Here is a 177,155-nt window from a genome sequence, read left to right as displayed (position 1 = left end):
TGACGTCGGTCCGGCCGTGACTGCTGGTCCGGCCGCGACCGGCGGTCGTCTCGCCCGGTCGCGCCGGAACGCGGCGGGTCGAGCGGGTCGGCGGTCGGGTCGGTTGGTGGTCCGTCGTCCGTATCTGGGCGGTGCGCCGGGGACGTGGTCGGTCGGTTCCGCGGGTGGCCGCCCTCCGCGGCGGTTCAGGTTCGGAATGTGCGAGCGAAGCGAGGTATGAGCGTGACGGGTGGTCCGGTGATCGGCGTGTTCGCCCTGCAGGGCGACGTCCGTGAGCACGCGCACGCCCTGACGGCCTGCGGCGCCGTCGCCCGGCCGATCCGCCGGCCGGCGGAGCTCGACGACGTCGACGGCCTGATCATCCCGGGCGGCGAGTCGACGACGATGAGCAAGCTGGCGATCGAGTTCGGCCTGTACGACCCGATCGCCAAACGCCTGGCCGACGGCATGCCCGTCTACGGCTCGTGCGCGGGCATGATCATGCTGGCCTCCACGGTCCTGGACGGCCGCCCCGACCAACGCAGCTTCGGCGCGATCTCGATGACGGTGCGCCGCAACGCCTTCGGGCGGCAGGTCGACTCGTTCGAGGCACCGGTCGCGGTGTCGGGCTTGTCCGACGAGCCGTACCACGCGGTCTTCATCCGCGCCCCGTGGGTGGAATCGGTCGACCCGGGCGTCACGGTCCTGGGCTCGATCACCCGCACAGGCGCCGACGGCACCACGGCCCCCCACGCAGTCGCGGTCCGCCAGGGCGCGGCCCTGGCAACCTCGTTCCACCCGGAACTCACGGGCGACCTCCGCCTCCACGACCTCTTCGTGCGAATGGTCCGCGAGTCCCGCTGACCCCATCCCGGCTCGCGCGGGGCCTTGAGCGTTACCCCGCGCGGAGGTGGCAGGGGAGGGCCCTCTGGGCCCGGACCGGTGTCCGGCGGGAGCGGCGGTCGTGCCCACGGCGGGCCCGGGACATCGATCTTGGTTTGTTCCTGGGTCGGGAATGCCGGCTTGGTGTGACGCGTTGCACTACTGTCCGTCTCGGGCGGTTCGTGGAGTGGATCATCCCTGGCTGAGGCCCGGGCCACTCTCCTCGGTAGACTTGGTGGCTTGGGCAGCCCCGTCCGCCCGTTTCCGCTGCCCAACCTGGGGTTATTTCGGAGGTCATCCATGTCCGGCCACTCAAAGTGGGCGACGACCAAGCACAAGAAAGCCGTCATCGACGCCAAGCGCGGCAAGATGTTCGCCAAGCTGATCAAGAATGTCGAGGTCGCGGCGCGGACCGGTGGTGGCGATCCGGCCGGTAACCCCACGCTTTACGACGCCATTCAGAAGGCGAAGAAGAGCTCCGTGCCCAACGACAACATCGATCGTGCGGTCAAGCGGGGGTCGGGGCTCGAGGCCGGTGGGGCCGACTACCAGACGATCATGTACGAGGGCTACGGCCCCAACGGTGTCGCGCTGCTGATCGAGTGTCTGACCGACAACCGCAACCGCGCGGCGACCGAGGTGCGGACCGCGTTGACCCGCAACGGCGGCTCGTTCGCGGACGCCGGGTCGGTCTCCTACATGTTCACCCGCAAGGGCGTCGTGATCGTGCCGAAGGCCGGCCTGTCCGAGGACGACGTGCTGCTCGCGGTCCTCGACGCGGGGGCCGAGGAGGTCAACGACCTGGGCGAGGCGTACGAGGTGGTCTCCGAGCCGACCGATCTGGTCCCGGTGCGGACGGCACTGCAGGACGCGGGCATCGACTACGAGTCGGCCGAGTCGTCGCTGGTCCCGAGCGTCAACGTGCCGCTCGACGAAGAGGGCGCCCGCAAGATCTTCAAGCTGATCGACGTGCTCGAGGACTGCGACGACGTCCAGAACGTCTACGCCAACTTCGACGTGTCCGACGAGGTCATGCAGCTCATCGATGCCTGAGGGGCGGTCGCAGCGCCTATAGTGCCGCCCATGGACGACGGGCGGCCCGGGCGTATCACCGGTGTGGTCGGCACGGTGGTCGCGGCGGCCGGCGTGGTCGTCGTGCTGACCGAGTTCAGCAGGGCCTTCGGCGACGGGCGCGGGATCATGGTCGGCGGCATCCTCGTCGTCGCGGGGTTGCTGCTGCGCGTCGAGGGCGCCATCTGGGCGAGCCGGGGTCCGGCCGAGGACGAGTCGTGATCCTGTCGCGGGTGTCCACAATGGCCGGAGCCGCGGGTGGCGGGGCGCGCCGGTAACGTGAAGGTGTGAACGAGCCGCGTACCGCACCCGCCTGGCTGGCCGACGCCGTCCTGTACCAGATCTATCCGCAGAGCTTCGCCGACTCCGACGGTGACGGGATCGGGGATCTCGGTGGCGTGCTGGAGCGGCTCGACTACCTGCAGTGGCTGGGCGTCGACACCGTGTGGTTCAGCCCGCTGTTCACGTCGCCGTTCGCGGATGCCGGTTATGACGTGAGCGACTACCTCTCGGTCGCGCCGCGCTACGGCACCAACGACGATCTCGTCGCCGTGACCGAGGCCGCGCGGCGCCGGGGCATCCGGGTCATGCTCGACCTCGTCGCCGGGCACACCTCCGACCAGCACCCGTGGTTCCGGGCGTGGGCCGACGACCCCGACGACGACCGCTACATCTGGTCGCCCAAGGTCGGCGCGCCGGCCGGGGCGTGGGCGCCGGCGCCCGGGCGGTGCGGCGGCTACTTCATGCTCAACTTCTATCCGTGCCAGCCGGCGCTCAACTTCGGGTACGCCCGCGACGACGCGCGCGAGCCGTGGCGGCAGTCGGTCGACGCGCCCGGGCCGCGCGCCAACCGCGAGGCGTTGCGCGAGATCATGGCCTTCTGGTTCGACCGCGGCGTGAGCGGATTCCGGGTCGACATGGCGTCGTCGTTGGTCAAGGACGATCCCGGGTACGTCGAGACGGGCAAGCTCTGGGGCGAGATGCGCACCTGGATCGACCGGGCGTACCCCGAGAACGTCCTCATCCCCGAGTGGGGCGACCCGGCGGTGGCGGTGCCGGCCGGCTTCCACGCCGATTTCTTCCTGCACTTCCGCGGCAACGCGCTGCTCTCGCTGTGGCACCTCGGCATCGGCACCGCCGACCCGTCGTGGCCGGCCGAGCCAGCGTTCTTCGACGCCGAGGGGCTCGGCGGCATCGCCGACTTCGTCAGCCAGTGGCAGCACGCGACCGAGACGATCGCGGGCAACGGCCAGATCGCGCTGCCGACGTCGAACCACGACTACGCGCGGCTGGTCGCGGGCTCGCGCTCACACGAGCACGTGGGCGCCGCGTACGCGTTCCTGATGACCTGGCCGACCCTGCCGACGATCTACTACGGCGACGAGATCGGCATGCGGTACGTGCCAGACATGCCCGACAAAGAGGGCAGCATGCTCTCGCCGCTGAACAATCGGACGGGATCGCGTACGCCGATGCAGTGGGACGGCTCGCGCAACGCGGGCTTCTCGACGGCGCCGGCGGATCAGCTCTATCTGCCGATCGACCCCGACCCGGCGCGGCCGACGGTCGCGGCCCAGCGTGACGACGAGGGCTCGCTGCTGAGTTTGGTCCGGCGGCTGATCGCATTGCGCCGGTCGACGCCGTCGCTCGGCAGCGCGGCGCCGGTGGAGGTGCTGCACGCGGGGTATCCGTTCGTCTATACCCGCGGGGGCACGCACCTGGTGGCGGTGAACCCGCGCCGGGCGCCGGCGGCGGCACCGCTGCCGGCGGGGTTGGTCGGCGAGGGGGTTCGGGCGTTGGAAGTGCACGGCGCCCGCCTGGCGGAATCCGAAGTGAAGATCGACGGCTTCGGCTACGGCATCTACGCCCTCTGAACCGGTCGAGCCGCCTGTCGCCGAATGCGTTCGGCATTGACAAGGGGTGCTCCTATGGAAACACCGCGTAGTGGAGCGGGGTTGACGGGAGTGCTGTCATGCGGCGACCGGCCTGGCGTTTGTCGTGGTTCACGTCGCTGTGTGTCCTGGCGCTGGGGCTCGGCCTCGGCACGGCATTCGGTGCCGCCGGAAGTGCGCGACAATGGAAAGCACTGAGCGATGTCGGCCAGGCGTTCGGAACGGTCAGCGCGTTGTTGTCGGCGGTGGCGTTGCTCGGCGTCTGGTCGTCGATCAGACTGCAGACGCGCCAGGCCGAGGTCGCCAAGTTCGAAGCCGTCCGCAGCATTCGCGGCCAACTCATCCAGATCGCATTTGACGAGCCGGAGCTGTTGGCGCTGTGGGGATTCGATCGTTCAGGTGGCGACGAGGAGATGCGCGAGGCCGCGTACCTCAGCCTGATCTTCTCTTACATGAAGATGGCGCACGCGGTCGGTGCGATCACCGATCTCGAGTTGGTCAGGGCCGGCCCGGCGATCTTTCGAACCGCGCGAACACGATCGTGGTGGGAGAAGGCGCGGCACGCTTATCTGGCTGACACGTTCTCGGCGGAGGCGACCACGTTCGCGCAGATGGTGGACGCCCAGTACCACCTGGCACGGGTGCGAGACCAGCCCGCGGAGCGGTGAGTGTCGGGGCTCGTTACGGGCGAGTGCCCGATCCTCCGCGAGCCGATCGCGCATGAAACCTCTTATCGCCCGCCTACGTCAAAAAGGCCTGCCTTGGCGTCGTCGATGAAGTCGCGCCAACTGTCGGCGGAAAACGTGAGGACGGCGGACTGATCGCCGCTCTTGCTGTCGCGCATCAGAGTCGTTCCAGGCCTGACCGAAACCTCGACGCATTGATCGATATTGCACCGGGTGGCGCGGGACCATCCGAAATGTGCGTTGTTCATATTGCCTCCGGTTGCGCTGACTGGCTCGTACAGTGATACCCGCAATCCGCACCAGGGTGTTCGAGCCAACGCGGCGTGTTCCTGCCGGAAGCAGTGGGCATCGGTGCGCGCTGACATGATTTCGGCCGGGCCACTTTCTGACCCGGAATCGAAACCTTTTCTGGTGTGGAATGCGCCCCGAAAGTGCCTGGCGTCAGGGGGTTCGGCCAGGCCGCGCGGGAGAGTATGTCACGTCCACGATGGACACGCAGTCCCCCGTTATCGGGACGAACGGGTGAGTCGTTCCCCACGAGCCCCTTTCGCGTGACCAGCGCATCGTGAATGCAGGTGGTGGCGAGCCAACTGCCGGCCAGCGATCCTGAATTGGACGCTGTAGGGCGGCGCATCCACCGATAGCGTCGTCAGGCATGGATCTTGCTGCTGCGCAGAAGCTCTGGGAGCCCGTCCCCGGTTGGCTCAACACCGCGAGCTACGGCCTGCCGCCCAAGCCCGCCTGGGACGCGTTGCAGGCCGCCCTCGACGACTGGCGCGTCGGGCGTACCTCCTGGGAGCCCTGGGACGAGGCCACCCAGCGGTGCCGGGCCGCGTACGCGCGCATGATCGGTGTGCCGCTCGCCGACGTCTCCGTCGGTAGTGCCGTCTCGCAGCTCGTCGCACCCGTCGCCGCCGCGATGCCCGCGGGCACCCGGGTCGTCGTCGCCGATGTCGACTTCACCTCCATCGTGTTCCCGTGGGCCGCGCACGGGCTCGACGTGGTCGCGGTGCCCGTCGACAAGCTGGCCGAGGCCGTCGGGCCCGGCACCGGTGTGGTGGCCTTCAGCCTGGTGCAGTCGGCCGACGGGGAGATCGCGGCCTACGAGGAGATCGTCGCCGCCGCTCGGGCCGTCGGGGCCCTGGTCGTCGTCGATGCCACCCAAGGTTGCGGGTGGTGGCCGTTCGACGGCGCGCTCGCCGATGCCGTGCTGACCGGCGGCTACAAATGGCTGATGGGGCCGCGCGGCACCGCGTACGCCTACTACTCGCCCGCCTTGCGCGAGCGGATGACCCCCTCGGCGGCCGGGTGGTACGCGGGTGCCGACGTGCACACCTCCTACTACGGGATGCCGCTGCGGCTCGCGGAGGACGGCCGGCGGTTCGACATCTCGCCCGCCTGGCACAGCTTCGTCGGGTCCGCGCCCGCGTTGGAGCTGATCGAGGAGATCGGCGTGGCCGCGATCCGCGACCACAACCTGCGGCTGGCCGACCGCTTCCTGGCCGGGCTGGGGCGTCCGCCGGCGGGCAGCGCGATCGTCACCGTCGACGTGCCCGACGCGAAGGCCAAACTGGACCGTGCCGGCGTCCGCGCCGCGGTGCGGGCCGGGCGGGTGCGCGCGAGCTTCCACGTCTATTCCACTGAGGCCGATGTCGACCTCGCCCTTGAAGCGTTGGCGAGCTAGGCAATTCTTGAAGTCGATCCATGCTCGGGTGCGCGGTGGTCCAGGCCGTTCCTCCCGCGAGGGACCGCTCCGCTTCGCTGCGCTGCCAGGTCCGCCGTGGGCCTGGCCAAGACCAGAACGCCTAGTGCGGCGCGATGCCCGCCATCAGGAGGTCGACCACCTGTTCCGGCATCTTGTCGGCGTCGAGGTCCGGGTGCCAGCGCACCACCCGCTGCATCAGGATCGGGCCGATCAGGACCGCCATCGTCAGCTCGATGTCCAGGTCCGCGCGGAGCTCGCCGTTCGCGACGCCGCGGCGCAGCACCTGGCGGACCCGGTTGCGGCGCGGCTCGATGATGTCCTGGTAGGCCTGGTAGTGCTCCGGGCTCCGGCTCAGGTGCGGCAGGATGCACGGCAGGATCTTGGGGAAGCGCGGGTCGTGGCCCGTCGGGCCGACCTGGGAGAGCAGCGCGATCAGGTCGTCGCGGACCGACTCGCCCGCCAGCTCCGGGCCCGGCAGCTTCAGCGTGGCCAGGGCGTCGTGGAGGAGGGCCTCCTTGCCCGGCCAGCGCCGGTAGATCGTCGCCTTGCCCACCCCGGCGCGGGACGCGATCGCCTCGATCGAGAGCACGTCGACGGTCGTCCCCTCGGCGAGCAGGTCGAGGGTGGCCGAGACGATGGCCTCGTCGACGCGGACGCTCCGCGGGCGCCCAGGGGCCCGCGGAGCATCCTCGAGAGCTGGCATGAGAACCATTCTCCCTGACGTCAGCCGGCGGTCGCCAACTCTTCGGCTGCCGCCTCGACCGGCTGCACGTGGTCGGCACCCGCCCGGCGGCCCGGCATCCAGATCAGCGCGGCGAGGATGCCGAGGCCGAGGATGACCGCGCCCGCGCCGGCCGCCCAGTGCATGGCGGTCATGAAGGCGTCGTTGGCCGCCGAGATCAGGCCGCCGCCGGCCTGGCCCGCCCGGGACGCCACGCCGTACGCGCCGGAGATCGACTCGTTGGCCACCTCCTGGATCGGGCCTGGCAGCGCGGTCGTGGTCGGCTCGATCTGGCCGCGGTAGACGGCCGCGAGGATCGAGCCCAGGATCGCGATGCCGAGCGCGCTGGCCACCTGCCGGATCGTGTTGCTGACCGCCGAACCCACGCCGGCCTTCTCCCGGGGGAGCGCCGACATGATCGACTCGGTGGCCGGCGCCATGATGTTGGCCATGCCGACGCCCTGGACGAAGAAGTCCAGCAGCAGGAACCAGACCGACGTCTTCGCGTCCACGAAGACGAAGCCGATCAGCGAGAGCGTGACCAGCGACAGCCCCGTCGCCGTGACCGCCTTCGCGCCGAACCGCTGCACCATCGCGTGGCTGCGCGGCGCGAAGATGAGCTGGGCGATCGCGAACGGCAGGAACAGCAGGCCCGTCTGCAGCGGCGAGTAGTCACGCACCAGTTGCAGGTAGAACGAGCTGAAGAAGAACACGCCCATCGAGGCGAAGAACGTCAGGCCGATCGCGGCGATCGGTGCCGAGAACCGGGGGAGCTTGAACAGGCGTACGTCCAGCGACGGGAACGAGATCCGCGACTCGTACCAGACGAATGCCGCCAGAACGACGAGCCCGCCGCCGCCCGTGAGCAGCACCTCCGTGTTGCCGAAGCCGTCCTCGCCGCCCTTGATGATGCCGTAGACCAGGCCGACGAGGCCGACCACCGAGAGCAGCACGCCCACGATGTCGATGCGGCCGGGGCGCGGGTTGCGCGACTCGGGCACGAGGATCGCGACGGCGACCAGGCCGACGATCACCACGGGCACGTTGATCAGGAAGACCGAGCCCCACCAGAAGTGCTCGAGCAGCGCGCCGCCGAGGATCGGGCCGATCGCGATGGCGAGGCCGACCGCGCCGGACCAGACGCCGATCGCCTTGCCGCGCTCGCGCGGGTCGAACACGTTGGAGATGATGGAGAGCGTCACCGGCATGATCGCCGCTCCACCGAGACCCATCAGCGCGCGGGCGCCGATGAGCTGTCCGGGATTCTGCGCGTACGCCGAGAGCAGCGACGCCAGGCCGAAGAGCGCGAGGCCGATCATCAGGAACCGCTTGCGCCCGAAGCGGTCACCGAGCACGCCGAACGAGAACAGCAGACCCGCGAAGACCAGCGTGTACGAGTTGATGGCCCATTCGAGTTCACTCTGCGTGGTGCCGAGGCCGTGGACCGGGTCGGCGAGGGTACGCAGGGCGACGTTGAGGACCGTGTTGTCCAGCACGACGACGAGCAGGCTCACGACCAGGACGGCGAGGATCGCCCAGCGCCTCGGATGCCCGGTGTTGGAGGTTTGCTCCACGTCCGTCTCCCCCCGATAGTTCTTTGAAGTGCAGTTACGAAACGGCACAGGTTCGTATCGCCTGGGAACGCTAGTGCCGCCGGAACCGATACGGAACCGTCTCGTATCAAATTGTGAGTGCCGTCACCAGAGGGGGTTGCGGGCCACGTCAGGGCGGCGATGATGGTGATGGATGCGCGGGGAGGAGGGCGCGATGGTGGACCTGCTGCCGAAGATGCCTCCCGAGGCACCGGACGGCTACGTGACGTTCGTCGACCGCCACCTGGCCGCACTCCGCCTCGAGTCGGCCCGCCTGGCCGGCGACGCGTGGCGGGCGGAGGAGATCTACCCGGAGGTGTTGGCCGACGTGGCCGCCCGCTGGCGCCGCCTGGAGTTGCTGGCGAGGTGGTTCGGCCGCCCGGCGGCCGCCGAGGACTACCTGCACGAGGTGCTGACCAACCGCGCGCGGCGGTGGCGGGCGGAGCAGATCTACGAGGTCGAGATGGTGGTCCTGCGCGCGGACCCGGCCGGCGAGGCCCCGACCCCGGCCCTTCCACCGCCGGCACCGTTCGCGGGAAAGCCGACGGCGAGCGCGGGGCTGGCGCGCTACCGGCGCACGGGCCCGGGCCGCAGCAGCGTGGGCCTGCGCCAGGCGAGGTTCCTGAGCCCGCTCCGCCACCCACCGGCCCCGATCGCGGAGGCGGCGATCGCCTGGTGGCACGCCTACGTGGCCCAACGCCGCCGCAAGCGCGTGGCGGCGGTGATCGCGGTGATCCTGGCGTTGGCGGCCCTGACAAACCTCCGCGCCACCAACCAGATCTGACTCATCCTAGGACGCTCAAGGGGGTGTGCCGCGCCTTACGGATAAAGAGCAACGCCACGACCAAGATCGCGAACAAGGACCGGATGTCCCGGGTCCGCGGTGGTCCGGACCGTCGCTCCCGCCGGACTCCCCGTCCGCGGCACGCAGGCGCCGGCACGACAGACGTGATCGAGGCGATTACAGCCGACGAGATCCGGACTTGTGCCGGGGCCGTTCAGGCCGAAGGGCCCGTGCGCAGGCGGTGCAGGCGTAGGGCCAGCTGGACCTCGAGCGCCCGCTCCGGCTGTTGCCAGTCCGTGCCTATCAGCTGGCCCACGCGTTCCAGGCGTTGGGTGACCGTGTTGACATGCACATGGAGTAGTTCCGCCGCCTTCGCGAGCCCGCCGCCCACCCCGAAGTACGCCTCCAGTGTGCGGACCAGCGCCGTGCCCCGGCGGACGTCGTAGTCCACCACCGGGCCGATCGCCGCCGCGATGAAGCGGCCCACCTCCGTCGAACCCGACGCACCCGTCGTGCCCAGGAGCAGCCCCACGAAGCCCAGCTCCGCCGCCCCCGCCCCCTCGCCGACGCGGCCCAGCGCGGTCAAGGCCGACAGGCACCGGTCCGCCTCCGCGTACGCGGCGCCCAAGGAACCTGGTCCCGACGACGGACCGCCGGCGCCCGCGGTCATCGGCCGGCCCGACACCCGGGCCGCGTCCTTCGCGACCAGGCGCGCCGCCGCGCCCGGGTCGGTGCCCGGCAGCATCAGCAGCACCCGACCGTCCCGCGAAGCCGCCAGCCCACCCCGCGACAACGCGTAGGACGTGGCCCACGACAGCACCCGCTGCCGCCCCGTCGTGTCGTCGCCGACCGCGACCAGCACCTGCGGTGCGTCGAGGTCCACCCCGAGCCGGCGCGCGCGGGAGCGCAGCGACTCCGCGTCCCGGACCGGGCGGGACACCAGCTCGTCGAGCAGCTCCCCGCGGACCCGGCCCTCCGCCTCGGACACCGTCCGCCGGAACAGCAGCAGCAGCGCCGTCACCAGCGCCGCGCGTTCGAGGATCCGCTGGTCCGCGTCGACCAGCTCCGCCGTCGGCCGGAGCACCAGCGCGCCCAGGTCCTCCGTGCCCGCGACCACCGCCGCGTACCAGCTGTCGCCCCGGCGCACCGAGCGCCGCTCCGCGCGGGACGCCGCGACCGCCTCGGCCAGCGTCGTGCGGTCGGGCTCGTCGAGCGCGCCTACCCGGGCCAGCTCCCGGCCGTCGGCGTCCAACGCCAGCAGCGCCCCGCCGAGCACGTCGGTCACCGCGGCGACCACGTCCTCGACCCCGCCACCGCGCAGCACCAGCGCCGTCATCCGGTCGTGCGCCGACGCCGCGCGCTCGACCGAGCTGCTGTGCGCCTGGATCGTCGCGTTCGCCGCCGACAGCTCGGAGAGCGCGACCCGGGTCTCGGTCAACAACCGCGCCGTGTCCAGGGCCACCGCCGCGTGCGCCGCCAGCGAGCCGAGCAGCGCCACCTCCTCGCGCGCGAACGGGCGCGCCGAGCGGTTCGCGGCGTACAACACACCCAACGACGACGAACCGAGCCGCAGGGGTACGCCGAGGATGGCGACCAACCCCTCCTCGCGTACGCCGGAGTCGATCTCACCGGTGTGCCGGAACCGCTCGTCGGCGTGGTAGTCCGCCGTCACGTAGGGCGTCCCCGTCTGCGCCACCAGACCGCCGAGGCCGGCGCCGAGGGGGAGCCGCAACCGCTGGAAGCGGGCCGACACCGAACCGTCGGTGACCCGCATGTAGATGTCGCCGCGGTCGTCGTCGTTGAGGGTCAGGTAGGCCACGTCGGCGCCGAGCAGCGTGCGGGCCCGGTGCACGATCGCCCGCAGCACGTCGTCGACGTCCCGCAGCCCCGCGAGGTCGGCGGCTGTGTCTACCAGGCCCGAGAGCTCCACCTCGCGCTGCCGCCGCCGTTCCAGCAGCGAGCGCACCCGCAGCGCGGCCAGCTTGGCCCGCTCGAGCTCGGCCACCTCCGCGGGCGGCAGACCCGCGGCGCGGGCGGCCAGCAGCGGACCCTCGAACTCGACCGCCGCGGCCTCCCGCGCCAGCAGTTCGAGAAACTCCGCCGTCATGACCATCAGCTTGCCGTCCATCCCCCGTCCATGGCGATAGAGGCCCCGGTGATGAACGACGCCTCGGGGGTGCACAGGTAGGCGAGCAGCTCCGCGACCTCGTCCGGCTCGACGAGGCGCTTGAGCGCCGACCGGGCCAGCAGGATCGTCGAGAGCACCTCGGTCTCGGGGATGCCGTGGGTGCGGGCCTGGTCGGCGATCTGGCCCTCGACCAGCGGTGTACGCACGTACCCCGGGTTGATGCAGTTGGCGGTGACCCCGTGCGGCGCGCCCTCCAGGGCGATCACCTTGGACAACCCCTCCACGCCATGTTTTGCCGTGACATAAGCGGACTTGTACGGCGAGGCGCGCAGCCCGTGTACCGACGAGATCGTGATGACCCGCCCCCAGCCGCGCGCGTACATGTGCGGCAACGCCCGCCGGACCAGCCGGAACGGCGCCTCCACCATGACCCGCTGCAGCGCCGCGAACGTGTCCGGCGGGAACTCCGCCAGCGGCGCGACGTGCTGGAACCCGGCGTTGTTGACCAGCACGTCGACGTCGGCGTCCACCTGGTCGAGCGCGTCCGTGTCGGTCAGGTCGACCTCGACCGCGACACCGCCGATCGACGCGGCCACCTCTTTCGCGGCCGCGCCGTTGCGGTCGACGACCACCACCTTGGCGCCGGCCGCGGCGAGCCGGGCCGCGCAGGCCCGCCCGATGCCGCTGCCGCCGCCGGTGACCAGCGCGGTGCGCCCGGTGAGGTCCAGCCGTACGACGTGGTGGTCAGCCACCCGATCTGCCGCCATGGCGCATGAATGTACGAGCCTCGCGAGGGCCGGCCCATGGCGTGCCGCCACACACTGCCCCGGGGAGTTATGTGGCAGGGACGTCGATGCGCGGGAAGATCGCGGCCGGCTTCTCGACCCGCGCGCCGGTCATCCCGGCGAGCCAGGTGCCGGCGGTGACCTCGACGTCGGCCGGCTGGCCGAGCGCGGCGAGGATCTCCGTGGCGGCGTCGGGCAGGACGGGGCGCAGCAGCGTGGCGACGGCCCGGATGGCAGCCGCGGTGTGCAGCAGGCAGGTGTCGAGCCGGTCGGCCGCCGCCGGATCCTTCGCGAGGTGCCACGGCGCGTGCTCGTCCACGTACGCGTTGGTCCGCCCGACCAGGCCGGTCAGGTGCTGGACCGCGGTCCGGTGGTCGAAGCCCGCGAACGCCTCGGCGAAGTCACGCAGCGTGTCGGCGACCGCGCCGCCGAGCCCACCGTCGGCCGCGCCCGCCGGCACGAGACCGTCCCGGTAGCGCCCGATCATGCTGGTCACCCGGTTGACCAGGTTGCCGAGCCCGTTGGCGAGGTCGTGGTTGTAGGCGGAGACGATCCGCTCGGCGGTGACGTCGCCGTCACCGAACGGCGCGAAGGTGGCGAGCAGTGCATATCGGACAGCGCGCGCACCATAGGCACTGATCAGCGAGACCGGGTCGACCGCGTTGCCGAGGCTCTTGCCCACCTTGCGCCCGCCGGCGGTGACGTAGCCGTGCACCACCAGGTCGGTCGGCAGCGGCAGCCCGGCGGAGAGCAGCATCGCCGGCCAGTAGACGGCGTGGAACCGGATCACGCCCTTGCCCAGCACGTGTACGCGGCGCGCCGCCCCGGCCCAGTACGCCTGGTATCGCGGTGAGCCGGCGGTCCACCCGAGCGCGTTGACGTAGTTGGTCAGCGCGTCGATCCACACGTACATGACCTGGCTGTCGTCGCCCGGCACGGGAATGCCCCACCCGCGGGCCCGCCGTGCCGACCGCGACACGCTGATGTCCTGCAGCCCGGCGCGGACGAACGAGATGACCTCGTTGCGCCGCGTCTCGGGGTGGATGACCAGCTCGCCCGACTCAAGGCATTTGAGCAGGTCGTCCTGATAACGGGACAGTCGGAAGAACCAGTTCTCCTCGCGTACGCGCTCAGGCTCGGTCTGGTGTTCCGGACAGACCCCGTCGACGAGCTCGGCCGGCTCGTAGAACTGCTCGCAGCCCACGCAGTAGAGCCCCTCGTAGGCCCGCGGGTAGAGGTCGCCGGCCGCCGCCATCCGCTGCCAGATCTCGGTGGCGCCGGCCCGGTGCAGCGGGTCGACGCTGGTGCGGACGAAGTGGTCGGGCGTGCAGCCCAGCGCCGCCAGCAGGTCCTGGAAGGCACCCGCGTTGCGGGCCACCAGATCGGCGGTGGGAATGCCCGCGGTCTCTGCGGCCAGCACATTCTTGAGCGCGTTCTCGTCGGACCCGGTCAGGAAGAAGACCTCGTCGAGTCGGGTGCGCATGAATCGGGCGTACGCGTCGGTCTCGACGAACTCGAGCGCGTGACCGAGATGCGGCCGCGCATTGACGTAGGGAATCGTCGTCGAAATGAATCCGGTGCCCGCCATGCTTTTCACGCTAGTGAGCCCCGCCACCGGTTATCGGGCACCGGTGTGTCCGCCCTCGCCGGCCCCGCGGCGACCCGTAAGGTGTCGAACACACGTACAGGGGAGGGTGGCGTGCGGGTGCTCGGCGTCGATCCGGGGCTGACGCGGTGCGGCGTCGGCGTGGTCGAGGGTGTGCCGGGTCGACCGTGCACATTGGTCGCCTACTACGTCGTCTACACCGACCCGGCCGACGACCTCGCGCTGCGCCTGCTGCACCTCGACCGCTCGCTGGCCGATCTCGTGGCGGAGCACCAGCCGAGCAGCGTCGCCGTCGAGCGGGTGTTCAGCCAGCACAACGTGCGTACGGTGATGGGCACCGCCCAGGCCAGCGCCGTGGCGGTGCTGGCCGGCGCGCGGGCCGGGCTGCCCGTGTCGACCTACACGCCGAGCGAGGTCAAGGCCGCCGTCACCGGCTCCGGCCAGGCCGACAAGGCGCAGGTCACCTCGATGGTGACCCGGCTGCTGCGGCTCGACGCCCCGCCGAAGCCGGCGGACGCGGCCGACGCGCTGGCGCTGGCGATCTGCCACGTCTGGCGGGGCGGCACCAAGGCGAAGATCGAGGCGGCCGCGGCCGTCAGAAGGGCAGGTCGAAGGTGATCGCCAGCGTGAGCGGCGTCGTCGCCGCGGTGTCGCCGGACGGCGCGGTCATCGAGGTCGGCGGTGTCGGCCTGGCCGTGCACTGTGCACCCGGCACCCTCGCCGGCCTGCGCCAGGGCCAGCCCGCGCGGCTGGCCACGAGCCTGATCGTGCGGGAAGACTCGCTGACCCTCTACGGCTTCGCCAGCGACGACGAGAAGCAGCTCTTCGAGCTGCTGCAGACCGCGAGCGGCGTCGGCCCCCGGCTGGCGCAGGCCGTGCTCGCGGTGCACCACCCGGACGTCGTCCGCAAGGCGATCGCCAACGCCGACACGACCACGCTGACCCAGGTGCCCGGCATCGGCAAGAAGGGCGCCGAGCGCCTGGTGCTGGAGCTGCGCGACCGGATCGGCCCGATCGCGGTCGGCGCCGACGGTGCGACCGGTGTGGTCGGTGCGGTCTGGCACGAGCAGGTCCGCCAGGGCCTCGTCGGTCTCGGGTGGACGGCGGCGCAGGCCGACCAGGCGGTGACCGCGGTGGCCGAGAAGGCGACCGGCACCGAGCCCGTGCCGATGCTGCTCAAGATGGCGATCCAGCTCCTCGGTCGCGGCCGATGAGCGAGATCTCCGCCTTCGTCGCGGAGGGCGAGCAGGACGCCGAGGCGACCGTACGCCCGAAGCGCCTGGCCGAGTTCATCGCCCAGCACCGCGTCCGCGACCAGCTCGACCTGCTGCTGAAGGGTGCCATGGGCCGCGGCACGCCGCCCGACCACATCCTGCTGTCGGGGCCTCCTGGCTTGGGTAAGACGACCCTGGCCAACATCGTGGCGGCCGAGCTCGGCAGTGGGATCAGGGTGACCAGTGGGCCGGCGATCGAGCGCTCCGGTGACCTGGCCGCGATCCTGACCAGCCTGGCCGTCGGCGACGTGCTGTTCATCGACGAGATCCACCGCATCGCGAAGCCGGCAGAGGAGCTGCTCTACTCCGCGATGGAGGACTTCCGGGTCGACGTCGTGGTCGGCAAGGGGCCTGGCGCCACCGCGATCCCGCTCGACGTCGAGCCGTTCACGCTGGTCGGCGCGACCACCCGGTCCGGGCTGCTGACCGGGCCGATGCGCGACCGCTTCGGCTTCGTCGCCCACCTCGACTTCTACTCCGTCGAGGACCTGGACCTGCTGCTGCACCGGTCCGCGCGGATCCTGGGCGTGCCGATCACCGAGGACGGCGCGACCGAGATCGCCGGGCGGTCGCGGGGCACACCCCGGATCGCCAACCGGCTGCTGCGCCGGGTGCGCGACTACGCGGAGGTCCGCGGCGACGGCACGGTCACGCTCGAGACCGCCCGCGAGGCCCTGCGGGTGTACGACGTGGATGCCCTGGGCCTCGACCGGCTCGACCGGGCCGTGCTGACCGCCCTGGTCGACTCGTTCAAGGGCGGTCCCGTGGGCCTCTCGACGCTGGCCGTGGCGGTGGGGGAGCAGCCCGACACCGTCGAGGAGGTGTGCGAGCCGTTCCTGGTCCGGGCCGGGCTGCTGGCCCGCACCCCGCGCGGGCGGGTCGCCACCGACGCCGCCTGGCTTCACCTGGGCCGGAACCCGCCGGCGGCCCCCGCCGGCGCCCGGCCTACCGGACAAAATCCGCCAGCCGATCTTTTCTCCGCCGACCGTCGTTTTCCGTGATCCGAAAGTGATCAGCGCGGCATTCGGCGTTCCCAGCCAGACCGACTAGACTCGCCGCGGTCCGTATGGGACGACATTTCTGCCTGCGCCGGGCGACCCCCACGTCCAGCGACGGCCAATGGAGGTTTTCACCGTGCTCGCAGCACAAAGCTCTGGCGGCGGCGGGTTCCTGCCGCTCCTCATGATCGTTCTGCTGTTCGGGGTCATGTACTTCATGATGATCCGCCCCCAGCAGAAGCGGCGCCGCGAAGCCCAGCAGATGCAGTCCACCCTCGGCGCGGGCTCCGAGGTCGTCACGATCGGCGGGCTGTACGGCACCGTCGTCGAGACCGACACCGAGACCGTCACCCTCGAGGCCGCCCCCGGTGTGCACGTCCGCTACGCCCGCCAGGCCGTCGCCCGGGTGATCAGCGCCAAGAACGAGGTGCCGGAGCCGGCGGAGGCTCCCGAGGTGGAGACGATCAAGTCGCCGGTCGAGCCCGCCAAGGACTGACCGCAGGTTGATGCCCGGGGTCGACAGGTGCCTCACAGCGACCCCGGCATAACCTTGCGTCCGACGACGAACGGGCCCCCCGGCTCGATCGACTTTGATGGATAATCGCGCTGGCTCCGTCCCCGCAGAGCCGGCGTCCCACGCCTGCCCGGCGTGACAACTGCATCGACCCGCGCCGACGCACCCGCGACGGCCCCCAGCACAGGGAGACCCGCTGCCGTGGCACCACCTCAGCGACAGATGCACCCGGGGCGGCAGATAGCCGTCCTCGCGGGGCTCTTCGTCGTCCTCTACGCCCTGGTGTTCTTCGTCGGTACCAGCGGCAGCGTGCAGGACCGGTTGCACCCGAAGCTGGGTCTCGACCTGGTCGGCGGCACCCGGATGACCCTGATCGCGACCACCGAGGGCAACCAGCCGCCGTCGGCCGAGTCGCTCGACCGGGCCCGGGACATCATCGAGCAGCGGGTCAACGCGCAGGGCGTGTCCGAGGCCGAGGTCGTCACCGACGGCAACCGCAACATCGTGGTCTCCCTCCCGGGCGAGAACGCGGACCTGAGCGGCATCGCCCAGACCGCCGAGCTGCGGTTCCGGAAGGTCCTCAACATCACCAACGGCACCGGCCCGGCGGCACCGGCCCCGGCGCCGAGCGGGTCGGCCACCCCCGCCCCCAACCCGAGCGGCTCGCCGTCGGCCCCGCCGGCCGCGACCGGCCAGCCCTCGGCCACCGCGACGCCGGGCACCGGCGGTTCGGGCGGCGGCGCCGAGGCGACCGCCACCCCGACGCCCACCCCGACCGCGACGGCCCCGGCCGCCAACCCGACCCCCGCGCCTTCCGGCTCCGCGGCCCCGGCACCCGTGCCCGCCGACATCGAGGCGGCCCGCAAGGCGGTCGAGACCAAGGTCGGCCCGGCCGCGTGGGCGGCGGCGAGTGGCCTGCAGGCGCCCGACCCGGGCTCCGACCCGGCCGTCACCGAGGCGCTCAAGCCGTTCGGCCAGCTCAGCCCGACCGAGGTCGCGGTGCTCACGCCGCAGATGCAGTTCAACGTGCCGACGATCACGTGTGACCAGCTCGACAAGCGGCCCGCGGGTTCGATCAGCAAGCAGGACCAGCAGGCGATCGCCTGCCAGGGCGGCGGGAAATACCTGCTCGACGTCGCCAAGGTCTCCGGCACCGACGTCGGCAACGCCACCGCCCAGCTCGACCAGCAGGGCCAGTGGGTCGTCAGCCTCGACTTCAAGGGCGACGGCCAGGAGAAGTGGACCGCGCTGACCCGCGAGGCCTACCAGAACAGCGGCCAGACCTGTGACCAGTCGACGCTGCAGAACGGCAACTGCCTGGTCGCCGTCGTGCTCGACAACGGGATCATCTCGGCGCCCGAGATCCAGGGCGTGCTGACCGGCGACTCGCAGATCTCCGGCAGCTTCGACGCGAACTCGTCCGACGAGCTGGCGGGCCAGCTCCGCTACGGCGCCCTGCCGCTCACCTTCACCCAGGCCGACCAGGAGAACCTCTCGCCGACGCTGGGCGCCGAATACCTGCGGGCGGGCCTCATCGCCGCCGGCATCGGCCTGCTGCTGGTCGCGATCTACGCGTTCTTCTACTACCGCCTGCTGGGCACGGTGATCGTGCTGAGCCTCGTGCTCTCCGCGGCCCTGGTCTTCGGCGCCCTGGTCTTCCTGGGCCGCCAGATCGGCTTCACGCTGACCCTCGCCGGCATCGCGGGCTTCATCGTCTCGCTCGGTGTGGCGGCGGACTCCTTCGTCATCTACTTCGAACGCCTGAAGGACGAGATACGTGAGGGCCGGTCGCCGCGCAGCGCGGTGCCGCGGGCCTGGGCCCGTGCCCGGCGGACGATCATCTCCGCCAACGCGATCTCGATCATGGCCGCGGTGGTGCTCTACATCGTCTCCGTCGGCACGGTGAAGGGCTTCGCCTTCGCGCTGGGCCTGGCCACCATCCTCGACCTCGTGGTGGTGTTCCTCTTCCGGCACCCGATCATGACGATGTTCGCCAACACCAAGGCGTTCCTCTCGCCGCGGGTCAGTGGCCTCGGCCGCATCCTGGAGCAGCACAACGACGACGACGGCGACGAGCCGCGCAACCGTACGCGCCCGTCGCGGCGTGCCAAGGAGGCCTGAGATGTCCAAGTCGGGTTTGGCCAACCGGCTCTACCGCGGTGAGGCCGGTCTCAACCTGATCGGCAAGCGGAAGATCTGGTTCGGCGTCGCCGGCGCGCTGATCCTGGTCGCGCTGCTGAGCTTCGGCATCAACCGGTTCTCGCTGGGCATCGAGTTCGCCGGCGGCAACCAGTTCATCGTCCCGGCGGGCAGCAGCGTCACGCTCAACGGGGCGCAGGACGCCGTCAACAAGGCGCTGGCCGACAACGACCCCGAGGCCACCGCGCTGCCGGCCACGCAGGTCGGTCGCGGCGGCGAGACCTGGTACGAGATCCGCACGACGGCGCTCGACCCGGCCCAGACCAACGCGATCAAGGAGCAGGTCGCCCAGCAGTTGGGCATCGCGCCGAACGAGATCAACGACAGCTCGGTCAGCGCGGCCTGGGGCAAGCAGGTCACCGAGCGGGCGCTGCTCGGTCTGGTGATCTTCGTGGCGCTGGTGATGGTCTACCTGATCCTGCGCTTCGAGTGGCGGATGTCCGTCGCCGCCGTCTCCTCGCTGTTGCTCAACCTGGTGCTCACGGCCGGTCTCTACTCTTTAGCCGGCTTCGAGGTCACGCCGGCGACGATCATCGGCTTCCTCACGATCCTCGGTTTCGCGCTCTACGACGTGGTCGTGGTGTTCGACAAGGTGCAGGAGAACACCAGAGGCATCACGGCGAGCAGCACGCAGACGTACGGCGAAGCCGCCAACCTGGCCATCAACCAGACCCTGATGCGGTCGATCAACACCGGTCTGGTCGCGCTGCTGCCGGTCGGTGGTCTGCTGATCGCCGGCCTGACGGGCGCGAGCACCCTGGCCGACCTCGGCCTCGTGCTGTTCGTCGGTATGGCCGTCGCGGTCTACTCGTCGATCTTCTTCGCGACCCCGGTGCTGGTCACGCTCAAGGACTTCGAGCCGAAGATCCAGGCGCACACCAAGCGCGTACTGGCCCGCCGGGCGGCGATCGCCCGCGGCGAGGTCGCGCCGAAGCGCGGCGAGGCCGCCCCGGCCGGGGCGCGCCAGCCCCGCCAGGCGGCCCCCGAGCAGTCTTCGGAGGAGGTCGGCGCCCTGGCCGGCACCACGACGCCGAAGGTCGGCGCCCGGCCGGCTGGCTCCAAGCGCTCCGCCGGCGCCCGCGGTGGGCGTCCGGGCGGCGGCAACCGGCCCGGCGGCAAGCGCCGCTGACCGTGGACGAGAAGGCACTCGCCGATCTGGTGGTCGGGCACGTCGTCGACGTGCCCGACTTCCCGCATGCCGGCATTCTTTTCAAGGACATCACCCCGCTGTTCGGCGACGGCGCGGCGTTCCGGCAGGTGGTCGACGGGATCGTCGACCACCACGGCCGGTCGTCGTTCGACGTGGTCGCGGGCGTGGAGGCCCGGGGGTTCCTGCTCGCGGGGGCGATCGGCTACGCGACCGGCGCCGGCGTCCTGCCGGTCCGCAAGGCGGGCAAGCTGCCCCGGGAGGTGCTGGCGGCCTCCTACGCGCTCGAATATGGCGAGGCGACCCTCGAGGTGCACCGCGACGCGATCGAACCCGGCCAGCGGATCCTGGTGGTCGACGACGTGCTCGCCACCGGCGGCACCGCCGAGGCCACGCTCTCGTTGATCGAGCAGGCCGGGGGAATCGTCACGGGCTTCAGCGTGTTGATCGAGTTGGCGTTCCTTTCCGGACGGGCCCGCCTGGCCCCTCGCGACGTTCACGCCCTTTTGACCGTTTAGCCGGTCTCGGCCCGTCCGGGCGGGATCGGCCGGACGGGTAAACTTGGGCTGCCCGGTCACGACCCGGCACGGATCGCCACCACCTGGCTAGCGCAGGTGTTGCCGGCCCGATACGGTCGGTGGACCGCGAGGTGTTGAGGAGGCCGGTGTCCCACGACGTCGCCCCACCGGTGGCAGGCGAGAAGCGCCCGTCCGGCGAGGCCACAGAGCACACGACCGGGCAGACGACCCCGGCCGCCAGCGACGCACGCCCACAGACGGCGGCACCGACCGACGGCGGGGCGCCGATCGTGACCGCGGCCCGACCGGGCGGCAACGTCGGCTCGGCCGCCACGGTCACCCCGACGCCCAACGGGGCCAGGTCGGCGCCGAACGGCGCGACCACTGACTCCACCCCAGCCAACACGACCGAGGGTTCTGCCGCGGCCAGCGCCGGGTCCGCCCCGGCGGGCACGACCGCGGGCTCCGCTGCGTCTGGCACCGGGTCCGCCCCGGCGGGCACGACCGCGGGCTCCGCTGCGTCTGATTCCGGTTCCGCCCCGACCACCGCCGTAGGCATCGCTGCGTCCGGTGTGGGATCCACCTCGGCCAACACGACCGCAGGCGCCGCGGCGTCCAGCGACGGGTCCACCTCGGCCGCCCCGGCCACCACGGCCGCGGGCTCCGCCGCGCCTGGTGCGGGCTCCGCCCCAGCCACCACGGCCACCGGCTCCGCCGCGTCTGATGACCGGTCCACCTCGGCCACCACGACCGCACCTGCCGGCTCCAGCACGGCGTCCGCCGGGCCCACGACCACCGGCACCGCCGCGTCCGGTGACCGGTCCGCCGCCGGCACCGCGGCCCGCACGACGGCTCGCTCCGGCGATTCCGGCGGCGGGTCCGTCGCGGCCGCCCCGGGCGGTAGTGCGACCGAGGAGACCGGTCCCGCGACGTCGCGCGTATCACCTGCGAATGAAGCGGAAGCGACGCGGCCCCGCGCCGCGGCCGCAGCCGCTCCCGCCGCGGACCCGGCCGCCGACGCCGGCGCGGCGGAAGACACCGTCGAGTGGCCCGCCAACGGGCGGTCGCCCTACGAGGTCGACGACGAGGGCGCCGACGCCGACAGCGGCGTCGTCGTGCCCTTCCGAGACCGCGCCTCCCGTGAGGCCGCGGCCGACACCGGCTCCGGCTTCGGCCTGGCCGGCACGCCCACCGGCCGGCGGGTCCGGGCGCGGCTGGCAAGGTTCAACGCACCCTGGCAGGCCCCGCAGGTCAGCGAGGTGCTCGAGCCGCTGATCGCGACCCACCGCGCCAGCCACCCCAAGGCCGACGCCCGGCTGCTGCAGCGCGCCTTCGACATGGCCGCGCGCTGGCACTCGGGGCAATACCGGAAGTCCGGCGACCCCTACATCACCCACCCGCTGGCGGTCGCGACCATCCTGGCCAACCTCGGGATGGACACCACCACGCTGGTCGCCGCGCTGCTGCACGACACCATCGAGGACACCGACTACACGCTCGACTCGATGCGCACCGACTTCGGTGGCGAGGTCGCGCTGCTGGTCGACGGCGTCACCAAGCTCGACAAGGTCAAGCTCGGCGACGCGGCCAAGGCCGAGACGATCCGCAAGATGGTCGTCGCGATGGCCAAGGACCCGCGCGTCCTGGTGATCAAGCTGGCCGACCGGCTGCACAACATGCGTACGCTGACCTTCCTCCCGCGCCCCAAGCAGGAGCAGAAGGCCAAGGAGACCCTGGAGATCCTCGCGCCGCTGGCCCACCGCCTCGGTATGAACACGATCAAGTGGGAGCTCGAGGACCTCGCGTTCGGCACGCTGTTCCCGAAGCGGTTCGAGGAGATCAACCGGCTGATCGGCGAGCACCAGCCGCAGCGGGAGGCGCTGCTGCGCCAGGTGACCCAGAAGGTGCACACCGACCTGCGCTCGGCCAAGATCAAGGCGGAGACGACCGGCCGGCCGAAGCACCTCTACTCGATCTACCAGAAGATGATCGTGCGGGGTCGCGACTTCAACGACATCTACGACCTCGTCGGCGTCCGCATCCTCGTCGAGACCGTCCGCGACTGCTACGCGGCGCTCGGTGTGATCCACGCGAACTGGCAGCCCGTCCCGGGCCGGTTCAAGGACTACATCGCGATGCCGAAGTTCAACATGTACCAGTCGCTGCACACGACCGTGATCGGCCCGACCGGCAAGCCCGTCGAGATGCAGATCCGGACGTACGCGATGCACCGCACCGCGGAGTTCGGCATCGCGGCGCACTGGAAATACAAAGAGCAGAAGGGCGCGACGATCGTCGGCCCGCCGGCCCACATCGACGAGATGACCTGGCTGCGGCAGCTGCTCGACTGGCAGCGGGAGGCGAGCGACCCGAGCGAGTTCCTCGACGCGCTCCGGTTCGACCTCTCCAGCCAGGAGGTCTACGTCTTCACGCCCAAGGGCGACGTGATACCGCTGCCGACGGGCTCGACCCCGGTCGACTTCGCGTACGCGGTGCACACCGAGGTCGGCCACAAGTGCATCGGCGCCCGGGTCAACGGCAAGCTCGTCCCGCTGGAATCGACGCTGTCCAACGGCGACGTGATCGAGATCTTCACGTCGAAGTCCGACACGGCCGGCCCGACGCAGGACTGGCTCGGCTTCGTCAAGTCGCCGCGGGCGCGCACGAAGATCCGCCAGTACTTCAACAAGGAGCGCCGCGAAGAGGCGATCGAGGCCGGCAAGGACGCGATCGTCAAGGCGATGCGCAAGCAGGGCGTGCCGCTGCAGCGCATGCTGACGACCGACAACCTGATGACCATCGCCCGCGACCTGCACCTGGCCGACGTGGCGTCGCTCTACGCGGCGGTCGGCGACAACCAGGTGTCGGCGCAGTCGGTGGTCCAGCGCCTGATGGCGGGCTACGGAGGCGAGGAAGGCGCGGCCGAGGACCTGGCCGAGACCGCCGTCGCGACCCGCCCGCCCCGCAGCCGCACCGCCGGCCACGACCCGGGTGTGGTGGTCAAGGGCGTCAGCGACGTCTGGATCAAGCTGGCCCGCTGCTGCACCCCGGTGCCACCGGACTCGGTCTTCGGCTTCGTCACCCGCTCCGGCGGGGTGTCGGTGCACCGCGAGGACTGCGCCAACGCGGAGGACCTGAAGGCCCAGCCCGAGCGGGTGCTCGAGGTGAGCTGGAAGCTGACCTCGGCGTCGACGTTCCTGGTCGCGATCCAGGTGGAGGCGCTCGACCGGCACAAGCTGCTCGCCGACGTGACCCGCGTGCTCTCCGACGAGCGGGTCAACATCCTGTCGGCGACGGTCACCACGACCCGCGACCGGGTGGCGGTGAGCCGGTTCAGCTTCGAGATGGCCGACCCGAAGCACCTGGGCCACCTGCTGGCGGCGGTCCGCAAGGTCGACGGCGTCTTCGACGCCTACCGCGTCACCTCCGGCGCCTGAGTCACAGGATCTCGCGCCAGGTGACGCCGTCCTCGGACCACCAGGCGTTCACGGTGTGCCAGGTCGCCGCCAGGTAGCCGTCGGGCGTGACCTGGAACGACGGGGTGTGCGTCGTGTCGAGCTCGCTCGGGCCCAGCGTCCGGCCGTGGTCGGTGCTGCGGAGCACGCCGGCCGGCGTCGCGACGTAGAGGCTGCCCTCGCGGGTCGCCAGCAGGTTCGCGGTCGTGGCGGCCACGGTGGCTCCGGCCGTCCAGGTGCGCCCCGCGTCGCGGCTGACGAAGATCTCCACGGTGCCCGCGCCCCGGTAGCCGGCGTACAGGTCGGTGCCGTCGGCCGTCACGATCTCGCCGAAGCCGGCGTCGCGCGGCAGTGACCGGACGTCCCAGAGCCGGCCGCCGTCGGTGCTCTCGGCGATCGCCAGGTCGACACCCTCGACCGCGCTCGTGTTGCTCATGGGAGCGGGCCGCTCGGTCCGGTAGCCGACGATCCGCCAGACCCCGTCCGGCCGGGTCGAGGTGACGAACCGGGCCTGCCTGAGGGGGAGCGGGCGACTGTCGGAGGTCAGCACGCCCGAGGCCGCGTCGAGGACGGTGAGCCGGTCGTCGAGCACGAACGCGGTCGGCAAAGTGCTCGGCAGGATGCCGCGTTCGACCGCCGCCGGTCGCCAGGTGCTGCCGGCGTCGGTGCTCACCCACCGGGTGGGCGCCGAGACCTGGCCGCCGTGGTTGACGGCCAGCACCGCCGGCCCCGCGGCCGCCAGCACCTCGACCCCGTGGTCCGGCGAGCCGGGTCCCGCTCGCAGCGTCCAGGTGTGGCCCAGGTCGGAGCTGACGGCGACCTGCTGCGGCTCGAGGCACGGACCGTCGGCGCAGGGCTGGAAGACCTGGTACAGGTGCGCGGAGTCGCCGGCGACCATCGGGCCGTTGGCGAGTCCCGGCGGCAACGGCACCGGGGCCGGGTCGGGCGGCCCGGCCGCCGTGGTGGCGAGGCCGACCGCGAGTCCTCCGCCGAGCACGGCGACGGCGAGCCCGGCGAGCCAGGCCCGCCACCGGCGCCGCCGGGCGGCCCGGCCGACGACCTCGTCGTAGCGCGGCGTGAACGACTGCCGGATCTCCTCGGCGGTCTCGGTGAGGTCGATGTCAGGCACGGCTGTCCTCCCTTTCGCCGAGCGCGGCCGCGAGCGCGCGGCGGCCGCGGTGCAGGCGGGTCTTGACGGTCGCGACGGTGCAGTCCTGTGCCCGCGCGACCTCCGCGACCGGCAGGTCGGCGAAGTAATGCAGGACCAGGCACTCACGGACCGGCCGAGGCAGGCGCTGCAGGGCCTCGACGACGGCCACCCGGTCCGGCGAGACGGGCACGGTCGCCTCGGCCCGGGCCAACCGTCCGGTGCGGACCAGCCGGTCCAGGATCATGCGGCGGCGGAACCGGGACCGCGCCACGTTGACGGCCACGGTGCGCAGCCAGGCCTCCGGGCTGGCGACCGCGCGCAGCTGTCCCTTGCGGACCAGTGCGCGGGCGAACGCCTCGTGCACCGCGTCCTCGGCCTCCGCGTAGTCACCGGTGAGCCCGTAGACCACGGCCACGAGCCGGCCCGCCGACGCGGCATAGATCTCGCGCAGGTCGCGTTCCCCGTCCACCGCCACCCCGATTCATCGTCGTCAGTCTCTGCTTAGACCACCGGGGGGCGCGGAAGGTTACCGGGCAGAAAGACGACGGCGCCCCCGGCAAGCTGCCGGGGGCGCCGAGGGATGCGCGTGGGTCAGGCCGCGGGGGCGCTCACCGTCAGCGTCTTGATCTCGATGTCGTTCTTCGGGTGGCCGCCGCCCGGCGACGGGTCGAAGGCGCCGTCGTGGCCGGGCTCGGTGGCCTTCTTGATGTTCTCCAGGCCCTTGGTGACCTTGCCCAGCACCGTGTAGTCGGGCGAGAGCTCGACGTCCTGGTAGATGAAGAAGAACTGCGAGCCGTTGGTGTCCGGGCCGCTGTTGGCCAGGGCCACCACGCCCTCCGGGTACGCCGGGCGCTGGTCGACCGGGAGGTTCTCGTTGGCGTAGCGGAACGTCGGGCCGCCCGTACCGTCGCTCTCGCGGTAGCCCTTGCCCTTGGCCGACGGGTCACCGCACTGCAGCATGCCCGGGAACATCCGGTGGCACTTCGTGCCGTCCCAGAACTGCTTGCTGGCCAGGTAGCTGAAGGCCTCCGCGGTGCACGGCGACTTGGCCAGGTCCATCGTGACCTCGACCGGGCCGAAGCTGGTGTCGACGGTCATCACCTGGGTGCCGCTGGTCGGCGGGGTGGTGGTCGGCGGCACGCCGACATCCTTGGTGGTCGGCGTGCGCTGGTCGGGCGGAACCTCGCCCCAGGCGCAGCTGACCGGCGCGGTCGAGGGGTCAGCGCCGGCGGTCGTCTTGTCGTCGCCGCCGCCCATGCTGGTGACCAGCCAGACGACGCCACCGACGAGGACGAGCAGAGCCACGCCCGCGCCGATGAAGGCCTGCCGCTGCCGGCGCTTGTGGGCCTGTTCCTGGCGGTCGGCCATCTCCTGGGCGAGTTTCGCCCGCGCGGCCGCGCGCTGCCGATCTCTCGTGGACGTCACGGACTATCCTCCTGCTTCCGCACTCAGGCGTTTTCCGGGGTGACCTTAGCTCGCGTTCGACGGCGTGCCCGACGGCGCGCCGGTCGGGTTCGCGGTGGCGGACGGGGTGGCCGACGGCGCGCCGTCCGCCGGGTTCGCCTGCACCGCGCCGACCGTCAGCGACTGGATCGTGACGTCGGTCTTGGGCTTGACCTTGGCGCCGTTGCCGTTGTCGACCGTCTCGATCTTGCTGATCGCGTCGACGACGTCGAGGCCCGTGGTGACCTTGCCGATGATCGGGTACGCCGGCTCGCCGGCCGGGGTGAAGTCCTTGAAGAAGATCAGGAACTGGCTGCCGTTGGCGCCCGGCGGGTTCGGGTAGAGCGCGACCGTGCCGGCCGGGTAGACGGCCGGGGTGCCCGGCGCGGGCGAGGCCGACGGCGCCGGCGTCGGCGCGGCCGCCGGGACGTTCTCGTTGGCGAACGTGTAGGTCGGACCACCCAGGTTGGTGCCGCTCGGGTCGCCGCAGTGCAGCGCGCCCTCGGTGGTGATCTCGTGGCAGGTGGTGTTGTCGTAGAAGTTCTTGCCCGCGAGGAACGCCATGCTCGCGTTGCCGCACGGCGCGCCGGCCAGGTCGAGCTGGGCCTTGACGGCGCCCTGCGAGGTGGTGACGGTCATGTCGCGGACGCCGAAGGTCGGCACGTCGGTCGTCGACGGCTCGCCGACGTCCTTGGCGTTGACGTTGACCCCGGGCTCCTGCGGCGTCCACACGCACACGTCGGACGCGGTGTTGACCGGCTCCTTGTCGAAGCCGCCGAGGGCCCAGAAGGCACCGACACCGATCAGCACCAGCGCGAGCGCGCCACCCAGGCCGGCCTGGATGCGGCGCTTCTTGCGCAGGTTGGCGGCCCGCCTGGCCATCTGCCGATCGAGCTTGGCCCGCGCCAGCTTGCGCTGCCGATCCTTGGATGCCACCGGTGCTCCTCTTTCGGGTGTGCCTCGCGCCACAAACGTCCGGGAGAGCATACGGCCATTCGCTGGGAGCATGGTGAGAGGTCCTGCGGTTTTGGCGATCAAAGATCGTGATTGTGTACGTGATCAACGTCGTGATCGCCACGGCGTGTGCCGGGCGGTAATCGGCTCGCACTGCCCGCTAGGCTGGCCACAGCGACGAGAAGGGGACGACTGTGCTGATCACGGGTTTCCCGTCCGACGTCTTCGGCACCAACTGTTACGTGGTGGCCGCGGCGCCGGGCGAGCAGTGCGTGATCGTCGACCCGGGCATCGGGGTCGAGCAGCGGCTCGACGAGATCCTGGCCCAGCACAAGCTGCAGCCGGCCGCGGTGCTGCTCACCCACGGCCACCTCGACCACACCTTCTCCGTCGCGCCCGTCTGCGGTGCCAAGGGCATCCCGGCCTACGTGCACCCCGCCGACCGCGAGTTGCTCGCCGACCCGGGCAAGGCCTTGTCCATCGACCCGGCGCAGCTCTTCGGCGGCCGCTTCTCCTACACCGAGCCCTCCGACGTGGCGCCCCTCACCGACGGTGAGGCCCTCGCGATCGCCGGCCTCGAGATCACCGTCGACCACGCCCCCGGCCATACCAGCGGGTCGGTGCTGTTCCGGCTGCCGGCCGGCGCCGCACGGGGCTGGGACGCGGACGAGGTCTGCCTCTCCGGTGACGTGCTCTTCGCCGGCTCGATCGGCCGCACCGACCTGCCGGGAGGAAGCATGACGGCGATGACAGCCAGCCTTCGTGACCGGATCCTCCCGCTCGCCGACGACACCATCGTCCTGCCCGGCCACGGCCAGGCGACCACGATCGGCCGGGAACGCGCGACCAACCCGTTTCTGCAGGAAGTCATGCGACCGGCCCCGACCAGAGGGCTATGACCAAGATGAGCAAGCCACGGCCGATCTCCGGCTTCCCGGAGTGGCTGCCGCCGCAGCGCATGATCGAACAGCGCTTTCTTGACAAGATCAAAGACGTTTTCGAGTTGTACGGGTACGCGCCGCTGGAGACGCGTGCCGTCGAGCCGATGGACCAGCTCCTGCGCAAGGGGGAGACCTCGAAGGAGGTCTACGTCCTGCGCCGGCTGCAGGAGGACCCCGCGTCCGGCGCCGAGGACTCCCTGGGACTGCACTTCGACCTGACCGTTCCGTTCGCGCGTTATGTGCTGGAAAACTCGGGGAAGCTGCAGTTCCCGTTCCGCCGCTACCAGATCCAGAAGGTGTGGCGGGGCGAGCGCCCGCAGGAGGGGCGCTACCGCGAGTTCCTCCAGGCCGACATCGACGTCGTCGACCGCGACACGCTGCCTGCGCACTACGAGGCCGAGATGCCGCTGGTGATCGGCGACGCGCTGGGCTCGCTGCCGATCCCCAAGGTGACGATCCAGGTCAACAACCGCAAGGTCTGCGAGGGCTACTACCGCGGGCTGGGCGTCGGTGACCCGGAGGCGGCCCTGCGCGCGGTCGACAAGCTCGACAAGATCGGCCCGGCCCGGGTCGGCCAGCTGCTGGTGGAGACCGCGGGCGCGTCGGAGGCCCAGGCCAAGGCGGTGCTCGCGCTGGCGGAGATCTCGGCGCCGGACGCGTCGTTCGCCGACTCGGTGCGCGCGCTGGGGGTCAGCGACCCGCTGCTCGACGAGGGCCTGGCCGAGCTGGTCGCGGTGGTCGAGACCGCCGCGGCGTACGCGCCGGGTCTGTGTGTGGCGGATCTGAAGATCGCCCGGGGCCTGGACTACTACACGGGCACCGTCTACGAGACCCAGCTAGCCGGTTTCGAGCGGTTCGGGTCGATCTGCTCCGGGGGCCGCTACGACAACCTGGCGACATCGGGCAACGAACGCTTCCCGGGCGTGGGCATCTCGATCGGCCTGACCCGGATCCTCGGGTTGCTGTTCGGGGCGGGCAAGCTCGGCGTGTCGCGGGACGTGCCGACGTGCGTGCTGGTGGCGCTCGCGGACGAGGAGCACCGCCGCTCGGCGGACGGCATCGCGGCAGCGCTCCGCAGCCGCGGCATCCCGGTGGAGGTCTCACCGACGGCGGCGAAATATGGAAAGCAGATCCGCTACGCGGAACGCCGCGGGATCCCGTACGTCTGGTTCCCGGGCGACCCGGACTCGGTGAAGGACATCCGCTCGGGCGACCAGGTGGACGCGGACCCGGCAACGTGGTCGCCGCCGGCCGCCGACCTCCACCCGGTGATCACGGAACTGCAGTAAGGAAAGGCGAGCCACAGGCGGGCCGAGGCGGGGTAGTCGTGACCCCGCGTCGGCCCGTGCGCCCGTTGCGGGCCGTTTGTCTGGGCGGTGTCGGCCCCGTGCGCCTGTTGCGGGGCGTTGATCTAGGCCGTGCGGTCGTTGCGGGCGTTGTCCGGCCCGTGTCGTCGGATGGGTGCGCCGCCTCGTCACTGCCTGGCCGCGGCTGCCGCCAGGTCCTGGCCGGTCGCGTGGCCCGAGAGGCGGTGTCCGTCCGACCTGTTATGCCGGTGTGGGTAGGTCGAAGAGCAGGCAGGTCGACGTCGCGTGGGCGACCAGGCGGCCTGTCGCGTCCGTCAGGCGGGCCTCGCCCAGCGCCGTGCGGCGGCCGCGTTGCATGACCGTGCCGACGCAGGTCAGCATCTCCGAGCCGATCGTCACCGGCCGGAGGTATTTCACCGACAGGTCGACCGACGTGTAGCCCACGCCGGCCGGGAGTGTGGTGTGGACCGCGCAGCCCGCCGCCGTGTCGAGCAGCGTGGCGAGCACCCCGCCGTGGACCGAGCCCAGTGGGTTGTAGTGGTACTCGCGTGGTGGCATCTCCACCGTCACCCGGCCCTCCTCGGCCTCGAGGCGCGTCATGCCGAGCAGTTGCATGACCGGCGGCGGAGGCAACTCCCCGGCGATCATCGCGCCCAGCAGGGCCAGCCCGCTGGTCGTGCCGATCAAGGCGGCGTTGGTCGCCGGGTCGGACCAGGAGAAGGTACGGCTGCGCTTGACCTGCGTCTGCGTCATGGACCCAGCCTCGCAGTCGCTTGCTGGGTCTGTCAACGAGACTTAGGGTGGTTGTCATGAGTGCGCGGCCGGAAGCCCTCGAGTGGTCCGTGGACAACTGCACCGTGGGCCGGGCCATGGAGATCCTCGGGGAGCGGTGGACCTTCGTCGTGCTGCGGGAGATCGCCAACGGCATCCGGCGGTTCGACGACATGCGGGTACGCACCAACATCCCGCGCCAGGTGCTGACCAACCGGCTCGCCATGCTGGTCGAGGCCGGCGTGCTGCGCAAGGAGCCCTACCAGGACCCGGGCGCGCGAGTCCGCCACGAGTACCGCCTGACCGAGATGGGCTTCGACCTCTGGCCGGTGATCGTGGCGGTCCTGCAGTGGGGCGACCGCTACCTGGCGGACCCGGAGGGCTCCCCGCTGTCCACGGTGCACCGCGACTGCGGCGCACCGGTCCGCTCGGTGCTCCGCTGCGACGCGGGCCACGAGGTGACCAACCCGCGCGAGGTAGCGGCCCGCCCGGGCCCAGGCGCCCACCGCCGATCTTGACCCACGGACCGGCGGGCTTGAACCGCGGACCTGGCTCGATGCGTCAGCGAGTTTGTCCGGCGGGAGCGACGGTCCGGACCACCGCGGACCCGGGCAATGGATCGTCGGGTTAGGACTGTTCAATGCGGGTAGCGTGACCCCCGTGGCGCCCGAGCCCCCCGCACGCAGTGTGTCCGCGTGGGCGCCGCTGTCGGTCGCGACCTTTCGGTGGCTGTGGCTCGCCTTGCTCGCGTCCAACATCGGCACCTGGATGCAGACCGTCGGCGCCCAGTGGCTGCTGGTCGACGCCCCCGGGGCCGACGCGTTGGTCTCGCTCGTGCAGACCGCGAGCATGCTGCCCATCGTGCTGCTCGCCCTGCCGTCCGGGGCTTTGGCCGACACCTTCGACCGCCGGCGGCTGCTGCTCGCCGTGCAGGTCGGGCAGTTCGCGGTGACCGTGCTGCTCGGTGTGCTGACCGCGCTCGACCATATGCCGCCCGCGCTGCTGCTGACGTTGACCTTCGCGCTCGGGGCCGGGCAGGCGTTGACCCTGCCCGCGTGGCAGTCGGTGATCCCGGAGCTCGTGCCGCGCGCCCAGCTTCCGTCGGCGTCCGCGCTCGGGGCGATCAGCCAGAACGTCGTCCGCGCCATCGGGCCCGCCATCGCCGGCCTCGTCATCGCCTGGGTCGGCGTCGCGGCGGTGTTCCTGCTCAACTCGCTGTCGTTCGTGGTGTTCGCGGCCGTGCTGCTCTGGTGGCGGCGGCCCGTCGACGACGATCTCGGGCCTCCCGAGCGGTTCGGGGCGGCGGTGCGGGCCGGCGGCCGGTACGTGCGGCACTCCGTGATCACCCGCCGCATCCTGCTGCGGGCCGGGCTCTTCCTGCTGCCCGGCAGCGCGATCTGGGCGCTGTTGCCGCTGGTCGCGAGCCGGCGGCTGGGGCTCGGGCCGGGCGGCTACGGCCTGCTGCTGGCGGCACTCGGCGTCGGCGCCGTGGCAGGTGCCGCACTGGTGCCCCGCGCGCGGGCGCGGTTCTCGCCGACCCGGCTGATGGTCGTCGCCGCGGTGGTGTTCGGTGTGGTCACCATCGTCGTGGGCCTGGTGCGGGTCGAGATCGTGGTCGCGCTCGTGCTGGTCCCCGCAGGCGTCGCCTGGGTGACCGTGCTGTCCAATGTGAACGCGACGTTGCAGCTCTTCCTGCCCAATTGGGTACGCGCCCGCGGGCTGGGCGTCTACCAGATCGTCTTCGCCGGCGGGCAGGGCGTCGGCGCGCTGGTCTGGGGTGTGCTGGCGCAGGCGACCGACCTGCCGACCGCGCACCTGGCGGCCGGCGCGCTCATGCTGGCCGGCGCGGCGACGGTCGTGTGGTGGCCGCTGCCGGACATCGGCGGCCTCGACCGGGAGCCCGTCTCGTACTGGCTGGAGCCGCACCTCGACGTCGAGCCCGCACCGTACGGCGGGCCGGTGCTGGTCGTGCTCCGCTACGAGGTGCCGCCGGAGAACGAGGTGGCCTTCCGCACGGCGATGGAGAAGGTACGCCGTTCCCGGCGCCGCAGCGGTGCGGTGCGGTGGGGCCTGTTCCGGGAGGGCGAGCACATCGAGACGTTCGTCGAGGTCTACCAGGTGGCGTCCTGGGACGAGCACCGGCGGCAGCACGAGCATCGGCTGACCGGGGTGGACCGCGAGATCGAGGAGGCGGCGCGGGTGCTGGCGACCGGGCCGCCCGAGGTGGCCCACCTGCTGCCGGCCGACTGACCGGGCGGGCGGCTCGGGGGGGACCGCCGGACACAGCGGGCCGGACGCCCCCAAGCGCCCGGCCCGCCTGTCTTGCCGTAGCCCGGTGTGCCCGCCGGGGAACGGAAGTCGTCTGGATCAGCGGTTGCTGTTGTTCTTGTTGTTCTTGCGGTTCTGGATCCGGTCGCCACCCTTGCGCGCGGCGTCCTGGGCCCGGTCGACCTTGTCGGCGATCTTGCCGTCCGTCCTGGCGTCGATCGCGTCACCGGCCTTGTCGATCAGCCGGTCGCGCTCGTCCTTCTCGTTGAGCTTGTCCTTGGCCGCGTCGGCGGCGTCGCCGAACCTGTCGCTGATAGCCATCTGTGCTGCTCCCTCCGGTGTACGGCCGCCCCACGCGACCGCCCACACCCACAGAACGTAGACGGGAGCCCCAGTTTTCGCGGCAATTGTTCCGTTTCGCGCCGGGATCACGTGCCCGTGTGGTAGCCGATCGCCCCGTCCAGCGCCTTCCGCAGCGATGGCGCGTCGGGCGCGGTGGCGCTGATCATCGCGGCGTTCGGGTGGTTCCCGAGCGGCATGAGGGCGGCGGTGGGGCTCATGAGGACGGTTCGCGCCGGTGCCTGCGGGCCGACGATCACGAGCGTCCCGGCCGCGCGGGCGTCGTGGAGGACGGCCGGGCTGTTCCAGGTCGGTGTACGCGGCCCGATCGCGAGATCGTGGCGCAGGATCGTCCGCGCCGCACCCCTGATCGTGGTGGTGGTGCACAGGTCTCCGGGCGGCTCACCGTGCCGGCCGGTGACGAGCTCCTCACGCCAGAGCAGCTCGGCGCCGTCGCCGAGGTCCACGATGGACATGGTGTGATGGTCGCAGCCGTCGACGGCGACGGTGGGTTCGGGCAGGTAGACGAGGCGGCCGTGGACCGTCGCCGTGACCGTGAGGACGCTGGGCGCCGGCGGGTTGCTGGGTTGGGCGAGAGAGGCGGCGACGGTACGCACGACGAGGTGTGCGCCCGGGCCGACCTCCAGGTGCAGGCTCAGCGTGTCACCGCCCAGCGGGCCGGCGGCGCCGCCGACGAGGTGGACCTCGGCGGCGCCGGCGCGGTGGCCCGTGCGGCGGGGGAGGAGGGGCGGCTCGCCGTGGACGGTGGTCAGGCGGGTGCCGCCGCGACCGTCGGCCTCGGCGACGACGCGGGCTTCAGCCCGCACCGGCGGCCGCCGCACGCGCCTCGCGGTCGGAGGGGGCGGCGGCCGCCTGGATGCGGGCACGGACCCAGGTCGCCACCGGCGTCGCGACGCGGTCCTCGGTCAGTGAGAGAAAGACGGTCGGCAGGGAGCCGCGGCGGGCGGCCGCGTCGCGGGCCATCACGCCGAGGTCGGCGCCGACCAGCGCCGCCAGGTCGGTCTTGTTGATCACCAGCAGGTCCGCCGTCGTGACGCCGGGCCCGCCCTTGCGGGGCACCTTGTCACCGCCGGCCACGTCGACCACGAAGATCTGGTAATCGACGAGCCCCTTGCTGAACGTGGCGGTCAGGTTGTCGCCGCCGCTCTCCACCAGCACCAGGTCCAGCGCGCCGAGCCGCTCCTCGAGCTCCTCGACCGCGTCCAGGTTGGCGCTGATGTCGTCGCGGATGGCGGTGTGCGGGCAGCACCCCGTCTCCACCGCCCGGATGCGGTCGTCGGGCAGCACCCCCGCCCGCCGCAGGAAGTCGGCGTCCTCGGTCGTGTAGATGTCGTTGGTGACGACCGCGAGCCGCAGCTCACCGGCCAACGCCCGGCACAGCGCCGCGACCAGCGCGGTCTTGCCGGACCCGACAGGCCCGCCGATCCCGACTCGTACGGCGCGGTCATGGTGGTCAGGATGCAAAGAGACGCACCTCCCAGGTGGCGTGCTGCTCGGCGTCGACGTCGAGCAGGATGGCGGAGCCGGCGGGCAGGTCGTCCACCGGATCGTCGGCGCGCGCCGCGGCGACCACGGCGATCCGGTCACACTCGGGCGCCAGGTCGGCGACCAGCGCGTGCACACCGAAAGGATCCAGACCGAGCAGGCGTACGGCGGCCGACGCCGCCCCGGTCAGTCCTCCGTAGACGGCGACGAGCGCGGCTTCCCGCGCACCGAGCCCGGCCGCCGCGGCGGCGATCCCGACGGCGACCGGGTGATGCGGCGCCGCGACCGCCGGCGTGGCGGTGCCGGGCCAGATGCGGGTCACCGCCCGCAGCAGCGCACGCCCCTGCGCCCGCGACGCGACCCGCAACGCGGGCGACGCGGTCCGCACGTCCACGCCTTCGTCCAGGGCGGACACCCGCGCGTCGGGCGCGGACGACGGGTGAGGTCCGCCGTTGTCCGCGTTCGGCTTGGCGTCGGGCGACTCGCCCGGATCAGGGCCGCGTGCGCGACGGCCTGCGCCTGGTGCCGCGCCCCCTAGTTCGCACCACGCGGCGCACGTCGCGGCCGCGAAGGTCGCCGACAGCAGGCCCGCCGTCGCGGTGCGGCCACGCAGAAAGGAGGCCAGCGTCGCGAGGTCGTGGACGCGTCCCGCCGCCACCGCGGCCTCGACGCCGCCCGAGTGGGCGTGGGCGCCGGCCGGCAGCCGGCCGTCGGCCAGCACGAGGAGCGTCGACAGCGACATCAGAACAGGAAGTAGCGTTGGGCCATCGGCAGTTCGACCGCCGGCTCCGGCGGCACCACCTCGCCGTCGATGCGTACCGTGAACGTGTCCGGCTCGATCTCGATGCGGGGCAGGGCGTCGTTGCACGGCAGGTCCACCTTGGTCAGCGAGCGGGTGTCCGCCACCGGCAGCATCCGGCGGCTGACCGGCAGCCGGTCGCCGAGCAGCGCGTCGATCGCGGCCGGCGCGACGAACGCCACGCTGGTCTGGGCCGGCACCACGCCGTACGCGCCGAACATCGGTCTTGGCAGCACCGGCTGCGGTGTCGGGATCGACGCGTTGGCGTCACCGAGCTGCGCCCAGGCGATCATGCCGCCCTTGATGACGAGGAGCGGACGCACGCCGAAGAACGCCGGGTCCCAGAGCACCAGGTCGGCGAGCTTGCCGGGCTCGACCGAGCCGACCTCGCCGGCGATGCCGTGCGTGACGGCGGGGCAGATGGTGTATTTCGCGACGTACCGCCGGGCCCGCAGGTTGTCGGCGGGGCCGTCGCCGGGCAGCGCGCCCCGCCGGCGCTTCATCACGTGCGCGGTCTGCCACGTGCGGAGCACGACCTCGCCGGCCCGGCCCATCGCCTGCGAGTCCGAGCCGATGATCGAGATCGCTCCGAGGTCGTGCAGCACGTCCTCGGCCGCCATCGTGCTCGGCCGGATCCGGCTCTCCGCGAACGCCAGGTCCTCGGGCACCGTCGGGTTGAGGTGGTGGCAGACCATCAGCATGTCGAGGTGCTCGTCGAGCGTGTTCCGGGTGTACGGGCGGGTCGGGTTGGTCGAGCTCGGCAGCACGTTGGGCTGCCCGGCGACCGTGATGATGTCGGGCGCGTGCCCGCCACCCGCGCCTTCGGTGTGGTACGCGTGGATCGACCGCCCGGCGATCGCGCGCAGCGTGTCCTCGACGTACCCGGCCTCATTGAGGGTGTCGGTGTGGATCGCGACCTGCACGCCGCTCGCGTCGGCGACCCGCAGGCAGGCGTCGATCGCCGCGGGCGTCGTGCCCCAGTCCTCGTGGAGCTTGAAGCCGCCCGCGCCGCCGCGCAGCTGCTCCCACAACGCCTGCGCGCTGGTCGTGTTGCCCTTGCCGAGCAGCAGGACGTTGACCGGCCAGGCGTCGACGGCCTCCAGCATCCGGGCGAGGTACCAGGCGTTCGGCGTCACGGTCGTCGCCTTCGTGCCCTCGGCGGGGCCGGTGCCGCCGCCGATCACCGTGGTCACGCCGCTGGCGAGCGCGGTCGAGAGGACCTGCGGACAGATCAGGTGTACGTGGCTGTCGACCGCGCCGGCCGTCAGGATCCGGCCGTTCCCGGCGATCACCTCGGTGCCCGGGCCGATGACCAGGTCGGGGTGGACACCGTCCATCGTGTCGGGGTTGCCGGCCTTGCCGAGCGCGACGATCCGCCCGTCCCGGATGCCGACGTCGGCCTTGACCACGCCCCAGTGGTCGAGCACGACCGCGCCGGTGATGACCGTGTCGACGGTGCCCCTGCCCCGGCTGACCGCGGACTGGCCCATCGACTCGCGAATCACCTTGCCACCGCCGAAGACCGCTTCGTCACCGTACGCGCAGCGGTCCTCCTCGACCTCGACGAACAGGTCGGTGTCGGCGAGCCGGATCCGGTCGCCGGTGGTCGGGCCGTAGAGGACGGCGTAGCGGGGGCGGTCGATCGCGGTCATGCCGTCGCCGCGTCCAGCGGCCCGGCACACTCGCCGCGCAGGCCGGGCACGTGGCGGCGACCGGCGATCGGGACGAGGTCGACCTCGCGGTCGATGCCGGGCTCGAAGCGTACGGCGGTGCCGGCGGGCACGGCGAGCCGCTGTCCCCAGGCGGCGCGGCGGTCGAACTCGAGCGCGGGGTTCGCCTCGGCGAAGTGGTAGTGCGAGCCGACCTGCACCGGCCGGTCGCCCGTGTTCCGGACGGTCAGCGTCAGCACGGGCCGACCCTCGTTGATCTCGACCGGGCCGTCGCCGTACACGATCTCGCCGGGAATCATCATGGGATGGGGTCGTGGACGGTGACCAGCTTGGTGCCGTCCGGGAACGTCGCCTCGACCTGCACCTCGGGGAGCATCTCCGGCACGCCGTCCATGACGTCGGCGCGACCGAGCACGCTCCGGCCCGCCGACATGAGATCCGCCACGGTGCGGCCGTCGCGAGCGCCCTCGAGCAGGAACGCGGTGATGAGGGCCGTCGCCTCTGGATAGTTGAGCCGCAGGCCGCGCTCGCGCCGCTTGCGCGCCACGTCCGCGGCGACGTGGATGAGCAGGCGTTCCTGCTCGTGCTGACTGAGGAACATGGCTCACCTCTGTGGTGCTGACTGCCGGGCCCTCTTCGGGGCCGGCGACCGTGCGTCACGATGCTGCCATCAGAACGTTACGCACCCATTACGCCCCTTGTTGGTAGGGCGCGCGGCGGCCGTCGTACGCTTACGGAAATGGACCGTCACCACCCGATCTGCCGCACCTGCGGGGTTCAGCGTGCCCGCGACGCTGACCGCACCCTCTGCCCGATCTGTGCCGACGAGCGGCAATATGTCGGCTGGGGCGGGCAGCGGTGGGTGTCGATCACCGAGTTGCACGCCGAGGGCCATCGCGGTGTCGTCCGCGAGGAGGCGCCGGGGCTGTGGGGCGTCGGCGTCGAGCCGAGCGTCGGCATCGGTCAGCGGGCGCTGGTGGTGCCCGGGCCCGACGGCAACGTGCTGTTCGACTGTGTGCCCTATGTGGACGAGTCCACGGTCGACGCTGTGCGTCAGGTGGGCGGGCTGGCGGCGATCGCCGTGTCACACCCGCATTTCTACGGGTCCATGGTGGAGTGGAGCCGGGCGTTCGGTGATATTCCCGTTTACGTGCACGCGTCCGACGCCGAGTGGGTGCCGCGGTCCGGCAACATCGTGCTCTGGGAAGGCGACCGGCGGGAGATCCTGCCGGGGCGGACGCTGGTCAACTGCGGCATCCACTTCCCGGGGGGCACCGTGCTGCACTGGCCGGGACTCGACGGCAAGGGCGCGCTGTGCACCGGTGACATCTTCACCGTCGTGATGGACCGGCGCTGGGTGAGCTTCATGTACAGCTATCCCAACCTGATCCCCGAGCACCCCGACACCATCGTGCGGGCGGTGTCGCTTGTGGACTCGATGCCCTACGACACGGTGTACGGGGGTTGGTGGGGTCGGGTCGTCGCCGGCGGGGCGAAGGAGCGGGTGCGGCGGTCGGCGGATCGCTATCTGGCACACGTGGGGCGTTAGGTCGCGTCCTTCTCGGCGTGCGCGTCGGTGCCCGCGCCCCGCGGCGCCCGCGCCCCGCGTCGGCGCCGGCTCCCCGCCCGCGCCCGCTCGCGTCTGCGCCCGCGCCCCGCGTCCGCGCCGGCCTCCGCGCCCGCGTCGGTCTCGGCGTTGGTTTCCGCTTGGGCTTTGGCCTTGACTTGGGCCCGGCCTTGGCTTCCGCTTCTGCTTCCGCTTCGGCTTTCGTCTTCACTCGGGCTTGGCTTTGGCTTTGGCTTGGGCCTTGGCTTTGGCGCGGCGGCGTTTCGGGTCGCGGAGCTTCCATGCGACGAAGAACCAGATGCCGGCGATCAGGCCGGCCGCCGTGGCCGGGGCGAGTACCCACCGCTCGAAGACCTCCGCGGCGCCGAAGCCGATGGAGACGGCGAGGAACGCGGCCGACCCGATGCCGACCGCGGCCACCACCGCGGCGGGGGTGGGCAGGCGCTGGCGGACCCGGCGGACGTCCGCGCGCTTCGGCTTCGGGTTACCGGTCGGGGTCAAGGCGGCGATCCAACTCCTCGTCTGACATTTTCTCGTCCTGGCCCTCGAAGAGCCGCTTACCCTCGTTGCCCGCCGTGTTGAGGGCCTTGTCGGCGGGACCCATCCAGGTGCGGAAGTCGGTCGCGGACTGGCGCAGCGCCGTCCCGCTGCCGACCCAGCCGCTGGCGAAACGACCGTTGACGCGCAACTGGAACGAGGCCTGCACGCGCCGCATGATCCGCGGGTGCATCCGGTAGAGCACGCCACGCAGGCGAATGATGATCTGGGCGACCTTCTGGATGAAGGTCACCCCGCGGGTCGTGACGATCGCGCCCTGCGCCGTGGTGGCCGCGGCTGCGGCGGCCGTCGAGGCGCCGGCGGTCGGGACCGCGGCGGCCAGCGCGGGAAGCCACGTCATGATCATCCACTCGACGAACGTGGCGATCAGGCCGATCACGAACGCCTGCGCGACGTCCATCAGCAGCTTGGCGGTGTTCAGGATGAACACGAGTTGCTGCACGTCGCCCTGGATGCCGGCGACGCCACCGGCGAACTCCTCCAGGCGGGCCCGGGCCGCGTCGGCGGCCTCGCCCTGCCAGCCGACCAGGCCCTCGCGGGTGGCTTCGAGGATCTCCTTGGCGAGCGGCTCGAGCGCGTTGCCCACACGCTCCCACTTGGCGATCTCGCCTTCCATCCGCTCGGGGTTGCCGGTCACCAGGCCGAGCAGGTCCTCGAGCGGCTGGACCACGTCGATCAGGAACGAGAGGCCGGCCGAGAGCAGCGCGTTGAGCGGGTCGACCGCGTACATGGCGACGTTGATGCCGAGGTCGCCCGCACTGCCGGCGATGTTGAACAGCTCGCCCCAGTCGCCGTCGCCGTTGACCATCTTGGCGCCGGCGGACACGGCCTGCGGCAGCCCGGTGACGCCGGCGAAGTCCTTGACAGGGTCGAGGCGCAGCACGTCGTAGCCGCCGACGCTGACTGAGCCCGCGCCGCCGTAGCCGTCCCAGTCGCCGGTGACGTCGACGCCGCCGTCTTTCGTGCCGTAGTCGGTGACGTCGTTGGTGACGTCGCTGTCCTTGAGTCGTTCGTCGGTCATCGCGGGTCAGCCGCCCAGCAGGTCGCGGATCGACTGCAGCGCCTTCTCGATCTCCGCTTCGGACTCGCGGTAGTTCTGTGCCGTGCAGTCGAGCGCGTCGACCCGGTTCTGCAGCGCGTCGCCCATCATCGCGAGGTGCTCGTAGGTGTCGTCGGCGTACCGCCAGTACATGGCGGCGAACGGCGCGCCGATCGCGCCCCAGATGTACCACTCCGGGTTGGCGTCCTCGGCGAGCGTGAGGATGTCGGCCGCCCGCTCACGGATCTCGGCGAGCCGGGCCCGGCACACCATGATCTCGTCGACGTCGGTGCGGAAGCCTTCTCCCACGGGTGTCTCAGCTCCGCCGTCGTCGGTCTTCGGGGGTCTGGTTGGTTTGTGGGCTCTGCTGCTCCTCGACCAGCGTGCGGATGTCGAGGCGGGGGCCGGCCAGGCGCTGGACGCGTTCGGCCATCAGCATCGCCGCCCGCGCGGTCGCGGCCATCACGGTGTTGTGGACGATGCCGGCGAGGGTGGCGGGGTCGTGCCGGAACTGGTCGGTGCCGATATGGATCGCCAGCAGCTCCCCGCCCGGTCGTACCTCCGCCGCCACGCCGCCGTCGTCGGACCGCGCGGACGCCTTCATCGCGGCCAGGTCGGCGCGTAGCTCGGCGTAGCCGGCGAGCTGCTGCGCCGATTCGGCGCTGAGCCGGCGGAGCACCTCGCCCGCGCGGCGGCCCTCGCTGTCGAACGGGCCGTCCTCTTCGGGCAGGTCGTCGAGGTCGGGCTGCTCCGTGCCGGGCACCTCGGGCAGGGTGCCGCCGAGCAGGCCGGGCAGCTCGGTGCGGCCGCGGCCGACGGTGTCGAAGGCCTCGGTCATGGTGCCGGTGGCCTCGGCGGTCGCCTGGCGGGCGGTGTCGACGACGAGCGCGCCGAGCCGCTCCGGGCTGTAGCGGTAGGCCGCCCGCCCGAAGCCCAACCCCACGATCGCGTTGCCGGGACCCGCGGTGACCTCGACGGCACCGTCCGGTGTGGAGACGGTGGCGGTGGCCGCGGCGACCGCCTGACGAAGCGCGTCCACCGTGTCCCGCAACTCGGACTGCGGCATGGGCTTCGGTATCGCGGTCTTCCGTATCGCGTCGAAGGCGCCCATCAGACCCCCAATGCCGAGCGCGCCGGTCGGGCCGCCAAACCCTAGCACCGATCGCGATCGTTGTTCACGATCCGTGTGCCCGCTGTGCCCCCTCCCGTTCCGCGAAGGCTCGCAGGTCGTGCCGCTGAATCGCGGCGGCCATCAGCTCGGGGAAGACGTCGGGCGTACACGCGAACGCCGGAACGCCGAGCGCGGCGAGCGCGGCCGCGTTGTCGTGGTCGTAGCTGGGCGCCCCGTCGTCGGAGAGCGCGAGCAGCACGACCACTTGGACGCCCGCGCCGACGAGATCAGCGACCCGGTGCAGCATCTCGTCGCGTACGCCTCCTTCGTAAAGGTCGCTGACCAGCACGAAGATGGTCTCGCGTGGCCTGGTGACGAGCCGCTGGCTGTACGCGATCGCGCGGTTGATGTCGGTGCCGCCGCCGAGTTGCGTCCCGAAGAGCACCTCGACGGGATCGCTCAGGTGCTCGGTCAGGTCGACGACGGAGGTGTCGAAGACGACGAGTGAGGTGCGAAGCGTGCGCAGTGACGCCAGCACCGACGCGAACACTCCGGAGTAGACGACCGACGAGGCCATCGACCCGGACTGGTCGACACAGAGAATCACATCGCGTTGTACGGCGCTGCCGCGTCGCCCGTACCCGATCAACCGCTCGGGCACGATGGTGTTGTAAGCGGGTTGGTAGTGCCGCAGGTTGGCATGGATGGTGCGGTTCCAGTCGATGTCGCCGTGCCGCGGCCGCTCGATCCGAGTGGCCCGGTTGAGCGCACCGGTGACGGCGGCCCGGGCCCGCTGCGCGACCCGCTTCTCGAGGTCGTCGACGACGCTGCGGACGACCTGTCGGGCCAGCTCACGGGTCTTGTCGGGCATGACGGAGTTGAGCGACAGCAGCGTGCCGACGAGATGCACGTCGGGCTCGACCGCGGAGAGCATCTCGGGTTCGAGCAGGAGACGGGTGAGGTTGAGCCGCTCGATGGCGTCGGTCTGCATGACCCGGACGACGCTCTGCGGGAAGTACTCACGGATGTCGCCGAGCCACCGGGCCACTCTGGGTGCGGAGGCGCCCAGGCCGCCGGAGCGTCGCTTGCCCTCGGCCTCGCCCTGCCCGTCGCCGTCAGGGGCGCGGTCGTAGAGAGCGGCCATCGCGGCATCCATCGCGGCGTCGCGGCCGCCGGGTTGGCCGAGCGATTCGTCGGCGGGCTCACCGAGCGCGAGCCGCCAGCGCCGCCGCCGTTCGTCCTCAGCACTCATCGCGTCCTCCGTCCTGAGGCGGGCGGGAGGGTGTCGCTACGCGGGTTGGAGTCGGTGTGGAGGTGGTCATTCGATCCTCCGTCCGAGGAGCGCGCTCAACGTCGGGAGCGCGAGTCTCGCGGTGTCGTGGTCGAGGACCGCGGTGGCCGTGCGGGTGGTGCCACCGCCGGCCACGCGTTCGCCGATGCCACGGCGTTCGCCGGTCGCGAAGGTGCCGAAGGTGCGGCGGAGCAGGGGTAGCACCTCCGTGAACGCCTCCGGCGGGATCGCGGCCAGCCAGGTGTCGACTAGGCGCAGCAAGGCGTCGTCGTGCATGAGGAGCAGGCCGCCACCCGCGAGGAAGCCCTCCACCCAGGCCGCTCCCGTGGCCGCCGGGACGCCCGCGGTCAGCGCACGGCCGAGCCGGATGCCCGCGTCGTCCGTGGACAGCCGCCCCGCGTCGTGGAGGAGCCGGGTGAGCCGGCCGGCGAGCAGGCCGTGCAGGTCGTCGCGGGTCGTGAGGGCGGTGAGCGTGTCGAGCCAGCGGGTGCGTTCGGCCTCGTCGCCGAGCAGCGCGACCGCGGAGTGCACGGCGTCGATGTGGTCGCGTAGGTCGGTCGCCGCCTCGTCGGAGAGCGCCGAGGCGGCCGGTGGCAGCGCGGCGTAGACCCGGGCCAGCAGGCCCCGCACCACCGCCGCCACCGAGGCGACGTCGGAGCGACGGACGTCGCCGTAGCGGACCGTCCGTGCCAACGCCGGAATCGCCGCCATCAGGTGGGTGACGTCGGCGTCCTCGGCCGCGCGGGCGTCGAGGGCGCGCAGCACCGCCGGTCGCGCGCCGGGTAGGTTGGCCAGCAGGCAGGTCTCCAGCAGGGCGGTCACGTCGGCCAGGGTGGTGGCCTTGGCGGCGGCGTTGGTGACCTGGGCGGTAGCGGCCGCGACGACGGTGGTGCCCAGCCCGCTGACCTCCACGAGCCGGATCGAGAACTCCGGCTGCCAGCGCAAGGACCACTCCTCGCGGAACGTACCCGTGCTGCCCCGCCGTTCCGCCGGCTCACCCCACGGCACGTCGAGGCAGCGAAGCTGGTGCAGCAGGTGGCTGCGGGCCAGGTCGGTGTCCTTACGCAGGTCGAGATCGAGCGCACGGTCCAATGCGGACGGTTTGAGCCGCGCGGCCCGCTGGCGGGCTTCGAGGTCGCGGGCCAATGGCACGGTGGGTACGCCGTCGGGCACCTCGCCGAGCCGTTCGCCGACGACCAGCCGCCGCCCGATAAGCTGCAGGCGCAGGTCGTCACCCTCACACAGCACGGACCCGGCGGCGTCGGTGACCTCGGCCAGCCCGGCCAACGGCCGCCCACGCATGGTCGCGAGCGCCTCGGCGAGCCGGGTCGCCTCGATCACGTGGGCGGACGAGGTGTCCACACCCTCCTCGCGCAGGACATGCGCGGCACTGACGAGCCACCGCGGCACGACCTCGTCGGTGGTGGTGAAGAGATGGTGGTACCAGCCCGGCGAGTCGACCCCGGCGCCGTAACCCTGCCACGACGCGAGTCGCCCGTACGTCCACGGAACCCAGGTGAAGCGCACCTTCCCACGCCGCCGTACCCGCTTGAGCAGCGCCGCGTCATGCGCCGCCGTGACCTTGGCCCGCAACGCCGGCACGTGCCAGGCCCCACAGACCACGGCGATCTCGTCGTGGTTGCGCCGCTCCTGCCGGAGCACGGTCCGCATGTGCGCCTCACGCACGAGGTCGTACGGATCCTCGAGCGCCCCGGCCCGGACCGCGGTCATCGCTTCCTCGATCGCCTCGAAGGCGGGCGCCTGCCGATGCTCGACGACGTCCTCCCACCACCGCTCGGGATCGTCGTAGCCGGCCGCCGCCGCAAGCTCACCGATCGGATCCACAGGCCGCAGCTCCGGCGCCGGCGGCCCCGGCATCGGCCCGTCGTCTTCGGCGCTCTCGCCATCGCCCAAACCCTCGGCATCGGGCGCACCGGGGCTGCGGGCCTCCGCACCGGCTCCGCCTCCATCGGCTCCAGGCAGACTGTCCAATGTGGGTGTTTGCGTGCCGGATTGGTCCGCGCCCGGTTGGGCTTCGGGTTTGTTCGGGTCCGGCTCTGCTGGCTTGTCGCCGCGCGGGTCCGCCTCGGCGTCGGCGGTGGGTTTGCGGGGGATGAAGCGGTAGGCGAACGGTAGGTCGAAGAAGCGGACCGGGACGCCGTTGGCTACCGCCCAGCGGATTGCCTGCCATTCCGGTGAGAAGACCGCGAACGGCCAGAACGCGGCGCGTCGCGGGTTGTCGGCGGCGTAGCCGAGCAGCGCGACCGGCGGCTGCAGGCGGTCGTCGGCCACCCACTCGATCAGCTCGTCGGCCTCCGGCGGGCCTTCGACGAGCAGGATGTCTGGTCGCTGCTCCTCGAGGGCGCGGATCACCGCACGGGCGGATCCGGGCCCGTGGTGGCGGATGCCGTAGTAGCGCTCAGGCATCGCGGGCGGCGCGGTAGAAGTCGGCCCAGCCGGGGCGTTCGCGGACGACGGTCTCCAGGTATTCGCGCCACACCACGCGGTCGGAGATCGGGTCCTTGACGACCGCGCCCAGGATGCCGGCGGCGACGTCGCCGGCCCGAAGGACGCCGTCGCCGAAGTGGGCCGCGAGCGCCATGCCGTTGGTGACGACCGAGATCGCCTCGGCGGTGGACATCGTGCCCGTCGGCGACTTGAGCTTGGTGCGGCCGTCGTCGGTCTGGCCGTCGCGTAGCTCGCGGAAGACCGTGACCACCCGCCGGATCTCCTCGAGCGCGGTCGTCGTCTCCGGTAGCTCCAGCGACCGACCGAGCTGCGCCACCCGCCGGGTGACGATGTCGATCTCCTCGTCGACGGTGGCCGGCACGGGCAGCACCACCGTATTGAAACGCCGCCGGAGCGCACTGGACAGCTCGTTGACGCCACGGTCCCGATCGTTGGCGGTCGCGATCACGTTGAAGCCGCGCTGGGCCTGGACCTCGGTGTTCAGCTCCGGAACCGGCAGCGTCTTCTCGGACAGGATCGTGATCAGCGCGTCCTGGACGTCGGACGGGACCCGGGTGAGCTCCTCGACGCGGGCGATCGTGCCGCTCTGCATCGCCCGCAGCACCGGACTCGGCACCAGCGCGGCGGGCGAGGGACCCTCGGAGAGCAGGCGCGCGTAGTTCCAGCCGTACCGGATCGCCTCTTCCGGCGTGCCGGCCGTGCCCTGCACGAGCAGCGTCGAGTCGCCCGAGATCGCGGCCGCGAGGTGCTCCGACACCCAGGTCTTGGCCGTGCCCGGCACACCCAGCAGCAGCAGTGCGCGGTCGGTCGCGAGTGTGGCGACGGCGACCTCCATCAGCCGCCGGGAGCCGACGTACTTCGGCGTGATCTTGCCCCCGTCGCCCAGCAGGTAGGTGACCACCGCCTGCGGCGACAACCGCCAGCCCGGCGGCCGAGACCGGTCGTCGTCGGCGGCGAGCGCGGCCAGCTCCTCGGCGTAGAACTGTTCCGCGTGCGGGCGCAGGGCGGTCATGCGAACTCCTCGATCATCTCGTGGCGGAAACCGAGCACGGCGGCGAGCTGGGCCAGGTAGCGGGCGGAACGGCGGCCCTCGGGCAGGCCGTCGAGGGAACGGACGAGCGCCTCGACCGGGCCGACGAACGAGGTCGGCATGGCCGGCATCGCCAGCCGGCACAGCTCGGAAAGCTGCCAGGCGTTGTCGGGGGCGAGCACGGCCATCGCCCGCAACGCGGCCGAGGCGAGATCGTCGGACCAGTCGTCGACGCAGAAATGCAGCAGACGAATGCCGGCGGCGGTGTCGCGGCGCAGCGCCTCGGCCACCCGGCGCCCCCGTTCGCCACCCGGTAGGACCTCCAGCAGCGGCCAGGTCAGCCGATCACCGAGTCCGTCGCCGCCTAGCGACGTCGGCATGGTGTCGGCGAGGTCGAGCACCGCGGCGGCCCAGACCGGATCGCGCTGGGCGGCGATGGCCCGGGCCCACCCACGGAGCAGGACCGGCTGCCACCCGTCGCTCACCGGCAGGGTCAGCACCCCCGCCGGGTCACGACCGGTCAAGGTGGTCCAGAACCCCAGCGGCGTAGCGGAGACGATTTCCTCGAGCAGCCAGGCACCGAGGCCCACGCCGCGCGGCGGCGACGGATCGACGTCATCGCGCAGCATCGCGGCGTCGATGCTGGACGGGGCGGTCACCACCAGCGCACCGTCGGCGAAGTGGACGCTCGCCGCGGCCCGGGTCGCCATTCGCTCGCCCAGCGCCGCATCCGGAAGCTTGCGCAGCAACTCCGCCGCGACCTGCCTGATCTCCCGCCGCCGGTCATCGAGCGCGTGCTCGATCAACCCTTGGTCACGCAGCGCCAGGCCGGTTTCGAGCGCGCCGAGCAGCAGCACACGGTCGTGCGGCGGCTCGTTGTCGAACGCCTCGGTGAGCAGCTCGAGACCCTTGGCCGGATCGGTGGCCCGCAACGCCACCAGGTAGGCGAGCCGCTCCCCGGGCGTGCCGGTCAACCAATCCTGCGGATCGGCCGAGGCCGCCTCGCCACCCACGTCGCGGAAGTAGCGCCAGTCGGACTGCCGCTGCGCCAGCCAGCGCCCGCGCCGCCCGGCCACCACGCCCAGGGCAGGGCGCATCGCCGTGTCCCGGCGCCCCAGGTCGAGCAGGACCGGCAACGTCTCCGGCGGGACCAGGAGCTGGCGCCGGCCGGCCTCGACGAGCCACTGACCGAGAATCGACCGCTGAGCGGGGCCGCCCCAGCCGGTCGCACCCTCGCTGAGCAGGACGTCGAGTCTCTCCGCGGCCGCCGCAGGCACGACCGGAAGCGCCTCGTCGGGGGCCGGCGCGATCGTCGGCTGCGCGGCCAGTGGCGTCTCCCCGGCCCGTCGGTAGGTCAGCGCGACCGCAACAGCCTCAAGTAACGCGCGAGCCGAACCGCCTGACCCCACCCACTGGGCGTCGCTGTCGCGACGACCAGGATCGACATCGGCGGGATCGTCGAGCAACGGGCCAACCACCGCGGTCGGCTCGGGTGCTGGACCGCCGGCGGGATCACCAGGAGCAGCGCCGCCCTGAGCGGATGCGGATGCCGCGATGTCCCCGGGCGCGGTGTGGCCCGAGGGGGTGCTGCGGTCAGAGGGACCACTCCGACCTCGAGCGGCGTCCCCGGTGGGAGCACCCGCGCCTGCAGCGCTGTGGCCGGTGAGACCGCTGAGGCCTTGAGCGGTGTGCCCACTTGTAGCGCTGTCGCCTTGGGCGGCGGCATGGAGCGTCGCCGGGAGCGAGAGGGTGAGGCGGTGGCCGTCGCCGATGTCGAGGCGCTCGGCCGACCATGGTTTCCGGGCCGTGCCGACCAGTGCGGCCGAGAGCAGGTCGGCCGGTAGTTCCGGCGGCCCGCCGAGTGTCGCGCGCGGCTCGCCCGGCGTCGCCGGGACGTGGCGCCCGTCGGGCCAGGCCGCGAGCGGGCGGAAGCCGGCATGCCCGTATTCTCCCGCGACCACCACCGGGCGCGCGCCCGCCGCGGCGAGCAGCCACCACGGTTGGTCGTCGTCGGGATGGAGGGCGATCGCGTCGCCGGACGGGTCGACGAGGCGGCCCTCGTCGGTCGGGGTGACGTCGGCGAGCAGCATCGGGGTCGACTCGCGCCAAGGCTCCGCAGCGACGGCCTCCGCGTGCTCCGCCACCGCGACGCGGATCGGAACCGCGCCGGTCGGCGGGGTGGCGGTCGGCGCCGGTTCGCCGTAGCGGGCCTTGACCAGCGCGCGGCGGGGGACCGCGGCCGGGTAGAAGCAGAGCCCGGCGTCGACCACGGTGCCGGGCTCAAGGTCGGCCGGGAGCGTCTGCCCGACCGGAGCGAACGTCAGGACCAGTGCGAACCGGCCCGTGCTCGTGCCGTGCAGCCACGTGCGGCGGCTGGTCAGGCGATCGTCGGCGGTGTCGAAGCGGCCGAGCACCGCCCACCGGTCGCGGATCTCGGGCTCGGCCAGCACGTCGTCGGTGGCGACCGGGTAGCCCACCCGCGTGCGGACCGTCGCGGCCAGGGCCGCAGGCAGGGCGGAGAGCCGCCCGTGGGCGACGATCAGCAGGCGGAGCAGCCCGAACTCACCGAGCAGCCGGTCGGCCCAGTTGATGCCGACGCCGACGACCCAGCCCAGCCGGCGGACGGCGCCCGCGATGCCGGGGGCCTGGGCGTCGACCAGGCGGGCGGCCATGGTCTGGAACGGGCGGTAGCCCGCCTGCTCGGTCGCGGCGAGCCCCTGCTCGACCTGGTCGGCCAGCCAGCGGTCGAGCTCGACGAGGCCGGCTTCGACGCGGTCGGCGCGCTGCTGGACCCGGCGGGCGGCGGCGGCGGCCGGGTCGGCGAGGCCTTCGCCGGGCGCGCGGGGTGCCCGGACGGCACGCTCCTCGGCCCGTTGCGCCCGGGCGAGCCGCTCGGCCCGCCACTCGGTCGCCCAGTCGGGTGGCTCGGGGTCGTCGGGCACGCCGCCGTTGGCCCAGCGCAGCAGCAACCCGAGGGTGTGCTTGCAGGGGATCTTGCGGCTCGGGCAGGTGCACCGGTAAGCCGGACCGGTCAGATCGACACTGACCTGATAGGGCCGCGAGCCGGAACCCCGGCACAGGCCCCACAGCATGTCGTCGAAGCGGCCCTGACCGGCCCAATGGGCAGCGGTGATCAGGCCACGGGCGCTCTTGGCCGCGCCCTGGTCGGGCGCGAGCGAGAGCACCTTGTCGGGAGACCAGCGTTCGACGGACACGCGCAAACCTTAGAACTCATGTACGACGAGTTTTGGAGGCCTGTGGATAACTCCAGACACCAAACCTTATCCACAGGCCGGGGGTGCGGGCTTCCGCCACCAACCTGCCCTGCGAGAATCGATCGCGCACAGCCGTACCCCATCGTCGAGGAGAACGACCGCCGTGATCCGTACCCATGATGCCGGAAGCCTGCGTGCCACGGACGCCGGCAACGCGGTGACCCTGGCCGGCTGGGTGGCCCGCCGCCGTGATCATGGTGGGGTCATCTTCGTCGACCTCCGCGACGCGTCCGGTGTGGTGCAGGTCGTCTTCCGTGAGGAAGACGCCCACCACCTGCGCAACGAATACTGCGTCAAGGTCGACGGCGAGGTCGCCCGCCGCCCGGCCGGCAACGAGAACCCGGAGCTGCCGACCGGCGAGGTCGAGGTCAACGCGACCGCGCTCGAGGTGCTGTCCGAGGCCGCGCCGCTGCCGCTGCCGGTCGACGACAACATCGACGCGGGCGACGACATCCGGCTCCGCCACCGCTACCTCGACCTGCGCCGCAGCGGGCCGTCCAACGCGCTCAAGCTGCGCAGCAAGGCCAACCAGATCGCCCGCCGGGTGCTGCACGACCGTGACTTCAACGAGATCGAGACGCCGACCCTGACCCGGTCGACGCCCGAGGGCGCCCGCGACTTCCTGGTCCCGGTGCGGTTGCAACCCGGCAGCTGGTACGCGCTGCCGCAGTCGCCGCAGCTGTTCAAGCAGCTGTTGATGGTGGCCGGGATGGAGCGCTACTACCAGATCGCGCGCTGCTACCGCGACGAGGACTTCCGCGCCGACCGGCAGCCCGAGTTCACCCAGCTCGACATCGAGATGTCGTTCATCACCCAGGACGACGTGATCGACCTCGGCGAGGCGATCGTCGGCGCTCTGTGGGAGGAGCTGGCGGGCCACCGCATCGAGCGGCCGATCCCGCGGATCACCTGGCACGACGCGATGGCGCGGTACGGCTCGGACAAGCCCGACCTACGCTACGGCGTCGAGCTGACGGAGCTGACCGACTACCTGCGCGGCACCGAGTTCCGGGTGTTCGCCGGCGCGATCGAGGGCGGCGGCTACGTCGGCGCCGTGGTCATGCCGGGTGGCGCCGCGCAGAGCCGCAAGGAGCTCGACGGCTGGCAGGACTGGGCCAAGGCGCGCGGCGCCCGCGGCCTGGCCTACGTGGTGCTCGACGCCGAGACCGGCGAGCCGCGCGGCCCGGTCGCCAAGAACCTGAGCGCCGCCCACCTCGACGGCCTGGCCGACGCGGTCGGCGCCAAGCCCGGCGACGCCATCTTCTTCGCGGCGTCGGCCGAGCGGCGCGAGGCGCAGGAGCTGCTCGGCGCAGCCCGCGTCGAGATCGCCCGCCGGACCAACCTGGCCGACCCCGACGCGTGGGCGTTCTGCTGGGTGACCGACGCCCCGATGTTCGAGAAGGACGACGAGGGCGGCTGGACGGCCGTCCACCACCCGTTCACGTCTCCCAACGCGGAGTGGATGGACAACTTCGAGGAGGCGCCGGACCGGGCGCTGGCCTACGCCTACGACATCGTCTGCAACGGCAACGAGATCGGCGGGGGCTCCGTCCGTATCCACCGGGCCAGCGTGCAGCGCCGGGTCTTCAGCCTGCTGGGCATCAGCGACGGGGAGGCGGCCGACAAGTTCGGCTTCCTCCTAGAGGCGTTCAAGTACGGCCCGCCCCCGCACGGCGGCATCGCGTTCGGCTGGGACCGCGTCTGCATGCTGCTGGCCGGTGCCGACTCCATCCGCGAGGTCATCGCGTTCCCCAAGACGCGCGGTGGCTACGACCCGCTGACCAGCGCGCCGACGCCGATCACGCCGCAGCAGCGGCTCGAGGCCGGCATCGACGCCAAGCCGAAGCCGGCCGCGGCGGCGCACGCCGGCACCGCGGGCGTCGCGGCTCCGGTCGAGCACACGCCGTGAGTGGGCCGGCGGCCGCGCGGTGACGATGCTGGTCGTCGGCGGCAGCGGCTACCTCGGCGGTGAGGTGTGCCGGCAGGCGGCCGCGGCCGGGTCGGCGGTGGCGGCGAGCTACCAGCGGGCGCCCGGTGACGCGCCGGGCGTGCGCTGGCGGCGGGTCGACGTGCGCGACCGGGCGGCGGTGGACGCGCTGGTCGACGAGGTGCGGCCGCGGGTGGTGGTCAACGCGGCCTACGCGTACGCCGAGTGGGCGGTGACCGCCGACGGGGCGGCGCACGTCGCGGCCGCGGCGGCCCGGGTGGGTGCGCGGCTGGTGCACGTCTCCAGCGACGCTGTCCACGGTGGACGTCCGGAGCCGTACGGGGACGACGCCGCGCCGAGCCCGTCGTTCGACTACGGCGCGGCCAAGGCGGCGGCGGAGACCGCCGTGCGGCTGGTCGCGCCGGACGCCGCGCTGGTCCGGTGCTCCCTGATCATCGGGCCGGACGCCCGCGCGAACCAGGTGGCCATCTGTCTCGACGCGATGCGGCCCGACTCCGGCGTGCGCCTGTTCCACGACCAGATCCGCACGCCGATCGGGGTCGGCGACCTGGCCGCCGCGGTCCTGGAGTTGGCGGCGGGCGACTACGCGGGGCTGCTCAACGTCGCCGGGCCGGAACCGCTGAGCCGGGTCGAGCTGGGCGAGCTGGTCGCCCGCGCCCACGGCCGGGATACCTCCGTCTTACACACGACGACCATGGCCGAGGTGGGACTTTTACGCCCCGCCACGGTCATCCTCGACACGACCCGCGCCCGCGACCTCCTCAAAACGCGCATCCGCCCGGCCGCCGAGGTCCTGGCCGCGAATTAGGCGCAGCGCCCGGACACCCGCACCGACGCGCGACGGCGGCCGGCCCGGGTGCGGGACCGCGAGGCGGTCGCACCGCGTGCGGGTGGCCGGCTCGGGTGCGGGGCTGCGAGGCGGTCGCACCGACGCGTGCCGGCGTCCGGTCCGGGGTTCGGGACCGCGAGGCGGTCGCGGCCGTCAGGGCGGGTGGGGACCCCCACATGCGTGTGGCAAGGAGTCCAGGCGGGGTGCCGGACCGTCGGGCGCGTGCTTGCTGATGCGCGGGCCACACGACCAGGAGGGACCCCGGCGCTGCCGTCGCTCCACCATGGACGCCAGCCCTGGCGGACCGCCGCCCGAGACGAGACCGGCAACCCCGGCCCGCGAACGGGATTCCGCTACGCCAGGCCGACCGACGTGCGCGGGATCGAGGCCGTGTAGCCGAGCGACTCGTACATCCCGTTCGCCACCGAGTTGTCGCTCATCACGCCCAGGGCCGCGACGCCGAACTCCGCCACCAACTGCCGAGTCAGGGCCGCCGTCAGTGCCGCCCCCAAACCGCGACCGCGTGCGTCCGGGTGCACCGCGATTCCCGCCAGGAAACCCACCCCGCCCCGGCTGCGGTCCGCCGCGCAGGCGACGATCCGCCCGCCGTCCCGGATCGCCCACCACGACCGGATTCGCGGGTCGCCCGGCCGCGTCATCGTGCTGGGAAAGGCCGCGTCCAGCAACGCCGAGATCCCCGCGTCGTCGGAGACCGGGCCGGCGAGATCCTCACCCGTACGGACAGGCGGGGGAGTCGTCGTCCAGCGGAAGTCCCATTCGTCGCGGGTCTGGGCCGCCACCGGGGTGTCGCCGGCCAGGCGGGGCAGGTGCCACCAGCGCACCGCGGGCGACGACGCCGCCACGCGCAGCGCGGTCGCCGCGTCGCCGAGTGCGCAGACCGTCGAACCGCCGCGCGTGACCCAGACCACAGTGGACCCGTCCCGTACGCCGGCACCGTCCTCGCCCGCGGTCAGGCGGGCGTAGGGGTGCGCGCCCGTCGCCGCCAGGACGGCGGCGCGGTCGGCGAGGGGCTCGAGCATGCCCGCAACGTAGCTGATCGATCGTCGAGATTGCCCGCGGACCCGACTGGGTATTGACCCCGCCACCGCTCGAACCCCTCGGGCGGAGCCCCTTTCAGGAGGATAGAGATGCTCGCCATCGCCGCGGCCATCGTCTTCGGTTTCGCCCTGCTCCTCGACCTGTTCAACACCGACCTGGGTGCGCCGGACCTGTTCAATTGGCACACCCTCGTACTCATCGGGCTGCTCCTGACCGCCCTCTACCTCGCCGGCATCGGCAGCGGCCCGCGGGCCGGCACCGGGTCCGGCCGCCGGTTCTACGGTCGCCGCCCGGGTCGCGGCTGAACGGCTGAACGGCCGAACGGCTGAACGGGCCGCGCGACCCCCGTACAAAAATGCGAAGAACCCTCCGCCCGCCGGTCGGGTGCAGGGTTCTTCGCATTTCCGGCACCTGCGGCCCGGCCGGTAGTGTCTTCCTGATGGAGCCCGACGCTCTTTTCTCGTTCACCGACGGTGGCGGAGCGCGCACCGCGCCCGCGCACACCGCCGGCGGTGACGGCTTCGCGGCGCCGGGTGCCGACGCGCCGCTGCCGGTGCGCATGCGGCCCCGGACGATCGACGAGCTGGTCGGCCAGGGCCACCTGCTCGCGCCGGGTGCGCCGCTGCGTCAACTGGTGACGGGAGCGACGCCACTCTCGGTGATCCTGTGGGGGCCGCCGGGCAGCGGGAAGACCACGATCGCGCACCTCGTCGCCCAGGCGAGTGACCGCCGGTTCGTGGCGATGTCGGCGCTCAACGCGGGCGTCAAGGACGTGCGCGCCGTGATCGACACCGCGCGCCGGCAGCGTCGGGCCGGTGGGCCGCCGACCGTCCTGTTCATCGACGAGGTGCACCGGTTCTCCAAGACACAGCAGGACTCGCTGCTCGCGGCCGTCGAGGACCGCACGGTGACGCTGCTGGCGGCGACGACCGAAAACCCGTACTTCTCGGTGATTTCCCCGCTTCTGTCCCGTTGTGTGCTGTTGACCTTGCAGCCGCTCGACGAGGCGGCGGTGCGGGGGCTCGTGCGCCGGGCGGTCGCCGACGAGCGCGGGCTCGACGGGCAGGTCACGCTCAGTACGGAAGCAGAAGATCATCTGGTACGCCTCGCGTCAGGCGACGTCCGCAAGGCGCTGACCGCCCTCGAGGCGGCGGCCGGGTCGGCGCTGGCCCGCGGCGCCACCGAGATCGACCTGGAGACCGCCGAGCAGGCCGTGGACGTCGCGGCGGTGCGGTACGACCGGGACGGCGACGAGCACTACGACGTGATCAGCGCGTTCATCAAGAGCATGCGGGGCTCCGATGTGGACGCCTCGCTGCACTACCTGGCGCGGATGCTGGTGGCCGGCGAGGACGCCCGGTTCATCGCCCGGCGCATCGTCATCTTCGCCAGCGAGGACATCGGCATGGCCGACCCGACCGCGCTGTCGGTGGCGACCGCGACCGCGCACGCCGTGGAATACGTCGGCCTGCCCGAGGTGCAGCTCAACCTCGCCCAGGCCGTGATCCACATGGCCACGGCGCCCAAGTCCAACAGCGCGACGACCGCGATCGGTCAGGCACTCGCGGATGTACGCGCCGGCAAGGGCGGTCGCGTGCCCCAGCACCTGCGGGACGCGCACTACCAGGGCGCCAAGGGGCTCGGCCACGGCAAGGGCTACCGCTATCCGCACGACGACCCGCGCGGTGTGCTCACCCAGCAGTACCCGCCGGACGGGCTCGTCGGCGTCGACTACTACCAGCCCGGCGACCACGGCGACGAGCGCGCGGTGGGCATGCGGCTGCCGACCATCCGGCGGATCGTCCGCGGCGAGCGCGGGCGCAGGGGCGGCGAGAACGGCGGGCCGGCGCGTCCTGGCGATTCGGCGGACGGTGGGCCTGCCCGCGAGGGCGCGGCGCGCGGAGGCGGCGGACCGGCGGCGGAGCCGGACAGCGGGTCCGCGGGTGGCCCCGCTGACGGCGCGCATGATGCGGAAGCCGTCGCGGAGCCGCGTTCCGGTGGGACCGGGGTCGTGGAGGAGCGCCCGGTGGGTGACGCTGTCCCGGCAGGGCGCGGTGGCCGGCGATCGGCCGACGGCGAAGGCGAGGTCGGGTGAAGCGGGATTGCGGACGTTGTCGCGATCTCGATCCCGGCACCACAACGGTGTCCCATTGGCGAGGTATGCGGCGCTGCGCCGCTACGAGCAATGAGGTGAGTGCGTGAGCGACGATCGGCGCGATCCGCCGGCGCGGGGCCGGCGATGGGGCCGGGGTCGCAACGACGGCGCCGACGCCGAGGCGGTCTCCGGCGAGGAGACCGGCTGGCTCGACGACCTGCGCACGGCCAAGGAAGAACGCACCGACATCGGCCCCGGCGGCGACGTGCCACCGGCGCCGCCGTCGAAGCGCGGACTCGGCGCTCCCGGTCCCGATGACGACGACGTGCCGGAACCCTTCGGCGCCGACGGGTCCGGGCGCGGCGGTCCGGGCGGGCCGCCCGCGGAGGGTGGGCCGCGCGGGTTCGGTCGCGGTCGGCGCGGCGATGACGGCCGGGGAGCGGCCGGCGGCCCGGCGCAGGCCGAGCCGCCCGGCGGCTTCGGCGGACCGGCGGGTGGACCGCCTGTCACGCCCGGTGCCGGCGGGATGCCGGCGAACGGACCACGGGGTACGGGCGGGACGCGCGGCGCTCCTCCCGCGGCACCGCGCGGCGGGCCGGGCATGGCCCCGGCGGGGCCGCACGGTGGTGCCGGCGGCGTGCCACCGGCGGGTCCGCGTGGTGGTGCTGGTGTTCCCCCGGCGGGTGCGCATGGTGCTGGCGGGGTGCCGCCGGCGGGTCCGCGTGGTGGTGCTGGTGCGCCTCCGGCGGGCGCGCACGGTGGTCCTGGCGGCGTGCCGCCGGCGGGTCCGCGTGGTGCTGGTGCGCCTCCGGCGGGTGCGCACGGTGCTGGGGGCGTGCCGCCGGCAGGCCCGCGTGGTGGTGCCGGCGTGCCTCCGGCGGGTGCGCATGGTGCTGGCGGGGTGTCGCCGGCGGGTCCGCGTGGTGGTGCTGGTGTGCCTCCGGCGGGTGCGCACGGTGCTGGCGGCGTGCCGCCGGCTGGCCCGCGTGGTGGCGCTGGTGTGCCCCCGGCGGGTGTGCACGGTGGTCCTGGCGGCGTGCCGCCGGCCGGTCCGCGTGGTGCTGGTGCGCCCCCGGCGGGTGCCCACGGTGCTGGCGGGGTGCCGCCGGCAGGCCCGCGCGGTGGTGCCGGCGTGCCGCCGGCGGGGGCCCGTGGTGCTGGAATGCCTCCGGGTGTGCCTCCTGCCGGCCCACATGGCGGGCAGGGAGGTGCGCCTCAGGCAGGGCCGCACGGTGGCGTTCCGCCGGCGGGGACGCGTGGCGGCCCCGCAGGGATGCCTCCGGCGGGACCGCACAGCGGCGGTGGTGCTGGCGCGCCGCATCCAGGTGCTGGAGTGCCGCCGGCTGGCGGCCGTGGTGGTCCGGGCGGGCCACCGGCGGGGCCGTATGGCGGTGCTGGCGAGGTGCCGCCCTCCGGCCCGCGTGGTGGCGCCGGTCCCGTGCCCCCGGCGGGGCCGCACGGCGGCGCACCGGGTGCGCCGCCCGTCGGACCTCGTGGCGCTGGTGCTGTGCCACCCGGCGACGCGGCCGGCGGACGGGCGCGGCGGGGCCGGCCCGAGGAGACTTCAGGGCAGTTCGGCCCGGCGGGCCGCCCCGGCACGCCGCCGGGGCCGGACACCGGGCAGTGGGGCGCGCGCCCGGAGGCGACCGGTGGGTTGCCCGCCGCGCCGGTTTCCGGGCCGCGGGGCCGTGGCGGGTCGGCGCGTAGCCGGTTCTCGGCGCCGCCGGACCAGGGCGCGGCCAGCGTACCGATGTCGGGCAACGCACCGCCCGTTCCTCCGGCATCCGGGGAGCCCGGCTGGCGGGGTGGCCCGGCGGCGGGCGGCCCGTCCGACCGGCGCGACGGCGACCCGGGCACCGGCGCGCTCCGGTCACCGGCCGGCGGCGGCCGGCGGCGCGCGGCCGAGCCTGATGATCCCCAGAGCAGCGGGGCAGTCCCGGGCCAGCCATCGGACTGGACCCGGCGCGACCAACCGGGCCGCCCGTCGGCGCCCGGTGCGCCGGCCTCCGGCGGAGAGCCGACCCGCAACCGCTTCGCGGCCGGCGGGCCGCCCGGCCCGGCCGCGCAACCGCCGGTGGACCGTGAGAACACCGGTGGCTGGGCTACGCGCGGCGCGGCGCGGCCCGGGCAACCGCCCGTGGACCGTGAGGACACCGGTGGCTGGGCTACGCGGGGCGCGTCGCCCGCGCAACCGCCTGTGGACCGTGAGAACACGGGTGGCTGGGCTACGCGCGGCGCGACGCCGCCCGCGCAACCGCCCGTGGACCGTGAGAACACGGGGAGCTGGGCCACGCGCGGCGCGACGCCCCCCGGGCAACCGCCCGTGGACCGTGAGAACACCGGGGGCTGGGCTACGCGGGGCGCTGTGCCGCCCGCGGCGACCGGCGGGATGCCGCCGGTGATCGCGCCGCCGGTGGTACCCGGGCGTGATGCCGGCCCCACCCGGTCTGGTCGTCGCGCGGCCGGCGAGCCGCCGGCTGACGGCCCCGACACCTTCGGCGGTCGTGGGCGGCGGGGTGCGCCCGGCGCCGAGGTGCCGGGTGACGGCGTGGCAGGGCGGCCAGAGACCACGGGCGGTCGTGGCCGGCGCGGCGTGCCTGGTCCTGAGCAGCCGGGTGACGCAGCGGTGGGGCGGCCCGAGAACATCGGCGGTCGCGGCCGCCCGGGCCGCGGCGGCCCGGACGCGCCCGGCAGCGCCGGGCCGGGTCGCGCCGACGGGTTCGGCGGGCAGGTCGGTGCGCCGCCGGCGGGCGCCGTGCCCGGCGGAGCGGCGATGCCCGGACGGCCTGACGGCTTCGACGGTCGAGGTCGCTCCGGCGCCCCTGGCGGCCGCCCGGGTGCGGACCCGGACGATCCCGCCGCGTTCCGCGGACGGCCGGTCGGCCGTGGTGCCCCGGATATGGATCAGCCGCCGGGCGAAGGTCCGGCACCCCAGTTCGGCGGTCGTGGAGCCGCCCGTCGCGGTGCGCCGGGCGGGGAACCGCCCGCCGGTGAGGCGGGCCCTGGCTTCGGCGGGCGTGGACGACCCGGCGGGCCGGACGTTCCGCCGGGAGCGCCGGGCCAGCCGTTCGGCGGCCGCGGTGCCGCGGCGCCGGACGCCCCCGACGGTGGCGTGGCGCCGCCGCGTGGAGGTGGCGCGCGCAGCCGTTTCCGTGGCGATGCCACGGGCGGGCAGCCTGTCGCCGGCCGGCGTGCCGCCGACGACGGCCCCGACATCCCCCGTAGCCGGCACGGCGCGGGCGACGAACTGACCGGCGCTGCCGCCGGCGGCGTACCGGGTGCGGACGCTGCCACGCGTGCGAGCCGGCACGGTGCGGCAGCGGACGACGCGACCGGCGGTACCGGCGACGTGATGTCGCCGACCGGCGGACGCCGGCGCCGGGCTTCCGACACGGACACGGGCACCCTGGGTGGCGCGCGAGGGCGATTCAACGACACCGGTGGCGTCCGCGACGACGCCGTGCCCGGACCGGGTGGCCGGTTCGGTGGCGGCGGTGCGGCTGCCGGTCGAGCAGACGGCGACGCCGCGGCGGCACGTCCGGCCGCTGGTCGCGTGGGCGGCGACACGGGCGCCGGCGCGGCCGCCAATCGTGCCGGTGACGATGCCGCGGCGCCGGGCGCGCGTGGCAGGTTCAACGAGGGCACCGGCGCCAACCCGACCGGTGCGCGTGGACGCTTCAGCGATGGCGAGCGCGGCGGACGGGCGCCCGACGGGCCGCGCGGCCGCCGTGCCGCCCCGGACGACGTGGACGGCTCCGGAACGCGCGGGCGCCGTGCCGCTCCCGATGACGCGGACGGCGCTGCCTCCGGGCCGCCCGATGCGCCGTCTCGGCTCCGGGTGCCCGGCGGGCTCGACCGCCCCGGCGGACCCGGTCGGGACGCGGCCGTCAGCCGAGGCGGGCCGAACCGCCCGGCCGACGCCGACGGCGCGGTGCGGCCACCACGTGCGCCGGAGCAGCCAGGCGGGCCGGCCGGCCGTGGCGGACGCCCCGGCCAGGACCGGAACCCCGGCGCACCCGGCGGCCCCGGCCAGGACCGAGGCCCCGGCGCACCAGGTGGCCCCGGACGTCCCGGCCCCGACCGGAGCCCCGGCGCACCCGCCGGTCCCGGGCAGGACCGAGGCCCCGGCGCACCGGGTGGCCCTGGCGGACGCCCCGGCCAGGACCGGAGCCGCGGCGGCCCCGAGGCGACCGGCACCGTTCGGCCACCGACCGGCACCGTTCGGCCACCGGCCGGCGGGCCAGGCGCACCGTCCGGAATGCCAGCCGGCCCAGGCGTAGCCGCGGGCCCACCCGCGCGTGGCGCGAGCCGCCCCGGCGCACCGGCCGCAGGCACCGCCCGCCCCCCGACGCCGCCCAACCAGCCCGGCCCCAACGGCCCAGGCCCAGGCCCAGGCCCAGGCCCAGGTGCGACCGGCACGGTCGTCCCCGGCCCAGGCCACGGCCCAGGCGCCCCCAACGGCATGCCCGCCCCCGGCGGACCAGGCCAGGGCCCACCGACAGCCCGAGGCGGACCATCCGGCCCGCCCGGCCCCGGCGGACAATCAGGCCAACCAGCCGCCCGCGCCGGCGCGCCCCGCGCCGGCGTACCCGCGGAAAGCGGTCCGCCGCCCGCAGCAGCCGCCGCCGTACCCCCGGTCCGTGCCGCCGCCACACCCCCAGCCGCCGGCACCGCGCGCCCACCGGCCGCACCCGCGACGGCGACCGCATCAGTGGGAATGGGAGCGCCACCCCCACAAACCGACGACGACCACCCCGCCAAACGCGGCCGCGTCACCCCGGCCCAACTCCGCGAGCAGATCCGTGAGCCGCGCAACGTCCGCCTGGGCGTACTCGTGCTCGGCATCCTGCTCGTCCTGGTCGCCCTGCCGATCTACTCCTGGTCGAAGACCGAGTCCCGCGACCCGGTCTTCGTCTCCCTCGACAGCCTCGCCGTCCCCGACTGGGCCAACAACGAGCCGCAGGACCAGATCGACGGCAACCGCTGGTGCCTGGAGGAATGCCGGTTCCGCGAGCGGACGACGCACTCCAGCAACCCTCCGGAGGAGACCGCCAAGGCGTACCACGATGCCTTGATCGCCAGCGGTTGGCAGAGCTGGAAGCCGGCCAAGTGCCCGGAGACGAAGGTGGACGGCAGCTACACCTGCTGGACCCGGGACGAGCTGACGATGGATCTCTGGGTACGCGCCCCGGCCTGCGGCAACGTTCCGATCGGCGTCGAGCCGGAGCCGGGCGTCAGCGCCGCGCCGGGGGTGCCGGGGCTGGATCCCGAGGACTGCAAGGGGTCCGACGTGTCCATCAAGGTCCGCAACGCGATCGCCGACGAGCGCACCGGGCCACTGCCCGGCATCAACCCGTCGCAGGTCGGCGAGACGCCGTACGGGCTGGCCCCCGTGGCCGCACCGTCGTGAGGCCGTGCGGCGTTACGGACGGTAGGGTCTGCACGTTGGCGCACGGGGTACGTCGTGGAGGAGGTTCGGGTGGACGGTGGAGAAGTCGCGTGGCTGGTCGTAGCCGGCGCGTTCCTGATGCTGGTGCTGGTGCTCGCGGTGCCGATCCTGCGGCTCCGTAAGACGATCGACGCGGCCACCAACGCGATCAACGATCTCAACGACCGCACCGGGCCGATCCTGGCCAACGCCAACACGACGATCGAGGGCGTCAACGTGGCGCTGAGCCAGGTGCACACGTCGCTCGACGGCGTCAACATCCAGCTCGCCAAGATCGACACGATGACCGGCCACGCCCAGAACGTGACCGCCAACGTCGCCAACCTCACCACCGTGGTCTCGGCAGCCGCTGCCAACCCGCTGGTCAAGGTCGCCGCCTTCGGGTACGGCGTACGCAAGGCCGCCGCCGCCCGCCGCAACGCGGAGGACGAGCGTGAGGTGCGCGCCACCCTCAAGCAGCAGCGCCGCGCGGCGAAGCGGGCCACCGCCCGCTGACCCGAGGGCCGCGAGGAAGGATAGAGACCATGAAGCGGTTGCTCTGGCTGGGTGTCGGCCTCGCGGTGGGCGCCCTGGTCGTCCGCAAGCTGACCCAGAAGGCCAACGAGTTCACCCCGTCCGGCATCGCCGGCTCGGTGAGCCAGTCCGCCGGCGGCCTGGTCGAGTCCGTCCGGGCCTTCATGGACGACGTACGCGTCAACATGGCCGAACGCGAGCAGCAGATCCACGAGGCGTTCGCCAACGGCGTGCAGTTCGAGGACGAGTTCGAAGACCTGCGCGGCGACGACCTCCCGGTCGAGTTCGACGAGCCGGGCACCAGCACGCACCCACGACAGCGCCACAACTGACAAGCGCCACCACTGAGGAAGGCACCTGATGAAGACGGCGGAGATCAAGCGGCGGTTCCTCGCGCACTTCGAGGCCAACGGCCATGCCGTTGTGCCCAGCGCCCCGCTGCCCGCCATCGACGACCCGAACCTGCTGTTCATCAACGCCGGCATGGTGCAGTTCGTCCCCTACTTCCTGGGCCAGCGCACCCCGCCGTGGGACCGGGCGACCAGCGTGCAGAAGTGCATCCGGACCCCCGACATCGACGAGGTCGGCAAGACCAGCCGGCACGGCACGTTCTTCCAGATGAACGGCAACTTCTCGTTCGGCGACTACTTCAAGGCCGGCGCGATCCCGCTGGCCTTCGACCTGGTCACCAAGCCGGTCAGCGAGGGCGGGTTCGGGCTCGACCCGGAGCGCATCTGGGCCACGGTCTACCTCGACGACGACGAGGCGATCGAGATCTGGAAGCAGACCGGGATCCCGAGCGAGCGGCTGGTGCGCCGGGGCAAGAAGGACAACTACTGGTCGATGGGCATCCCGGGCCCGGCCGGCCCGTGCTCGGAGCTCTACTACGACCGCGGCCCGGCCTACGGCCCCGACGGCGGCCCCGAGGTCGACGAGGACCGCTTCCTCGAGTTCTGGAACCTCGTCTTCATGCAGTACGAGATCACCAACGTGAAGACCAAGGAGGTCTTCGACGTCGTCGGTGAGCTGCCGGCCAAGAACATCGACACCGGCATGGGCCTCGAGCGGATGGCCTCGCTGCTGCAGGGCGTCGACAACCTGTACGAGATCGACGAGGTCAAGCCGATCCTGGACCGGGCGGCGGAGCTGACCGGCAAGCGCTACGGCGCCGGCACCAGCCACGTCGCCGCCGAGTCGCACCCCGACGACGTGCGGCTGCGGGTGATCGCCGACCACGTGCGGACCTCGCTGATGCTGATCGGCGACGGCGTCACCCCCTCCAACGAGGGCCGCGGCTACGTGCTGCGGCGGATCATGCGCCGGGCGATCCGGGCGATGCGGCTGCTCGGCTGGCAGGAGCGCTCGCTGCCCGAGCTGCTGCCGGTCGCCCGCGACTGCATGGCGCCGTCCTACCCCGAGCTGTCCGCCGAGTTCGGCCGGATCGCCGACTACGCGTACGCGGAGGAGGAGGCCTTCCTCTCCACCCTGCGCGCCGGCACGACGATCCTCGACACCGCGGTCGCCGAGACCAAGCAGGCCGGCGGCAGCACGCTCTCGGGCGACAAGGCGTTCCAGCTCCACGACACGTACGGTTTCCCGATCGACCTGACCCTGGAGATCGCGGCCGAGCAGGGGCTGCGGGTCGACGCCGACGGCTTCCGCCGGCTGATGGCCGAGCAGCGCTCGCGGGCCAAGGCCGACGCCCAGGCCCGCAAGACCGGCCACGTCGACCTGTCGGCCTACCGCGCGGTGCTGGACGCCGGCGGTCCGGTCGAGTTCACCGGCTACGCCGAGGTCAACCGCGAGTCGCGGGTCCGCGCGCTGCTCGACGCGGCCGGCGGCGCGGTGGAGGTGGCGGGCGAGGGCGACACGATCGAGCTGGTGCTCGACGCGACGCCGTTCTACGCCGAGGGCGGTGGCCAGCAGCCCGACCTGGGCCTGATCACCCTGGGCAGCGGGCAGGTCGAGGTCTTCGACGTGCAGTCGCCCGTCCCCGGGCTGATCGTGCACCGGGCCAAGGTCGTGCGCGGCGAGGTCCGCGGCGGCGAGGCCGGCTTCGCCGAGATCGACGTCGCCCGGCGCAAGGCCATCTCGCGCTCGCACACCGCGACGCACCTGGTGCACCAGACGATGCGCAACTTCCTGGGCGAGTCGGCGACCCAGGCGGGCTCGCTGAACGCGCCCGGCCGGCTGCGGTTCGACTTCAACACCCCGGCCGCGGTGCCGCCGAGCGTGCTCCAGGACGTCGAGCAGCAGATCAACGAGGTGCTGCTCGGCGACCTCGAGGTGCACGCCTTCATCACGAGCCAGGCCGAGGCCAAGCGGCTCGGCGCGATGGCGCTGTTCGGCGAGAAGTACGGCGACGAGGTGCGGGTCGTCGAGGTCGGCGACTACGCCCGCGAGCTGTGCGGCGGCACCCACGTGGCCCGCTCCGGGCAGCTCGGCCTCGTCAAGATCCTGTCCGAGGCGTCGATCGGCTCGGGCGTACGCCGGGTCGAGGCGCTCGTCGGCATCGACGCGTTCCAGCACCTGGCCCGCGAGCACCTGCTGGTGGCCCGCCTGGCCGAGCTCTACCGCGTGCCGGGCGACCAGGTCGCCGAGCGGGTCGCGCAGACGATCAGCCAGCTCCGCGACGCCGAGAAGGAGCTAGAGAAGCTCCGCGGCCAGCTCGTGCTGGGCGGCGCCGCGGCGTTGGCGGCCGGCGCGGTCGACATCCGCGGCGTCGCGTTCGTGGGCACCGAGGCGCCCGAGGGCGCGGGCGGCAACGACGTGCGTACCCTCGCCCAGGAGATCCGCGGCAAGATCGACCCGGCGCGGGCCGCGGTCGTCGCCGTGGCGGCCCGTTCCGGCGGCAAGGCCTCGCTCGTGGTGGCGGTCAACGCCGCCGCGAAGGGCCGCGGCCTGTCGGCGGGGGATCTGGTCAAGGGCGCGCTCTCCGGGCGGGGCGGCGGCAACGCGGACCTCGCCCAGGGTGGCGGCGTACCGGCTTCGGAGGCCGTTAACCTCCTGGCCGCTGTGGAGAAAGCTATTGACGGAGCGTGACGGACTGAGCGCTTTTCACCGGGGTGTACGACTCGGTGTCGATGTGGGTAACGTGCGTGTCGGGGTCGCGATCTGCGACCCCGACGGCATTCTCGCCACTCCGTTGGTGACGCTACGGCGTGACGCGGATGCCGGAGAAGACGCTATACCTGCAGATATCGCCGAACTTGCGCGACTTGTCGAGGAGCACGCGATCATCGAAGTGGTGGTCGGTCTTCCCGTCACGCTGGGTGGCAAGGACGGACCTGCGGCGACCGGTGCGAGGGCCTATGCTCTCCGGTTGGCGACGGTCATCGATCCGATCCCGGTGCGGCTGGCGGACGAGCGGCTATCGACGGTTGTCGCAACCCGTAGGCTGGCCGAGCGTGGCGTGCGGGGACGGCGCCAACGTGCGGTGGTCGACCAGGCGGCCGCGGTTGAGATACTGCAGGGCTGGCTGGACGCACAGCGGAGGCGAACGTGACGATCGACGATCTTGACCTCGCGTTCGAGGACCGGGCCGACAAGGGCCGACATCGACGCGGCTATCGCAAGGCGGCGGCCACCGGCAAGAAGAAGCGCAAGGGCGGCGGCGGGGGCAAGACCGCGATCGCGTTCTTCATGGCGCTGATCCTGCTGGGCGGCCTGGGTGCCGGAGCCTGGTACGGGTTCGACCGGGTGCAGGGCTACTTCACCACCCCCGACTTCGAGGGCGCCGGCAACGGCGAGAAGGTCAACGTCGAGGTCAAGCCGGCGCAGAGCGCCACCGACATCGCCAACACCCTGGTCAAGGCCGAGGTCGTGAAGAGCGCGAAGGCGTTCATCAACGCCGCCGACGAGGACAGCCGCAGCAAGAACATCCAGCCCGGCGTCTACGGGCTCGCCAAGCAGATGAGCGGCAAGGCGGCACTCGACGTCCTCGTCGACCCGAAGAACAAGATCGTCAACGGCGTACAGGTCCAGGAGGGCCTGACCATGCTGACGACGTTCAAGCGCCTGTCGGAGCAGACGAAGATCCCGGTCAAGGACTTCCAGAACGCGGCCAAGAACGTCGACTCGTTCAACATCCCCGACTACTGGTTCACGCGCAACGACGGCAAGAAGGTGACGAAGTCGCTCGAGGGCTTCCTCTTCCCGGACACCTACGAGATGCCGCCGAACCCGACCGCCAAGCAGGTCCTCGACATCATGATCGACCGGTTCCTGACCGTCACCGGCGACATGAAGTTCGCCGACAACGTGCAGAAGAACCGTGGCGGCATCTCCCCGTACGAGGCGCTGACCGTCGCGTCGCTGGCCCAGACCGAGTCGGGCACCAAGGCCGACCTCGGCAAGATCGCGCGGGTCGCCTACAACCGGGTGTACGTCAAGGACATGCCGCTGCAGTTCGACGTGACGCTCAACTACGGCCTCGAGATCGCCGGCAAGAAGACCAAGGCGTCCAAGGACATGGAGCCCGCGGACTACGCCGACCAGAGCAACAAGTACAACAGCCACTTCTACAAGGGCCTGCCGCCGACGCCGATCGCCAACCCCGGTAAAGAAGCGCTGGAGGGTGCGCTGAACCCGCCGGCGGGCAACTGGCTGTTCTTCGTGGCGATCGACAACAAGGGCAACTCGGCCTTCGCCGAGACCAACGAGCAGCACGAAGCCAACAAGGTCAAGGCACGCGAGGCCGGGATCATCAATTGACGCGTGCGGCAGTCCTGGGCAGGCCCATCGCCCACTCGCTCTCCCCGGTGATCCACAACGCCGGCTACGCGGCGCTGGGCCTGACCGACTGGTCGTACACCGCCGTCGAATGTGACGAGGCCGCCCTGCCCGACCTGGTCGCGGGCCTCGGGCCGGAGTGGGCGGGCCTGTCGCTGACCATGCCGCTCAAAGAGGTGGCCCTGACGGTCGCGACGGAGGTGGCCCCGGTCGCGGCCACGGTCGGCGCGGCCAACACGCTGGTCCGTCGCGGCACCGGCTGGTACGCCACGAACACCGACGTCGAGGGCATGGTCGCCCTGCTGACGGAGGCGGGCGTAGCGGCCGGAGCGCGCTTCACGATCCTCGGCGCGGGCGGCACGGCCCGCGCGGCCCTGGCCGCCGCGTCCCGCCTGGCCGCCGAGTCGGTCACGGTGGTAGCCCGCCGCCAGCTGGCGATCGAGGAGCTGGCTGCCGCCGCGGCGGAGCTCAACCTGCCGCTACGCCCGACGCTGTGGCCGGACGCCCTGGCCGCCCTGGCCGCGGACGTGGTCATCTCCACGGTCCCGAAGGGCGTCGCGGACCCACTCGCGATCAACGGGACCTGGCACCCGTCGACGATCCTCTTCGACGCCCTCTACGACCCCTGGCCGACGCCCCTCGCGGACTCCGCCGCCCGCGCGGGCTGCGACATCCTCTCGGGCCTGGACCTCCTCCTGGCCCAGGCCCTCGGCCAGTTCCACCTCTTCACCGGCGCCGAACCCCCGGTCGACGCCATGCGCGAAGCCCTTTCCCGCGCCCGCTCCTGAAGATCGAGAACCGCCGGATCCTTGCTCGGGTCCGCGGTGGTCCGGACCGTCGCTCCCGCCAGACACCGCTCGCTCCGCTTCGCTGCCAGGTCCGCGGTAGGACGAGGAACCACCCCGCGCGTTCCGGCGAGGCGCCTGATCGGCACGGACGCCGGCTCCGCGCCAGGCACGATCGTGACCCACCGACTCCGCCACCGATCCGGGTCGTGTGGGGCGGATCCGCGAGCCCGCCTCCGCGATCAACCCGGGATGACGACGAGCTTGGCTTCGGCGTGGACCGACCCTCCCGGTCGAGACGACGCGCCGGGGTAGGTGTCGTCCGGGGCGCACATGCCAAAGCATGTGGGCACATGACAAAGCATGTGCGGTGCGGCGCGTACCTTCGGCCGGCCCGGGCGGCGAGGCGGTGACCGGGAGGGCCGCGGGCCGGGGATCGGCGCACCGGCGGCAAGCCGACGACCGGAGCCAGGCAGCAGCGCCGGCTCCGGTCGGTCGTGCCTTACGGGACGATGCGGGTGCCCGGGGTGTCGCCGGGGAGGCGTGACGAGTCGTTCTCGAACGGAGGCACCGGCGTGCTGGCCAGGGCCGTTCCGTCCGCGGCATGGGCGGTCACCGTCGCGGGCGCGCCGTCCGGCACCGACGTCCTGCCTGAGCCGGCCGCGTCCAGGGAGACCGGCACCGGCGACCTGCCGTCCACCGTCACCGTCGCGGTGGCCGTGCCGGTCGGAACCGACACGACCACCTCGTCGGTGCGCCCGTCGCCGCCCTCCGCGCGCAGCCGCCAGCCGATCGGCCGCTCGTCGGCTCCCGCGGCGGGCAGCAGCAGCCGCACGTCGGTCCGGGAGCTGGTGGCGTCACCGTGCATCGCGTACGCGATCACCCCGCCGCCGGGCGGCTGTACGCTCAGCAACATCGCCGCCTGCCCGTTGACGGTCCCCGACCAGCGCAGGCGCACAGTCGTCCCGGCCGCCGGCAGGTGGCTGTCCATGAGCGCCAGCTTGACGAAGCTCGCCAGGATCGCGGCGTCCGGTGCGGGGCCCCGCACGAACTTCTTGGCGTCCGCGAGCTGGGCCGCGGTCGGCTGCCACGGGTCGCCGTCCGCCGAGGAGCTCCAACCGCCGGACACGATGCCCTCGTAGATCACCTGGTCGCCACGGCTGACCCGCGCGTCGAGCCCCGGCGGCCCGGCGAGCGGCTCCAGCGCCGCGACCGCGACACCGGTGCCGTCGGAGCTGGCGAGTTGCCGCCGTTCCACCACGCCGGCGGCGGCATACCGGGGGCTGCCGGTGATCGTTACGGTGGTGCCGCTCGGCCCGACCACCAGCGCGTAGCCGCCGCGTTCCGCGTCCGCCCGCATCAGCGTGACGACCGGTTCGCCCGCGTCCTGGTTGCCGGCCATGGTCATGTCGAGGGGAGTGGCGCCGGGCGGGCCCTCGTACCAGACCAGCTCCCAGCTCGTGACGAAGCCGAGCCGCAGCGGGACGAGCACCAGCGCGACCCGGGCTCCCGGCACGTCGCCGGCGTAGAGCACCCGGATCCGGTCGCGCCCCGCGATCGCCCAGAAGCCGTCCGGGTCCGTGACCCCGGAGACCCGTTCCCGCATCGCCGCCAGCCAGGCCTCGTCGGTGGCGAGGGCACCCCGGGCCGGCTCGTCGGCCAGCACCGACCAGGGCGATGCCAGCGCGACGCCGGGCGCCCAGCCGGGCAGCGGCACGACGTTGGTCTGGATCCCGGCTGCCGCGACGACCACCGAGGCGAGCGCCACGCGGCGGACCCGGCGCTTCTTCCGGTGCCGGCGCTCCCGCCGGTCGAAACCCGGCCACGGGTCGTCGGGCACCTCGACCGCGTCCGCCGCATACCGGAGGGCGTCGCGAAGTGGGCTCTGCGTCATGTCGGTTCCTCCTGTAGTCGTACCGATGGATTGCCGGACAGGTCCGTGCGCAGCCGCGCCAGGCCGCGGGAGGCCTGGCTCTTGACCGATCCCACGGAGCAACCCAGGATCCGGGCGGTCTCCGCCTCGCTGAGGTCCTCGAAATACCGGAGCACGAGGACCGCCTGGGTCCGCGGTGGCAACCGGCGCAGCGCAACGAGGAGCTGCTGCCGCTGCTCGATCTGGAGGTACGCGTCGGGCCCGGCCGTGGCGTCCGAGGCCAGCAGCGGCACCTCGATCGGCCGGCGCCGGCGCCACCAGGAGGCGGCGGTGTTGACCATCGCCCGGCGCACGTACACCTCGGGGCTGTCCTTGCGCAGCACCTGGCTCCAGCGCCGGTGTGTCTTCTCCAGCGCCGACTGCACCAGGTCCTCGGCCGTGCCGCGGTCGCCGGTCAGCAGGTACGCCGTCCGGAGCAGCCGAGGCCACTGCTCCCGTACGAACAGCTGGAAGTCGTCGCCCGCCTCCACCGTCACCTCCCCGTCGTGTTTGTCAGACGCGGGGTAGACGCCGGATGGGGTCCGTGAGGTTGAGTCCGGGTTTTGGGACCGGGTGCCCGGATCGCGGGCGGGCCCCGGGCCCGTGTCAGACTTGGGCCGTGTTGCGCTGGTTGACCGCAGGGGAATCGCATGGGCCCGCGCTGGTGGCGGTGCTCGAAGGAGTGCCGGCCGGTGTCGAGGTGACCAGTGCCGAGATCGCGCGCCAGCTCGCGCGGCGGCGGCTCGGCTACGGGCGCGGCGCGCGGATGTCGTTCGAGCAGGACGAGGTCGAGATCCTCGGCGGGGTCCGGCACGGCGTGACGCTGGGCAGCCCGGTGGCCGTCAAGGTCGGCAACTCGGAGTGGCCCAAGTGGGAGACCGTCATGGCGGCCGACCCCGTGGACCCCGATCTGCTGGCCAAGCAGGCGCGCAACGCGCCGCTGACCCGGCCGCGGCCGGGGCACGCCGATCTCGCGGGCATGCAGAAGTACGGTCACACCGACGCGCGGCCGATCCTCGAGCGGGCCAGCGCGCGGGAGACCGCCGCCCGGGTCGCGGTCGGCACCGTCGCCCGGGAGCTGGTGCGGCAGGCGCTCGGCATCGAGATCGTGTCGCACGTCGTCGAGCTCGGCAGTGTCGCGGCCAAGCCCGGCCTGCACGCGCGGCCCGAGGACGCCGAGCGGATCGACGCGGATCCGCTGCGCTGCCTCGACCCCGAAGCCAGCGCGCGGATGGTCGCCGAGGTCGACGCGGCCAAGAAGGACGCCGACACGCTGGGCGGCATCGTCGAGATCCTCGCGTACGGCGTGCCGCCGGGCCTCGGCAGCCACGTCCAGTGGGACCGCAAGCTCGACGCCCGGCTCGCCACCGCGCTGATGTCGATCCAGGCGATCAAGGGCGTGGAGATCGGCGACGCGTGGACGCAGGCCCGGTCCCGCGGCTCGCAGGCGCACGACGAGATCATCCCGACCGCCAACGGCGTCAAGCGGGTCACCGACCGGGCCGGCGGCCTGGAGGGCGGCATCAGCACCGGTGAGCCGCTGCGCGTGAAGGCCGCGATGAAGCCGATTTCCTCGCTGAACCGGGCACTGTCCACGGTGGACGTGGCGACCGGCGAGCCGGCCACCGCGATCAACCAACGGTCCGATGTGGCCGCCGTGCCGGCCGCCGCGATCGTCGCCGAGTCGATGGTGGCGCTGGTGCTGGCCGAGGCGGCGACCGAGAAGTTCGGTGGCGACTCGGTGGCGGAGATCCGCCGCAACCTGACCGGCTACCTCGACAACCTGGTGATCCGATGAGCGCGGGCCAGCCGCGGGCGATCCTCGTGGGCGCGCCGGGTGCCGGCAAGACCAGCACCGGCGAGGCCTTGGCCGCGAAGCTGGGAGTGTCCTTTCGCGACACCGACGCCGACATCGAGGCCACGGCCGGCAAGCCGATCCCGGAGATCTTCCTCGACGAGGGCGAGCAGCACTTCCGTGCCCTCGAGCGGGCCGCCGTCGCCGCCGCGGTGCGCGACTTCGACGGGGTGCTCGCCCTCGGTGGCGGCGCGATCCTCGCCGAGGAGAACCGCGCCGCGCTCGCCGGGCACCAGGTCGTGCACCTGGTCGTGAGCCTCGGCGAGGCGGTCAAGCGGGTCGGGCTCAGCGCCGGGCGGCCGCTGCTGGAGATCAACCCGCGGGCCACGCTGCGGTATCTCCTCGACCAGCGCCTGCCCCTCTACGAGGCGGCCGCCACGATCACGGTCGAGACCGACGGGCGTACGCCGGACGAGGTGGCCGAGGAGATCGCCGCCCTGCTCAAGCCCTGAGCAGGTCGGCCAGCTTCGCCGGCTCCGAGAGCATCGGCCAGTGACCGGTGGGCAGTTCACTGATCCGCACGTCGTCGCCCACGCTCGCGAAGAACGGGTGACCGGCAGCGCGCATCGCGGTGATCTGCTCGAGCGAGAACGTGCAGGCGATCAGGCCGGCGGGCGGGTTGAGTGAGCCGCCGCGGCGCAGTGGCTGCGCGACCGACGCGTAGGGGTGGGTCGTCGCCCGCTTCTCCAGCAGTGCCAACGCCTCCGCGTCGAGGCCCCGCAGCAGGTCCGGGTCGGCCACCGGGTCCCAGTCCCGCGGTGGCACAGGGCCGGTCGACTCCGGCGGCGGCCCCATGTCGAGCTGGCGGGTGCCGTCCGGCAGCGGTCCACTGTCCACATAGATCACCCGACGCACCGGGACGCGCGCGGCGGCCGCGGTCACCGGCAGTCCGGCGTAGCTGTGTCCAACCAGGACGACGTTCTCCTGCCCGCGCGCCGCCGCGATGATGTCGGCGACGTGCTGCTCGAGATCGGCGTCGCCCTCGTCGGCCCGGTCACCGACGCCGGCCAGCGTCACCCCGATCGCGCGGTCGCCGGCGGCCCGCAGCCGCTCCGCCACCGCGTCCCACACCCAACCCCCGAGCCACATGCCCGGCACCAGTACGAACGTCTCAGTCATGGATGGAGCGTAGATTGGCATCCGGACAGTTTCGGTCCGGATAAGGAGAGTGACCGGTGTCACATCCCGCGTCCAGGGTGCTGGGCATGCTGGAACTCCTGCAGAGCCACCACCGGCTGACCGGCGCCGACCTCGGTGCCCGGCTCGGGGTCGACGAGCGCACGGTCCGCCGCTACGCCACGACCCTGGCCGACCTCGGCATCCCGGTGGTCGCGGCGCGGGGTCGCTACGGCGGCTACCGGTTGAGCCCGGGCTACAAGCTGCCTCCGCTGATGCTCACCGACGACGAGGCGGCGGCCGTCGTCCTCGGGCTGATCGCGGCCGAGCACCTCGGCCTGACAACAGAGGCGCCGGCGACCGGGCCGGCGCTGGCGAAGATCCGCCGGGTCCTGCCGAAGAACCTGGCCGAGCGCCTGGCGGGCGTACAGGAGAGCCTCGGTTTCACGGTCGATCGGCGCGCGACGGCGGCGCGGCCGGCGACCACGACGCTGCTGACGCTCGGCGCCGCCGCCCGCGACACCCGCCGGGTGAGCATCACCTACCGGTCGTGGCAGGGTGCGGTCTCGTTGCGCGAGGTCGACCCGTACGGCCTCGTCTTCCACGCCGGCCGCTGGTATCTGACCGGGTTCGACCACAAGCGCGGCGAGATCCGCACGTTCCGGCTCGACCGGATCACCGCGGTCGACCCGGGCGCCGCGACGTTCACCGTTCCGGAGGGGTTCGACGCGGTCGGGCACGTCACCCGTTCGTTGGTCGGTGTGCCCTACACGTGGGAGGTCGAGGTGCTCTTCGAGGCGGAGGTGGGGCTCGTGCGGCGCCGCGTTCCCGCCAGTGTCGCGGAGATCACGGAGACGGGTGACGGCGTTCTCATGCGTACGCGTGCCCAGAGCCTGCCCGGAATGGCGCAGATGTTGGCAGGTCTAGGCTGGCCTTTCCGGATCGTGGGCCCACCGGAGCTACGCGACGCCGTGCGGGAGCACGCGGAGCGACTGGTCGAGCACGCGGCGCGGTGAATCTCCACAGAGGACTACGTTGGCCCGCTTGGGATCGAGCAAACGGGCGATCGTACGACGGTGGGGTGGGTGTTAGGATTTTGTGAGATTGGCGTAAAGCGGGCTAGTCCGACTATTCGGGCAAATCTCTTTGAGGATCGAGGCGCATGGGCAACCAGCGGTCCATCACCGTCAACGGTGACCTGGGAAGTGGCAAGAGCACCGTGTCGGTAGGGCTGTCGGAGCGCCTCAACCTGCGCCGGATCAGCGTCGGTGACCTCTACCGTGAGATGGCGCGCCAGCGGGGCATGACCGCGCTGCAGCTCAACCTGCACGCCGAGCTCGACGACGTGATCGACGGCACGGTCGACACCATGCAGCGCGAGATCGCCGAGTCGGGCCAACGCGTCATCATGGACAGCCGGCTGGCCTGGTTCTTCTTCACCAACGGCTTCAAGGTGCACCTGATCACCGACCCGACCGTGGCGGCCCGCCGGGTGCTCGGGCGGCCGGCCAACGAGGTGGAGAACTACGCCACGCTCGAGGAGGCCAAGGACCAGCTGCGCAGCCGCAGCGAGAGCGAGCGCCAGCGGTTCCTCACCCGCTATCACGCCGACAAGCACGCGCTGCGCAACTACGACCTGGTCCTCGACACCACCCGGGCGCGGCCCGACGAGGTGATCGACGTGGCGGTGGCCGCGATCGAGGGCCGGCTCGGTGGCCAGATCCTGGCCGAGAGCCCGCCGCTGCTGCTGCTCGACCCGGCCCGCATCTACCCGACGGGTGACATCGGCGCGCTGCGCGGGATGCCGGAGTCCGAGGCCCTCGCGGGGCCGGACTCGCTGGAGCCGATCTCGATCGGCTACGCCGACTCGCGGTTCTTCGTGGTCGACGGGCATCGCCGGCTCAGTGCGGCGTTGCGGGCGGGGCTGCGGCTCGTGCCGGGCACGCTGTTGGCGCAGGACAACGACCTCGTGGTCGGCGGGCTGTCCGCCCGCGAGTTCTTCGCGTCGGCCGTGACCATGAGCAAGGTGTACGACTGGCAGGAAGCGCACGGCACCGAGCTGGAGATGCCGGCACACGCGCTGGGCGACCCGGCGCCGGTGCACTCCTGATTTCTGTCGTACCCGGGCCCTAATCTCACTGGCATGACTGAGCGCGCCGATCTGCTGGCCTCCCTCCAGCGACACCGCGGGTTCCTGCTGTTCACCGTGCGCGGGCTGAGCGACGAGCAGGCCCGGCTGACCCCGACGGCCAGCGCGCTGTGCCTGGGCGGGCTGCTACGCCACGTCGCGACGGTCACCCGCGGCTGGAACGCCTTCGCCGCGGGTGGTGCCGGGGCGATGGAGCGGATCGACGTCGACTGGGCCACGGGCTTCGCCATGCCGGCGGGCGCGACGCTGGCCGACATGGTCGCCGACTTCGAGGCGGCCGGCGCCGAGACCGACGCCCTGGTCGACAAGCTCGACCTCGACACGGAGCACGAGCTACCCCGGGCGCCCTGGTTCGAGCCGGGCGCCTCCTGGTCGGTGCGGCGGACGTTCCTGCACGTGATCGCCGAGATCTCGCAGCACTCCGGCCACGCCGACATCATCCGCGAGAGCATCGACGGCCAGAAGACGATGGGGTGACTATGCTCGGCGCCGATGAGTGAGATCACCCGGATTCCGGTCGGCGGTGAGCAGGCCTACGACGTGGTCGTCGGGCGCGGCCTCACCGACCAGGTCGGTCCGCTGCTGCCGGGCGCCGAGCGCGTCGCCGTCCTCGCCTCCGCGCCGCTGTTCGCGCGCGCCGACGCGGTCGAGGCCGCGCTGCGCGCCGAGGGTCGGGCCGTGACGCGTGTCGAGATCCCCGACGCGGAGAGCGGCAAGACCATCGACACGGCCGCGGCCTGCTGGGACCGCCTCGGCGCGGCCGGCTTCACCCGCTCCGACGCGGTCGTCGCGGTGGGCGGTGGCGCGGCCACCGACCTGGGCGGATACGTGGCGGCGGCGTGGCTGCGCGGCGTGCGCTGGGTGCCGGTGCCGACGTCGCTGCTGGGCATGGTCGACGCGGCGGTCGGCGGCAAGACGGGCATCAACACGGCGGCGGGCAAGAACCTGGTCGGCGCGTTCCACCCGCCGGTCGGGGTGCTCTGCGACCTGGACACGCTCGACACGCTGCCGCCCGCAGACCTGACCGCGGGCCTGGCCGAGGTGGTCAAGTGCGGCTTCATCGCCGAGCCGGCGATCCTCGACCTGATCGAGCGGGACCCACGGGCCGCGCTCGACCCGACGGGCCCGGCGGTGCGCGCGCTGATCGAGCACGCCATCCGGGTGAAGGCCGACGTGGTCGGCGGCGACCTGAAGGAGTCGGGGCGCCGCGAGATCCTCAACTACGGCCACACGCTGGCGCACGCGATCGAGAAGGTGGAGCACTACACCTGGCGCCACGGCGACGCGGTCGCGGTGGGCCTGGTCTACGCGGCGGAGCTGAGCCGGTTGTCGGGCCGCCTGGACGAGCCGACGGCCGCGCGCCACCGCGCGATCCTGACGTCGCTGGGCCTGCCGACCAGGTACCTGGCGGAGGCCTGGCCGGAACTCCTCGCGGCGATGCGCGTGGACAAGAAGGCCCGCGGCTCGCGGTTGCGCTTCGTGGTGCTGGACGCGCTGGCGACCACGGACCTCCTCGAAGGCCCGTCGGACGCCCTCCTCACGGAGGCGTTCGCCGCGGTCTCCCGCTGACCCCCCGAACCACACGAGCCCGACCCGGAACGCTCCGACGTCGCGGGTTCGCAGCGCGTCACGCTGGGCGTCGATGCGGGCCGACGTGCCCCACGGGCCCGACCCGGACCGCTCCGACGTCGCGGGTTCGCAGCGCGTCACGCTGGGCGTCGATGCGGGCCGACGTGCCCCACGGGCCCGACCTGGACCGCTCCGACGTCGCGGGTGGGCAGGGCGTCACGCTGGGCGTCGATGCAGCCGACCGCCCCTACGCGTCTCCGATATGGACGGATTCATCGTGCGGCCGCCCGGACCGCACAACCGGCCGTGCACCGGTGCCGACCTGCCGATCCGGCACACCTCCCAGGTCTCCCGCGCCGCCTTCCTGCGGCGGGAGATCACCGACCCGACCTTCGCGCGCCGGGCTCCGCGGGTCGACGGGCGCCGGGGTGATCGGCAGCAACGCCAGCAGGCCCAGGGCGATCCAGACATACAGGTTGGCGCCGAGCACCGCGCCGAGTGACGGGCCGCCGTCCGACCAGAGCCAGACCGCACTGGTGCAGAGCAGGACGTAGGAGGCCACGACCAGCCAGCGGGCGCGGCCGGTGCGCCAGGCCAGGTACAGGGCCGGGAGCAGCCAGACCAGGTGGTGCACCCAGGTCACCGGGCTGATCAGGCAGGTGGCCACGCCCGTCAGGGCGAAGCCTGTCAGGTGGTCGCCCGCGAGCGCCGCGCGGCGCGCCCGGACCGCCCACAGTGCGCAGACCGCCAGCACCGCGACCGCCCACCAGAAGCCCGGCAGGCCCGCCCGAGCCACCACGCCCCGTAGCGACTGGTTGGAGACGTAGGCCAGGTCACCGACCCGACCGGTGTTCCACAGCGCCTCGGTCCAGAAGGTCCGGGACGCCGCCGGTGCCACCGCCGCGGCCAGCAGGATCGCGCCGCAGATCGTACCCACGGACATGAAGAAAGCCTGCCAGCGACGGGCCAGCGCCAGGTAGACGACGAACAGCCCGGGCGTCAGCTTGACCGCGGTCGCCACGCCGATCCCGACGCCGGCACGGGCGGAAGGGCGGCGCAGGTCCCACCAGACCAGCGCCAGCAGCACCAGGTTGACCTGGCCGAAGCTGACCGTGTCCCGGACCGGCGCCAGGAAGACACACAGCAGCGCCACCAACGCCCAGGGACGCCAACCCGGACCGACCAGCCAGCGGATGACCAGGCCGCCGGCCACGACGTTGACCACGATGCTCACCGCGATCGCCGTGTGCCACGTCAGCGGTGCCAGCGGTGTCATCAGCAGCGCCGCGAACGGGGGATAGGTGAAGCCGTACACCGTGTCGGGCCGCAGGTAGTCGTACAACTGGCCGCCCGCCAGCCAGTGCCGCACCGCTCCGTAGTAGACGCCCACGTCGAAGAAGCCGCGCCGCCCCGGCACCACGATGACCCAGAGCACGGCCGAAACGGCCAGGACCGCGAGGGTACGGCGGCGCGTCACCGGGCCATCCCCGCGGCCAGGTCGTCGGCGTCCGGCTGGGTCGCGAACGCCGTCATCACCAGCAGCGACACCGCGAGGCACCCGCCGATCACCGCGAACGCCAGCGTCCCCGGGTCGGGCGCGAAACCGTCCGGCAGCACCACCATCGTCAGCACGGCCGACGCGGCCGCCGCCACCTTGCCCGCCCGGCCGAACGGCGCCGCGGCGGCCAGCGGGACGACCGCCCACAGGAGATACCAGGGCCGCACCGCGGGGCCGAACACCACCACGCCGCCGAGCACGAGGCCGACGCCCCGCACCGGCCCGACGGACTGCCGCCGGTGCCAGACCAGCAGGGCCGCGGCCACCGCCGCGCACATGCCGGCCAGCCGCCACCCGGTCACGGGCGCGGTGCCGAACGACGCGTCCAACGATTCCAGCAGCGCCGTCGTCGCCCGGCCGAGCGCGCTGGTCAGCGACCAACTGTCCGCGGTCACCGGCGTCCGCAACGCGCCGATCCAGCCGAAACCGGTGCCGGCCACCCAGGTCACCCCGATCGCCGTGCCCGCGGCGACCAGGGTCGTGCCACCGAGCGCGCGCACCCGTGGCCACCGGCCGGCCACCTGGTCGGCCCAGATCAGCGCGACGGCCGCGAGCCCGACCGCCACCGGTACCTTGACCAGACCCGCCAGGGTGATCGCCACCGCGCCGAGCACCGGCCGACCGGCGAGCGCCGCGGCGAGACCGGCCGCCAGCAGGCCCATCATCACTGCGTCGTTGTGCGCCCCGCCGACCAGGTGCAGCAGCACCAGCGGGTTGAGCACCGCCAGCCAGAGCGCCGCCGACGGCGCGATGCCGCACCGGCGGGCGAGCGCCGGCAGGGAGACCGCGAGCAGGGCCACACCACCGAGGGCGACGAGGCGCATCAGCAGTACGCCCAGCGTCACGTGCCCGCCGACCAGCGTGGCCACGACGGTGGCCACGAGCAGGAAGGCCGGCCCGTACGGCGTGGCGGTGTGCTGCCAGATCGCCGGCACCTCGGCGCTGAACGGCCCGCCCAGGTCGGCCGGCCCGGACGTGTAGACGTCGAGGCCGGCGCCGACCATCGCGCCCTGCGCCAGGTAGCTGTAGACGTCCCGGCTGAACACCGGCGGCGCGACCACCAGCGGCGCCGCCCACATCAGCAGCGTGGAGACCAGTTCCTCGACCCGCGGCGGCCGGTGCCGCACCAGCTTGCCCAGCCGCCACCAGGCGACCACGAGCAGCACGAGGCCGAAATAGGCGACCGTCACGCCGAGGTTGAAGAGGTCCACGGGAAGATCGGGGCGCGCCAGCGGCCCGGTGGCCGGCCCGGCACCGGCGCCGAGCCCGCCCAGGGCGACGCACATCGTGCCGGCCACCCCCCAGGCGCGGCACCGCCCCAGCAGGCCGGCACCATGGCTGGCGACAACCGGCGCGGACACCCGAGGAAGATGGCATCCGTTGATGGCCGGTAGACTCGCATAGTCTGTCCGCTGAGTGAAGATCAAGGCAGGAAATGGCCACCACCAACGACCTGAAGAACGGCCTGGTTCTCAACCTCGACGGCGAGCTATGGGCTGTTGTTGAGTTCCAGCACGTCAAGCCCGGAAAGGGTGGTGCGTTCGTGCGCACCACGCTCAAGAACGTGCTGTCCGGGAAGGTCGTCGACAAGACCTTCAACGCGGGGACCAAGGTCGATACCGCGACCGTCGACAAGCGCACGATGCAATACCTCTACGCCGACGGCGAAGACTTCGTCTTCATGGACCTCGACACCTACGACCAGATCCACGTCAGTGGTGGCACGGTCGGCGAGGCGTCGAACTACCTCCTCCCCGAGGCCGAGGCGATCGTCGCCACCCACGAGGGCGTCCCGCTCTACATCGAGTTGCCGACCAGCGTCGTGCTCGAGGTCACCTACACCGAGCCGGGCCTGCAGGGCGACCGTTCCACGGGCGGCAACAAGCCGGCCACCGTCGAGACCGGCGCGACCGTCCAGGTCCCGCTGTTCATCACCACCGGTGAGAAGATCAAGGTCGACACCCGAGACGGCCGTTACCTCGGCCGCGGCTGATGGCGGAGGGCCCCAAGACCTCGATGCCCGCGCGCCGCAAGGCGCGTAAGAGGGCCCTCGACGTGCTGTTCGAAGCCGACCTGCGGGACCGGCCGCCGACGGATGTCCTCATCGACTACGTCGCGCGGCTGGAGCGCCCGCTGCCGGGCCATCTGGACTACGCGGAGGGCCTGGTCAAGGGTGTCGCCACGCACCTCGACCGGATCGACGAGCTGATCGCGAGCTACGCCGAGGGGTGGACGATCGACCGCATGCCGGTGGTCGACCGCAACCTGGCCCGGATCGCGGTCTACGAGTTGCTCTACGTCGACGAGATCGACGACGCGGTGGCGATCACCGAGGCGGTCGAACTGGCCCGCCAGATGTCGACCGACGACAGCCCGCGTTTCCTCAACGGGTTGATCGGCCGGATCGCCGAGTACGCACCGCGTTAGCGGGTCGCGACAGCGCGTTAAACGACAAAAGCCAACAAGGGCCCCTTCCCACCGCGAAAGCGGCGGGTGAGGGGCCCTCGGCGTCGAAGCGTCGAACCGACGTCAGCTGGCGAAGAACGCCCGCGGGTCCGCGACGAGGACGCCGTGCTCGTTGAGGCGCTCGATGAGGCCCGACGGCGACGAGTCGTAGACGATGGCCAGCGCGCGCAGGTCGTCCGCGCGGATGGACAGCACCCGGCCGTTGTAGTCGCCGCGCTGCTGCTGGATGGCGCGCGCGTAGCGGGCCACGTAGGCGAGCTCCTCGGAAGCCTCGTCGTACAGGCGCTCGAGGTCTAGGACGATCTTGTTGGTGGGCTCGTGCCGGACGCCACTGCCGTCGGGCAGCAGCTCCGAGACCGGAACCCGGTAGAAGTCGGCGAGCTCGGCGAGGCGGGACACCGTCACGGCCCGGTCACCGCGCTCGTAGGAGCCGACGACGACCGCCTTCCAACGGCCGTTCGACTTCTCCTCCACACCTTGCAGGGACAGGCCCTGCTGTTGGCGGATGGAGCGCAGACGCGCGCCCAACGACTTGGCGTACTCAGAAGCCATTGACGACTCTCCCAGTGCTGGTACCCGGGGTTCTCCCCAGCGATCGCTACGGAGCGTGACGGTACGGGGAATGAGAGAACTGGTCAAGTGCTCATTACCCATCACTTGGGATGACTGTGTTGTGTTGTCCGAATTTTCCTGCACCATGCATCAACGACTGGCGACAGTGTTACGCACGGCACGCTGCGGTTACCCGCAGAGTCCCCGCTGGTAACGTGATCGACGGTTCGCCGAAGACATCCTTTAACGACCCGTCCCGTGAGGCGGGGAAGGAGGTCCGCCGTGGCCTACGCACAGGCCGCTTCATCCTCGACGACGCCGGGTTCACCACCGGCTGTGAAGCTGATCCTCAACGAGACGGATCTGCAGCGCGTCGTCGACCGTATCGCGCACCAGATCCTCGAGAAGACCGACGGCGCCGAAGCGACCGTCCTGCTCGGCATCCCGACCCGCGGTGTCCCACTGGCCCGTCGCCTGGCCGCCCGCATCGCCGCCTTCGAGGGCGTCGAGGTCCCGGTCGGTGTGCTCGACGTCACCCTCTACCGCGACGACCTGCGGCTCAAGGCCACCCGCGCGCTCGGCCCGACCGACCTGCCGCCCGGTGGGATCGACGGCCGGCGGGTGATCCTCGTCGACGACGTCCTGTTCTCCGGTCGCACCGTGCGCGCCGCCCTCGACGCCCTCTCCGACCTCGGCCGGCCCAGCTCCGTGCAGCTCGCCGTGATCGTCGACCGGGGCCACCGGGAGCTGCCGATCCGCGCCGACTACGTCGGCAAGAACATCCCGACCGCGCGTACCGAGGTCGTCAAGGTGACGCTCGCCGAGATCGACGGCACGGACGAGGTCAGGCTCGTCGGCGAGGAGACCAAATGATCAAGCATCTGCTGTCCGCCGCCGACCTCGACGCCGAGCACGCGACCCTGGTCCTGGACACCGCGGCCGAGCTGGCCAACCTGTCCAGTCGCGAGGTGAAGAAGCTGCCCACGCTGCGCGGTCGCACGGTGGTCAACCTCTTCTACGAGGACTCCACCCGGACCCGGATCTCGTTCGAGGCCGCCGCGAAGCGGCTGAGTGCCGACGTCATCAACTTCTCCGCCAAGGGCTCCAGCGTCTCCAAGGGCGAGAGCCTCAAGGACACCGCGCTGACCCTGCAGGCGATGGGCGCCGACGCGGTCGTCGTCCGGCATCCCGCGTCCGGCGCGCCCCACCGGCTGGCCCAGTGGGTCGACGGGTCGGTGGTCAACGCCGGTGACGGTACGCACGAGCACCCGACCCAGGCGCTGCTCGACGCGTACACGATGCGCTCCCGATTGGGCCGGCTCGCCGGCCTGCACGTCGCGATCGTCGGTGACGTGCTGCACAGCCGGGTCGCGCGGTCCAACGTCCTGCTGCTCACCACGCTCGGCGCCAAGGTCACCGTGGTCGGCCCGCCGACCCTGATCCCGGTCGACGTGGGCCCGGCGCTCTCGCCCGACCTGCGCGTCTCCTACGACCTCGACGCCGTGCTGCCCGAGGTCGACGTGGTGATGATGCTGCGGGTCCAGCGCGAGCGGATGAACGACTCCTACTTCCCGTCGACGCGCGAATACGCGCGCCGCTACGGGCTCGACGTGGCCCGCATGCGCCGGCTGCCCGAGCACGCGATCGTCATGCACCCCGGCCCGATGGTCCGGGGCATGGAGATCACTCCGGAGGTGGCCGACTCGGCCCGCTCCACGATCGTCGAACAGGTCACCAACGGCGTCTCCGTCCGGATGGCCGTTCTCTACCTGCTCCTGGGGGGCAAATGAGCAGCACGTACCTGGTCAAGGGGGTCAGCGTCCTCGGCGCCGAGCCGACGGACCTGCTGATCCGCGACGGCATCGTCGCCTCGGTGGGTGGGGCCCGCGACGCGCAGGTCATCGACGCCGCCGGCCTGGTCGCGCTGCCCGGCCTGGTCGACCTGCACACCCACCTGCGCGAGCCCGGCCGCGAGGACGCCGAGACCGTCGAGACCGGCTCGCGGGCCGCGGCGCTCGGCGGCTACACCGCGGTCTGCGCGATGGCCAACACCTCGCCGGTGGCCGACACGGCCGGCGTGGTCGAGCAGGTCTGGCGGCTCGGTCGCGAGGCCGGCCTGGTCGACGTGCAGCCGATCGGCGCCGTCACCGTCGGCCTGGCCGGCGAGCGCCTCGCGGAACTCGGCGCGATGGCCGACTCCGCCGCCAAGGTGCGGATCTTCTCCGACGACGGCCACTGCGTCTCCGACGCGCGGCTGATGCGCCGGGCTCTCGAATACGTCAAGGCGTTCGACGGTGTCATCGCGCAGCACGCCGAGGAGCCCCGGCTGACCGAGGGCGCCCAGATGCACGAGGGCGAGGTCTCCGCGCGGCTCGGGCTCACCGGCTGGCCGGCGGTCGCCGAGGAGGCGATCATCGCCCGCGACGCGCTGCTCGCCGGGCACGTCGGCGCCCGCCTGCACGTCTGCCACGTGAGCACGGCCGGTTCGGTCGACGTGATCCGGCAGGCCAAGGCGGCGGGTGTACGGGTGACCGCCGAGGTCACGCCGCACCACCTGCTGCTGACCGACGAGCGGGCCACCTCGTACGACCCGGTGTTCAAGGTGAACCCGCCCCTGCGCACCCAGGCCGACGTGGCCGCGCTGCGGGCGGGTCTGGCCGAGGGCCTGATCGACATCGTCGCCACCGACCACGCGCCGCACGCGGTGGAGGACAAGGAATGCGAGTGGGCGTACGCGCGCCCGGGCATGCTCGGCCTCGAGACCGCGCTGTCGATCGTGCTCGACGTGCTCGGCCCGCAGTGGGACCTCATCGCCGACCGGATGTCCCGCGCACCCGCCCGGATCGCGGGCCTGAGCGAGCACGGCCACACCCCGGCACCCGGTGCGCCGGCCACCTTCACGCTGGTCGACCCGGCGGCCCGCTGGGAGGTCGACCCGACCGGGTCGGCGTCCCGCTCCCGCAACACCCCGTACGCGGGGATGACCCTGCCCGGCCGAATCGTCGCGACGTTCCTGCGCGGCGAGCCGACGGTGCTGGACGGAAAGGCAACGAAATGAGGCGCCCCGCGCTGCTCGTCCTCGAGGACGGGCGGACGTTCCACGGTGAGTCCTACGGCAGCGTGGGCGAGACCTACGGCGAGGCGGTGTTCACCACCGCGATGACCGGCTACCAGGAGACGCTGACCGACCCGTCGTACCACCGGCAGGTCGTCGTGCAGACCGCTCCCCACATCGGCAACACCGGCGTCAACGACGAGGACGACGAGTCCGCGCGGATCTGGGTCGCCGGCTACGTGGTGCGCGACCCGGCCCGGCTCGCCTCCAACTGGCGCCGCACCGGCGACCTGGAGGACCGGCTCGCCGCGGAGGGTGTCGTCGGCATCTCCGGGGTCGACACCCGGGCGCTGACCCGGCACCTGCGTGACCGCGGCGCGATGCGCGTCGGCGTCTCCAGCGTCACCGACGACCCGGCCGTGCTGCTGCGCAAGGTCCGCGAGGCGCCCGAGATGGTCGGCGCCGACCTGTCCGCCCAGGTGACCACCGCCGCGCCGTACACGGTGAACGCGGTCGGCACCCATGAGTTCACCGTCGCGGCGGTCGACCTCGGCATCAAGCGCAACGTCGCCCGGCGGCTGGCCGCGCGTGGGGTGACCACGCACGTGATGCCGGCGTCGTCCACGATCGACGAGCTGCTGGCCACCGGCGCCGACGCGATCTTTTTCTCGCCCGGGCCGGGCGACCCGGCCACCGCGGACGGTCCGGTGGAACTGGCCCGCGAGGTGATGCGGCGGCAGATCCCGCTGTTCGGCATCTGCTTCGGCTCGCAGATCCTCGGGCGGGCGCTCGGCTTCGGCACCTACAAGCTGGGATTCGGGCACCGCGGCAGCAACCAGCCGGTGCTCGACCGGACGACCGGCAAGGTCGAGGTGACGTCGCACAACCACGGGTTCGCGGTCGACGCGCCGCTCGACGCGACGGTGGCCACCGACTTCGGCGACGTCGCGGTGTCGCACGTCTGCTTGAACGACAACGTTGTCGAGGGTCTGCGGGCGCACGACGTCCCGGCCTTCACGGTCCAGTACCACCCGGAAGCGGCCGCGGGTCCGCACGATGCCGATTACCTCTTCGATCGGTTCCGGGAGCTCATCGCGGGGGAGAAGGCAAGTGCCTAAGCGGAGCGACCTTTCGCACGTGCTCGTCATCGGCTCGGGGCCGATCGTGATCGGGCAGGCGTGCGAGTTCGACTATTCCGGCACGCAGGCGTGCCGCGTGCTGCGGGCCGAGGGCCTGCGGGTCAGCCTGGTCAACTCGAACCCGGCGACCATCATGACCGACCCGGAGTTCGCCGACGCCACCTACGTCGAGCCGATCACGACGGAGTTCCTCGAGCTCGTCATCGCCAAGGAGCGCCCGGACGCGATCCTGCCGACGCTGGGCGGCCAGACCGCGCTCAACGCGGCGGTCGCACTGCACGAGGCCGGGATCCTCGAGAAGTACGGCGTGGAGCTGATCGGCGCCGACATCGAGGCGATCCAGCGCGGCGAGGACCGCCAGAAGTTCAAGGAGATCGTGGCGAAGGCCGGTGCCTCGACGCCCCGCTCGCGCGTCTGCGACTCCATGGAAGCGGTCCGGGACGCCGTCGCCGAGCTGGGCCTGCCGGTCGTGGTGCGGCCGTCGTTCACCATGGGCGGCCTCGGCTCCGGCATGGCGCACACGGCCGAGGATCTCGAGCGGATCGCCGGCGCCGGGCTCACCGAGTCACCGGTGCACGAGGTGCTGATCGAGGAGAGCGTCCTCGGTTGGAAGGAGTACGAGCTCGAGCTGATGCGCGACAAGCACGACAACGTCGTGGTCGTCTGCTCGATCGAGAACCTCGACCCGATGGGCGTGCACACCGGCGACAGCGTCACGGTCGCGCCGGCGATGACGCTGACCGACCGCGAGTACCAGACGCTGCGGGACGTCGGCATCGCCGTGCTCCGCGAGGTGGGCGTCGACACGGGCGGCTGCAACATCCAGTTCGCGATCAACCCGCGCGACGGCCGGCTCGTGGTCATCGAGATGAACCCGCGGGTGTCCCGCTCGTCGGCGCTGGCGTCGAAGGCGACCGGCTTCCCGATCGCGAAGATCGCCGCGAAGCTGGCCATCGGCTACACGCTCGACGAGATCCCCAACGACATCACCCTGGAGACGCCGGCCGCGTTCGAGCCCGCGCTCGACTACGTGGTCGTGAAGATCCCGCGGTTCGCGTTCGAGAAGTTCCCCGGCGCCGACCCGGAGCTGACCACCACGATGAAGTCGGTCGGCGAGGCGATGAGCCTGGGCCGCAACTTCACCGAGGCGCTGAACAAGGCGATGCGCTCGATGGAGACGGGTGCCGCGGGCTTCTGGACCGCGCCCGATCCGGATGGCGCGACCTTGGCGTCCACTCTGGACGACCTGGGTACGCCGCACGACGGCCGCCTCTACACCGTCGAGCGGGCCCTGCGGCTCGGTGCCTCGGTCGCCGAGGTGTCGGCGGCGTCCGGCGGGATCGACCCCTGGTTCCTCGACCAGATCGCGGCGCTTGTCGACCTGCGCGCCGAGATTATCGCGGCGCCGGTGCTCGACCTGCCGCTGCTGCGCCGGGCGAAGCGGGCCGGCCTGTCCGACCGGCAGCTCGCCGCGCTGCGGCCCGAGTTCGCGGGTGAGGACGGGGTGCGCCGGCTGCGGCACCGGCTGGGGCTGCGGCCGGTCTACAAGACGGTCGACACGTGCGCGGCCGAGTTCGCGGCTCGCACCCCGTATCACTACTCCTCGTACGACGAGGAGACCGAGGTGGCGCCGTCGGACCGGCCCAAGGTGCTGATCCTGGGCTCGGGGCCGAACCGGATCGGGCAGGGCATCGAGTTCGACTACTCGTGTGTGCACGCGGTGATGGCGCTGCGGGGCACGGGGTACGAGACCGTGATGGTCAACTGCAACCCGGAGACCGTGTCGACGGACTACGACACGGCGGACCGCCTCTACTTCGAGCCGTTGACGTTCGAGGACGTGCTCGAAGTCGTGGCCGCCGAGGATGCGTCCGGCCGGGAGGCCGGCGGGCCGGGTGTCGTCGGCGTCGTCGTGCAACTCGGCGGGCAGACCCCGCTGGGCCTGGCGCAGCGGCTCAAGGACGCCGGCGTGCCGATCGTCGGCACCACCCCGGAGTCCATCAACCTGGCCGAGGACCGCGGGGCGTTCGGCGCGGTGCTGGCCAAGGCCGGCCTGCGCGCGCCGGCCCACGGCACCGCCACCTCCTACGAGGAGGCCAAGGGGATCGCCGACGAGATCGGCTACCCGGTGCTCGTGCGGCCCTCGTACGTGCTCGGTGGTCGGGGCATGGAGATCGTCTACGACGACCCGACGCTGTCGTCCTACATCCGCCGGGCCACGGAGATCTCGCCGACCCACCCGGTGCTGGTCGACCGGTTCCTCGACGACGCGATCGAGATCGACGTCGACGCGCTCTGCGACGCCGGCGGCGAGGTCTTCCTCGGCGGCGTGATGGAGCACATCGAGGAGGCCGGCATCCACTCCGGCGACTCGGCCTGCGCGCTGCCGCCGATCACGCTGGCCGCCTCGCACCTGGCCGAGGTGCGCCGGTACACCGAGGAGATCGCCCGCGGAGTCGGGGTGCGCGGTCTGCTCAACGTGCAGTACGCGCTCAAGGACGACGTGCTCTACGTGCTCGAGGCCAACCCGCGCGCGTCGCGTACGGTGCCGTTCGTCTCCAAGGCGACCGCGGTGCCGCTGGCCAAGGCGGCCGCCCGGATCATGCTGGGCGCGACCATCGCGGAACTGCGCGCGGAGGGCCTGCTGCCCGCCACCGGCGACGGCGGTGACCTGCCGGCCGACGGGCCGACCGCGGTGAAGGAGGCGGTGCTGCCGTTCAAGCGGTTCCGCACGCCGGCCGGGCGGGGCGTCGACTCGCTGCTGGGCCCGGAGATGAAGTCGACCGGCGAGGTGATGGGCATCGACCCCGCCTTCGGCCACGCGTACGCGAAGTCGCAGGCGGCGGCGTACGGCTCGTTGCCGACCTCGGGGCGGATCTTCGTCTCGGTCGCCAACCGCGACAAGCGCAGCATGATCTTCCCGATCAAGCGGCTGGCCGACCTGGGCTTCCAGATCGTGGCGACGGTCGGCACGGGCGAGGTGCTGCGCCGGCACGGGATCACCTGCGAGATCATCCGGAAGCACTGGGAAGAGGCGGGTTCCGGGCCGGACGCGGTGACGCTGATCCGCAACGGCGAGATCGCGCTGATCGTCAACACGCCGCAGGGCTCGGGGGCGTCGGCGCGGTCGGACGGGTACGAGATCCGCAGCGCCGCGGTGACGGCCGACATCCCGTGCATCACGACGGTGCCGGGCGCGGCGGCCGCGGTGATGGGGATCGAGGCGCTGATCCGCGGGGAGATGACCGTACGCCCGCTGCAGGACCTGCACCGGGCCCTGCGCGCGGGTGGCGGGCGTGCTGTTTGAGCGGGCCGTCCGCCCTGTTCTGTTCCGCCTCGGCTCGGGCGACGCGGAGATCGCGCACGAGTGGACGCTCGCACGGCTGGCGGCGCTCCCGCCGGCCGCGCGGCGGCTGCTGGCGTCGCGGTACGCGGTGCGCGCGCCGCGGACGGTCTTCGGCCTGGAGTTCCCGAACCCGGTCGGCCTGGCGGCGGGCGTCGACAAGAACGGGGTCGCACTGGGCGCGTGGCGCTCGTTGGGATTCGGCTTCGTCGAGGTCGGCACGGTGACGGCATACGCACAGCCGGGCAACCCGAAGCCACGACTGTTCCGGTTGCGCGACAGCGAAGCGATCGTGAACCGGATGGGCTTCAACAACGAGGGCGCAGCGGCCCTCGCGGCCCGCCTCGCCGCCGCCCACGGTCCGGACCGCCACGAGCCCGACGCCGGCCCTGGATCCGGCGCGCCGGGTGGCGGCTCTGGATCCGCGCCCGGCGGCGGGCCGGGTGCCGAGTCCGGCGGCGGCGGGCGTGCCGGCTCCGCGAGCCGGGCAGCCCCCCGCGAGCCCCGGGCCGGCCTGCCGGCCGAGCCCAGCGGTGGCCGGCCGTTCGGGGTGCCGCTCGGCATCTCGCTGGGCAAGTCCAAGATCACGCCGCTGGAAGATGCCGTCGACGACTATCTGGCGTCCTACAAGCTGCTGCGGGATCACGGTGACTACTTCGCGGTCAATGTCTCCTCGCCCAACACGCCCGGGCTGCGGAACCTGCAGGATCGCGACTCGATCGACGCCCTGCTGCGCGAGTTGGTGGGGGAGAAGCCGATCCTCGTGAAGATCGCGCCGGATCTCACCGAGGCGGCCATCGCCGAGCTCCTCGAGGTCTGTCTCGCCCGGGGCGCCGCCGGGGTGATCGCCACCAACACCACCCTGGCCCGGGACGGCCTGGCGGCCGCTGACGTGGCTACGGGGCACGAGGCCGGCGGGTTGTCCGGCGCGCCGCTCACCGCGCGGGCCCGGGACGTCGTGAAGTTCGTGCACGACGAGACCGGCGGGCGCCTGCCGGTGGTCGGCGTCGGCGGGATCATGTCGGCCGACGACGCCGCGCGGATGTTCGACGCGGGCGCGAGCCTGGTCCAGATCTACTCGGGCTTCATCTATCACGGGCCGGCGCTGACCCGGCGGATCGCGACTCTGAAGAAAGGACAATCGTGACGAAATCCTTCGGAGCGCGCCTGCACGAGGCGCTCGGACATCGCGGCCCGCTCTGTGTAGGCATCGATCCTCATCCAAGTCTGTTGACCGCCTGGGGCCTGACCGACGATGCGGACGGGCTGGCCCGGTTCTGCGAGATCGTTATCGAAGCGCTCGGCGACCGCGTCGCCGTGATGAAACCGCAGTCCGCTTTCTTCGAGCGCCACGGCTCCCGAGGGGTCGCCGTGCTTGAGTCGGCTATCCGACAGTTGCGCGATGCGGGTTCGCTCGTGCTGCTCGACGTGAAGCGTGGCGACATCGGTTCGACGGTCGCCGCGTACGCCGCCGCATATCTCGATCCGGCGAGTCCGCTGCGTGCCGACGCGATCACGGCGAGCCCCTTCCTCGGCGTCGGATCGCTGCGCCCGATGTTCGACGCGGCGACGGCGCACGACGGCGGCGTGTTCGTCCTGGCGCTGACCTCGAACCCCGAGGGCGCCGCCGTGCAACGCGCCGTCGGTCCCGGCGGCCGGACCGTGGCGCAGACCGTCATCGACGAGATTTCCCAGCTCAACGAGGGTGCGACGCCGCTCGGGAGCTTCGGCCTCGTGGTCGGCGCGACCGTCGGCGATACCGGCCATGATCTTTCTCGGGTCAACGGCCCGATCCTCGCCCCGGGCCTCGGCGCGCAGGGTGGGAACGCTTCCGACCTGCGTACCGTCTTCGGTAATGATCTTGATTGGGTCGTTCCGTCCTACTCGCGGGAGATCCTCGCCCGCGGGCCCTCGGTGACCGATTTGCGCAGTGCGACGGGCGACGTGCTGGCCCAGTGCCGGGCCGTTCTGAGCCCCCGATCGAGGTGACACGGGGGATCAAGATTTCGTGATCAAGGCGCGCCGACGTTGCCGAAAACCAATCGGGCCGCTAGTTTTCCCGGCGCTGGGAACCACATGCCCCTTTGGTTCACGGCCACCCCACGTTTCACGACCGCGGCGGATTTTCCCGATCGCGGTAGGACCTGAGGAGAACTGGTGCCGCTCCCGTCACTGAGCCCCGAACAGCGCGCGGCAGCGCTGGAAAAGGCAGCGGAGATCCGCAAAGCCCGTGCTGCGCTGAAGGAGCAGCTCAAGCAGGGCAAGACCACCCTCGCCGCCGTGCTCGACCGGGCCGAGTCCGATGACGTCGTCGGCAAGCTGAAGGTTTCGGCCGTGCTGCAGGCGATGCCGGGCATCGGCAAGATCCGCGCTACCCAGATCATGGAGAAGCTGAAGATCGCCGACAGCCGCCGGCTGCGCGGTCTCGGCGACCAGCAGCGCAAGGCGCTCCTTGGAGAGTTCGCCGGCAGCTGACCCGCCGCGCGGGTAGAACGAAGTTGTGACCATGCATGACGAGGCGCGCCCGGCGGCTCGGCTCACGGTCCTGACCGGCCCTTCGGAGGCCGGTCGGGCAGCCGTGATCCGGCTGGTCCGGGCGCGCTCGCCATGGGTGCGGATGCCCGTCCTGGTCACGACGCGCCGCCGCCGCGACCACGAGGTCGACGGCGTGCACTACAGGTTCGTCGACGAGGCCGCGTACGACCGGCTGGTCGAGGAGCAGGGCCTGCTTGAGTCCGCCTCGATCCGGCACCACCGGTACGGCACCCCCCGCCGTCCCGTGGAGACCTGGCTCGCCGCCGGTGAGCCGGTCCTGCTCTCGATCGACCCGCGGGGCGCGGAGCTCGTCACCCTGGCCCACCCGGACGCCCGGGTCGTCCTCCTGCTGGCCCCCTCCGACGCGGTCACGGCCGGCGACGGGATCGCCGCGGCGATCATCAACCACGCCGCCGGGCGCGCCGCCGATGAGCTGGTAGGATTGCTCGGTTCGCCATTCCTGACCCCGGCCCGACCGCCGCGTGGCGGTTGAGAACTCAGAGGTTTGTTTTCCGTGGGATCCATCGCCACCAACCCTGAAGGCATCACCAACCCGCCGATCGACGAGCTGCTCGAGAAGACCACCTCGAAGTACGCGCTGGTCATCTTCGCCGCCAAGCGCGCGCGCCAGGTCAACGCCTACTACAGCCAGCTCGGCGAGGGCCTCCTCGAATACGTCGGCCCCCTGGTGGAGACCACGCCGCAGGAGAAGCCGCTCTCGATCGCGATGCGCGAGATCAACGCCGGCCTGCTGACGGCCGAGCCGACCGACAACCCGTAGGGCAATGACGACCCGGGTCGTGCTCGGTGTCGGTGGCGGGATCGCCGCCTACAAGGCCGCCGAGCTGCTCCGTCTGTTCACCGAGTCGGGGCACCGGGTCCGGGTCATTCCGACCGCGTCCGCCCTGCGCTTCGTCGGCGCACCGACCTGGGCCGCGCTGTCCCGCGAGCCGGTCGCCGACGACGTGTGGGCCGACGCGCACGAGGTGCCGCACGTGCGCCTCGGCAAAGAGGCCGATCTGGTGGTGGTGGCGCCGGCCACCGCCGACCTGATCGCCAAGGCCGCCCACGGCCTCGCCGACGACCTGCTCACCAACACGCTGCTCACCGCCCGCTGCCCGGTCGTCCTGGCGCCGGCGATGCACACCGAGATGTGGGAGCACCCGGCGACGCAGGCCAACGTGGCGCTGCTGCGCTCCCGCGGCACGCTGGTCATCGAGCCCGCCAGCGGCCGGCTCACCGGCGCCGACACGGGCAAGGGCCGACTGCCGGACCCGACCGAGATCTTCGCGTACGCCCGGCGGGTCCTGGATCGTCGTCTTTCCGCTGATCTGGCCGGGCGGCACGTCGTGGTCACGGCCGGCGGCACCCGCGAGCCGATCGACCCGGTGCGTTTCATCGGCAACCGCTCCTCGGGCAAGCAGGGCTACGCGTTCGCCCGCACGGCCGCCGCCCGCGGCGCCCGGGTCACCCTGGTCAGCGCCAACCCCGGCCTCCCTCCGCCCGCCGGTGTCGACGTCATCGTCGTGGGCACCACCGAGGAGCTGCGCAAGGCGACCGTCGAGGCCGCCGCCGACGCCGACGCCGTGGTGATGGCCGCCGCCCCCGCCGACTTCCGTCCCGCGTCGTTCGCGGTCGACAAGATCAAGAAGGTGCCCGGCGTCGAGCCCGCGCCGATCGCGTTGACGCTCAACCCCGACATCGCGGCCGAGCTGGGCGAACGCAAGCCCGCCGGCCAGGTGCTGGTGGTCTTCGCCGCCGAGACGGTGACGAGCGCGGAGGCGTTGGCCAACGCACGCAGGAAGTTGGCCGCCAAGCGCGCCGACCTGATCGTTGTGAACGAGGTCGGAACCGATAAGGTCTTCGGATCCGACGCCAACACAGCGACGGTGCTGGGTGCTGACGGCTCGGAGACAGTTTTCCCGCAGCAACATAAGGAAGACCTGGCCGACGCTGTCTGGGATCTGGTAACAACACGCTTGACGAGTACGTCTTAACCAGGGTCCTGCCGCTGGGGGCATGGCGGCGCGGCGCACCCTGGGGCCGGACCCGAGATTTTGTGAGGAGCACCGTGGCACGTCGCCTGTTCACGTCCGAGTCGGTTACGGAGGGCCACCCGGACAAGATCGCTGACCAGATCAGCGATGGCATCCTCGACGCGCTGCTGGCGCAGGACCCGCGCAGCCGGGTCGCGGTCGAGACCCTGATCACGACCGGCCAGGTCCACGTCGCCGGCGAGGTGACCACCCAGGCCTACGCCGACATCCCGACCATCGTCCGCGAGACCATCCTGGGCATCGGGTACGACTCGTCGAAGAAGGGCTTCGACGGCGCGTCCTGCGGCGTCAGCATCTCGATCGGCTCGCAGTCGCCCGACATCGCGCAGGGCGTCGACACCGCGATCGAGCTCCGCGACGGCGAGAGCGCCGGCGACGCGCTCGACCGCCAGGGCGCCGGCGACCAGGGCATGATGTTCGGCTTCGCCTGCTCCGAGACGCCCGAGCTCATGCCGCTGCCGATCGCGCTGGCCCACCGCCTGGCCCGCCGCCTGTCCGCGGTGCGCAAGGACGGCACGGTGCCCTACCTGCGTCCCGACGGCAAGACCCAGGTCACGATCGAATATGACGGCCTGCGCCCGATCCGCCTCGACACCGTCGTGGTCTCGTCGCAGCACGCCGCCGACATCTCGCTCGAGTCGCTGCTCACGCCCGACGTCCGCGAGCACGTGATCGGGCCCGAGCTGGAGGGCCTCGGCCTCGACACCGAGGGCTACCGCCTGCTGGTCAACCCGACCGGCCGCTTCGAGATCGGCGGCCCGATGGGCGACGCCGGCCTGACCGGCCGCAAGATCATCGTCGACACCTACGGCGGCTACGCCCGCCACGGCGGCGGCGCCTTCTCGGGCAAGGACCCGTCCAAGGTGGACCGCTCCGCCGCGTACGCGATGCGCTGGGTCGCCAAGAACGTCGTCGCCGCCGGCCTGGCCGAGCGGTGCGAGGCCCAGGTCGCCTACGCGATCGGCAAGGCCCACCCGGTGAGCCTGTTCGTCGAGACCTTCGGCACCGAGAACGTGCCGGTCGACCGCATCGAGAAGGCGATCGGTGAGGTCTTCGACCTCCGCCCGGCCGCCATCATCCGCGACCTCGACCTGCTGCGCCCGATCTACCAGCAGACGGCGGCCTACGGCCACTTCGGCCGCGAACTGCCGGACCTGACCTGGGAGAACACCGACCGCGCGGCCGACCTGAAGAACGCCGCCGGCCTCTGAGCCCGGTTTTACGAAGCGGGCCCGCACGACGTGCGGGCCCGCTTTCGCGTTTGCGGCGGTCGCCGCGCCGGGTATGCCTGGGCGATGCGACGCGCCCTGCTCCTCACGGCGGCGTTGGTCCCCGGGTGGCTGGCCGGCGCGCTCGTGCTGATGCTGCTGACGGACGAGTCGTTCGGCGGGGCGCTCGGCTCGATGCTCCCGGTCGTCGTCGCGATGGCGGTGCTCTACCCGGCTATCGCCCGGCGTAGCCGCGACAAGAGACGGCGGACCACCGAATGACGGGCTCGGCGTTTGTCGATGCCCGCCCGCCGGGTATCCGACCGCATGTGGCGGACCGTGCTTCTCCTCGCGCAGGTGGCTCTGCTGGTCCTCGTCTCCGGGGCGGTCGCGATGATCGTCGCGGCGGTGACCGGTGCGGTCGACGCCCGTCCTGAGACCTACGTCTTCCTCGGCGGCGCGATCGTCGTCTTCACCGCGGCGTTCGTCGGCATCCTCCGCCGCCTGCGGGCCGGCGCGCCACCGTTGCCGCGGAGCGGGCCGGAACACGCGGCGGCCGTGCGCCGGGCACGGCGGTTGCAGATCTTCTCGCTCGTCTGCGCGTTCGTCGCGGCGGCGGTCTCGCTGGGTCACCCGCTCTGGGACGAGGACGTGGACTGGTTCCGCATCGTCCAGGGCGTGTTCTGCGCGCTGCTGGGCGCCTTCCTGGCCTGGTTCGTCCATCGCACGCGAGGGGCGGGCTCCAGCGACGCGACCTGAAGTGGCCGGCCACGGCGTGCCCTTGCCTTTCTGGTGGTCGATGTCGGGTGGCCGAGCCCGTGTCCTGACCGGCGAGGCAGTCCGGGCTCGATGCGGCGGTGGGCTACGCGGGCGTCGCCCCCTCGACCCGGGTTGCGGCGACCCGGGGTTCATGCGTGGGTGGGCGACGCGGGCGTCGCCCCTCGACCCGGGTTGTGGCGGCCCGGGCGTCATGCGTGGGTGGGCGACGCGGGCGTCGCCCCTCGACCCGGCTTGCGGCGGCCCGGGGTTCATGCGTGGGCGGGCGCCACCCCTCGACCCGGGTTGCGGTGGCCTGCCCGACAGGTCGACGACGGGGCTGACGCCCGCCGCGCCCCGTGGGACGATGCGCCCGTCGGCGACGGAAGCGGGTGCGGATGCGGGGATCCGGGGGAGGCACGCGCGGCGACTCGTGGCCGTGGCTGGCCGTCTACGCGCTGCTGTTGGTGGCGGGCCCGACCCTGGCCGTGACCAGCGCCGTCCACATGCACCGTGAGGGCGCGAAACAGGACCGACTGCCGCTCGCCGGCGTTCCGGTCACCGCGACGGTGACCGACCGCGACAAGGGCAGCAGCACGAGCCGCGACACGACGACGGTGAGCTACCAGGTCGACGGCCGGGCTTACACGCGCACCATCCGGGGCCTGGCGAGCGGTCCCACGATGACGCTCTGGGTGGATCCCACCGACCCGACCGCGTTCGTGGCCGACAACGGCAGCACCGACGGCTCCGCCAGCGGCCCGAACGGCTGGGCGAGCGTGGCGTGGGGCGTGATCTTCGTCGCGCTGGGGGTAGCCGGCTTCGTCACCCACCGCCGCGCCAAGACCAGGCCCGGCCCGCCCGCCAAGCGTCCTCCGTCTGGGTCCGACCGCCCCGCCAAGGACAGGCCCACCGCACCACCCAAGCGCAGCCTGTCGAGAACCCGCCGCCGCGCGCCGTGAACGGTGCACCCGCGGCGGGCGGGTCGGGCACACGGCGGTGGAAGATGGTCCGATGGCCAACCGGAGCACCCGTGCGGAGCGGCAGCCCGCTCCCGAGCTGCCCGTGGCCCGCGTCTGTGTCGACGTGCCCCTCCCGCACCTCGACCGCCTGTTCGACTACCTGGTGCCGGCCGAACTGCACGAGCCCGCCCAACCCGGCACCCGGGTCAAGGTGCGCTTCGCCGGCCAGCTCGTGGACGGCTGGCTGATCGAGCGCGCCGCCGAGTCCGCGGTGGCCAAGCTGGCCTACCTGGAGAAGGTCGTCTCGCCCGAGCCGGTGCTGACCGCCGAGGTCGCGGGCCTGGCCCGGGCGGTCGCCGACCGGTACGCGGGCAGCCTCGCCGACGTCCTCCGCCTCGCCGTCCCACCCCGGCACGCCCGCGCCGAACAGCACCCGGCCCGCGACGAGACGCAGCCGGCCGAAACCGCCCGCCAGCCGGCTGTCGCGGCCGAGCCGCCGTCCCACGACACTCCCGCCTCCGATGATCAGACGCCCCGCCCGCCGCTGCCGGGTGAGCCGGGGGCCGAGGACCACACCGGCTGGGCCGAATACCACGCGGGCGAAGGCTTTCTGCGCGCCCTGCGCGACGGCAAGGCCCCCCGCGCCGTCTGGTCCGTCCTGCCCGGCGAGGACTGGCCGGCCCGCATCGCCGAGGCGGCCGCCGTCACCCTGGCGGCGGGCCGGGGCGTCGTCGCCGTCGTACCCGATGCCCGTGATCTCGACCGGCTCGACGCCGCGCTCGCCGTCAACCTCGGCAAGGGCCGGCACGTCACCCTGGCCGCCGGGCTCGGTCCCGCCAAGCGCTACCGCTCCTTCCTCGCCGCCAGTCGCGGTCAGGTCAAGGTCGTCGCCGGTACGCGGGCCGCCGCCTTCGCGCCTGTCGCCGACGTGGGCCTCGTGGTGATCTGGGACGACGGGGACGACCTGCACGCCGAGCCGCGGGCCCCGTACCCCCATGCCCGCGAGGTCCTGCTCACCCGCGCCCAGCGGGCCGGCGCCGCCGCTCTCGTCGCCGGGCACGCCCGGACCGCCGAGGCGCAGCTCCTGCTCGAGACCGGCTGGGCGCGCGAGGTGGCCGCCGACCGGGCGACCCTGCGGCGGCGTACCCCCGTCATCACGCCGACCGGCGACGACCCGCAGCTGGCCCGCGACCCCGGCGCCGCCACCGCGCGGCTGCCCAGCCTGGCCTGGGACGCCGCCAGAGCCGCCCTGAAGGCCGACGCGCCCGTCCTGGTGCAGGTGCCACGGCGCGGCTATCTGCCGTCCGTTTCGTGCGCCACGTGCCGCGCGCCGGCCCGCTGCTCCGCCTGCCAGGGGCCGCTCGCCCTGCGCTCGTCGCACGCCGTGCCCGCCTGCCGCTGGTGCGGGCGGGTCGCCGGTGATCACGTCTGCTCGCAGTGCGGCGGGCGCGGGCTGCGGGCCGCGGTCACCGGCGCGCGCCGGACGGCGGAGGAGCTCGGCCGGGCGTTCCCGGAGATCCCGGTCCGCACGTCCGGCCGTGACGAGGTGCTCACCGAGGTGCCGGCCGCGGCCGCCGTCGTGGTCGCCACGCCGGGCGCGGAGCCGGTCGCCGAGGGTGGCTACGGCGCCGTCCTGCTGCTCGACAGCTGGGCGCTGCTCACGCGGGCCGACCTGCGGGCCGGCGAGGAGGCGCTGCGCCGCTGGATGACCGCGGCCGCGTTGGCGCGGCCCGGCGTCTCCGGCGGTCGGGTGATCGTCGTCGCGGACGGTGGCGTACCCGTGGTGCAGGCGCTGTTGCGCTGGGATCCTGGCTGGCACGCCGCCCGCGAGCTGGCCGAGCGGCGCGAGCTGCGGTTCCCGCCGGCGGCGCGGATGGCGAGCCTCACCGGCACCGCCGAGGCCGTGGCGGACCTGCTCACCGCCGTGAACCTCCCGCCTGACGCGGAGCTGCTCGGTCCGGTGCCGGCTGACCAGGACCAGGAGCGCTATCTCGTACGCGCGCCGCGCGGTCGGGCCGCCGAGGTCGCGGCCGCGTTGCACCTCGCGTCCGGCGTACGCAGTGCCCGCAAGGCCCCTGACCCCGTGCGCGTCCAGGTGGATGCCACAGACCTGTTCTGACGCCACACGAGCATCGCTGACCAGCACCGTAGACTTGTCCAGATTGCGCCCGCGTGCCCCGCGCGGACGACCAGAACGAGGAGTTCCACGTGACCGTCCAGCCCATCCGTCTGTTCGGCGACCCGGTGCTGCGTACACCCGCGGATCCGGTCGTCGATTTTGACGCTGAGCTGCGCAAGCTGGTCGCCGACCTGGTCGAGACCATGCAGGAGCAGTCCGGGGCCGGGCTCGCCGCGCCGCAGCTCGGTGTCGGCCTGCGGGTGTTCACCTTCGACGTCGACGACGTCGTCGGCCACGTCATCAACCCGATGATCAGCTTCCCCGACGAGGAGGAGCAGGACGGCCCCGAGGGCTGCCTGTCGATCCCGGGCGTCTACGTCGACACGAAGCGCCGCATGAACGTCGTCGCGACCGGTTTCAACCAGTGGGGCGACCCGATCAAGCTCGTCGGCTCCGGCCTGATGGCGCGCTGCGTGCAGCACGAGACCGACCACCTCGACGGGGTGCTCTTCCTCGACCGGCTCGACGCCGCGGCCCGCAAGGAAGCGATGAAGGAGATCCGACAGGCCGAGTGGTACGACGCCGGCGCGCCGCCGGTGATCAAAACCAACCCGCACAGCGGTGCGGTGTTCGGCCTGGGCGGGGCGCGCTGATGCGGCTGGTCTTCGCGGGTACGCCGGTCGTCGCGCTGCCGGCCCTCGACGCGCTGGCCGCGTCGTCGCACGAGCTCGTCGCGGTGGTCACGCGGCCCGACGCGCCGGCCGGTCGCGGCCGGGGTCTGGTCCGGTCGTCCGTCGGCGCGTGGGCCGACGAGCACGGGGTCGAGGTGCTGACGCCGGCCAAGCCGCGCGAGCCGGAGTTCCAGTCGCGGCTGCAGTCGCTGGAGCCCGACTGTGTGCCGGTGGTCGCCTACGGCGCCCTGGTGCCGCCGTCGGCCCTGTCCATCCCTCGGCACGGCTGGGTCAACCTGCACTTCTCGCTGCTGCCCGCGTGGCGCGGTGCGGCGCCGGTGCAGCATGCCGTGTTGCACGGCGACGAGATCACCGGGGCGAGCGTGTTCCAGCTCGAGGCCGGTCTCGACACGGGCCCGGTCTTCGGGACGCTGACCGACGAGATCCGGGCCACCGACACGTCGGGTGACCTGCTGTCGCGGCTGGCGACGTCCGGGGCGGGCCTGCTGGTCGCGGTGCTGGACGCGATCGAGGCCGGCACCGCCCGGGCCGAGCCGCAGCCGGCCGACGGGGTGTCGCTGGCGCCGAAGCTGACGGTCGAGGACGCGATGGTCCGCTGGGACGAGCCGGCGTTCGCGGTGGACCGGCGGGTGCGGGCGTGCACGCCGGCGCCCGGGGCGTGGACGACGTTCCGGGAGGACCGGGTGAAGCTCGGCCCTGTGCGGCCGGTGGCGAATGGGCCTGCTTTGAAGCCGGGTGATCTGCTGGTCGATCGGACAGGGGTGCTGGTGGGCACGGCTACGACGCCGGTGGCGCTGGGCGAGGTACGGGCGGCGGGCAAGCGGGCGATGCCGGCGGCGGACTGGGCGCGCGGCGCCCGGGTCGAGTCGAACGAGCGTTTCGCATGACGGCCGACGTACGCGACGACGGCTTTCGCGGTCCGGACCCGGTTCGCGGAGGCCGCGACGACGGCTTTCGCGGTCCGGACCCGGTTCGCGGAGGCGACGGCGGGCGCGAGGCCGGTCGCGGTGATGGCTTCTCTGGCCGGGACGGCTTTCGTGGCGAGGGCCGCGGGAGTGGTGCGGTGTTCCGTGGGCAACGTGAGACCGGCGACGCGAGGGCTGATCGCGGTGAAGGCTTCCGCGGACGGGACGGCGACCGCGGGCGTAGCGGCGGTGGTGACGGCTTCCGTGGTCGTGACGCGGGCCGGGGCGGTGACGGTCGTGGCGGCGGGTTCCGTGGTCGCGACGGTGGCCGGGGCGGTGCCCGCCGTGGGGGCGATGGCGGGCGTGGCCGGGGCCCGGCCGGCGGCCGGGGTGGTCGCCCGACGGTCGACCCGGCGCGGTTCGCCGCGTACGAGGCGGTCGCCGCCGTCCACCGCGACGACGCGTACGCCAACCTGGTTCTGCCCAACATCCTTCGTGACCGCGACGTCCGCGGTCGGGACGCGGCGTTCGCGACGGAGCTGACCTACGGGGCGCTGCGCTCGCTCGGCACGCTCGACGCGGTGATCGCGGTCGCGGCCGGCCGCGAGGTCGACCGGATCGACCCGCCGGCCCGCGACGCGCTGCGGCTGGGCGCCTACCAGATCCTCTACATGCGGGTCCCGGCGCACGCCGCGGTCTCGTCCACTGTGGACCTCGTGCGGATCGTCGCGCCGGGCGCCACCGGCTTCGCCAACGCGGTGCTGCGCGAGATCACGACCCGCGACGCGGACGCCTGGGTGGAGCAGCTGGCGCCGTCGTACGAGAAGGACCCGGTCGGCAACCTGTCGCTTTCATACAGTCATCCACAGTGGATCGTGCGGGCCTTCCAGGAGGCGCTCGGCGGCTCGCTCGACGACACCGCCCGCCTGCTGATCGAGGACAACCAGGCGCCCGCGGTGCACCTCTGCGTCCGCCCGGGCCGCGCCGACGCGGTGGACCTGGCCGAAGAGGTCGGCGGCACACCGGGCGCGTTCTCGCCGTACGCGGTGTACCTCGCGGGCGGCGCCCCCGGCGACCTGGCCGCGATCCGCGACGGCCGGGCACACGTGCAGGACGAGGGCTCCCAACTGGTGGCGACGGCTCTGGCCGACGCCCCGATCGAGGGCGACGACGCGCGCTGGCTGGACCTGTGCGCGGGCCCGGGCGGCAAGGCAGGCCTGCTGGCTGCCCTGGCGGCGCAACGCGGCGCCCACCTGACGGCGGTCGAGGTGACCCCCCACCGCGCCGAACTGGTCACCCGCGCGGTAGCCGGCTTCCCGGCCACGGTCCTGAACACCGACGGCCGCACGGTCGGCCGCGACCCGGACCTACCGGAACAAGGCTTCGACCGCGTGCTGGTAGACGCCCCCTGCACAGGCCTGGGCGCCCTGCGCCGCCGCCCGGAGTCCCGCTGGCGCCGCCAGCCCAGCGACCTACCGCCGCTGACCCGCCTGCAACGCGAACTCCTGACGGCGGCCCTGCGAGCTGTCCGGCCGGGCGGGGTGGTCGGCTACGTGACGTGCTCCCCGCACATGGTGGAGACCCACGTCTCGGTCACCGAAGGCACCCGCCGAGCCGACATCCCGGTCGACTTCGTCGACGCCCGCCCCCTGCTGCCTGCGGGGATGCCGGGCTTGGGCACAGGCCCGACGGTGCAACTGTGGCCGCACCGCCACGGCACGGACGCGATGTTCCTGGCGGTCCTCCGCCGCACGGCCTGAACGCCGCCGGGGGCTTGACCTGCGGACGAACGCTCTGGGCGGGTTGAGCGCCTCGGGCGGCTCGAACGCCTTGGGGGGGCTGAACGCCGCCGGGCGGACGAACGCCGCCGGGCGGAACGTCTGCGGGCGGCTACCGCCGCCCGGCTATTGCGGGCGTGCCCTGGGACACGAACTGGCGACCACGGTCGGGTCATGTTCGTGCTTGTGGCGGCTACATGCCGAGCACCCGTTCTCGGACGTCGGCGCGGTCGCGGAGGTCGGCGGTCGGGCCCGCCGCCGCGATGCGGCCCTCGATGAGCAGGTAGCCGCGGCTCGCCGCCGACAGCGCGCGTTCGACGTCCTGCTCCACCAGCAGGACGCCGACGCCTGTGGCGGTGACCGCGGCGATCGCGTCGAAGACCTCGTCGACGATCACCGGCGCCAGGCCCAGCGACGGCTCGTCGAGCAGAAGCAGCCGGGGGAGCGCCATCAGGGCGCGGCCCAGCGCGAGCATCTGTTGCTCGCCGCCCGACAGGCTGCCCGCGTGTTGTCGTGCGCGTTCCTTCAGGCGGGGGAACAGGTCGTAGACCTGCGCCTCCGTCTCCCGGTGCGCGGCGCGCGCCTTCGGGCGGTAGGCGCCCAGCAGCAGGTTGTCGCGGACCGTCATGTGGCCGAAGACCCGGCGGCCCTCCGGGACCGTGGCCACGCCGTGGTCGCAGACCCGGTGCCCGGGCAGCGCCGCGATGTCGACGCCGTCGACGGTGATCGTGCCGGCGGCGGCCCGGTGCAGGCCCGCGATGGTCTGGACCAGCGTGGTCTTGCCCGCGCCGTTCGGGCCCACGATGCAGACCGTCTCCGCCGGCGCGACCTCCAGGTCCACGCCCCACAGCGCCTGGGCGTCGCCGTAGCGGGCGTCGACCCCGCGGACCTCAAGCACGTTGCCTCCCCAGGTAGGCCCGGACCACGGCCGGGTCGCGCAGGACCGTGGCCGGCTCGCCGTCGGCGATCAGGACGCCGCGGTCGAGGACGACGATCCGGGTGGCCAGCTGGTTGAGCACCCGGAGCAGGTGTTCGACGATGATGATCGAGATGCCGGCGGCGTGGATGCGGCGGATCACCGCTACCGCGTCGTCGATCTCGGCCGGGTTGAGGCCGGCCAGCGCCTCGTCGAGCAGCAGCACCACCGGCTCGGCCGCGATCGCGCGGGCCATCTCCAGCAGTTGGCGCTGGTGCAGGTTGAGGGCGTCCGGCAGCGCGTCGGCCAGGTGCTCCAGGCGGACCGTGGCGAGGTGCCGCACCGCGGCCTCCCGGGCCGACGCCAACGACGCGCCCGTGCGGCCGAACATCACGGCCATCGCGACGTTGTCCCGCACGGTCATCGAGGCGAACGGCTTCGGGATCTGGTAGGTCCGTGCCACGCCCGTGTGGGCCACCCGGTGCGGCGCGAGGCCTGTGGTTGTCCGGCCGCCGATGGCGATCGTGCCCCGGGTCGGCGGCATGGCGCCGGAAAGCAGATTGACCAGCGTGGTCTTGCCTGACCCGTTGGGGCCCACGAGCCCGACGATCTCACCGCTGGACACCGACAGGGAGACGTCGTCCAGCGCCCGAACACCACCGAAGTCACGGGTGACGCCGGCGACCGAAACCAATTCGCCAGGCGGCGACTGCGCCACGGGCGGCACGGGCGGCGGGGCGGGTTGCGGAAGGTCGGCGAGCGGTGCGGCGCCTGCGGGCCTGGTCGCTGGCGGCTCCGTGGGCCGGGCGCCCTCCGTCGGCGCTGCCGAAGGCTCTAAATGCCCCGCCGGCGAAGACACCGCGCCCGGCGCCGGCCGGAGGCGGTCGACCACCAGGGCGGCGACGATGGCCGCCACCATCGCGTACAGGATGGCGTCCAGCTCCGTGTACTGACCGCTGAGCAGCAGCCCGACAAGGACCGGGACGAAGACGCCGACCGTGAGCCACGGCCGGACGCGCAGCCGGCCGAACAGACCGTCGGGCGCGGCGACCACGAACAGCACCAGGACGGCGCCGAGGATGATGTTGCCCCACTGGTCGAGCTCCTGCGCCGCCAGCTCGTCCTGCAGGACGGTGACGAACGCGGCGCCGACCACCGGGCCGGCCCAGTGTCGCCGGCCGCCGAGCACGCTCATCACGATGACGAACAACGGCACGGTGAGGGTGAACACCAGCTCCGGCTGCACGGCCCCGTTGCGCACCGCGAGCAGCGCGCCGCCGAGGCCGCCGAGCGCGCCGCTGAGCACGATGGCGAGCATCTTGTAGCGGAACGTCGGCACGCCGAGCGCCTCCGCCGCGTCCTCGTTGTCGTGGATCGCGTTGAGCCCACGACCGAGGCGGGAACCCTGCACCCAGAGCGCGGTGCCGACCGCGAGGGTGGCGACCAGCAGCATGAGCAGGAAGATCAGGTGTTGGAAGTCGCCGACCCAGCCGGGGAAGTCCGGCAGGGGCAGGGTCGTACCGAGCCCGCCGTCGATGTCGCGGTTGATCCGCACGAACGCGGCCAGGATGAACGGCACGGCCAGGGTCAGCAGCGCGAAGATCTCGCCGCGCAGCGCCCCGAGCCGGAACGCGACCGCGCCCGTGACGGCCGCGAGCAGCGCGCCGAGCAGCCCGCCGACCAGGATCGAGACGGGATAGCCGACGTCGTGGCGACCGGTCAGCACGGCCACCGAATAGGCGCCGACCCCGACGTAGGCCGCCTGCCCGAAGCTGAAGTAGCCGGCGTAGCCGGACAGGATGTTCCAGCTCGTCGCCTGGATGACCCAGAACAGCACGGACGTGGCGAGCACCAGCAGATAGGGCGCGATGCCGAGCGACGTGTTGAAGTGGGCGAGTACCGCCAGCACGAGGGCCACCCCGGCCAGGATGCTCAGTCCCTTTCGGACACTCATGCGGCGGCCCTCCGGGTGAACAGGCCCTTCGGCCGCAGGACCAGTGCGAGGATGATGGCCAGGAACAGCACGAACGGCTCGTAGCTCGGGTCCCAGAGCACCGCGACCACGGCCGAGAACGCGCCCACGCCGAGGCCGGCGAAGAGCGAGCCCAGCAGGTTGCCGATGCCGCCGAGGATGACGACGGCGAAGACCGTGCCGAACCACTCGTACGCGTGCGCCGGCGCGATCGTGTTGCCCAGCGCGAACACCATCCCGGCGACGGCGGCGCTGACCCCGGCCAGCCCACCCACGACCATCCCTAGTCGGCGGTGATCGATGCCGAAAGAGGCGGCGACCGTGCGGTCCTGGGCGAACGCCCGCAGGCCCCGGCCGGCGAAGGTGCGCTCCAGCACGAGGTGCCCGCCGCCGATCAGCAGCACGGCGAAGCCGAGCGCGACCAGCCGCGAGATCGGCAGCGCGATCGACCCGAGGTGTACGGCGCTGGTGCCGTAAGGATTCTCGCCCGCGTCGATGTGCCGGAAGTCCGCGGTCCACACCTGTGTGGTCAGCTCGATCGTGATCATCAGGAGGCCGAAGCTGACCAGCAGCGAGTTGAACTCGACGATGTTCAGCCGGTCGTACGCCCATTGCAGCGCGGCACCGGCGACGAACAGGACAGGCGCGGAGACGAGCAGGGTGAGCACCGGGTCGATGCCCCAGGCGGTGGTCAGTTGGTAGGTGAGGTAGGCGCCCACGAGGATCAGCCCGAAGTGCGCCAGGTTGATGACCCGCAGGGCGCCCCAGGTGACCGACAGGCCGGCCGCCATCAGGGCGTACAGCCCACCGATCAGGGCCCCACTGAGCGCCGCCTGGACGGCAGTCATGCCGGTGCCTCCCTCATGTGTCCTCCTCGAGCCGACGCGTCGCCCGTGCCGGGAGACCGGCACGGGCGGACGCGAACCGTTAGCTGGTCGGTGCCTTGATGGGCGCGGCGGCGCGGTCCTGCGGCCAGACCATCACCCACTCGCCGTTCTGGATCTGCTTGATGCCGAGCGTCGTCGGCCAGAAGTTGTTGACCTTCTGGTCGAACGCGAGGTGGCCGCTGAACGTGGTGTCGGCGCCCTTGCTGTGCAGCGCGTCGCAGACCGCCTTGTTGTCGACGCTGTTCGCCGCCTTGACGCCCGACGCGAGGATCTCCCACGCGTTCCAGCTCGCCGCCGCCTGCGTCTCGAACACGGGGAACGCGACGCTCGCGGCCGTGGCCTTGGTCTTGAACTCGTCGACGATCGCCTGGGCGTCGCCGCCGACCTTGTCGACCAGGGCCTTGTTGGGCTCGAAGATGGACACCGACAGCGCGCCCTCGCTCGCCGGGCCGAGGCCCAGCAACGGCCCGGGGGCGGGGAACAGGCTGAACACCAGCGGCGGCGTGTAGCCGAGTTGCTTCATCGCGTTGAGCGCGTTGACGGTGTCGACGCCGAGGCTGTTGCTGATCACCAGGTCGGGCTTGGCGTCGCGGACCTCGGCCGCCATGCCGGCCCAGTCGGAGGTGGTCGGCGGGTAGTGCCGGTCGACCACGACGTCGAGCCCGCGCTCCTTGGCGACGGTGAGCACACCGGTCTTGTCGTCGCCTAGGCCGTCGGTGACGAACGCCGCCGACCCGCTCTGGCTGGTCAGCACCGCGACCTTCTTCGGCGGCGTGGGCAGCGTCGCCACCGCGTCGAAGAGCAGGTTGGGGATGAACTGGTTGGGCGTGGGCCCGATCGACCAGGCGGGGAACTGGCAGGGGTAGGTGAGCTGCGGTGCCAGCACGGCGGTGTGCTGGGGCAGGACGTAACCGTGGCGCTCGGCCACCGCCATCGCGGCGAGGATGTTCGGGGTCGCGTACGGCCCCATGATGAGGTCGACCTTGTTCTGCGTGATGAGCTGCTCGTAGAGCGGCCCCACCTTGGCGGTGTCGGACTGGTCGTCGAGGATGGTCCACTCGACCTTGCGGCCGAGCAGGCCGCCGGCGGCGTTGAGCCGCTCGACGAACTGCTCGCCGGCGATCTTGTGGATGAGACCGGTGGCCGCGAAGGCACCGGTGAGGGACAGCGTCGAGCCGACCACGATGGGGCTCTGGTCGGTGGCGCCGCCGCCTCCGGACTCCTGTTTGCTGCTGCATGCCGCGCCCGAGGCGACCATGACGATCGCCGCGAACGCCGCGAGCACGCGCCTGCGCACGGTTGCTCCTCCCTAGCGGGCGTCGTGGACGACGACCCCGCCGAGCACGGTCAACACGGAATTGATCTTCTTGAGATCGGCGTCGCCGACGCGCCGCCGGTCGAAGTAATCGCGGTTGAGCACGGCGACGTCGCCCAGGCGGCCGGGCGCGAGCACGCCGAGCCGGTCTTCGTCGACGCCGCCCAGGAACCAGCCGTTGGCCCGGGTGTAGAGCTCGACAGCTTCCTGTCGGGTCAGCAGTTGGTTGCCGTTGATGGCCACGCCGAGCGCGTTGACGCCCGTCGTGGCGTAGTAGGCGTGCACCCATGGATTCATCGGCGCGATCTGCATGCCGTCGGAGCTCATGCCGAGCGGGATGCCGTTGTCGGCGAGCATTCTGTAAGGCGGGCCCGCCGCGGTGGGGGTGCCCGCGAAGTAGCGGAAGCCGGTCACGTTGATGCCGCCGCCGAGCGCCTTGAGCTTGTCGACGTAGTCCTCGGTGATCGACGGCACGTGCCCGACCACCCACCGCAGGTCGGTGATCGGGAACTCCGCGTTGATCAGCGCGAACCCGTCGATCTCGGCCTTGAAGTCGGTTGTGGACAGTGAGTGCACCTCGGCCCGCCAGCGGGCCTGCGCCACCTTGCGCGCGGCCTCCAGCCAGCGCAGGTTGCCGGGGGAGCCGCTGGTGATCGGGTCGCTCGGCACGGGCGCGACGAACTCGCCGATGCCGCCGGTGCGGACCAGGTCGTTGCCGAAGAACGGGAACGCGTTGCGCAACCGCTCGCCCAACGCCACGCTCGCCGGGTCGGCGTCCATGTGGAGGAAGTTGATCCGCAGGCGGACGATGCCGTCACCGTCGCCGAACACCGACAGGAACGGCAGGTGCATGCGGTAGTTGTCCTCGTGGGCAGCTCCGTCGGACGGCGCGTCGGCCGCCTGGAAGGCGCCCTGGTCGAGGTGGGTGGTCACGCCGAGGCTCACCGCGTAGCGCATGGCGTCGCGGGCGCCGCGCCTGCGGTCCTCGAACGTGAGCTGGCGGCGCAGGGCGAGGGTGGCCCGCCCGGTCTGCTGCCCGGCCGCGATCGCACCGTCGGCACCCACCGTCACCGGACCGTCGGGCCCGGGCACGCTCTCGAAGAACGCCTTTCCGAGGCTGTTGGTCACCGACGGCCCGGTGAAACCGATCGAGAGGTAGACCGGGTGGTGCGGCGCCGCGGCGTCGAGTTCAGCCAGCGACGGTAGGCGACGCTCTTCGAATTGATTGAAGTGAAAGCCCCCGATGGTGGTGACGAACGCGCCGGCCGGCGCGACCCGCGTCCGCGCACGGATCGTCGACTGGACGTCGGCGACGGAGTACGCGTTTTCCAAAGGCGTGTGGTAGCCGGGCCGGTTGCCCATCAGCACGATGTGGTTGTGGCAGTCGATGATGCCCGGGACCGCCGTCTTCCCGCGCAGGTCGATCGCCCGCGGCGGGTCGGTGAACTCCTTGCGGGCGTGGCTCTCCTTGTCGCCGGTGTAGACGATCTCGCCGTCCCGGATCGCGACGACGGAGACGACCGGGTCGCGCCGGTCCATGGTGTGGATCTCGCCGTTGGTCAGGATCAGGTCGCCCGCGGGTGCCGTGCCGCCGCCGTGTGCCGCGGCCGCGCCGGCGCCCGCCATGGGTGCGGCGGCCGCCGCGGCGCCCGCGAGCGCGCCGGAGCGCAGCAGATCGCGTCGTGTCGGACCCCGCCGAGGTGTCTCGCTCATCGAACGAAACCGCCTTCCAGAGAACAGGTCTGTAGGGCTACCGGTCGCGCGGACCGGCAGGGATGGGCATCAGCCGTGGGTCAGTGGCCGTGCCGCGTGAGTTCGCCGGAGTCGTGGACGACCTGGCCGCCGACCGCGGTGAGGACGGGCCGGATGCGCTTGAGGTCCTCGTCGCTGACGGTGCGGTAGTCGCGGTCGAGCACGACGAGGTCGCCCAGCTTGCCGGTCTCGATCGTGCCGAGCTTGTCTTCCATGTTGAGGAACCAGGCGTTCTCGCGTGTCCAGAGGCGGACGGCCTCGTCCCGCGTGATCTGCTGGCCGACGTTGATCTCGACCCCCAGCGCGTTGCGGCCGGTGACCGCGTAGTAGACGCCGAACCAGGGGTTGAGCGGCGCGATGTGCACGCCGTCGAGGTGGATGCCGGCCTTGATGCCGTGGTCGAGGATCGTGCGGAACGGCGCGCCCGCCGCGGTGCCGCTGCCCGACATGAACGCGAACGTGCCGCCGTTGACCGCGCCGCCGAGCGCCTGGAGCCGGTCGAGCAGCGCCGTCGTGACGACCGGCACGTGGTCGATGCGCCAGCGCAGCCGGGTGATGTCGTGCTGCGCGTTGACCGCCTCGTAGCCGGCGATCTGCGCCTCCAGGGCGGCGAGGCTCAACGCCCGGTTGTTGTTGCGCCAGCCGGCTGCCGCGATCAGTTGCTGTGCCCGCGCCCAGACCGGGCCCGTGCCGTCGCCCGGGGCGCCCCACTCGCCGATCCCGCCGGTCATCAGCAGGTCGTCGCCGAAGAGCTGGAACTGGTTGGCCAGCCGCTGGGTCAGCTCGGGCAGGTTGATGTCGTTCTGGTTGTGCAGGAAGTTGGTCTGCAGCCGGATGAACGTGCGGCCCTCGGCGTGCAGCGCGCGCCACGCGTCGTACATCCGGTAATGGTCGAAGTTGGACAGTGCGTGGTTGGGTTGCGGCGGGCCGACGACGGGGAAGCCGACCTCGTCGAGCACGGCGGTGATGCCGACGCTCGCCGCGTAGCGCATCGCGTCGAGCGTGCTGCGCTTGCGGTCGTCGAAGGTCTGCGTGAGCCGCACGTTGTAGAGGGCGGCCTCGGCGTTGGCGACGCCGGTGATCGAACCGTCCGCGCCGACCACCGACGGCACTGCTGCCGCCTCGAAATAGGCCTTGCCGAGGGAGTTGGTCCAGGCCGGGCCGGTGAAGCCCTGGAAGAGCAGGATCGGGCGATCGGGGACGGCGGCGTCGAGCTCGGCCAGCGTCGGCAGCCGGCGCTCGGCGAACAGGTTGGGATGGAAGCCGCCCATCGCCGTGATGAACTGGCCGGGCGGCACGTCGCGGCGGCGCGCGGCGAGCATCCGCTGGATGCCGGCGATGTCGCGGGCGTTCTCGATGACCACGTGGTAGCCGGGCCGGATCGCCAGGCTGACGAAGTGCACGTGTGGCTCGATCATGCCGGGCACGACCGTGTGGCCGCGCAGGTCGACGACCGTGGGCCGGCCGGGCACGAGCCGTTTGAGCTGGCCCAGGCTGCCGCCGACACCGACGATGCGGCCTTCGGATATGGCCACGCCGGCGACCGTACGACCGCGGTCGTCGAACGTGCGGATCTTGCCGTTGTGGAGCACCAGGTCGCCGCGTGGCGTGGTGCGGTCGACGACCGATGCGGGCGCCGACCCGGACGCGGCCGCGCCGCCGGCGAGGCCGGTCGCGCCGAGCGCGCCGCCGGCCGCCGCCGCTGCGCCGGCACCGAGGACGCGGCGCCGAGGGAGGGATGGGGGTGGGGTCATTCGGGGCTGCACCGCCCTTCGCGGTCTTATCCACCGAGGCACCCGGGTGTTCAGCGTCCGTGACGGACGTGTTGCGGGGGTGGTGCCCGGAGGTGATATGAACCACTACTGAGGCGAGAGTGTATGGCCCTGGTGGACAGTGTGCAATAGCACTGTGCAGAGGTGTGCGTGCCAGTTGAACAGATCTAGCTGAAGCGCTCCGCGACGAACCAGACCCCGATCGCGGGCTCCACGCCGTGGTTGGCATAGGAATGCGGCGTCGAGCAGTCGAACGAGACCGAGTCACCGGGGTTGAGCACATAGGTGTCGAAGCCCAGGGTCAGCGTGAGCTGGCCGGTCAGCACGTGGCCCCACTCGGTGCCGGAATGCCGCATCAGCACACCGATGCCGGAGGAACTGCCACCCGGCGCGTACGTGATGCGCAGGAAGTCGACGTGCGTGTCGGGGAGTTGGCCGAGCAGCTCCCAGGTGACGCCGGAGTCGAGCTGCAGCGACTCGCGCTCCTCGGCGGTGACCACCGGGCCGACGCGGCGTTTCTGCGCGAGCATCCGCAGGCCCTGCGCCGCGGCGGAGGTCGCGGGCGCGTCCACCGGGGACGGCGGCGCGACGGTGACGCTGCCCGGCGCGGGCCACGCCACGTCGAGCGCCGGCGACGCGGGCACGCGGGGGCCGCCGTCGCTGAAGATGTCCTCGACGGAGATGCCCAGGGCCGCGGTGATGGCGTAGAGCGTGCTGACGGACGGGTTGCTCTTGCCGGTCTCGATCTGCGAGATCAGGCTGGCCGAGGTGTCGACCAGACGGGCCAGGCCGCGCACGGTCATGCCGCGGTCAAGTCGCGCCTGGCGCAGTCGGTCGCCGATCGGAGGCATCCCCGCCTGTGCCGTCACGTGCCCGCCCTTCGTACCGTCGCTCGCTTTGTGTGGTGATGCTTGACGCCAATGTGAACGGACCGCTAGCGTCGATAAGCATCACTTAACATGTGTGGAATATAGCAGAGGGGTGCTGAGGTGGCGATCGGCACGTACGGCATGAACGCCGTCGACTGGGAACAGCGCATCGACCACGACCGCCTGCGCCGCGAGCGGCTGGCGCGCCTGTCCGCCGAGCTCGAGCAGTCCGATCTGGGCGCGGTGCTCGCCTTCGACTTCGCCAACATCCGCTACATGACCGCCACGCACATCGGCACCTGGGCGATCGACAAGTTCATCCGGTTCGCGCTGCTGTGCCGGGGTGCCGAGCCGATCGTCTGGGACTTCGGCTCCGCCGCCCGCCACCACCAGCTCTACAACCCCTGGCTCGACGGCGAGAAACGCGCCCGCGCCGGCATCTCCGTGCTGCGCGGCGCGTTCCATCCCGACGCGGGCATCGCCGACGAGCTGGCGCGCAAGATCGCCGTCGAGCTCGAGGAGCGCGGCCTGTCCGACGCGCCGGTCGGCGTCGACATCGCCGAGATGCCGGTGCTGATGGCGCTGCAGCGCGCCGGCATCGAGGTGGTCGACGGCCAGCAGGTCTTCCTCGAGGCCCGGCGGGTCAAGACGCGCGACGAGATCTCCCTGCTGACCCAGGCGGCGTCCATGGTGGACGCCGCTTACGACGAGCTCTACGGCTTCCTACGGCCGGGCGTCAAGGAGAACGAGTGCGTCGGCCTGGTCAGCAAGGTGCTCTACGACCTGGGCAGCGAGTTCGTCGAGGGCGTCAACGCCATCTCCGGCGAGCGCTGCGCGCCACACCCGCACGTCTACAGCGACCGGGTCATCCGGCCCGGTGACCCGGCGTTCTTCGACATCCTGCACAGCCACGTCGGCTACCGCACCTGCTACTACCGCTGCTTCGCGGTGGGCAGCGCCTCGCGCGGCATGCGCGACGCCTACGTGCGGTGCCGGGAATACATGGACAGGGCGATAGCGGCCGTACGGCCCGGCGCCACCACCGCCGACATCGTCTCGCTCTGGCCACGCGCCGAGGAGTTCGGCTTCCCCGACGAGGAGGCCGCGTTCGCCCTGCAGTACGGGCACGGCGTCGGCCTGTCCATCTGGGAGAAGCCCATCTTCAGCCGCCTGGTCTCGCTGGACCATCCCGAGGTGCTCGAGGAGGGGATGGTCTTCGCGCTCGAGACCTACTGGCCGGCCAAGGACGGTTGGGGAGCCGCACGGATCGAGGAGGAGGTCGTCGTGACCGCCGACGGTTGCGAGGTCATCACGAAGTTCCCGGCCGAGGAGCTGCTCGTCGCCGGCCGCCGCTACTGGACGGTCGGCGGCCCGCTGACCACCGAGCGCGAGCCGCAGTCCCACCTCAACACGAGGGCGGGTCGCGGTGAGTGACACGGCGGAGCTGCTCGACCTCTACGAGCGGATGGCGGTCATCCGCCGCACCGAGAAGGCCGCCTACGACATGTTCCTCGCGGGCCTGGTGAAGGGCACCACGCATCTCGCGTCCGGGCACGAGGCGATCGCCGTCGGCGCGAGCGCGGCGCTGCACCCCGACGACTACGTGTTCGCCACCTACCGCGGTCACCACCACGCGATGGCCCGCGGCGCGACCCCCGAGGCGTGCCTGGCCGAGCTGATGCAGAAGTCGACCGGGCTGTGCAAGGCCAAGGGCGGCTCGATGCACCTCACCCACGCGCCCGGCAACATGCTGGGCTCCTACGCCATCGTCGGCGCCCACCTGCCGATGGCGGTCGGTGCCGCCTGGTCGGCCCGGCTGCGCGGCACCGACCAGGTGGCGGTCGCGTTCTTCGGCGACGGCGCGACCAACATCGGCGCGTTCCACGAGGCGCTCAACCTGGCCGCGATCTGGAAGCTGCCGGTCGTCTTCATCTGCGAGAACAACCTCTACATGGAATACACGCCGATCGGCGCGGTGACGGCGGCCGACCGGCCCGCCGCCGACCGGGCGCCGGCCTACCGGATGCCGGCCGACGTCATCGACGGCAACGACGTCGTGGTCGTGCGCGAGGCGGTCGCGGCCGCGGCGGCCCGGGCCCGGGCGGGCGACGGGCCGACCATGATCGAGGCCGAGACCTACCGGCACTACGGGCACAGCCGCACCGACCCGGCCACCTACCGCCCGGCGGAAGAGGTCGAGCGCTGGCTCAAGCACGACCCCATCGACGTCGCGCGGGCGCGGCTGGAAGCGCTCGGCGTCGAACCCGACCAGATCACGGGCGTCGACGAGCGGGCCGCCGCCACCGTGGCCGCCGCGGTCGCCGGCGCCAAGGCGGCACCGGGCGCCGACGTCGCCGAGGCGTTCACCGACGTATGGGCTGACGGAGGTGCGGCATGGCGGGTGTGAAGACCGACCAGGACGTGATCACCTATCGCGCCGCGGTCGCGGAGGGCATCGCCCGCGAGATGCGGCGTGACCCGAGCGTGGTCTGCCTCGGCGAGGACATCGGCGGCGCCGGCGGGGTCTTCAAGACGACCGCGGGCCTGTTCGAGGAGTTCGGCCCCGGCCGGATCTGGGACACCCCGATCTCCGAGCAGGCGATCGTCGGCGCGGCGATGGGTGCGGCGATGACCGGCGTCCGGCCCGTCGCGGAGATCATGTTCTCCGACTTCCTCGCCTGCTGCTGGGACTACCTGGCCAACGAGATCCCGAAGGTGCGCTACATGACCGGCGGGCAGGTCACCGTGCCCCTGGTGATCCGCACCGCCAACGGCGGCGGGCTCGGCTTCGGCGCGCAACACTCGCAGGCCGTCGAGAACTGGGCGCTCACCATCCCCGGCCTCAAGATCGCCGCGCCGGCCACCCCCGCCGACGTCATCGGGCTGATGGCCTCCGCGATCCGCAGCGACGACCCGGTGGTGTTCTTCGAGCACAAAGGCCTGTTCGCCAGCAAGGGTCCGCTGCCACCCGACGACCACGTCGTCGAGCTCGGCAAGGCCGCCGTCGTCCGCGAGGGCACCGACGTGACCCTCGTCGCGCTGGCGTCCACCGTGCACACCGCGCTCGCGGCGGCCGACACGCTCGCCGACGACGGCGTCTCGGCCGAGGTGGTCGACCTGCGCTGCCTGATCCCGATGGACCTCACCACCGTGCTCGCCTCGGTCGGCAAGACCTCGCGGCTGGTGACCGTCGAGGAGAACCCGCACCAGGCCGGGTGGGGCGCGACCCTGGTCTCGGTCGTGGTCGACGAGGGGTTCGAGCTGCTCGACGCCCCGGTCCGCCGGGTGGCGTCGGCCAACGTGCCGCTGCCGTTCGCCGACGCGCTCGAAGACGAGGTCATCCCGACCGCCGACAAGGTGGTCGCCGCCGTTCGCTCGGTCGTCAACTACTAGGGGGCTTCGTCCGGTGAGCACCGAAAGCACCGTCCGGCACGTGGTCATGCGTGCGGACGAAGCCGTCTACCAGCCACCCGCGGACGCCCGCGGCAGCACGGGTCTGACCCGTTGGACGATCGTCGGCGAGGGCTCGCCGGGTGCGCTGCACACCGAGTTCAGCGTCTGCGCCCTGGAGCCCGGTGCCAGCGTCGCGGCGGCCGTGCAGTCCTACGAGGAGTGCTTCTACGTCCTCGAGGGCGAGCCGGTGCTGCAGACCGCCGACGGTGCGACCCGGTTGGTCCCGGGCGACTACGGCCTACTGTCGGTGGGTGTCGCGCACGAGTGGCGCACCGAGCCCGGTGGGGCGCCGGCCCGGTTCGCGCAGATGCGGGCCACCCAGCCACGGGCCGCGTACGGCCATGACGTCTACGACGTCGCGCCGCTGCCGCGCACCGATCCGGCGCTGGTCGACGTGCGCGACCCGCGTACGCGCTCCTTCGGCCACATCGAGCCGGTCAACATGGAGGTCGACAAGCAGCGCCAGGAACTGCTCGCCCTCTCGGCCAGCATGCGCACCGCGTTGCTCGTCTACAGCGGCATCACGGTGAAGATGATGGTCGACAGCGACCTCGGCGCCGACCTGACGACGATGTTCATGGTGCAGTACGAGCCGGCCGGCGTCGCCGGGCCGCACGACCACCCGTTCGAGGAGACCTACCTCTTCCTCGAAGGGGAGGCGGAGGCGGTGTTCGACGGCCGGACCTACCGGCTGCGGGCCGGTGACGCGGCGTTCGCGGGTGTCGGCTGCGTCCACGGCTTCCGCAACGTCGGCGACGGGCCCGTGCGGTGGCTGGAGACCCAGGCACCACAGCCGCCGGGCCGCCACTCCTATCGGTTCGTCCGTGACTGGGACTACCTGCGCTCGGCGACCGGGCACGCGCACGAGGAAGGACACTGAGATGGCCGGCACGGTGCTCATCGTCGGCGGCACCGCCGGCATCGGACGGGAGATCGCCACGAGCTACGCCCGCCGCGGCCGCGACGTGGTCCTCACCGGCCGCGACGCGACCCGGGCGGCGAAGGTGGCCGCCGAGATCGGCGGGCCGGTGTCGGGCATCGCGCTCGACCTGTCCAGGCCGCGGGAGGTCGCCGAGGCGCTGGCCGGCGTCGGCTCGGTCGACCACGTGGTGCTGGCCGCGATCGACCGCGACGCCAACACCGTCGTGGCGTACGACGTCGAGGCCGCCCTGCACCTGGTCACCCTCAAGCTGGTCGGCTACACCGAGGTGGTGCACACCCTGGCCGACCGCCTCACGGGCGAAGGCTCGGTGCTGCTCTTCGGGGGCATGGCCCGGGTCCGGCCCTACCCGGGTTCGACGACGGTCAGCGCGATCAACGCCGGCGTCGTCGGCATGGTCCGCACGCTCTCCTGCGAGCTGGCCCCGACCCGGGTCAACTCGATCCACCCGGGCATCGTCGGCGACAGCCCGTTCTGGACGGGCAAGTCCCTCGACGCGGTGGTCACGAACACCCTGACGGGCCGCCTGGCCACGATGGCGGAGGTGGTGGACGCGTCGGTCTTCCTGCTCGAAAACGGCTCGGTCAACGGCGTCGACCTGGTGATAGACGGAGGCTGGCGATGACGGAGCCGGCGGTGGACGGTCACACCGGGGCCGGGGCCGGGGCCGGGGTCGGGGCCGGGGCCAGGGCCGGGGCCGGGGGCGCCGGCCGGAAGACCGAGTCGGACGGCGCGGAGGCGGAAGCGGGCGGCCGCGCCGGGGCCGCCGACGCCGGCCGGAAGGCCGAGGCTGTCGCAGTTGTCGGCACCGGCCGCATGGGCGCCGCGATGGCCGGCCGCCTGGTCGGCGCCGGGCACCCGCTCACGGTCTACAACCGCACGCCCGACCGTGCCGAGGGTCTGGGCGGCAGGGTCGCAGCCACCCCCGGGGACGCGGTGGCCGACGCGGCCTACGTCGTGGTGTCGCTGGCTGATGACGATGCCGTGCGGGCGGTCTACGCCGACCTGGTCGACGGGCTCGCGCCGGGCACCATCGTGTTGGAGACCAGCACCATCCACCCGGCGACGGTCCGCGATCTCGCGGCCCGGGTGTCGGCCCGCGGCGCCACCCTGCTGGACACGCCGGTCTCCGGCAGCGTCCCGCTCGTGCAACGGGGCGAACTGACCGCGCTGGTCGGCGGCGACCCGCCGGCCCTCGACCGCGCGCGCCCCGTGCTGGGCACGTTCGCGAGCCGCATCTTCCACCTGGGGCCGGCGGGCGGGGGCGCGACGATGAAGCTCGTCGTCAACTCCGTCATCCACGGCCTCAACCTGGCCCTGGCCGAGGCCCTGGTCCTGGCCGAACGCGCGGGCGTCGACCGCGCCACGGCCTACGACGTACTGGCGGGCAGCGCGGTGGGCGCGCCGTTCGTGCACTACAAGCGGGACGCCTACCTCGCACCCGACACGGCCGCGGTGGCGTTCGCCCTGGACCTGGTGGCGAAGGACCTACGCCTGATCGACGAGCTGGCCACCGCGGCGGGCGCCCGCATGCCCCAGTCGGCGGCGACCGCCGCGGCGGTCAACGAGGCGGTCGCGGAGGGCTACGGCCCTCGCGACATGAGCGCCCTGGCGGCGCTCCTACGGGAGCAAAAGCCGTAGGCGAGACGACAGCAAGCCGGGCCGAGCAGGCGGCGGGCCGGGCAGTCGGCGCAGGCACGCGGCGGGGCCGGCGGCGCGCGTGCACGAGCGGCGCGTGCAGGCGGCGGCCGGGTAGGCGGTTGCGCGGCCGGCGGGCCGGGTGGGGGGTGGCGAGGGCGCGCCGGCCGGGTGGGCGGTGACGCGCCCGCGTGGGCCGGGTTCGCGCCGGCGCGGGTTCGCTGCAGCGCAGGCGGACGGCGGCCGGGTAACAGCGTTCGGGGCCGCCCGGGCCGGGCGCTCAGCAGGGTGGGCTGGCGGCGGGCCTGGCAGCGGCGGCGCGGGTTCGCTGCAGTGCGGGCAGGAGGCTGCCGGGAACCGGCCTTCAGGGCCGCCCGGGCCGGGCACTCAGCAGCGTGGGCTTGCGGCGGGCCTCGCAGCGGCAGCGCTTGGGCCGCGCAGGCGGCGGCGCGGGCAGGCCGACCGGGCGGGCCGCGCCGCGGGTTCGCGCCGGTGCCGGCAGGCGGTGGGACGGGCGCCGGCACGGCGCGCTCCCCGCCCGCAGCGGCTAGTTGATCGGGAGCAGTGCGGTGCCGCCGCCCTTGATCGAGCGGCTGAACGTCCGATTGCTGTCCCAGGAGAAGCACTTCACCCCGCGGTTCCCCTGGTCCCATTCCGCGGCCGTCGGGTAGTAGTAGATCGTGCCCGTGCGGAAGGACAGGTTTCCGTCCTTCGGCAGCCCCGCATACGCCGCCACGGTGTTCAGGCACGCCTTGTGGATCGAGTCGTTGTCCTGGATGAAGGTCTTGTAGGGCTTGTCCGGCGCCGTGTAAATGCCGACGAACTCGCTGCGGTGGGTCTTGTTGCAGGGGAGTGCCTCCATCTCCTGCACCACCTCCTTCGAGATCTTCGGGGTGAAGCAGCCGTAGTCCAGCGGCGAAGCCTTCGCCAGCGCGCCCTTCAGCGAGCCCTCCCGCGACGCCATGCTCGTGTCGTCCAGCGACCGCGTCTCCGCCACGTCGCAGCGGAACCAGCGTGAACCCCCCTGCCACGCCTCCGGGGCGGGCAGCACCAGCGCGAGGGTCAGCCGGGCCGTCCGCCAGTCGCCGCCGAGATAGGCGTCGGCCGACGTCGCGCACGACGCGTACGCGGTGCGGTACGGCTTCTCGCCGGGGACCGGCGGCTTGCCGCCCGCGTTCTTGATCTCTCCGACGTGGACCGTCTCCACGACGTGGGTGGCGGCGCAGTCCACCGGCGCGTACGCGGCCAGGTACCCGGACTCCACCGCGGAGGGATGGCAGACCGCGGCCTCGGGCACGAACGGCTTGGGCTCGCTGATCGCCCGCCAGTCGTCGGACAGGTCGCCGTCCACGCCCGCCGGAGGGCCGCCGCAGGCCGTGAGCGCGAGGCTTGCCAGGAGGCCCGCCAAGCCCATGGTCCACCGCAGTCGCATCCGCGCATCCCTCCCCAGGGCCGGGTTGAGGGCAACCCTACGGGGATCGGCCCCGGCTTCGTACACTGGCCCGGTGACCCGACCGTCGCCGATCGTCGCTCCCAGTATCCTCGCGGCCGACTTCGCCCATCTCGCCGATGAGGTACGCCTTGTCGAGCATGACGCGGACTGGTTGCACATCGACGTCATGGACAACCATTTCGTCCCCAACCTGACGATCGGGTTGCCGGTGGTGCAGAGCCTGCGGCCGGTCACCAACCTGCCGTTCGACGTGCACCTGATGATCGACGAGCCGCGGCGGTGGGCGCCCGCCTACGCCGACGCGGGCGCGCACAACGTCACCTTCCACGTCGAGGCGTCCGACAACCCGGTCGCGCTCGCCAAGGACCTGCGGTCCGCGGGTGCCAAGGCGGGGCTGGCGATCGACCGCGACACGCCGATCGAGCCCTACCTCGAGATCCTGCCCAGCTTCGACACGCTGCTGGTGATGACCATCAAGGCCGGCTTCGGCGGCCAGCGCTTCCTGCCCGACCTGCTGGAAAAGGTCCGGAAGGTACGCGACGCGCGCGAGAGCGGGCACCTCGAGTTGCGCATCGAGGTCGACGGCGGGATCGCCGACGACACGATCGAGCAGGCCGCGGCGGCCGGCGCCGACGCGTTCGTGGCCGGGACCGCGGTCTACGGTGCCGACGACCCGGCCGCGGCGATCCGGCGGCTACGCGCGCTCGCCGCCGCCTCGGCGGGGCGTGCATGAGCGAACGGACCGAGGTCGCGCTCGAGACCGTCAACAGGTTCGGTCTCATCCTGATCGTCGACGACGACGAGGACATCGCCCGGTTCGTCGGCATCAGCCTCAAGCTGCACGGCTTCGACGTCATGCACGCCCGTGACGGCCAGGAGGCCCTCGACGTCATCGCCCAGGTCAAGCCCGACCTCTGCGTCGTCGACCTGATGATGCCGCGGATCGACGGCGTCGAGCTGACCCGCCGGCTGCGCGCCGACCCGATGACCGCCGCCCTGCCGATCATCATGCTGACCGCCAAGGGCCTCACCGTCGACAAGGTGCACGGCCTGACCGCGGGCGCCGACGACTACATGGTCAAACCGTTCGACACCTCCGAGCTCGTCGCGCGGGTCGTCTCCACGCTGCGCCGCAACCGCGAATACCGCGAGGTCTCGCCGCTGACCGGCCTGCCCGGCAACACCCGGATCGGCCGGGAGATCACCGACCGGGTGCGCAGCGGCGCCGACTACGCGGTCGCCTACGTCGACATCGACCGGTTCAAGAGCGTCAACGACGTGTACGGCTTCGGCCGCGGCGACGAGTTCATCAGCGCGCTCGCCCGCAGCCTGCACCGGGCCGTGACCGCGGCCGGCCTGCCCCCCGCGTTCCTCGGCCACATCGGCGGCGACGACTTCGTGATCGTCTGCGCGCCGTCGCAGGTCCGCCCGCTCTCGGAGCTCGCCGTCCTCGACTTCGAGAAGACCACCGACGGCCTCTACGACGAGCGGGACGGCTCCCGCGGCTACGTCGAGGTCCGCGACCGCCGCAACAACGTCCAGCGGGCCGCCCTCGTGACGCTCTCCATCGGGGTGGCGCTGTCCAGCGGCGCGAAGCGCTTCACCGACCCCCGCGAGATCATCGCCCTGGCCAACGAGATGAAGTCGGTGGCCAAGAGCCAACCCGGCTCGTACGTGGCCGTCGACCGCCGCCTCTCCCAGAGCTAGACCGCGCCCGAAATGTCCAAATCACGCCGATAACAGCCAGTGGGCTGCGCCGCATGTGAGGTAGGTCGCCTGTCGATCGCCGTTCCGGGTATTGCGTGTAAGACTTAACCAACCCACCACGCGCTGGCGGGACTCGGTGAAATTCCGAACCGGCGGTGATCCGGGGGCCCGGCCCCTGGTAAGCCCGCGACCCGGTCGAAGAGCACCATCTTCGAGCGGTGGACCTGGTGAGAACCCAGGGCCGACGGTTGGGCAGCCCGCAACAGGCAGCCCAGACAGTCCGGATGGGAGACAGCGCGAGGGCGGATGGCCGCGCCGTTCTCTGACGGCGTGTCCGTCGGGCGGCTTCTGCCATGCCGTCCCGAGCCGCGCCTTGCCAAGAATCCCGACCCGCCGCGCCGCGTGACCACGGCGAACGGGAAGGAAACGGGCATGGCGAGCGGCGGCGTCTCGATAGACGAGGCGATGCGACGCGCGATAGAGCTCGGCGCGCGCGGTCTCGGCACCACCAGTCCCAACCCGGTTGTGGGATGCGTCCTGCTCGACGCCGCGGGCGAGGTGGTCGGCGAGGGCTTCCACGCGTACGCCGGCGGACCGCACGCCGAGATCGTCGCGTTGGCCCAGGCCGGCGAACGGGCCCGGGGCGGCACCGCGATCGTCACCCTGGAACCCTGCAACCACACCGGCCGCACCGGCCCCTGCACCCGCGCCCTGATCAACGCGGGCGTGTCGAAGGTCGTCGTCGGCGTCGCCGACCCCGACCCGGTCGCCCGCGGCGGCGCCGAGACCCTGCGCGCCGCCGGCGTCGACGTCGTGATGGGCGTCCGCGAGCCCGAGGCCGAGGCCGGCAACATCGCCTGGCTGACCAGCGTGCGCCGGGGCTGGCCGTACCTCACCTGGAAGTACGCCTCCACCCTCGACGGCCGGTCCGCCGCCGCCGACGGCACCAGCATGTGGATCACCTCCGAGGCCGCGCGGATGGACGTGCACGCGCTGCGCTGCGCCAGCGACGCGGTCATGGTCGGCGTGGGCACCGTGCTCGCCGACGACCCCCGGCTCACGGCCCGCAACCTGCGCGACGGCTCGCTGGCCATCCGCCAGCCGCTCCGCGTCGTCGTCGACAGCAAGGGCCGTACCCCCGAAGGTGCCAAGGTCCGCGACAGTGCCGCGCCCACCTGGGTGGCCACCGCCGCGGCGGTCGGCGCCGGTCCCGACGGCCGCGTCGATTTGCAGGCCCTGCTCGCCGCGCTGCACACCCGCGGCGTCCGCTCGGTGCTGCTCGAGGGCGGCCCCCAACTGGCGGGCGCGTTCCTCGCCGCCGGGCTGGTCGACAAGGTGGTCGGTTACCTCGCGCCGAAGCTGCTCGGCGCCGGCCCCACCGCGCTCGCCGACGCGGGCGTCTCCACCATCGCCGAGGTCATCGACCTCGACCTCACCGATGTCACGCGGGTCGGCCCTGACCTGCGGTTCACCGCTGTGCCACGCAAGAAGGAGGGCTGACCCGCATGTTCACCGGCATCATCGAGGAGCTCGGCGAAATGGTCGGCTGGACGGCGACCGGCGACGACTCCGGCCTGATCGCCATCCGCGGCAAGACCGTCGTCGACGATCTGAAGCACGGCGACTCGATCTCGGTCAACGGCGTCTGCCTGACCGCGGTCGAGATCTCCGCGGACGGTTTCACCGCCGACGTGATGGGCGAGACGCTGCGCCGCTCGTCGCTCGGCGAGCTGCACCCCGGCGACCCGGTCAACCTGGAGCGGGCCGCGCGGCTCGACACCCGGCTCGGCGGCCACCTCGTGCAGGGGCACGTCGACGGCGTCGCCCGGATCGTCGGCCGGGAGCCCGCCGAGCAGTGGACGACCGTCCGGTTCGAGCTGCCCAAGTCCATCCGGCGCTACGTCGTGGAGAAGGGCTCGATCACCGTCGACGGCGTCTCGCTGACGGTGATGGAGGCGGGTGACGACACGTTCTCGGTCGGGCTGATCCCCACCACGCTGTCGCTCACCACGCTCGGACACAAGCAGATCGGCGACCTCGTCAACCTCGAGGTCGACGTCATCGCCAAGTACGTCGAACGGCTACTGGGGGAGAGGTCATGACGCTGTCCACTGTCGAGGAGGCCGTCGCCGCGATCGCCGCGGGCCGGCCGGTCGTGGTCGTCGACGACGAGGACCGGGAGAACGAGGGCGACCTCATCTTCGCCGCCGAGCTGGCGACCCCGGAGCTGCTCGCGTTCACGGTCCGCTACACGTCCGGCTACATCTGCGCGCCGGTGAGGGAGGAGGACGCCGACCGTCTCGAGCTGCCGCCGATGTACCACACCAACCAGGACCGCCGTGGCACCGCGTACACGGTGACGGTCGACGCCCGGGAGGGTGTCGACACCGGCATCTCGGCCGCGGACCGGGCGCACACGATCCGGCTGCTGGCCTCGCTCGACACCACCGCGGGCGACCTGTCGCGCCCCGGCCACGTCGTGCCGCTACGGGCCAAGGCCGGCGGGGTGCTGCGCCGCCCGGGCCACACCGAGGCCGCGATCGACCTGGCGGTGCTCGCGGGCCTGCGCCCGGCCGGCGTGCTCTGCGAGCTCGTCAACGACGACGGCACCATGATGCGGATGCCCGACCTGGAGAAGTTCGCGGCCGAGCACGACCTGCCGCTGATCTCCATCGCCGACCTGATCGCCTACCGGCGGCACCACGAGAAGCAGGTCGAGCGGGTCGTCGAGACGCGCATCCCGACCGAGCACGGCGTGTTCACCGCGTTCGGCTACCGCGCCACCCACGACGCCGCCGAGCACGTGGCCATGGTCTACGGCGAGATCGGCGACGGCGACGACGTGCTCGTCCGGGTGCACTCCGAGTGCCTGACCGGCGACGTGTTCGGCTCGCTGCGCTGCGACTGCGGCCCGCAGCTCGAGGCGGCGCTGGCCCGCGTCGCGGCCGAGGGCCGGGGCGTGGTGCTCTACATGCGCGGCCACGAGGGCCGGGGCATCGGCCTGCTGCACAAGCTGCAGGCGTACCAGCTCCAGGACCTGGGCCGGGACACCGTCGACGCCAACCTCGACCTGGGCCTGCCCGCCGACGCCCGCGACTACGGCACCGGCGCGCAGATCCTCTACGACCTGGGCGTGCGCTCGATGCGCCTGCTGACCAACAACCCGGCCAAGCGGGCCGGCCTGGAGGGCTACGGGCTGACCATCGTCGGCCGCGAGGGCCTGCCGGTGCGCCCGCACCCGGAGAACGTCCGGTACCTGCGCACCAAGCGCGACCGAATGGGACACCTGCTCGACGCCCTCGACGACGTCGACACCGCGGAGGGATTCTGATGGCTGGATTCGGCGAACCTGAGGTGGCCGCCGTCAACGCGGAAGGCCTGACGGTGGGCATCGTCGCCGCCCGCTGGCACGCGGAGCTGACCGACCACATGGTCGACCGCGCGGTGGCCGCGGCCAAGGCGTCGGCGGTCGCGGACGTCGCGGTCGCCCGGGTGGCGGGCTCGGTGGAGATCCCGGTGGTGGCGCAGGCGATGGCGAAGAAGTACGACGTGGTCGTGGCGCTGGGCGTGGTCATCAAGGGCGCGACCGCGCACTTCGACTTCGTCTGCCGCTCGGTGACCGACGGCCTGACGCGGATCGCGCTCGACACGGGCAAGCCGGTCGCGCACGGCGTGCTGACCGTCAACACCCTGGACCAGGCCAAGGATCGTGCGGGCCTGCCCGGGTCGGCCGAGGACAAGGGGTGGGCGGCGACCGTCGCCGCACTCGACGCCGCCCTCGCGATCAGGGCGATCTGATCAGAAGAAGGCTCCTTGCTCGGGCCCGTCGTGGTCCGGACCGTTCCTCCCGCGAGGGACCGCTCCGCTTCGCTCCGCGGCGAGGTCCGTCGTGGGTGACGGTCAGGGCTAAAGGTCAAGAACGACCTCGCCGCGGGGGCGGGCACAGCAGATCAGCGTGTTGCCCGGCCCCGCCGGCTCCAGCGGCTCCGGGTCGAAGTCGACCTCGCCCGAGAGCAGCGCCGTCTCGCAGGTGTGGCAGACGCCCGTGCGGCACGACCAGCGGGTCGGCACGTCGCAGCGCTCGGCCAACTCCAGCAGCGACGGGCCGTCGTCGGCGAACGGCACGGTCAGGCCGCTGCGGGCGAACGTCACCGCCGGCCCTGACCCGGGCGCGCCCGACGGCGGGTGCGGCTGGCGGCGGGTCGCGTCCGTGACACCCGGGTTGATCGCCGAGCGGGCCGCGAACAGCTCCGTGCGTACCCGATCGGGTTTCATGCCCTGGTCCACCAACGCCGCGCGGATGTCGTCCATGAAGGACTCCGGCCCGCAGACGTAAGCGTCGGCTCGCTTCGGCATCGCCAGTGACTCCAGCACCGCCCCGGTCAGCCGCTGGTCGACCGCGTAGAAAATGTGCTCCCGGGAGTTGGGCAGCGCGCGCAGCAGATCACGGGCCTCGGCCGCGAAGGCCTGGTGCGCCTGGTCGTGCGCCGCGTGCACCCACCAGATCTCGCGCTGGTCGCGGTCCGCGGCCAGCCGGTGCAGCATGGCGAGCACCGGCGTGACGCCGATGCCGGCCGAGATCAGCAGCACCGGGTCGGCCCCGGCGGCGAGCAGGAACTCACCCCGCGCCGCGGCGACCTCCAGCAGCGAACCCGGGTGCAACGTGCCCTCCTGCAGCAGCCCGCTCACGACGCCGTGCTCCTCGCGCTTCACGCTGATCCGGTAGGTGGCCGGGTCCGACAGCGAGTAGGAGCGCACCGGTGCCGGTGTGCCGGCGGACGGCACCCGCACCGTCAGGTACTGACCCGCGGCCGGCACCGGGAGCGGCTTGCCGTCGGCCGGCGCCAGGTAGATCGAGGTGACCGAGGCTGTCTCGGGCACGACCCGCTCGACCCGCAACGACCGGAAGCCGGTCCACGGCGGCTCCTTGCCGGTCGGGACCGGCGCGAGGCCACCCCCGCCCGCGAGCACGTCCTTGAACGACACCTGCCAACCCGGGCTGAGCGCCGGAACGTCCAACGCGTCGCGGATCCGGCCGTGGTCGGGATTCGGCAGGTAGAGCAGCGCGTCCACCTCGGCGACCGTGACGCGGTGCGGGCCGATCCGGGTGCGGACGATCTCGTCGCCGGCGCCGACCTCGCCCTCGGTGATCACCCGCAGGTAGAAGCCGGGCCGGTGATGGCCGACCAGCAGCGCGGGCAGGCGCGGCTCGCCGAGCCGCATCCCGACGCGGAAACAGGTGACCCGGGGCTGGGTGACCTCGAACTCGGCGTCGCCGATCCGGTAGCGGTCGCCGATGTGCACCTCGTCGTCAGCGAGGCCGTCCACGGTGAAGTTCTCGCCGAACGCGCCGTACCCGCCGAGGTCCTTGGAGAAGAAATCGGACCAGTGTGCGTACGAGTCGGTCTGGTAGACCAGCACCGCCCGCTGCTCCCCACCGTGGCCGGCGAGGTCGCCCTGGCCGTCGCCGTCGACGTTGAGCCTGCGGGCCATCACCCGCCCCGTGACCGGCGCCTTCCACACTCCCGTGTGGACGGTCTTGCCGTGCCAGGCCACGTCCTTGGGCATCCCGACGTTCACCGACAGCAGCGTTGCCATGTCCGTCCCCCCTGTCGCCAACGTAGATCGGTGGCAGCGGACCGACAACGGGCGTCACCGCCGCCGGCCCGGTGACCCGTGCGGCACACATGTCACACCAGCCGCTCTCCGCCGTCGATCCCCAGCGACACCCCCGTCAGGAACGTGCTGGTCAGCGCGAAGACCACCGCCTGGGCGACGTCGCCGGCCGTGCCGATCCGGCGCGCCGGGTTGGTCGATCCGCGCTGCTCGAACAGCGCCGCCTTGCGCCGCGCGCCGAGGGCGTCGTACGCGCCGGTGTCGATCGTGCCCGGCGAGATCGCGTTGACCCGGATCGGCGCGAGCTCCACGGCCAGCGAGCGGACGATCGCGTCGACCGCGCCGTTGGTGGCCGCCACGGCCAGCATCCCGGGCGCGGGCTTGACGGCCGTCGCGCCGGAGAACAGCAGGAACGACCCGTCGGCGGGCATCCGGCCGGCGAAATGCTTGGCCAGCAGGATCGCGCCGACCGCCTTCGTCCGCAGCGACGCCGTCACCACCTCGGGGTCGAGCTCGGCCGCGGTGCCCCGGGCCCGCGCGGACGCGGTCGTGACGACGTGGTCGACGGTGCCGAGGCGCTGGGCGAGACCGGCGACGCTGGACTCGTCGGTCAGGTCGACGGCCTCGGCCCGGATCGCCGGGTCCGCGTACGCGGTGACCAGCGCGTCCCGGTCGCGCCCGGCGACCACCACGGTGCCGCCGGCCTCCCGCACGGCGTCGGTGGTGGCCTGGGCGATCCCGCCGCCGCGACCGATCACCAAGACGGTCCTGTCCTTGAGTGTCATCGTCCTACTCCCTTCGCTGCAGAATCTCGTCGGGATCGAGGCCCCGGTCGATGCCGTGCGGCACCACGGCCTGGCCCGGCTCGGGTGCGAGCCGCTTGCCGTCCAGCGACACGTCGACGAGGTCGGGCTCGAACGAGACCAGGTCGCCGATCGGCCGCACCTCGGGCCACGCCTCCCGGTAGGACCAGGCCGCCCGGCGCCGGTCGCCGACGTCGTAGTAGCTCGCCAGGCCCTTGTAGGGGCAGAACGTCTGCCCGTCGACCGGGGTCAGCGCGGCCGGGTCCACGTCGGCCCGCGGCACGTACCAGCGCGGCGCGAAACCGGACTCGTAGAGCACCAGCGGCCGCGGGGTGTCCGCGACGACCCGCTCACCGTCGCGCACGACGAGGCGGCGCGCGGTGCGGCGGATGTCGATCCGGTGGTACGGGTCGGCGGCGTGGCCGACGATCCGCTCGTCCTCCTCGTAGAAGGCGTCCATCGCCCGCCACCCGAACGCTACCCGGGCGCGCAGGTCGGCGGCGTGCTCCGGCAGGTCCGTGAACCGCCACGCCCCGCGCCGCTCGGCCCGGCCGGCGCCGCCGTGCACCGTGTACCACGCGGTCGGCCCGAGGTCGGGATGCCGGGTCACCACGTCGGTCTGCTCGAGCACCCCGCCCGCGACGGCCGCCGCCGGGAAGTAGGCGACCGGATAGCGGCCGGGTTCGTGCAACAGGACGACCTCCTCGCTGTCGGCGACCCAGCGGCCGCCGAGCCGCACCCGCATCCGCCGGCGCAGTCGCTCGGCGAAGAGCAGGCGCTCGGGCAGCGGATCGGGCACGAGGAACCGGCCCACCGGTGCGGCGGAGAGCGGCCCCTGCTGCCAGGCGAGTCCCATCACGCACCCCCTCCGTTTGAACTAATGCATAACTCGACGCTAGAAGCATTAGTCAGCGACGCGCAAGCGGTTCCGGGAGAAACTCGCGATCGTCTCACCTAATGGATACCCTGGGCGGGTGAGCATAAGCCTGGCGGACGTGCAGCGGGCCGGCTTCCCGATGGGCGGCGAGCCGCTGGTCGCGCTCGACCTGGTCGACACGAAGATGCTGGTCACCGACCCACCGCAGGACCTGATCGCCGACCCGGCCGCGGCCCGGGCCTGGTGGGCGCTGCAGTCGGCGCGGCTGCCCGGCGGCCCGGCGCCCGACCTGGCCGCCACCCGCCGCCTGCGCACCGCGCTGCGCGACCTGTTCGACGCCCACCTCGAGGGCCGCGCCCCGGAGCCGGGCTCGCTCGACGACGTCAACGCCGCGGTCGCCGCGGTCCCGACCAGCCTGCGCCTGGCGCTCGGCGGCGCGGGCTACCGTGAGGAGACCCGCTGGCACACGGAGCAGGGCGGCAACGCGGCGCTGGCGGCCACGGCCCGCGGCGCGATCGAACTCCTCGCCGACCCGCCCCGCCTGGCCCGCCTGCGCCGCTGCGCGAACCCCACCTGCTCGATGCTGTTCCTGGCCGAAACCACGAGACGGCAGTGGTGCACGCCGAACATCTGCGGCAACCGCACGCGGGTGGCCCGCCACTACGCGCGTACGCACCATCACCAGCAGCAGCGCTAGCGTTGAGGGCTGCCCTCCATGAACCGCGAGGAGGTGGCGACATGGACCCGAACCGCCCGGTCACCGAAGTGATGGCTGATACCTGTGACAACCGGCCGGACACGGTCTCCTTCGTCCGGGACCTGTTCGGCCGGCTGGGTGAGAAGTGGCCGATGCGGGCGCTCGACGTGCTGGCCGCCGGGCCCATCCGGTTCACCGCGCTGATGGCGGCGCTCCTGGACATCTCGCACCGGGTGCTCACCGCCACGCTGCGCACGCTCGAGAGCGACGGCATGGTCCGGCGCACCGCCTACGCCGAGACGCCGCCGCGCGTCGAGTACCGGCTGACCGACCTCGGCGAGAGCTTCCTCGTCCACGCCCACACCATGGTCGCCTGGGCCCAGGACCACCAGGCGGAGATCGAGCTCAACCGGGCCGCCATGTCACACCGTCAGGACCAGTGAGCCGGTGCTGCGCCGCGACTCCAGGTCGCGGTGCGCGTCGGCGACGTCCTTCAACGGGTACGTCGTGAGCCGCGGCGCCGGAATGCGGCCTGTGGCGATCAGGCGGAACAGGTCGTCCGCGATGGCCTGCCGGTCCACCGGGTCAGGCACGGTCGACGCCAGGCTCGGCGTGCTCAGCTCGACCCGCTTGGCGGCGACCGCCCGCGGATCGAGGTCGGCGGGGCCGGAGGCGCTGCCGAACAGCACGAGGCGTCCCCCCGGCGCGACCGCTCGCAGCGACAGTTCGGCCGTAGCCGCGCCTACGCCGTCGAAGACCGCGGCCACGCCCCGCCCGCCGGTGTACCGGAGCACCTCGCCGGCGAGGTCCGCGCCGGAGTCGAGCGCCAGCACGAGATCGGCGCCGGCGGCCCGGGCGGCGGCGACCTTGCCGGCAGAGCCCACCGTGCCGACGACGCGGACGTCCCTGGCCCGGGCCCAGCCGGTGACCAGCGAGCCGACCGCACCGGCGGCCGCGTGCACCAAAGCGACGTCCCCGGCCGACAGCCGCGTCACCCGGTCCACCAGCGCGCCCGCGAGCAGGCCCTTGGTGATGACGGCGGCGGCCACGTCGAAGTCGACGTCATCGGGCAGGCGTACCAGCGCGGTCGCCGGCACGATCCGTTCCTCCGCGTAGGCGCCCGGGGCGATCGGGTAGGCCACGCGGTCGCCGGGCGCGACGCCGGTGACGCCCGGGCCGATCGCGACCACCTCGCCGGCGCCCTCCACACCGATGGTGAGAGGGAAGCCACCGCTCGGGATCCGGCCCGACCGGAACGAGAGGTCGACGAAGTTGACGCCGATCGCATGCTGCCGCAGGCGTACCTCCTCGGGGCCTGGCTCGCGGACCGTCTCCTCCTCGGCGGTGAGTGTCTCCGGACCGCCGTACGCGTACTGGCGGATGACGAGGCTCATGATGTCTCTCCTTTTCGGATGGTCGCTCGGAAGCCGAGCAGCGACGCCACCACCGCGGTGGCGCCGGCGGATACGAACAGCGCGGTCAGCCCGGCGGAGTCGAGGACGACGCCACCCAGTCCCGCACCAATCGCGATGGCGAGCTGCAGCACCGAGATGAGCACCGCCGATCCCGCCTCGGGCGCGTTCGGTGTCGCGCTGAGCATGTGGGTCTGCAGCGCGAGTGGCACGAGTCCCCATAGGACACCCCAACCGGCCAGCGCGACTGCCACCCGCGCTGGCAGGCCCGCCAGCGCCGGCAGCAGGGCGAGGACGGCGCCGAACGCCAGCGCGGCCCCGGCGAAGGTCGCCATCTGGTCGCGTTCGACCAGCCGTGGCCCGACCAGGTTGCCGACGATGCCGGCGACGCCGTATCCGATGAAGAACAGGCTGGCGACCCCGGAGCTGAGATCGACCCGCTCCAGCAGGTACGGCGTGACGAACGTCGAGGCGGCGAACTGACCGACCGTGGCGATCGTGCCGGCGACCACGATCACCCGCGCGACCGGGACCCGGAGGACGCCGCGCAGGTGTCCGAACGTCATCCGGCCGGCCGCCGCGATCCGCGGCAGCACCGCGCACTCGGCGGCCACGATCAGCGCGGTCACCGTGGCGGCGGCCGCGAACGTCTCGCGCCAGCCGAGCAGCGCGCCGAAGAACTGGCCGGCGGGCAGGCCGATCACGGTACCGGCGGAGAGGCCCGCCAGGATGATCGCCGTGGCCCGGGTCCCGGCCCGCCGGCCGACGAGCCGGAAACCGAGCGGGGGTACGACGGCCCAGAAGCCGCCGATGGCGATGCCGAGGAACACGCGGGCGATCAGCAGGACGCCGAAGCTGGGCGCCACCGCGGCGAGTGCGTTGGACAGCAGCACCAGCGCGCCCAGGCCGATCACCACGGGCCGCCGGTCCAGGCGTCTCGCGGCCACGATGACCAGCGGTGCGGCGACGGCGGCGCTGAGGCCGGGCACCAGCACCAGCAGGCCCGCGGTGCCCAGCGAGACGTGCAGCTCACCCGCCACGAGCGGCAGGAACCCGACCGGGAGGAACTCGGTCGTCACGATGATCCCGGCCGCGAAGGCGAGCACCAGGACCGCGAACCAGGACCGCCGCGCCGGCTGTCGCTCTGTCGCCGGCGCGGCGGTGCCAGCTGTTCTCGTGGCGGTCATCGTGGATCCCCTGTCGCGCGTGGTACTCCTACCTGGCGACAACGCGCGGCCGGGGACCCCTGATCCCAATCAAGATCACGCACTTATTAGTGCGTCACGAACCTTTTCGTAACGTGCTCAGCTCGGGGCGTTGTAGCAGAGCACGTAGACCGTGGCCCCGCCCTCCGTGGCGCTGGTGTTCGCGAAGGCTCCACGCCACCCCGTCACCGGGCCGGCACCCGTCTGTTCCGGTCGCGTGCCGACCAGGGTCACGTTGGTGGTGTCGGCGAAGGCGCCGCCGCCCGTGGCGACCATGCCCCGCGGACACGACGCGACCCAGGACGCCTGGCTGGTTCCCGCGGGAACCGCCTGCGAGAGGGGCACCGTCTGGCCCGGCCCAGTCAGGCCGTCGTCCCCGGCCGGGCCCTGCGGCCCGCGGGGGCCCTGCGGCCCGCGCGGGCCCGTGAAGCCGCGCGGGCCCTGCTGGCCGCGGATGTTCCACGACACGGGCCGCTCGAACTGGTTGCAGCGCCGGTCGTTCGAGAACGGGTTGGGGATGCGCACGTCGCCGTTGCGGTTGTTGACGCACGCGTTGATGACGCCGCCGGCCGCCTCGGGCTCGTCGGCCTGGGCGAACCCGTTGAAGGCCAGCAGCACCGCGCCGGTCGCGCCGACCACGCCGAGGGCCCGCCAGGTGCGACGCCGGTTGAGTAGCTTCACTCTCACTCCTTGAAGTCAATCCTCCCAAATGGGACTCCAAGGCTGAGATTAGGTCAGTTATGACTGTCGGTATTCAAATCGCTACAAATCGTCAATCAACTCAGGGGGCAGCGGGCGGCGGTGCAGCACCACCAGGCCGGCCACTGCCCGCGTCAGCGCCACGTAGAGCCGGGCGAGCCCGCGCGGCTCCGCGGCCACGATGTCGGCCGGTTCCAGGACGATCACGTGGTCGAACTCGAGACCCTTGACCATGCTGGCCGGCACCACCGTGACGCCGGCCGGCAGGTCGAGCGCCGCGGCCGTGTCGTCGGCGGCGATGACCGCGACCGTCGCGCCGGTCTCCAAGCCGTCGATCGCCGCTCGCGCCGCGGCCGCGACATCGTCGACGCGGCGCACGGTCAGGGTCCCGCCCGGCTGGTAGGAGCGGGTCGGCTCGATGCCCGGAGCCAGCGCCCGGGCCGCGTAGTCCGCGATGAGCTGCGGCACCCGGTAACCGGTCCGCAGCTCCATCGCGCGCACCTCGCGCTTGCCGAGCCGGGCGACCAACTCCGGCCAACCGCCCGCGGCCAGCGGATGCGTCGCCTGCCCGAGATCGCCGACGACGGTCATCGACGCGTACGCGGCCCGCCGCGCGATCATCCGGCACTCCATCGGCGACAGGTCCTGCGCCTCGTCGACGATGACGTGCAGGTACTGGTCCGGGACCGGCGTGTCGTCCGCCTCCGCGACGGGCAGCGGCTCGGCCAGTTCCGGCACGTAGCCCTCCTCGCCGTGCGGGTCGTAGCCGTCGATCCAGCCCACCACCCGGTGGCCCTCGCGCAGGATGATCGCCTCGGCCCAGCGCTGGGCCAGCCCGGTCTGGTCGTTGTCGATGCCGGCGCCGGCGACGGCGATCGGGGTCGCCACACCCGGGGCGTAGAGCTCCCAGCCGTCGCGCAACCCGGTGCTCAGCACGAACGTGTCGACGAGCCGGGGCCCGCTGGTCAGCTCGCGGAGCTGCCACTCGGGCTTCGGTGCCCGGGGCGGTGGGGGCGGGGTGCCGAGCAGCCCCTCGAGCTCGTCGAGGAGCGGCACGTCGTCGACGGCCCAGCCCGCCTGGTCCTGGTAGGACGGAGCCAGCGTCGCGGCGTCGGGCACGATCGTCGGGTCGGCCAACCACCCCAGCACCGCCGCGGGCGTCAGCGCCGGCCACCAGCCGTGCAGGAACCGGTGGAACTCCGGCCGGTCGGCGGCCTCGTCGGTGAACAGCTCCCGGTCGAGGTGCGCGCCGTCCACCCTGGACCACAGCCGCTCGGTCAGCACGGCGACGGCGGTCGGGCGGGCGGAGTTGGGCGGCGTGCCCTCCCGCTCGCAGCGCGCCCGGATCTCACGACGGGCCGCCGTCAGCTCGTCGGCGTCGAGGGTGAGCACCTGGCCCGCGTACACGAGGCGCAGGTTTCGGGGTGCGCTCGGCGGTGTCTGCCAGATCAGGTCGGCCAGCACGCCGAGCATCCGCTCGCTGCCCTTGACCGCGGCCACCTCCGCGCGCTCCCGGCGGGTGGCGGTCACGCCGTCGAACAGCTCGCCGATCGCCCGCAGGTGCACGCTGTCCTCGCCGAGCGAGGGGAGCACCCGGCCGATGTAGTCGGTGAACACGGTGGACGGGCCGACGACCAGGATGCGGTCGCCGGTGAACCGGCCGCGGTCGGTGTAGAGCAGGTACGCGGCCCGGTGCAGGGCGACCTGGGTCTTGCCGGTGCCCGGCCCGCCGGTGATCAGGGTGACGCCGCGGGCGGGTGCCCGGATGGCCTCGTCCTGCTCGCGCTGGATGGTGGTGACGATGTCGCGCATGTGCGGGCCACGCGACCGGCGCAGCGAGGCCAGCAGCGCGCCCTCGCCGAGCACGCGCAGGTCGCCGGCGGCCTCGGGGGTGAGCACGTCGTCGTCGAGGCCGACGACCCGCGGGCCGCGGCAGAAGATGACCCGGCGGCGCACGACGCCGAGCGGGTCGCCCGTGGTGGCGCGGTAGAACGGTGCGGCGGCCGGCGCGCGCCAGTCGACGAGCAGCGGCTGGATGCCGTCGCGGACGCCCAACCGTCCGATGTGGTAGATGTCGCCGTCGTCGAAGTCGAGCCGGCCGAAGACGATGCCCTCCTCCTCCGTGTCGAGCTCGCGCATGCGGGTGGCGGCGCGGTGGACGATCGCGTCGCGCTCGACCAGGCCGGCGGCCGAGTTGCCGGCGGCCCGCCCGTACCCCTCGCCCTCGAGGTCCCTGGCCTGGCCGCGCAACACCTCCAGGCGCGCGTAGACCCGGTCGACGACCTGTTGCTCGGCGGCGATCTCCCGTTCCTCGGTGGCGGTCTCCTGCGTGCTGACGTCGGGCACGATGCTCCCCGGGATCCGTGCGGCAGTGGTCCCGGAAACCATATGGGCAGGTCAGGTGCCGAAAATCAGCACTGGGGCCGATTTGGCAGGGTTGTCTGCCTGATACAGTGAAAAGGGCAGGGGGTCAGCGGGACGGATAACAGACCGCGTAGACGATGGCCGGTTCCGGCAGGCTCGAGGTGCTGCTGAAGTCCGCACGCCACCCCGTCAAGGGTCCTCCGGTGGCCGGCTCGGGTCGGTCGATCAGCACGTCGAGCGCCGGCGTGCTGAGCGCGACACCGCCGCCCGTCGCGACCATCCCCTCCGGACAGTTCGCCACGACCGAGGTGCCCTGCGAGCCGGCCGGCACGCTCACCGCCGCGTCGACCGACAGGCCCGCACCCAGCACACCGGCCGGGCCGCGCGGCCCCCGGATGTTCCAGGCCAGCACGTTCTCGAACGGGCCGCAGCCGCCGTGGGTCGGGACGCGCAGGACGCCGGTGTGCTTGTTGGCGCAGGCCCGGATGGCGCCGGCGCCCTCCGGTTCGGCGCGGGCGAGACCGCCGAAGGCGAGCAGGGCGGCGGCGGCCAGGCCGGACGCGACGAGGGCGCGATGCGTAAAAGGCTTCACGTCCGGATCGTACGCATTTATGCCCTATGCAGTAGGTCGTAACGCCAGTTGTTGCTGCGCATGACGTGACCCGGCGGGTACTCGAAGTCGGTCTCGTCGACGAGCGCGAAGCCGGCCTTGCGGCAGACCGCGTTCGAGGCGGCGTTCGCCACGCGCGGGAAGGCGTGCAGCCACCGGTGCCGGCCGTCGGCCCGGGCGGCCGCGATCACCGCGTGCACGGCCGCGGTCGCGACGCCCCGGCCCTGAAAGGCTGGCAGCACGTTCCAACCGGTCTCGTAGACCGGCACGTCGCCCCAGACCCGGCTCCAGTAGGCGACGCTGCCGGCCGCGGCGTCGTCGACCGCGATGCGGAACATCTGGCCGCCGGTCAGCGCGAGGTAGCGCCGGTGCCGGGCCACGACCTGCTCCTCGGTCTCCGGACCGCCGACGTGCGCGCGCATCTCCGGAGTGTTGATCTTCCGCAGCAGGGGCAGGTCGTCGTCGGACCAGGGCACGAGCTTCACCGCGCCACGGTCCCTCGACGTCCGCCCAGGTCGCAACAGGTTTCAGGTTGAGCGTGCGGGTTTGCCGGGTAGCCCGGTGGGAGCGCCCTTCGGCGTGGAGTAACTTTACAATGAAAACCATTTCCAACAAGATGTGGCCATGAGCAACTCGGATCCGATCACCGCGGCCCGGCGTACGCCGGTCGACAGCCGACCCGCCGTCACCGTGCTCGCGGGCTTCCAGCCGACCGCCACCGCCGCGGTCGCCCGCCTGCTGCAGATCGCGGACCCACGGCTGGTCTCGGTGGGCCACGACCTGAGCCGGGTACGCGACGGCGTCGTGCGCCGCGTCGTCCGCACCGCAGCCGAGGTGCTGGAGGACGAGGCGGTCACCCTCATGCACGGGTGCGTGTCCTGCACGCTGCGCGAGGACGTGCTGCCGACCCTCGTGCGGCTGAGCCGCGCCCGGCCGGGCGCCGACATCGCGCTGCTGCTGCCGCGGGTGGTCGAACCCGAGGCCGTCGCCGGCGCCTGCGCGCACTGCGAGGTCGACGGCCGGCCGGTGACCGACGCCGTCCGCTTCGACTCGTACGTCACGGTCGTCGACGCCGAGCACCTGCTCGCGGACCTGACCAGCGCCGACGACCTGCGCCACCGCGACCTGCACGCGGCCGCCGACGACGACCGGGCGGTCGCGGACGTCGTGACGCGGCAGATCGAGTTCGCGGACACGACCGTGCTCTGGGGTGGTCCGGCGGTCGAGGGCTACGACCTCGCCAGGGCCGGGGTGCTGCTCTCGCGGCTGGCCCCGTGGGCGACGCAGGTGGTCGTCGACGCGAGCCGCCGGGTCGACTGCACCGATCTGGCGGCGCGGCTGCGCCACACCGGCCGGCACAACCCGCGGGTGCCGGGCATGAACGGGCGGGCACTGGAGGGCTACGCGATCGCGGTGCACAGCCCGGAGCCCGACTGCGGCGTGGTGTCGATGCTCTTCGAGGCGCGGCGCCCGTTCCACCCGGGGCGGCTGCACGCGGCGCTGTCGACCCTGGCGGCGGAGACGCTGCGCGGGCGCGGCCAACTCTGGCTCGCGACCCAACCCGACACGGCCATCGCGTACGAGTCGGCGGGCGGTGGCGTGGGCATGGGCAGCCTCGGCCACTGGCTCGCGGCGCTGCCGGCCGCGCACTGGGCCGTGGCCAGCCCCGACCGCCGCGCGACGGCCGACCTCGCCTGGGACGCGGCCTTCGGCGACCGCCGTACCGTGCTGGCCTTCGTGGGTCTGGACTTCGCCGCCGACTCGCTCGCCGCGCTGCTGACCGACTGCCTCGCCACCGACCGTGAACTCGGCCCGGGCGCGCGGCTGCCGGACCCGTTCGCGGACCGTTTCCCGCTCACCGTCATCGACCCGGAGGACTGACCATGAAGCGCGACATCCACCCGAAGTACCGGCAGGTCGTCTACCGCGACCGCTCGGCGGACTTCGCCTTCCTCACCCGCTCGACGGCCGACAGCAACCAGACCGTCGAGTGGACGGACGGCAACACGTACCCGGTGATCGACGTCGAGATCTCGGCGGCGAGCCACCCGTTCTGGACGGGCCGGCAGCGGCTGCTCGACAGCGAGGGCCGCGTGGAGAAGTTCCGCCGCAAGTACGCCCGGAAGCAGCAGTCCTAGGAGGCCTGGCGGATCGGCATGTCGGCGAGCCAGGCGTCGGCCAGGTCCGGCAGGGGCACGTCGAGAGCCTGGCTCAGGCAGACCACGGTGCCGAACGCCGGCGCGGGCAGGCGGCCGGCCTCGATCTTGCGTAGCGTCTCGGGGGAGATGCCGGCCGCCAGGGCCACCTCGACGAGGCCGCGGGCGCCCCGCGCGGCCCGCAGGGCGGTGCCGAGGCGCCGGCCCGCCGCGATCTGGGCGGCGGTGAGTGGTTGGCGAACCATGCGAGCAGGATATCCCTTGTCGTGGCCGGTCCGGTGCGGCGTGGTATAAAAATACCGGCATTAAAATACCGCACCAGGAGGTACGCCGTGATCGAGCTCAAGTCCGCCGACGAGATCGGCCGGATGGCGGTGGCCGGCCAGTTCGTCGGTGGACTGCTCGCCGAGCTCCGGGGTGTGGCCGCGGTCGGCGTCAACCTGCTGGAGATCGAGCAGCACGCCCGCCGCCGCATCAAGGAGCGCGGCGCGGAGTCGTGCTACTGGGACTACGCCCCGTCGTTCGGCCGTGGCCCGTTCCGCAACGTGCTGTGCCTGTCGGTCAACGACGCGGTGCTGCACGGCCTGCCGCACGACTACGTCCTGCGCGACGGTGACCTGCTGAGCATCGACATGGCGGTCGGCATCGACGGCTGGAACGCCGACTCGGCCCTCTCGTTCGTCGTGGGCACCCCCGACCCGGCCGACCTGAAGCTGATCGAGGCGACCGAGGCCGGGCTCGAGGCGGCGATCAAGGCAGCCCAGCCCGGCGGCCGCCTGGGCGACATCTCCGCGGCGATCGGCGAGGTGGCCCACGCGTACGGCTACGGCGTCAACGCGGAGTTCGGCGGCCACGGCATCGGCCGCACGATGCACGAGGCGCCACACGTCTCCAACGACGGCCGGGCGGGCCGGGGCATGCGGCTGGAGCCGGGCCTGACGCTCGCGATCGAGCCCTGGCTCTGCGCCACGACCGACAAGATCCGCTACGACCAGGACGGCTGGACGATCCGCTCGGCCGACGGCTCGCGCACGGCCCACTCGGAACACACGGTCGCGATCACGGAGTCGGGCCCGCAGGTCCTGACGGCCCGCCCCACCACGATCCCGCCCGCGGCCTGACCCGCGCCGGGCCCCGTGCGCCGGTTGTGAAGGTCTGTGGCGGATCGCGTGCAGGCCCGGGTTCGCGGCGTGCGGCGCTCGTACCGTCGCAGCGTGGAGAGCTTCGACGTGCTGGTGGTGGGGGCCGGGCTGGCCGGGTTGCACACCGCGCGCCGGCTGGCCGAAGCCGGGCTGACCGTGCTGGTGGTCGACCGGCGGCGGTCGTTGACCGTCGGGATCCGGACCACCGGGATCTTCGTGCGGCGTACCCTCGACGACTTCGACCTGCCGGCGCGTCTGCTCGGGCCCGGTGTGCGCGACGTCCTGCTCTATCCCCCGTCGCGGCGGGCGCCGGTGCGGCTGCGCAGCGAGCGCGACGAGTACCGGGTGGCCGACATGGCCGCCGTCTACGGCCACGCGCGACGGGCCGCCGAGGCCGCCGGGGCACAGGTCCGGCTGGGCGTCCGGTACGAGGGCCGCGCGGCCGGCGCGGTGCGGCTCGGTGGCGCCGAGCCGGTGGCGGCCCGGTTCGTCGTCGGGGCCGACGGTGCCCGGTCGCGGGTCGCCCGGGACCTCGGCCTGGACGTCAACCGGCGGTTCATCGTCGGCGCCGAGATCGTGCATCCGATCGCGCAGGGGCGCAGCGCGCCGGCGTTCCACTGCGTGATCGACCCGCGGGTGGCGCCCGGCTACCTCGGGTGGGTCATCGCCGACGGGCACAGTGCCCACGTCGGGGTCGCGGGGTATCCGGCCGCCATGCGGGCCGGCGTCCGCCGGCTGCTGGAGACGTTCGCGGCGGACGCGCCGGGTCGCTCGGCGCCGACCGGGCCCGTCGAGCGGCGCGGTGGGCCGATCCCCGTCGGTGGTGTCTTGCGCCGGCTGGCCTGCCCCGACGGCCTGCTGGTCGGCGATGCGGCCGGTGCGGTCTCGCCGCTGACCGCGGGCGGGCTCGACCCGTGCCTGCGGCTGTCCGAGTTGGCGGCGACGGTCACCGCCGACTACCTGCGCACCGGCGACACGGACGTGCTCCGGCGCTACGACGGCGGCGCGCTGCGCGCCCGGTTCCGGGGCCGGCTGTTGCTGCGGCGAGCGTTCAGCGGCCTCCGGTCGACGGTGGTGGCGGAGGCGGCGGTCGCACTGCTCCGCAGCCGCGCGGGGCACGCGGCCGCGGCCCGAATCCTGTTCGGGGACGGTTCCTTCCCGAGCGTGACGCCGGCATTCAGCGGAACCCGAGAGGCGCCCACATACGAGCCGGGAACGTGACGTCGGCGTTCAGTGGAACTCGAGAAGCGCCGACAACGTCGGTCCCGGATCCACGAGCCGGGACACGTGGCCGCCCGGCACCTGGATCAGGCGGGCGCCTGGGATGCCGTCGGCCAGCTCGCGGGACTGCGCCGGTGGGACGAAGCGGTCGCCCGTCGCCGACACGATCAGCGTCGGTACGGCTATGCGGTCCAGGTCCGCGGTGACGTCCAGGCGGAGGCCCAGGTCGATCTGGGCCGCCGTACCCGGTGCCGGGTCCGTCGCCAGCATCGCGATCAGCCGGGCGATCTGGTCCTCCGGCAGGTCCGCGAGGTAGTCGTCCGAGAAGGACAGCGTCACCAGCAGCTTGCCCAGGTCCGGGTCGTTCCGGTCGAGCAGGGCCGCCCACAGTTCCAGGTTCATCCGCAGCAGCGGGCGAGGGCGGGCGAAGCCGACGACCGTGGCCAGGCGCTCCACACGTTCCGGGTGTCGGGTCGCCAGCCGGATCGCGATCGGTGCGCCGAGGGACGCGCCGGCGATGGCGAAGGTTCGCAGGCCCGCATCGGCCGCGGTGGCCGCGACCCGGTCCGCGAGCGTGTCGAGGTCCAACGGGCCGTCTTCCACCGGCGTCGCGCCGGAGCCGGGCAGGTCCAGCAGCACCACCGTGTGCGCCGCGGCGAGCCCGTCCACGAGCGGGCCCCAGCTTCGGCGTCCGGTGCTGCTGGTGCCGTGCAGCAGAACCAGACCGGGACCGTTACCGGCGACCTCGTACGACAGGACATCGCTCATCATTGGACCGTACGAGGCCCACGACCGCGATGTCGCCGAACCGTCAGCGGGGCTGGCGCCGATCGGCCGCCGCGTAGGAGGCGCCCGCCGTCAGGGCCGCGACCGCCAGCACCGACGGCCAGGCGCCGATCCGCTTGGCGAGCGGGTGCGAGAGGCCGAAGGCGCCGACGTACGTCGCCAGGAGCGCGCCGGTCACCGCCGGGCTGGTGCGCCGGGCCCACTCGCGGCCGGCCACGACACCGCCGGCGGCCAGGACCGCGCCGCCGAGCGGACGGATGCCGGTCCGGCGGGCGATCTGCCAGCCGCCGATCAGGGAACCCGCGGTGATCAACGCGGTGGGAACACGCATGCTCCGAAGCTACACCGGGGCCTAGGTGGCGTCGGCCAGCTCGTCGCGGAGCGCGCGGACGGTGGCGGCGGCGGTCGCGACGTCGGCGGACTCCTCCCACAGGCTGCGCCACTCCGAGTCGTCGCCGAGCACCTGGTCCAGGGCCCGGACCGCCAGGTCGGTCAGGTCCGCGGGGAGGGTCAGGGCACCGGGTTGGGCCGACTTGGGCGCGTACGGCGAGTCGAGCGGCGTCGCCCCCGGCAACTGGGCCGCGACGACCGCCGCGGCGGCCACCGCCTCGGCCGCCAGGTCGGCGTCCAGGTAGTCCTCGTCCGGGTCCGCCGCCGTGTCCAGCGCGTCGCGGATCAGGTCGGCCCGGCGCTCCAGCGGTGCGTCGTCGAGGTCCGCGCACCAGTCGGCGGCGGCGTCGTTGTCGAACGGGCCTACGTCCCACGTACCCATCTCGTACCCCCATGTCTGTTGATCTTTCGGAGCGGAAGGGTAACCCAGCGGCTGCCGTGGCAGGATGGGCGGCCTCACAGTGACCGGGAGGGCGGCGCCGGATGAGTGACGAGCTCGACGAGATGGCCCGGCAGGTCATCGACAGCAACAAGTACATGTCGCTCGGCACGGTCGGGCCGGACGGCCGGCCGCGGGTGTCGCCGGTCTATTTCACGCACGTCGGCTACCGCGCGTTCTACTGGGTGTCCGGGCCGGGCGCCCGGCACTCGCGCAATGTGGCCGAGCGGCCCGCGGTGGCCCTGGTGATCTTCGACTCGACGGTGGCGATCGGTCAGGGGCGCGCGGTGTACGTGGACGCCGAGGCGACCCAGGTGCCCGACGACGAGTTGCCGCGCCGGTGCGCGGAGGTGTTCGGCGCGGTGGCGGACGGCGCGGTGCGGTTCGCCCCGGAGGAGCTGTCCGGCGACGCGGACCTGCGGCTGTACGTGGCCCGCGCGACCGACCTCGACGTGCACATCCCGGGCGGCGACCCGCGCTACGGCACGGGCATCGACTCCCGCCGCCGGGTGGAGCCCTAACGCGGCTCGGCCGCCGCGGCGTCCTGGTCCGCGGCCGCGCGCTGCTGCGGCGGGTCGACCTGCCGCGCCAGGTCGACGGCCCCCGCGTCGGCCTCCGGGTCCGCCTGCTGCGCCGGCTCGGCCTCCGCCGGGGGGACCGGCGCGGCCGTCGTCGCCTGGTGGGCGGCCAGCAACTCGCGGAGGGCGCGGACGCCGTCGAGGGCGTACTCGCGGTCGACGATCTGGAGCGCCACGATCGTCACCAGGTCGTCGTCGTGCAGTTCCGCGCTCGCGAACGAGACGCCGCGTTCGAAGCGGATGGCGCGTACGACCTCCCAGGGCAGGTCGTACGAGCCGATCACGTTGCGGATGCGGATGCCCGTCGCGTCGGCGTCGACGCGGGGGCGCAGGAACAGCAGGATGGCGGCGGCGAACGCGATGCCGAGCCCGATCATGGCCGTCTGGTCGCCGCGCTGGAAGACGGCCGGGCCGTCGCCCGTCGCGCCCGTCAGGCCGAAGCTGACCACGGTGAACACGACCACGACCGCGATGGCGGCACCGATCGCGACCTTGCGGGCCCGCTGCGGGCGGAACGTCACCGTTGCACTGCTCACGGCGACTCAGCCTACAGGCGGCAGTTGTGGATGCCGGTCACCAGGATCGCGCGGGCACCCAGGTCGTACAACTCATCCATGATCTTGTGTACGTCCGACCGCAGCACCATGGCCTGGACCGCCACCCAGCCCTCGCGGTGCAGCGGCGAGACGGTCGGCGACTCGATGCCCGGCGTCAACTGGGTCGCCCGCTCGAGCAGGTCGGCCCGCACGTCGTACGCGAGCATCACGTAGCGGCGCGCCACCAGCACGCCCTGCAGCCGCCGGATGAGCTGGGCGACCGGCGCCGACGCCACCGAGTCCCGGCCGATCAGCAACGCCGACGAGGTCAGGATGGGGTCGCCGATCACCGCGAGCCCGGCCTGGCGCAGCGTCGCACCGGTCTGCACGACGTCGGCGACCACGTCGGCCACGCCGAGCCGGATCGCGTTCTCGACCGCGCCGTCGAGGCGGATCACCTCGGCACTCAGACCCCGCTCGTCAAGATAGCGGCCGACCACGCCGGGGAACGACGTCGCCACCCGGCGGCCGGCGATCTCGTCGATCGTGGTGATCGTCGACGGGTGCCCGGCGAACCGGAACTCCGCGCCGGCGAAGTCCAGGTCGAGCAACTCGTCGGCCGGGCTGCCGGCGTCGACCAGCAGGTCCCGGCCGGTGATGCCGAGGTCGAGATCGCCGGAGCCGACGTAGGTGGCGATGTCGCGGGGTCGCAGGTAGAAGAACTCGACGTCGTTGGCGTCGTCGCGGCAGACCAGGTCACGCTCGTCGGTGCGCTGGCGGTAGCCCGCCTCGCGGAGCATCTCGGCGGCCGGACGGGACAGGGTGCCCTTGTTGGGCACGGCGATACGCAGCATTTCGGGGAACTCCTGAGGAAGAGAATGGACCGGTCCGTGAGCGCGGGGCTCACAGATGTCGGTACACGTCCTCCAGCTTCAGGCCGGTGGCCAGCATCAGCACCTGCGTCTGGTAGAGCAGCTGCGAGATCTCCTCGGCGGCCCGGGCGGGGCCCTCGTGCTCGGCGGCCATCCACGACTCGGCCGCCTCCTCGACGACCTTCTTGCCGATCGCGTGCACCCCGCGCTCGAGCGCGGCGACGGTGCCCGAGCCCGGGGTGCCGGCCTCGGCCTTCGCCGACAGCTCGGCGAAGAGCTCCTCGAACGTCTTCACGCGACCATCCAACCAGGCAGCGGCGCCGCTGCCGAACGCCGGCCTATTCGACGACCACGATGTGGTCGTCCGAGGCGCCGCCGGCCACGGTCACCGTCAGGGTGTACCGGCCCGGCGGCACGGTCAGTGTGAGCTGCGCCTCACGCTGGGCCGGGCTGCCGCCGGCGAGGGTCAGGTCGCGGGGATAGCCCGCGACCGCCGGGGTGATGTCGAGCCGGGCGGTCGCGGCGAAGCCGGCGACGTGCACCTCCACCCGGCCGCCGCGGACCACGTCGTCGTGCTGCGGGTTGATCAACCAGACCGGGGCCAGCGTGTCGATCGCCGGCGCGCGCCGCAGCACCGGGCCGCCAGCGCCGATCCGCACCTCAGGGAGCGTGCTCGCGGCGGTCACGGTCCAGACGAGTTGCTGGGTGGCGAGGGCGGACGGCGAGGTCGCACCGCCGAGGTCGACCGTGACCACGTCGCCCGCGACCGTGACGTCCCGCACCGCGGTGCCCGCCGGCCACGCCGAGGTGTAGTCGGGGTCCAGCGGCGCGGTGCCGAACATCAGCGCCAGCGCCGCGCGTACCCGATCGGTCGGGGTGTCCGCGGCGGCCGCCCGGTGGAACTCGCGCACCAACCGGTCGTCGTGCGACCAGTACACGGCGACCAGCGGACCGGCCGCGACCGTCGGCGAGGCGCCGGCGCTCGCGGTCGGGGTCGAGGTCGGGGACCCGGGCAGCGGGGCGGGTCCCGGCCGGTCGACGGCGAAGATCAAGGCGACGGCGGCCGCCACGGCCATGCCGGCACCGAGCCAGACCCGGACGGCGGCGCGGGTACGGCGCCGCCGGGTACGCGCGCGGATGGTGGACAGCGCGTCGGGGCGGACGTCCACGGTGGACGCCTCGGACTCCAGCGCGCGCCGGATCGTCTCTTCGGGGGTCATGCCAGGCGCTCCAGGATCGGGCGCAGGGCGGCGACCGCCCGTGCGGCGTGGCTCATGACGGCGCCCCGGCTGACCCCCATCGCCTCGGCGATCTCCGCCTCCGACAGGTCGGCGTAGTAGCGCAGCACGATCGCCTCCCGCTGCCGCGCCGGCAGCCGGCGGATCGCGTCGAGCACCGCGGCCTGGGTGAGCAGCGCCAGCGCGCCGGCCTCCGCACTCGGCGCGTCCGGCGGCGGATGGCTGGCCGCGAGGTGGGCGTCGACGACCTTGCGGTGCCGCAACGCGGACCGGCACCCGTTGACCACGGTCACCCGCAGGTAGGCGAGTGCCTTGTCGGGATCGCGCAGCTTGTGCCAGCGGGCGTGCAACCGCACGAAGCCGTCCTGGACGATCTCCTCCGCGATCCCGCGCTCGTGCAGCAGCAGGCTGGCCAGCCGCACCATCGGGCGGTAGTGCGCGCCGAAGAGATGGGTGACCGCCTCGTCGGCGTCCCATCGCGTGTGTGGTCGGTCGGCCATGACCCTCCCGGGACGTGGCGCGGTCAACTCGGCTGGCACGGCAGGATGACGCGCCAGGCGTGCGTCTGGTTTACCGCCGACAGGCGTACGAGCGCCATGGGTTTAATGTCCAAATTCCCGATCAGTGTGATAGGGAACTCGATGGACAGGCGTCGTGACTTCTCTAAGCTGTCCTCCATGTCCAGGCGAGCCACCCCTCTCGCGGTCGTCGCAGCGGCCGCTCTGATCACCACCCTCGCGGCCTGCGCACCCGAGGAGACGCCCGCACCGGTAGGGACGGCCGCGTCGTGCACAAAGGACTCGCTGCAGACCGAGACGGCGGGCAAGCTGACGGTCGCCACCGACGACCCGGCCTACGAGCCGTGGGTCGTCGGCAACAAGCCCGAGTCCGGCGAGGGCTTCGAGGCGGCCGTCGCCTACGCGGTCGCGGAGCAACTCGGTTTCGCGAAGACCGACGTCGCCTGGACCCGGGTGACGTTCAACAACGCGATCGCGCCGGGCCCGAAGGCGTTCGACTTCGACATCAACCAGTTCTCGGTCACGCCCGAGCGCCAGCAGGCGGTCGACTTCTCGTCGCCGTACTATCTGGTCCGCCAGACCGTGATCACGCTGAAGTCCTCGAAGATCGCCAACGCGAAGACCATCGCGGAGCTGCGGTCGGCGAAGCTCGGCGCCCAGGTGGGCACGACCAGCTTCCAGGCGGTCACCGAGCTGATCAAGCCGACCGGCCAGCCGCAGGTCTACAACACCAACGACGACGCCAAGAAGGCGCTGGAGAACGGCCAGATCGACGGCCTGGTCGTCGACCTGCCGACGGCGTTCTACATCACCGGCGCCGAGCTGACCGACGGCACGATCGTGGGGCAGCTACCGCAGGTGGGCACCCCGGAGACGTTCGGCCTGCTGCTCGACAAGGGCTCGCCGCTGACGCGGTGCGTCAGCGAGGCGGTCGACAAGCTGCGCGACGGGGGCCAGCTCAAGGAGCTGGAGCAGAAGTGGCTCGCCGACACGGCGGGCGCGCCCGAACTCTCGTGACCCGGTCCGACACCGCTTTCACGCCTTCGGCCGTCCAGCTCGACCGGGTCGCCTGGCGCCGCCGCCAGACGATCCGGTCGATCCTGGTCGCGGCCCTGTCCACCGCCGTGCTCGGCGCGCTGCTCGTCTTCGCGGTCACCGGCGCGCCCGGCTGGGACCGGGTACGCCAGTCGTTCCTCGACCCGTCGATCGCGGCCGACGCGCTGCCCGACGTGCTGCGCGGGCTGTGGCTCAACATCCGGCTGCTCGTGTTCTGCGCGCTCGGGTCGCTCGGGCTCGGGTTGGTGATCGCGCTGCTGCGTACCCTGCGCGGCCCGGTCTTCTTCCCCGTGCGGGCGCTCGCGGTCAGCTACACGTACACCTTCCGGGGCCTGCCGCTGATCATCGTGATCTACGTGCTGACCCTGGGCGTGCCCGGGCTGCGGCTGCAGGGCATGCCGTCGGTGCTGGTGCTCGGCGGCGCGGCGCTCGTGCTGACCTACTCGGGCTATCTCGCCGAGGTGTTCCGGGCCGGCATCGAGTCGGTGCACCCGAGCCAGGTGGCGGCCGCGCGGTCGCTCGGGCTGACCTATCGCCAGGCGATGCGCCACGTGGTGCTGCCGCAGGCGGTGCGCAGGGTGGCGCCGCCGCTGCTCAACGACACGGTCGCGCTGCAGAAGGACGTCGGCCTCGTGTCCCTGGCCGGACCGATCGACGCGGTACGCGCGGCGCAGATCTCGACGGCCGAGCACTTCAACTACACGCCGTACATCGTCGCGGGGGTGCTGTTCGTGTTGCTCGCCATTCCGCTGATCGCGGTCACCGACTGGGTGACGCTGCGGGCGGCCCGCCGGCAGGCCGGCCGATGACCGCCGTGCTGGCGTGCCAGGGCGTGCGCAAGGTGTTCGGCTCGTCGGTCGTGCTCGACGGCCTGGACCTAGAGGTGGCCGAGCACGAGGTGGTGGCGCTGATCGGGGCGTCGGGCTCGGGCAAGTCGACGCTGCTGCGCTGCGTCAACCTGCTGGAGGAGCTCGACGACGGCACGATCCACCTGGACGGGTCGCACATCACGGATCCGAGGGTCAACCCCGATCTGGTACGCCGGAAGATCGGCATCGTCTTCCAGTCGTACAACCTGTTCCCGCATCTGTCCGTTCTGGACAACATCACGCTGGCGCCGGTACGGGTGCACAAGCGCTCGGTCTCCTCCGCGCGTGCGCAGGCTCTCGAGCTGCTGACCCGCATCGGCCTGGCGGACAAGGCCTCGGCCTATCCCGACCGGCTCTCCGGCGGCCAGCAGCAGCGGGTGGCGATCGTCCGCGCTTTGGTCAACGCGCCGCGGCTGCTGCTGCTGGACGAGGTGACGTCGGCGCTCGACCCGGAGCTCGTCGGCGAGGTGCTCGACCTGATCAGCGACCTCAAGCGCGACGGGATGACGATGGTGCTGGCGACGCACGAGATGAACTTCGCGCGGCAGGTGGCCGACCGGGTGTGCTTTCTGGACGGTGGCCGGATCGTCGAGCAGGGTCCGCCTTCGCAGGTGCTCGACGCACCGGTCGAGCCGCGCACCCAGCAGTTCCTGCGCCGGCTGGCGCCGGCATGAGCCTGCCCGACCTGCTGGCCGCGGCGCGGCCGGGTGTGCTGCTGTTCAGCCTGACGCCACCGCGCAGCAGCGCCACACCCGAACGGGTGAAGGAGATCGCGGCGGTGACGCTGGACCGCCTGGCGGCGCTGGACCTGGACGGCCTGATCCTCTACGACATCGACGACGAGTCGGACCGCAACCCGGCGGAGCGCCCGTTCCCGTATCTGCCCACAATGGACCCGGCGGAGTACTGGTCCTCCTACCTCGGTGGCTTCCCGCTGCCCGTGGTGATCTACCGCTGCGTGGGCAAGTACGCCCCGGACGACCTGCGGTCGTGGCTGCGCGCCGCGGACCCGACGCGGCTCCTGACGGTGCTGGTCGGCGCCTCGTCGGGCGACAAGCCGGCCCGCACGAGTCTGCGCGAGGCCCAGGCCCTCCGTGCGGCGGTGGCCCCTTCGCTGCCGCTGGGCAGTGTGGCCATCTCGGAACGCCGCGACGAACACCTGCGGATGCTGACCAAACAGGACCGCGGCGCGACGTTCTTCGTGTCGCAGGTGGTCTACGACGTGAACGAGACGAAGAACCTGGTCTCGGACTACTACTACGAATGCGCGGCCCGCGGCGTGACCCGCCGCACGGTGATCTTCACGCTGTCGCTCTGTGGGTCCCTGAAGACCCTGGAGTTCCTGGGTTGGCTCGGGGTCGAGGTGCCGCGGTGGCTGCGGACGTCGATCCGGCAGTCGCCGGACCCGCTGTCGGAGTCCTACCGGCAGACGATGGCGATCGCCCGGGACCTGGCGACGTTCTGCGACCACCTGGGCATGCCGTACGGCTTCAACGTCGAAAGCGTCTCGATCCGCCGCGCGGAGATCGAAGCCACCACGGACCTGGCCGCCGACGTCGCGGCCCTCCTCCCACGGCGCTGATCGACGACAACCGTCTACAGTGTCCGCATGCGCGGAGCGTGGTCGGCTGGTAACCCGGGTGGGCATGGGTGAGTGCACGTCAGTCCTGGGCCGCGCCGGCGCTACCGGCCGGGCCGCGGTCCGCGCTGATCATCGCGACCACCGGGTACGACGACGAGTCGTTGCGTCAGCTTCGGTCGCCGGGCCGGGATGCCGGCGAGTTGGCCGCGGTGCTGGGGGACGCGGCCGTCGGCGGCTTCGCGGTGACGCCGGTGCTGAACCGGACCGGCGCCGAGATCCGGTTGGCGATCGAGGACTTCACGACCGGGTGCAAGCCGGCGGATCAGGTGCTCGTCTACCTTTCGTGTCACGGGTTGCTCGACGCGCGCGGGCGGCTCTGCTTCGGCGGGACCGACGTGCGGCGGGACCGGGTCTCGGCCACCGGCGTGGGGGCGACCTGGCTGTTCGAGCGCCTCGACGAGTGCCGGGCCACCCGCCAGATCGTCATCCTCGACTGCTGCTTCAGCGGCGCGTTCGCCACGGACCGGAAGAGCGCCGACGACGTGGGCCTCGATCATTTCCAGGGCCGGGGCAGGGTTGTCCTGACGGCTTCGCGGGCCACCGAGTACGCCTTCGAGGGCACGACCGCCCACGACACCCTGCCCGGCGGATCGGTCTTCACCGAGGCGCTGGTCCACGGCCTCCGCAGTGGTGCCGCCGACACCGACGAGGACGGCCTCGTCACGGTGACGGAGGCGTACGGGTTCGCCTACGCCCGGGTCCGCGCGGCCGGCGCGGGCCAGACCCCGCAACTCTGGTCCTTCGGCACCGAAGGAAACATCGTCCTGGCCCGCAACCCGGCGGGGATGACCGTGACCCCGGCCCTCCTGCCCGACAACGTCCGCGTCGCCCTGGTCGACCCACACCCGTCGATCCGCATCGGCGCGGTGGAAGCCCTGGGGGAGTGGCTGTCACACGACGCACCGTCGGAGGTGGTGGCGGCCCGGCAGGCGTTGCAGCGCGTGGTCCAGCACGACATCCCCCGCGTGGGCGACGTCGCGCACGCGCTCCTCGACCCCGCTGACTCGACCCCGTCGGACGTGGACGCGGCGCGCCGCGCGGCCGAGGCGATCGTGGCCGAGGCCGAAGCGACGCGGCGCCTGGCCGTCGAGGACGCGGCAGGCATCCGCGAGCAGGCCCGGAAGGATGCTTTCGGCATCCAGGAGCATGCGGTCGGGGACGCCATGGCCATCATCGACGACGCCGAGTCCCGCGCGGCGTCAACCCGACGCGCGGCCGTCGAGGAAGCACGGCGGGAAGCGGAGGCGATCCGCGAGGCGGCCCGGGCGGACGCGTCCGGGATCCGCGACGAGGCGGCGGGAAAAGCCGCGACCGTCGTCGAGACGACGGTCGCGGACGCGCGGCGGGAGGCGGAGGCGATCCGCGGGGCGGCGCGGGCGGAGGCTTACGCGATCAACCAGAACGCGGCGGCGGAAGCCGCGGCCATCATCGCCGGGGCGCGGGACGCGGCGGCACGGACCCAGCGGCGGACCGGCGTCGGGCGGGCGCCTACAGCGGGAGTTCGCGCTGACGAGGGCCCGACCTGGTTCGCGCGGGTACGTGCCACGCTGGCCAAACTGGGTGAGACCGACTCCCCTCCGCCGGTCGCGGCCCGGGCGCCGAAAGTCGGCGCGAAGCCGGTCCGGAAAGCGGCCAAACGGCCAACCTAGGCCGCGCAGGCGGCCTCCAGCCGGCCGGCCAGGCGTTCGACGGTGGTGCGGGCCTCGGCGGGGGCCGTGAGGTCGTTCGGGTCGTTGAGCTTGTCGATGTCGTGGGCGCCGTCCAGGAGGGCCGCCCGGATCCGGGGGTCCACGTCCTGGGCGGCCAGGGCCGACAGCGTGCGGGACCAGGTCGACATCGCCGCCCGTAGCGCCTGCTCCGCCTCGTCGGTCTTCGCGTCGATCGTCTTCTGGTCCATGTCCTGGACCGCCAGGATCTTCAGGGTGTCGACCGTACCCGTGAAGGCGGTCGCGCCCGAGCGGCTGACCTTGATCGCCTCAGCGCAGGCGCCGAGGGTCGCCGGGTGGAAGCGGGCCGGCGCCGACGGGGCAGGGGGCGACGGCGCCGGTGTCGGGGGCTCCGACGAGCAGGCTGCGGCGAGGGCCAACGGCAGCACCACCAGCGCGGCCAGCGCGCGCCTGATCATTTCGCCACCACCTCGGCCGGGACGAGGACCTGGTCGACGCCGTCCACGAGCAGCGCGGCGGATAGGGTCACGACGAGCAGAATCATCGGGCACGCACGCACGGCGTACACGGTAGGCAATGATCACCAGTCCCGGTGGCCCCAGGAGGGTGCCCGTTTCGCGGGTGAGCGTCCCACCTGGTAGTCTTGTTGCCGTCGACCATGTCGTTCGTGTGCGTGAGCACCCGTGCGGCGGTGAAGCGGAGCGCCTGCTCCCACCCGCGCCTCCTCGAGAGAGCCGGGTCCGGTCAGCCGATCGGCGAGCCTTGACGGGCTCCCGGGCGGCGAGTGCACGCGTTCGCGCGTGCCGACCGGTCGAGCGGGCCCTGGCATGCGCCGGGGCCTTCTGCTTCTCCTCGGTTGGCGAAGAAGCTGCGACCGCAGCGACTAACAAGGCAACGAGGAGGCCTCATCAGCGTCGAACCACGCGTCAACGAGCAGATCCGGGCACGAGAGGTCCGACTGGTCGGTCCTGAAGGCGAGCAGGTGGGCATCGTCCCGCTCGAGCGCGCGCTTCAGCTGGCGGCGGATGTAGACCTGGACCTGGTCGAGGTTGCGCCCATGGCGCGCCCGCCGGTGTGCAAGCTCATGGACTTCGGCAAGTTCAAGTACGAGAGCGCACTGAAGGCTCGCGAAGCACGGCGTAACCAGCAACAGACGGTCATCAAGGAAATGAAGCTCCGTCCGAAGATCGACCCGCACGACTACGAGACCAAGAAGGGTCACGTGGTGCGGTTCCTCAAGGCCGGAGACAAGGTCAAAGTAACGATCATGTTCCGTGGTCGCGAGCAGAGCCGTCCGGAGCTTGGCTACCGACTGCTGCGCCGGCTCGAGTCCGAGATCTCGGAGCTGGGATATGTCGAGGCCGCGCCGAAGCAGGACGGCCGCAACATGATCATGGTGTTGGCTCCGCACCGGGCAACCAAGGCCGCAGCCGTCGCTGCGAACACCAAGGGCGCTCCGCGCGAGCAACGGAGCGAGGACGCCGCCGAGGCGTCGCCGGCCACCGCGGCCGGGCCCGCCGGAAATCCCGGCGAGTGACAGGGGAGAAGACGTAACAAGATGCCGAAGATGAAGAGCCACACCGGCACGGGCAAGCGCGTCCGCGTCACCGGCGGCGGCAAGATCGTTCACGAGCCCGCCGGCAAGCGCCACAAGCTCGAGGGCAAGTCCTCGACCCGTACCCGTCGGCTGTCCGGCACCGAAGAGATTTCGAAGGCCGACACCAAGCGCATCAAGAAGCTGCTCGGCCGCTGACGCGCGCCACCGATCTAAGGAGAACACTCGATGGCACGCGTCAAGCGGGCGATTAACGCCCAGAAGAAGCGCCGCACATTGCTCGAGACCGCGAGCGGTTACCGCGGTCAGCGCTCCCGCCTGTACCGCAAGGCCAAGGAGCAGGTGCTGCACTCGATGCAGTACGCCTACCGTGACCGGCGCGACCGCAAGGGTGACTTCCGCCAGCTGTGGATCACCCGGATCAACGCGGCCGCCCGCGCCAACGGCATGACCTACAACCGGCTGATCCAGGGCCTCAAGCTGTCCGGGATCGAGGTCGACCGCAAGATCCTGGCCGACCTGGCCGTGCACGACGAGGCCGCCTTCGCGGCGATCGTCGAGGTCGCCAAGGCCGCCGTCGCGGCCGAGGGCACGGGTGCGCAGAAGGCCGCCTGAATGACCGCAAGGCGCCTTGCCGCGAAGCGGCAAGACGGCTGAGGACGGGTTGGTTGATCAGGTTGGCCCAGCACCACCAGCGACCCGGGGTAGCTCCGTTCACCGAACGGACGCCCCGGGTCATTGCTGCCCGGCGCCTGCAGCGGCGGCGCGAGCGGGACGAGACGGGCCTGTTCCTGGCCGAGGGCCCGCAGGCGGTCCGCGAGGCGATCGCAGCGGACGCGATGAAGGAACTCTTCGCCACCGCCGAGGCCCAGGACCGTCACCCCGACCTCACCGAGACGGCCACCCTGGTCACGGACAGCGCCATCGCCGCGCTGGCCGAGACCGTCGCGCCGCAGGGGCTCGTCGCGGTCTGCCACCAGAATGGGGTACGGCTCCACGACGCGCTCGCCAAACAGCCGCGCCTCGTCGCCGTGCTCGCCGAGATCCGTGACCCCGGCAACGCCGGCACGATCCTGCGCACCGCCGACGCCGCCGGCGCCCAGACGGTGGTCTTCGCCGGTGACGCCGTCGACCCGTACAACGGGAAATGTGTCCGGGCCAGCGCGGGCAGCGTCTTCCACACGGATCTGGTCCGCGCCGCGGACGCCGCCGCGACGGTGGAGGAGCTGAAGAGCGGCGGCCTGACGGTCCTCGCCGCCACCGGCTACGGCGACACCGACCTCGACGACCTCGCCGACAACGGCGGCCTCGGGGAACCCACGGCCTGGCTGTTCGGCTCCGAGGCGCACGGCCTCCCGGACGCCCTGCTGGCCGCCGCCGACCGCCGCGTCCGGGTGCCGCTGCACGGCCGCGCCGAGAGCCTCAACCTGGCCGCCGCGGCCGCCGTCTGCCTCTACGCGAGCGCCCGAGCCCTGCGCCGGGCGGCGTCCGCCCGACCGTAGACTTGTCAGGTTGCCCGCCGAGGGAGAGTCATGTCCTACCGCAACGACCCGTACGACCCGAAGCAGGTCGCCTATCTGGACCCGGCCGCGCTCGACGCCGCGATCGCCGAGGCCGACAAGGCGTTCGCCGGCGCGGCCGACCCGGACGCGCTGACCCAGCTACGCCACCTGCACCTCGGCGACAAGGCGCCGGTGTCACTGGCCCGCCGGGAGATCGGCGCGCTGCCGCCGGCCGCCAAGTCCGACGCCGGCAAGCGGGTCAACGAGGCCCGGCGGCAGATCCAGGACCTGTTCGACGCCCGGTCCGTGGCCCTCGCGGCCGAGCAGGAGCAGCGGGTGCTGGCCGAGGAGCGGGTCGACGTCACCCTGCCGTGGGACCGCCGGCCGCGCGGCGCCCGGCATCCACTGAGCACGCTGATGGAGCGCATCGGCGACCTGTTCGTCGGCATGGGTTACGAGATCGCCGAAGGCCCCGAGGCCGAGCTCGAGTGGACCAACTTCGACGCGCTGAACATCCCGCCGGACCACCCGGCGCGCGGGCTGATGGACACGTTCCACATCGCCCCCGAGGGCAGCGGTCTGGTGCTGCGCACCCACACGAGTCCGGTGCAGGCGCGGGCGATGCTGACCCGTACCCCGCCGATCTATGTCATCGCGCCCGGTCGCGTCTACCGCACCGACGAGCTCGACGCCACCCACACCCCGGTGTTCCACCAGGTCGAGGGCCTGGTCGTCGACCGCGGCATCACGATGGCCCACCTGCGCGGCACGCTCGACCACTTCGCGCGGGCGATGTTCGGCCCGGACGCGCGCACCCGGTTCCGGCCCCACTACTTCCCCTTCACCGAGCCGTCGGCCGAGTTCGACATCTGGTTCCCGCAGCACCGCGACGGTCCACAGTGGGTCGAGTGGGGCGGCTGCGGCATGGTCAACCCGCGGGTGCTGCGCGCCTGCGGCATCGACCCGGACGAGTTCAGCGGTTTCGCGTTCGGGATGGGCATCGAGCGGTCACTGATGTTCCGCCACGGGATCAGCGACATGCGCGACATGGTCGAGGGTGACGTGCGCTTCACACGTGCGTTCGGGATGGAGCTGTAGATGCGGGTCGCACTGTCCTGGCTGCGCGAGCACGTCGACCTGTCGGCCGACCTCTCCGCCGACGCCCTCGAGGCCGCCCTGGTGGGCCTGGGCATCGAGGTCGACTCCATCGTGGACCTCCGCACGACCGTCCAGGGTCCGTTGGTCGTCGGCCGCGTGCTGACCGTCGAGGAGCTGACCGGCTTCAAGAAGCCGATCCGGTTCTGCACGGTCGACGTCGGCGACGCCAACGGCACCGGCGCGCCGCAGGAGATCGTCTGCGGCGCCAGCAACTTCGCGCCCGGCGACCTGGTCGTGGCGATCCTGCCCGGCGGCGTGCTGCCCGGCGGGTTCGAGATCGGCGCCCGCAAGACCTACGGCCACATGTCGGCGGGCATGATCACCTCCGCCCGCGAGCTGGGGCTCGGCGACGACCACGACGGCATCGTCGTGCTCCCGCCGGACACCGCCGCGGCGCCCGGCCAGGACGCGCGGCCCGTCGTCGGGCTCGACGACGTCGTGGTCGAGGTCGAGATCACCCCCGACCGCGGGTACGCGATGTCGGTGCGCGGCATCGCCCGCGAGCTGGGGCTGGCGCTGGGCGTGCCGTTCCACGACCCGGCCCTCGCGTCCGCGCCCGGCGCCACGGCCGAGCCGGCGTACCCGGTCGACGTGCGCGACCCGATCGGCTGCGACCGGTTCGCGGCCCGGGCCGTCCGCGGCGTCGACCCCGCCGCCGTCACGCCCGGGTTCATCGCCCGCCGGCTCACCCAGGCCGGCATCCGGACGATCTCGCTGCCGGTCGACATCACCAACTACCTGATGCTCGAGCTCGGCCAGCCGATGCACGCGTTCGACCTCGAGCGGCTGCGCGGCCCGCTGGTCGTCCGCCGGGCCACGGCGGGGGAGAAGCTGACCACGCTCGACGGGGCGGCCCGCACGCTCGACGCCGAGGACATGGTCATCTGCGACGACACCGGGCCGATCTCGCTGGCCGCCGTGATGGGCGGCGAGACCAGCGAGGTGCACCCGGGCACGGTCGACGTGCTCTTCGAGGCGGCGCACTGGGACCCGGTGATGGTCGGTCGCACCGCCCGCCGGCACAAGCTGTTCAGCGAGGCCGCCAAGCGCTGGGAGCGCGGCGTCGACCCGGCGCTGCCGCTGGTCGCGCTGGCGCGGGCGGTCGAGCTGATGACGACGTACGGCGGCGGCACCGTCGGCGCGGAGATCCTCGACTTCGACGCCGTGGTCGCGCGTACGCCCGTCGACATGGCCGTCGACCTGCCCACCCGGCGGGTCGGCGTGACCTACGAGCCCGCCCGGGTGGTCGCCCTGCTCGAAGCGGTCGGCTGCACCGTCACCGTCGACGGCCAGCGGGTCAGCGCCGTGCCGCCGACCTGGCGCCCCGACCTGACCGACCCGGCCGACCTGGTCGAAGAGGTCGTCCGCCTCGACGGCTACGACAACGTGCCGGGGCGGCTGCCGCTGGCCCCGGCGGGCCGGGGGCTGACCGACGCGCAGCGCCGCCGCCGCTCGGTGGCCCGCGCGCTGGCCGAGACCGGGCACGTCGAGGTGCTGTCGTACCCGTTCGTCGGCACGCCGGCCCTGGACGCGCTCGGCATCCCCGACGACGATCCGCGCCGGGCGCTGGTCAGGCTGGCCAACCCGCTCTCCGACGAAGAGCCCTACCTGCGCACGACGCTGCTGCCGCCGCTGCTGGCCACGCTGCGCCGCAACGTCGGCCGGGGCGCCCGCGACCTCGCGCTCTACGAGGTCGGCGTGGTGTTCCAGGCCCGCCCCGACGCCGGCGCGCCGCCAGTGATGGGCGTCGACGACCGGCCGGCCGAGTCGGTCTTCGCCGCGGCCGACGCGGTGGTGCCGGCGCAGCCCTGGCACGTCGCCGTCGTGCTGGCCGGCGAGGCCGAGCCGGCCGGCTGGTGGGGCGGCGGGCGCCAGGCGAGCTGGGCCGACGCGGTCGAGGCGGCCCGGACCGTGCTGGACACCGCGGGCATCCCGGACGAGCGGGTGACCGTGCGGTCGGCGGCGATGGCCCCCTGGCACCCCGGCCGGTGCGCGGAGATCGCGGTCGACGGCGTGGTCGTCGGCTGGGCCGGCGAGCTGCACCCGAGCGTGCTCGGCGCGCTGGACCTGCCCAAGCGCACCGCCGCGGTCGAGTTCGACCTGGACGCGCTGCCGGCGGCCCCGGTGACCCCGGCGCCCCGGGTGTCCGGTTTCCCGCCGGCCCTGATCGACGTCGCGCTGGTGGTCGGCGAGGGCGTGCCCGCGGCCGACGTCCAGGCGGCGATCGTGGCCGGCGCCGGTGAGCTGCTCGAGTCGGTGCGGCTGTTCGACGTGTACGCGTCGGAGCAGCTCGGCGCGGGGCGCAAGTCGCTCGCCTACAAGCTGACCTTCCGGGCGCCGGACCGCACGCTGACCGTCGAGGAGGCGGTGGCGGCCCGCGACGCCGCGGTTGCGGAGGCGGCCGACAGGTTCGGGGCGACGCTGCGCGGCGCATAGGGGATCCACCACGGAGGCCGCCCGGGCGCACGCCCGGGCGGCCTCTTCCGTTAGCCTGCGGAGGTTGTCGACCGAACGATGTTCGCGTTCCCGTCCGGATCAGCTGAACGACCGAAGGTCGGTGGCCTCGCGCCACGTTAGGCTGCGGGCGGCTGCGCCCCGCACGAGCAGGAGTCGAACTCTTGGATGGCAACATCACGGCCGTGATCCCGGCCGTTCCGGCGGCCGGTCAGGAAACGGTCGACGACCGGCCGGCGCCGCGCCGCGGCCGGTGGCGCCGGATCCTGCTCGAAGCGCTCGCGCCGCTCGCCCTGGTCGTCATCACCTTCGTCATCCACGACGTGCCGACCGCGATCCGGCTTCCCTACTGGCTGGACGAGGCCTGGGTCGCCGCCTCCACCCGCCTGCCGTTGCACGATCTGCCGACCACCACCAGCTCGACCCCGATCGGCTGGAGCGCCCTGCTGCGGCTCATCCCCGACCTCGACTGGCTGCGCCTCCTGCCGATCGCCTTCCTGGTGCTCTCGGTGCTCGGCGGCTACGCCCTCGCCGCGGTGCTGCCCTGGCCGTCGACCGTGCACCGCGTGGTCGCCGGCCTGGTGACCGGCGTCGCCGTGGCCCTCGTCCCGGCCCAGCACCTGCGGCACGACCTCAAGCAATACACGGCGGACGCCGCGGTCACCCTGGCCCTGCTGGCCCTGGCCGGGTTCGTCGAGGCGAAGTGGTCGCGCAAGCGGCTCGGCCTGCTGCTCGGCGCGGCCTGCGTGGGCGTGCTGATCAGCCACACCACGACCCTGGTCGGCGGCTGCGTGGCGGGCGGGCTCGTGCTCGCCGCCCTGGCCAAGCGGCAGTGGCGCCAGGCCCTCGAGGCGACGGTCACCGGCGCGGTGATGCTGGTCGTGTTCGGCCTGTCCTACTTCGGCCTGGCCAAGGGCGGCGACAACGCCGCGATGGCCAACTACTGGGACGACTACTTCCCGAAGGTCGGCGAGCTGCCGGGCTACATCGACGGCCGGGCCACCTCGCTGCAGCCTTATCTGGGCACCAACTGGATGTTGCTGCTGGTGCTCGCGCTGGCGGGCATCGTCACCGTGGGCCTGCTCGGCCGGCCGGCGATGGCGGGCGCCGCGCTGCTGCTCCTGCCCGCGGCGGTCGTGGCGGGCGTCGTCCGCATGTACCCGCTGCTCGACCTGCGCACCTCGCACTTCCTGCTGGTCTGGCTGGTCGCCTTCGCGGCGATCGGCGTGGCCGGCATCGGGACCCTCGTCGGCCGGCTGCTGCTGGCGCGGCGGTCACCCGCCGGCGCCTCGGTCGTCGCCGCCGCGCTGGCGGTCGCCCTGCTCGGCGGCTACGCCTACCGGACCTCCGACTGGTTCCGCTTCGACGGCTGGGAGTTCGGCGTCCGCAGCCCGGCGACCTCGGAGAACACCCGCCAGCCGGTCGCGTTCGTCTGGGCCAACCGCAAGCCGGGCGACATCGTGCTGGTCAGCGGCTCGGCCTCGTACGGGTTCGCGACGTACTGGCCCGCCCAGCCCGGCTACCGGCTCGACCAGGGCGTGGCCGTGGGCTGGCAGCCGACGTACCCGGACGCCTCGATCGTGATGTCGACCGGGCGCGACGCGGCGGCGATCCACGGCGCGATCGTGACGGCGACCGGAATGGCCGCGAAGGCCGGGCCCGACGCGGTGGTCTGGGTGATCCGCTCGCACATGAACAAGACCGAGAAGACCGTCTGGAAGACCGAGCTCGAGAAGCTGACGTACGACACGACGCCGACCGGCGGCGAGGCGGCGCTGCGGCTCACGGATTGGTGACCCACTAACGGGTACGAGTCGGGACCCGTCCGGGTTTCGGGCGGTTTGACGGCGCCTGCGGGGATAACGTGGCCGGGTCTTCCGCCGCTCCCCACGGGCAGGTACCTACTCCATGCGACCGGCGTACGCCGGCGAAGACCGTGATCTCGACAGCCCGGCACCGGTGGACCGCGCCCGGCCGGCGCGGCTCGCCGACCGGGTGGCCCTGGCCGCCGTGGTGCTGTTCGCGCTGGTCGGCATCGGCTCGCCGCTGCTCGGGGTGACCGTCCTCGCCAACACCGACCTGCTGGTGGCCAAGCATCCGTACGCCGCCGCCGGGCTGTCCACCGGCCACGTCGAGAACCGGATCGCCAACGACATCGTCGCGTCGGGGCTGCCCAACACCGCGCTGTTCGGCGAGGAGCTCAAGGCGGGCCGGCTGACGGCGTGGAACCCGTACGTCGGCGGGGGCAGCGCGCTCGGCGCCGTGCCCAACTGGGCGGTGCTGTCGCCGCTGACGCTGCCCTGGTACGTGCTGCCCTCCGCTGTCGCGCCCGCGTACGTGAAGCTGCTGGAGATCGTCGTCGCGGTCGGCGGCACCTATCTGTTCCTACGCCGCCTGGGCCTGGGCCGCGCCGCGGGGTGGCTGGGCGGGCTCGCGTTCGCGAGCAGCGGCTTCATGATCAGTTGGACCAACTGGCCGCAGACCCGGGTCGCGGCGTTCATCCCGGTGGTGTTCTGGGCCGCGGAGCGCGTCGCCACGCAGCGCCGGATCCGCGACGGGGCGCTGCTGGCCGCGGCGCTGGCGGCGATGCTGTTCGGGGGCTTCCCGGCGCTGACGGGCTACACGGTGCTCACCGCGGGCGGCTATCTGCTGGTACGGGCGGTCGCCCGCGGCCGGGCGGTCGGGCCGATCCTGGCCGGTGCGGGGGCGCTGGTCGGCGCGGTCGCGCTCTCGGCGATCCAGCTCGTGCCGTTCGCGGCCGCGATGGGGCACGTGAAGCTGAGCTACCGCGGCCAGGGCGGCGAGGACCACCTCGCCCCGACCGGCCTGCTCACGTCGTGGGCGCCGTGGTCGCTGGGCGACGCCAACCACTTCGCGCTGGGCGGCCGGGACAACGTGGTCGAGTCGCTCGCGTATGTGGGGGCCGCCGGGCTGGTGCTGTTCCTCCTCGCCGTGGCGCTGCCCGGGCCGGCGCGGGCGTTCCTGCCGCGCGGCGTCTGGACCTACCTCGTCGCGGCGACGGCCGGGTGGGCGCTGCTCGTCTACGCCGGCGGGCCGCCGTTGGCCCTGCTGCAGAAGCTGCCGGTGCTGTTCGCGGACAACTTCGTCGGGCGGGCGCGCGGCGTGCTCGGCTTCCTGGTCGCGGTCCTGGTGGCGGTCGGCTTCGAGATCGTCCTGCGCGCGCGGGGCGCGGGCCGGCCCGTAGTTGGGCGGGCCCGGCACTGGGCCGCGGCGGTCGGGGCGACCGGGTTGGTCGGTCTGGGGTTGACGGTGGTCGCCGGTTGGCGCGTGGTGGCGGAGCCGGACAGCCCGGCGAGCGCGCGGGGCTTCGTTGTCCAGGTGGCGCTCGGCCTGCTGGTCCTGGGCGGCACCGCTGTTGCCGTGGTCGTGCTGCTGCGTCCGGACCTCGCCGGCGGGCGGGCCGGCCCACGGGCGGATGATGCCGGTCAGCGGCGGCGCGTGCTGCTCTCGGTGGCCGCCGTGGTCGTGCCCATGCTGGTGCTCGCGCAGGCGTTGGTCACGGTGCACTCCTACTGGCCGCGGGTCGACCGGGACAGCTGGTTCCCGCGTACCGACGTGCACCGGTTCCTGGCCGCCAACCTCGGACACGAGCGGTTCGCGGCCTCGGACGACGGCATGTACGCGGGTGCCGACAGCGCCGCCAAACTGCGCTCGCTGACGGGTGAGACGTTCTTCGAGCAGCGGTTCGCGGAGACGGTGCGCGGGGTGCCCGGTGAGCTCTTCGCGACGACGCTGCTGCGGTTGCCGCCGACGCCGGACCTGGTGGGGAGCCCGGTGCTCGACCGCCTCGCGGTGCGCTACTTCGTCACCGCGCCCTGGGACCAGCCCTTCGGCGCGGAACGGGTCGCGACCGGGGACGGCTCCTCGGTTCTGCTGCGCCCGGGGGACCGGGTCACCATCCCGCTGGGGGTCCGCGGCCCGATCCGCGCGGTCGCCGTCACGACGCGGGCCTGGGTGCCGGCGGCCACCCGGATCGAGGTCAGCGTCCGCGACGCCCGCGGCACGGAACTGGCCAGGGGCAGTCGCGGCGGCTTGAAGATCAAGGGCGGCATCCCCGCGTACGTGGCGGTGCCCGGCGACCACATCCCCGCCGGCACGCCGCTGACCGCGGTGATCACGGTGACGGGCGACCCGGTGCTGGTGGCCGGCGCCGACGGCCGCCCGGCGCTCTCGACGGTGGCCGCGGCCCCGGACGGTTTGGAAGTGGCGTATGCCGGCAACTCGGTGGTCTGGCGCCGGACGACGGCCTTGCCCCGTTTCCGCTGGGCGAGCGAGGTCTACGTGGCCGGCGACGCGGAATCGCGAATGTCCGCCCTGCGCGACGCCACACCCCGCCCGGATCGGGTGATCCTCGACCGACCGCCGGCGCTGACCCCGGAGGGCCGCCCGGCGACGATCACCGTGACCGAGGACGGCACGGACGACCTGGCGGCCCGGGTGGAGGCCCAGGGCGCCGGTTTCCTGGTGGTAGCCGACGCGCTGCAACACGGCTGGGCCGCCACGATCGACGGCGAACCGGCAGACCTCCTACCGGCCGACCACGGCCTGGTCGCGATCCCGGTCCCACCCGGAACCCACACGATCCGCCTCGAATACCGAATGCCCTTGCACAACGCAGGCGCCTGGATCTCCGGCACGACCCTCACCCTCCTGCTCGGCATCGCCCTCGGCACACTCAGGCGCCGCCGGTCGCCCGCGTCTCCACCACGTCTTGATTCCTGACTTCCGCCACTTGGGTCCCACGCGATGTGGTGTCGCTCGGTCGCGTGATTGGCCATACAGCGGACCGCATGATCTTGCGGCTGGGGAGCGTGGGCTGATACCGTTCAGCGCATAGTCATGCGGAGGTGGTTATGGGTATCCGGGTCGCGGTGGCCGGGGCGAGTGGGTATGCGGGCGGCGAGCTCGTGCGCCTCATCGCCGGGCACCCCGAGCTCGACCTCGTCGCCGCCACCGCGCACAGTCAGGCCGGCGCCGCCCTCTCCGCCGTGCATCCGCAGCTCGCGGGCCTCGACGTCACCCTCACCGCCACCGACCCGGCCGCCCTCGCCGACGCCGATCTGGTCTTCCTGGCCCTTCCGCACGGCGAGTCGGCCGCGCTCGCGGCCCGGCTCCCCGACGCCGTCCGCGTCGTCGACCTCGGTGCCGACCACCGGCTGACCGACCCCGCGGCCTGGGAGAGCTACTACGGCGGCCCGCACGCCGGCGCCTGGACCTACGGGCTGCCCGAGCTGCCCGGCCAGCGCGCCGCGATCGCCGCCGCCGGGCGGGTCGCCAACACCGGCTGCTACGCCGCGACGATCACGTTGGCGCTGGCCCCGCTGATCGCGGCCGGTGCCGTCGAGGCCGACGACGTCGTGGTGGTCGCAGCTTCCGGCACCACCGGCGCCGGCAAGGCCGTCAAGCCGCACCTGCTCGCCAGCGAGGTGATGGGCGACCTGTCGACCTACAAGACCGGTACGCACCAGCACGTCCCCGAGATCAAGCAGGCCACCGGCGCCCGCTCGCTCTCGTTCACGCCCATGCTCGCGCCCATGCCGCGGGGCATCCTGGCCACCGTCACCGCGCGCCCCACGGGCACGGCCGACCCGGCGGCGACGCTGCGCGACGCGTACGCCGGCGAATCGTTTGTCCGGGTCCTGCCGGACGGCACCTTCCCGCGGACCGCGGCCACCCTCGGCTCTAATGCGTGCCACCTGCAGGTGACGGTCGACCGCGACTCCGGCCGCGTCATCGTCGTCAGCGCGCTCGACAACCTCGGCAAGGGCGCCGCCGGCCAGGCCGTGCAGTGCGCCAACCTCATGCTCGGCCTGCCGGAGACCGCCGGCCTGTCCGCCTTCGGAGTCATGCCATGACGGTCACGACACCAAAGGGGTTCCGGGCTTCCGGCGTCGCTGCCGGGCTCAAGCCCAGCGGCAACCCCGACGTCGCCCTCGTCGTCAACGACGGGCCCTCGGCCGCGGTGGCCGGCGTCTTCACCGCCAACCGGGTCAAGGCCGCACCGGTGCTCTGGTCCGAGCAGGTCGTGCGCGGGGGAGAGGTGCGCGCCGTCATCCTCAACTCGGGTGGCGCCAACGCCTGCACGGGCCCGCTCGGCTTCCAGGACACGCACGCCACGGCGGAGCACGTCGCCGCGACACTCGCCACGATCGGCGCCGGCGAGGTCGCCGTCTGCTCCACCGGCCTGATCGGCGAGCGCCTCCCGATGGACAAGCTGCTGCCCGGCGTCACCGCGGCCGCGGAGGCCCTCGCCCAGGACGGCGGCGCCGCGGCGGCCCGCGCCATCATGACCACCGACACCAAGCCGAAGTCCACTGTGGTCACCGGGGCCGGCTGGACCGTCGGCGGCATGGCCAAGGGCGCCGGCATGCTCGCGCCCGGCCTGGCCACCATGCTCTGCGTGCTGACCACCGACGCCGTCGCCGACCCGGCGACGCTCGACGCGGTGCTGCGCGCGGCGACCCGCGTCACCTTCGACCGCGTCGACTCCGACGGCTGCATGTCCACCAACGACACCGTGCTCCTGCTGGCCAGCGGCGCCTCCGGGGTCACGCCGACCCGCGACGAGCTGGCCGCGGCCGTCACCGCCGCCTGCCAGGACCTGTGCGAGCAACTCGTCGACGACGCCGAGGGCGCCACCAAGAAGGTGGCCGTCGAGATCACCGGCGCCGCCTCCGAGGACGACGCCGTCGAGGTCGGCCGGAGCATCGCCCGCAACAACCTGGTCAAGACCGCGCTGTTCGGCAACGACCCCAACTGGGGCCGGATCCTCGCGGCGGTCGGCACCACGGCCGCCGCCTTCGACCCGGACCAGCTCGACGTGGCGGTCAACGGGGTCTGGGTCTGCAAGGGCGGCGCCGCCGCCGAGGACCGCTCCAAGGTGGACCTGAGCGGCCGCGACGTCACCGTCAAGCTCGACCTGCACGCCGGCCCGGCCACAGCCATCATCTGGACCAACGACCTCTCCCACGGGTACGTCCACGAGAACTCGGCCTACTCGACATGACCGCTTCCCTGTCCCGCGACCTGACCGACGCGCAGGTCAAGGCGGCCACCCTGATCGAGGCGCTGCCCTGGCTGGCCCGGTTCCACGGCGCCACGGTCGTGGTCAAGTACGGCGGCAACGCCATGGTCGACCCGGAGCTCCAGCGGGCCTTCGCGGCCGACATGGTGTTCCTCCGTTACGCCGGCCTCAAGCCGGTCGTCGTGCACGGCGGCGGCCCGCAGATCTCGAAGATGCTGGAACGGCTCGGCATCGTCACCGAGTTCCGCGGCGGCCTGCGGGTCACCACCCCCGAGGCGATGGACGTCGTGCGGATGGTGCTGGTCGGCCAGGTCGGCCGCGAGCTGGTCAACCTGATCAACGAGCACGGCCCGTTCGCGGTCGGGCTCTCCGGCGAGGACGCCCGGCTGTTCACGGCCGTGCGCCGGCCCGCGTTCGTCGACGGGCAGCCGGTCGACGTCGGCCAGGTCGGCGACGTCGCCAGCGTGCACACCTCGGCGGTCGACGACCTGATCGCGGCCGGCCGGATCCCGGTCATCTCGACGGTCGCGCCGGACGCCGAGGGCGTGCTGCACAACCTCAACGCCGACACGGCCGCGGCCGCGCTGGCCGTCGCGCTGGAGGCCCGCAAGCTGGTCGTGCTCACCGACGTGCCCGGCCTCTACGCCGACTGGCCCGACACCGACAGCCTGATCTCCCAGATCACCGCCACCGACCTCGAACACCTGCTCCCGAGCCTCGCCGCGGGCATGGTGCCGAAGATGGAGGCGTGCCTGCGCGCGGTGCGTGGCGGGGTGCCCGCCGCGCACGTGGTCGACGGTCGCGTCGCCCACTCCACTCTGCTCGAAGTGTTCACGTCGGAGGGTTTCGGAACCATGGTGGTGAACGCGTCATGACGCTGGTCGACCGCTGGCAGCGGTCCATGATGGACAACTACGGCACGCCGCCCCTGGCGTTGGTCCGCGGGGCCGGCGCGGTGCTCACCGACGAGGCCGGCAGGTCCTATGTCGACATGCTCGGCGGCATCGCGGTCAACGCGCTCGGCCACGCCCACCCGGCCGTGGTCGAGGCCGTCAGCCGCCAGATCGGCACGCTCGGCCACGTCTCCAACCTCTATGTCGCCGAGCCGCCGGTCGCGCTGGCCGAGCTGCTGCTGGCGCTGGCCGGCCGGCCGGGCCGGGTGTTCTTCAGCAACTCCGGCGCCGAGGCCAACGAGGCCGCGTTCAAGCTGTCCCGGCTGACGGGCCGCGGCCACGTGGTCGCGACGCACGGTGGGTTCCACGGCCGGACGATGGGCGCGCTCGCGCTGACCGGTCAGCCCGCCAAGGTCGACCCGTTCCGCCCGCTGCCCGGCGAGGTGACCCACGTCGACTACGGCGACGCCGCCGCATTGGAGCGGGTCGTCACGAGCGAGACCGCGATGGTCATCCTCGAGCCGATCCAGGGCGAGAACGGCGTCGTCGTGCCGCCGCCCGGCTACCTCGCCGCGGCCCGCGAGATCACCGCGAAGCACGGCGCCCTGCTCGTCCTCGACGAGGTGCAGACCGGCATCGGCCGCACCGGCCACTGGTTCGCGCACCAGGCCGACGGCGTCGAGCCCGACGTCATCACCCTGGCCAAGGGGCTCGGCGGCGGTCTGCCGATCGGCGCCTGCGTCGCGTTCGGGCAGGCCGGCGAGCTGCTCGGGCCCGGGCTGCACGGCACCACCTTCGGCGGCAACCCGGTCGCCTGCGCGGCCGCGCTCGCGGTGATCGGCACGATCGCCAACGAGGGCCTGCTCGACTCGGTCAAGCGGGTCGGCGAGCGGCTGCGGCGCGGCATCGAGGCGATCGGCCACCCGCTGGTCGGCGAGGTGCGCGGTGCCGGCCTGCTGCTCGGCATCGTGTTCACCGAGCCGGTCTCCGCCGACGTCGCCAGCAAACTGCGGGACGCCGGATTCCTGGTCAACCCCGTCCAGCCGGGCGTGATCCGGCTGGCACCACCCCTGATCCTCTCCGCCGACCAGGCCGACGCGTTCGTGACGGCCCTAGCCGAGGTACTCCCGTGACCGTCAGACACTTCCTCCGCGACGACGACCTGAACCCGGCCGAGCAGTCGGCCGTGCTCGACCTGGCCGCCGCGATGAAGGCCGACCGGTTCAAGTACCGCACCCTGGAGGGGCCGCGCTCGGTCGCGGTGCTGTTCGACAAGCAGAGCCTGCGTACGCGCGTGTCGTTCGCGGCCGGCATCGCCGAGCTCGGCGGCAACCCGATCGTGATCGACGGCGGCGGCACCCACTCCGGCCGGGGCGAGACCCCGCAGGACGCGGGCCGCGTGCTGTCCCGCTACGTCTCCGCGATCGTCGTGCGGACGTTCGCCGACAGCCACCTCGCCGAGATCGCGTCCGGCGCCACCGTTCCCGTGGTCAACGCGCTCACCGACGGTTTCCACCCGTGCCAGCTCCTGGCCGACCTGCTGACGGTGCGGGAGCGGTGCGGCGGCACCCAAGGCCGGGTCCTCACCTACGTGGGCGACGCGAGCAACAACATGGCGCACTCCTACCTGCTGGCCGGCGCCACGGCCGGCATGCACGTGCGGATCTCCGGCCCCGAGGCGCACGCGCCGGACCCGGCGATCCTGGAGCGGGCGACCGAGATCGCGGCCACCACCGGCGGTTCGGTGCGCACCATAAGCGATCCGAACGTCGCGGTCCGCGGCACCGACGTGATCGCCACCGACACCTGGACCTCGATGGGCCAGGAGTCCGACGGGTACGACCGGATCACGCCGTTCCTGCCGTACCGGATCGACGCCGAGCTGGTCGCGCAGGCCGCGCCGCACGCGGTGGTGCTGCACTGCCTGCCGGCGCACCGCGGCCACGAGATCACCGACGACGTGCTCGACGGCACCCAGAGCGCCGTGCTGGACCAGGCGGAGAACCGCCTGCACGCCCAGAAGGCGCTGCTCGCGTTCCTGGTGGGTGAGCAGCAGTGACGTCGCCTGTCACGCGCGCGGCGCGGCATGCCCGGATCGTCGAGCTGATCCGGGCCAAGGAGATCCGGTCGCAGACCGAGCTGGCCGAGCTGCTCGCCGGCGACGGCCTCGTGGTCACCCAGGCGACGCTGTCGCGCGACCTCGAGGAGCTGCGCGCCGTCAAGGTGCGCGGCGCCGACGGGCCGGCCGCGTACGTGATCCCGGAGGACGGGCACCGCCCGCTGCGGGACGCCGAGACCGCCTCGGCCAAGCTCGTCCGGCTGCTCCGCGAGCTGCTCACCGGGGTCGACGCGAGCGGCAACATCGCCGTGCTGCGCACCCCGCCGGGCGCCGCGCAGTTCCTGGCCAGCGCGCTGGACCGCACAGGCCTGCCGGAGGTCGTCGGCACCATCGCCGGCGACGACACCATCCTCGTCGTGTCACGGGACGCCATGGGCGGCGCCGCCCTGGCCGACAAGCTTTCCGGCTGGGCCGGAGAACCACTCGAAGGGAGCAATTGATGACTGAGCGTGTCGTCCTCGCATATTCCGGAGGTCTCGACACCTCCGTCGCGATTCCGTACCTCGCCGAGAAGACCGGCGCCGAGGTGATCGCGGTGGCGGTCGACGTCGGCCAGGGCGGCGAGGACATGGGCGTGATCCGCCAGCGGGCGATCGACTGCGGCGCCGTGGAGTCGGAGGTCGTCGACGCCCGCGACGAGTTCGCGGCCGACTACTGCCTGCCCGCGATCCGCGCCAACGCCCTCTACATGGACCGCTACCCGCTGGTCTCGGCGCTGTCCCGGCCGCTGATCGTCAAGCACCTGGTGGCCGCGGCGCGCAAGCACGGCGGCACGATCGTCTCGCACGGCTGCACCGGCAAGGGCAACGACCAGGTGCGGTTCGAGGTCGGCCTCGGCGCGCTCGCGCCCGACCTCCAGGTGGTCGCCCCGGCCCGCGACTTCGCCTGGACCCGGGACAAGGCCATCGCGTACGCGGAGGAGAAGGGCCTGCCGATCGACGTGTCGGCGAAGTCGCCGTACTCGATCGACCAGAACCTGTGGGGTCGCGCCGTCGAGACGGGCTTCCTGGAGGACATCTGGAACGGCCCGATCGAGGACGTCTACTCCTACACCAGCAACCCGGCCGAGCCGCGCGACGCCGACGAGGTCGTCATCACCTTCGACGCCGGCATCCCGGTCGCGATCGACGGTGAGACCGTGACGCCGTTCCAGGCCGTGGCGGAGCTCAACCGGCGCGCCGGTGCCCAGGGCGTCGGCCGCCTCGACATGGTCGAGGACCGGCTGGTCGGGATCAAGAGCCGCGAGGTGTACGAGGCTCCGGGCGCGATCGCGCTGATCACCGCCCACCAGGAGCTGGAGGCCGTCACCGTCGAGCGCGACGTGGCCCGGTTCAAGAAGGGCGTCGACCAGCGCTGGGCGGAGCTCGCGTACGACGGGCTCTGGTTCTCGCCGCTCAAGGCCTCGCTGGACGCGTTCATCGCCGAGACCCAGCGGCACGTCTCCGGCGAGGTGCGGCTGACCCTGCACGGCGGCCGCGCGACGGTCACCGGCCGCCGCTCGGAGTCCTCGCTGTACGACTTCGGCCTGGCCACCTACGACACCGGCGACACCTTCGACCAGTCGCTGGCCAAAGGCTTCGTCCAGCTGTGGGGCCTGCCGTCGCGGATGGCGGCCGCCCGGGATGCCCGGTTGGGTGGCCCGTCGGCGTGACCGACAGAATGGTGTCCGTGACCGATCAGTCTGTTTCGCGTACGAGCCTGTGGGGCGGCCGGTTCGCCGGCGGCCCCGCGGAGGCCCTCGCCCGCCTGTCGGTGAGCGTCCAGTTCGACTGGCGCCTCGCCCCCTACGACCTGGCGGGCTCCCGGGCGCACGCCCGCGTGCTCGCGCACGCCGGCCTGCTCGACGCGGAGGAGCTGGGTCGGATGCTGGCCGCGCTCGACGACCTGGAGGCCGCCTGCGCCTCCGGGTCGTTCCGGCCGACGGTCGACGACGAGGACGTGCACACCGCGCTCGAGCGCGGGCTCCTGGAGCGGCTCGGCACGCTCGGCGGCAAGCTGCGCGCCGGCCGGTCCCGGAACGACCAGGTCGCCACCGACCTGCGCCTGTATCTGCGCGACCACGCGCGGGGGGTGGCGGCTCGGCTCGTCGAGCTCGCCGACGCTCTTGTCTCGCAGGCCGCGCAGCACGTCGAGACGCCCGCGCCCGGCATGACCCACGTGCAGCACGCCCAGCCGGTCACCTTCGGGCACTGGCTGCTGGCGCACGTGCAGCCGCTGCTGCGCGACCTCGACCGGCTCCGCGACTGGGACAAGCGCACGGCGATCTCGCCGCTCGGCGCGGGCGCGCTGGCCGGCTCGTCGCTGCCGCTGGACCCGGTGGTGGTGGCCAAGGAGCTGGGCTTCACCACGTCGGCGGCCAACTCGATGGACGCCGTCGCCGACCGCGACTTCGTGGCCGAGTTCCTGTTCATCACGGCGATGGCCGGGGTGCACCTGTCCCGGCTCGGCGAGGAGGTCGTGCTCTGGACCTCGCAGGAGTTCGGCTGGGTCGAGCTCGACGACGCGTTCGCCACGGGCTCGTCGATCATGCCGCAGAAGAAGAACGCGGACATCGCCGAGCTGGCCCGGGGCAAGTCCGGCCGGCTCGTGGGTGGCCTCGTCGCGGTGCTGACGATGCTCAAGGGCCTGCCGCTGACCTACGACCGCGACATGCAGGAGGACAAGGAGCCGGTCTTCGACGCGGTCGACACGCTGGAACTGCTGCTGCCGGCGCTGGCCGGGATGATCTCGACGATGACGGTACGGGCGGACCGCCTGGCCGCCGCCGCTCCGGTGGGCTTCACCCTCGCCACCGAGGTCGCGGACTGGCTGGTCCGGCAGAACGTGCCGTTCCGCGAGGCGCACGAGGTGACCGGCAAGCTGGTCTCGCTGTGCGAGTCCCGCGGCTGCGGTTTCGACGACCTGTCGGACGACGACCTGCGCGGGGTGAGCCCGCTGCTGACCCCCGAAGTGCGGCAGGTGCTGACGGTCGAGTCGGCGCTGGCGTCGCGCACGACGCCGGGCTCGACGGGTCCGGGCCCGGTCGCCGACCAGTTGGCGTCGGTGCAGGACAAGCTGGAGGGCTGGCGGGAGTGGACCGCGCAGCGCGTCGTCCCGCGCTGAGGTCGGTGCTGGCCGGCCCGGTCGACGTCGCGGCGCGCTCGCTGCTCGGCTGCGTGCTGACGGCGGGCGGCGTCTCGGTGCGGTTGACCGAGGTGGAGGCGTACGCGGGGACGGGCGAGGACCCGGCCTCGCACGCCCACCGCGGCCGCACGGAGCGCAACGCCATCATGTTCGGCCCGGCCGGCTTCTCGTACGTCTACTTCACCTACGGCATGCACTGGTGCATGAACGTGGTCACGGGCACGCCGGGCATCGCGTCGGCGGTGTTGCTGCGGGCGGGCGAGGTCGTGTCGGGTCTGGACGCGGCCCGCGCCCGCCGCCCGGCCGTCAAGCGCGACCTCGACCTGGCCCGCGGCCCGGCCCGGTTGTGCTCGGCGTTGGGCATCGACCGCTCCGGTTACGGCCTCGACCTGCTGTCGCCGTCAAGCCCGGTGCGGCTGACCTGGGGCACGACCTCGCCGCCGGCTGATGCGATCTCCGCCGGCCCGCGAGTCGGGGTGACGGGCGCGCACGACCTGGAATGGCGGTTCTGGATCACCGGCGACCCCACGGTCAGCACCTACCGTCGGCATGTGGCGAAACGCAGCTAAGAAGGTCTTGCTTTCACGTTCGCTTGCCTTGAAGATTTCCTTCAGTACGCACCACCTGATGGCTGAAAATCTTCATGGAGGTACGCACGTGGCACGCAGACTCGGCGCGGCGCTCGGTGCCGCGGCGTTGACCCTTTCCCTGTTGGCGGTCGTCGCGCCCGCACCGGCGGCCGCCGGCGCGACGGCCGGCGAGTGTGTGACCGACCCGGCCGCGCCCAAGCGGCAGTTCCGGGCGATGTGGATCTCGTCGGTGGTGAACATCGACTGGCCGACCAAGGCCTCCCAGACCGCGTCCGACGTCGTCGCCGCGCAGAAGGCCGAATATCTCGGCTGGCTCGACCTCGCCGAGCGGCTCAACCACACCGCCGTGATCGTGCAGGTCCGGCCGACCGCCGATGCGTTCTGGCCCTCGCCGCACGAGCCGTGGTCGGAGTTCCTCACCGGCGTGCGCGGCCAGGACCCGGGCTGGGACCCGCTGGCCTTCGTGATCGCCGAGGCACACAAGCGCAACCTCGAGTTCCACGCCTGGATGAACCCGTACCGCGTCTCGATGCCCGACGGTGCCGGCGTCGACATCAACAAGCTCGCGCCGAACCACCCGGTGCGCAGCCACCCCGACTGGGTCGTGCCCTACCCGATCAACGCGGCCGGCGCGCGGCTCTACTACAACCCGGGCATTCCCGAGGTACGGGCGTTCGTGCAGACCGCGATGCTCGACGCCGTGAAGCGGTACGACGTCGACGCCGTGCACTTCGACGACTACTTCTACCCCTACCCGGCGGCCAACCAGGACTTCGCCGACGACGCGACGTTCGCGGCGTACAACCGTGGTTTCACCGACAAGGCCGACTGGCGCCGCGACAATATCAACCTGCTGGTACGCGAGTTCGGCACGGCGGTCAAGGCGGCCAAGCCGTGGGTGAAGTTCGGGATCAGCCCGTTCGGCATCTGGCGCAACAAGACGGCTGACCCGCTCGGCTCCGACACGGCCGGATCGCAGTCGTACGACATCATCTCCGCCGACACCCGCAAGTGGGTCAAGGAGGAGTGGATCGACTACATCGTGCCCCAGATCTACTGGAGCATCGGGTTCACCGTGGCCGACTACGGCAAGCTGATCCCGTGGTGGTCCGATGTGGTCAGTGGCACGCGGGTGCAGCTCTACATCGGCGAGGCCGACTACAAGATCGCGGCCAACGCCGACACCAACTGGAACGACCCGCGCGAGATGACCGACCACCTGGCGTTCGCCCGCGACTACAACGTCTCCGGGCACGTGCACTTCAGCGCCGTGCAGGTGCGGTCCAACAAGCTGGGCGCGACCGACATCTACGCGGCCGAGCACTACGCGCACCCGGCGATCGTGCCCGCGATGCCGCACCTGCCGCGCAAGCCGCTGCTGCCGCCGGTGGTCACGTCGGCCACGCGGGACGGCGCCGGTGCGGTGACGCTGAAGTGGCGGCAGCCGCTCGACAAGGTCGGGCCGTTCGGGCAGGCGACGTCGTACGCCGTGTACCGGCTGGACGGCACGCGCCTGCCGCGGGCGTGTGACCTGGCCGATGCCGGCCAACTCGTCGACACGGTGCGGGCGGTCGGCGCCGTCGGGTCGACGCAGACGTTCGTGGACCGGACCGCGCAGGCGGGGCAGCGCTACACCTACGTGGTGACGTCGCTCGACCGCGTGTGGAACGAGAGCCCCATGGGGCTTCCGCGCCCGGTGCGCTGACGCCTCAGGTGACCGCCCACCGCCCCTCGGGGTGGTGGGCGGTCAGTGCTTCTGGTGGTGGTCGAAGCTCTCGACCATCTGGATCATCCACGGCTCCTGCTCGACCGGGTCGGGGCCGATGACCCGCATCGAGGCGAGCACGGTGAGCAGCATGCCGGTGGCGATGAAGTCCCGCGCCTCCTCCGCCGACGCGCCGGTCAGCTCCCGTACCAACTCGTAGATCCGGCCGTAGCAGGCGCGGGCCGTCCGGCCGATCTCCTCATCGGCGTTGGCGGCGGCGAACCCGTGCAGCAGCACCGGCAGCAGGTGGCGCTCGGCCAGCAACCGGTCGAACCCGTCGGCGAGATCGGTGAGCTGGGCGCCCTCGGCCGGCGCGGCCTCGCGGAAGACCTGCTGGATGCGCGTGCTCACGTGGTCGATCACGGTGATGAACAGCGCCTGCTTCGAGCGGAACAGCCGGATCACGTACGGCTGGGAGACGCCGGCCAGCCGCGCCACGTCGTCGGTGGTCGTGCCCGCGTAGCCGCCCTTGGCGAACGCGGTGACCGCGGCGTCGACGAGTTGCTCGCTGCGCTCGGCGGCGGTGAGCCGGGTGCGTGTCACGGGGTCTCCTCCCTCTGCCTGTTGACAGGTTATCAGTCGATAACTACCGTCGTAGTTATCAGTCGATAACAACAAGGGGGACCCTGTCATGACCACTTCCGTGATGGCCGCGCCGCCGGGCGTGTCGCCGGTCCGGTCCCGGTCGCTGGCCGCGGTGCTGATCGCGGTCGGCGTGCCGATGTTCATGGTCACGCTGGACAACCTGGTCGTGACCACGGCGCTGCCGGTGATCCGCGAGTCGCTGGGCGCCTCGCTGGCCGACCTGTCCTGGTTCGTCAACGCGTACACGCTGCCGTTCGCGGCCCTGCTGCTCACCGCGGCCGCGATCGGCGACCGGATCGGCCGGCGCCGGCTCTTCGTGGCGGGCATCGCGCTGTTCACGCTGGCCTCGGCGGCGTGCGCGCTGGCCACGGAGCCGTGGATGCTGACCGCCGCCCGGGCGGTGCAGGGCGTCGGCGGGGCGATGGTCATGCCGCTGTCGCTGACGCTGCTGGCGGCCGCCGTGCCCGAGCGCATGCGCAACGCGGCGATCGGCATCTGGGGCGGGATCAGCGGTCTCGGGGTGGCGGTCGGCCCGGTCGTCGGCGGCGCGGTCGCCGAGGGCCTGGACTGGACCTGGATCTTCTGGCTCAACGTGCCGATCGGGCTGCTGGCCATCGTGCTGGTCCGGGCGGTGCTCACCGAGTCGCACGGCGGCCGCGGCCGGCTCGACCCGCTGGGCCTGGTGCTGATCTCGACCGGCATGTTCGCGCTGATCTGGGGCGTCGTGCACGGCGAGGACGGCGGCTGGACCTCCCTGTCGGTGCTCGGCACGCTGATCGCCGGCGGCGTCCTGATCGCCGCGTTCGTCGCCTGGGAGCGGCGGGCGCCCGCGCCGATGCTCCCGCTGCGGCTGTTCCGGTCGCGGGCCTTCTCGGCCGTCAACGTGGTGGCGTTCCTGTTCTCCGTGGGTGTCTTCGGCTCCGTGTTCCTGCTGGCACAGTTCTTCCAGGTCGTGCAGGGGCTGGGGCCGTTCGGCTCGGGGATCCGCACGCTGCCGTGGACGGCGGCGCCGATGGTCGTCGCGCCGATCGCGGGTCTGCTGGTCGGCCGGGTGGGCAGCCGCTTCCTGATCGTGCTCGGGCAGGTGCTGCTCGGGGCCGGCCTGCTCTGGGTCGCGCTGGGCACCGCCGTCGACGTCGGCTTCGGCTCCCTGGCACCGGCGTTCGTCCTCGCCGGGATCGGGATGGGCCTGACCTTCGCGCCGCTGAGCACCGTCGCGCTCGCCAGTGTCGACCGGGACTCCCAGGGTGTGGCCTCCGGGACGATGAACATGGTCCGCGAGTTCGGGGTGGCGGTCGGCGTGGCCGTGCTGGCGTCCATCTTCGCGGCGCACGGCAGCTACGCGACCCCGTCGTCCTATGTCGACGGTCTGGTCCCGGCCGTCCTCGTCGGTGCCGCGGTGGTCGGCGGTGCGGCGCTGGCCGGTCTGCTGCTGCCCGGCCGCCGCCACTATTTGACGACACCTAATAGCTCTTACTAGTATGTCTCGCATGACACCTGTCGAGGGCGGCGAGCGGCACACCCAGTTGCTGCGCGGCGCCCTCGACATGTGCATGTTGGCGCTGCTGGCCAAGGAGCCGGCGCACGGCTACGAGCTCGTCCGCCGCCTCGACGAGGCCGGCCTGGACGCCGGGGGCTACGGCACGGTCTATCCGCTGCTGACCCGCATGCGCCGGCAGGGCCTGGTCGTCGACGAGACACAGGCGAGCCCGAGCGGGCCCCGCCGCAAGGTCTACGCGGTCACCCCCGCCGGTCACCAGCGGCTCGCGACCTGGCGGCAGCAGTGGCGGCGGTTCGTCACCACAGTCGACGCGACTCTTGCTGACTCGCCGGGAGGCGGCCATGAATGAATACCAGCGCTGGAACCTCGAGCAGACGGTCATGGCGGCCGAACGCGAGTGGCGGCGCCTGCATGTCTGCCGGCGCGACGCGGCCCGGCTGAGCGGCGACCTCCGCGAGCCGGCCAGCCGGACTTCGCGACGGTCCTGGGCACCTACGCGACGCTGTCGGCCCTGGTGCTCGCCTCGTCGCTGCTCACGGTCTGGTTCCGCCTGCGCCACCGCCTGCCGGCGATGGCCCGCACGGTGCTGGCGATGGCCCTGCTGCTCCCGCTCGCGGGAGTGATCGCCACCCCGATCACGATGGCCTTCGCGGCGACGGTCAACTACAGCACCGCCCTCCCGGTCGTGGCCGTCGAGTTCGCCCTGTTCGGTGGCATCCTGGCGGGGGCTGTCGTCCTGGCCCGCCGTTGGGCCCTGCGCCCCTGGATCGCGGGCCTGTCCACGGCCGCCCCGGCCTGATCCGCGCCGCGCTCAGGCCACCGTGACGACGAGCTTCCCGAGGGCCCGGCCGTCGCCGAGGTGGCGCAGGGCGGCCGGGACCTCGTCGAGGCGGTAGTGGCGCTCGATGTGCGTCGTCAGGGTGCCCGACGCGCACAGGTCGGCCATCGTGAGCAGGTCCGCGGTGTTGGGCCGGACGACCAGGATCCGCTGCCGGCCCAGCAGCGCGCCGCCGACCAGCACCTGGAGCATCGTGTTCATCGAGCCGCCGACCCAGCGGTAGCGGCCCTTCGGTGTCAGCGCGCGGCGGTGCGCCAGCGCGCCGTGGTGGCCGGACAGGTCGAGCACCAGGTCCCAGCGCTCGCCCAGCCGGGTGAAGTCCGTGCGGGTGTAGTCGATGACGTGGTCCGCGCCGGCCGTACGCATGAACTCCTGTTTGGCGGTGTTGTCCACGCCGGTGACCTCGGCGCCGTCGAGCTTCGCGAGTTGGATCGCGAGCGCGCCCGTGCCGCCGCCGGCGCCGTTGACCAGCACCCGGTGACCCGGGCCGACCGGGTGCGGGCCGCGGATGCCCTGCAGCGCGATGACCCCGGACTGGGGGAGGGCGGCGGCCTGCGCGAACGACAGGCCGGGATGCTTGGGCGCGAGGACCTTCTCGCGCGCGACGACGTATTCCGCGAAACCGCCCATCCGCTCGAGGTTGTCGCCGAAGACCTCCTCGCCGACGCGGACGCGGGTCACGGCCGGGCCGATCGCCTCGACCACGCCCGCGATGTCGGAGCCCAGGGTGCGGTGCCGCGGCCGGCGGAGGCCGCCGATGCGCGCGTAGAGCGGCGTGCCGACCTGCGTCTCCCAGTCGGACGCGTTGACACCGACCGCGTGCACCTTGACGAGCACCTCGTCGCCGCGGGGCACCGGCCGCGCGACCTCCTCGACCCGCAGCGTCTCCGGGGGCCCGTACGCGTCGTACACCACCGCTCTCATGTCTTGGCAGTATCGACGGTCGTGTCCACTGGGGCGGGTGGGATTTCGGCGTTCCGAAGGTCAGCTACCCCGGGTAGCGTGTCCGAAGCGGTCCGGGCCGGCCGGACACCACCCGTGAGGACGACAACACCGTGAGCAACCGCGTGGTCGAGACGAAGAACGACCGGAAGGCCGCCGCCAAGGCCGCGCGCAAGGCCGCCGCCGAGCGGGCCGCGAAGGCCAAGCGCCGCCGCCAGCAGCTCGCGATCGTGCTCGGGGCGCTCGCGGTCGTCGCCATCGTGGTGGCGGTCGTGCTGCTGGTGCGCGGCGGTGGTGACGACACCACCGGTCAGGCCACCGGCTCGGCGCCCAGTGCCTCGGCGGCCGCACCGCCCGCGAACGGGATCCCGGCCGACGCCGACCCGAAGCTCAAGACCAAGCCCGTGGTCACGGCCGGCGAGGGCGACGTCACCGCGCTGAAGGTGACGCCGCTCATCGAGGGCACCGGGCCCGCCGCGCAGAACGGGCAGACGGTGACGGTCAACTACGTCGGCGTGACCTACAAGGACGGCAAGGAGTTCGACGCCTCCTGGAACAGCGGGCAGCCGTTCCCGGTGCAGCTCGGCTCCAACAGCGTCATCCAGGGCTGGGAGAAGGGCCTGGTCGGCGCCAAGCAGGGCAGCCGGCTGCAGCTCGACATCCCGGCCGACCTCGGGTACGGCGAGACCCCGCCGGCCGGCTACCCGGCGGGCGATCTGCGGTTCGTGGTGGACGTCCTCTCGGTGCAGTAAACCGGGTGCGATCACCACTGGCCGGTGGGAGACAATCCAGGCGTGAGCGAATTCATCGACGACCTGCTGTGGCGGGGTCTGCTGCAGGACTCCACCGACCTCGACGAGCTGCGTAAGCATCTGGACTCGGGGCAGGTGACGTTCTATGTCGGCTTCGACCCGACCGCGGCGAGCCTGCACGTCGGTCACCTGATGCAGGTGCTCACCGCGCGGCGGCTCCAGCGCGCCGGCCACAGGCCGCTGCTGCTCGTCGGCGGCGCCACCGGGCAGATCGGTGACCCACGGGAGAGCAGCGAGCGCTCGCTCAACCCGCCCGAGGTGGTCGCCGGCTGGGTCGACACGATCCGCGAGCAGGTCCGGCCGTTCGTCACCTACGAAGGTGACAACGCGGCCACGCTCGTCAACAACCTCGACTGGACCGGCTCGATGTCGGCGATCAGCTTCCTGCGCGACGTGGGCAAGCACTTCCCGGTCAACAAGATGCTGGCGCGCGAGGTGGTCAAGGCGCGGCTGGAGAGCGGCATCAGCTTCACCGAGTTCAGCTACCAGCTCCTCCAGTCGCACGACTACTACGAGCTGCACCAGCGACACGGGTGCACGCTGCAGTTCGGTGGCTCCGACCAGTGGGGCAACATCACCGCCGGCGTCGACTACATCCGGCGGCGGGGCGGTGGGCCGGTGCACGCCTTCGTGACGCCACTGGTGACGCGGGCCGACGGCACCAAGTTCGGCAAGACGGAGGGCGCCTCGGTCTGGCTCGACCCCTCGTTGACGAGCCCGTACGCGTTCTACCAGTTCTGGCTCAACACCGACGACCGCGACGTCGTGCGCTACCTGCGCTACTTCAGCTTCCGGCCGCACGCCGAGATCGAGGAGCTCGAACGGGCGACCGCCGAGCGGCCGGGTGCCCGGGAGGGGCAGCGGGCGTTGGCGGAGGAGCTGACGACGCTCGTGCACGGGGCGGAGGAGACCGCCCAGGTGCTCGCGGCGAGCCAGGCGCTGTTCGGGCGGGGTTCGCTGGGCGACCTCGCCGCGGGCACGTTGCGGGCCGCGCTCTCCGAGGCAGGGCTGCTCGAGGTACGCGGTGAGGTGCCGCCCGTGGCGGCGCTGTTCCGTGACGCCGGGCTGGTCTCCAGCCTCAACGAAGCACGGCGGGCGATCACCGAGGGCGGGGCGTACGTGAACAACGAGCGGGTGTCCGACGTGGACGCCACCGTGCCCGCGGATGCCTTGCTGCACGGGCGTTTCCTCGTGCTGCGCAGGGGGAAGCGCACGTTCGCCGGCGTCGAGCGCGTCTCTCTTTGATCATGTGACCCGGAACGCAGCCCCCCGATTTGACGATCAACTCGGGGGCTGCGTATCTTTCTTTCTGCACGGCGGGAGCAACACGGAACGATCCGGACAACGGGTCGATTTGGTGAGGCGAAACCGACGTAGTAAGCTTTGCGAGCCGGTAGGGCACCGGGCGCGCGGCGACGAGAGTCGCAGCGGCCGGCCTACCAAATCCCCTGAAGCGGAAGTTCGGCAGGTTGGCTGCTGCGCGCCCGCGGACGGGGAACCCGCCCAAGGCATGACAAACCGGGAAACACCGGGTTGACAACGCCGAAAGGACCGGGTAACGTAGTAAAAGTGCCCAGCGCGGAAGCGCCGGACACGGGAAACAAAACAAAGCCCCAGGCGTAGGGCTCGGAAACGGGCCGGATGTTT

166 protein-coding genes, 2 pseudogenes and 1 riboswitch are annotated in these 177,155 nt (G+C 72.6%); of the genes and pseudogenes, 106 read left to right on the top strand and 62 right to left on the bottom strand.

Going from position 1 to position 177,155, the window contains the following annotated elements; all coding sequences use genetic code 11:
• The first annotated feature begins 222 nt into the window (after positions 1-222).
• From pdxT to Asi02nite_RS05350, 5 genes are all read left to right on the top strand, one after another.
• Entirely contained in the window at positions 223-843 is a 621-nt protein-coding gene (gene pdxT, locus Asi02nite_RS05370) for a pyridoxal 5'-phosphate synthase glutaminase subunit PdxT (protein WP_373312158.1), read from the top strand.
• Positions 844-1,161: 318 nt separating this feature from the next.
• The gene (locus Asi02nite_RS05365) at positions 1,162-1,914 is read left to right on the top strand and encodes a YebC/PmpR family DNA-binding transcriptional regulator (RefSeq protein WP_203711004.1); all 753 of its coding nucleotides are present in this window, start codon (positions 1,162-1,164) and stop codon (positions 1,912-1,914) included.
• 30 nt (positions 1,915-1,944) lie between these two features.
• The gene (locus Asi02nite_RS05360) at positions 1,945-2,154 is read left to right on the top strand and encodes a hypothetical protein (RefSeq protein WP_203711003.1); all 210 of its coding nucleotides are present in this window, start codon (positions 1,945-1,947) and stop codon (positions 2,152-2,154) included.
• Positions 2,155-2,219: 65 nt separating this feature from the next.
• Complete coding sequence (locus Asi02nite_RS05355) at positions 2,220-3,806, top strand: alpha-amylase family glycosyl hydrolase (protein ID WP_203711002.1); 1,587 nt, start codon at positions 2,220-2,222, stop codon at positions 3,804-3,806.
• 98 nt (positions 3,807-3,904) lie between these two features.
• On the top strand, positions 3,905-4,492 hold the full coding sequence (locus Asi02nite_RS05350; RefSeq protein ID WP_203711001.1) for a DUF6082 family protein: 588 nt from the start codon (positions 3,905-3,907) through the stop codon (positions 4,490-4,492).
• Positions 4,493-4,554: 62 nt separating this feature from the next.
• Here Asi02nite_RS05350 and Asi02nite_RS42675 read toward each other — a convergent pair whose 3' ends face one another.
• Positions 4,555-4,758, bottom strand: a complete 204-nt coding sequence (locus tag Asi02nite_RS42675) for a DUF397 domain-containing protein (RefSeq protein ID WP_203711000.1) — start codon at positions 4,756-4,758, stop codon at positions 4,555-4,557.
• A gap of 407 nt (positions 4,759-5,165) precedes the next feature.
• Between Asi02nite_RS42675 and Asi02nite_RS05340 the strand changes: the two genes are divergently transcribed.
• Positions 5,166-6,194, top strand: a complete 1,029-nt coding sequence (locus Asi02nite_RS05340; RefSeq protein ID WP_203710999.1) for an aminotransferase class V-fold PLP-dependent enzyme — start codon at positions 5,166-5,168, stop codon at positions 6,192-6,194.
• A gap of 121 nt (positions 6,195-6,315) precedes the next feature.
• Here the strand turns inward: Asi02nite_RS05340 and Asi02nite_RS05335 are convergent, their stop codons facing one another.
• Together Asi02nite_RS05335 and Asi02nite_RS05330 are read right to left on the bottom strand one after the other, a co-directional pair.
• Complete coding sequence (locus tag Asi02nite_RS05335; RefSeq protein WP_203710998.1) at positions 6,316-6,918, bottom strand: TetR/AcrR family transcriptional regulator; 603 nt, start codon at positions 6,916-6,918, stop codon at positions 6,316-6,318.
• Positions 6,919-6,938: 20 nt separating this feature from the next.
• Positions 6,939-8,510: an MFS transporter gene (locus Asi02nite_RS05330; protein WP_203710997.1), complete on the bottom strand. Its 1,572-nt coding sequence runs from the start codon at positions 8,508-8,510 to the stop codon at positions 6,939-6,941.
• A gap of 172 nt (positions 8,511-8,682) precedes the next feature.
• Between Asi02nite_RS05330 and Asi02nite_RS05325 the strand changes: the two genes are divergently transcribed.
• Complete coding sequence (locus tag Asi02nite_RS05325; protein ID WP_203710996.1) at positions 8,683-9,312, top strand: hypothetical protein; 630 nt, start codon at positions 8,683-8,685, stop codon at positions 9,310-9,312.
• A gap of 214 nt (positions 9,313-9,526) precedes the next feature.
• Here the strand turns inward: Asi02nite_RS05325 and Asi02nite_RS05320 are convergent, their stop codons facing one another.
• From Asi02nite_RS05320 to Asi02nite_RS05310, 3 genes are all read right to left on the bottom strand, one after another.
• Positions 9,527-11,440, bottom strand: a complete 1,914-nt coding sequence (locus Asi02nite_RS05320) for a helix-turn-helix domain-containing protein (protein ID WP_203710995.1) — start codon at positions 11,438-11,440, stop codon at positions 9,527-9,529.
• A complete protein-coding gene (locus Asi02nite_RS05315; protein ID WP_203710994.1) occupies positions 11,425-12,207 on the bottom strand; it encodes a 3-hydroxybutyrate dehydrogenase in 783 nt (260 codons plus the stop codon). Before Asi02nite_RS05315 ends, Asi02nite_RS05320 begins: the two co-directional genes overlap by 16 nt.
• A gap of 67 nt (positions 12,208-12,274) precedes the next feature.
• A complete protein-coding gene (locus Asi02nite_RS05310) occupies positions 12,275-13,813 on the bottom strand; it encodes a methionine--tRNA ligase (protein ID WP_203710993.1) in 1,539 nt (512 codons plus the stop codon).
• A gap of 111 nt (positions 13,814-13,924) precedes the next feature.
• On the opposite strand from Asi02nite_RS05310, the gene ruvC reads away from it, so the two are divergent.
• The 8 genes and pseudogenes from ruvC to Asi02nite_RS05270 all read left to right on the top strand — a co-directional run.
• Positions 13,925-14,449 carry a crossover junction endodeoxyribonuclease RuvC gene (gene ruvC / locus Asi02nite_RS05305; RefSeq protein WP_203710992.1) on the top strand — a complete coding sequence of 175 codons (525 nt, stop codon included), beginning with the start codon at positions 13,925-13,927 and terminating at the stop codon, positions 14,447-14,449.
• Positions 14,446-15,045, top strand: a complete 600-nt coding sequence (ruvA, locus tag Asi02nite_RS05300; RefSeq protein ID WP_203710991.1) for a Holliday junction branch migration protein RuvA — start codon at positions 14,446-14,448, stop codon at positions 15,043-15,045. Before ruvC ends, ruvA begins: the two co-directional genes overlap by 4 nt.
• Positions 15,042-16,106: a Holliday junction branch migration DNA helicase RuvB gene (ruvB, locus tag Asi02nite_RS05295; protein WP_239126491.1), complete on the top strand. Its 1,065-nt coding sequence runs from the start codon at positions 15,042-15,044 to the stop codon at positions 16,104-16,106. The genes ruvA and ruvB overlap by 4 nt, the downstream gene beginning before the upstream one ends.
• 133 nt (positions 16,107-16,239) lie before the next feature.
• On the top strand, positions 16,240-16,599 hold the full coding sequence (gene yajC, locus Asi02nite_RS05290; protein WP_203710990.1) for a preprotein translocase subunit YajC: 360 nt from the start codon (positions 16,240-16,242) through the stop codon (positions 16,597-16,599).
• A gap of 219 nt (positions 16,600-16,818) precedes the next feature.
• Entirely contained in the window at positions 16,819-18,738 is a 1,920-nt protein-coding gene (gene secD / locus Asi02nite_RS05285; RefSeq protein ID WP_203710989.1) for a protein translocase subunit SecD, read from the top strand.
• A 1-nt stretch (position 18,739) separates the two neighbouring features.
• Positions 18,740-19,945 (top strand): protein translocase subunit SecF, encoded by a 1,206-nt coding sequence (secF, locus tag Asi02nite_RS05280; protein ID WP_203710988.1) that lies wholly within the window; start codon positions 18,740-18,742, stop codon positions 19,943-19,945.
• Positions 19,942-20,481, top strand: a complete 540-nt coding sequence (locus Asi02nite_RS05275; protein WP_203711020.1) for an adenine phosphoribosyltransferase — start codon at positions 19,942-19,944, stop codon at positions 20,479-20,481. Before secF ends, Asi02nite_RS05275 begins: the two co-directional genes overlap by 4 nt.
• 1,085 nt (positions 20,482-21,566) lie before the next feature.
• A pseudogene (locus tag Asi02nite_RS05270) lies at positions 21,567-23,918 on the top strand (RelA/SpoT family protein); the annotation flags it as partial.
• A 1-nt stretch (position 23,919) separates the two neighbouring features.
• Here Asi02nite_RS05270 and Asi02nite_RS05265 read toward each other — a convergent pair.
• From Asi02nite_RS05265 to Asi02nite_RS05250, 4 genes are all read right to left on the bottom strand, one after another.
• On the bottom strand, positions 23,920-25,065 hold the full coding sequence (locus Asi02nite_RS05265) for a beta propeller repeat protein (RefSeq protein ID WP_203710987.1): 1,146 nt from the start codon (positions 25,063-25,065) through the stop codon (positions 23,920-23,922).
• Positions 25,058-25,561: a sigma-70 family RNA polymerase sigma factor gene (locus tag Asi02nite_RS05260; protein ID WP_239126489.1), complete on the bottom strand. Its 504-nt coding sequence runs from the start codon at positions 25,559-25,561 to the stop codon at positions 25,058-25,060. Before Asi02nite_RS05260 ends, Asi02nite_RS05265 begins: the two co-directional genes overlap by 8 nt.
• Positions 25,562-25,677: 116 nt before the next feature.
• Positions 25,678-26,511, bottom strand: a complete 834-nt coding sequence (locus Asi02nite_RS05255; protein ID WP_203710986.1) for a peptidylprolyl isomerase — start codon at positions 26,509-26,511, stop codon at positions 25,678-25,680.
• 45 nt (positions 26,512-26,556) lie between these two features.
• A complete protein-coding gene (locus Asi02nite_RS05250; RefSeq protein WP_239126497.1) occupies positions 26,557-27,411 on the bottom strand; it encodes a peptidylprolyl isomerase in 855 nt (284 codons plus the stop codon).
• 266 nt (positions 27,412-27,677) lie between these two features.
• On the opposite strand from Asi02nite_RS05250, the gene Asi02nite_RS05245 reads away from it, so the two are divergent.
• Positions 27,678-28,382: an MBL fold metallo-hydrolase gene (locus Asi02nite_RS05245; protein ID WP_203710984.1), complete on the top strand. Its 705-nt coding sequence runs from the start codon at positions 27,678-27,680 to the stop codon at positions 28,380-28,382.
• A 5-nt stretch (positions 28,383-28,387) separates the two neighbouring features.
• Positions 28,388-29,713 (top strand): histidine--tRNA ligase, encoded by a 1,326-nt coding sequence (hisS, locus tag Asi02nite_RS05240; protein WP_203710983.1) that lies wholly within the window; start codon positions 28,388-28,390, stop codon positions 29,711-29,713.
• A gap of 258 nt (positions 29,714-29,971) precedes the next feature.
• On the opposite strand, the gene Asi02nite_RS05235 is transcribed toward hisS, so the two are convergent.
• Entirely contained in the window at positions 29,972-30,484 is a 513-nt protein-coding gene (locus Asi02nite_RS05235; protein WP_203710982.1) for a PaaI family thioesterase, read from the bottom strand.
• Positions 30,485-30,540: 56 nt separating this feature from the next.
• Between Asi02nite_RS05235 and Asi02nite_RS05230 the strand changes: the two genes are divergently transcribed.
• Both Asi02nite_RS05230 and Asi02nite_RS05225 read left to right on the top strand, forming a co-directional pair.
• On the top strand, positions 30,541-31,020 hold the full coding sequence (locus Asi02nite_RS05230; protein ID WP_203710981.1) for a winged helix-turn-helix transcriptional regulator: 480 nt from the start codon (positions 30,541-30,543) through the stop codon (positions 31,018-31,020).
• 142 nt (positions 31,021-31,162) lie between these two features.
• Complete coding sequence (locus tag Asi02nite_RS05225) at positions 31,163-32,752, top strand: MFS transporter (protein ID WP_203710980.1); 1,590 nt, start codon at positions 31,163-31,165, stop codon at positions 32,750-32,752.
• Positions 32,753-32,869: 117 nt separating this feature from the next.
• Here the strand turns inward: Asi02nite_RS05225 and Asi02nite_RS05220 are convergent, their stop codons facing one another.
• The 7 genes from Asi02nite_RS05220 to Asi02nite_RS05190 all read right to left on the bottom strand — a co-directional run bounded on the left by Asi02nite_RS05220 (position 32,870) and on the right by Asi02nite_RS05190 (position 37,685).
• Complete coding sequence (locus Asi02nite_RS05220) at positions 32,870-33,091, bottom strand: antitoxin (protein WP_203710979.1); 222 nt, start codon at positions 33,089-33,091, stop codon at positions 32,870-32,872.
• A gap of 107 nt (positions 33,092-33,198) precedes the next feature.
• Positions 33,199-33,936 (bottom strand): urease accessory protein UreD, encoded by a 738-nt coding sequence (locus Asi02nite_RS05215; protein WP_203710978.1) that lies wholly within the window; start codon positions 33,934-33,936, stop codon positions 33,199-33,201.
• Entirely contained in the window at positions 33,926-34,594 is a 669-nt protein-coding gene (gene ureG / locus Asi02nite_RS05210) for an urease accessory protein UreG (protein ID WP_203710977.1), read from the bottom strand. The genes Asi02nite_RS05215 and ureG overlap by 11 nt, the downstream gene beginning before the upstream one ends.
• A complete protein-coding gene (locus tag Asi02nite_RS05205) occupies positions 34,584-35,357 on the bottom strand; it encodes an urease accessory protein UreF (protein WP_203710976.1) in 774 nt (257 codons plus the stop codon). Before Asi02nite_RS05205 ends, ureG begins: the two co-directional genes overlap by 11 nt.
• Complete coding sequence (locus Asi02nite_RS05200) at positions 35,357-37,066, bottom strand: urease subunit alpha (protein ID WP_203710975.1); 1,710 nt, start codon at positions 37,064-37,066, stop codon at positions 35,357-35,359. The genes Asi02nite_RS05205 and Asi02nite_RS05200 overlap by 1 nt, the downstream gene beginning before the upstream one ends.
• Positions 37,063-37,386, bottom strand: a complete 324-nt coding sequence (locus Asi02nite_RS05195; RefSeq protein ID WP_239126488.1) for an urease subunit beta — start codon at positions 37,384-37,386, stop codon at positions 37,063-37,065. Before Asi02nite_RS05195 ends, Asi02nite_RS05200 begins: the two co-directional genes overlap by 4 nt.
• Positions 37,383-37,685 (bottom strand): urease subunit gamma, encoded by a 303-nt coding sequence (locus Asi02nite_RS05190; RefSeq protein WP_203710974.1) that lies wholly within the window; start codon positions 37,683-37,685, stop codon positions 37,383-37,385. The genes Asi02nite_RS05195 and Asi02nite_RS05190 overlap by 4 nt, the downstream gene beginning before the upstream one ends.
• 138 nt (positions 37,686-37,823) lie before the next feature.
• Between Asi02nite_RS05190 and Asi02nite_RS05185 the strand changes: the two genes are divergently transcribed.
• Positions 37,824-38,633 carry an MBL fold metallo-hydrolase gene (locus Asi02nite_RS05185; RefSeq protein WP_203710973.1) on the top strand — a complete coding sequence of 270 codons (810 nt, stop codon included), beginning with the start codon at positions 37,824-37,826 and terminating at the stop codon, positions 38,631-38,633.
• A 225-nt stretch (positions 38,634-38,858) separates the two neighbouring features.
• On the opposite strand, the gene Asi02nite_RS05180 is transcribed toward Asi02nite_RS05185, so the two are convergent.
• From Asi02nite_RS05180 to Asi02nite_RS05140, 8 genes are all read right to left on the bottom strand, one after another.
• Positions 38,859-39,152 carry a hypothetical protein gene (locus Asi02nite_RS05180; RefSeq protein WP_203710972.1) on the bottom strand — a complete coding sequence of 98 codons (294 nt, stop codon included), beginning with the start codon at positions 39,150-39,152 and terminating at the stop codon, positions 38,859-38,861.
• A complete protein-coding gene (locus Asi02nite_RS05175; RefSeq protein ID WP_203710971.1) occupies positions 39,136-40,230 on the bottom strand; it encodes a hypothetical protein in 1,095 nt (364 codons plus the stop codon). Before Asi02nite_RS05175 ends, Asi02nite_RS05180 begins: the two co-directional genes overlap by 17 nt.
• Before the next feature lie 6 nt (positions 40,231-40,236).
• The gene (locus Asi02nite_RS05170) at positions 40,237-40,557 is read right to left on the bottom strand and encodes a hypothetical protein (RefSeq protein WP_203710970.1); all 321 of its coding nucleotides are present in this window, start codon (positions 40,555-40,557) and stop codon (positions 40,237-40,239) included.
• Between the two features lie 7 nt (positions 40,558-40,564).
• Positions 40,565-41,314, bottom strand: a complete 750-nt coding sequence (locus Asi02nite_RS05165; protein WP_203710969.1) for a YbaB/EbfC family nucleoid-associated protein — start codon at positions 41,312-41,314, stop codon at positions 40,565-40,567.
• A 109-nt stretch (positions 41,315-41,423) separates the two neighbouring features.
• Positions 41,424-42,611, bottom strand: a complete 1,188-nt coding sequence (locus Asi02nite_RS05160; protein WP_203710968.1) for a VWA domain-containing protein — start codon at positions 42,609-42,611, stop codon at positions 41,424-41,426.
• A gap of 66 nt (positions 42,612-42,677) precedes the next feature.
• Entirely contained in the window at positions 42,678-45,077 is a 2,400-nt protein-coding gene (locus Asi02nite_RS05155) for a DUF5682 family protein (RefSeq protein WP_239126487.1), read from the bottom strand.
• On the bottom strand, positions 45,070-46,131 hold the full coding sequence (locus tag Asi02nite_RS05145) for an ATP-binding protein (protein WP_203710967.1): 1,062 nt from the start codon (positions 46,129-46,131) through the stop codon (positions 45,070-45,072). The genes Asi02nite_RS05155 and Asi02nite_RS05145 overlap by 8 nt, the downstream gene beginning before the upstream one ends.
• Entirely contained in the window at positions 46,128-49,364 is a 3,237-nt protein-coding gene (locus tag Asi02nite_RS05140; RefSeq protein WP_203710966.1) for an SWIM zinc finger family protein, read from the bottom strand. The genes Asi02nite_RS05145 and Asi02nite_RS05140 overlap by 4 nt, the downstream gene beginning before the upstream one ends.
• Positions 49,365-49,527: 163 nt before the next feature.
• Between Asi02nite_RS05140 and aspS the strand changes: the two genes are divergently transcribed.
• On the top strand, positions 49,528-51,333 hold the full coding sequence (gene aspS, locus Asi02nite_RS05135; RefSeq protein ID WP_203710965.1) for an aspartate--tRNA ligase: 1,806 nt from the start codon (positions 49,528-49,530) through the stop codon (positions 51,331-51,333).
• 25 nt (positions 51,334-51,358) lie between these two features.
• On the top strand, positions 51,359-52,180 hold the full coding sequence (locus Asi02nite_RS05130; protein WP_308440145.1) for a sugar nucleotide-binding protein: 822 nt from the start codon (positions 51,359-51,361) through the stop codon (positions 52,178-52,180).
• A gap of 374 nt (positions 52,181-52,554) precedes the next feature.
• Here the strand turns inward: Asi02nite_RS05130 and Asi02nite_RS05125 are convergent, their stop codons facing one another.
• Positions 52,555-53,241, bottom strand: a complete 687-nt coding sequence (locus Asi02nite_RS05125; protein WP_203710963.1) for a GNAT family N-acetyltransferase — start codon at positions 53,239-53,241, stop codon at positions 52,555-52,557.
• Positions 53,242-53,349: 108 nt separating this feature from the next.
• Here Asi02nite_RS05125 and Asi02nite_RS05120 point away from each other — a divergent pair, with 108 nt between their 5' ends.
• The 10 genes from Asi02nite_RS05120 (at position 53,350) to Asi02nite_RS05075 (ending at position 66,836) form a co-directional block, all read left to right on the top strand.
• The gene (locus Asi02nite_RS05120; protein ID WP_203710962.1) at positions 53,350-53,565 is read left to right on the top strand and encodes a hypothetical protein; all 216 of its coding nucleotides are present in this window, start codon (positions 53,350-53,352) and stop codon (positions 53,563-53,565) included.
• 134 nt (positions 53,566-53,699) lie between these two features.
• Complete coding sequence (locus tag Asi02nite_RS05115) at positions 53,700-55,355, top strand: replication-associated recombination protein A (protein WP_203710961.1); 1,656 nt, start codon at positions 53,700-53,702, stop codon at positions 55,353-55,355.
• A 2,429-nt stretch (positions 55,356-57,784) separates the two neighbouring features.
• Positions 57,785-58,606 carry a hypothetical protein gene (locus Asi02nite_RS05110; protein ID WP_203710960.1) on the top strand — a complete coding sequence of 274 codons (822 nt, stop codon included), beginning with the start codon at positions 57,785-57,787 and terminating at the stop codon, positions 58,604-58,606.
• A 1,466-nt stretch (positions 58,607-60,072) separates the two neighbouring features.
• Positions 60,073-60,765 carry a hypothetical protein gene (locus Asi02nite_RS05105; protein ID WP_239126496.1) on the top strand — a complete coding sequence of 231 codons (693 nt, stop codon included), beginning with the start codon at positions 60,073-60,075 and terminating at the stop codon, positions 60,763-60,765.
• Positions 60,766-60,834: 69 nt separating this feature from the next.
• A complete protein-coding gene (locus Asi02nite_RS05100; protein ID WP_203710959.1) occupies positions 60,835-61,299 on the top strand; it encodes a DUF948 domain-containing protein in 465 nt (154 codons plus the stop codon).
• 29 nt (positions 61,300-61,328) lie between these two features.
• On the top strand, positions 61,329-61,649 hold the full coding sequence (locus Asi02nite_RS05095; RefSeq protein ID WP_239126486.1) for a hypothetical protein: 321 nt from the start codon (positions 61,329-61,331) through the stop codon (positions 61,647-61,649).
• A gap of 28 nt (positions 61,650-61,677) precedes the next feature.
• The gene (gene alaS / locus Asi02nite_RS05090; protein ID WP_203710958.1) at positions 61,678-64,359 is read left to right on the top strand and encodes an alanine--tRNA ligase; all 2,682 of its coding nucleotides are present in this window, start codon (positions 61,678-61,680) and stop codon (positions 64,357-64,359) included.
• A 4-nt stretch (positions 64,360-64,363) separates the two neighbouring features.
• Positions 64,364-64,822, top strand: a complete 459-nt coding sequence (gene ruvX, locus Asi02nite_RS05085) for a Holliday junction resolvase RuvX (RefSeq protein ID WP_203711016.1) — start codon at positions 64,364-64,366, stop codon at positions 64,820-64,822.
• Positions 64,819-66,030 carry an endolytic transglycosylase MltG gene (mltG, locus tag Asi02nite_RS05080; protein WP_239126485.1) on the top strand — a complete coding sequence of 404 codons (1,212 nt, stop codon included), beginning with the start codon at positions 64,819-64,821 and terminating at the stop codon, positions 66,028-66,030. Before ruvX ends, mltG begins: the two co-directional genes overlap by 4 nt.
• Entirely contained in the window at positions 66,027-66,836 is an 810-nt protein-coding gene (locus Asi02nite_RS05075) for a shikimate dehydrogenase (RefSeq protein WP_203710957.1), read from the top strand. Before mltG ends, Asi02nite_RS05075 begins: the two co-directional genes overlap by 4 nt.
• 499 nt (positions 66,837-67,335) lie before the next feature.
• Here Asi02nite_RS05075 and Asi02nite_RS05070 read toward each other — a convergent pair whose 3' ends face one another.
• Together Asi02nite_RS05070 and Asi02nite_RS05065 are read right to left on the bottom strand one after the other, a co-directional pair.
• The gene (locus tag Asi02nite_RS05070; RefSeq protein ID WP_203710956.1) at positions 67,336-68,727 is read right to left on the bottom strand and encodes a hypothetical protein; all 1,392 of its coding nucleotides are present in this window, start codon (positions 68,725-68,727) and stop codon (positions 67,336-67,338) included.
• Positions 68,724-69,236: a SigE family RNA polymerase sigma factor gene (locus Asi02nite_RS05065; RefSeq protein ID WP_203711014.1), complete on the bottom strand. Its 513-nt coding sequence runs from the start codon at positions 69,234-69,236 to the stop codon at positions 68,724-68,726. The genes Asi02nite_RS05070 and Asi02nite_RS05065 overlap by 4 nt, the downstream gene beginning before the upstream one ends.
• Positions 69,237-69,364: 128 nt before the next feature.
• On the opposite strand from Asi02nite_RS05065, the gene aroC reads away from it, so the two are divergent.
• Together aroC and Asi02nite_RS05055 are read left to right on the top strand one after the other, a co-directional pair.
• A complete protein-coding gene (gene aroC / locus Asi02nite_RS05060) occupies positions 69,365-70,543 on the top strand; it encodes a chorismate synthase (protein ID WP_203710955.1) in 1,179 nt (392 codons plus the stop codon).
• Positions 70,540-71,052: a shikimate kinase gene (locus tag Asi02nite_RS05055; RefSeq protein ID WP_203710954.1), complete on the top strand. Its 513-nt coding sequence runs from the start codon at positions 70,540-70,542 to the stop codon at positions 71,050-71,052. Before aroC ends, Asi02nite_RS05055 begins: the two co-directional genes overlap by 4 nt.
• Here the strand turns inward: Asi02nite_RS05055 and Asi02nite_RS05050 are convergent.
• Positions 71,042-71,719: an alpha/beta fold hydrolase gene (locus Asi02nite_RS05050; RefSeq protein WP_203710953.1), complete on the bottom strand. Its 678-nt coding sequence runs from the start codon at positions 71,717-71,719 to the stop codon at positions 71,042-71,044. The two genes, Asi02nite_RS05055 and Asi02nite_RS05050, sit on opposite strands and share 11 nt — an antisense overlap.
• A 56-nt stretch (positions 71,720-71,775) precedes the next feature.
• Between Asi02nite_RS05050 and Asi02nite_RS05045 the strand changes: the two genes are divergently transcribed.
• From Asi02nite_RS05045 to aroB, 4 genes are all read left to right on the top strand, one after another.
• Positions 71,776-72,732, top strand: a complete 957-nt coding sequence (locus tag Asi02nite_RS05045; RefSeq protein WP_203710952.1) for a helix-turn-helix transcriptional regulator — start codon at positions 71,776-71,778, stop codon at positions 72,730-72,732.
• A 146-nt stretch (positions 72,733-72,878) separates the two neighbouring features.
• Positions 72,879-73,826 carry an AAA family ATPase gene (locus Asi02nite_RS05040; RefSeq protein WP_203710951.1) on the top strand — a complete coding sequence of 316 codons (948 nt, stop codon included), beginning with the start codon at positions 72,879-72,881 and terminating at the stop codon, positions 73,824-73,826.
• 33 nt (positions 73,827-73,859) lie between these two features.
• A complete protein-coding gene (locus tag Asi02nite_RS05035; RefSeq protein ID WP_203710950.1) occupies positions 73,860-74,342 on the top strand; it encodes a DinB family protein in 483 nt (160 codons plus the stop codon).
• A gap of 15 nt (positions 74,343-74,357) precedes the next feature.
• The gene (gene aroB / locus Asi02nite_RS05030) at positions 74,358-75,434 is read left to right on the top strand and encodes a 3-dehydroquinate synthase (RefSeq protein ID WP_203710949.1); all 1,077 of its coding nucleotides are present in this window, start codon (positions 74,358-74,360) and stop codon (positions 75,432-75,434) included.
• 247 nt (positions 75,435-75,681) lie between these two features.
• On the opposite strand, the gene Asi02nite_RS05025 is transcribed toward aroB, so the two are convergent.
• Complete coding sequence (locus Asi02nite_RS05025; RefSeq protein WP_203710948.1) at positions 75,682-76,911, bottom strand: glycosyltransferase 87 family protein; 1,230 nt, start codon at positions 76,909-76,911, stop codon at positions 75,682-75,684.
• A complete protein-coding gene (mptB, locus tag Asi02nite_RS05020) occupies positions 76,908-78,353 on the bottom strand; it encodes a polyprenol phosphomannose-dependent alpha 1,6 mannosyltransferase MptB (protein ID WP_239126484.1) in 1,446 nt (481 codons plus the stop codon). The genes Asi02nite_RS05025 and mptB overlap by 4 nt, the downstream gene beginning before the upstream one ends.
• A 74-nt stretch (positions 78,354-78,427) precedes the next feature.
• On the opposite strand from mptB, the gene efp reads away from it, so the two are divergent.
• Both efp and nusB read left to right on the top strand, forming a co-directional pair.
• Positions 78,428-78,985, top strand: a complete 558-nt coding sequence (efp, locus tag Asi02nite_RS05015) for an elongation factor P (RefSeq protein ID WP_203710947.1) — start codon at positions 78,428-78,430, stop codon at positions 78,983-78,985.
• 23 nt (positions 78,986-79,008) lie between these two features.
• Positions 79,009-79,419: a transcription antitermination factor NusB gene (nusB, locus tag Asi02nite_RS05010; protein WP_203711012.1), complete on the top strand. Its 411-nt coding sequence runs from the start codon at positions 79,009-79,011 to the stop codon at positions 79,417-79,419.
• A gap of 102 nt (positions 79,420-79,521) precedes the next feature.
• Here the strand turns inward: nusB and bldD are convergent, their stop codons facing one another.
• Complete coding sequence (gene bldD / locus Asi02nite_RS05005) at positions 79,522-80,010, bottom strand: transcriptional regulator BldD (protein WP_203703049.1); 489 nt, start codon at positions 80,008-80,010, stop codon at positions 79,522-79,524.
• 282 nt (positions 80,011-80,292) lie between these two features.
• Here bldD and pyrR point away from each other — a divergent pair, with 282 nt between their 5' ends.
• The 19 genes from pyrR (at position 80,293) to Asi02nite_RS04910 (ending at position 100,541) form a co-directional block, all read left to right on the top strand.
• Positions 80,293-80,883, top strand: coding sequence for a bifunctional pyr operon transcriptional regulator/uracil phosphoribosyltransferase PyrR (gene pyrR, locus Asi02nite_RS05000; RefSeq protein WP_203710946.1), 591 nt, complete (start codon positions 80,293-80,295; stop codon positions 80,881-80,883).
• Positions 80,880-81,800, top strand: a complete 921-nt coding sequence (locus tag Asi02nite_RS04995; protein WP_203710945.1) for an aspartate carbamoyltransferase catalytic subunit — start codon at positions 80,880-80,882, stop codon at positions 81,798-81,800. Before pyrR ends, Asi02nite_RS04995 begins: the two co-directional genes overlap by 4 nt.
• Positions 81,797-83,068, top strand: a complete 1,272-nt coding sequence (locus Asi02nite_RS04990; RefSeq protein WP_203710944.1) for a dihydroorotase — start codon at positions 81,797-81,799, stop codon at positions 83,066-83,068. The genes Asi02nite_RS04995 and Asi02nite_RS04990 overlap by 4 nt, the downstream gene beginning before the upstream one ends.
• Positions 83,065-84,183 carry a glutamine-hydrolyzing carbamoyl-phosphate synthase small subunit gene (carA, locus tag Asi02nite_RS04985; RefSeq protein WP_203710943.1) on the top strand — a complete coding sequence of 373 codons (1,119 nt, stop codon included), beginning with the start codon at positions 83,065-83,067 and terminating at the stop codon, positions 84,181-84,183. The genes Asi02nite_RS04990 and carA overlap by 4 nt, the downstream gene beginning before the upstream one ends.
• The gene (gene carB, locus Asi02nite_RS04980; protein ID WP_203710942.1) at positions 84,176-87,511 is read left to right on the top strand and encodes a carbamoyl-phosphate synthase large subunit; all 3,336 of its coding nucleotides are present in this window, start codon (positions 84,176-84,178) and stop codon (positions 87,509-87,511) included. The genes carA and carB overlap by 8 nt, the downstream gene beginning before the upstream one ends.
• Positions 87,504-88,694, top strand: a complete 1,191-nt coding sequence (pyrD, locus tag Asi02nite_RS04975) for a dihydroorotate dehydrogenase (quinone) (protein WP_373312161.1) — start codon at positions 87,504-87,506, stop codon at positions 88,692-88,694. Before carB ends, pyrD begins: the two co-directional genes overlap by 8 nt.
• On the top strand, positions 88,691-89,536 hold the full coding sequence (pyrF, locus tag Asi02nite_RS04970) for an orotidine-5'-phosphate decarboxylase (protein ID WP_203710940.1): 846 nt from the start codon (positions 88,691-88,693) through the stop codon (positions 89,534-89,536). Before pyrD ends, pyrF begins: the two co-directional genes overlap by 4 nt.
• A gap of 168 nt (positions 89,537-89,704) precedes the next feature.
• Entirely contained in the window at positions 89,705-90,022 is a 318-nt protein-coding gene (mihF, locus tag Asi02nite_RS04965) for an integration host factor, actinobacterial type (protein ID WP_203710939.1), read from the top strand.
• A 25-nt stretch (positions 90,023-90,047) separates the two neighbouring features.
• A complete protein-coding gene (locus tag Asi02nite_RS04960) occupies positions 90,048-90,575 on the top strand; it encodes a guanylate kinase (protein ID WP_203710938.1) in 528 nt (175 codons plus the stop codon).
• A 21-nt stretch (positions 90,576-90,596) separates the two neighbouring features.
• Positions 90,597-90,863 (top strand): DNA-directed RNA polymerase subunit omega, encoded by a 267-nt coding sequence (gene rpoZ / locus Asi02nite_RS04955; protein WP_089255590.1) that lies wholly within the window; start codon positions 90,597-90,599, stop codon positions 90,861-90,863.
• A 4-nt stretch (positions 90,864-90,867) separates the two neighbouring features.
• Positions 90,868-92,079, top strand: a complete 1,212-nt coding sequence (gene coaBC / locus Asi02nite_RS04950) for a bifunctional phosphopantothenoylcysteine decarboxylase/phosphopantothenate--cysteine ligase CoaBC (protein WP_203710937.1) — start codon at positions 90,868-90,870, stop codon at positions 92,077-92,079.
• 74 nt (positions 92,080-92,153) lie between these two features.
• Positions 92,154-93,350: a methionine adenosyltransferase gene (gene metK / locus Asi02nite_RS04945; protein WP_203710936.1), complete on the top strand. Its 1,197-nt coding sequence runs from the start codon at positions 92,154-92,156 to the stop codon at positions 93,348-93,350.
• A gap of 84 nt (positions 93,351-93,434) precedes the next feature.
• Entirely contained in the window at positions 93,435-93,629 is a 195-nt protein-coding gene (locus tag Asi02nite_RS04940; protein WP_203710935.1) for a hypothetical protein, read from the top strand.
• A gap of 75 nt (positions 93,630-93,704) precedes the next feature.
• The gene (locus Asi02nite_RS04935; RefSeq protein ID WP_203710934.1) at positions 93,705-94,106 is read left to right on the top strand and encodes a hypothetical protein; all 402 of its coding nucleotides are present in this window, start codon (positions 93,705-93,707) and stop codon (positions 94,104-94,106) included.
• Positions 94,107-94,501: 395 nt separating this feature from the next.
• Complete coding sequence (locus Asi02nite_RS04930; RefSeq protein ID WP_203710933.1) at positions 94,502-95,065, top strand: DUF3592 domain-containing protein; 564 nt, start codon at positions 94,502-94,504, stop codon at positions 95,063-95,065.
• A gap of 52 nt (positions 95,066-95,117) precedes the next feature.
• Positions 95,118-97,184: a primosomal protein N' gene (locus tag Asi02nite_RS04925; RefSeq protein WP_203710932.1), complete on the top strand. Its 2,067-nt coding sequence runs from the start codon at positions 95,118-95,120 to the stop codon at positions 97,182-97,184.
• A gap of 89 nt (positions 97,185-97,273) precedes the next feature.
• A complete protein-coding gene (gene def, locus Asi02nite_RS04920; RefSeq protein WP_203711011.1) occupies positions 97,274-97,837 on the top strand; it encodes a peptide deformylase in 564 nt (187 codons plus the stop codon).
• A complete protein-coding gene (gene fmt, locus Asi02nite_RS04915) occupies positions 97,837-98,763 on the top strand; it encodes a methionyl-tRNA formyltransferase (RefSeq protein WP_203710931.1) in 927 nt (308 codons plus the stop codon). The genes def and fmt overlap by 1 nt, the downstream gene beginning before the upstream one ends.
• A complete protein-coding gene (locus Asi02nite_RS04910; protein WP_203710930.1) occupies positions 98,760-100,541 on the top strand; it encodes an RsmB/NOP family class I SAM-dependent RNA methyltransferase in 1,782 nt (593 codons plus the stop codon). Before fmt ends, Asi02nite_RS04910 begins: the two co-directional genes overlap by 4 nt.
• 211 nt (positions 100,542-100,752) lie before the next feature.
• Here Asi02nite_RS04910 and Asi02nite_RS04905 read toward each other — a convergent pair whose 3' ends face one another.
• From Asi02nite_RS04905 to Asi02nite_RS04875, 7 genes are all read right to left on the bottom strand, one after another.
• A complete protein-coding gene (locus tag Asi02nite_RS04905) occupies positions 100,753-101,457 on the bottom strand; it encodes an ABC transporter ATP-binding protein (protein ID WP_203710929.1) in 705 nt (234 codons plus the stop codon).
• Entirely contained in the window at positions 101,450-103,429 is a 1,980-nt protein-coding gene (locus tag Asi02nite_RS04900; protein ID WP_203710928.1) for a branched-chain amino acid ABC transporter ATP-binding protein/permease, read from the bottom strand. Before Asi02nite_RS04900 ends, Asi02nite_RS04905 begins: the two co-directional genes overlap by 8 nt.
• Positions 103,426-104,295 (bottom strand): branched-chain amino acid ABC transporter permease, encoded by an 870-nt coding sequence (locus Asi02nite_RS04895; protein ID WP_203710927.1) that lies wholly within the window; start codon positions 104,293-104,295, stop codon positions 103,426-103,428. The genes Asi02nite_RS04900 and Asi02nite_RS04895 overlap by 4 nt, the downstream gene beginning before the upstream one ends.
• 79 nt (positions 104,296-104,374) lie before the next feature.
• Entirely contained in the window at positions 104,375-105,631 is a 1,257-nt protein-coding gene (locus Asi02nite_RS04890; RefSeq protein ID WP_203710926.1) for an amino acid ABC transporter substrate-binding protein, read from the bottom strand.
• Between the two features lie 12 nt (positions 105,632-105,643).
• Entirely contained in the window at positions 105,644-107,362 is a 1,719-nt protein-coding gene (locus Asi02nite_RS04885; protein ID WP_203710925.1) for an amidohydrolase family protein, read from the bottom strand.
• Positions 107,363-107,442: 80 nt separating this feature from the next.
• Positions 107,443-109,155: an amidohydrolase gene (locus Asi02nite_RS04880; RefSeq protein WP_203710924.1), complete on the bottom strand. Its 1,713-nt coding sequence runs from the start codon at positions 109,153-109,155 to the stop codon at positions 107,443-107,445.
• A 185-nt stretch (positions 109,156-109,340) separates the two neighbouring features.
• Positions 109,341-110,042, bottom strand: coding sequence for a helix-turn-helix domain-containing protein (locus Asi02nite_RS04875; RefSeq protein ID WP_203710923.1), 702 nt, complete (start codon positions 110,040-110,042; stop codon positions 109,341-109,343).
• Positions 110,043-110,162: 120 nt separating this feature from the next.
• On the opposite strand from Asi02nite_RS04875, the gene Asi02nite_RS04870 reads away from it, so the two are divergent.
• Genes Asi02nite_RS04870 through Asi02nite_RS42250 form a run of 6 tightly spaced genes read left to right on the top strand, consistent with a single transcriptional unit; the run spans position 110,163 to position 116,076 of the window.
• Positions 110,163-111,476: a M24 family metallopeptidase gene (locus Asi02nite_RS04870; RefSeq protein WP_239126480.1), complete on the top strand. Its 1,314-nt coding sequence runs from the start codon at positions 110,163-110,165 to the stop codon at positions 111,474-111,476.
• The gene (locus tag Asi02nite_RS04865; protein WP_203710922.1) at positions 111,469-112,449 is read left to right on the top strand and encodes a thiamine pyrophosphate-dependent dehydrogenase E1 component subunit alpha; all 981 of its coding nucleotides are present in this window, start codon (positions 111,469-111,471) and stop codon (positions 112,447-112,449) included. Before Asi02nite_RS04870 ends, Asi02nite_RS04865 begins: the two co-directional genes overlap by 8 nt.
• Positions 112,437-113,435: an alpha-ketoacid dehydrogenase subunit beta gene (locus Asi02nite_RS04860; RefSeq protein ID WP_203710921.1), complete on the top strand. Its 999-nt coding sequence runs from the start codon at positions 112,437-112,439 to the stop codon at positions 113,433-113,435. Before Asi02nite_RS04865 ends, Asi02nite_RS04860 begins: the two co-directional genes overlap by 13 nt.
• 13 nt (positions 113,436-113,448) lie before the next feature.
• Positions 113,449-114,375 carry a cupin domain-containing protein gene (locus Asi02nite_RS04855; protein ID WP_203710920.1) on the top strand — a complete coding sequence of 309 codons (927 nt, stop codon included), beginning with the start codon at positions 113,449-113,451 and terminating at the stop codon, positions 114,373-114,375.
• A gap of 1 nt (position 114,376) precedes the next feature.
• Positions 114,377-115,060: an SDR family NAD(P)-dependent oxidoreductase gene (locus Asi02nite_RS04850; RefSeq protein ID WP_203710919.1), complete on the top strand. Its 684-nt coding sequence runs from the start codon at positions 114,377-114,379 to the stop codon at positions 115,058-115,060.
• Positions 115,057-116,076, top strand: a complete 1,020-nt coding sequence (locus tag Asi02nite_RS42250) for an NAD(P)-dependent oxidoreductase (RefSeq protein ID WP_203710918.1) — start codon at positions 115,057-115,059, stop codon at positions 116,074-116,076. Before Asi02nite_RS04850 ends, Asi02nite_RS42250 begins: the two co-directional genes overlap by 4 nt.
• Positions 116,077-116,620: 544 nt before the next feature.
• Here Asi02nite_RS42250 and Asi02nite_RS04840 read toward each other — a convergent pair.
• Positions 116,621-117,505: a septum formation family protein gene (locus Asi02nite_RS04840; protein ID WP_203710917.1), complete on the bottom strand. Its 885-nt coding sequence runs from the start codon at positions 117,503-117,505 to the stop codon at positions 116,621-116,623.
• A gap of 73 nt (positions 117,506-117,578) precedes the next feature.
• Between Asi02nite_RS04840 and rpe the strand changes: the two genes are divergently transcribed.
• From rpe to ribH, 6 genes are all read left to right on the top strand, one after another.
• The gene (rpe, locus tag Asi02nite_RS04835) at positions 117,579-118,259 is read left to right on the top strand and encodes a ribulose-phosphate 3-epimerase (RefSeq protein ID WP_203710916.1); all 681 of its coding nucleotides are present in this window, start codon (positions 117,579-117,581) and stop codon (positions 118,257-118,259) included.
• A complete protein-coding gene (locus Asi02nite_RS04830) occupies positions 118,256-119,233 on the top strand; it encodes a GGDEF domain-containing response regulator (RefSeq protein ID WP_203710915.1) in 978 nt (325 codons plus the stop codon). Before rpe ends, Asi02nite_RS04830 begins: the two co-directional genes overlap by 4 nt.
• Positions 119,234-119,351: 118 nt before the next feature.
• Positions 119,352-119,533, top strand: a riboswitch (FMN riboswitch).
• Positions 119,534-119,665: 132 nt separating this feature from the next.
• Positions 119,666-120,733: a bifunctional diaminohydroxyphosphoribosylaminopyrimidine deaminase/5-amino-6-(5-phosphoribosylamino)uracil reductase RibD gene (gene ribD / locus Asi02nite_RS04825; RefSeq protein ID WP_203710914.1), complete on the top strand. Its 1,068-nt coding sequence runs from the start codon at positions 119,666-119,668 to the stop codon at positions 120,731-120,733.
• 5 nt (positions 120,734-120,738) lie between these two features.
• Complete coding sequence (locus Asi02nite_RS04820; protein WP_203710913.1) at positions 120,739-121,335, top strand: riboflavin synthase; 597 nt, start codon at positions 120,739-120,741, stop codon at positions 121,333-121,335.
• Positions 121,332-122,564, top strand: a complete 1,233-nt coding sequence (locus Asi02nite_RS04815; protein ID WP_203710912.1) for a bifunctional 3,4-dihydroxy-2-butanone-4-phosphate synthase/GTP cyclohydrolase II — start codon at positions 121,332-121,334, stop codon at positions 122,562-122,564. The genes Asi02nite_RS04820 and Asi02nite_RS04815 overlap by 4 nt, the downstream gene beginning before the upstream one ends.
• Positions 122,564-123,031 (top strand): 6,7-dimethyl-8-ribityllumazine synthase, encoded by a 468-nt coding sequence (ribH, locus tag Asi02nite_RS04810; RefSeq protein ID WP_203710911.1) that lies wholly within the window; start codon positions 122,564-122,566, stop codon positions 123,029-123,031. Before Asi02nite_RS04815 ends, ribH begins: the two co-directional genes overlap by 1 nt.
• A gap of 108 nt (positions 123,032-123,139) precedes the next feature.
• On the opposite strand, the gene Asi02nite_RS04805 is transcribed toward ribH, so the two are convergent.
• The 3 genes from Asi02nite_RS04805 to Asi02nite_RS04795 form a co-directional block, all read right to left on the bottom strand.
• Entirely contained in the window at positions 123,140-124,831 is a 1,692-nt protein-coding gene (locus Asi02nite_RS04805) for an MOSC and FAD-binding oxidoreductase domain-containing protein (RefSeq protein WP_203710910.1), read from the bottom strand.
• Positions 124,832-124,923: 92 nt separating this feature from the next.
• The gene (locus tag Asi02nite_RS04800) at positions 124,924-125,634 is read right to left on the bottom strand and encodes an SDR family oxidoreductase (RefSeq protein WP_203710909.1); all 711 of its coding nucleotides are present in this window, start codon (positions 125,632-125,634) and stop codon (positions 124,924-124,926) included.
• Between the two features lie 4 nt (positions 125,635-125,638).
• Complete coding sequence (locus tag Asi02nite_RS04795) at positions 125,639-126,508, bottom strand: DUF427 domain-containing protein (protein WP_239126493.1); 870 nt, start codon at positions 126,506-126,508, stop codon at positions 125,639-125,641.
• Between the two features lie 118 nt (positions 126,509-126,626).
• Here Asi02nite_RS04795 and Asi02nite_RS04790 point away from each other — a divergent pair, with 118 nt between their 5' ends.
• Positions 126,627-127,226 (top strand): CGNR zinc finger domain-containing protein, encoded by a 600-nt coding sequence (locus tag Asi02nite_RS04790; RefSeq protein WP_203710907.1) that lies wholly within the window; start codon positions 126,627-126,629, stop codon positions 127,224-127,226.
• 41 nt (positions 127,227-127,267) lie between these two features.
• Entirely contained in the window at positions 127,268-127,669 is a 402-nt protein-coding gene (locus Asi02nite_RS04785) for a winged helix-turn-helix transcriptional regulator (RefSeq protein WP_203710906.1), read from the top strand.
• On the opposite strand, the gene Asi02nite_RS04780 is transcribed toward Asi02nite_RS04785, so the two are convergent.
• The 6 genes from Asi02nite_RS04780 to Asi02nite_RS04755 all read right to left on the bottom strand — a co-directional run bounded on the left by Asi02nite_RS04780 (position 127,649) and on the right by Asi02nite_RS04755 (position 134,001).
• Entirely contained in the window at positions 127,649-128,620 is a 972-nt protein-coding gene (locus Asi02nite_RS04780; protein WP_203710905.1) for a quinone oxidoreductase family protein, read from the bottom strand. The two genes, Asi02nite_RS04785 and Asi02nite_RS04780, sit on opposite strands and share 21 nt — an antisense overlap.
• Positions 128,617-129,825, bottom strand: coding sequence for an MFS transporter (locus Asi02nite_RS04775; protein WP_203710904.1), 1,209 nt, complete (start codon positions 129,823-129,825; stop codon positions 128,617-128,619). Before Asi02nite_RS04775 ends, Asi02nite_RS04780 begins: the two co-directional genes overlap by 4 nt.
• Before the next feature lie 117 nt (positions 129,826-129,942).
• Positions 129,943-130,524 (bottom strand): collagen-like protein, encoded by a 582-nt coding sequence (locus tag Asi02nite_RS04770; protein ID WP_203710903.1) that lies wholly within the window; start codon positions 130,522-130,524, stop codon positions 129,943-129,945.
• An 81-nt stretch (positions 130,525-130,605) separates the two neighbouring features.
• Complete coding sequence (locus tag Asi02nite_RS04765; protein WP_239126479.1) at positions 130,606-132,888, bottom strand: HelD family protein; 2,283 nt, start codon at positions 132,886-132,888, stop codon at positions 130,606-130,608.
• 124 nt (positions 132,889-133,012) lie between these two features.
• Positions 133,013-133,498: a hypothetical protein gene (locus Asi02nite_RS04760; protein ID WP_203710901.1), complete on the bottom strand. Its 486-nt coding sequence runs from the start codon at positions 133,496-133,498 to the stop codon at positions 133,013-133,015.
• Between the two features lie 17 nt (positions 133,499-133,515).
• Entirely contained in the window at positions 133,516-134,001 is a 486-nt protein-coding gene (locus Asi02nite_RS04755; RefSeq protein WP_203710900.1) for a GNAT family N-acetyltransferase, read from the bottom strand.
• Between the two features lie 139 nt (positions 134,002-134,140).
• Here Asi02nite_RS04755 and Asi02nite_RS04750 point away from each other — a divergent pair, with 139 nt between their 5' ends.
• Positions 134,141-135,397 carry a CobW family GTP-binding protein gene (locus Asi02nite_RS04750; protein WP_203710899.1) on the top strand — a complete coding sequence of 419 codons (1,257 nt, stop codon included), beginning with the start codon at positions 134,141-134,143 and terminating at the stop codon, positions 135,395-135,397.
• Between the two features lie 2 nt (positions 135,398-135,399).
• Positions 135,400-135,654, top strand: a complete 255-nt coding sequence (locus Asi02nite_RS04745; protein ID WP_203710898.1) for a type B 50S ribosomal protein L31 — start codon at positions 135,400-135,402, stop codon at positions 135,652-135,654.
• On the opposite strand, the gene Asi02nite_RS04740 is transcribed toward Asi02nite_RS04745, so the two are convergent.
• Positions 135,651-135,917: a helix-turn-helix domain-containing protein gene (locus tag Asi02nite_RS04740; RefSeq protein ID WP_203710897.1), complete on the bottom strand. Its 267-nt coding sequence runs from the start codon at positions 135,915-135,917 to the stop codon at positions 135,651-135,653. The two genes, Asi02nite_RS04745 and Asi02nite_RS04740, sit on opposite strands and share 4 nt — an antisense overlap.
• Before the next feature lie 87 nt (positions 135,918-136,004).
• Between Asi02nite_RS04740 and map the strand changes: the two genes are divergently transcribed.
• Positions 136,005-136,793: a type I methionyl aminopeptidase gene (gene map, locus Asi02nite_RS04735; RefSeq protein ID WP_203710896.1), complete on the top strand. Its 789-nt coding sequence runs from the start codon at positions 136,005-136,007 to the stop codon at positions 136,791-136,793.
• 93 nt (positions 136,794-136,886) lie between these two features.
• Positions 136,887-138,035 (top strand): FAD-dependent oxidoreductase, encoded by a 1,149-nt coding sequence (locus Asi02nite_RS04730; RefSeq protein WP_203710895.1) that lies wholly within the window; start codon positions 136,887-136,889, stop codon positions 138,033-138,035.
• Between the two features lie 9 nt (positions 138,036-138,044).
• On the opposite strand, the gene Asi02nite_RS04725 is transcribed toward Asi02nite_RS04730, so the two are convergent.
• The 3 genes from Asi02nite_RS04725 to Asi02nite_RS04715 are packed head-to-tail and all read right to left on the bottom strand — an operon-like array spanning position 138,045 to position 139,593.
• The gene (locus Asi02nite_RS04725; RefSeq protein ID WP_203710894.1) at positions 138,045-138,803 is read right to left on the bottom strand and encodes an alpha/beta fold hydrolase; all 759 of its coding nucleotides are present in this window, start codon (positions 138,801-138,803) and stop codon (positions 138,045-138,047) included.
• Between the two features lie 43 nt (positions 138,804-138,846).
• Positions 138,847-139,152 carry a hypothetical protein gene (locus Asi02nite_RS04720; RefSeq protein ID WP_203710893.1) on the bottom strand — a complete coding sequence of 102 codons (306 nt, stop codon included), beginning with the start codon at positions 139,150-139,152 and terminating at the stop codon, positions 138,847-138,849.
• Positions 139,153-139,173: 21 nt separating this feature from the next.
• Entirely contained in the window at positions 139,174-139,593 is a 420-nt protein-coding gene (locus Asi02nite_RS04715; RefSeq protein ID WP_203710892.1) for a DUF4259 domain-containing protein, read from the bottom strand.
• A 101-nt stretch (positions 139,594-139,694) separates the two neighbouring features.
• Here Asi02nite_RS04715 and Asi02nite_RS04710 point away from each other — a divergent pair, with 101 nt between their 5' ends.
• Complete coding sequence (locus tag Asi02nite_RS04710) at positions 139,695-140,171, top strand: pyridoxamine 5'-phosphate oxidase family protein (RefSeq protein WP_203710891.1); 477 nt, start codon at positions 139,695-139,697, stop codon at positions 140,169-140,171.
• A gap of 158 nt (positions 140,172-140,329) precedes the next feature.
• On the opposite strand, the pseudogene Asi02nite_RS04705 reads toward Asi02nite_RS04710, so the two are convergent.
• The 5 genes and pseudogenes from Asi02nite_RS04705 to Asi02nite_RS04685 form a co-directional block, all read right to left on the bottom strand.
• Positions 140,330-140,764 (bottom strand): annotated as a pseudogene (locus Asi02nite_RS04705) (PH domain-containing protein); the annotation flags it as partial.
• A gap of 11 nt (positions 140,765-140,775) precedes the next feature.
• Positions 140,776-141,618 (bottom strand): ATP phosphoribosyltransferase, encoded by an 843-nt coding sequence (gene hisG, locus Asi02nite_RS04700; protein ID WP_203710889.1) that lies wholly within the window; start codon positions 141,616-141,618, stop codon positions 140,776-140,778.
• 49 nt (positions 141,619-141,667) lie between these two features.
• Positions 141,668-141,931 carry a phosphoribosyl-ATP diphosphatase gene (locus Asi02nite_RS04695; RefSeq protein WP_203710888.1) on the bottom strand — a complete coding sequence of 88 codons (264 nt, stop codon included), beginning with the start codon at positions 141,929-141,931 and terminating at the stop codon, positions 141,668-141,670.
• A gap of 43 nt (positions 141,932-141,974) precedes the next feature.
• A complete protein-coding gene (locus Asi02nite_RS04690) occupies positions 141,975-142,856 on the bottom strand; it encodes a GerMN domain-containing protein (protein WP_203710887.1) in 882 nt (293 codons plus the stop codon).
• Positions 142,853-143,374 carry a SigE family RNA polymerase sigma factor gene (locus tag Asi02nite_RS04685; protein ID WP_203710886.1) on the bottom strand — a complete coding sequence of 174 codons (522 nt, stop codon included), beginning with the start codon at positions 143,372-143,374 and terminating at the stop codon, positions 142,853-142,855. The genes Asi02nite_RS04690 and Asi02nite_RS04685 overlap by 4 nt, the downstream gene beginning before the upstream one ends.
• A gap of 177 nt (positions 143,375-143,551) precedes the next feature.
• On the opposite strand from Asi02nite_RS04685, the gene Asi02nite_RS04680 reads away from it, so the two are divergent.
• The 5 genes from Asi02nite_RS04680 to Asi02nite_RS04660 all read left to right on the top strand — a co-directional run bounded on the left by Asi02nite_RS04680 (position 143,552) and on the right by Asi02nite_RS04660 (position 148,608).
• Positions 143,552-144,409, top strand: coding sequence for an ABC transporter substrate-binding protein (locus Asi02nite_RS04680; protein ID WP_203710885.1), 858 nt, complete (start codon positions 143,552-143,554; stop codon positions 144,407-144,409).
• Positions 144,406-145,257 carry an amino acid ABC transporter permease gene (locus tag Asi02nite_RS04675; protein ID WP_239126478.1) on the top strand — a complete coding sequence of 284 codons (852 nt, stop codon included), beginning with the start codon at positions 144,406-144,408 and terminating at the stop codon, positions 145,255-145,257. Before Asi02nite_RS04680 ends, Asi02nite_RS04675 begins: the two co-directional genes overlap by 4 nt.
• On the top strand, positions 145,254-145,991 hold the full coding sequence (locus Asi02nite_RS04670; RefSeq protein WP_275410271.1) for an amino acid ABC transporter ATP-binding protein: 738 nt from the start codon (positions 145,254-145,256) through the stop codon (positions 145,989-145,991). The genes Asi02nite_RS04675 and Asi02nite_RS04670 overlap by 4 nt, the downstream gene beginning before the upstream one ends.
• Complete coding sequence (locus Asi02nite_RS04665; RefSeq protein WP_203710883.1) at positions 145,988-146,899, top strand: 5,10-methylenetetrahydrofolate reductase; 912 nt, start codon at positions 145,988-145,990, stop codon at positions 146,897-146,899. Before Asi02nite_RS04670 ends, Asi02nite_RS04665 begins: the two co-directional genes overlap by 4 nt.
• A 68-nt stretch (positions 146,900-146,967) precedes the next feature.
• Positions 146,968-148,608: a caspase family protein gene (locus Asi02nite_RS04660; RefSeq protein ID WP_203710882.1), complete on the top strand. Its 1,641-nt coding sequence runs from the start codon at positions 146,968-146,970 to the stop codon at positions 148,606-148,608.
• Here the strand turns inward: Asi02nite_RS04660 and Asi02nite_RS04655 are convergent.
• Entirely contained in the window at positions 148,605-149,084 is a 480-nt protein-coding gene (locus Asi02nite_RS04655) for a hypothetical protein (RefSeq protein WP_203710881.1), read from the bottom strand. The genes Asi02nite_RS04660 and Asi02nite_RS04655 overlap by 4 nt on opposite strands.
• A gap of 449 nt (positions 149,085-149,533) precedes the next feature.
• On the opposite strand from Asi02nite_RS04655, the gene infC reads away from it, so the two are divergent.
• The 18 genes from infC (at position 149,534) to Asi02nite_RS04570 (ending at position 170,770) form a co-directional block, all read left to right on the top strand.
• On the top strand, positions 149,534-150,163 hold the full coding sequence (gene infC / locus Asi02nite_RS04650; protein ID WP_203711008.1) for a translation initiation factor IF-3: 630 nt from the start codon (positions 149,534-149,536) through the stop codon (positions 150,161-150,163).
• Positions 150,164-150,184: 21 nt separating this feature from the next.
• Positions 150,185-150,379 carry a 50S ribosomal protein L35 gene (gene rpmI, locus Asi02nite_RS04645; RefSeq protein WP_089255971.1) on the top strand — a complete coding sequence of 65 codons (195 nt, stop codon included), beginning with the start codon at positions 150,185-150,187 and terminating at the stop codon, positions 150,377-150,379.
• Between the two features lie 30 nt (positions 150,380-150,409).
• Positions 150,410-150,796: a 50S ribosomal protein L20 gene (rplT, locus tag Asi02nite_RS04640; protein ID WP_203710880.1), complete on the top strand. Its 387-nt coding sequence runs from the start codon at positions 150,410-150,412 to the stop codon at positions 150,794-150,796.
• Positions 150,797-150,852: 56 nt separating this feature from the next.
• Positions 150,853-151,683, top strand: a complete 831-nt coding sequence (locus tag Asi02nite_RS04635; protein WP_373312160.1) for a TrmH family RNA methyltransferase — start codon at positions 150,853-150,855, stop codon at positions 151,681-151,683.
• A gap of 30 nt (positions 151,684-151,713) precedes the next feature.
• Positions 151,714-152,781, top strand: coding sequence for a phenylalanine--tRNA ligase subunit alpha (gene pheS, locus Asi02nite_RS04630; RefSeq protein WP_203710879.1), 1,068 nt, complete (start codon positions 151,714-151,716; stop codon positions 152,779-152,781).
• On the top strand, positions 152,782-155,277 hold the full coding sequence (gene pheT, locus Asi02nite_RS04625; protein ID WP_203710878.1) for a phenylalanine--tRNA ligase subunit beta: 2,496 nt from the start codon (positions 152,782-152,784) through the stop codon (positions 155,275-155,277).
• Between the two features lie 182 nt (positions 155,278-155,459).
• Positions 155,460-157,091, top strand: a complete 1,632-nt coding sequence (locus tag Asi02nite_RS04620; RefSeq protein WP_203710877.1) for a hypothetical protein — start codon at positions 155,460-155,462, stop codon at positions 157,089-157,091.
• 112 nt (positions 157,092-157,203) lie between these two features.
• On the top strand, positions 157,204-160,038 hold the full coding sequence (locus Asi02nite_RS04615; protein ID WP_203710876.1) for a putative glycosyltransferase family protein: 2,835 nt from the start codon (positions 157,204-157,206) through the stop codon (positions 160,036-160,038).
• 131 nt (positions 160,039-160,169) lie between these two features.
• Complete coding sequence (argC, locus tag Asi02nite_RS04610) at positions 160,170-161,171, top strand: N-acetyl-gamma-glutamyl-phosphate reductase (RefSeq protein ID WP_203710875.1); 1,002 nt, start codon at positions 160,170-160,172, stop codon at positions 161,169-161,171.
• A complete protein-coding gene (gene argJ, locus Asi02nite_RS04605; RefSeq protein WP_203710874.1) occupies positions 161,168-162,322 on the top strand; it encodes a bifunctional glutamate N-acetyltransferase/amino-acid acetyltransferase ArgJ in 1,155 nt (384 codons plus the stop codon). Before argC ends, argJ begins: the two co-directional genes overlap by 4 nt.
• Positions 162,319-163,215: an acetylglutamate kinase gene (gene argB / locus Asi02nite_RS04600; protein WP_203710873.1), complete on the top strand. Its 897-nt coding sequence runs from the start codon at positions 162,319-162,321 to the stop codon at positions 163,213-163,215. Before argJ ends, argB begins: the two co-directional genes overlap by 4 nt.
• Complete coding sequence (locus Asi02nite_RS04595; protein WP_203710872.1) at positions 163,212-164,366, top strand: acetylornithine transaminase; 1,155 nt, start codon at positions 163,212-163,214, stop codon at positions 164,364-164,366. Before argB ends, Asi02nite_RS04595 begins: the two co-directional genes overlap by 4 nt.
• Positions 164,363-165,292 carry an ornithine carbamoyltransferase gene (argF, locus tag Asi02nite_RS04590; protein ID WP_203710871.1) on the top strand — a complete coding sequence of 310 codons (930 nt, stop codon included), beginning with the start codon at positions 164,363-164,365 and terminating at the stop codon, positions 165,290-165,292. Before Asi02nite_RS04595 ends, argF begins: the two co-directional genes overlap by 4 nt.
• Entirely contained in the window at positions 165,289-165,792 is a 504-nt protein-coding gene (locus Asi02nite_RS04585; protein ID WP_203710870.1) for an arginine repressor, read from the top strand. The genes argF and Asi02nite_RS04585 overlap by 4 nt, the downstream gene beginning before the upstream one ends.
• Positions 165,792-167,003 carry an argininosuccinate synthase gene (locus Asi02nite_RS04580; RefSeq protein ID WP_203710869.1) on the top strand — a complete coding sequence of 404 codons (1,212 nt, stop codon included), beginning with the start codon at positions 165,792-165,794 and terminating at the stop codon, positions 167,001-167,003. The genes Asi02nite_RS04585 and Asi02nite_RS04580 overlap by 1 nt, the downstream gene beginning before the upstream one ends.
• A gap of 17 nt (positions 167,004-167,020) precedes the next feature.
• On the top strand, positions 167,021-168,454 hold the full coding sequence (gene argH / locus Asi02nite_RS04575) for an argininosuccinate lyase (RefSeq protein ID WP_239126476.1): 1,434 nt from the start codon (positions 167,021-167,023) through the stop codon (positions 168,452-168,454).
• Positions 168,424-169,044 carry a DNA-3-methyladenine glycosylase gene (locus Asi02nite_RS41405; protein ID WP_239126474.1) on the top strand — a complete coding sequence of 207 codons (621 nt, stop codon included), beginning with the start codon at positions 168,424-168,426 and terminating at the stop codon, positions 169,042-169,044. The genes argH and Asi02nite_RS41405 overlap by 31 nt, the downstream gene beginning before the upstream one ends.
• Positions 169,045-169,132: 88 nt before the next feature.
• Positions 169,133-170,770, top strand: coding sequence for a glycoside hydrolase family 10-like protein (locus tag Asi02nite_RS04570; RefSeq protein ID WP_239126472.1), 1,638 nt, complete (start codon positions 169,133-169,135; stop codon positions 170,768-170,770).
• A 42-nt stretch (positions 170,771-170,812) separates the two neighbouring features.
• Here the strand turns inward: Asi02nite_RS04570 and Asi02nite_RS04565 are convergent, their stop codons facing one another.
• Entirely contained in the window at positions 170,813-171,373 is a 561-nt protein-coding gene (locus Asi02nite_RS04565; protein ID WP_203710867.1) for a TetR/AcrR family transcriptional regulator, read from the bottom strand.
• A gap of 88 nt (positions 171,374-171,461) precedes the next feature.
• Between Asi02nite_RS04565 and Asi02nite_RS04560 the strand changes: the two genes are divergently transcribed.
• Genes Asi02nite_RS04560 through Asi02nite_RS04550 form a run of 3 tightly spaced genes read left to right on the top strand, consistent with a single transcriptional unit; the run spans position 171,462 to position 173,715 of the window.
• Complete coding sequence (locus Asi02nite_RS04560; protein ID WP_203710866.1) at positions 171,462-172,895, top strand: MFS transporter; 1,434 nt, start codon at positions 171,462-171,464, stop codon at positions 172,893-172,895.
• 10 nt (positions 172,896-172,905) lie between these two features.
• Positions 172,906-173,265 carry a PadR family transcriptional regulator gene (locus Asi02nite_RS04555; RefSeq protein WP_203710865.1) on the top strand — a complete coding sequence of 120 codons (360 nt, stop codon included), beginning with the start codon at positions 172,906-172,908 and terminating at the stop codon, positions 173,263-173,265.
• A gap of 48 nt (positions 173,266-173,313) precedes the next feature.
• The gene (locus Asi02nite_RS04550; protein WP_203710864.1) at positions 173,314-173,715 is read left to right on the top strand and encodes a hypothetical protein; all 402 of its coding nucleotides are present in this window, start codon (positions 173,314-173,316) and stop codon (positions 173,713-173,715) included.
• A gap of 12 nt (positions 173,716-173,727) precedes the next feature.
• On the opposite strand, the gene Asi02nite_RS04545 is transcribed toward Asi02nite_RS04550, so the two are convergent.
• Entirely contained in the window at positions 173,728-174,678 is a 951-nt protein-coding gene (locus tag Asi02nite_RS04545) for an NAD(P)-dependent alcohol dehydrogenase (RefSeq protein WP_203710863.1), read from the bottom strand.
• Between the two features lie 131 nt (positions 174,679-174,809).
• Between Asi02nite_RS04545 and Asi02nite_RS04540 the strand changes: the two genes are divergently transcribed.
• Positions 174,810-175,448, top strand: coding sequence for an FKBP-type peptidyl-prolyl cis-trans isomerase (locus Asi02nite_RS04540; protein ID WP_203710862.1), 639 nt, complete (start codon positions 174,810-174,812; stop codon positions 175,446-175,448).
• A 42-nt stretch (positions 175,449-175,490) separates the two neighbouring features.
• The gene (tyrS, locus tag Asi02nite_RS04535) at positions 175,491-176,753 is read left to right on the top strand and encodes a tyrosine--tRNA ligase (RefSeq protein ID WP_203710861.1); all 1,263 of its coding nucleotides are present in this window, start codon (positions 175,491-175,493) and stop codon (positions 176,751-176,753) included.
• Positions 176,754-177,155: the final 402 nt, after the last annotated feature.

It is taken from the genome of Asanoa siamensis, assembly GCF_016862555.1.
In the GTDB taxonomy this organism is placed as follows: domain Bacteria; phylum Actinomycetota; class Actinomycetes; order Mycobacteriales; family Micromonosporaceae; genus Asanoa; species Asanoa siamensis.
The sequence above is the reverse complement of the archived record's forward strand: the minus strand, read 5'-3'. Positions and strand labels throughout refer to the sequence as shown.

Bases quoted from the DNA above. Each gene is read 5' to 3' on its own strand.
- Asi02nite_RS05365 (WP_203711004.1), top strand. From the start codon at position 1,162: ATGTCCGGCCACTCAAAGTGGGCGACGACCAAGCACAAGAAAGCCGTC.
- Asi02nite_RS05360 (WP_203711003.1), top strand. From the start codon at position 1,945: ATGGACGACGGGCGGCCCGGGCGTATCACCGGTGTGGTCGGCACGGTG.
- Asi02nite_RS05350 (WP_203711001.1), top strand. From the start codon at position 3,905: ATGCGGCGACCGGCCTGGCGTTTGTCGTGGTTCACGTCGCTGTGTGTC.
- Asi02nite_RS42675 (WP_203711000.1), bottom strand. From the start codon at position 4,758: ATGAACAACGCACATTTCGGATGGTCCCGCGCCACCCGGTGCAATATC.
- Asi02nite_RS05340 (WP_203710999.1), top strand. From the start codon at position 5,166: ATGGATCTTGCTGCTGCGCAGAAGCTCTGGGAGCCCGTCCCCGGTTGG.
- Asi02nite_RS05335 (WP_203710998.1), bottom strand. From the start codon at position 6,918: ATGCCAGCTCTCGAGGATGCTCCGCGGGCCCCTGGGCGCCCGCGGAGC.
- Asi02nite_RS05325 (WP_203710996.1), top strand. From the start codon at position 8,683: ATGCGCGGGGAGGAGGGCGCGATGGTGGACCTGCTGCCGAAGATGCCT.
- Asi02nite_RS05320 (WP_203710995.1), bottom strand. From the start codon at position 11,440: ATGGACGGCAAGCTGATGGTCATGACGGCGGAGTTTCTCGAACTGCTG.
- Asi02nite_RS05315 (WP_203710994.1), bottom strand. From the start codon at position 12,207: ATGGCGGCAGATCGGGTGGCTGACCACCACGTCGTACGGCTGGACCTC.
- Asi02nite_RS05310 (WP_203710993.1), bottom strand. From the start codon at position 13,813: ATGGCGGGCACCGGATTCATTTCGACGACGATTCCCTACGTCAATGCG.
- ruvB (WP_239126491.1), top strand. From the start codon at position 15,042: ATGAGCGAGATCTCCGCCTTCGTCGCGGAGGGCGAGCAGGACGCCGAG.
- secF (WP_203710988.1), top strand. From the start codon at position 18,740: ATGTCCAAGTCGGGTTTGGCCAACCGGCTCTACCGCGGTGAGGCCGGT.
- Asi02nite_RS05250 (WP_239126497.1), bottom strand. From the start codon at position 27,411: ATGGCCAGGCGGGCCGCCAACCTGCGCAAGAAGCGCCGCATCCAGGCC.
- hisS (WP_203710983.1), top strand. From the start codon at position 28,388: ATGAGCAAGCCACGGCCGATCTCCGGCTTCCCGGAGTGGCTGCCGCCG.
- Asi02nite_RS05235 (WP_203710982.1), bottom strand. From the start codon at position 30,484: ATGACGCAGACGCAGGTCAAGCGCAGCCGTACCTTCTCCTGGTCCGAC.
- Asi02nite_RS05230 (WP_203710981.1), top strand. From the start codon at position 30,541: ATGAGTGCGCGGCCGGAAGCCCTCGAGTGGTCCGTGGACAACTGCACC.
- Asi02nite_RS05220 (WP_203710979.1), bottom strand. From the start codon at position 33,091: ATGGCTATCAGCGACAGGTTCGGCGACGCCGCCGACGCGGCCAAGGAC.
- Asi02nite_RS05205 (WP_203710976.1), bottom strand. From the start codon at position 35,357: ATGTCGCTGTCGACGCTCCTCGTGCTGGCCGACGGCCGGCTGCCGGCC.
- Asi02nite_RS05200 (WP_203710975.1), bottom strand. From the start codon at position 37,066: ATGACCGCGATCGACCGCCCCCGCTACGCCGTCCTCTACGGCCCGACC.
- Asi02nite_RS05195 (WP_239126488.1), bottom strand. From the start codon at position 37,386: ATGATGATTCCCGGCGAGATCGTGTACGGCGACGGCCCGGTCGAGATC.
- Asi02nite_RS05190 (WP_203710974.1), bottom strand. From the start codon at position 37,685: ATGTTCCTCAGTCAGCACGAGCAGGAACGCCTGCTCATCCACGTCGCC.
- Asi02nite_RS05185 (WP_203710973.1), top strand. From the start codon at position 37,824: ATGGACCGTCACCACCCGATCTGCCGCACCTGCGGGGTTCAGCGTGCC.
- Asi02nite_RS05175 (WP_203710971.1), bottom strand. From the start codon at position 40,230: ATGACCGACGAACGACTCAAGGACAGCGACGTCACCAACGACGTCACC.
- Asi02nite_RS05165 (WP_203710969.1), bottom strand. From the start codon at position 41,314: ATGCCGCAGTCCGAGTTGCGGGACACGGTGGACGCGCTTCGTCAGGCG.
- Asi02nite_RS05160 (WP_203710968.1), bottom strand. From the start codon at position 42,611: ATGAGTGCTGAGGACGAACGGCGGCGGCGCTGGCGGCTCGCGCTCGGT.
- Asi02nite_RS05155 (WP_239126487.1), bottom strand. From the start codon at position 45,077: ATGCCTGAGCGCTACTACGGCATCCGCCACCACGGGCCCGGATCCGCC.
- Asi02nite_RS05145 (WP_203710967.1), bottom strand. From the start codon at position 46,131: ATGACCGCCCTGCGCCCGCACGCGGAACAGTTCTACGCCGAGGAGCTG.
- Asi02nite_RS05130 (WP_308440145.1), top strand. From the start codon at position 51,359: ATGCTGGTCGTCGGCGGCAGCGGCTACCTCGGCGGTGAGGTGTGCCGG.
- Asi02nite_RS05125 (WP_203710963.1), bottom strand. From the start codon at position 53,241: ATGCTCGAGCCCCTCGCCGACCGCGCCGCCGTCCTGGCGGCGACGGGC.
- Asi02nite_RS05120 (WP_203710962.1), top strand. From the start codon at position 53,350: ATGCTCGCCATCGCCGCGGCCATCGTCTTCGGTTTCGCCCTGCTCCTC.
- Asi02nite_RS05115 (WP_203710961.1), top strand. From the start codon at position 53,700: ATGGAGCCCGACGCTCTTTTCTCGTTCACCGACGGTGGCGGAGCGCGC.
- Asi02nite_RS05110 (WP_203710960.1), top strand. From the start codon at position 57,785: ATGCCGGCCCCACCCGGTCTGGTCGTCGCGCGGCCGGCGAGCCGCCGG.
- Asi02nite_RS05105 (WP_239126496.1), top strand. From the start codon at position 60,073: ATGGGAGCGCCACCCCCACAAACCGACGACGACCACCCCGCCAAACGC.
- Asi02nite_RS05095 (WP_239126486.1), top strand. From the start codon at position 61,329: ATGAAGCGGTTGCTCTGGCTGGGTGTCGGCCTCGCGGTGGGCGCCCTG.
- alaS (WP_203710958.1), top strand. From the start codon at position 61,678: ATGAAGACGGCGGAGATCAAGCGGCGGTTCCTCGCGCACTTCGAGGCC.
- Asi02nite_RS05070 (WP_203710956.1), bottom strand. From the start codon at position 68,727: ATGACGCAGAGCCCACTTCGCGACGCCCTCCGGTATGCGGCGGACGCG.
- Asi02nite_RS05055 (WP_203710954.1), top strand. From the start codon at position 70,540: ATGAGCGCGGGCCAGCCGCGGGCGATCCTCGTGGGCGCGCCGGGTGCC.
- Asi02nite_RS05050 (WP_203710953.1), bottom strand. From the start codon at position 71,719: ATGACTGAGACGTTCGTACTGGTGCCGGGCATGTGGCTCGGGGGTTGG.
- Asi02nite_RS05040 (WP_203710951.1), top strand. From the start codon at position 72,879: ATGGGCAACCAGCGGTCCATCACCGTCAACGGTGACCTGGGAAGTGGC.
- Asi02nite_RS05035 (WP_203710950.1), top strand. From the start codon at position 73,860: ATGACTGAGCGCGCCGATCTGCTGGCCTCCCTCCAGCGACACCGCGGG.
- aroB (WP_203710949.1), top strand. From the start codon at position 74,358: ATGAGTGAGATCACCCGGATTCCGGTCGGCGGTGAGCAGGCCTACGAC.
- efp (WP_203710947.1), top strand. From the start codon at position 78,428: ATGGCCACCACCAACGACCTGAAGAACGGCCTGGTTCTCAACCTCGAC.
- nusB (WP_203711012.1), top strand. From the start codon at position 79,009: ATGCCCGCGCGCCGCAAGGCGCGTAAGAGGGCCCTCGACGTGCTGTTC.
- bldD (WP_203703049.1), bottom strand. From the start codon at position 80,010: ATGGCTTCTGAGTACGCCAAGTCGTTGGGCGCGCGTCTGCGCTCCATC.
- Asi02nite_RS04995 (WP_203710945.1), top strand. From the start codon at position 80,880: ATGATCAAGCATCTGCTGTCCGCCGCCGACCTCGACGCCGAGCACGCG.
- Asi02nite_RS04990 (WP_203710944.1), top strand. From the start codon at position 81,797: ATGAGCAGCACGTACCTGGTCAAGGGGGTCAGCGTCCTCGGCGCCGAG.
- carA (WP_203710943.1), top strand. From the start codon at position 83,065: ATGAGGCGCCCCGCGCTGCTCGTCCTCGAGGACGGGCGGACGTTCCAC.
- coaBC (WP_203710937.1), top strand. From the start codon at position 90,868: ATGACGACCCGGGTCGTGCTCGGTGTCGGTGGCGGGATCGCCGCCTAC.
- Asi02nite_RS04940 (WP_203710935.1), top strand. From the start codon at position 93,435: ATGCGACGCGCCCTGCTCCTCACGGCGGCGTTGGTCCCCGGGTGGCTG.
- Asi02nite_RS04930 (WP_203710933.1), top strand. From the start codon at position 94,502: ATGCGGGGATCCGGGGGAGGCACGCGCGGCGACTCGTGGCCGTGGCTG.
- Asi02nite_RS04925 (WP_203710932.1), top strand. From the start codon at position 95,118: ATGGCCAACCGGAGCACCCGTGCGGAGCGGCAGCCCGCTCCCGAGCTG.
- fmt (WP_203710931.1), top strand. From the start codon at position 97,837: ATGCGGCTGGTCTTCGCGGGTACGCCGGTCGTCGCGCTGCCGGCCCTC.
- Asi02nite_RS04910 (WP_203710930.1), top strand. From the start codon at position 98,760: ATGACGGCCGACGTACGCGACGACGGCTTTCGCGGTCCGGACCCGGTT.
- Asi02nite_RS04900 (WP_203710928.1), bottom strand. From the start codon at position 103,429: ATGAGTGTCCGAAAGGGACTGAGCATCCTGGCCGGGGTGGCCCTCGTG.
- Asi02nite_RS04895 (WP_203710927.1), bottom strand. From the start codon at position 104,295: ATGACTGCCGTCCAGGCGGCGCTCAGTGGGGCCCTGATCGGTGGGCTG.
- Asi02nite_RS04885 (WP_203710925.1), bottom strand. From the start codon at position 107,362: ATGAGCGAGACACCTCGGCGGGGTCCGACACGACGCGATCTGCTGCGC.
- Asi02nite_RS04880 (WP_203710924.1), bottom strand. From the start codon at position 109,155: ATGACCCCACCCCCATCCCTCCCTCGGCGCCGCGTCCTCGGTGCCGGC.
- Asi02nite_RS04860 (WP_203710921.1), top strand. From the start codon at position 112,437: ATGGCGGGTGTGAAGACCGACCAGGACGTGATCACCTATCGCGCCGCG.
- Asi02nite_RS04850 (WP_203710919.1), top strand. From the start codon at position 114,377: ATGGCCGGCACGGTGCTCATCGTCGGCGGCACCGCCGGCATCGGACGG.
- Asi02nite_RS42250 (WP_203710918.1), top strand. From the start codon at position 115,057: ATGACGGAGCCGGCGGTGGACGGTCACACCGGGGCCGGGGCCGGGGCC.
- Asi02nite_RS04840 (WP_203710917.1), bottom strand. From the start codon at position 117,505: ATGCGACTGCGGTGGACCATGGGCTTGGCGGGCCTCCTGGCAAGCCTC.
- Asi02nite_RS04830 (WP_203710915.1), top strand. From the start codon at position 118,256: ATGAGCGAACGGACCGAGGTCGCGCTCGAGACCGTCAACAGGTTCGGT.
- ribD (WP_203710914.1), top strand. From the start codon at position 119,666: ATGGCGAGCGGCGGCGTCTCGATAGACGAGGCGATGCGACGCGCGATA.
- Asi02nite_RS04820 (WP_203710913.1), top strand. From the start codon at position 120,739: ATGTTCACCGGCATCATCGAGGAGCTCGGCGAAATGGTCGGCTGGACG.
- Asi02nite_RS04815 (WP_203710912.1), top strand. From the start codon at position 121,332: ATGACGCTGTCCACTGTCGAGGAGGCCGTCGCCGCGATCGCCGCGGGC.
- ribH (WP_203710911.1), top strand. From the start codon at position 122,564: ATGGCTGGATTCGGCGAACCTGAGGTGGCCGCCGTCAACGCGGAAGGC.
- Asi02nite_RS04805 (WP_203710910.1), bottom strand. From the start codon at position 124,831: ATGGCAACGCTGCTGTCGGTGAACGTCGGGATGCCCAAGGACGTGGCC.
- Asi02nite_RS04800 (WP_203710909.1), bottom strand. From the start codon at position 125,634: ATGACACTCAAGGACAGGACCGTCTTGGTGATCGGTCGCGGCGGCGGG.
- Asi02nite_RS04795 (WP_239126493.1), bottom strand. From the start codon at position 126,508: ATGGGACTCGCCTGGCAGCAGGGGCCGCTCTCCGCCGCACCGGTGGGC.
- Asi02nite_RS04785 (WP_203710906.1), top strand. From the start codon at position 127,268: ATGGACCCGAACCGCCCGGTCACCGAAGTGATGGCTGATACCTGTGAC.
- Asi02nite_RS04780 (WP_203710905.1), bottom strand. From the start codon at position 128,620: ATGAGCCTCGTCATCCGCCAGTACGCGTACGGCGGTCCGGAGACACTC.
- Asi02nite_RS04775 (WP_203710904.1), bottom strand. From the start codon at position 129,825: ATGACCGCCACGAGAACAGCTGGCACCGCCGCGCCGGCGACAGAGCGA.
- Asi02nite_RS04750 (WP_203710899.1), top strand. From the start codon at position 134,141: ATGAGCAACTCGGATCCGATCACCGCGGCCCGGCGTACGCCGGTCGAC.
- Asi02nite_RS04745 (WP_203710898.1), top strand. From the start codon at position 135,400: ATGAAGCGCGACATCCACCCGAAGTACCGGCAGGTCGTCTACCGCGAC.
- Asi02nite_RS04740 (WP_203710897.1), bottom strand. From the start codon at position 135,917: ATGGTTCGCCAACCACTCACCGCCGCCCAGATCGCGGCGGGCCGGCGC.
- Asi02nite_RS04725 (WP_203710894.1), bottom strand. From the start codon at position 138,803: ATGAGCGATGTCCTGTCGTACGAGGTCGCCGGTAACGGTCCCGGTCTG.
- Asi02nite_RS04720 (WP_203710893.1), bottom strand. From the start codon at position 139,152: ATGCGTGTTCCCACCGCGTTGATCACCGCGGGTTCCCTGATCGGCGGC.
- Asi02nite_RS04715 (WP_203710892.1), bottom strand. From the start codon at position 139,593: ATGGGTACGTGGGACGTAGGCCCGTTCGACAACGACGCCGCCGCCGAC.
- Asi02nite_RS04710 (WP_203710891.1), top strand. From the start codon at position 139,695: ATGAGTGACGAGCTCGACGAGATGGCCCGGCAGGTCATCGACAGCAAC.
- hisG (WP_203710889.1), bottom strand. From the start codon at position 141,618: ATGCTGCGTATCGCCGTGCCCAACAAGGGCACCCTGTCCCGTCCGGCC.
- Asi02nite_RS04690 (WP_203710887.1), bottom strand. From the start codon at position 142,856: ATGACCCCCGAAGAGACGATCCGGCGCGCGCTGGAGTCCGAGGCGTCC.
- Asi02nite_RS04685 (WP_203710886.1), bottom strand. From the start codon at position 143,374: ATGGCCGACCGACCACACACGCGATGGGACGCCGACGAGGCGGTCACC.
- Asi02nite_RS04680 (WP_203710885.1), top strand. From the start codon at position 143,552: ATGTCCAGGCGAGCCACCCCTCTCGCGGTCGTCGCAGCGGCCGCTCTG.
- Asi02nite_RS04670 (WP_275410271.1), top strand. From the start codon at position 145,254: ATGACCGCCGTGCTGGCGTGCCAGGGCGTGCGCAAGGTGTTCGGCTCG.
- Asi02nite_RS04665 (WP_203710883.1), top strand. From the start codon at position 145,988: ATGAGCCTGCCCGACCTGCTGGCCGCGGCGCGGCCGGGTGTGCTGCTG.
- Asi02nite_RS04655 (WP_203710881.1), bottom strand. From the start codon at position 149,084: ATGATCAGGCGCGCGCTGGCCGCGCTGGTGGTGCTGCCGTTGGCCCTC.
- rpmI (WP_089255971.1), top strand. From the start codon at position 150,185: ATGCCGAAGATGAAGAGCCACACCGGCACGGGCAAGCGCGTCCGCGTC.
- rplT (WP_203710880.1), top strand. From the start codon at position 150,410: ATGGCACGCGTCAAGCGGGCGATTAACGCCCAGAAGAAGCGCCGCACA.
- pheS (WP_203710879.1), top strand. From the start codon at position 151,714: ATGTCCTACCGCAACGACCCGTACGACCCGAAGCAGGTCGCCTATCTG.
- pheT (WP_203710878.1), top strand. From the start codon at position 152,782: ATGCGGGTCGCACTGTCCTGGCTGCGCGAGCACGTCGACCTGTCGGCC.
- Asi02nite_RS04615 (WP_203710876.1), top strand. From the start codon at position 157,204: ATGCGACCGGCGTACGCCGGCGAAGACCGTGATCTCGACAGCCCGGCA.
- argC (WP_203710875.1), top strand. From the start codon at position 160,170: ATGGGTATCCGGGTCGCGGTGGCCGGGGCGAGTGGGTATGCGGGCGGC.
- argJ (WP_203710874.1), top strand. From the start codon at position 161,168: ATGACGGTCACGACACCAAAGGGGTTCCGGGCTTCCGGCGTCGCTGCC.
- argB (WP_203710873.1), top strand. From the start codon at position 162,319: ATGACCGCTTCCCTGTCCCGCGACCTGACCGACGCGCAGGTCAAGGCG.
- Asi02nite_RS04595 (WP_203710872.1), top strand. From the start codon at position 163,212: ATGACGCTGGTCGACCGCTGGCAGCGGTCCATGATGGACAACTACGGC.
- Asi02nite_RS04580 (WP_203710869.1), top strand. From the start codon at position 165,792: ATGACTGAGCGTGTCGTCCTCGCATATTCCGGAGGTCTCGACACCTCC.
- Asi02nite_RS04560 (WP_203710866.1), top strand. From the start codon at position 171,462: ATGACCACTTCCGTGATGGCCGCGCCGCCGGGCGTGTCGCCGGTCCGG.
- Asi02nite_RS04555 (WP_203710865.1), top strand. From the start codon at position 172,906: ATGACACCTGTCGAGGGCGGCGAGCGGCACACCCAGTTGCTGCGCGGC.
- Asi02nite_RS04545 (WP_203710863.1), bottom strand. From the start codon at position 174,678: ATGAGAGCGGTGGTGTACGACGCGTACGGGCCCCCGGAGACGCTGCGG.